At 65.5% G+C, this 226,789-nt stretch carries 217 protein-coding genes, 1 tRNA gene, 1 pseudogene and 1 riboswitch (2 of these 220 running past the window's edge); of the genes and pseudogenes, 117 read left to right on the top strand and 102 right to left on the bottom strand.

The window, feature by feature from the left end:
• The 20 genes from ftsH to dhaM form a co-directional block, all read left to right on the top strand.
• Positions 1-1,631, top strand: the 3' portion of a protein-coding gene (gene ftsH, locus P5G52_RS02390; protein WP_301224383.1) for an ATP-dependent zinc metalloprotease FtsH. It extends 427 nt beyond the left edge of the window; only the last 1,631 of its 2,058 coding nucleotides appear in the window; the start codon falls outside the window, past its left edge; its stop codon occupies positions 1,629-1,631.
• 67 nt (positions 1,632-1,698) lie between these two features.
• Positions 1,699-2,316: a GTP cyclohydrolase I FolE gene (folE, locus tag P5G52_RS02385; RefSeq protein WP_301224382.1), complete on the top strand. Its 618-nt coding sequence runs from the start codon at positions 1,699-1,701 to the stop codon at positions 2,314-2,316.
• Positions 2,317-2,325: 9 nt separating this feature from the next.
• Complete coding sequence (folP, locus tag P5G52_RS02380; RefSeq protein ID WP_301224381.1) at positions 2,326-3,237, top strand: dihydropteroate synthase; 912 nt, start codon at positions 2,326-2,328, stop codon at positions 3,235-3,237.
• Positions 3,234-3,641 (top strand): dihydroneopterin aldolase, encoded by a 408-nt coding sequence (gene folB / locus P5G52_RS02375; protein ID WP_301224380.1) that lies wholly within the window; start codon positions 3,234-3,236, stop codon positions 3,639-3,641. The genes folP and folB overlap by 4 nt, the downstream gene beginning before the upstream one ends.
• 59 nt (positions 3,642-3,700) lie before the next feature.
• Positions 3,701-4,129, top strand: coding sequence for a 2-amino-4-hydroxy-6-hydroxymethyldihydropteridine diphosphokinase (gene folK / locus P5G52_RS02370; RefSeq protein WP_435868688.1), 429 nt, complete (start codon positions 3,701-3,703; stop codon positions 4,127-4,129).
• 6 nt (positions 4,130-4,135) lie between these two features.
• Positions 4,136-4,621, top strand: coding sequence for a DUF3180 domain-containing protein (locus tag P5G52_RS02365; protein WP_301224378.1), 486 nt, complete (start codon positions 4,136-4,138; stop codon positions 4,619-4,621).
• The gene (locus tag P5G52_RS02360) at positions 4,614-5,129 is read left to right on the top strand and encodes a PH domain-containing protein (RefSeq protein WP_301224377.1); all 516 of its coding nucleotides are present in this window, start codon (positions 4,614-4,616) and stop codon (positions 5,127-5,129) included. The genes P5G52_RS02365 and P5G52_RS02360 overlap by 8 nt, the downstream gene beginning before the upstream one ends.
• Positions 5,126-6,718, top strand: a complete 1,593-nt coding sequence (locus tag P5G52_RS02355) for a PH domain-containing protein (protein WP_301224376.1) — start codon at positions 5,126-5,128, stop codon at positions 6,716-6,718. Before P5G52_RS02360 ends, P5G52_RS02355 begins: the two co-directional genes overlap by 4 nt.
• A complete protein-coding gene (locus P5G52_RS02350; RefSeq protein WP_301224375.1) occupies positions 6,705-7,655 on the top strand; it encodes a Rossmann-like and DUF2520 domain-containing protein in 951 nt (316 codons plus the stop codon). Before P5G52_RS02355 ends, P5G52_RS02350 begins: the two co-directional genes overlap by 14 nt.
• 98 nt (positions 7,656-7,753) lie before the next feature.
• The gene (gene panC / locus P5G52_RS02345; RefSeq protein WP_435868633.1) at positions 7,754-8,680 is read left to right on the top strand and encodes a pantoate--beta-alanine ligase; all 927 of its coding nucleotides are present in this window, start codon (positions 7,754-7,756) and stop codon (positions 8,678-8,680) included.
• Between the two features lie 58 nt (positions 8,681-8,738).
• A complete protein-coding gene (gene lysS / locus P5G52_RS02340) occupies positions 8,739-10,241 on the top strand; it encodes a lysine--tRNA ligase (RefSeq protein ID WP_301224374.1) in 1,503 nt (500 codons plus the stop codon).
• A 38-nt stretch (positions 10,242-10,279) separates the two neighbouring features.
• Positions 10,280-10,441: a hypothetical protein gene (locus P5G52_RS02335; protein WP_363321910.1), complete on the top strand. Its 162-nt coding sequence runs from the start codon at positions 10,280-10,282 to the stop codon at positions 10,439-10,441.
• A gap of 86 nt (positions 10,442-10,527) precedes the next feature.
• The gene (locus tag P5G52_RS02330; protein WP_301224372.1) at positions 10,528-10,857 is read left to right on the top strand and encodes a histone-like nucleoid-structuring protein Lsr2; all 330 of its coding nucleotides are present in this window, start codon (positions 10,528-10,530) and stop codon (positions 10,855-10,857) included.
• Positions 10,858-10,980: 123 nt separating this feature from the next.
• A complete protein-coding gene (locus P5G52_RS02325) occupies positions 10,981-13,488 on the top strand; it encodes an ATP-dependent Clp protease ATP-binding subunit (RefSeq protein ID WP_301224371.1) in 2,508 nt (835 codons plus the stop codon).
• A gap of 145 nt (positions 13,489-13,633) precedes the next feature.
• Entirely contained in the window at positions 13,634-15,658 is a 2,025-nt protein-coding gene (locus tag P5G52_RS02320; RefSeq protein ID WP_301224370.1) for a prolyl oligopeptidase family serine peptidase, read from the top strand.
• A 35-nt stretch (positions 15,659-15,693) separates the two neighbouring features.
• A complete protein-coding gene (locus P5G52_RS02315; protein WP_301224369.1) occupies positions 15,694-16,203 on the top strand; it encodes an amino-acid N-acetyltransferase in 510 nt (169 codons plus the stop codon).
• Positions 16,204-16,334: 131 nt separating this feature from the next.
• Positions 16,335-16,511 carry a CsbD family protein gene (locus tag P5G52_RS02310; protein ID WP_301224368.1) on the top strand — a complete coding sequence of 59 codons (177 nt, stop codon included), beginning with the start codon at positions 16,335-16,337 and terminating at the stop codon, positions 16,509-16,511.
• A gap of 274 nt (positions 16,512-16,785) precedes the next feature.
• The gene (gene dhaK, locus P5G52_RS02305) at positions 16,786-17,787 is read left to right on the top strand and encodes a dihydroxyacetone kinase subunit DhaK (protein WP_301224367.1); all 1,002 of its coding nucleotides are present in this window, start codon (positions 16,786-16,788) and stop codon (positions 17,785-17,787) included.
• Positions 17,788-17,789: 2 nt separating this feature from the next.
• On the top strand, positions 17,790-18,440 hold the full coding sequence (gene dhaL / locus P5G52_RS02300; protein WP_301228602.1) for a dihydroxyacetone kinase subunit DhaL: 651 nt from the start codon (positions 17,790-17,792) through the stop codon (positions 18,438-18,440).
• Positions 18,437-19,183 carry a dihydroxyacetone kinase phosphoryl donor subunit DhaM gene (gene dhaM, locus P5G52_RS02295; RefSeq protein WP_301224366.1) on the top strand — a complete coding sequence of 249 codons (747 nt, stop codon included), beginning with the start codon at positions 18,437-18,439 and terminating at the stop codon, positions 19,181-19,183. The genes dhaL and dhaM overlap by 4 nt, the downstream gene beginning before the upstream one ends.
• An 88-nt stretch (positions 19,184-19,271) precedes the next feature.
• Here dhaM and P5G52_RS02290 read toward each other — a convergent pair whose 3' ends face one another.
• Positions 19,272-20,195 (bottom strand): HhH-GPD family protein, encoded by a 924-nt coding sequence (locus P5G52_RS02290; protein ID WP_301228600.1) that lies wholly within the window; start codon positions 20,193-20,195, stop codon positions 19,272-19,274.
• A gap of 221 nt (positions 20,196-20,416) precedes the next feature.
• Between P5G52_RS02290 and P5G52_RS02285 the strand changes: the two genes are divergently transcribed.
• On the top strand, positions 20,417-21,115 hold the full coding sequence (locus P5G52_RS02285; protein ID WP_301224365.1) for a hypothetical protein: 699 nt from the start codon (positions 20,417-20,419) through the stop codon (positions 21,113-21,115).
• Positions 21,116-21,216: 101 nt separating this feature from the next.
• Here the strand turns inward: P5G52_RS02285 and disA are convergent, their stop codons facing one another.
• The 3 genes from disA to P5G52_RS02270 form a co-directional block, all read right to left on the bottom strand.
• Positions 21,217-22,293 (bottom strand): DNA integrity scanning diadenylate cyclase DisA, encoded by a 1,077-nt coding sequence (disA, locus tag P5G52_RS02280; RefSeq protein WP_301224364.1) that lies wholly within the window; start codon positions 22,291-22,293, stop codon positions 21,217-21,219.
• 195 nt (positions 22,294-22,488) lie between these two features.
• Positions 22,489-23,874, bottom strand: coding sequence for a DNA repair protein RadA (radA, locus tag P5G52_RS02275; RefSeq protein ID WP_301224363.1), 1,386 nt, complete (start codon positions 23,872-23,874; stop codon positions 22,489-22,491).
• Positions 23,875-23,918: 44 nt separating this feature from the next.
• Complete coding sequence (locus tag P5G52_RS02270) at positions 23,919-25,046, bottom strand: FUSC family protein (protein ID WP_301224362.1); 1,128 nt, start codon at positions 25,044-25,046, stop codon at positions 23,919-23,921.
• Between the two features lie 221 nt (positions 25,047-25,267).
• Here P5G52_RS02270 and pstS point away from each other — a divergent pair, with 221 nt between their 5' ends.
• From pstS to pstB, 4 genes are all read left to right on the top strand, one after another.
• A complete protein-coding gene (gene pstS, locus P5G52_RS02265; RefSeq protein WP_301224361.1) occupies positions 25,268-26,386 on the top strand; it encodes a phosphate ABC transporter substrate-binding protein PstS in 1,119 nt (372 codons plus the stop codon).
• 145 nt (positions 26,387-26,531) lie between these two features.
• Entirely contained in the window at positions 26,532-27,485 is a 954-nt protein-coding gene (pstC, locus tag P5G52_RS02260) for a phosphate ABC transporter permease subunit PstC (RefSeq protein ID WP_301224360.1), read from the top strand.
• Positions 27,486-28,592 (top strand): phosphate ABC transporter permease PstA, encoded by a 1,107-nt coding sequence (gene pstA / locus P5G52_RS02255; protein WP_301224359.1) that lies wholly within the window; start codon positions 27,486-27,488, stop codon positions 28,590-28,592.
• Positions 28,593-28,622: 30 nt separating this feature from the next.
• Positions 28,623-29,402, top strand: a complete 780-nt coding sequence (gene pstB / locus P5G52_RS02250; protein WP_301224358.1) for a phosphate ABC transporter ATP-binding protein PstB — start codon at positions 28,623-28,625, stop codon at positions 29,400-29,402.
• 212 nt (positions 29,403-29,614) lie between these two features.
• Here the strand turns inward: pstB and P5G52_RS02245 are convergent, their stop codons facing one another.
• From P5G52_RS02245 to P5G52_RS02235, 3 genes are all read right to left on the bottom strand, one after another.
• Positions 29,615-30,625, bottom strand: a complete 1,011-nt coding sequence (locus tag P5G52_RS02245; RefSeq protein WP_301224357.1) for an inorganic phosphate transporter — start codon at positions 30,623-30,625, stop codon at positions 29,615-29,617.
• Entirely contained in the window at positions 30,626-31,243 is a 618-nt protein-coding gene (locus tag P5G52_RS02240) for a DUF47 domain-containing protein (RefSeq protein WP_301224356.1), read from the bottom strand.
• A 214-nt stretch (positions 31,244-31,457) separates the two neighbouring features.
• A complete protein-coding gene (locus tag P5G52_RS02235) occupies positions 31,458-32,105 on the bottom strand; it encodes a hypothetical protein (protein WP_301224355.1) in 648 nt (215 codons plus the stop codon).
• Between the two features lie 142 nt (positions 32,106-32,247).
• Here P5G52_RS02235 and P5G52_RS02230 point away from each other — a divergent pair.
• Positions 32,248-32,321: transfer RNA gene (locus P5G52_RS02230), tRNA-Lys, on the top strand.
• A gap of 48 nt (positions 32,322-32,369) precedes the next feature.
• Here the strand turns inward: P5G52_RS02230 and P5G52_RS02225 are convergent.
• Entirely contained in the window at positions 32,370-33,125 is a 756-nt protein-coding gene (locus P5G52_RS02225) for a ZIP family metal transporter (RefSeq protein ID WP_301224354.1), read from the bottom strand.
• Between the two features lie 197 nt (positions 33,126-33,322).
• Here P5G52_RS02225 and P5G52_RS02220 point away from each other — a divergent pair, with 197 nt between their 5' ends.
• The 5 genes from P5G52_RS02220 (at position 33,323) to P5G52_RS02200 (ending at position 37,442) form a co-directional block, all read left to right on the top strand.
• Complete coding sequence (locus tag P5G52_RS02220; protein WP_301224353.1) at positions 33,323-33,952, top strand: hypothetical protein; 630 nt, start codon at positions 33,323-33,325, stop codon at positions 33,950-33,952.
• Positions 33,953-34,070: 118 nt separating this feature from the next.
• Entirely contained in the window at positions 34,071-35,354 is a 1,284-nt protein-coding gene (locus P5G52_RS02215) for an endonuclease/exonuclease/phosphatase family protein (RefSeq protein WP_301224352.1), read from the top strand.
• 252 nt (positions 35,355-35,606) lie between these two features.
• Positions 35,607-35,840 (top strand): hypothetical protein, encoded by a 234-nt coding sequence (locus P5G52_RS02210; protein ID WP_301224351.1) that lies wholly within the window; start codon positions 35,607-35,609, stop codon positions 35,838-35,840.
• Between the two features lie 148 nt (positions 35,841-35,988).
• Positions 35,989-36,723 (top strand): hypothetical protein, encoded by a 735-nt coding sequence (locus P5G52_RS02205; RefSeq protein ID WP_301224350.1) that lies wholly within the window; start codon positions 35,989-35,991, stop codon positions 36,721-36,723.
• The gene (locus P5G52_RS02200) at positions 36,720-37,442 is read left to right on the top strand and encodes a hypothetical protein (protein ID WP_301224349.1); all 723 of its coding nucleotides are present in this window, start codon (positions 36,720-36,722) and stop codon (positions 37,440-37,442) included. Before P5G52_RS02205 ends, P5G52_RS02200 begins: the two co-directional genes overlap by 4 nt.
• 268 nt (positions 37,443-37,710) lie before the next feature.
• Here P5G52_RS02200 and P5G52_RS02195 read toward each other — a convergent pair whose 3' ends face one another.
• The 4 genes from P5G52_RS02195 to P5G52_RS02180 are packed head-to-tail and all read right to left on the bottom strand — an operon-like array spanning position 37,711 to position 41,937.
• Positions 37,711-37,989 (bottom strand): HPr family phosphocarrier protein, encoded by a 279-nt coding sequence (locus P5G52_RS02195; protein ID WP_301224348.1) that lies wholly within the window; start codon positions 37,987-37,989, stop codon positions 37,711-37,713.
• A gap of 53 nt (positions 37,990-38,042) precedes the next feature.
• On the bottom strand, positions 38,043-40,151 hold the full coding sequence (locus P5G52_RS02190) for a PTS fructose transporter subunit IIABC (protein ID WP_301224347.1): 2,109 nt from the start codon (positions 40,149-40,151) through the stop codon (positions 38,043-38,045).
• The gene (locus tag P5G52_RS02185; RefSeq protein ID WP_301224346.1) at positions 40,151-41,173 is read right to left on the bottom strand and encodes a 1-phosphofructokinase family hexose kinase; all 1,023 of its coding nucleotides are present in this window, start codon (positions 41,171-41,173) and stop codon (positions 40,151-40,153) included. The genes P5G52_RS02190 and P5G52_RS02185 overlap by 1 nt, the downstream gene beginning before the upstream one ends.
• The gene (locus tag P5G52_RS02180) at positions 41,170-41,937 is read right to left on the bottom strand and encodes a DeoR/GlpR family DNA-binding transcription regulator (protein WP_301228598.1); all 768 of its coding nucleotides are present in this window, start codon (positions 41,935-41,937) and stop codon (positions 41,170-41,172) included. Before P5G52_RS02180 ends, P5G52_RS02185 begins: the two co-directional genes overlap by 4 nt.
• A 700-nt stretch (positions 41,938-42,637) precedes the next feature.
• Between P5G52_RS02180 and P5G52_RS02175 the strand changes: the two genes are divergently transcribed.
• Together P5G52_RS02175 and P5G52_RS02170 are read left to right on the top strand one after the other, a co-directional pair.
• Positions 42,638-42,907, top strand: coding sequence for a GlsB/YeaQ/YmgE family stress response membrane protein (locus P5G52_RS02175; RefSeq protein WP_301224345.1), 270 nt, complete (start codon positions 42,638-42,640; stop codon positions 42,905-42,907).
• A 229-nt stretch (positions 42,908-43,136) separates the two neighbouring features.
• The gene (locus P5G52_RS02170; protein ID WP_301224344.1) at positions 43,137-43,892 is read left to right on the top strand and encodes a hypothetical protein; all 756 of its coding nucleotides are present in this window, start codon (positions 43,137-43,139) and stop codon (positions 43,890-43,892) included.
• On the opposite strand, the gene P5G52_RS02165 is transcribed toward P5G52_RS02170, so the two are convergent.
• Positions 43,889-45,148, bottom strand: coding sequence for a DUF445 domain-containing protein (locus tag P5G52_RS02165; RefSeq protein WP_301224343.1), 1,260 nt, complete (start codon positions 45,146-45,148; stop codon positions 43,889-43,891). The two genes, P5G52_RS02170 and P5G52_RS02165, sit on opposite strands and share 4 nt — an antisense overlap.
• 109 nt (positions 45,149-45,257) lie before the next feature.
• On the opposite strand from P5G52_RS02165, the gene P5G52_RS02160 reads away from it, so the two are divergent.
• Complete coding sequence (locus P5G52_RS02160; RefSeq protein WP_301224342.1) at positions 45,258-46,130, top strand: glycerophosphodiester phosphodiesterase; 873 nt, start codon at positions 45,258-45,260, stop codon at positions 46,128-46,130.
• Positions 46,131-46,150: 20 nt separating this feature from the next.
• Positions 46,151-47,983, top strand: a complete 1,833-nt coding sequence (locus tag P5G52_RS02155) for a glycoside hydrolase family 15 protein (protein WP_301224341.1) — start codon at positions 46,151-46,153, stop codon at positions 47,981-47,983.
• Positions 47,984-48,022: 39 nt separating this feature from the next.
• On the opposite strand, the gene P5G52_RS02150 is transcribed toward P5G52_RS02155, so the two are convergent.
• Positions 48,023-49,213 (bottom strand): zinc-dependent alcohol dehydrogenase, encoded by a 1,191-nt coding sequence (locus P5G52_RS02150; RefSeq protein ID WP_301224340.1) that lies wholly within the window; start codon positions 49,211-49,213, stop codon positions 48,023-48,025.
• Positions 49,214-49,311: 98 nt separating this feature from the next.
• On the opposite strand from P5G52_RS02150, the gene P5G52_RS02145 reads away from it, so the two are divergent.
• The gene (locus P5G52_RS02145) at positions 49,312-50,052 is read left to right on the top strand and encodes an AzlC family ABC transporter permease (RefSeq protein ID WP_301224339.1); all 741 of its coding nucleotides are present in this window, start codon (positions 49,312-49,314) and stop codon (positions 50,050-50,052) included.
• The gene (locus P5G52_RS02140; RefSeq protein ID WP_301224338.1) at positions 50,049-50,360 is read left to right on the top strand and encodes an AzlD domain-containing protein; all 312 of its coding nucleotides are present in this window, start codon (positions 50,049-50,051) and stop codon (positions 50,358-50,360) included. Before P5G52_RS02145 ends, P5G52_RS02140 begins: the two co-directional genes overlap by 4 nt.
• Before the next feature lie 121 nt (positions 50,361-50,481).
• On the opposite strand, the gene P5G52_RS02135 is transcribed toward P5G52_RS02140, so the two are convergent.
• The 3 genes from P5G52_RS02135 to pta all read right to left on the bottom strand — a co-directional run bounded on the left by P5G52_RS02135 (position 50,482) and on the right by pta (position 54,196).
• Positions 50,482-50,820 (bottom strand): YnfA family protein, encoded by a 339-nt coding sequence (locus P5G52_RS02135; protein WP_301224337.1) that lies wholly within the window; start codon positions 50,818-50,820, stop codon positions 50,482-50,484.
• Positions 50,821-50,950: 130 nt separating this feature from the next.
• Positions 50,951-52,066 carry an acetate/propionate family kinase gene (locus P5G52_RS02130; RefSeq protein WP_301224336.1) on the bottom strand — a complete coding sequence of 372 codons (1,116 nt, stop codon included), beginning with the start codon at positions 52,064-52,066 and terminating at the stop codon, positions 50,951-50,953.
• Positions 52,067-52,117: 51 nt separating this feature from the next.
• On the bottom strand, positions 52,118-54,196 hold the full coding sequence (pta, locus tag P5G52_RS02125) for a phosphate acetyltransferase (RefSeq protein ID WP_301224335.1): 2,079 nt from the start codon (positions 54,194-54,196) through the stop codon (positions 52,118-52,120).
• 177 nt (positions 54,197-54,373) lie between these two features.
• Here pta and P5G52_RS02120 point away from each other — a divergent pair, with 177 nt between their 5' ends.
• Positions 54,374-54,706 carry an ArsR/SmtB family transcription factor gene (locus P5G52_RS02120; protein WP_301224334.1) on the top strand — a complete coding sequence of 111 codons (333 nt, stop codon included), beginning with the start codon at positions 54,374-54,376 and terminating at the stop codon, positions 54,704-54,706.
• Between the two features lie 12 nt (positions 54,707-54,718).
• Positions 54,719-55,216 carry an SRPBCC family protein gene (locus P5G52_RS02115; protein ID WP_301224333.1) on the top strand — a complete coding sequence of 166 codons (498 nt, stop codon included), beginning with the start codon at positions 54,719-54,721 and terminating at the stop codon, positions 55,214-55,216.
• A gap of 121 nt (positions 55,217-55,337) precedes the next feature.
• Here the strand turns inward: P5G52_RS02115 and P5G52_RS02110 are convergent, their stop codons facing one another.
• Positions 55,338-56,477 (bottom strand): fatty acid desaturase family protein, encoded by a 1,140-nt coding sequence (locus P5G52_RS02110; protein WP_301224332.1) that lies wholly within the window; start codon positions 56,475-56,477, stop codon positions 55,338-55,340.
• A 20-nt stretch (positions 56,478-56,497) separates the two neighbouring features.
• Positions 56,498-57,610: a ferredoxin reductase gene (locus tag P5G52_RS02105; protein WP_301224331.1), complete on the bottom strand. Its 1,113-nt coding sequence runs from the start codon at positions 57,608-57,610 to the stop codon at positions 56,498-56,500.
• A 98-nt stretch (positions 57,611-57,708) separates the two neighbouring features.
• Between P5G52_RS02105 and P5G52_RS02100 the strand changes: the two genes are divergently transcribed.
• The 4 genes from P5G52_RS02100 (at position 57,709) to P5G52_RS02085 (ending at position 61,195) form a co-directional block, all read left to right on the top strand.
• Complete coding sequence (locus tag P5G52_RS02100) at positions 57,709-58,917, top strand: PucR family transcriptional regulator (RefSeq protein WP_487246897.1); 1,209 nt, start codon at positions 57,709-57,711, stop codon at positions 58,915-58,917.
• A 220-nt stretch (positions 58,918-59,137) separates the two neighbouring features.
• On the top strand, positions 59,138-59,443 hold the full coding sequence (locus P5G52_RS02095; RefSeq protein ID WP_087072246.1) for a DUF4193 domain-containing protein: 306 nt from the start codon (positions 59,138-59,140) through the stop codon (positions 59,441-59,443).
• Positions 59,444-59,598: 155 nt separating this feature from the next.
• Complete coding sequence (locus tag P5G52_RS02090) at positions 59,599-60,240, top strand: alpha/beta hydrolase (RefSeq protein ID WP_301224329.1); 642 nt, start codon at positions 59,599-59,601, stop codon at positions 60,238-60,240.
• 28 nt (positions 60,241-60,268) lie between these two features.
• Positions 60,269-61,195: an AEC family transporter gene (locus tag P5G52_RS02085; protein ID WP_301224328.1), complete on the top strand. Its 927-nt coding sequence runs from the start codon at positions 60,269-60,271 to the stop codon at positions 61,193-61,195.
• A 96-nt stretch (positions 61,196-61,291) separates the two neighbouring features.
• Here P5G52_RS02085 and P5G52_RS02080 read toward each other — a convergent pair whose 3' ends face one another.
• The gene (locus P5G52_RS02080; RefSeq protein ID WP_301224327.1) at positions 61,292-62,488 is read right to left on the bottom strand and encodes a low temperature requirement protein A; all 1,197 of its coding nucleotides are present in this window, start codon (positions 62,486-62,488) and stop codon (positions 61,292-61,294) included.
• A 140-nt stretch (positions 62,489-62,628) separates the two neighbouring features.
• On the opposite strand from P5G52_RS02080, the gene P5G52_RS02075 reads away from it, so the two are divergent.
• Positions 62,629-63,441, top strand: coding sequence for a YsnF/AvaK domain-containing protein (locus tag P5G52_RS02075; RefSeq protein ID WP_301224326.1), 813 nt, complete (start codon positions 62,629-62,631; stop codon positions 63,439-63,441).
• 91 nt (positions 63,442-63,532) lie between these two features.
• Here P5G52_RS02075 and P5G52_RS02070 read toward each other — a convergent pair whose 3' ends face one another.
• The 6 genes from P5G52_RS02070 to P5G52_RS02045 all read right to left on the bottom strand — a co-directional run bounded on the left by P5G52_RS02070 (position 63,533) and on the right by P5G52_RS02045 (position 72,971).
• Positions 63,533-63,931, bottom strand: a complete 399-nt coding sequence (locus P5G52_RS02070) for a VOC family protein (protein WP_301224325.1) — start codon at positions 63,929-63,931, stop codon at positions 63,533-63,535.
• A 342-nt stretch (positions 63,932-64,273) separates the two neighbouring features.
• Positions 64,274-66,139, bottom strand: coding sequence for an allophanate hydrolase (gene atzF, locus P5G52_RS02065; protein ID WP_301224324.1), 1,866 nt, complete (start codon positions 66,137-66,139; stop codon positions 64,274-64,276).
• A complete protein-coding gene (gene uca / locus P5G52_RS02060) occupies positions 66,136-69,873 on the bottom strand; it encodes an urea carboxylase (protein ID WP_301224323.1) in 3,738 nt (1,245 codons plus the stop codon). The genes atzF and uca overlap by 4 nt, the downstream gene beginning before the upstream one ends.
• The gene (locus P5G52_RS02055) at positions 69,870-70,535 is read right to left on the bottom strand and encodes an urea amidolyase associated protein UAAP2 (RefSeq protein ID WP_301224322.1); all 666 of its coding nucleotides are present in this window, start codon (positions 70,533-70,535) and stop codon (positions 69,870-69,872) included. The genes uca and P5G52_RS02055 overlap by 4 nt, the downstream gene beginning before the upstream one ends.
• The gene (locus P5G52_RS02050) at positions 70,532-71,407 is read right to left on the bottom strand and encodes an urea amidolyase associated protein UAAP1 (protein ID WP_301224321.1); all 876 of its coding nucleotides are present in this window, start codon (positions 71,405-71,407) and stop codon (positions 70,532-70,534) included. Before P5G52_RS02050 ends, P5G52_RS02055 begins: the two co-directional genes overlap by 4 nt.
• A gap of 67 nt (positions 71,408-71,474) precedes the next feature.
• Positions 71,475-72,971 (bottom strand): amino acid permease, encoded by a 1,497-nt coding sequence (locus P5G52_RS02045; protein ID WP_301224320.1) that lies wholly within the window; start codon positions 72,969-72,971, stop codon positions 71,475-71,477.
• A 212-nt stretch (positions 72,972-73,183) separates the two neighbouring features.
• Here P5G52_RS02045 and P5G52_RS02040 point away from each other — a divergent pair, with 212 nt between their 5' ends.
• Complete coding sequence (locus tag P5G52_RS02040; protein WP_301224319.1) at positions 73,184-73,888, top strand: TetR/AcrR family transcriptional regulator; 705 nt, start codon at positions 73,184-73,186, stop codon at positions 73,886-73,888.
• Positions 73,889-73,921: 33 nt separating this feature from the next.
• Here P5G52_RS02040 and P5G52_RS02035 read toward each other — a convergent pair whose 3' ends face one another.
• The 4 genes from P5G52_RS02035 to P5G52_RS02020 form a co-directional block, all read right to left on the bottom strand.
• Entirely contained in the window at positions 73,922-76,441 is a 2,520-nt protein-coding gene (locus P5G52_RS02035) for an Ig-like domain-containing protein (protein WP_301224318.1), read from the bottom strand.
• A 27-nt stretch (positions 76,442-76,468) separates the two neighbouring features.
• On the bottom strand, positions 76,469-77,095 hold the full coding sequence (locus P5G52_RS02030; protein WP_301224317.1) for a hypothetical protein: 627 nt from the start codon (positions 77,093-77,095) through the stop codon (positions 76,469-76,471).
• A 206-nt stretch (positions 77,096-77,301) separates the two neighbouring features.
• Positions 77,302-78,915, bottom strand: a complete 1,614-nt coding sequence (locus P5G52_RS02025; RefSeq protein WP_301224316.1) for a phospholipase D family protein — start codon at positions 78,913-78,915, stop codon at positions 77,302-77,304.
• 543 nt (positions 78,916-79,458) lie between these two features.
• Positions 79,459-79,653 carry a helix-turn-helix domain-containing protein gene (locus P5G52_RS02020; protein ID WP_087072235.1) on the bottom strand — a complete coding sequence of 65 codons (195 nt, stop codon included), beginning with the start codon at positions 79,651-79,653 and terminating at the stop codon, positions 79,459-79,461.
• Between the two features lie 325 nt (positions 79,654-79,978).
• On the opposite strand from P5G52_RS02020, the gene P5G52_RS02015 reads away from it, so the two are divergent.
• Positions 79,979-82,111, top strand: coding sequence for a CBM96 family carbohydrate-binding protein (locus P5G52_RS02015; protein WP_301224315.1), 2,133 nt, complete (start codon positions 79,979-79,981; stop codon positions 82,109-82,111).
• Between the two features lie 134 nt (positions 82,112-82,245).
• Here P5G52_RS02015 and P5G52_RS02010 read toward each other — a convergent pair whose 3' ends face one another.
• Positions 82,246-83,853, bottom strand: coding sequence for an amidohydrolase (locus P5G52_RS02010; RefSeq protein WP_301224314.1), 1,608 nt, complete (start codon positions 83,851-83,853; stop codon positions 82,246-82,248).
• A 299-nt stretch (positions 83,854-84,152) separates the two neighbouring features.
• Between P5G52_RS02010 and P5G52_RS02005 the strand changes: the two genes are divergently transcribed.
• Genes P5G52_RS02005 through P5G52_RS01980 form a run of 6 tightly spaced genes read left to right on the top strand, consistent with a single transcriptional unit; the run spans position 84,153 to position 89,229 of the window.
• Positions 84,153-85,049, top strand: coding sequence for an ABC transporter substrate-binding protein (locus P5G52_RS02005; protein ID WP_301224313.1), 897 nt, complete (start codon positions 84,153-84,155; stop codon positions 85,047-85,049).
• A 32-nt stretch (positions 85,050-85,081) separates the two neighbouring features.
• Positions 85,082-86,176 carry an amino acid ABC transporter permease gene (locus P5G52_RS02000; protein ID WP_301224312.1) on the top strand — a complete coding sequence of 365 codons (1,095 nt, stop codon included), beginning with the start codon at positions 85,082-85,084 and terminating at the stop codon, positions 86,174-86,176.
• A 2-nt stretch (positions 86,177-86,178) separates the two neighbouring features.
• The gene (locus P5G52_RS01995) at positions 86,179-86,922 is read left to right on the top strand and encodes an amino acid ABC transporter ATP-binding protein (RefSeq protein ID WP_301224311.1); all 744 of its coding nucleotides are present in this window, start codon (positions 86,179-86,181) and stop codon (positions 86,920-86,922) included.
• Positions 86,923-86,939: 17 nt separating this feature from the next.
• Positions 86,940-87,725, top strand: coding sequence for a polysaccharide deacetylase family protein (locus tag P5G52_RS01990; protein ID WP_301224310.1), 786 nt, complete (start codon positions 86,940-86,942; stop codon positions 87,723-87,725).
• Positions 87,722-88,495, top strand: coding sequence for an SDR family NAD(P)-dependent oxidoreductase (locus tag P5G52_RS01985; protein WP_301224309.1), 774 nt, complete (start codon positions 87,722-87,724; stop codon positions 88,493-88,495). The genes P5G52_RS01990 and P5G52_RS01985 overlap by 4 nt, the downstream gene beginning before the upstream one ends.
• Positions 88,492-89,229 carry an SDR family NAD(P)-dependent oxidoreductase gene (locus P5G52_RS01980; protein WP_301224308.1) on the top strand — a complete coding sequence of 246 codons (738 nt, stop codon included), beginning with the start codon at positions 88,492-88,494 and terminating at the stop codon, positions 89,227-89,229. Before P5G52_RS01985 ends, P5G52_RS01980 begins: the two co-directional genes overlap by 4 nt.
• Before the next feature lie 181 nt (positions 89,230-89,410).
• On the opposite strand, the gene P5G52_RS01975 is transcribed toward P5G52_RS01980, so the two are convergent.
• The 5 genes from P5G52_RS01975 to P5G52_RS01955 all read right to left on the bottom strand — a co-directional run bounded on the left by P5G52_RS01975 (position 89,411) and on the right by P5G52_RS01955 (position 98,084).
• Positions 89,411-92,596: an RICIN domain-containing protein gene (locus P5G52_RS01975; protein WP_301224307.1), complete on the bottom strand. Its 3,186-nt coding sequence runs from the start codon at positions 92,594-92,596 to the stop codon at positions 89,411-89,413.
• 41 nt (positions 92,597-92,637) lie between these two features.
• Positions 92,638-94,674, bottom strand: coding sequence for a beta-galactosidase (locus P5G52_RS01970; RefSeq protein ID WP_301224306.1), 2,037 nt, complete (start codon positions 94,672-94,674; stop codon positions 92,638-92,640).
• 132 nt (positions 94,675-94,806) lie between these two features.
• Complete coding sequence (locus tag P5G52_RS01965) at positions 94,807-96,159, bottom strand: ABC transporter substrate-binding protein (protein ID WP_301224305.1); 1,353 nt, start codon at positions 96,157-96,159, stop codon at positions 94,807-94,809.
• A gap of 39 nt (positions 96,160-96,198) precedes the next feature.
• On the bottom strand, positions 96,199-97,143 hold the full coding sequence (locus tag P5G52_RS01960; RefSeq protein WP_301224304.1) for a carbohydrate ABC transporter permease: 945 nt from the start codon (positions 97,141-97,143) through the stop codon (positions 96,199-96,201).
• Positions 97,144-97,145: 2 nt separating this feature from the next.
• On the bottom strand, positions 97,146-98,084 hold the full coding sequence (locus P5G52_RS01955) for a carbohydrate ABC transporter permease (RefSeq protein ID WP_301224303.1): 939 nt from the start codon (positions 98,082-98,084) through the stop codon (positions 97,146-97,148).
• Positions 98,085-98,179: 95 nt separating this feature from the next.
• On the opposite strand from P5G52_RS01955, the gene P5G52_RS01950 reads away from it, so the two are divergent.
• On the top strand, positions 98,180-99,211 hold the full coding sequence (locus tag P5G52_RS01950; RefSeq protein WP_301224302.1) for a LacI family DNA-binding transcriptional regulator: 1,032 nt from the start codon (positions 98,180-98,182) through the stop codon (positions 99,209-99,211).
• Between the two features lie 25 nt (positions 99,212-99,236).
• Here the strand turns inward: P5G52_RS01950 and P5G52_RS01945 are convergent, their stop codons facing one another.
• On the bottom strand, positions 99,237-101,219 hold the full coding sequence (locus tag P5G52_RS01945) for an ABC transporter ATP-binding protein (protein ID WP_301224301.1): 1,983 nt from the start codon (positions 101,217-101,219) through the stop codon (positions 99,237-99,239).
• Positions 101,216-102,949 carry an ABC transporter ATP-binding protein gene (locus P5G52_RS01940; protein WP_301224300.1) on the bottom strand — a complete coding sequence of 578 codons (1,734 nt, stop codon included), beginning with the start codon at positions 102,947-102,949 and terminating at the stop codon, positions 101,216-101,218. Before P5G52_RS01940 ends, P5G52_RS01945 begins: the two co-directional genes overlap by 4 nt.
• Before the next feature lie 618 nt (positions 102,950-103,567).
• On the opposite strand from P5G52_RS01940, the gene P5G52_RS01935 reads away from it, so the two are divergent.
• Positions 103,568-103,831, top strand: coding sequence for a uracil-DNA glycosylase family protein (locus P5G52_RS01935; protein ID WP_301224299.1), 264 nt, complete (start codon positions 103,568-103,570; stop codon positions 103,829-103,831).
• Here the strand turns inward: P5G52_RS01935 and P5G52_RS01930 are convergent, their stop codons facing one another.
• Genes P5G52_RS01930 through P5G52_RS01920 form a run of 3 tightly spaced genes read right to left on the bottom strand, consistent with a single transcriptional unit; the run spans position 103,832 to position 106,943 of the window.
• The gene (locus P5G52_RS01930; RefSeq protein WP_301224298.1) at positions 103,832-105,313 is read right to left on the bottom strand and encodes an APC family permease; all 1,482 of its coding nucleotides are present in this window, start codon (positions 105,311-105,313) and stop codon (positions 103,832-103,834) included.
• A 6-nt stretch (positions 105,314-105,319) separates the two neighbouring features.
• Positions 105,320-106,495 carry a glutathionylspermidine synthase family protein gene (locus P5G52_RS01925; protein WP_301224297.1) on the bottom strand — a complete coding sequence of 392 codons (1,176 nt, stop codon included), beginning with the start codon at positions 106,493-106,495 and terminating at the stop codon, positions 105,320-105,322.
• A gap of 1 nt (position 106,496) precedes the next feature.
• A complete protein-coding gene (locus P5G52_RS01920; RefSeq protein ID WP_087072223.1) occupies positions 106,497-106,943 on the bottom strand; it encodes a hypothetical protein in 447 nt (148 codons plus the stop codon).
• A gap of 671 nt (positions 106,944-107,614) precedes the next feature.
• Between P5G52_RS01920 and P5G52_RS01915 the strand changes: the two genes are divergently transcribed.
• The 5 genes and pseudogenes from P5G52_RS01915 to P5G52_RS18350 all read left to right on the top strand — a co-directional run.
• Positions 107,615-108,664, top strand: coding sequence for a CapA family protein (locus tag P5G52_RS01915; protein WP_301224296.1), 1,050 nt, complete (start codon positions 107,615-107,617; stop codon positions 108,662-108,664).
• Between the two features lie 619 nt (positions 108,665-109,283).
• On the top strand, positions 109,284-109,784 hold the full coding sequence (locus P5G52_RS01910) for a recombinase family protein (RefSeq protein ID WP_301224295.1): 501 nt from the start codon (positions 109,284-109,286) through the stop codon (positions 109,782-109,784).
• Positions 109,785-110,486: 702 nt separating this feature from the next.
• Complete coding sequence (locus tag P5G52_RS01905) at positions 110,487-112,214, top strand: hypothetical protein (RefSeq protein ID WP_301224294.1); 1,728 nt, start codon at positions 110,487-110,489, stop codon at positions 112,212-112,214.
• Between the two features lie 400 nt (positions 112,215-112,614).
• A complete protein-coding gene (locus P5G52_RS18270; RefSeq protein ID WP_363321903.1) occupies positions 112,615-112,758 on the top strand; it encodes an IS3 family transposase in 144 nt (47 codons plus the stop codon).
• Positions 112,759-112,784: 26 nt separating this feature from the next.
• Positions 112,785-112,979 (top strand): annotated as a pseudogene (locus P5G52_RS18350) (IS30 family transposase); the annotation flags it as partial.
• A gap of 260 nt (positions 112,980-113,239) precedes the next feature.
• Here P5G52_RS18350 and P5G52_RS01895 read toward each other — a convergent pair.
• Complete coding sequence (locus P5G52_RS01895) at positions 113,240-113,410, bottom strand: hypothetical protein (protein ID WP_301224292.1); 171 nt, start codon at positions 113,408-113,410, stop codon at positions 113,240-113,242.
• A gap of 339 nt (positions 113,411-113,749) precedes the next feature.
• Positions 113,750-113,911, bottom strand: coding sequence for a hypothetical protein (locus P5G52_RS01890; protein ID WP_301228841.1), 162 nt, complete (start codon positions 113,909-113,911; stop codon positions 113,750-113,752).
• Between the two features lie 180 nt (positions 113,912-114,091).
• Between P5G52_RS01890 and P5G52_RS01885 the strand changes: the two genes are divergently transcribed.
• From P5G52_RS01885 to P5G52_RS01870, 4 genes are all read left to right on the top strand, one after another.
• A complete protein-coding gene (locus P5G52_RS01885; protein ID WP_363321901.1) occupies positions 114,092-115,417 on the top strand; it encodes an IS30 family transposase in 1,326 nt (441 codons plus the stop codon).
• Positions 115,418-116,154: 737 nt separating this feature from the next.
• Positions 116,155-116,943 (top strand): ABC-three component system protein, encoded by a 789-nt coding sequence (locus P5G52_RS01880; RefSeq protein WP_301224291.1) that lies wholly within the window; start codon positions 116,155-116,157, stop codon positions 116,941-116,943.
• Positions 116,936-117,166, top strand: a complete 231-nt coding sequence (locus P5G52_RS01875; protein ID WP_301224290.1) for an ABC-three component system middle component 6 — start codon at positions 116,936-116,938, stop codon at positions 117,164-117,166. The genes P5G52_RS01880 and P5G52_RS01875 overlap by 8 nt, the downstream gene beginning before the upstream one ends.
• Positions 117,167-117,210: 44 nt before the next feature.
• Positions 117,211-118,890, top strand: coding sequence for a DUF2326 domain-containing protein (locus P5G52_RS01870; RefSeq protein ID WP_301224289.1), 1,680 nt, complete (start codon positions 117,211-117,213; stop codon positions 118,888-118,890).
• A 223-nt stretch (positions 118,891-119,113) separates the two neighbouring features.
• Here the strand turns inward: P5G52_RS01870 and P5G52_RS01865 are convergent, their stop codons facing one another.
• Complete coding sequence (locus P5G52_RS01865; protein ID WP_301224288.1) at positions 119,114-119,764, bottom strand: hypothetical protein; 651 nt, start codon at positions 119,762-119,764, stop codon at positions 119,114-119,116.
• Between the two features lie 306 nt (positions 119,765-120,070).
• Between P5G52_RS01865 and P5G52_RS01860 the strand changes: the two genes are divergently transcribed.
• From P5G52_RS01860 to P5G52_RS01800, 13 genes are all read left to right on the top strand, one after another.
• The gene (locus P5G52_RS01860; protein WP_301224287.1) at positions 120,071-120,571 is read left to right on the top strand and encodes a DinB family protein; all 501 of its coding nucleotides are present in this window, start codon (positions 120,071-120,073) and stop codon (positions 120,569-120,571) included.
• A gap of 436 nt (positions 120,572-121,007) precedes the next feature.
• Complete coding sequence (locus P5G52_RS01855; protein WP_301224286.1) at positions 121,008-121,373, top strand: hypothetical protein; 366 nt, start codon at positions 121,008-121,010, stop codon at positions 121,371-121,373.
• A 237-nt stretch (positions 121,374-121,610) separates the two neighbouring features.
• Positions 121,611-122,210 (top strand): RNA polymerase sigma factor, encoded by a 600-nt coding sequence (locus P5G52_RS01850; RefSeq protein ID WP_301224285.1) that lies wholly within the window; start codon positions 121,611-121,613, stop codon positions 122,208-122,210.
• On the top strand, positions 122,210-122,920 hold the full coding sequence (locus tag P5G52_RS01845; RefSeq protein WP_301224284.1) for a hypothetical protein: 711 nt from the start codon (positions 122,210-122,212) through the stop codon (positions 122,918-122,920). Before P5G52_RS01850 ends, P5G52_RS01845 begins: the two co-directional genes overlap by 1 nt.
• A gap of 211 nt (positions 122,921-123,131) precedes the next feature.
• Positions 123,132-123,935 (top strand): RNA polymerase sigma factor, encoded by an 804-nt coding sequence (locus P5G52_RS01840; RefSeq protein ID WP_301224283.1) that lies wholly within the window; start codon positions 123,132-123,134, stop codon positions 123,933-123,935.
• Between the two features lie 1,370 nt (positions 123,936-125,305).
• Positions 125,306-126,925 carry a Mu transposase C-terminal domain-containing protein gene (locus P5G52_RS01835; protein ID WP_301224282.1) on the top strand — a complete coding sequence of 540 codons (1,620 nt, stop codon included), beginning with the start codon at positions 125,306-125,308 and terminating at the stop codon, positions 126,923-126,925.
• Positions 126,903-127,832: a TniB family NTP-binding protein gene (locus P5G52_RS01830; protein ID WP_435868632.1), complete on the top strand. Its 930-nt coding sequence runs from the start codon at positions 126,903-126,905 to the stop codon at positions 127,830-127,832. The genes P5G52_RS01835 and P5G52_RS01830 overlap by 23 nt, the downstream gene beginning before the upstream one ends.
• Positions 127,829-129,049: a TniQ family protein gene (locus tag P5G52_RS01825; RefSeq protein WP_301224280.1), complete on the top strand. Its 1,221-nt coding sequence runs from the start codon at positions 127,829-127,831 to the stop codon at positions 129,047-129,049. Before P5G52_RS01830 ends, P5G52_RS01825 begins: the two co-directional genes overlap by 4 nt.
• Before the next feature lie 87 nt (positions 129,050-129,136).
• Positions 129,137-129,751 (top strand): recombinase family protein, encoded by a 615-nt coding sequence (locus P5G52_RS01820; protein WP_301224279.1) that lies wholly within the window; start codon positions 129,137-129,139, stop codon positions 129,749-129,751.
• A gap of 388 nt (positions 129,752-130,139) precedes the next feature.
• Positions 130,140-130,520, top strand: a complete 381-nt coding sequence (locus P5G52_RS01815) for a hypothetical protein (RefSeq protein ID WP_301224278.1) — start codon at positions 130,140-130,142, stop codon at positions 130,518-130,520.
• Between the two features lie 184 nt (positions 130,521-130,704).
• The gene (locus P5G52_RS01810) at positions 130,705-131,016 is read left to right on the top strand and encodes a hypothetical protein (protein WP_301224277.1); all 312 of its coding nucleotides are present in this window, start codon (positions 130,705-130,707) and stop codon (positions 131,014-131,016) included.
• Positions 131,017-131,139: 123 nt separating this feature from the next.
• Positions 131,140-131,718 carry a hypothetical protein gene (locus P5G52_RS01805; RefSeq protein ID WP_301224276.1) on the top strand — a complete coding sequence of 193 codons (579 nt, stop codon included), beginning with the start codon at positions 131,140-131,142 and terminating at the stop codon, positions 131,716-131,718.
• A gap of 386 nt (positions 131,719-132,104) precedes the next feature.
• Positions 132,105-132,395 carry a hypothetical protein gene (locus tag P5G52_RS01800; protein ID WP_301224275.1) on the top strand — a complete coding sequence of 97 codons (291 nt, stop codon included), beginning with the start codon at positions 132,105-132,107 and terminating at the stop codon, positions 132,393-132,395.
• Between the two features lie 47 nt (positions 132,396-132,442).
• Here the strand turns inward: P5G52_RS01800 and P5G52_RS01795 are convergent, their stop codons facing one another.
• The 4 genes from P5G52_RS01795 to P5G52_RS01780 form a co-directional block, all read right to left on the bottom strand.
• The gene (locus tag P5G52_RS01795) at positions 132,443-132,961 is read right to left on the bottom strand and encodes a GNAT family N-acetyltransferase (RefSeq protein WP_301224274.1); all 519 of its coding nucleotides are present in this window, start codon (positions 132,959-132,961) and stop codon (positions 132,443-132,445) included.
• Between the two features lie 490 nt (positions 132,962-133,451).
• Positions 133,452-134,006, bottom strand: coding sequence for a GNAT family protein (locus tag P5G52_RS01790; RefSeq protein WP_301224273.1), 555 nt, complete (start codon positions 134,004-134,006; stop codon positions 133,452-133,454).
• Positions 134,007-134,114: 108 nt separating this feature from the next.
• Positions 134,115-134,315 (bottom strand): hypothetical protein, encoded by a 201-nt coding sequence (locus P5G52_RS01785; protein WP_301224272.1) that lies wholly within the window; start codon positions 134,313-134,315, stop codon positions 134,115-134,117.
• Between the two features lie 64 nt (positions 134,316-134,379).
• Positions 134,380-134,802, bottom strand: a complete 423-nt coding sequence (locus tag P5G52_RS01780) for a GNAT family N-acetyltransferase (protein WP_301224271.1) — start codon at positions 134,800-134,802, stop codon at positions 134,380-134,382.
• A 227-nt stretch (positions 134,803-135,029) separates the two neighbouring features.
• Here P5G52_RS01780 and P5G52_RS01775 point away from each other — a divergent pair, with 227 nt between their 5' ends.
• Positions 135,030-135,617, top strand: a complete 588-nt coding sequence (locus P5G52_RS01775; RefSeq protein ID WP_301224270.1) for an RNA polymerase sigma factor — start codon at positions 135,030-135,032, stop codon at positions 135,615-135,617.
• Complete coding sequence (locus tag P5G52_RS01770; RefSeq protein ID WP_301224269.1) at positions 135,583-136,659, top strand: CU044_5270 family protein; 1,077 nt, start codon at positions 135,583-135,585, stop codon at positions 136,657-136,659. Before P5G52_RS01775 ends, P5G52_RS01770 begins: the two co-directional genes overlap by 35 nt.
• Positions 136,660-137,771: 1,112 nt before the next feature.
• Here the strand turns inward: P5G52_RS01770 and P5G52_RS01765 are convergent.
• Complete coding sequence (locus P5G52_RS01765) at positions 137,772-138,053, bottom strand: hypothetical protein (protein ID WP_301224268.1); 282 nt, start codon at positions 138,051-138,053, stop codon at positions 137,772-137,774.
• Between the two features lie 572 nt (positions 138,054-138,625).
• Between P5G52_RS01765 and P5G52_RS01760 the strand changes: the two genes are divergently transcribed.
• The 3 genes from P5G52_RS01760 (at position 138,626) to P5G52_RS01750 (ending at position 139,977) form a co-directional block, all read left to right on the top strand.
• Complete coding sequence (locus tag P5G52_RS01760; protein WP_301224267.1) at positions 138,626-139,153, top strand: hypothetical protein; 528 nt, start codon at positions 138,626-138,628, stop codon at positions 139,151-139,153.
• A gap of 90 nt (positions 139,154-139,243) precedes the next feature.
• The gene (locus P5G52_RS01755) at positions 139,244-139,588 is read left to right on the top strand and encodes a PadR family transcriptional regulator (RefSeq protein ID WP_301224266.1); all 345 of its coding nucleotides are present in this window, start codon (positions 139,244-139,246) and stop codon (positions 139,586-139,588) included.
• Positions 139,585-139,977 (top strand): DUF1129 domain-containing protein, encoded by a 393-nt coding sequence (locus P5G52_RS01750; RefSeq protein ID WP_301224265.1) that lies wholly within the window; start codon positions 139,585-139,587, stop codon positions 139,975-139,977. The genes P5G52_RS01755 and P5G52_RS01750 overlap by 4 nt, the downstream gene beginning before the upstream one ends.
• On the opposite strand, the gene P5G52_RS01745 is transcribed toward P5G52_RS01750, so the two are convergent.
• The 7 genes from P5G52_RS01745 to P5G52_RS01715 form a co-directional block, all read right to left on the bottom strand.
• Positions 139,974-140,522, bottom strand: a complete 549-nt coding sequence (locus P5G52_RS01745; protein WP_301224264.1) for a hypothetical protein — start codon at positions 140,520-140,522, stop codon at positions 139,974-139,976. The two genes, P5G52_RS01750 and P5G52_RS01745, sit on opposite strands and share 4 nt — an antisense overlap.
• Positions 140,515-140,865, bottom strand: coding sequence for a PadR family transcriptional regulator (locus P5G52_RS01740; RefSeq protein WP_301224263.1), 351 nt, complete (start codon positions 140,863-140,865; stop codon positions 140,515-140,517). Before P5G52_RS01740 ends, P5G52_RS01745 begins: the two co-directional genes overlap by 8 nt.
• Positions 140,866-141,088: 223 nt before the next feature.
• Positions 141,089-141,334, bottom strand: coding sequence for a hypothetical protein (locus tag P5G52_RS01735; RefSeq protein WP_301224262.1), 246 nt, complete (start codon positions 141,332-141,334; stop codon positions 141,089-141,091).
• 96 nt (positions 141,335-141,430) lie between these two features.
• Positions 141,431-141,799, bottom strand: coding sequence for a GntR family transcriptional regulator (locus tag P5G52_RS01730; protein ID WP_301224261.1), 369 nt, complete (start codon positions 141,797-141,799; stop codon positions 141,431-141,433).
• Positions 141,796-142,839, bottom strand: coding sequence for a hypothetical protein (locus tag P5G52_RS01725; RefSeq protein WP_301224260.1), 1,044 nt, complete (start codon positions 142,837-142,839; stop codon positions 141,796-141,798). The genes P5G52_RS01730 and P5G52_RS01725 overlap by 4 nt, the downstream gene beginning before the upstream one ends.
• A 178-nt stretch (positions 142,840-143,017) precedes the next feature.
• Positions 143,018-143,242: a hypothetical protein gene (locus P5G52_RS01720; protein WP_301224259.1), complete on the bottom strand. Its 225-nt coding sequence runs from the start codon at positions 143,240-143,242 to the stop codon at positions 143,018-143,020.
• A 280-nt stretch (positions 143,243-143,522) separates the two neighbouring features.
• Positions 143,523-143,717: a hypothetical protein gene (locus P5G52_RS01715; protein WP_301224258.1), complete on the bottom strand. Its 195-nt coding sequence runs from the start codon at positions 143,715-143,717 to the stop codon at positions 143,523-143,525.
• Positions 143,718-144,108: 391 nt separating this feature from the next.
• On the opposite strand from P5G52_RS01715, the gene P5G52_RS01710 reads away from it, so the two are divergent.
• The 3 genes from P5G52_RS01710 to P5G52_RS01700 all read left to right on the top strand — a co-directional run bounded on the left by P5G52_RS01710 (position 144,109) and on the right by P5G52_RS01700 (position 145,938).
• On the top strand, positions 144,109-144,594 hold the full coding sequence (locus P5G52_RS01710; protein ID WP_301224257.1) for a hypothetical protein: 486 nt from the start codon (positions 144,109-144,111) through the stop codon (positions 144,592-144,594).
• A gap of 173 nt (positions 144,595-144,767) precedes the next feature.
• Positions 144,768-145,226 carry a hypothetical protein gene (locus P5G52_RS01705; protein WP_301224256.1) on the top strand — a complete coding sequence of 153 codons (459 nt, stop codon included), beginning with the start codon at positions 144,768-144,770 and terminating at the stop codon, positions 145,224-145,226.
• Positions 145,227-145,512: 286 nt separating this feature from the next.
• Positions 145,513-145,938 carry a GNAT family N-acetyltransferase gene (locus P5G52_RS01700; protein ID WP_363321899.1) on the top strand — a complete coding sequence of 142 codons (426 nt, stop codon included), beginning with the start codon at positions 145,513-145,515 and terminating at the stop codon, positions 145,936-145,938.
• Between the two features lie 54 nt (positions 145,939-145,992).
• Here the strand turns inward: P5G52_RS01700 and P5G52_RS01695 are convergent, their stop codons facing one another.
• From P5G52_RS01695 to P5G52_RS01645, 11 genes are all read right to left on the bottom strand, one after another.
• Positions 145,993-147,009 carry a hypothetical protein gene (locus tag P5G52_RS01695; protein WP_301224255.1) on the bottom strand — a complete coding sequence of 339 codons (1,017 nt, stop codon included), beginning with the start codon at positions 147,007-147,009 and terminating at the stop codon, positions 145,993-145,995.
• Between the two features lie 134 nt (positions 147,010-147,143).
• A complete protein-coding gene (locus P5G52_RS01690; RefSeq protein WP_301224254.1) occupies positions 147,144-147,545 on the bottom strand; it encodes a hypothetical protein in 402 nt (133 codons plus the stop codon).
• 271 nt (positions 147,546-147,816) lie between these two features.
• The gene (locus tag P5G52_RS01685) at positions 147,817-149,055 is read right to left on the bottom strand and encodes an ABC transporter permease (RefSeq protein WP_301224253.1); all 1,239 of its coding nucleotides are present in this window, start codon (positions 149,053-149,055) and stop codon (positions 147,817-147,819) included.
• 2 nt (positions 149,056-149,057) lie between these two features.
• Positions 149,058-150,056: an ABC transporter ATP-binding protein gene (locus P5G52_RS01680; RefSeq protein ID WP_301224252.1), complete on the bottom strand. Its 999-nt coding sequence runs from the start codon at positions 150,054-150,056 to the stop codon at positions 149,058-149,060.
• A 306-nt stretch (positions 150,057-150,362) separates the two neighbouring features.
• Positions 150,363-150,626, bottom strand: coding sequence for an HPr family phosphocarrier protein (locus P5G52_RS01675; RefSeq protein WP_301224251.1), 264 nt, complete (start codon positions 150,624-150,626; stop codon positions 150,363-150,365).
• Positions 150,627-150,750: 124 nt separating this feature from the next.
• Positions 150,751-151,941: a glycoside hydrolase family 26 protein gene (locus tag P5G52_RS01670; RefSeq protein WP_301224250.1), complete on the bottom strand. Its 1,191-nt coding sequence runs from the start codon at positions 151,939-151,941 to the stop codon at positions 150,751-150,753.
• A gap of 229 nt (positions 151,942-152,170) precedes the next feature.
• Positions 152,171-152,776 carry a hypothetical protein gene (locus P5G52_RS01665; protein ID WP_301224249.1) on the bottom strand — a complete coding sequence of 202 codons (606 nt, stop codon included), beginning with the start codon at positions 152,774-152,776 and terminating at the stop codon, positions 152,171-152,173.
• Positions 152,777-153,434: 658 nt separating this feature from the next.
• Positions 153,435-153,917 carry a hypothetical protein gene (locus P5G52_RS01660; protein ID WP_301224248.1) on the bottom strand — a complete coding sequence of 161 codons (483 nt, stop codon included), beginning with the start codon at positions 153,915-153,917 and terminating at the stop codon, positions 153,435-153,437.
• A 57-nt stretch (positions 153,918-153,974) separates the two neighbouring features.
• Positions 153,975-155,255 carry a COG4705 family protein gene (locus tag P5G52_RS01655; RefSeq protein ID WP_301224247.1) on the bottom strand — a complete coding sequence of 427 codons (1,281 nt, stop codon included), beginning with the start codon at positions 155,253-155,255 and terminating at the stop codon, positions 153,975-153,977.
• Between the two features lie 218 nt (positions 155,256-155,473).
• Positions 155,474-156,370 (bottom strand): phosphatase PAP2 family protein, encoded by an 897-nt coding sequence (locus P5G52_RS01650; protein WP_301224246.1) that lies wholly within the window; start codon positions 156,368-156,370, stop codon positions 155,474-155,476.
• A 274-nt stretch (positions 156,371-156,644) separates the two neighbouring features.
• Positions 156,645-157,601 carry an SGNH/GDSL hydrolase family protein gene (locus tag P5G52_RS01645; protein WP_301224245.1) on the bottom strand — a complete coding sequence of 319 codons (957 nt, stop codon included), beginning with the start codon at positions 157,599-157,601 and terminating at the stop codon, positions 156,645-156,647.
• Between the two features lie 380 nt (positions 157,602-157,981).
• Between P5G52_RS01645 and P5G52_RS01640 the strand changes: the two genes are divergently transcribed.
• The 5 genes from P5G52_RS01640 to P5G52_RS01620 all read left to right on the top strand — a co-directional run bounded on the left by P5G52_RS01640 (position 157,982) and on the right by P5G52_RS01620 (position 161,964).
• Positions 157,982-158,599: a PepSY domain-containing protein gene (locus P5G52_RS01640; protein WP_301224244.1), complete on the top strand. Its 618-nt coding sequence runs from the start codon at positions 157,982-157,984 to the stop codon at positions 158,597-158,599.
• 150 nt (positions 158,600-158,749) lie between these two features.
• Positions 158,750-158,881, top strand: a complete 132-nt coding sequence (locus tag P5G52_RS01635; RefSeq protein WP_301224243.1) for a hypothetical protein — start codon at positions 158,750-158,752, stop codon at positions 158,879-158,881.
• Positions 158,878-159,606, top strand: coding sequence for a DedA family protein (locus P5G52_RS01630; RefSeq protein WP_301224242.1), 729 nt, complete (start codon positions 158,878-158,880; stop codon positions 159,604-159,606). The genes P5G52_RS01635 and P5G52_RS01630 overlap by 4 nt, the downstream gene beginning before the upstream one ends.
• Positions 159,607-159,716: 110 nt before the next feature.
• Positions 159,717-160,394, top strand: coding sequence for a response regulator transcription factor (locus P5G52_RS01625; RefSeq protein WP_301224241.1), 678 nt, complete (start codon positions 159,717-159,719; stop codon positions 160,392-160,394).
• 88 nt (positions 160,395-160,482) lie between these two features.
• Positions 160,483-161,964, top strand: a complete 1,482-nt coding sequence (locus P5G52_RS01620) for a sensor histidine kinase (RefSeq protein ID WP_301224240.1) — start codon at positions 160,483-160,485, stop codon at positions 161,962-161,964.
• A 287-nt stretch (positions 161,965-162,251) separates the two neighbouring features.
• Here P5G52_RS01620 and P5G52_RS01615 read toward each other — a convergent pair whose 3' ends face one another.
• Positions 162,252-163,097: a metallophosphoesterase family protein gene (locus P5G52_RS01615; RefSeq protein WP_301224239.1), complete on the bottom strand. Its 846-nt coding sequence runs from the start codon at positions 163,095-163,097 to the stop codon at positions 162,252-162,254.
• Between P5G52_RS01615 and P5G52_RS01610 the strand changes: the two genes are divergently transcribed.
• On the top strand, positions 163,096-163,248 hold the full coding sequence (locus P5G52_RS01610; RefSeq protein ID WP_301224238.1) for a hypothetical protein: 153 nt from the start codon (positions 163,096-163,098) through the stop codon (positions 163,246-163,248). The two genes, P5G52_RS01615 and P5G52_RS01610, sit on opposite strands and share 2 nt — an antisense overlap.
• 586 nt (positions 163,249-163,834) lie before the next feature.
• Here P5G52_RS01610 and P5G52_RS01605 read toward each other — a convergent pair.
• The 8 genes from P5G52_RS01605 to P5G52_RS01570 all read right to left on the bottom strand — a co-directional run bounded on the left by P5G52_RS01605 (position 163,835) and on the right by P5G52_RS01570 (position 169,036).
• Entirely contained in the window at positions 163,835-164,191 is a 357-nt protein-coding gene (locus P5G52_RS01605) for a hypothetical protein (protein WP_301224237.1), read from the bottom strand.
• A gap of 175 nt (positions 164,192-164,366) precedes the next feature.
• The gene (locus P5G52_RS01600) at positions 164,367-164,582 is read right to left on the bottom strand and encodes a helix-turn-helix domain-containing protein (protein ID WP_301224236.1); all 216 of its coding nucleotides are present in this window, start codon (positions 164,580-164,582) and stop codon (positions 164,367-164,369) included.
• Positions 164,583-165,080: 498 nt separating this feature from the next.
• A complete protein-coding gene (locus P5G52_RS01595; protein ID WP_363321857.1) occupies positions 165,081-165,320 on the bottom strand; it encodes a YegP family protein in 240 nt (79 codons plus the stop codon).
• 104 nt (positions 165,321-165,424) lie between these two features.
• The gene (locus tag P5G52_RS01590) at positions 165,425-165,670 is read right to left on the bottom strand and encodes a hypothetical protein (protein ID WP_301224235.1); all 246 of its coding nucleotides are present in this window, start codon (positions 165,668-165,670) and stop codon (positions 165,425-165,427) included.
• 151 nt (positions 165,671-165,821) lie between these two features.
• Positions 165,822-166,664 (bottom strand): SGNH/GDSL hydrolase family protein, encoded by an 843-nt coding sequence (locus tag P5G52_RS01585; protein ID WP_301228591.1) that lies wholly within the window; start codon positions 166,662-166,664, stop codon positions 165,822-165,824.
• Positions 166,665-167,045: 381 nt separating this feature from the next.
• Entirely contained in the window at positions 167,046-167,357 is a 312-nt protein-coding gene (locus tag P5G52_RS01580; RefSeq protein ID WP_301224234.1) for a MarR family winged helix-turn-helix transcriptional regulator, read from the bottom strand.
• A 333-nt stretch (positions 167,358-167,690) separates the two neighbouring features.
• Positions 167,691-167,975 carry a GNAT family N-acetyltransferase gene (locus P5G52_RS18345; protein WP_435868631.1) on the bottom strand — a complete coding sequence of 95 codons (285 nt, stop codon included), beginning with the start codon at positions 167,973-167,975 and terminating at the stop codon, positions 167,691-167,693.
• 704 nt (positions 167,976-168,679) lie between these two features.
• Complete coding sequence (locus tag P5G52_RS01570) at positions 168,680-169,036, bottom strand: hypothetical protein (protein ID WP_301224233.1); 357 nt, start codon at positions 169,034-169,036, stop codon at positions 168,680-168,682.
• 424 nt (positions 169,037-169,460) lie between these two features.
• Between P5G52_RS01570 and P5G52_RS01565 the strand changes: the two genes are divergently transcribed.
• The gene (locus P5G52_RS01565) at positions 169,461-170,045 is read left to right on the top strand and encodes a dihydrofolate reductase family protein (RefSeq protein ID WP_301224232.1); all 585 of its coding nucleotides are present in this window, start codon (positions 169,461-169,463) and stop codon (positions 170,043-170,045) included.
• Positions 170,046-170,492: 447 nt separating this feature from the next.
• On the opposite strand, the gene P5G52_RS01560 is transcribed toward P5G52_RS01565, so the two are convergent.
• Positions 170,493-170,726 carry a YegP family protein gene (locus tag P5G52_RS01560; RefSeq protein ID WP_363321856.1) on the bottom strand — a complete coding sequence of 78 codons (234 nt, stop codon included), beginning with the start codon at positions 170,724-170,726 and terminating at the stop codon, positions 170,493-170,495.
• Positions 170,727-171,289: 563 nt separating this feature from the next.
• Between P5G52_RS01560 and P5G52_RS01555 the strand changes: the two genes are divergently transcribed.
• Entirely contained in the window at positions 171,290-171,487 is a 198-nt protein-coding gene (locus tag P5G52_RS01555; RefSeq protein ID WP_301224231.1) for a helix-turn-helix domain-containing protein, read from the top strand.
• A gap of 371 nt (positions 171,488-171,858) precedes the next feature.
• Here the strand turns inward: P5G52_RS01555 and P5G52_RS01550 are convergent, their stop codons facing one another.
• A complete protein-coding gene (locus P5G52_RS01550) occupies positions 171,859-172,530 on the bottom strand; it encodes a histidine phosphatase family protein (RefSeq protein WP_301224230.1) in 672 nt (223 codons plus the stop codon).
• Positions 172,531-172,810: 280 nt separating this feature from the next.
• Positions 172,811-172,914, top strand: a riboswitch (SAM riboswitch).
• A gap of 106 nt (positions 172,915-173,020) precedes the next feature.
• Here P5G52_RS01550 and P5G52_RS01545 point away from each other — a divergent pair.
• From P5G52_RS01545 to P5G52_RS01520, 6 genes are read left to right on the top strand one after another with little or no spacing between them, the layout of a single operon-like run.
• A complete protein-coding gene (locus P5G52_RS01545) occupies positions 173,021-174,079 on the top strand; it encodes a sugar ABC transporter substrate-binding protein (RefSeq protein ID WP_301224229.1) in 1,059 nt (352 codons plus the stop codon).
• Complete coding sequence (locus P5G52_RS01540; protein WP_301224228.1) at positions 174,063-175,658, top strand: sugar ABC transporter ATP-binding protein; 1,596 nt, start codon at positions 174,063-174,065, stop codon at positions 175,656-175,658. The genes P5G52_RS01545 and P5G52_RS01540 overlap by 17 nt, the downstream gene beginning before the upstream one ends.
• Positions 175,655-176,662 (top strand): ABC transporter permease, encoded by a 1,008-nt coding sequence (locus P5G52_RS01535; RefSeq protein WP_301224227.1) that lies wholly within the window; start codon positions 175,655-175,657, stop codon positions 176,660-176,662. Before P5G52_RS01540 ends, P5G52_RS01535 begins: the two co-directional genes overlap by 4 nt.
• On the top strand, positions 176,659-177,801 hold the full coding sequence (locus tag P5G52_RS01530) for an ABC transporter permease (RefSeq protein ID WP_301224226.1): 1,143 nt from the start codon (positions 176,659-176,661) through the stop codon (positions 177,799-177,801). Before P5G52_RS01535 ends, P5G52_RS01530 begins: the two co-directional genes overlap by 4 nt.
• Before the next feature lie 4 nt (positions 177,802-177,805).
• Positions 177,806-179,236 (top strand): LLM class flavin-dependent oxidoreductase, encoded by a 1,431-nt coding sequence (locus tag P5G52_RS01525; protein WP_301224225.1) that lies wholly within the window; start codon positions 177,806-177,808, stop codon positions 179,234-179,236.
• On the top strand, positions 179,233-180,474 hold the full coding sequence (locus tag P5G52_RS01520) for an acyl-CoA dehydrogenase family protein (protein WP_301224224.1): 1,242 nt from the start codon (positions 179,233-179,235) through the stop codon (positions 180,472-180,474). Before P5G52_RS01525 ends, P5G52_RS01520 begins: the two co-directional genes overlap by 4 nt.
• Positions 180,475-180,999: 525 nt before the next feature.
• Here P5G52_RS01520 and P5G52_RS01515 read toward each other — a convergent pair.
• On the bottom strand, positions 181,000-184,713 hold the full coding sequence (locus P5G52_RS01515; protein ID WP_301224223.1) for a pectinesterase family protein: 3,714 nt from the start codon (positions 184,711-184,713) through the stop codon (positions 181,000-181,002).
• Between the two features lie 823 nt (positions 184,714-185,536).
• On the opposite strand from P5G52_RS01515, the gene P5G52_RS01510 reads away from it, so the two are divergent.
• Positions 185,537-186,316: a CPBP family glutamic-type intramembrane protease gene (locus P5G52_RS01510; protein WP_301224222.1), complete on the top strand. Its 780-nt coding sequence runs from the start codon at positions 185,537-185,539 to the stop codon at positions 186,314-186,316.
• 227 nt (positions 186,317-186,543) lie between these two features.
• On the opposite strand, the gene P5G52_RS01505 is transcribed toward P5G52_RS01510, so the two are convergent.
• From P5G52_RS01505 to P5G52_RS01485, 5 genes are all read right to left on the bottom strand, one after another.
• Positions 186,544-187,215 (bottom strand): histidine phosphatase family protein, encoded by a 672-nt coding sequence (locus P5G52_RS01505; RefSeq protein WP_301224221.1) that lies wholly within the window; start codon positions 187,213-187,215, stop codon positions 186,544-186,546.
• A gap of 291 nt (positions 187,216-187,506) precedes the next feature.
• Entirely contained in the window at positions 187,507-187,923 is a 417-nt protein-coding gene (locus P5G52_RS01500) for a hypothetical protein (protein WP_301224220.1), read from the bottom strand.
• 142 nt (positions 187,924-188,065) lie between these two features.
• On the bottom strand, positions 188,066-188,983 hold the full coding sequence (locus P5G52_RS01495) for an SDR family oxidoreductase (RefSeq protein ID WP_301224219.1): 918 nt from the start codon (positions 188,981-188,983) through the stop codon (positions 188,066-188,068).
• A 57-nt stretch (positions 188,984-189,040) separates the two neighbouring features.
• The gene (locus P5G52_RS01490) at positions 189,041-189,514 is read right to left on the bottom strand and encodes a MarR family winged helix-turn-helix transcriptional regulator (protein WP_301224218.1); all 474 of its coding nucleotides are present in this window, start codon (positions 189,512-189,514) and stop codon (positions 189,041-189,043) included.
• A gap of 119 nt (positions 189,515-189,633) precedes the next feature.
• Positions 189,634-190,542 carry an NADP-dependent oxidoreductase gene (locus P5G52_RS01485; RefSeq protein WP_301224217.1) on the bottom strand — a complete coding sequence of 303 codons (909 nt, stop codon included), beginning with the start codon at positions 190,540-190,542 and terminating at the stop codon, positions 189,634-189,636.
• A 493-nt stretch (positions 190,543-191,035) separates the two neighbouring features.
• Here P5G52_RS01485 and P5G52_RS01480 point away from each other — a divergent pair, with 493 nt between their 5' ends.
• Positions 191,036-192,172: a glucose 1-dehydrogenase gene (locus P5G52_RS01480; RefSeq protein WP_301224216.1), complete on the top strand. Its 1,137-nt coding sequence runs from the start codon at positions 191,036-191,038 to the stop codon at positions 192,170-192,172.
• 126 nt (positions 192,173-192,298) lie between these two features.
• Here the strand turns inward: P5G52_RS01480 and P5G52_RS01475 are convergent, their stop codons facing one another.
• The 3 genes from P5G52_RS01475 to P5G52_RS01465 all read right to left on the bottom strand — a co-directional run bounded on the left by P5G52_RS01475 (position 192,299) and on the right by P5G52_RS01465 (position 195,162).
• Complete coding sequence (locus P5G52_RS01475; RefSeq protein WP_301224215.1) at positions 192,299-193,084, bottom strand: GAF and ANTAR domain-containing protein; 786 nt, start codon at positions 193,082-193,084, stop codon at positions 192,299-192,301.
• Between the two features lie 377 nt (positions 193,085-193,461).
• Positions 193,462-194,088: a PAS and ANTAR domain-containing protein gene (locus P5G52_RS01470; RefSeq protein WP_301224214.1), complete on the bottom strand. Its 627-nt coding sequence runs from the start codon at positions 194,086-194,088 to the stop codon at positions 193,462-193,464.
• A 447-nt stretch (positions 194,089-194,535) separates the two neighbouring features.
• The gene (locus P5G52_RS01465) at positions 194,536-195,162 is read right to left on the bottom strand and encodes a PadR family transcriptional regulator (protein ID WP_301224213.1); all 627 of its coding nucleotides are present in this window, start codon (positions 195,160-195,162) and stop codon (positions 194,536-194,538) included.
• Positions 195,163-195,337: 175 nt separating this feature from the next.
• Between P5G52_RS01465 and P5G52_RS01460 the strand changes: the two genes are divergently transcribed.
• Together P5G52_RS01460 and P5G52_RS01455 are read left to right on the top strand one after the other, a co-directional pair.
• Positions 195,338-196,441 (top strand): aromatic ring-hydroxylating oxygenase subunit alpha, encoded by a 1,104-nt coding sequence (locus P5G52_RS01460; RefSeq protein WP_301224212.1) that lies wholly within the window; start codon positions 195,338-195,340, stop codon positions 196,439-196,441.
• Positions 196,442-196,459: 18 nt separating this feature from the next.
• Positions 196,460-197,461 carry a PDR/VanB family oxidoreductase gene (locus P5G52_RS01455; protein ID WP_301224211.1) on the top strand — a complete coding sequence of 334 codons (1,002 nt, stop codon included), beginning with the start codon at positions 196,460-196,462 and terminating at the stop codon, positions 197,459-197,461.
• An 881-nt stretch (positions 197,462-198,342) separates the two neighbouring features.
• Here P5G52_RS01455 and P5G52_RS01450 read toward each other — a convergent pair.
• Entirely contained in the window at positions 198,343-199,032 is a 690-nt protein-coding gene (locus P5G52_RS01450; protein ID WP_301224210.1) for a S1 family serine peptidase, read from the bottom strand.
• A 187-nt stretch (positions 199,033-199,219) separates the two neighbouring features.
• Here P5G52_RS01450 and P5G52_RS01445 point away from each other — a divergent pair, with 187 nt between their 5' ends.
• Positions 199,220-200,875: an FAD-dependent oxidoreductase gene (locus P5G52_RS01445; protein WP_301224209.1), complete on the top strand. Its 1,656-nt coding sequence runs from the start codon at positions 199,220-199,222 to the stop codon at positions 200,873-200,875.
• On the opposite strand, the gene P5G52_RS01440 is transcribed toward P5G52_RS01445, so the two are convergent.
• Entirely contained in the window at positions 200,857-201,057 is a 201-nt protein-coding gene (locus P5G52_RS01440; protein ID WP_301224208.1) for a hypothetical protein, read from the bottom strand. The genes P5G52_RS01445 and P5G52_RS01440 overlap by 19 nt on opposite strands.
• A gap of 27 nt (positions 201,058-201,084) precedes the next feature.
• On the opposite strand from P5G52_RS01440, the gene P5G52_RS01435 reads away from it, so the two are divergent.
• A complete protein-coding gene (locus tag P5G52_RS01435) occupies positions 201,085-202,260 on the top strand; it encodes a sensor histidine kinase (RefSeq protein ID WP_301224207.1) in 1,176 nt (391 codons plus the stop codon).
• A 120-nt stretch (positions 202,261-202,380) separates the two neighbouring features.
• Here the strand turns inward: P5G52_RS01435 and P5G52_RS01425 are convergent, their stop codons facing one another.
• Positions 202,381-202,929, bottom strand: a complete 549-nt coding sequence (locus P5G52_RS01425) for a TetR/AcrR family transcriptional regulator (RefSeq protein WP_301224206.1) — start codon at positions 202,927-202,929, stop codon at positions 202,381-202,383.
• A 67-nt stretch (positions 202,930-202,996) separates the two neighbouring features.
• Between P5G52_RS01425 and P5G52_RS01420 the strand changes: the two genes are divergently transcribed.
• Positions 202,997-203,887, top strand: coding sequence for an alpha/beta fold hydrolase (locus tag P5G52_RS01420; RefSeq protein ID WP_301224205.1), 891 nt, complete (start codon positions 202,997-202,999; stop codon positions 203,885-203,887).
• Positions 203,888-204,103: 216 nt separating this feature from the next.
• Here P5G52_RS01420 and P5G52_RS01415 read toward each other — a convergent pair whose 3' ends face one another.
• Both P5G52_RS01415 and P5G52_RS01410 read right to left on the bottom strand, forming a co-directional pair.
• Positions 204,104-205,615: a hypothetical protein gene (locus P5G52_RS01415; RefSeq protein ID WP_301224204.1), complete on the bottom strand. Its 1,512-nt coding sequence runs from the start codon at positions 205,613-205,615 to the stop codon at positions 204,104-204,106.
• 469 nt (positions 205,616-206,084) lie between these two features.
• On the bottom strand, positions 206,085-206,801 hold the full coding sequence (locus P5G52_RS01410) for a GntR family transcriptional regulator (protein ID WP_301224203.1): 717 nt from the start codon (positions 206,799-206,801) through the stop codon (positions 206,085-206,087).
• A 111-nt stretch (positions 206,802-206,912) separates the two neighbouring features.
• On the opposite strand from P5G52_RS01410, the gene P5G52_RS01405 reads away from it, so the two are divergent.
• The 3 genes from P5G52_RS01405 (at position 206,913) to P5G52_RS01395 (ending at position 211,129) form a co-directional block, all read left to right on the top strand.
• Positions 206,913-208,394, top strand: coding sequence for an APC family permease (locus tag P5G52_RS01405; protein ID WP_301224202.1), 1,482 nt, complete (start codon positions 206,913-206,915; stop codon positions 208,392-208,394).
• 81 nt (positions 208,395-208,475) lie between these two features.
• Positions 208,476-209,627 carry an NAD(P)/FAD-dependent oxidoreductase gene (locus tag P5G52_RS01400; protein ID WP_301224201.1) on the top strand — a complete coding sequence of 384 codons (1,152 nt, stop codon included), beginning with the start codon at positions 208,476-208,478 and terminating at the stop codon, positions 209,625-209,627.
• Positions 209,628-209,716: 89 nt separating this feature from the next.
• Positions 209,717-211,129, top strand: a complete 1,413-nt coding sequence (locus tag P5G52_RS01395; RefSeq protein WP_301224200.1) for an FGGY family carbohydrate kinase — start codon at positions 209,717-209,719, stop codon at positions 211,127-211,129.
• Between the two features lie 89 nt (positions 211,130-211,218).
• Here the strand turns inward: P5G52_RS01395 and P5G52_RS01390 are convergent, their stop codons facing one another.
• Positions 211,219-211,647 carry a rhodanese-like domain-containing protein gene (locus P5G52_RS01390; protein WP_301224199.1) on the bottom strand — a complete coding sequence of 143 codons (429 nt, stop codon included), beginning with the start codon at positions 211,645-211,647 and terminating at the stop codon, positions 211,219-211,221.
• A 93-nt stretch (positions 211,648-211,740) separates the two neighbouring features.
• On the opposite strand from P5G52_RS01390, the gene P5G52_RS01385 reads away from it, so the two are divergent.
• Complete coding sequence (locus tag P5G52_RS01385) at positions 211,741-212,199, top strand: Lrp/AsnC family transcriptional regulator (RefSeq protein WP_301224198.1); 459 nt, start codon at positions 211,741-211,743, stop codon at positions 212,197-212,199.
• Positions 212,200-212,246: 47 nt separating this feature from the next.
• Here the strand turns inward: P5G52_RS01385 and P5G52_RS01380 are convergent, their stop codons facing one another.
• Positions 212,247-213,491 (bottom strand): NAD(P)/FAD-dependent oxidoreductase, encoded by a 1,245-nt coding sequence (locus tag P5G52_RS01380; protein WP_301224197.1) that lies wholly within the window; start codon positions 213,489-213,491, stop codon positions 212,247-212,249.
• Between the two features lie 81 nt (positions 213,492-213,572).
• Between P5G52_RS01380 and P5G52_RS01375 the strand changes: the two genes are divergently transcribed.
• The 3 genes from P5G52_RS01375 (at position 213,573) to P5G52_RS01365 (ending at position 215,357) form a co-directional block, all read left to right on the top strand.
• Positions 213,573-214,136 (top strand): TetR/AcrR family transcriptional regulator, encoded by a 564-nt coding sequence (locus P5G52_RS01375; protein ID WP_301224196.1) that lies wholly within the window; start codon positions 213,573-213,575, stop codon positions 214,134-214,136.
• Between the two features lie 86 nt (positions 214,137-214,222).
• Positions 214,223-214,639, top strand: coding sequence for a DUF2867 domain-containing protein (locus tag P5G52_RS01370; protein ID WP_301224195.1), 417 nt, complete (start codon positions 214,223-214,225; stop codon positions 214,637-214,639).
• Positions 214,640-214,652: 13 nt separating this feature from the next.
• On the top strand, positions 214,653-215,357 hold the full coding sequence (locus P5G52_RS01365) for an SGNH/GDSL hydrolase family protein (RefSeq protein WP_363321855.1): 705 nt from the start codon (positions 214,653-214,655) through the stop codon (positions 215,355-215,357).
• 380 nt (positions 215,358-215,737) lie between these two features.
• Here P5G52_RS01365 and P5G52_RS01355 read toward each other — a convergent pair whose 3' ends face one another.
• The gene (locus P5G52_RS01355; RefSeq protein ID WP_301224193.1) at positions 215,738-216,340 is read right to left on the bottom strand and encodes a TetR/AcrR family transcriptional regulator; all 603 of its coding nucleotides are present in this window, start codon (positions 216,338-216,340) and stop codon (positions 215,738-215,740) included.
• Positions 216,341-216,562: 222 nt separating this feature from the next.
• Between P5G52_RS01355 and P5G52_RS01350 the strand changes: the two genes are divergently transcribed.
• The 4 genes from P5G52_RS01350 (at position 216,563) to P5G52_RS01335 (ending at position 219,248) form a co-directional block, all read left to right on the top strand.
• On the top strand, positions 216,563-216,961 hold the full coding sequence (locus tag P5G52_RS01350; protein ID WP_301224192.1) for a SpoIIAA family protein: 399 nt from the start codon (positions 216,563-216,565) through the stop codon (positions 216,959-216,961).
• 130 nt (positions 216,962-217,091) lie between these two features.
• A complete protein-coding gene (locus P5G52_RS01345) occupies positions 217,092-217,964 on the top strand; it encodes a GAF domain-containing protein (protein WP_301224191.1) in 873 nt (290 codons plus the stop codon).
• A gap of 224 nt (positions 217,965-218,188) precedes the next feature.
• A complete protein-coding gene (locus tag P5G52_RS01340; RefSeq protein WP_301224190.1) occupies positions 218,189-218,929 on the top strand; it encodes a dienelactone hydrolase family protein in 741 nt (246 codons plus the stop codon).
• A gap of 142 nt (positions 218,930-219,071) precedes the next feature.
• Positions 219,072-219,248 carry a CsbD family protein gene (locus tag P5G52_RS01335; RefSeq protein WP_301224189.1) on the top strand — a complete coding sequence of 59 codons (177 nt, stop codon included), beginning with the start codon at positions 219,072-219,074 and terminating at the stop codon, positions 219,246-219,248.
• A gap of 232 nt (positions 219,249-219,480) precedes the next feature.
• Here the strand turns inward: P5G52_RS01335 and P5G52_RS01330 are convergent, their stop codons facing one another.
• The 3 genes from P5G52_RS01330 to P5G52_RS01320 are packed head-to-tail and all read right to left on the bottom strand — an operon-like array spanning position 219,481 to position 221,519.
• Positions 219,481-220,248: an SCO1664 family protein gene (locus tag P5G52_RS01330; protein WP_301224188.1), complete on the bottom strand. Its 768-nt coding sequence runs from the start codon at positions 220,246-220,248 to the stop codon at positions 219,481-219,483.
• On the bottom strand, positions 220,248-220,802 hold the full coding sequence (locus P5G52_RS01325; protein ID WP_301224187.1) for a DUF3090 domain-containing protein: 555 nt from the start codon (positions 220,800-220,802) through the stop codon (positions 220,248-220,250). The genes P5G52_RS01330 and P5G52_RS01325 overlap by 1 nt, the downstream gene beginning before the upstream one ends.
• A gap of 9 nt (positions 220,803-220,811) precedes the next feature.
• On the bottom strand, positions 220,812-221,519 hold the full coding sequence (locus tag P5G52_RS01320; protein ID WP_301224186.1) for a histidine phosphatase family protein: 708 nt from the start codon (positions 221,517-221,519) through the stop codon (positions 220,812-220,814).
• Positions 221,520-221,797: 278 nt separating this feature from the next.
• On the opposite strand from P5G52_RS01320, the gene P5G52_RS01315 reads away from it, so the two are divergent.
• Positions 221,798-222,880 (top strand): TerC family protein, encoded by a 1,083-nt coding sequence (locus P5G52_RS01315; protein ID WP_301224185.1) that lies wholly within the window; start codon positions 221,798-221,800, stop codon positions 222,878-222,880.
• 61 nt (positions 222,881-222,941) lie between these two features.
• Here P5G52_RS01315 and P5G52_RS01310 read toward each other — a convergent pair whose 3' ends face one another.
• The 4 genes in view from P5G52_RS01310 to P5G52_RS01295 are tightly spaced (at most 45 nt apart) and all read right to left on the bottom strand, a layout consistent with a single transcriptional unit that may run on beyond the window.
• Positions 222,942-223,916 (bottom strand): class I mannose-6-phosphate isomerase, encoded by a 975-nt coding sequence (locus P5G52_RS01310; RefSeq protein ID WP_301224184.1) that lies wholly within the window; start codon positions 223,914-223,916, stop codon positions 222,942-222,944.
• Entirely contained in the window at positions 223,913-225,112 is a 1,200-nt protein-coding gene (locus P5G52_RS01305; RefSeq protein ID WP_301224183.1) for an ADP-dependent glucokinase/phosphofructokinase, read from the bottom strand. The genes P5G52_RS01310 and P5G52_RS01305 overlap by 4 nt, the downstream gene beginning before the upstream one ends.
• Before the next feature lie 43 nt (positions 225,113-225,155).
• The gene (locus tag P5G52_RS01300) at positions 225,156-226,019 is read right to left on the bottom strand and encodes a ketose-bisphosphate aldolase (RefSeq protein ID WP_301224182.1); all 864 of its coding nucleotides are present in this window, start codon (positions 226,017-226,019) and stop codon (positions 225,156-225,158) included.
• A gap of 45 nt (positions 226,020-226,064) precedes the next feature.
• Positions 226,065-226,789, bottom strand: partial view of a carbohydrate ABC transporter permease gene (locus P5G52_RS01295; RefSeq protein WP_301224181.1) — the 3' portion only. Its footprint extends 121 nt past the window's final position; the window shows 725 of its 846 coding nt (coding positions 122-846); its start codon lies beyond the right edge, outside the window — the gene reads right to left on this strand; the stop codon is at positions 226,065-226,067.

The following is a 226,789-nucleotide window of genomic DNA, read 5'->3' as shown; positions in this document are numbered from 1 at the left end:
TGCAGTTCGGCAAGTCCAAGGCCAAGCTCATCTCCAAGGACATGCCCCAGGTGACGTTCAACGACGTCGCCGGCGCGGACGAGGCGGTCGAGGAGCTCCTCGAGATCAAGGAGTTCCTGCAGGAACCCGCCAAGTTCCAGGCCCTCGGCGCCAAGATCCCCAAGGGTGTCCTCCTGTACGGCCCTCCGGGCACCGGCAAGACCCTCCTCGCCCGGGCAGTCGCCGGCGAGGCCGGAGTCCCCTTCTACTCCATCTCCGGCTCCGACTTCGTCGAGATGTTCGTCGGCGTCGGCGCATCCCGTGTCCGTGACCTGTTCGAGCAGGCAAAGAACAACTCGCCCGCCATCATCTTCGTGGACGAGATCGACGCCGTCGGCCGCCACCGCGGCGCCGGCATCGGCGGAGGCAACGACGAGCGCGAGCAGACCCTCAACCAGCTCCTGGTCGAGATGGACGGCTTCGACGCCACGACGAACGTGATCCTCATCGCGGCGACCAACCGACCGGACGTCCTCGACCCGGCGCTCCTGCGGCCCGGACGGTTCGACCGCCAGATCGGCGTGGAGGCCCCCGACATGAAGGGCCGCGAGCACATCCTCAGCGTGCACGCCAAGGGCAAGCCCATGACCTCCGGCGTCGACCTCAAGGCCGTCGCGAAGAAGACCCCCGGCTTCACCGGTGCCGACCTCGCGAACGTCCTCAACGAGGCCGCGCTCCTCACGGCCCGTTCGAACGCGCAGCTCATCGACGACCGCGCACTCGACGAGGCGATCGACCGCGTCATCGCCGGACCGCAGAAGCGCAGCCGGGTGATGAAGGAGCTGGAGCGGAAGATCACCGCGTACCACGAGGGCGGCCACGCCCTGGTGGCGGCGGCGCTGCGCAACACGGACCCGGTGACGAAGGTGACCATCCTGCCGCGCGGCCGTGCCCTCGGGTACACGATGGTCATGCCGAGCGACGACAAGTACTCCGTGACGAGGAACGAACTGCTCGACCAGCTCGCCTACGCCATGGGCGGCCGGGTCGCCGAGGAGATCGTGTTCCACGACCCCTCCACCGGCGCCTCCAACGACATCGAGAAGGCCACCGGGACCGCGCGCAAGATGGTCACCCAGTACGGCATGAGCGAGCGCATCGGCGCCGTGAAGCTCGGACAGGGCGCCGGCGAGCCGTTCCTCGGCCGCGACATGGGCAGCGACCGCGACTACTCCGACCAGATCGCCCTCGTGGTCGACGAGGAGGTCCGCCGCCTCATCGACAACGCCCACGACGAGGCCTACCAGATCCTCACCGAGAACCGGGACGTGCTGGACCGGCTCGCCCTCGAACTGCTCGAGCGCGAGACGCTGAACCAGGCCGAGATCGCGGAGGTCTTCACGACCGTGCGCAAGCGCGACCTGCGCGAGGTGTGGCTGTCGAAGCAGACCCGCCCCGTGCACTCGCTCCCGCCGGTCACCTCCCCGAAGGAACGCGCCGAAGCCCTCGAGAGCGGCCGGCCCGCCCCCGAGTCCGTCGCTCCGCAGGACCAGATCGCCGACGCGAACATCCCCAGCGACTTCGACGTCCAGGGCTCGGAGCTGCCGTCGCCCGAGTCGGGCGACGGCCCCAGGGACGGCCGGGACAGCTAGTCCCGCAGCGACACACCGGCGGCCACAGGGCCGCCGGTGAGCAGTGCCCGACCAGAGGGAGATACCCATGACTGATTTCGACGACGAGGTGGTGGAAGCCGCCCTGGTGGCCGTGGGATCGCCCGTGGACCAGGACCGTATCCAGCGGGCGGTCCGGGAGATCCTCGCCGCGATCGGGGAGGACCCGGACCGTGACGGCCTGCTCGACACCCCCAAGCGCGTGGCGAAGGCGTACGCGGAGATGTTCGCCGGCCTGCACCAGGACGCGGGGGAGGTCCTCTCGACCTCGTTCGACCTGAACCACCAGGAACTCGTGCTGGTGAAGGACATCCCGTTCTACTCCACGTGCGAGCACCACCTCGTGCCGTTCCACGGTTCCGCCCACGTCGGCTACATCCCGTCCGAGGACGGCCGGGTCACCGGCCTGAGCAAGCTCGCGCGCCTGGTCGAGGTCTATGCGCGTCGCCCACAGATCCAGGAACGGCTGACGACGCAGATCGTCGATGCGATGATGGAACACCTGAAACCCAAGGGCGCGATCGTCGTCATCGAATGCGAACACATGTGCATGTCGATGCGCGGGATCAGGAAGCCCGGCGCGAAGACCGTCACGTCCGCCGTCCGCGGCCAGATCCGCGAGACGGCGACGCGTGCCGAGGCCATGAGCCTCATACTCGGAAGGTAGGACACCCCTATGGATTCTCTCGCCGCAGCGCCCGGAACAGGGCCGTCGACCTCACCGCTGCCGGTGATCCGGCCCGTCCGCGTGGCCAAGGCCGTCGGGGACCTTCCCGCGGACCGCGCCGTCGTGCTGGGGATCCTGAACGTCACGCCCGACTCCTTCAGTGACGGCGGCAGGTACGCCACCACCGACGACGCGATCAGCCATGGCCTGCGGATGCACTACGGCGGCGCGGACATCATCGACGTCGGCGGCGAGTCCACGCGCCCCAACGCCCGGCAGGTGTCGGTCGAGGAGGAGCTGACCCGGGTGCTTCCCGTCGTGGGGGCACTCGTGAAGGCCGGGGCCCTCGTCAGCATCGACACCATGCACGCGGAGACCGCCCGGCAGGCCCTCGACGCCGGAGCGGCCATCATCAACGACATCTCCGGAGCGGAGTACGATCCCGCGATGCCGGCCCTCGTCGCCGAGCGTCGCGTCCCGTACATCCTGACGCATCGCCGGGGGACCGCGGCGACCATGGACGGCCTGGCGCACTACGACGACGTCGTCTCCGACGTGGTGGCGGAACTCGTCGAACTGCGGGACCGCTTCGTCGCCGCCGGTGTCGCCGCCGACCAGATCATCCTCGACCCGGGACTGGGCTTCGCGAAGACGGACGAGCACAACTGGGCGATCCTCCGCGACCTCGACGCCTTCACCGCGCTCGGCCACCGCCTGCTCGTCGGCGCGTCCCGCAAGCGGTTCCTCGGCACGCTCCTGACCTCGGCCGGAAAGGCCGCGGCCCCGGCCGAGCGCGACTACGCCTCACTCGCGGTCGCCAGCCTGGCCGCCGCCGCCGGCGCATGGGGCGTGCGGGTCCATGACCCTGCCGCGACGCTCGACGCCGTCAAGGTCGCCGCTGCCATAGGCCCGCGACGGTGAGCGGACACCCCGCGCCGGGCCGTACCGGTTCGCCCTCGGGCCTGCTCGACACGGTGGAGCTGACGGGTATCACCGCCAAGGGCTACCACGGAGTCTTCGACCACGAGCGGCGCGACGGGCAGCCCTTCGTCGTGGACCTCGTGCTCCACCTGGACCTGCAGCCCGCAGGGACCAGCGACGACCTCGCCCGGACCGCGCACTACGGCGAGGTCGCCGAACTGGTCCACGGCATCATCGCCGGCGCACCCTTCGACCTCATCGAAGCCCTCGCCGAGACCATCGCCGCCGCGGTCCTGGGATCCTTCCCCGTGGCCGCCGTCGACGTCACCGTCCACAAGCCGAAGGCCCCCATCGCGGTGCCGTTCGGCGACGTCGCCGTGACCCTGCGCAGGAGCCGGGCGTGAGCACCGTGCGGTCCGTGCTCGCCCTGGGCAGCAACCTCGGTGCCAGCAGCGACACCCTGATGCTGGCCGTCGCCGACCTCGTGGAATCGGAGCACGTGCGCCTCCACGCGGTCTCGCCCGTGGTGCGGACGAAGCCCGTGGGAGGCCCGGAGCAGCCCGACTACCTCAACATGGTGGTCGAGGTGGAGACGGACCTCGGCCCGTACGAGCTCCTCGCCCACTGCCAGTCCGTGGAGGACAAGCACCACCGCAAGCGCACGGTGCGCTGGGGCCCCCGCACGCTCGACGTCGACATCATCACCTACGGGACCTGGACGTCCGACGACGAGTCCCTGACGATCCCGCACCCCCGCGCGGCCTCGCGCGCCTTCGTGCTGCAGCCCTGGGCCTGGATGGATGCGGGAGCGGAACTGGCAGGCCGCCCCGTGGCCGAGCTGGCCTCGGAAGCCGAGGACATCGCGGGCCTGGTGCCCTTCGAGGAAGTCTAGGAAACCGTGAACTCCCTTCGGTTCCGCTGGCTGGCCCTGGTGGGCCTGGTGGCCGGATTCACCGGCTGGCTGGTCAACTGGCTCGCCACCCGCAACGGCTACGGCACGCCGACCCTGCCGCTGACCTCCCTCGTCACCACCGCCGTGATCATCGCCATCACCCTGGTGTTCGGGCGCCGTGTCCTCCAGTGGCGCAACGGCAAGCGGGACCGGCCCCTCGACCCGATCCTCGCGACCCGTACCCTGGTCCTCGCCCAGGCCTGCGCCTATGCGGGCGCGCTCAGCCTCGGCTGGCACGCGGGCATCTTCGTGGACCAGCTGACGCTGCTGTCGGTCCGCTCCACCACAGCACCCCTCTGGGGATCCGTGGCACTCATGGTGGGCGGAACCCTGATGATTATGGTGGGATTGGTGGTCGAGGACTTCTGCAAACTTCCTCCGGACGACGACGGCACGGGCGCTCCGGGCCACAGCGAGGGGGAATATGCCTAGGGAACCGATCGACCCCTCCGGACTCCAGTGGGCCCGGGTATCCCCGAAGTACCTGCGCGTCCGGCTGCTCGGCTGGCTCATCGGGTCCCTGATCTGGGTGGTCCTGTGCAGCATCCCGCTGGTCCTCCGCCTCACGGGCGCCTGGGAATCCTTCCCGCCCCTGGGGGTGGCAGCGGGCCTGCCCGCCGTCGTGCTGGTCATCGCGGTCTGGCGGGGCCTCCTGCTCCCGCGCCAGGTCGCCGCGATCGGCTACGCGGAGCGCGACGAGGACCTCCTCCTGCGCCAGGGAGTCTTCTTCCAGCGCACCCTGGTGGTGCCGTACGGCCGCATGCAGTACGTCGACGTCTCCGTCGGGCCCCTCGAGCGCGCCTTCGGGATCTGCACGCTGAAGCTGCACACCGCGTCCCCCGCCACGAACGCCTCCCTTCCCGGGCTGCCCACCGAGGAGGGCACGAGGCTGCGCGAGCAGTTGTCGGCGCGGGGAGAAGCTCGGCTGGCCGGGCTGTGACGGCGCACGAACCGTCCGGCGGCCCGGCGACCCCCGGATCCGAGGGGGCCGAGGGAGCAGGACAACCGGGCCCCGTTGACCACTCCGGGGATGCCTGGCAGCGTGTCCATTTCATCTCCCCGCTCGTGCGCGGCTGGATCGCACTGGCTGCCATCGTCTACTTCGTGGGCAGGGACTGGTTCGAGGGACTCTTCGACGCCGGGACGAGGGGACGCAGCCCCCTGCCCGAGGGTGTCGGCCTCCTCCTGGCGGCAGGGGTCGTGCTCGGCGTGGTCCTCGTCATCGCGGCCGCCTTCTTCGTCTCCTGGTACTTCACGCGGTACCAGGTGACCGCCGAGCACGTGCGCGTGCACTCCGGCGTCGTGTTCCGGCAGCAGCGGCAGGCGCGCCTGGACAGGGTCCAGGCCATCGACATCGTCCAGCCCTTCCTCGCCCGGATCTTCGGGCTCGCCGAGCTCAAGTTCGAGGTGGCCGACGCGGGGGAATCCGCGGTACGCCTCGCGTTCCTGAAGCTCGACGACGCGCGGAAGCTGCGCGCCACCATCCTCGCGCGCGCAGCGGGCGTAACGGACCCGGAGCACCCGGAGGAGGCCGTCGAGGCCCCCGAACGTGAGGTCGTGGTGATTCCGCCCGCCCGCGTCCTCGGTGCCGCGGTCCTGTCCGGGACGACGATCGCGCTGGTCGTGGCGGCCGCCGTCGTCATCACCCTCGGCGTGGTGTTCCGCACGCCGATCATCGCGACGTCGTTCATCCCCGTCCTCATCGGCGTCGGGGGCTCCTACTGGTCCGCGCTGAACACGGGCTACAACTTCCGCGCCGCCACCTCGCCCGACGGCATCCGGCTTCGCTACGGCCTGCTGGACACCCGTGCGCAGACCGTTCCTCCGGGACGGGTGCAGGCTCTGGGCATCGTGCAGTCCCCGCTGTGGCGCCTGAAGGGGTGGTACCGCGTCACGGGGAACGTGGCGGGGTACGGGCTGTCCGCTTCCACCGAGGGGCAGGCACGCACCACCCTGCTCCCCGTCGGCACCCGCGACGAGGTGCTGCAGATCCTGGCCCTCGTCCTGCCCGATCCGGGGACACTCCGTCCCGTCGAGGTCTTCTCCGCCGGGATGACGGGCCGCGACGGTGAGGAGGGCTTTCTCACCAGCCCGCGCCGCGCACGATGGCTCGCACCGCTGGCATGGCGGCGCAACGGCTTCGCGGTGACGCGCACGGCCCTCCTCCTGCGCTCGGGCGCGCTGTGGCGGCAACTCGTCGTCGTGCCGCACGAGCGGACCCAGTCCTTGTCGATCGAGCAGGGTCCGATCGATCGCCGCTTCCGGGTATCAAACCTGCAGTTCCAGACGACTCCGGGCCCGGTCACTCCGCGCGTCTCCCTGGTCGACTCCGCCGGCGCGTGGGAGCTGTTCCACGGCCAGGCGGTGCGGGCAGCGGAGGCCCGGCGCCGCAGCGGGCCCGAGCAGTGGATGAAAACCCGCCCGGCGGAGCCCTCCGCGCAGGGTCCCGTCCCGGACGTCCTGCCCGAGGCGCCGGTGTACGCACCCGCAGCCGCTCAAGGGGAGGAACCCGCCGATGACCAGCGCTGAAGCGTCCCGCCGGCCCGGCAGGCTCGGCGTCGGGATCGTCGGCGCCGGAAAGGTCGGCGCGGTCCTCGGCGCGGCCCTCCGATCCGCGGGACATGCCGTCGTCGGTGTCTCCGCCGTGTCCGAGGCGAGCCGCGAACGTGCCGAGAACCTCCTGCCCGGAGTGCCGGTGCTCGAGGTCCCGGACATCATCGAACGCGCCGAACTCGTCCTGCTGGCGGTGCCGGACGACGCCCTGCCGACGCTGGTCGAGGGCCTGGCCCAGCTCAACGCCTGGCAGGCCGGGCAACTCGTGGTCCACACCTCCGGCCGTCACGGCACCGCAGTACTCGGCCCTGCACGCGCGGCGGGTGCCATCCCCCTGGCGATCCACCCCGCCATGACGTTCACCGGACTGAGCCTCGACCTCGGACGCCTGCCGGACAGCATGTTCGGGATCACCGCACCGTCCGCGGTGCTGCCGATCGCGCAGGCGCTCGTCGTGGAGATGGGCGGCGAGCCCGTGGTGATCGAGGAGGAGTCGCGGGCGCTGTACCACGCGGCCCTCGCCCACGCCTCGAACCACCTCGTCACGATCGCCGCGCAGTCCGCGCAGCTCCTCGCCGACCTCGGAGTGCAGCACCCCGACCGCATGCTCGGGCCGCTCATGAAGGCGTCGCTCGAGAACGCGCTGTCCTCGGGGGAAGGTGCGCTGACGGGGCCGGTGGCACGGGGTGACGCCGAGACGGTCCGCGCGCACCGGGCCGCCCTCGAGGCGCACGACGCCCCCGACACCCGCCAGGCCTACCTCGGGATGGCACGCGCCACGGCGCTGCGGGCGCTCGAGCGGGGTGTCCTCACGCAGGCGCAGGCCGAGGCGATCCTCGCCGCGCTCGCCGACGCCCGCGGCACCGGGGGTCCGCCCGGCCCGCCGGACAGAGCTTCCGGCCCCCCGTCCTGATCCCGGGACCGACCCGCCCAGCAACCCGCCCAGCACCTCTCCCAGCACTCCTGCGCGGCGCCGCCCGCGCCCGCCCCCGACCCGTGAAGGACCATCCCGTGACCTCGACCGGCCCCGACAGCCCGGCGACCCCCCTCCTCGTCTCCACTCCGGCCGACCTCCGCGCGGTGACGACCCGGTTGCTCGAGCAGGCCGCGGTCCGGCGGGGAGCGGCGGAAGGGCCGCCGTCGCTGGGCCTCGTGCCCACCATGGGAGGCCTCCACGCGGGCCACGCCTCGCTCGCGTGGACCGCGCGTGCCGCGAACGACGTCGTCGTCGCCTCGATCTTCGTGAACCCCCTGCAGTTCGGCGACGCCGCCGACCTCGACCGCTACCCGCGGACGCTCGACGACGACGTCCGGCTCCTGGGCGGATGCGGGGTGGACGTCGTCTTCGCCCCGTCGGTGGAGGACATGTACCCGGGCGGAGAGCCGCTGGTCCGGGTGGGCGCCGGCCGGATGGGCACCGTGTTCGAGGGCGCGTCGCGGCCCGGGCACTTCGACGGCATGCTGACGGTCGTGTCCAAGCTCCTCAACCTCGGGCTGCCCGCGACGACCGCGGACTACCGCGCGTACTTCGGCGAGAAGGACGCGCAGCAGCTCGCGCTCGTCCGCCGCATGGTGCTCGACCTCAACATGCCGGTGCGCATCGAGGGCGTCCCGATCGTCCGCGACGCCGACGGGCTGGCCCTGTCGAGCCGCAACCGGTTCCTCGGCCCCGAGGAGCGGCGCGCGGCCCTCGTGCTGTCCCGGGTGCTGGGCGCCCTGCGCGACCGTGCCGCCCGCGGCGAGCCCCTCGACCTCGCGGGAGCCCGCGCCCAGGTGGCGGCAGAGGACCTGGTGGACCTCGACTACCTCGACGTCGTCGACCCGGTGTCCTTCACTCCCCGGAGGGAGGATCGGACAGGAGAAGCGCTCGCCGTGGTCGCGGCACGGGTGGGTGCGGTCCGCCTGATCGACAACATCGTCCTGCCCGTTGTGGCCTGACCCACATCGCCGGCCGCAGACACCGCGTGCCCGGCAGGGGGCCGTAAACTTGTCTTCCGTGACTCACGACGAAACCCTCCCCGCGGACGACCTCAACGAGCAGATGCGCTTCCGGCTGCAGAAGCGCGCAGCCCTGCTCGACGCCGGGACGGAGCCGTATCCCGTCAAGCCGGAGCGGACGCACTCGCTCGTGGAGGTCCGGGAGCAGTTCGCAGACCTCGGGACGGGGGAGTCGAGCGGCCGGCAGGTCGCCGTCGTGGGCCGTGTGGTCTTCATCCGCAACTCGGGGAAGCTGTGCTTCGCGACGCTGCAGGAGGGCAACGGCACGCGGCTCCAGGTCATGCTCAGCCTCGCCGAGATCGGCGCCGACAGCCTCGCCGAGTGGAAGTCGCTCGTGGACCTCGGCGACCACGTGCAGGTGCACGGCGAGGTCATCAGCTCCCGCCGCGGGGAGCTCTCCGTGATGGCGGACTCCTGGACCATGGCGTCGAAGGCCCTCCGGCCGCTGCCCACGCTGCACGCGGGCGTCAACGAGGAGACGCGCGTGCGCCAGCGCTATGTCGACCTGATGGTGCGCGAGGAAGCCCGCCAGATGGTCCGCACGCGCGCCGCGATCACCCGCACCCTCCGCGAGACGCTGAACCGCCGCGACTACATCGAGGTGGAGACGCCGATCCTGCAGCTGATCCACGGCGGCGCGACGGCCCGTCCCTTCGAGACGCACCTCAACGCGTTCGACCAGAAGATGACCCTCCGGATCGCCCTGGAGCTGTACCTGAAGAGGGCCGTCGTCGGCGGGATCGACCGGGTGTACGAGATCGGGCGCATCTTCCGCAACGAGGGCGTCGACTCCACCCACAGCCCCGAATTCACCATGCTCGAGTGCTACGAGGCCTACGCCGACCAGTTCGTCATGGCGGACCGCATGAAGGAGATGATCCTCGCGTGCGCCGATCTCCTGGGCTCGCGCACGATCGAGACCGCGAAGGGCACCATCGACCTCGACGGTGAATGGGCGTGGCTCGGTGTCTACCCGGGGCTGTCCGCGGCCGTGGGGCAGGACGTCACGCCGGAGACGGGCCTCGAGGATCTCCGCTCGATCGCGGAGCGCCACGAGGTCTCGCTCGACCCGGCCTGGGGTGCCGAGAAGGTGGTGCTCGAGCTGTTCTCGGAGATTGTGGAACCCACGCTCATCCAGCCGACGTTCGTCTACGACTACCCGCCCTCCGCCCAGCCGCTCGCCCGGCCGCACCGCGACGATCCGCGACTGATCGAAGCCTGGGACCTCATCATCGGAGGCATGGAGCGCGGCACCGCCTTCTCCGAGCTCATCGACCCCGTCATCCAGCGGGAGCGCCTGACCGAGCAGTCCCGCCAGGCGGCCGCCGGTGACGACGAGGCCATGCAATTGGACGAGGACTTCCTCCGGGCACTCGAATACGGGGCGCCTCCGATGGGCGGTATCGGCCTCGGAATCGACCGCCTCGTGATGCTTTTCACGAACGTCGGAATTCGCGAGTCGATCCTCTTCCCCATTCTCAAGCCCGAAGCGGGGCAGTAGCCGTGGAATATGTTGCGGTCCTCCTACCATCAGCCTGCTTGGCGGTGATTTTCTACTTCGTGATCAAGGCCATATTCAATGCGGACCGCGCGGAGCGCGAGGCCATGGCACGTGCGGAGGAAATGCAGGATGCCGAGGACGCGCGGAACCGCGAGGCGACGCGGGAAAAGAATGACGATCAGGAAATCGACCCCGGTTAGAAATGCCCTTCTTTGACCTCGATTGAATAGTGGCCCATACTCATTTCAGGGGGCATTGATATCGAGGAACCAATTAGGAGAGCATTGTGGCGCAGAAGGTAAAGATCATTCTCATCGATGACATCGACGGCGAAGAAGCCGACGAGACGGTGCGCTTCGGCCTCGACGGCGTGCAATACGAAATCGACCTCTCGGAGGAGCACGCCTCGGAGCTCCGTTCTGCCCTCGCGGAATACGTCGGCGCAGCCCGCCGCAGCAACTCCTCGAAGCAGCAGCGCCCCAGCGCCCCGGCCCCGTCCCGCAACCAGGAAGCCGCGCAGATCCGCGAGTGGGCCAAGGAGAACGGCTACAACGTCTCCTCCCGCGGCCGTGTCAACAGCGAAATCGTGGAGGCATACCGCGCCGCACAGCGCTGACCACCCCCGGGCGGCGCCGGAGGGGAAGCCCTTCGGCGTTATCTCGCCTGTGGCGAACACGCACCCAAAGCACATCCCGTACCCGTAGCATCGAAATACGCGTTAGCTAGGAGTGTGTGTCTCATGTTTGAGAGATTTACAGATCGTGCCCGTCGAGTTGTTGTGCTGGCCCAGGAAGAGGCCCGCATGCTCAACCACAATTACATCGGCACCGAGCACATCCTGCTTGGCCTGATCCACGAGGGCGAGGGTGTTGCCGCAAAGGCCCTGGAGTCGCTCAGCATCTCGCTGGGTGCCGTGAGGGAACAGGTTCAGGAGATCATCGGGCAGGGCCAGCAGGCCCCGTCCGGCCACATCCCCTTCACCCCCCGGGCCAAGAAGGTACTGGAGCTCTCCCTGCGGGAAGCACTCCAGCTCGGCCACAACTACATCGGTACCGAGCACATCCTGCTCGGTCTCATCCGCGAGGGTGAGGGCGTCGCCGCGCAGGTCCTCGTGAAGCTCGGCGCAGACCTCAACCGTGTCCGCCAGCAGGTCATCCAGCTGCTGTCCGGCTACCAGGGCAAGGAGCCGGCTGCGACCGGCGGCCCCCAGCAGGAGGGAACGCCCGCAGGCTCCGTCGTGCTGGACCAGTTCGGCCGGAACCTGACGCAGGCAGCGCGTGAGTCGAAACTCGATCCCGTCATCGGGCGCGAGAAGGAGATGGAACGCGTCATGCAGGTCCTCTCCCGCCGCACCAAGAACAACCCTGTCCTGATCGGTGAGCCCGGGGTCGGCAAGACCGCCGTCGTCGAGGGCCTCGCCCAGGCGATCGTGCGCGGCGACGTCCCGGAGACCATCAAGGACAAGCAGCTGTACACGCTGGACCTCGGGTCCCTCGTCGCAGGCTCCCGCTACCGCGGTGACTTCGAGGAGCGCCTGAAGAAGGTCCTCAAGGAGATCCGCACCCGCGGCGACATCATCCTGTTCATCGATGAGATCCACACCCTCGTCGGCGCAGGTGCCGCCGAGGGTGCCATCGATGCGGCGTCGATCCTGAAGCCCATGCTCGCCCGCGGTGAACTCCAGACCATCGGTGCCACCACCCTGGACGAGTACCGCAAGCACATCGAGAAGGACGCCGCCCTCGAGCGCCGTTTCCAGCCGATCCAGGTCGCCGAGCCCTCCGTGGCGCACGCGATCGAGATCCTCAAGGGCCTGCGCGACCGCTACGAGGCGCACCACCGCGTCTCGATCACCGACGGCGCCCTGTCCAGCGCGGCGACGCTGGCCGAGCGCTACATCTCGGACCGCTTCCTGCCGGACAAGGCGATCGACCTCATCGACGAGGCGGGAGCGCGCCTGCGCATCCGTCGGATGACCGCGCCGCCGGAGCTCAAGGAGATCGACGAGCGCATCGCGGACGTCAAGCGCGAGAAGGAGTCGGCCATCGACTCCCAGGACTTCGAGGGTGCTGCGGCGCTGCGCGACAAGGAGCAGAAGCTCCACGACGAGCGCAGCGACAAGGAGCGCCGTTGGAAGTCCGGCGGGCTGGACGACATCGCGGAGGTCGATGAGGAACTCATCGCCGAGGTGCTCGCCAACTCGACCGGCATCCCCGTGTTCAAGCTGACCGAGGCGGAATCCTCGCGACTGCTCAACATGGAAGCCGAACTGCACAAGCGCGTCATCGGACAGAACGAGGCCATCAAGGCCATCTCGCAGGCGATCCGCCGTACGCGTGCCGGCCTCAAGGACCCGAAGCGTCCCGGTGGTTCCTTCATCTTCGCCGGTCCCACCGGTGTCGGTAAGACGGAGCTCGCCAAGGCACTCGCGGAGTTCCTGTTCGGTGAAGAGGATGCCCTCATCACCCTCGACATGTCCGAGTACTCCGAGAAGCACACCGTCTCGCGGCTCTTCGGTGCCCCTCCGGGCTACGTGGGCTACGAGGAGGGCGGACAGCTCACCGAGAAGGTCCGCCGCAAGCCGTTCTCCGTGGTGCTGTTCGACGAGGTGGAGAAGGCACACGCCGACCTCTTCAACTCGCTCCTGCAGATCCTCGAGGACGGCCGCCTGACGGACAGCCAGGGCCGCATGGTGGACTTCAAGAACACGGTGATCATCATGACCACCAACCTCGGAACCCGCGACATCTCGAAGGGCGTCATGACGGGCTTCCAGTCCGGCACCGACACCCAGACGAGCTACAACCGGATGAAGGCGAAGGTGCAGGAGGAGCTCAAGCAGCACTTCCGGCCCGAGTTCCTCAACCGTGTCGATGACACCGTGGTGTTCCCGCAGCTCACGCAGGACGAGATCGTCCAGATCGTGGACCTGTTCCTCGAGCGCCTCAGCCGCCGCATGGCGGACAAGGGCATGACGATCGAGCTCACCCCCGCGGCCAAGGTGCTCCTTGCGACCCGCGGTTACGATCCTGCGATGGGAGCGCGGCCGCTGCGCCGCACCATCCAGCGCGAGATCGAGGACCAGCTCTCGGAGAAGATCCTCTTCGGCGAGCTGAAGTCGGGAGAGCGCGTCGACGTGGACGTCGAGGGCGAGGGCGTGGATGCACGCTTCACCTTCGTGGGACACGGCGCCCCCAAGGAGATCGAGGACGCCCCGGCCGCGCTCGAGGCCACTGTCCTGGAGTAGTACCAGCAGCATCTGAGATACGACGAACCCGTCCTGGTCACCAGGGCGGGTTCCGTCGTTAACGGGAGCAGGAGAATCGGTACCCTCGGCAACTGATTTTTCCGAAAGGTGGAACGGTGCCCATCCGCGGTGGTAGAGATGACGCATGACCACCCCCTTCTCCTCCCTCGAGGATTTCGTCGCCCTGCCCCGCCTCAGCGGGCTCGTCCTCAACCGGGAAGGCACGCGCCTCGTCACGTCCGTCGCCACCCTCAACCCCAAGAAGACCGCGTACCAGACCGCGCTGTGGGAGGTCGACCCGGCCGGCGGGCAGCCCGCCCGCCGTCTGACCCGCAGTTCCGAGGGCGAGTCCGGGGCGGCATTCCTCCCGAGCGGGGACCTGCTCTTCACGTCGGCGCGTCCCGACCCGGACGACGCCGACGGCGAGAAGCGCCCGGCCCTGTGGCGCCTGCCCGCGTCCGGAGGGGAGTCCTCGTTGCTCCTGACGCGCGAGGGCGGTGTGGGAGGGGTGGCCACCGCGGAGGCGGCCGACGTCGTCGTGGTCACCGGGACCGTCCTGGCCGGTTCGGCGAACGAGGAGGACGACGCCGAGCGCCGCAAGGCACGCAAGGAAGCGGGCGTCGCCGCAGTCCTCCACTCGGGCTATCCGGTCCGGTACTGGGACGCCGACCTCGGGCCGGAGGAGCCGCGGTACTTCGGGCTGCAGGACCTCGGCGAGGACGGCGATCGGTCCCTCGCCGATCTCATCCCCTCCGCGCGCGGCGGCCTCCGGGATGCCCATCCCGTCCTCAGCCCCGACGGTTCGGCGCTCTTCACCTCCCTCACGGTTCCGGAGGAGCGGGGCTCCGAGCGGACGGTGCTCGTGCGGGTCGACGTCGCCACGAAGGAATCCGTCGTGCTGCTGGACGACCGCGGGAACGACTACGCGCCCGGTCCCGTGAGCCCCGACGGCCGGTACCTCGCGGTGATCAGGGACCGGCGCACCAGGGCCGACCTCCCACCCCGCACGAGCCTGCTCCTGCTTCCCCTCGAGGGAGGCGAGCCCTCCGAACTCGCCGGGGAGTGGGATCGCTGGCCGTCTCCTGCCGCATGGCTGCCCGACGGCTCGGCCCTCGTGGTCACCGCGGACGACGACGGGTCCGCCCCCGTGTTCGTGATCGACGTGTCCACCGGTGCCGTGCGCCGCGTGACGGAGGACGCCGCAGCCTATACGGACGTCCGGGTGTCCCCGGACGGCAGGAGTGCGTACGCCCTCCGCAGCTCCTACCTGTTCCCGCCCGAGGTCGTCCGGATCGACCTCGCCTCCGGATCCACCGAGCGGCTTCCCAACCCCGCTGAACGCCCCGAGCTCCCCGGTTCGCTCGAACGCGTGGAGTCGGCGGGGGAGGACGGCCAGCCGGTGAGGTCCTGGCTCGTGCTGCCCGACGGCGCCTCGGCCGGCGCTCCGGTCCCGGCGCTGCTGTGGATCCACGGCGGCCCGATCGGTTCGTGGAACGCCTGGACGTGGCGCTGGTCGCCCTGGATCATGGCAGCCCGGGGTTACGCCGTCCTCCTGCCCGATCCCGCACTGTCCACGGGATACGGCCAGCACATGGTGGACCGCGGGTGGGGCCAGTGGGGCGGCGCTCCCTACACCGACCTCATGGCCGCCACCGACGGCCTGGTGGCGCGGGACGACATCGACGGGACCCGCGTCGCTGCCATGGGCGGCAGCTTCGGCGGCTACATGGCGAACTGGGTCGCCGGGCACACCGACCGCTTCGCGGCGATCGTCACGCACGCGAGCCTGTGGGCACTGGACCAGTTCGGGCCCACGACCGACGCCGCGTACTACTGGGAGCGGGAGATGACGCCGGACATGATGAGCGAGAACTCCCCGCACCACCACGTGGCGAACATCAGCACACCGATGCTCGTCATCCACGGGGACAAGGACTACCGCGTCCCGATCGGCGAGGGGCTGCGGCTCTGGTACGAGCTGCTTTCCGCGTCGAAGCTCCCGGCCGACGACGAGGGCAGGACGCCCCACCGGTTCCTGTACTTCCCGGACGAGAACCACTGGATCCTCAAGCCGCAGCACGCCAGGATCTGGTACGGCGTCGTCGAGGCCTTCCTCGCGTCCCACGTCCTCGGGGAGGAGCGCGACCTCCCGTCGGAGCTGGGCCTGTAGGCACGGGCGGGGCGGTGGTTTGTAGAGTGGGTCGAATGACGCTGCCCTTCACCATCCGTCCCGCACGCACCGCGGACGTCCCCGCCATCAAGTCGCTCGTCGCGCCGCTCGCCGAGGAGCGCATCCTGATCGCGAAGGAGACGGTGGCCTACTACGAGGGTCTCCCGGAGTTCCGCATCGCGGAGTCCGACGGCGGTGAGGTGCTCGGCTGCGGGGCGCTGCACATCATCTGGGAGGACCTTGCGGAGGTGCGCACCCTCGCGACCTCGCCCGCAGCCCGCGGCCACGGCGTGGGCCACGCACTCGTGGAGGAACTCCTCGAGGAGGCGCGGGCTTTCGGCGTGAGCAGGGTCTTCTGCCTGACGTTCGAGGTCGGTTTCTTCCAGCGCCACGGCTTCGAGGTCATGGCCGACCAGTCCGCCGTCGACCCCCAGACATATTCCGAACTCCTCCGGTCCCACGACGAGGGCATCGCCGAGTTCCTGGACCTCGCCCGGGTCAAGCCCAACACCCTCGGCAATACGCGGATGATCCGGCGACTCTGAGGACCCTCCCGCCGCAGGCTGGCGTTCGGCAGGCCCGCGTGCATATAGTAAGACTGCTTAGCATCGCGTTGGCGGCGCTGGCAGGCCACCGGTACCGGTGGCTGTACACCGAGTTGAAGGAGGTCCGCATCATGGGACTGGATGACAAGATCGGGAACAAGGGCGAAGGCCTGGGCGGAAAGATCAAGGAAGGTCTCGGCAAGGCGAGCGGGGACGAGAACCTGGAAGCCGAAGGCCACAAGGACCAGGCGAGCTCGAGCCTCAAGGACGCCGGCGAGAACGTCAAGGATGCGTTCAAGGGACGCTGATCCATCCGGGCCGCACCGTTGATCGTGCGCCCGGCGATCTGAGGGAGGGCACCCTGCCGGGGGCCCTCCCTCAGGCGTTTAACCGGTTCGCCGGGATCGCCCTCCAGCGGTTCCCGGGTCGGGTCGTCGGGCCGGTCTCCGGCCTGTGCCGGGGCTGCCTCCGGGCTATAGGCAGCGGCAGGAACGGGCGGTAACGTGTCCAGTGGCCGGGGTGGTCCACGCGGGACGGGCTGCAGGCTGTCAGATGTCCGTTCCCAGTCAAGGAGCAGTCGCCGTGAAGAAGCTCATCAATGACCCCAAGGCCGTGGTCAACGAGTCCGTCGAAGGATTCGGGATTGCCCACGCCGACATCGTCACCGTCCATCCGGACCCCCTGTTCATCACCCGCAGGGATGCTCCCGTGCAGGGCAAGGTGGGCCTCGTGTCCGGGGGCGGAAGCGGCCATGAACCCCTCCACGCGGGCTTCGTGGGACTCGGGATGCTCGACGCCGCGGTGCCGGGTGCCGTCTTCACCTCTCCGACGCCGGACCAGATCATCCCCGCCACCACCGCCGTCGACGGCGGCGCGGGCGTCCTGCACATCATCAAGAACTACACCGGTGACGTCCTCAACTTCGAGACGGCCGCGGAGATGGCCGAGGCGGAGGGCGTTACCGTGCGTTCCGTGCTCGTCGACGACGACGTCGCCGTCGAGGACTCGCTGTACACGGCGGGCAGGCGCGGCGTCGGCGGGACCGTCTTCGTGGAGCGCATCGCCGGCGCCGCAGCGGAACGCGGCGACGACCTGGACGGCGTTGCCTCCGTCGCCCAGCGCGTCGTCGACAGCGTGCGCTCCATGGGTGTGGCCCTGGCCGCCTGCACCGTTCCGCACGCCGGGGTCCCCAGTTTCGACCTGGCCGAGGACGAGATCGAGATCGGCATCGGCATCCACGGGGAGCCGGGCCGGCACCGGATCGCCATGGAGGACGCCGACGGCATCACGCAGAGGCTGCTGCAGCCGATCGTCGCCGACCTCAGGCTGATCGCCGGGGACAGGACGCTCGTGATGGTCAACGGCATGGGCGGGACTCCCGCCAGTGAGCTGTACATCGTGTTCCGGAAGGTCGCGCAACTGCTCGAGGGGCTCGGCGTCACGATCGAGAGATCACTCGTGGGCAACTACATCACCGCCCTCGAGATGCAGGGTGCGTCACTGACCATCCTGCGCGTCGATGACGAGATGCTCGATCTGTGGGACGCACCCGTCCGCACGGCCGCCCTGCGATGGGGGGCATGAGGATGGCCGCTGTCCTCGATACGCAGTGGGCCCTCCGGTGGGTGCAGGAGACCGCCCGCGTGGTGGCCGAGAACCGTGCCCTCCTGATCGATCTCGACAGGGTCATCGGCGACGCCGACCACGGCGAGAACCTGGACCGGGGGTTCAGCGCCGTCGTCGCCAAACTCGACGCCGGCGATGCTCCCGCCACTCCGGCGGCCGTGCTCAAGCAGGTCGCCATGACCCTGATGTCCACCGTGGGTGGTGCAGCCGGTCCGCTGTACGGGACGGCGTTCCTGCGTGCGGCGACCTCGCTCGGGGACGCCGGCGAGATCGACGCGGCCGCCGCGGCCGGGATGATCCGGGCCGCCCGTGACGGCATCGTGGCTCGCGGCAAGGCCGAGGTCGGCGACAAGACCATGGTGGACGCCTGGACGCCGGCTACCGAGTCGGCCGAGACCGCGGCCCAGGCGGGAGCAACCCCACCCGAGGTTCTCGCCGCCGCAGCCAATGCGGCCCATGCGGGAGCGGTGGCCACCGAGCCCCTGATCGCCCGCAAGGGCAGGGCGAGCTACCTCGGCGAACGCAGCGCGGGCCACCAGGATCCCGGGGCGGTGTCGACCGCCCTGATCCTCCAGGCCGCTGCGGAGACAGCGGGAGAAGGCATCGCATGAGCGTCGGCCTGGTCATCGTGTCGCACAGCGCGAAGATCGCGGAGGGCGTCGTCGAACTCGCCGCGCAGATGGCGCCCGACGTCGTCCTCGTCGCCGCCGGGGGAGCGGACGACGGCGAAGGCCCGGTACGCATCGGCACGAGCTTCGACCGCGTGCAGGCAGGCATCGAGCAGGCGTCGGGAGGCGACGGTGTCGTGGTCCTGACCGATCTCGGCTCGGCCGTCATGACGGCCGAGATGGTGCTCGAGTTCCTCGAGCCCTCGGCACGGGATCGGGTCCGCCTCGCGCAGGCCGCCCTCGTGGAGGGGGCGGTCGCGGCTGCCGTCCAGGCGCAGGGCGGCTCCTCCCTCGACGAGGTGGTGCGGGCCGCGGAGGGCGCGGTCGTCTCCATCCGGCCCGAGGAACTCGAGCCCTTCGTCACCCACGCCGCAGCGGCGCCGGGGAGCGATGCGGCTCCCGGCACGTCGCCGTCGTCCGGGGGCCGGACGGCCAGCGGTTCCTGGACGCTGCCGAACCAGATGGGACTGCATGCCCGGCCGGCCGCGGTGCTCGCCACCGGACTGGCGGACCTCGACGCGGAAGTCACGGTGAACGGCGTCGACGGGAAGTCGGTGATGCTGCTCATGAGCCTCGGACTCGGTCAGGGCCGCACGGTCACGGCCGAGGCGAGCGGCCCGGACGCTCAGGCAGCGGTGGACTTCATCGGGCAGGCGGTCGAATCGGGCTTCGGCGAACCCGCCTGACAGGCCGGTTCCAGCCGGATGCCCCTCCGGCGAGCCCGCCGGACGGGCCTGCGGATGCCCTTCGGCGTCCCCGACCGACGGATCCGTTCTAGCCCGGCAGGCGGATGCCCCCTTCGGCGTCCTCGGCGAGGCCGTCAGCCAGGAGTCCGGCCAGGGCGCGTTCCAGTTGCTCGGCCGGCGCCTGCAGGCCGTGCAGCGTGGTCAGGGCGGCCGGACGCAGCGCATGACCGGAGGCGGCCGGCACGCCCATGCTGAGATCCACCGGGGACTCCAGGAGGATGGACCGCGGTACGGGCATCTCGGCATCGCGCAATACGGCGACGATCGCGCCGCGCACCTGGCGGTCCGTGCCCGCCCACGACTGCCCCTTGGGGACGTAATCGGGAGCAGGCCGTCCCGCTGCAACCCAGGAACACGCGTCGAGGATGGGGCAGGCGTCGCAGAGCGGGGACCGGGCGGTGCAGACCACCGCTCCCAGTTCCATCACTGCTGCATTCCACTGCACGGACAGGGCGTCATCGGCGGGCAGGAGTTCCGTGGCGCGCTTCATCTCCGCGGCCGTCAGCGCCGGGGCCGGGAGCGCACTCCCGCCGAAGACGCGGGCATGCACCCGGCGGATGTTGGTGTCGACGACGGTCTCGCGCCGCCCGAACGCGAAAGCGGCCACCGCGGCAGCGGTATAGGTGCCGACCCCGGGCAGGGACAGCAGCTCGTCGTACGTGGACGGCACGGCGCCGCCGTGGTCCGCGACCATCGCGGTGGCCGCGGCATGCAGGCGGAGGGCCCGGCGGGGATAGCCGAGGCGGCCCCAGTGCCGGACTGCGGCACCCGATGGATCTGCGGCGAGGTGGGCGGGGGAGGGCCATCGTTCGAGCCACTCACGCCACACCGGCAGGACGCGGACCACCGGGGTCTGCTGGAGCATGACTTCGCTCACGAGGATGCCCCACGGCGAGCAGTCGGCGTCGCGCCAGGGCAGGTCCCGCGCCGTCCCGGCGAACCAGTCCGCCATCCGGGTATGAAGGCCGTCGAGCCTCCCTGCGTCCCGGGTAGCACTGGTGGCAGTGGCAGCAGTGGCAGCACTGGCAGCACTGGCAGCACCGGCAAGGCGCGAGGGATCATTCGTAGGTCCGTTGCCGGGGATCATGGGTGCTCCTGAATCATCGTCGTGAATACTCTATCCACCGGCGTGGTGGCCGGAGTAATGCGGAGGGCCTTCCCTACCCTTGATGGATGGCATCCACGGGCGATCGCGGAACGGGCAGGCGCACAGGCAGCAGGCAAGGGCACAGCCCTGCGGTCTACCGCCGGAGGCGCCTGGCGGTGACCATCCTCGCGCTCCTGGTGATCGCGGCCCTCGCCGTCACGGGCCTCGTCCTGGCCGGCGTGCTCGGGAAGGGCGCGGATGCTGCGGCGGGCGAACCGCCCACGCCCGAAGCCAGTCCTTCCGCGAGCACCAGCCCCGCCCCCTCGAGCCCGGCCCCGTCCACGGCGCCTTCGCCGAGCGCCACCTCCGCGTCGCCCTCCGCGTCCCCCTCCGCGTCGGACGACGGCTGTGATCCGGCGAGCGTCGTGGTCTCCGCCGAGACCGACCGGCAGAGCTACGGGCCGGGAGAGGATCCTGTCCTGTCCCTCGTGGTCCGCAACGAGGGACCGGAGGCCTGCACGATGAACGTGGGGACGTCCCAGATGGAATTCGTGCTGACCAGCGCCGACGAGCGCGTGTTCTCCTCCACCGACTGCCAGCACGACTCGCAGGACCTCGAGCGCACGATCGAGCCGGGCGGCGAGGAACGCGCGACCTTCGAATGGTCCCGCAACCGGACGATGCCGGGCTGCACGCCGGTGGAGGACCCCGGGCCCGGAACGTATGCCCTGACCACCCGGCTCGGTGCCAGGAGCAGCAGCCCGGTGGCCTTCACACTCCAGTAGGCCGCAGCCGAATCCCTGCCGCTGCATGCCCGCGAAGGTGACAGCCCTGTGTGTCGTGGGAGGCAGCGCCCGGCAACCGGAGCCGGTGCGCCGCCCGGAACTCACATGAAGCGGTCGAGGAGGCTGGTCTCGGCGATCCGGGAGAGCCCCTCACGGACGGTCCGGGCACGTTGCTCGCCGATCCCGTCCACCGCCATCAGGTCGTCGATGTTCGCGGCCATCAGGTTCTGCAGGCCGTCGAAGTGGTCCACCAACCGATTGGCGACGGCCGGCGGTACGGCCTTGATGCCGGACAGCAGGCGGTAGCCCTTCGGCTGGATGACAGCCTCCAGCGAGTCCACGGATGGATTGAAGCCCAGGACGCTCGCGATGGTGCCGAGGTCGATGAGGTCCGCAGAGCTGAAGCCCTGCAAGGTCGCCACCCGCTCGTCGAGCGACGCGGTGCTGGACCCGAGGTTCATGTAGTCGCGCAGCACCATCTCGCTGCCCGGTCCGAGGCCCGTGGTGAGCTCCTCCACCTGGAGGGACAGCAGGCGGCCGTCGACGCCGAGTTCCAGCACGTACTGCGAGATCTCCTCCGAGATCCTGCGGACCATCTCCTGGCGCTGCAGCGTGACGGCGACGTCCCGGACGGTGACCATCGCCTCGATCTCGAGGGCCGAGAGCGAGTTGGTGACCTGGTCGAGCCGGGCCCGGTAGCGCTCGAGGGTGGCGAGGGCCTGGTTGGCGCGTGCGAGCACCGGTTCGGAGCCTTCCAGGACGTGCCGCAGCCCGTCGATGTAGAGGGCGATGATCTGCATGGACTGGCTGACGCTGATCACGGGGAGGCCGGTCTGCTTCGCGACGCGCTCGGCGGTGCGGTGCCGGGTACCGGATTCCTGCGTCTCGATGGTGTGGTCGGGCACGAGCTGCACGGCGGCGCGGAGGATGCGGCTCGCATCCTTGTCGCACACGATCGCGCCGTCCATCTTCGCCAGTTCGCGCAGCCGCGTGGGTGAGAACTCGATGCCGATGTCGAAGCCGCCCGAGCAGATGGAGTCCACCGTGCGGTCGAAGCCGAGCACGATCAACGCACCTGTGCGTCCCCTCAGGATTCGCTCAAGACCGTCGCGCAGGTGTGTTCCTGGGGCTACTCTGGCGAGGGTGGCTTTGAGTGAGTCCTCCGGACTACGAACCATGGGCCTATCCTTTCACCGCCCGCGCTGTTGAAGGCCCGGCGCAGTCGGGCGGCCGCCGTCGAGTCTCGGACGGTGGTCGGTGGCGGCGCCTCTAGCCGCGCAGCCGAACATAATACTACTGGCGCGCGCGAAATCCTCCGCACCGGTCCCCGTCGTGGACCAGTGACACCCCGAAGGCACCCGGAACAGCGGCGCCTAGAACAGCAGGGCCAGCGCCTCCGCGAGGGTGGATACCTCCCGCACCGAGAATCCCTTCGGCACGGGACCCGTACCGCCGGGGGACGCGGGGACGATCGCGTGCGTGAACCCGAGCCGCTCCGCCTCCTGGATGCGCCGTCCGATGCCGGGGACGGGACGCACCTCCCCGGCGAGGCCCACCTCCCCGAACGCGATCAGCCGGGCCGGCAGGGGATGGTCGGTCTTCGCGGACGCGATGGCGAGGGCGACGGCGAGGTCCGTGGCGGGCTCGGTCAGGCGGACGCCCCCCACCGTCGCCACGTAGCTGTCGTCCTTGTTCACGCTGACCGAGGCACGGCTCTGCAGCACCGCGAGCAGCATGGCGACGCGGGAGCTGTCGAGGCCGCTCGTCGCCCGCCTCGGCTGTGAGTTGGAGGATTCTGCCAGCAGGGCCTGGACCTCGGCGAGCAGTGGGCGACGGCCCTCGAGCGTGACCGTGATGCATGTCCCGGACACGGGGTCCTTGGTGCGGGACACGAAGAGGCCGCTGGGATCCGCGAGTCCCTCGATGCCCCCGTCCGTCAGGTCGAAGCATCCCACCTCGTCCGTCGGACCGTACCTGTTCTTCACGGCCCGCAGCAGGCGGAGGCGTGAGTGGCGCTCACCCTCGAACTGGCAGACGACGTCGACGAGGTGCTCGAGCAGCCGGGGGCCGGCGATGGAGCCGTCCTTGGTGACGTGCCCGACGAGCAGGGTGGTCATGCCCCGCGCCTTCGCCGCCCCGATGATCGACGCCGCGACCTCCCGGACCTGCGTGACACCGCCGGCGCTTCCGTCGACCGCCGCACTGCTGAGCGTCTGGACGGAGTCGACGATGAGCAGCGAAGGATCGATCGTCTCGACCTGGCCGAGGGCCTGGCCGAGATCGGTCTCTGCGCTGAGGTACAGGGAATCGGCGACGGCGTCGATCCGATCCGCGCGGAGCTTCACCTGGGCTGCGGACTCCTCACCCGTGACATACAGGACATCCTTGCCCAGGCGCGCGACCCGGGCGGCGACGTCGAGCAGGAGCGTCGACTTGCCGACGCCGGGCTCACCGGCCAGGAGGATCACGGCCCCGGGCACCAGTCCGCCGCCGAGCACGCGGTCCAGCTCGTCGATCTTGGTGGGCTGGAATCCGGACAGTGTGGCGTCGACCTCGGCGATCCGCCGGGCCGGGGTGGTGACTGCGGTGGCGGCCGTGGTGCGTGCGATGACCTGGCCCGTCTCCTCGACGGTGCCCCAGGCCTGGCATTCACCGCAGCGCCCTACCCACTTCGCCGTCGTCCAGCCGCATTCCGCGCAGCGGTAGTTCGGAGCGTTGTTGCGCGCCGAGCGCGCGGCAGGGGAGGTCTTCGTGGCCATTCCTTCAGGCTACCGGCGCTCACCGACACCGCCGGTCGGCGCCGTCAGAGCCGGGGGAGGTAGCCGGCGGCGTCGTCGTGGGAGAGGCCCGTGGCCTCGAGGAGGTCCACCACGAGGGGACGCAGGAGGAGGACGAGCCCCTCACCCTCGAGGCCTCCGATGTCGAGGGTCTCGGGATGGAGGTCGGTCGCGACGGCAGCGAGCTCGTTGCGTGCCTGACGCAGGTTGAGACGACGCTCGGCGGAGTCTCCAACGGACAGCGCCCGGCTGAGCGCATCCACGGCGTCGGCCGTGTCCTCGAGCGACTGGCCGAGGCTCTCGATCGCCTCGTCCGTGAGGGCCGCGTGGTTGATGGCGGACGTCAGGCGGCGGGAGAAGACACGGCTGTTCCGGATGGCCAGGTCGATGGATTCCACGGCGCTCCGCAGGGAACCGAGCTCGTCGCGGTGGCGCCGGTAGGCGGGCGAGATCCGGGCGACCTCCTGCGCGGCCCTCATGCTGCCCGTGAGGGTGTCGAGCCGGGACTGGGAGTTCCGTGCGCGGACCAGGGCGTGCCACGCCAGCGTGGAATCACTCTGGCGGAGTGCCGAGGCGCTGTCGCGGAGGACGCCGGACAGCTCGCCCAGCAGGCCCCGGACGTTCGTCTTCGGCTCGCGTCGTGGATCGCGGGGCAGCAGCACGGTGATCACGAGCGCGAAGAGCCCGCCCACGACGGCGTCGACGCTGCGCGTGAACGGCCCGCCCTGCGGCGCCGGGAGCAGGACCACGAGCAGGGACTGCAGTCCGAGCTGCGTGGTGAAGATGGTGCCGCTGTCCAGGAAGCGGGCCAGCAGGATCGAGACGAACAGCACGACGGCGGCCTGCCAGAGCCCCGTGCCGAAGAAGGTGAGCAGGAGGTCGCCCACCGAGATGCCGAGGGTGCAGCCGATCGCCACCTCGAGGACGCGCCGCAGGCGCGGGTCCCTCGAGAAGCCCAGGGAGATCATCGACGACGTCGCCGCGAACAGCGGGCCGTTGTGCCCGAGGACCTCCTCGGCGAAGGCGTAGGCACCGACGGCACACACCGTCATCTGCACTGCATTGACCACGGAGTTGGAGCTGCGCTTCAGTCCGATGCGGGAGCGCTTGCGCAGGAAGGCGAGGGTTGCGGACACTCCCTGGCGCGGCGGCATGGACCCAGTCTAGAAGGTAGGGCGGACGGACCCATTCGTCTCCTTCCGCCAGCGTCCACGGGCACCACCGGCCAATGGTCCCGAGCTGTTCACTTTCCGTTCATGTCCCTCGGCCACGCTCTTCACCTGCACTGCCTAGCTTCGAGGATGTACAGGAACGCGTACCTCTCTCCCGAGTGCCGCTAGCGCACCGGACCCATCCCTGGAAGGGGCAAAATCTAGTGAAGGCTCTTCGCTTTGGCCGCGCAGCGGCAGTTATCTCCGTAGCTGCGCTGGCGCTGACCGCGTGCGGTTCCGACAACGCCACCGGCCAGCCGGCCGCGGCCGGAGGTGCGTCCACCACCGCAGGTTCCGCGGTGACGGGAACCCTGACCGGAATCGGCTCTTCGGCGCAGAATTCCGCGATGGAGGCCTGGAAGGCCGGTTTCGAGTCCGCCAACGAGGGGGCCATGGTGCAGTACTCGCCGGATGGATCCGGTGCGGGCCGCAAGGCCTTCCTGAGCGGCGGCGCCCAGTTCGCCGGCTCGGACGCCTACCTGAAGGACGACGAGATGACCCAGGCCGTGGAGGTCTGCGGCCCGGATGGTGCCCTGAACGTCCCCACGTACATCTCCCCGATCGCGATCGCCTTCAACCTCGAGGGCGTCACCGAACTCAACCTCGACGCTCCCACCATCGCGAAGATCTTCACGAAGAAGATCACCGCCTGGAACGATCCGGCGATCGCCTCCCAGAACGAGGGCGTCGAACTGCCCGACACCACGATCACCGTCGTGCACCGCTCGGACGAGTCCGGCACCACCGAGAACTTCACCGACTACCTCGCCGCCGCGGCTCCCGAGGACTGGACCTACGAGGCCGCGGGCGCCTGGCCGGCCGACCTGCAGTCGGAGAATGCCAAGGGCACCTCCGGCGTCGTCCAGACGGTCACCTCGACCGACGGTGCCATCACCTACGCGGACGCCTCCGCCGTCGGAGACCTCGGCAAGGCCAAGGTCAAGGTGGGCGAGGAGTACACCGAGATCAGCTCCGACGCCGCAGCCAAGGCCGTCGACGTGGCAACGCCGGTGGAGGGGCGCCCCGAGCTCGACATGGCGCTCGACCTCGAGCGCGACACCACCGAATCCGGCGCCTACCCCGTCGTCCTGGTCAGCTACCACATCTACTGCACGACCTATGACAGCCAGGAGACCGTCGACCTCGTGAAGGCGTTCGGCTCCTACGTGATCAGCGAGGACGGCCAGGCAGAGGCCGAGGCCTCCGCCGGGAACGCCCCGCTGTCGGAGGCCCTGCGCGAGAAGGCCCAGACGGCCATCGACTCCATCGAGGTCGCCTCCTAGGGATGGCCCACCGGTCTCGTCTGGTCTAATGGAGACCGGACGGGACCGTCCGCCGTTTACGGCTGGAATGAGCAGTGACCTTCCCTATCGGCCCGGCACCCGGGCTGATCCTGCACCTGAAATCGACCGCCTGGAAGGCAAAGACGTGTCAACCAACTCGCTGAAAGCGTCGACCAGCTCGCTGAAAGCGTCGACAGATCGAGGCCGCGCAGGCGACAAGATCTTCTCCGGCATCTCCCTGGCTGCCGGCATCCTGATCCTGGCCGTCCTCTTCAGCGTCGCAGTGTTCCTGCTCGTACAGGCTGCGCCGATCTTCACCGCCGACCCCACCGAGGTCACCGGCGGCAACGGCTTCGCCCCCTACATCCTGCCGATCGTCATCGGCACGGTCGTCGCGGCCGCCATCGCGCTGCTGATCGCGACGCCCATCGGCATCGCCGTCGCGCTCTTCATCTCGCACTACGCCCCGCGCAGGCTGGCGAGGGCCTTCGGGTACGTCGTCGACCTGCTCGCGGCCATCCCCTCGGTCATCTACGGCGCATGGGGCTACATCATCCTCGCGCCGCAGCTCGCCCGGGTGTACACCTGGCTCGCCCAGAACCTCGGCTGGATCCCGATCTTCGCCGGACCCGCCAGCCAGACCGGCAAGACCATCCTCACCGCCGGCATCGTCCTCGCGGTCATGGTCATCCCGATCATCACCTCGCTCAGCAGGGAGATCTTCCTGCAGACGCCCAACCTCCATGAGGAAGCCGCGCTCGCGATGGGGGCCACGCGGTGGGAGATGGTCCGCATGGCGGTCCTGCCCTTCGCCCGGCCGGGGATCATCAGCGCGACGATGCTCGGCCTCGGCCGCGCCCTGGGAGAGACCATGGCGGTGGCACTGGTCCTCTCTCCCGGCGCGCTCGGCGCGAGCCTCGTGAAATCCGGTAACCAGACCATCGCGGCCGAGATCGCACTGAACTTCCCGGAGGCCTTCGGTCTCCGGCTCAACGAGCTGATCGCGGCCGGCCTCGTGCTCTTCGTCATCACGCTGGCCGTCAACATGATCGCCCGCTTCATCATCACCCGGCACAAAGAATTCTCGGGAGCGAACTAGATGTCAGCGAACCAGACGCTTCAGCGTCGCCAGTCCCACCTCACGCGGGGACACCTCCCCTCGTACGCCGTGTGGGTCGTCCTGGCAGCATCGGTCGTCCTCGGAGCCGCACTGGCCTCCCTCATCGGCTTCAGCGTCGTCGGCTGGGCCATCATCACCGCCGTCGTCTTCGTCCTCGCGGCCACCCTGGTCACCGCCGTCGCCGAAGGCGAGCGGAAAGCCAAGGACCGGCTCGTCACGTTCCTCGTCTACGGCGCCTTCCTGATCGCGCTCCTTCCCCTGGTGTCAGTGCTCTGGACCGTCCTGGAGCGCGGCGTCCCGGGGCTGAGCTACAACTTCCTCTTCACCTCGATGAACGGCGTGACGGGAGCCGTGGACAACGAGGCGGTCGAGGGCGGCACTCCGGTCCTGGGCGGTGCGTACCACGCGGTGCTCGGCACGCTCCAGATCACCCTGTGGGCCACGCTGATCTCCGTGCCGATCGGCCTGCTCACCGCCGTCTACCTCGTCGAGTACGGCTCAGGGAAGGGCCTCACCAAGGCCATCACCTTCTTCGTGGACGTGATGACGGGCATCCCCTCGATCGTTGCGGGCCTGTTCGCCGCGGCCCTGTTCGCCCTGCTGTTCGGCCCCGGCACCCGCACCGGCTTCGTGGCGGCCGTCGCTCTGTCCGTGCTCATGATCCCCGTGGTGGTGCGTTCCACGGAGGAGATGCTGAAGATCGTGCCGAACGAACTCCGCGAGGCGTCCTACGCGCTCGGGGTGCGCAAATGGCGCACCATCACGAAGGTGGTCATCCCGACGGCGATCTCCGGTATCGCCTCTGGCGTAACCCTGTCCATCGCGCGCGTCATCGGTGAGACCGCACCTATTCTGGTAACGGCGGGATTCGCGAGCTCCATCAACTGGAACGTCTTCAGCGGGTGGATGAGCACCCTCCCCACCTTCATCTATTACCAGATCCTCACCCCGACCTCCCCGACGTCGCCGGATCCGAGTACCCAGCGCGCCTGGGCCGCAGCGCTCCTGCTGATCCTCATGGTGATGCTGCTCAACCTGGTCGCCCGCCTCGTCGCCCGCATCTTCGCCCCCAAGACCAGCCGCTGACCATCCGCGGTAACGACCCATAAGGAAGCAATGTCCAAGCGAATCGACGTCAAGGACCTGAACGTCTACTACAGCAAGTTCCTTGCCGTGGAGGACGTGAACATCAATATCGAAGCCCGCTCCGTGACCGCGTTCATCGGTCCGTCGGGCTGCGGCAAGTCCACGTTCCTCCGCACGCTCAATCGCATGCACGAGGTCATCCCCGGTGCACGCGTCGAGGGTGAGGTGCTGCTCGACGGCGACAACCTGTACGCCGACGCCGTGGACCCCGTGACCGTGCGCGGCCAGATCGGCATGGTCTTCCAGCGGCCCAACCCGTTCCCCACGATGTCGATCCGCGACAACGTGCTGGCAGGCGTCAAGCTCAACAACAAGCGCATGAGCAGGTCCGACGGCGACGACCTCGTCGAGAGGTCCCTCCGCGGCGCGAACCTGTGGAACGAGGTGAAGGACCGCCTCGGACGCCCCGGCTCGGGCCTCTCCGGCGGCCAGCAGCAGCGCCTCTGCATCGCCCGCGCCATCGCGGTGTCCCCGCAGGTGATCCTGATGGACGAGCCCTGCTCGGCCCTGGACCCCATCTCCACACTGGCCATCGAGGACCTCATCAATGAGCTCAAGGCCGATTACACCGTGGTGATCGTGACGCACAACATGCAGCAGGCGGCGCGCGTATCGGACAAGACGGCGTTCTTCAACATCGCCGGTACGGGCAAGCCGGGCAAGCTCATCGAGTACGGCGACACCACCACGATCTTCAACAAGCCCGCGCAGAAGGCGACTGAGGACTACGTCTCCGGCCGCTTCGGATAGGCACCTGCTCCCAAGCCGCGGAATGGGCGGCGGCAGGGCGACGGCGGCTCCCCAGGGGGGCCGCCGTCGTCGTTCCGGGAGGGATGCGGTCGGCCCCGGACGCGTAGACCACGTGCCGCCGCGCCGGGTTCTCAAACCCGGGGGAACGCCGCCCCGGCTCTGGGCACCCGGCGCGGCGGCACCCCGGACGAAAGGCAACCAGGCCCCGACGGTTACAGCAGCGGGCTCAGCGCCAGGAAGAAGACGGCTCCCACCAGCGCGGTCAGCGGCGCGGTGCCGAGCCAGACGGCGAGAATGCGCGCCACCCGCGGCCGCTGGACGGAGGCGAACCGCTGGTTGGCCCCGGCCCCGACGATCGCGGACGCCATGGTGTGGGTGCTCGACAGCGGGAAGTGCAGGGAGATGGCACCGACGAACAGCATCACCGAGCTCACGCCCTGGGCGGTCATGCCGCGCAGGGGGTCGATGTGCACCAGCCGGTTGCCGAGTGTGTGCGTGATGCGCCAGCCGCCGAACAGGGATCCGGTGGCCAGCAGGACAGCGGCGAACACCTGGACCCAGAGGGGTATGTCGGACCCCGCCGCGTAGCCCGAACTGACGAGGGCGAGCAGGATGACCGCCATGGTCCGCTGGCCGTCCTGGAGCCCGTGGCCGAGGGCGAAGGCACCCGCCAGCACCGACTGCGCCATGCGGTTCCCCCGGTTGACCCTCGACGGCGAGCCGTGGCGCAGCAGCCAGGTCGCGGGGAACACCGCGGCGTACGCCAGGAGGTAGGCGACGACCGGCGAGAGCACGAGCGGCAGCACGATCTGCAGCAGGAGGGTTTCCCCCGCGCCGCTCATCGCAGGGCCGTTGGTCAGCTGCGAGGCCGCGCCGGCCCCGATGATCCCGCCCAGCAGCGCATGGGTCGACGACGACGGCTTGCCGCGGTACCAGGTGATGAGGCTCCAGAGGCAGGCGGAGAGCAGTGCGGCGATGAGGATCCCCAGCCCCGTCGACCCCGGTGGGAGGCCGATCGCGGCATCGGTGAAGAAGAGCGCCAGCGACGTGCTGAGCAGCGCGCCTACGAGGTTGAACAGCGCGGCGAGCAGGACGGCGATGGTCGGCGTCAGCGCCCGCGTCCGCACCGCTGTGGCCACGGAGTTCGAGACGTCGTGGAAGCCGTTGAGGAAGGCGAAGCCACCGGCGATGACGACCACCATACCGAGGAGGAGGGGCTCCACCTACGATTCCTTGACGAGGATGCTGCCCACCTGGGTGGCAACCCTCCTGATGTCCTTGGTGACGTCGACGAGCTGGTTCGCCACGTCGCGGTGCCGCGCGTAGACGAGGGGCTTGTGGTCGTTCAGGAGTTCGGCGCACCAGCTGCGGTGCGTGCGCTCGGCACGCCGTGCCAGGCGCAGGATCTCGATCCAGTACTCCTCGAGGTCCTCCATCGACGTCAGCCGCTGCATGGCGACGGCGGTCAGCTCGGCCTGCCGGTTGATGACCTCGAGCTGGTCGGCCGCCCGCTGGCTCAGCTTGCTCAGCCTATAGAGGGCGATGAGCTCCCCGGCGCCGTCGAGCTTCTCGATCGCCTCGTTGAGCAGCCGGGACAGCACGTAGAGGTCCTCGCGCGGGAGCGGGTTGATGAAGGAGGTCCGCATGGACGTCAGGAGTGCGAAGTGCAGGTCCGTCGACACCGATTCGTGCTGGTGCAGTTCCTCGGAGAGGCGGTCGTACTCCTCGGTGGACGCCCCGAGGATCGCGGACATCGTCCCGACGCCGAGCACGAGCTGCCGGGCCATGCGGGAGAGCAGTTCGAGCCCAGCGGTCTCCTGCGGGAAGAGGCGTAGTTTCACGGAGTCTTCCTCGGAGGATATGAAGGGACCGGCGGCCGAACAGAGGCCGCACTGTTTGCCGGTGGGCATAGTAGTGGCGTCGAACCGGGAGCGCCTCTCGGCGGAAGGCCGCTCGAAGCGGCTGAGTGTTGAAGCCCGGGGGTTCCACGGTCCGACGCCGTATTAAGTCTTGCCCTCCCCGGAGCCGCTGTCAACATCGGCCCCAGCGGGCGGTTCAGTCGAGCTCTCCGCGCCGCCAGGATTCCGCGGCGTGTTCGAGGTCCTCCGCGGTCTTGATGAGCTGATGCGAATTGCGGGTCAGCTTGGAGGCGTGCGGGCCGTTGGCCAGTTCGGCGTCGTCGGCGTGGTTGGCCTGGCCCAGGGCGACGACGCGGCAGAACGCGGCGAAGCGTTCGAGGGCGACGTCGAAGTCCCCCTCGAAGGCACCGGACAGGATGGTGTCGGCCATCGTGGCCATCTCCACTGCTCCCGGCGGCTCGGCGACGCCGGCGACGACCTTCGACACCTGAGCCACTTCCTTGCCGGAGGCGAAGTAGGAGGCGATGCGCTCCGGGTTCTGCTGGGTGGCCGCCCGCAGCGCGTACAGTCGCCACAGGGCGCCGGGCAGGGACCGGGCAGGGCTCTCGGCCCACATCTCGGCGATGGCTTCGAGGCCCTGCTGGTCGGCGAGTTCCACGAGGCGGCGCGTCACGTCCGGATCGTCGGCGCCGCGCCCGTGGTGCACCAGGGCGTGCGCAGCCATGTGGGCGGCCTCGGAGACCCGCGACGGATCGACTCCACCCGCGAAAACCTCGAAATCCGCGGGAGCGAATGGCTTCGGCTTGTGGGGCCGCGGGCTGTTGTTCGTATATTCGCCGTCCATGGAACGAGGATACTCCTGCGGGATTTCGGGCCGTACGCCGCGGCGCTGCGCTGTCTCCGGAGCAGGAGTGATTGCGATAAAGTAAGCGGGTCATCGCACCGCGACGGCGGTCTTCGGATGCGTCGGGCGCGGCCGGTGGTGTGGGCCCTTAGCTCAGTTGGCTAGAGCAACGGACTTTTAATCCGTGGGTCGTGGGTTCGAGCCCCACAGGGCCCACCTGTAGGAAGAAGACCCCGGGACGTCGGTCCCGGGGTCTTCTTCGTCCTAGCCGGACACCTCATGGACCACGAACGCGGTGAGGAAGCCGAGCGCGGCGATGAGTCCCGTGAGCATGTGCTGGCGCTCGAAGGCTTCGGGGATCATGGTGTCGGCCACCATCGCGAGGATCGCCCCGGCGGCGATGGCGGTGATGAAGGCGACCGTCACCCCGGAGGCGCCCGCCAGGAGCGAGTACCCGGCGAGCGCCGCGAGGCCGGAGACCAGCGCGATCCCGCCCCACAGCCCGAAGACATAGCGCGAACTGCGTCCTGCGTTCCTCATGCCGGCGGTGCTCGAGAGGCCCTCGGGGACATTCGAGATGAAGATCGCGACGAGGACGGCAGGATTCACGGCGCCGCCTGCCACGAGCCCCAGACCGAGGACCACGGACTCCGGGATGCCGTCGAGAAGCGCCCCGAGCGCGATCGCGTTGCCGCTGCCGGCATCCTCCTCCTCCGAGGGCTGCTGGCCGCCCGAGCGCTTGCGGTGCTGGGCGCCCTGCCGGGCGAGGAGGGCGTTCGCGCCGACGTAGGTGACCGCTCCGGCGAGGAACCCCAGTGCCGTGGGCAGGAGCCCGCCCGCCTCCTGCGCCTCGGCGACGAGCTCGAACGCGAGGGCCGAGATCAGGACGCCTGCTCCGAAGGCCATCACGAAGGCCACGATGTGCGGTGGCACCTTCCACTTCCATGCGATCGCCGAGCCGACGAGCAGCGCTCCTCCGGCGATCGCTCCCCACAGGAATGCTTGCAGCCACAGCGGCACGGGATCTTGCTCCTTCTCGGGACGACTTCTTGGGACGACGACGACAAAAACTCCGCCAAGCCTGCCACAGGAAGGCTGGATGCCGGCAGCGGAAGTTCCGGGCCGGGGGGGATTGACTCGCCGTCGTCCCTCGTCTGCACTGGTACCAGGAACTGGAGAACTGCGGGCGCGACGATGCCCCGAGCGGAGGGAGATCCATGGACGCCGCTGCCCTGGCCGGAAGCCTGGCCGCATGCGCCGTCATGGCCGGAGCCGCTGCCCTGACCGGCTGGCGGATCGATGCCGTCTCCCGTCGCAATGGAGGGGCCGACGACTACTTCTGGACCGCTTTCGGCGGGATCCTCGTCGTCCTGGGAGCGGGGGTCGTGGCCGGGGCCCTGGGCGGGCCGGGAGCGGTGATGGCGGTGGGAGTCGGGATCGCCTCCCCGCTGGCGGCCGCCACCTGGGCCAGGGGGCGCCACGAGCGAAGGGCGCGTGCGGCCCGGGAGTCGGCGCGTGCGACCGCCTGGGAGCACCTGTGCCGGCGCCACGACGCGGTAGTCCGACGCTGGGCGGAGTACGACGTCGATCCCGCCAAGGCGATCCGCTACCCGGGCATGCACGATCCCACCCACCCCGCGGCGAGGTCGGTCATCCATGCGCTGCGGGCAGCCGGCGCGAAACGGGACGCGGGGCCCGGCTCGACAGCGGATCCCCAGGCGGATCCCCGGGAGATGCGGGGCTACGCGGATGCCGTAGGCAGCCTCGAGCGCGCTCTTGCCCTCGCCGAGCAGGACATCGGCGCGCACCCCCTCGGACGCCATCGGACTGTCCCGAGTCGACTTTGAATCGTTACACTCCAGCCCGCCCTGAAGCGATCCCCGCCCTTAGGATTAAGTTTCCAGAGCGAACTACTCCTGCTGTCTGACCGCCGCTTGCCGGCCCCGTGATCCGAGGAAGGGAACAATGCGACTACCGGCGCGCTGCTCGGCAGGCCTCCTGGCCGCATCCCTGCTCGCTTCCTTGCTCATCGGTACCGCGCCGGCTGCCCTCGCAGGTCCTGCGGACGACACCCGGACCATCGTCCCGGTTCGAGACCAGGGGAACAGGCAGAACGTCCGCTTCGCCACCTACAACGCAAGCCTCAACCGGTCAGCCCCCGGCGATCTGGTACGGGACCTGAGTACCCCGGCGAACGCCCAGGCCCGCGCCATCGCCGAGGTCCTGCAGGTGACCCGGCCCGACGTCGTCCTCCTCAACGAGTTCGACTACGACCCGGGCACCAGGGCGGCCGACCTGTTCGACCAGAACTACCTCCGCGTCAGCCAGAACGGCAAGGCGGCGCTGGACTATCCCTACGTCTACACCGCCCCCTCCAACACGGGCGCCCCGAGCGGCTACGACCTCGACAACGACGGCACGGTGGGCGGTGCCGGCGACGCCCTCGGCTTCGGCACCTTCGAGGGGCAGTACGGCATGGTGGTCTACTCGAAGTACCCCATCCAGACGGGGGCGGTCCGGACGTTCCGGAACTTCCTCTGGAAGGACATGCCTGGCGCCCTGCTCCCGGACAACCCCGCCACGGAGGCGCCGGCCGACTGGTACTCCTCCGACGAGCTCGCCGTCCTGCCCCTCTCCAGCAAGTCCCACTGGGACATCCCGGTGAGCGTCGGCGGCAAGGCCATCCACGTCCTGGCGAGCCACCCCACTCCTCCCGTCTTCGACGGCGAGGAGGATCGCAACGGCAGGCGGAACAGCGACGAGATCCGGTTCTGGTCCGACTACGTGACCGGCGGGCCCAACGCGTCCTACATCCACGACGACGACGGCGCCGCGGGTGGACTCAGGCGTGGAGAGCGGTTCGTCGTGCTCGGTGACCAGAACAGCGACCCCCTGGACGGCGATGCGCGGGGCGGTGCGATCGGACAGTTGCTGGGCAACAGGCTGATCCAGGATCCGCTGCCGTCCTCGAGCGGTGCAACCGAAGCATCGGCGCTCCAGGGTGGCGCCAACGCGGAGCACCGCAGTGATCCGCAGTTCGACACCGCCGACTTCGAGGACCGGAACGCGGGCAACATCCGCGCCGACTACGTGCTGCCGTCACGCAACCTGCAGGTCTCCGCGTCAGGCGTGTTCTGGCCGCGGGCCGGCATGCCCGGCTCCGAACTGACGGGCATCTTCCCGTTCCCCACGAGCGACCACCGGCTGGTCCACGTGGACGTCACCGTGAACGGCGTCAGGCTGCGCTAGCCGCGGCGTGCGTGTAGCGACGGCAACGGCGGACCTTGTCGCCGCACGGCGGCCGGGTGTACGGTCCAACGCATGGAGACGATCCCTTCCCAGTAATCGCGCCGGCTTCTGCCGGCCCAGCGCCACTTGTCGATGACACCGCTCCAAGCGCGCCTCCTCGGTTACTCCGGTCCTCGCAGTCCTCCGCACCCCCCCGGCGCACCGGACTGTCCTGTTCCGACCCGCGTGGCGGCCCCTCCCGAAAGGAACACCATGACCAGCACACCCCAGAACGATCCGTCCAGAGCCGACGCTTCCGCCGACGGGGAGGCGACCCCGGCCAAGGGCCCCGCGTCCCGGAAACTGCAGGACGACCCGCGCGCGAAACTCGCACTCGCGAAGAAGAACCAGGCCGGGAATCCGGCGGCGGCACCCGGCGGAGGCCACGCCAAGGCGGCCCATGAGAGCAGCAAGCAGGGCAAGCAGGAGAAGAAGGTGCGCTGGTAGGCACACCGCGCCGCCCACCGCAGGGTGGTGAACGGCCGTTAAAGTGGAGCTGGCTCCGAGTTCTGCGTATGGGGGAATCGCAGAAATCGGAGCCAGCGATCTCAGTATACTTCGACAACAGCCCGAAAAGTCCAATCGAAAGGTGACGATGTCCGTCACAGCCAAAGCATTCCAGCTGTGGCGTTCCCAGGTCGCTCCGCAGGACACCGTGTCCGATGTCTGCAGGGTCGCCGGCATCAAGCGGTCCACCCTTGCGCAGCAGCTCGTCCGGGGCAAAGTGTCGGTGCAGACCGTCGTCGCCATCGCCCGCGGATACGGCATCCCCCCCGTCGACGCGCTCGCCGTGTACCAGGGGTACGAGGACCTGCCCGCGGGGATCCGACCGCCCACGGACGCGGAGCTGGTCAGCCAGGTCTCGCACATCGACATCCTGCGGCTGCTGGTGGCACGCAGCGAGGACAGGGAGGAGGCGGGAACGGATCTGCACCTCGACCTCGCGCCCTTCCCCCATCACAACTCGGTCCGTGCGTGGATCGAGGCCATCGACCCCGGTGACCTCCGCCAGCAACTGGCAGCGAGCACCGGCGTGGCCCGGCAGAACCTCTCGGCCCAGCTCACCGCCGGCCGGCTCGCCCCCGCGATCGCTGTCCAGGCCGCACGGATCGCCGGAGTCTCGCTGACCAGTGGGCTGGTGGTGACCGGGCTGCTCACCCCCGAGGAGGGTGGCTGGCCGGAGGGCGGCCGCTCCCGTGCCCTGCACGCCCTGTCCGACCTCGACCTCGTCTTCCTCGCGCGCGACCGGCTCGACGTCCTCGGCAAGCAGATCCGGCGGACGGAGCTCGACGACGGCAAGGACCGCGCATTATGGGAGAACCTGGGATGACCGCGACGACCATTCAGTGGGCCGCCCTCTGCCTCTGCGTCGTGGGGGCGGCCGTACGGGTGCCCGAGGTGCGCAGGGGGCGCGGACGGACGGTGTTCACCGCCCTGGTGCTCCTGACGGTCGCCGTCGGCCTGTCGGTCGCTCCGATCTATACGGCAGTGGACGGCCTCCTGGGCGGGGTCAACATTGCGAACCTCCTGCTCCGGCTGGCCCTGTACGCGGTCTTCGTGCTCCTCGGCGCCAGGATGGCCGCGGCGTTCGATTCGCCGCTCGCCCGGCGCCTGGTCGTCGGTCCGTTCGGTCTCGCCATCCTCGGCCTGACTGTCGCGGCGACGCTGTACTTCTTCGTCGCCAGTGAACTGCCCGGCAGCTCGACCGGCCTGCGGAACTTCATGGATCAGGACACGGTGCAGCAGTACGCCGCCCTGGGACGGCTCTATCCGGGATACGTCGCCGCGTGCCTGGTGGCGCCCGCGACGGCGTCGGTCCTGGATCAGCACGCCCGGCTCATCCACCGGGTCGCCTGCGCGTTCCTGGCGGGTGGATTCTCCCTCGTTGTGGTCTTCGTGCTGCTGAGGCTGACCCCGATCCGGCTCGGGGCCTTGGATATCGTCCTGCCGTTCTCGGCGATCCTGCTGACGGTGGTGGGGCTTGGCCTGATCTGGCTGAGCCATGTCCGCAGCAGGAGACGCCGCGCGCGTTCCAACAAGCTCGCCTAGGACCACTGCAACCGGTTCCCCATAAGGATGTGGGTCTAGCGGGCAAAAGAAACCCGATTGTGTCCTCAGAGGGATTCACGTTTTCATGTCGATGTGCAAAAATAATGATTATGTAACTGCCGCTGTCCGTGGGGGGGCAGCGGATCGTTATTCGGCAGGCAGGTGTGTCCATTAGAACGGGTGGACCCGCCTGCTTGGCAGCGCTGGGGACGCGAAAGGGCACCATCCGCCAGGTATCGACGGCGGATGGTGCCCTTTGTGGTTGGTGCTACTCGGCGTCGTGATCCGTCTCGATGATCCGCGCCAGGCTCTCCAGCGCGTCCTCTGCGCCGTCGGCCTCGGCGCGCAGGACGATGATGTCACCGTGCGATGCTCCGAGGCTCATCAGCGAGAGGATGCTCGAGGCGTCCATGGCTTCCTCGGCGGGTTCGCCGTCCATGGCGATGGTGACCTCGAACGGCAGGTCACCTGCCGCTTCTGCGAAGATCGAGGCCGGGCGGGCGTGGAGTCCGACGCGACTCGCCACGGTTGCCTTGCGTTCTGCCATGATGTGCTCCTTTTCGTGGATGGGTTCCCCGTACAGCCAACCGGACGCGAGGGTCAGGCTGCAACCGGCTGGGCGGCGACGGTGTTCTTCTTGCTCGAGGCGTAGCGCTTGAGGGCGATCACCGCGAGGGCCGAGATGACCATGCCCACGATTACCGCGACGAGGAACATCAGGAAGTTACCGATGGCGAAGAAGACGAAGAGGCCTCCGTGCGGTGCCTGCGATGTGACGCCGGTGCCCATGACGATCGCCCCGGTGACGGCGGAACCAAGCAGCGACGCCGGGATGACGCGCAGGGGATCAGCTGCCGCGAAGGGGATGGCGCCTTCCGAGATGAAGGCCGCTCCGAGCAGCCAGGCTGCCTTGCCGTTCTCGCGTTCCGCCAGGCTGAAGCGCCGGCGGTCGAGGGCCGTGGCGAGCGCCATGGCCAGGGGCGGCACCATTCCGGCCGCCATGACGGCTGCCATGATCTGCCAGGGAGCCTGGTTGTCCACGGATCCGGCACCGAGTCCGGCGACCGCGAAGGAGTAGGCGACCTTGTTGACGGGACCGCCCAGGTCGACGGCCATCATGAGCCCGAGGATGACGCCGAGGCCGACCGCCGCGGTACCCGTGAGGCCGGAGAGCCAGCTGTTGAGTCCGGTGGTGATCGCAGCGATCGGTCCGCCGAGCAGGAGGAACATCAGGCCCGAGGCCACGATGGACGCCACGAGCGGGATGATCACGACCGGCATGAGGCTGCGCAGCCAGCGTGGCACCGAGAGGCGCCCGATCGACATGGCGACGTAGCCGGCGAGCAGGCCGCCGACGATGCCGCCGAGGAAGCCGGCTCCCATGAAACCGGCGACGGCACCGGCGACGAAACCGGGGGCGATGCCCGGCCTGTCGGCGAGGGCGTAGGCGATGTAGCCGGCGAGGGCGGGAACCAGGAATCCGAGGGAGAGCTGGCCGATCTTGAAGGCGACCGCCCCGAGGTATTCGCCCAGGCCCCCCGCGGGCAGGTTCGCCAGGCTGTTCTCGAGGACGACGGTGTCGGCTGTCTCGGTGATCAGGTAGCCGCCGAGCAGGAAGCCGAGTGCGATCAGGAGTCCGCCGCCGGCGACGAAGGGGATCATGTAGCTGACGCCGGTGAGCAGTGCCCGCTTGAGCGTCCCGCCGATGCTGTCCCGGCCGCCGTCGTCGTCGGTCTGGTCACTGCCGGTCCCGGAGACCCTGCGGGCGTTCGGGTTCTGCGCGGCGGCGAGGGCTTCCTCGACCATCTCGCCCGGTTCGTCGATGCCGCGCTTGACGGGCGCACTGATGACGGGGAGCCCGGCGAAGCGGTGCTTGTCACGGACGTCGACGTCGACGGCGAAGATGACGGCGTCGGCGGACGCGATCACGGAGGGGTCCAGGGGAGTGGCCCCGGACGAACCCTGGGTCTCGACCTGGAGGTCGACGCCGCGCTCCTTGGCGGCTGCGACGAGTGAGTCGGCGGCCATGTAAGTGTGCGCGATGCCGGTGGGGCAGGCGGTCACGGCGACGAGGCGGCGTACCTTCGTGTCCGTGGCGCGTCCGCCGTCCAGTGCCGGTCCCGTGGTGTCGGTTCCCGAGGTGCCCAGTGTCGCCGCGGCCTCGCTGGCCCGGGCGCCGGCGCCGGAGGATTGCTCGGCGGACCCGGCTGCACCGGCGGCGTGGGCTCCGGCGCCCGCGGTTCCTGCGGGGGCTTCACCGAGGCCGAGGGCGCCGTTGACGAGCGCGACGACGTCGGCCGGTGTCTGCGCGGCACGCAGCGAGGCGGTGAAGTCCTTCTTGATGAGTGAACGGGCGAGCTTCGACAGCAGCTTGAGGTGCTCCTGGTCGGCGCCGTCCGGAGCGGCGATGAAGAAGACGAGGTCCGCCGCACCGTCCTTGGCGCCGAAGTCCACGGGCGGTGACAGGCGCGCCATGGCGAGGGTCGCGACCGTGACGGCCTTGGATCGGCAGTGCGGGATGGCGATGCCACCGGGAACGCCGGTGGAGGTCTTCTGCTCCCGGGCGAGTGCGTCGGCGTAGAGGCCGTCGACTTCCGTGGAGCGGCCCTGCGCGGCGACCTGCTCCGCGAGGTAGCGGATCACCGAGGAACGCTCGGTCCCCAGGTCCTTGTCCAGAGTGACGAGCTCCGGGGTGATGAGATCGGACATCAGAATTCCTCCTGTGCGAGGGGCCCTGCGGTGGACCCGGTTGCGCTTGGTTCGATCACGGGCAGCGTGACCATGAGGGGAGTGACCGCGACGGCGGCCGGCGTTGTTTGGTCGAGCGATGGAACGGTGGAACCGGGAAGGGCGGCGGCCGCCGATCCGTGGGCAACGGCCTGGCGCAGGCAGTTCTCCGGGAGTTCGCCTGCGCTGTGCGCCAGCAGGTAACCGGCCAGGGCGGAGTCTCCCGCACCGACGGTGGAACGCGCGATGACGGGCGGGTGCACGGCGTGCCATGCCCCCGCGTCCGTCACGAGCAGGGCGCCCTTGGATCCAAGGGTCGCCAGTACCGCTCCCACCCCCGCGGCGATGAGCACCGCGCAGGCCTTCGCGGCCAATTCATGATCCTGCTCGAGCTCGTCCCCCGTGCCGATGCCGGTGAGCTCGCTGAGCTCCTCGGCATTGGGCTTGAGCAGGTCCGGCGCCGGAACGCCGGCAGCGGCCTCGGTGAGCGGTTCTCCCGAGGAGTCGATGGCGACCAGGGGCGCGGACGATCCGTAGGCTTCGCGGACCGCGGCCGTGACCCTCGTGTAGAAGGTCGGGGGTACGCCCGGTGGAAGGGACCCGGCGAGGACCAGCCACTCGGCGCCGTCACTCTCGGCGACGACGACGGCGAGCAGCTCCTCGAGCTGGGCGGGGGAGAGTTCGGGGCCGGGTTCGTTGATCTTCGTCGTCGTGCCGTCGGGTTCGGTGATCGCCGTGTTGGTCCGCAGGCCCGCACCGATGGGCAGGTTGTGGAACGGGACGGAGACGCTGCGCAGTCCCGCGAGCACGGCGTCGTCGTCGTCGCCCGGAAGGATGGCGAGGGTCCGGATGCCCGACATGGCCAGGGCTCGGCTGACGTCGACGCCCTTCCCGCCTGCCTCCTGCACCACGTGGGTCGCGCGCTGGACCGCGCCGCGGGTGAGGGGGGCGGTGATCTCGACCGTGCGGTCGATGCTCGGATTCGCTGTGAGGGTCAGGATCACGCGACGATCACCTCCACGTCGGCATCGGAGAGTGCATCCGCCAGGGAGCCCCGGGGTGCGCGGTCGGTGATGAGTGCATCGATATCCTCCAGGTTGGCGAAGCTGATCAGGGTTTCCTCGCTGAACTTCGACGAGTCGGCAAGGAGCACCACGCGCCGGGCCGAGCGGACGATCGCGGTCTTCACGGCGGCCTCGTCGACATCGGGGGTGCTCAGGCCGAAACCGGCGGCGATACCGTTCGCTCCGACGAAGGCGATGTCGGCACGGAGGCGCGAGAAGTGCGCCACGGTGCTGCTGCCGACCGCCGCGCTGGTCAGCGCCCGTACGCGGCCACCCACGAGTTCGACACTTCCGCCGGCGCCGGAGACGAGGGCCGCGATCGAGACGGAGTTGGTGACCACGGCGAGCTCGGGCCGGGTCTCCTCGGCCAGCACCGCGGCGAGCGCTCCCGTGGTGCTGCCGGCATCGAGCACGACGGCGCCGGACACGGGTGTCATAGCCAAGGCGGCCTGTGCAATGCGCTTCTTCTCGGGGGAGTGCTGGGAGGACCGGCTGGTCAGGCTCGGTTCGTTCGTCGTCGCGCCGCTTCCGGCGATGGCGCCTCCATGGACGCGGCGGAGCACGCCGTCGTTCTCGAGGAGGGCGAGGTCCCGGCGGACCGTTTCCTTCGTGATGCCGAAGCGTGATGACAGGCCCGCTACCGTGACGCGGCCGTCGGCGGAGACCAGGTGGCTGATCTGGCGATAGCGCTCTTCCGCGAACATGAGGACCCCGTTGTCTTCAGCTGGGGACGGATCCCGCAGCATGTGGTTTTGTCTTTGTTTCGGTGACTCTATCTCCGCTTTCGCCCCTCGGTCAAGGGTTTTCCATGCTGGACAAAAGCAAACACAGATGGAGCGACGCGGGGGCGAGGCAGGAGCTTCTGGTCCGCCTGCCCGTCGGGGCGCGCCGGGCGCCAGGGAGTAGGAGCGCCACGAGGGGGCGCTCCGGGCACCAGGGAGGAGGAGGCGGCTCAAGGGGCGCCCAAACGGCACCTGCACGTCCGACCGGCGGAAAAGGGGAAAGCGGGAATTGCACGAGTGCAATTAGGAAATCGGTGAAACGATTCCTATTGAGCGAATTCCGGGCGATTAGTCGGTGTATCCGGCTCGGACTAATTCTCCGCCGGGTGCAGCTGCGACTGCCGGCTGCCGGTCGCTCCTGCAGGCCGCGCGGCTTCAGAATCCCCGCGATCCTGCGTTTTTGCCGCGTCGTCGACATCACGCGCCCTGCAGCGCGCGCCCGGCATCGGTTCGGCAAAGATTCACCCGAAGGACTTGATAAGCAGGGTTAGCGTGGTGTTAGGATTGCACCCTAAGCATGCTGATGAAGTACAGTCGGTAAAAGCTGCACTCCGGTGCATTGGAACATTCGCCAGTGGCCCGTCTCCGGACGGGCGGCTGAACATCACTCAAGGAGCATCTTATGAGTTTCATCGGTTTTCTTATCCTCGGCCTCATCGCAGGCGCCCTTGCGAAGCTGATCCTGCCCGGTAAGCAGGGCGGTGGCATCATCATCACCCTGATCCTCGGCGTCGTCGGCGCATTCCTCGGCGGCTGGATCGGTGGAAGCCTCCTCGGCGTCGACCTGGGCGGTACGTTCTCGCTGATGTCCATCCTCTTCGCCGTCATCGGCGCCCTGATCGTGCTCGTCATCTACGGCGCCATCGCCGGTCGTCGCGGCTCGCGCGTCTAACCAGCGGTACCCGCTGAACCTTGGGGGAACAGCTGCCGAAGGGCGCCACCGGATCCCGGTGGCGCCCTTCGGCTGTTCTCGGCCCTGCAGGACCGTGTTCACACCAGCATTCGCGCCAGCAGGAGAACCTGACCGACGGGCTTGCGCCCCACCTAGACTCGATCCAGACGGCACACGATCCAGCCGCGGAAGGACCATGATGTTTGGCCGAAACAAGGAGAATCCAGCCGTGAAGGCTGCGAACGGGACGCTGTTCGACAAGGACGGCAACCCGAAGCCCGGGATCCTCCGGGGTATCGAACGGGCCCTCGACATCCAGAGACCCCTCATCCTCTCGAACCTGAACCGGCTCCGGCGGCGGCACCCGGAAGCGTCTCCGGCCGAACTGGCGCGGTTCCTGGAGCGCGACTACCTGCGGGCGACGACGGCCGCCGGAGCTGCTGTCGGAGCTACCGCCGCCGTGCCGGCCGTAGGCACGATCGCCTCCCTGGGGCTCTCGGCCGCCGCGACCATCGGATTCCTCGAGGCGACGGCCCTGTACGCAGAGTCCGTCGCTGAACTGCACGGCATCAACACCGAGGACCCGGAGCGCTCGCGGGCCATGGTGATGGCGATCCTCATGGGGGAGGAGGGGACGGCGCTCATCCGGTCCATCCTCGGTGCCTCCGCCGGCCAGGGCGCTCCGCAGTACTGGGGCCAGATGGTCAGCAAGTCGGCACCGAACTCGCTCGTCAAATCCCTCACCAAATCGATCCAGCGGCGCTTCCTCAAGAAGTTCCTCGCTCGGCAGGGTGGCTTCATGCTCGGACGGGCACTGCCCTTCGGAGCCGGAGCGATCGTCGGCGGAACCGGCAACCACCTCATGGGCAAGGCGGTCATCCGCACCACCCACGAGGCGTTCGGGCCGTTGCCCCACACGATCCCCGGCGAACTGGCCGACGAACTGCAGCTTCCGAAGCCGGGAAACGGCGAGAAGCGGGCCTAACCGAAGATCGCGTGGGCGACGGCGAAGATGAGCAGGCCGGCCAGTGAGCCGACCACCGTGCCGTTGATCCGGATGAACTGGAGGTCCTTGCCGACCTGCAGTTCGATCTTCCGCGAGGTCTCCTCCGCGTCCCAGCGGCCCACCGTCTCGGAGATGACGCCTGCGATCTCGCTGCGGTAGGTGCGGACCGCGTAGGAGGCGCCGTCGGCGATCCAGCGGTTCACCTTGCCGGCGAGTTCCGCGTCACTCGTCAGGCGGGAGCCGAAGTCGCGCACGGCAGCCTTGAAGTTCGAGGTCAGCTCGCTCTGCGGGTCATTGACCGCCTCGAGGAGGGCCGTCTTGATCGTGGCCCAGGTGCGGGCCGTGAGGTCGCGCACGCGGGGATCGTCGAGCAGCTGCCCCTTGATCTCCTCGGCCTTCGCGATGGTCTCCGGCTTGTGCTGGAGATCCTGTGCCAGGTCGCGGAGGTACCGGTCGATGGCGAGACGGACGTCGTGCTTCGGATCGTCCTGCACGGCCCGGATGAACTTCGAGAGCTCGGCGTGCACCCGGTCGCCGACGACGCCGTCCACGAGCCGGGGGACCCAGGTGGGCGAGCGCTGCGCGACGACCCTGGTGACCACGGCGTAGTTCGCATCGACCCAGTCACCCGCGCGGTCCACGAGCAGGTCCACGAGGCGGTGGTGGTGGCCCTCCGCGAAGATGCGCTCCGCGATGCCGCCGATGGGCGGACCCCACGGCGGATCGAGCAGGTGCTTGCGGACCATGGACTCGATCACGCCCTGCACGGCGTCGTCGTTCAGGACGGTGAACATGCCCCGGATCAGCGCGGCGCCCTCCACGGCGACGCGGTCCGCACTCTCGGGCTTCTCCAGCCAGGCGCCCGCCTTCTGCGCGATCCGCACGGAATCCAGCTTGGCGCGCACCACGTCCTCGGACAGGAAGTTCTCCTCGACGAACTGGCCGAGGGACTCTCCGATCTGGTCCTTCTTGCGCGGGATGATCGCCGTGTGCGGGATCTTCAGGCCCATGGGGTGCTTGAACAGGGCCGTCACAGCGAACCAGTCGGCCAGGGCGCCGACCATCCCGCCTTCGGCCGCAGCCCGGACGTACTGGAGCCAGGGATAGGCGTCCTGCAGGGCGAAGGCCACCACGAAAATGACGGCCAGCACCGCCAGCAGCCCGGTCGCCAGCAGCTTCATGCGACGGAGGGCGGCCGCCCGCTCCGCGTCGGGGCTGGTCATCTGAACATTCATCCACCCGAGTCTATCGAGGCTCCGCCCTGCACCGGCGGCCGGGGCGTCGATGGTGCGCGGCTCACGCTCTCACGTACCGTGATAGGGACACCACCGACGACCCGAAGGGATGCCCGTGCCTCCTCTGATCTTCGCTCATCGAGGCAGCAGCGGGACCTATGCCGAGCACACACGGGCGGCCTATCTGCAGGCGCTCGCCGACGGCGCCGACGGCGTGGAGTGCGACGTGCACCTGAGCCGCGACGGCCAGCTTGTCTGCATCCACGACACCACCCTGGACCGCACCACCAACGGTTCGGGTGACGTCGCCGACCTGACGCTGGCCGAACTGCGGCAGCTCGACGTGTCGTCCTGGAAGGGCATCGGCCTCCCGTCGGAGTACGGGGACGTGTCGGACCAGTTCCTCTCCTTCGCCGACCTGCTGCTCCTCCTGCGCCGGGCGGGCCGGCCGATCCGGCTCGCCGTCGAGTTGAAGCACCCCAGCCCCTTCGGCCTGCGCCTGGAGGAGGCCCTGATCGCCTTTCTCATGGATGAGGGCTGGAACCCGGAGTCGTCGATGCTGGGCAGTATCGAGGTCAGCTTCATGAGCTTCAATCCCGATTCCATGCGGCAACTCGCGGAGTCGGTGCCGCACCATCTGCTGTGCCAACTCGTCTCGGACGTCCAGCCGAAGGAGGTGCGCGACGCGCTGCACTTCGGCGCGATCCTCGAGGGCGCCCTCATCACCCTCATGCGGAGGGCCTTGAAGGAGGGCGAGCAGCTCGTCAACCACCAGGAGGTCGGCATGGCCGGACCGGGAGTGAAGTACATCCGCAAACACCCCCACCGGGTGCGGCGCTGGATCCAGGAGGGCGTGCGTGTGAGGGCATGGACGGTCAACAAGGTGGAGGACGCCCTGTTCCTCGCGGAACTCGGTGTGCAGGAGCTGACAACGGACTATCCGGCCAGGATCCGGGCGGCCTTCGAGAGCAACGGCGAGTAACCGCACGTGCACGCCGGTCGTTGTGGTTGAGTGGGAAAATGCAATCGCCGATCGAGGATTACGCGCTCGTCTCCGACCTCCATACCGGCGCGCTCATCTCCCGGCGAGGCAGCGTGGACTGGCTCTGCTTCCCTCGGTTCGACTCGGCATCGGTGTTCGGCGCGTTGCTCGGAACCCCGGACCACGGCCGGTGGCTCGTCGCCCCGTCGTCGGACGACGCCGAGATCGTCGATCGGAGCTACATCTCCTCGACCTTCGTCCTCCAGACGCACTGGAGGACCGCGGAGGGAGAGGTGCTGGTCACCGACTTCATGCCGGTCACGGACCGCAGGGCCAACGTCGTACGGCGCATCCAGGGGCTGCGGGGCAGGGTCACCATGCGCCAGGAACTCGAGATCCGCTTCGGCTACGGCGACATCGTCCCGTGGGTCAGCCAGGGCCTGGAGGACGGCGTCCCGGTGCTGCTGGCCATCGCGGGACCGGATGCGCTGCTGCTCCGCGGCCCCCGGCTGAAGGCCGCCAACCACCGCCATGAGGGGACGTTCGAGGTGTCCGGAGGCGACGTCGTCGACCTGGAACTCGTCTGGTACCCGTCCCACCGGGGGAAGCCGCCGGCCCAGGACGTCGACGACGCCCTCGACGGGGCGATCAGCTACTGGCGGGCCTGGGCTGCCAGTTGCCTGATCGAGGGCGAGTACGCCGACGCCGTGCGGCGCTCGCTGCTCGTCCTGCGCGCGCTCACCCACGAGGACACAGGCGGCATAGTCGCAGCTCCCACCACGTCGCTGCCCGAGCAGTTCGGCGGCGCCCGCAACTGGGACTACCGCTTCTGCTGGCTGCGGGATGCCGCCCTGACCCTGGAGGCCATGATGACGCACGGCTTCGAGGACGAGGCCCTGAGGTGGCGCAACTGGTTGCTGAGGGCTGTGGCGGGAGATCCGGAGGACCTGCAGATCATGTACGGGCTGGCCGGGGAGCGGCACCTGCCGGAGCGGGAGCTCCCCCACCTGCCGGGGTATGCGGACTCGGTCCCCGTGCGGGTGGGTAACGGCGCTGTAGACCAGTACCAGGCTGACGTGGTCGGCGAGGTGATGGTGGCGCTCGAGAAGCTCCGCGGCCACGGCGTCACGGAGGACAACTTCTCCTGGCCGCTGCAACGTGCCCTGCTGGGCTTCGCCGAGAACCACCTGCAGGACCGCGACCAGGGCATCTGGGAGATGCGTGGCGAGCAGCAGTACTTCACGCACTCCCGCGTGATGATGTGGGCTGCGTTCGACTGCGCCGTGCGCGCCGTGCGTGATCACGGGCTGACGGGGCCCCTGGACCGGTGGACGAAGATCCGGGACGGGCTGCGCGCGGAGATCCTCGAGCACGGCTTCAACAGGGAACTGAACTCGTTCACCCAGTCCTACGGGGGCACGGAGGTCGATGCCGCCCTGCTGCAGCTGCCCCAGGTGGGATTCGTCGAATTCGACGATCCGATGATGCTCGGGACCGTGGAGCGCCTGGAGCAGGACCTGCTGACCGAGCAGGGACTGCTGCTGCGTTACCGGACGGACAGTTCCGACGACGGACTGGAGCCGGGGGAGCACCCCTTCCTCGCGTGTTCCTTCTGGCTCGTCGAGCAGTATGCGCACAGCGGCCGGCTGGACGACGCGGGGCGGCTCATGGATCAGCTCGTGGGTTACTCCAACGAACTCGGCCTCCTGTCCGAGGAGTACGACGCCGTCGCCGGTCGCATGGCGGGGAACTTCCCGCAGGCGTTCTCACACCTGGCCCTCGTCCGGGCGGCCGACGCCCTGCAGATGGCCCGCGGCAAAGCGGGGTCCCACGAGTCGATGGCTCGGGAGTAGTCCGGGGCCATCGACTCGTGGTTCGTCGTCGTTCGGGGCTCAGACCGCGACGCCCTGCGGCTTGAGAACCACCTTGATGGCGCCGTCCGTCTTCTTCTGGAAGTTCCTGTAGGCGGCCGGTGCCTCGTCGATCGAGACCTCGTGCGTCATGAGGTCGGTGACGCCCAGCGGGTCCGAGGGCTCCTCGACGATGGGCAGGAGCTCGTCCGTCCAGCGGCGCACGTTGCACTGGCCCATGCGGAACTGGATCTGCTTGTCGAACATGCTGAGCATCGGCATGGGCGTGACGCTACCGCCATAGACGCCACTGAGGGACACGGTGCCACCGCGCCGGACTGCGTCGATCGCCGAGTGCAGGACGGCCACGCGGTCACTGCCCCCGGATTCCATGACCTTCTGTGCAAGCTTGTCGGGGAGGAAGCCGACGGCGTTCTGGGCGAAGGCGCCGACCGGTGAGCCGTGTGCTTCCATTCCCACGGCGTCCACGACCGCGTCGGGTCCGCGACCGTTGGTCATGCTGCGCAGTTCCTCCGCCGTGTCCTTCGTGAAATCGATGGTCTCGATCCCGTGGCGCTTGGCCATGGCGCGACGCTCGGGTACCGGTTCGATACCGATCACGCGGTGACCGAGGTACTTGCCGATGCGGGCGGCGAACTGCCCCACCGGGCCGAGGCCGTACACCGCCAGGACGCCGTCCTGGGGGACATCCGCGTACTTCACACCCTGCCAGGCCGTGGGCAGGATGTCCGAGAGGTAGAGGTAGCGCTCGTCGGGCAGCTCCGACCCGACCTTGACAGGGCCGTAGTCGGCGAAGGGCACCCGCAGGTACTCCGCCTGTCCGCCGGGGACGGACCCGTACAGTTCGGAGAACCCGAACAGGGCCGCTCCCGAGCCCTTGTCGTGGACCTGCGTGGTCTCGCACTGCGACTGCAGGCCCCGCGTGCACATGTAGCAGTAGCCGCAGGAGATGTTGAACGGCACGACGACGCGGTCGCCGACCTTGAGGTTGGTGACCCCGGGCCCGACCTCCTCGACGATGCCCATCGGCTCGTGCCCGAGCACGTCGCCCTTGTGCATGTACGGGCCGAGGACCTCGTAGAGGTGCAGGTCCGAACCGCAGATCGCGGTCGAGGTGATGCGGACGATCGCGTCCGTCGGTTCCTGGATCGTGGGATCGGGGACATTCTCCACGCTGACGTTGCGCTTGCCCTGCCATGTCACTGCCTTCATGCGGCGCTCCTCCGTTTAGTAAGTAGGCTTTCCTTTCCTACTATTCACCCGTTCGCCACGAATGGGAAGCGGGGTGCCGGGTCACCTAGCCTTGAGGAGTGGTTCTCACCCAATCCCCCGCAGTGCGCGTCGCCCTGTCCGTTGCAATCGCCACCGGGCTGTACGGGCTGTCCTTCGGTGCGCTGTCCGTCGCCGCCGGGCTCGACCTCCTGCAGACTCTGGCGCTGAGCCTGCTGCTCTTCAGTGGTGGTTCCCAGTTCGCGTTCATCGGCGTGATCGCCGGTGGGGGCAGCGGGATCTCGGCGATGTCCGCGGCGGCCCTGCTCGGGATCCGAAACGGCGTGTACGGGATGCAGGTCAACGTGCTGCTGCGTCCCTCGCGCTGGCGGAAACTGGCGACGGCGCATCTCACCATCGACGAGTCCGTGGCCACCGCCACGGGCCAGACCGATCCGGACGAGCAGCGCCGGGGCTTCTGGGCCGCCGGCATCGGCGTGTTCGTGCTGTGGAACCTCTTCACGCTCGTCGGCGCGCTCGCGGGCAACGCCATGGGCGATCCGGCGCGGTGGGGGCTCGACGGCGCGGCGGTCGCTGCGTTCCTCGGTCTGCTCTGGCCCCGGATCCGGGCGAAGGAGCCGGCGGCCATCGCCGTCGTCTGCGCCGTGGTGACACTGCTGGCGGTTCCCCTCGTGCCGCCGGGTGTCCCGATCCTCATCGCCGCCGTCGTGGCGGCCGCCCTCGGACTCGCAGGCTTCGGCCCCGCCACGGAGGGCCTCGAGCCCGACGTGGAGCCGTACCATGCTGAGACCGGGCACACCGGGACCAAGGGGGCCGCGTGACGCTCTGGGGGTGGATCCTGCTGGCGTGCGCGGTATCCATCGCCACCAAGTTCCTCGGTTTCCTGGTGCCCGCGAAGCTGCTCGACAATCCGAGGATGCTCAGGGTGGCCGGGTCCCTGACGATCGGCCTGCTCGCCGCGCTGACCGCCGTGAACACATTCGCGTCCGGTCAGTCGGTCGTGCTCGACGCACGGCTGGCGGCCCTCGCCGCGGCCGCCGTCGCGCTCTGGCTGCGGGCGCCGTTCCTCCTGGTGGTCGCGATCGGCGCCCTTGCGGCCGGGCTCGCGCGATTGCTCGGCGCGGCGTAGGGCCGATCTACCCTTGCATCGATAGCAAGCAGGTCGTGATGATGGTGCCGCTGGTCTTCTGATTTCCCTGCACGCGCTTCTCTCGACGGGCGGGCGCCGGTGCGTTTGGAGCCGGATCGGATCAGGCCGTCGAGCGCGGGATGAACATGATCAGGGCGACGCCCACCAGGCAGACGGCCGAGCCGACGAGGTCCCAGCGGTCGGGCCGGAATCCGTCGGCAAGCATGCCCCACGCCAACGATCCGGCCACGAAGACGCCGCCGTAGGCAGCGAGGATCCGCCCGAAGTTCGGGTCCGGCTGCAGCGTCGCCACGAAACCGTACGCCCCGAGCGCCACGATGCCGAGACCGGCCCACCACCACGGCCTCCCTTCGCGGACGGCCTGCCAGATGAGCCAGGCGCCTCCGATCTCGGCCGCCGCAGCCAGCGCGAACAGGAGGGTCATGCGCAGGATCGTCATGGCTCCAGTCTGCCGGAGGGGCACAGTGGCAGGCACTCGCTGGCAGGACGCGGCCGGCGGCGGATCGGGCGGGCAGTGATCACGCCCGGGCTGGGGCCGGACCAGGCCCTCCCCGGGCGGGTCGGGGACGCTAGGACGTCCCGACGACGCCGGCGGTCGCCTCGGCGATGGCCGCCTCCTCGTTGGTCGGCACGACGAGGACGGGGAAGGCCGACGACGGCGTGCTGATAGCCCGGGCCTCCCTGCTGCGTTCGCCGTTCCTTTCCTCGTCGAGTTCGAGGCCGAGGGCGCCGAGTTTCGCCACGACGGCGCTGCGGAAGGCTGCGGCGTTCTCGCCGATCCCCGCGGTGAAGACGAGTGCCTGCGCGCCGCCCACGGCCACGTGGTACCCGCCGACGTACTTCGCGAGGCGGTAGGAGGCCACCTCGATGGCGAGCTTCGCGCGGTCCCCGCCGGATTCGGCGGCCTCGGTCACCGAGCGCATGTCATTGGTGCCCGAGAGGCCTTTCAGCCCGCTGTTGCGGTTGAGGAGTGCGTCGAGGTCCTGCTCCGAGTACCCCTCCCGCATCAGGAACAGCAGGATCGACGGATCGATGTCGCCGGAGCGCGTGCCCATCACGAGTCCTTCGAGGGGTGTGAAGCCCATCGATGTGTCGACGCTCCGGCCGTCGCGCACGGCCGTCACGGAAGCGCCGTTGCCGAGGTGCGCGATGATGCCCGTGAACGTGTCCGCGCCGAGGAGTTCCGCTGCAGCGCGGGCCACATAGGCGTGCGAGGTCCCGTGGAATCCGTAGCGCCGGATGCCGAATCGCCGGTACAGCTCGTCCGGTACGGCGTATCGCCATGCGTGCTCGGGCAGGGTGCGGTGGAATGCCGTGTCGAAGACGGCGACCTGCGGCATGTCCGGCCACTTCTCAGTGATGGCCCGGATGCCCGTGACCGCTGCGGGGTTGTGGAGGGGCGCGAGCGGGTTGAGGCGCTCGATGGCGCGCGTGATCTCGTTGTTGATCAGCACCGGTTCGCTGAAGCGCTCCCCGCCATGCACCACGCGATGGCCCACGGCGTCGATGCTCCGCCCGCCGAGTGCCGTGGCGACCTCGCCGGCCACCCGGTCGAGGGCGGCCGCATGGTCGGGCACCTCGGCTTCGCCGATGCGCTCCACGAGGCCCTCCGCCAGGACGTCGTCGCCCTCGCGTACCTGGTACTTGAGCGAGGATGAGCCGGAATTGATGACGAGGATGATCATGGGGTCCTGTCCTGGAAGGGCGGAGGGGGCGGAAGAGGGTGGACGGGGGAGCTAGGCCGGCTGCTGCTGGGCCTGGACCGCGGTGATGGCGACGGTGTTGACGATGTCCTCCACGGTGCAGCCGCGGGAGAGGTCGTTGACCGGCTTGCGGAGGCCCTGCAGGACGGGTCCGACGGCGACGGCGCCCGCGGACTGCTGCACCGCCTTGTAGGTGTTGTTGCCGGTGTTGAGGTCCGGGAAGATGAAGACCGTCGCCTGGCCGGCCACGGATGACCCGGGAAGCTTCGACGCGGCGACCGACGCGTCCACGGCGGCGTCGTACTGGATGGGGCCCTCGACCGCGAGGTCGGGCCGCTTCTGCCGGACGAGTTCGGTGGCGCGCCGCACCTCGTCCACGGCTCCGCCGCTGCCGGATTCGCCCGTGGAGTAGGAGAGCATCGCGACGCGGGGCTCGACGCCGAACTGGGCTGCGGTCTCCGCCGAGGCAACTGCGATGTCGGCGAGCTGCTCCTCGTTCGGGTCGGGATTGACCGCGCAGTCCCCGTAGACGAGGACGCGGTCCTGCAGGAGCATGAGGAACACCGAGGAGACGATCTTCACGCCGTCCTTGGTCTTCACGAATTCGAGCGCGGGCCGGATGGTGTTGGCCGTTGTGTGGGCGGCACCGGACACCATGCCGTCCAGCTTCCCGAGCTGCACCATCATCGTCCCGAAATATGCCCCCTCCAGCATGCGTTCGCGCGCCTGGTCGAGGGAGACGTTCTTGTGGGCCCGGACGCGTGCATACTCCGCGGCGAATTCATCCCGCAGCTCGGAGGTCGCGGGGTCGACCAGGGTGATGCCGGTCAGGTCGACGCCCTGGCTCGCCGCGAGTTCCCGCACCCGGGCCTCGGGTCCGAGGATCGTGAGGTCGCAGACATCGCGGCGGTGCAGGATCTCGGCGGCCTTCAGGACGCGGATGTCCTCGCCCTCGGGAAGCACGATGTGCCGCCGCTCGGACCGCGCGCGCTGGATCAGCTCGTGCAGGAAGCGCAGCGGGGTCATGCTGACGGGCCGGGGGAGTTCGAGCCGCTCCAGCAGTTCGCTCTCGTCCACCTGCCGCGACCAGGCGCCGAGGGCTGCCGCAGCCTTGCGGCGCAGTCCGCTCGCGATCTCGCCCCGCACCTCGCTCACGCGCCGGGCGGCGGTGTAGGTGTCGTCGTCGAGCGCGAAGACGGGGAACGGCGCCTGCGCTAGGAGGGCGAGGATGTTGGGGTCCGGTGCCAGGCCGCCGGTCAGGAAGAGGGCCGACGGCACGGGGAATTCGGGGGAGAACGACGACGCCAGCGTCGCCACGAGGACATCGGCGCGGTCTCCTGGCACGATCACCAGGGCACCGTCCCTGAGCAGGTGCAGGAAGTTGCCGACGTTCATGGCGGCCACGCGCACGCTGGTGACGTCGCGTTCCAGGTTGGAGTTGCCGGCGATCTGGCGGGCGCCCAGGTCCGTGGACACCTCGGAGACGGTGGGCTGGGAGATCTCGGCCAGTTCGGGGATCACGTAGACGGGGCGGCCGGAGCGGCCGGGCCGCACATGCTCGCTGATGGCGGCGACGGCGTCGTCGGCGGCCCGGTTGACCATGATCGCGAGGAGGGACACCTTGGCGGCGTCGAGTTCGCGGCGTGCGACGTCGACGCCGTCCGCCGCCTCGTCGACCGACATGTCCTTGGCGCTGATGACGGCGAGCACCATGGCGCCGAGGTTGTTGGCGAGGCGCGCGTTGAGGTCGAACTCGACGGCGGCGTCATTGCCGGAGAGGTCCGTCCCCTCGACGATGACGACGTCGCACTCCGCGGCGATCTCGCTGTAGATGGCGACGCAGCGGGCGTCGATCTCGGCGCGGTCGCCGGTGACCAGCAGCGCCCGGGCCTCGGCGCGGGTCAGGCCACCGCGCGCACGGCTGTCCGGGAGGTCGAACGCGCGCTGCATGAGGCGCACCATCGGATCCGCTCCGGGATCGTCGCCCTCCACGATGGGACGGAAGAACCCCACGCGGTCCGCGTGCCGGTGCAGCATGTCCGCAAGCCCCAGGGAGATCAGGGACTTGCCGGAGCCGTTGGTCATGGCGCTCACATATATTCCGCGGGTCATGGGCCCAGTCTTGCAGGGTCCCCGAACCCCCGCCATAACGGGTGTCACGCCCTCGGGGAGGGTTCAGCGCCGTCGAAAAGACAGAAATAGCCGGTCGAGGGCGTGGGGAGTGGTCCTTTCTGTCGTCTCGGCGGAGACCCTTGACCCCTGCAGTCGCCAGGCGTAACGTACAACAACATGGTTGTAGATCAGTTGGGTGAGGACGAGGTGGACCGCCTGTTCCAGGCGCTCGCCGACGCGACACGGCGGGACATCGTTGCGCGCGTCCTGGTCGCCGAGTATTCGGTATCCGGCCTGGCCGAGCAGTACGACATGAGTTTCGCAGCGGTACAGAAGCACGTAGCCGTGCTCGAGCGGGCCTTCCTCGTCACCAAGGAGAAACGCGGACGGGAGCAGATCGTGCGGGGACAGGTCGACGGCGTGCAAAGGGCCCGCCGCCTGCTCGACGACTACGAAAGGATCTGGCGACAGCGGGTCGAACGGATCGAAGAGATTCTGGATGAGGACTAGGAAGGCATCATCATGGCGGTCATCAGTACGGAGAAGGACACCGAGGCGCTCAACTTCCGGCTCGTCGCGGAGTTCGACGCGGGTGTGGAACGCGTCTGGCGGATCTGGGAGGATCCGCGGCAGCTCGAACGGTGGTGGGGCCCGCCGACGTGGCCCGCGACCTTCGACTCCCTGGAGTTCGTCCCGGGCGGGCGGGCGGCCTACTACATGACCGGGCCCGACGGCGAGAAGGCGCGGGGCTGGTGGCGCATCACCGGCATCGAGGCACCGCACCGACTGACGTTCGACGACGGGTTCGCCGATGAGAACGGCGAGCCGGTGGCGGAGATGGGCGAGACGCACGCCGTGGTCACCCTCGAGGACCTCGGCGGCCGGACGCGCATGACGATGACGACCGCGTTCGACTCCCTCGAGCAGCTCAACCAGATGGTCGAGATGGGCATGGAGGAGGGCCTCAAGCTCGCCCTCGGGCAGGTGGACGTGCTCCTCGCCGAGGACGCCTCCGTCTGACCCCGGCAGGGCTAACCGCACAGCGCCTCCCCGGAGACGCCGAGAGAGCAGAAAGAACCGCCGAAGGGCGCTTTCGGCGGTTCTTTCTGTCGGGTCGGCGGAGTAGAAGGCGCCGACGCCCTTACGCGGTCCTGGGCTTGCGGTTGGGCAGGGCGAGCTTGAAGATCTTCGCCCAGGTGGAGCCGACCTGCTTCGGCAGGGGCCCGGTGGTGTAGGGCAGGTTGTAGCGCGAGCAGATGTCGCGGACCTTGACGGCGACCTCGGCGTACCGGTTGGACGGCAGGTCGGGGAAGCAGTGGTGCTCGATCTGGTGGGACAGGTTGCCGGTCATCAGGTGCATGAACTTCGAGCCCGAGATGTTGGCGGAGCCGATCATCTGGCGGACGTACCAGTCGCCGCGGGTTTCACCCTCGACCTCCTCCTCCGTGAACGTGTCCGTGCCTTCGGGGAAGTGGCCGCAGAAGATGACGGCGTGCGCCCAGAAGTTGCGGATGGCGTTCGCGGCGAGCGTCCCGTAGAGGGCCTGCTTTCCGGAGCCGGTGAGCATGGCGACGGCCGGGGTGGCTGCGTAGTCTTTGGAGAACTGCTTGATGACCTTCACGCCGACGGCCTTGAGGTCGCGGTTCATGGCCTCCTTGGACTTCAGGCCTTCCTTGTACTCGGGGATCTCGAGGTCGTACAGGGCGATGCCCCACTCGAAGACCGGCGCCAGGATGGCGTTGTACAGGGGGTTGCCGAGGTTGAAGGGGCGCCACGGCTGGTCGGGGTCCATGCGGAGCAGGTTGTATCCGACGTCCCTGTCCTTGCCGATGACGTTGGTCCAGCGGTGGTGCAGGTCGTTGTGCGTGTGCTGCCAGGAGCGGGCAGGCGTGACGAAGTCCCACTCCCACGTGGTCGAGTGGATGTCCGGATCACGCATCCAGTCCCACTGGCCGTGGAGCACGTTGTGGCCGATCTCCATGTTCTCGAGGATCTTGGCGACGCTCAGCATGGCCGTGCCGGCGACCCAGGCGGCCTTGTACTTGCTGAAGAGGAGGGTGCCGCGGCCTGCGAACTCGAGGCTGCGCTGAACCTTGATGACGCGGCGGATGTAGGCGGCGTCCGTCGCCCCCCGCTTGGCGAGGATCTCGTCACGCACGGCGTCGAGCTCGCGGCCGAGTTCCTCGACCTGCTCGTCCGTCAGGTGCTTGGCGGCGTCGGGGCGGACCAGGGGGTGGCCCGACGCCGCAAGGGCGCCCGGGCGGGTCAGCGTGGTGGTCATGGGGACTCCTCTGATGGGGGTTAAAGGTCGAGGTTCACGGGCCCGGCGGCCGCCGAGACGCAGGTCTGGATGAGCTGGCCGGGTTCGTTGTGCAGTTCACCCGTCCGGAGGTCCCGGACCTGGCCTGCACGCAGCGGGATGAGGCAGCTGTGGCAGATGCCCATGCGGCAGCCGCTCGGCATGAGGATGCCGGCATCCTCGCCGATGTCCAGCAGCGGGGTGTCGCCGTCGGCCTGGACCTCGCGGTCGGACTGCTCGAAGGTGACGAGGCCGCCGTCGTGCCCGGCGCCGGCGGTGAGGTCGGTGGTGAACCGCTCGATGGTGAGGGTGCCCGTGCTGGTGGGCTGCGTCTCGGCTCCGGCAGTGATGCCCGGGACGGTGCGGGCGGTCTCGAGGGCGGCCTCGCGCTCCCAGAGGTCCTCGGCCGCGTTCAGGAAGCCTTCCGGGCCGCACGCGTAGGCGGCACGGGACCGCCAGTCGGGGCAGAGATCGGCGATGGTCTTGGCCGTGAACTCCAGCCTGCCGCGGGCGCTCGTGAACCAGTGGCGGACCGTCAGGTTGGGGAACTGGTCCGCGAGCTCGTCCAGTTCCTCGCGGAACAGGCTCTTCTCCGGCGTGCTGTTCGAGTTGATGAGCACCACGTCGGCGTCCGGTCGCCGCGGGACCAGCGTGCGGATCATGGACATGACGGGAGTGATGCCGCTGCCCGCCGTGAGCATGAGGAGGGACCGCGGGTGCTCGGGAAGGACGAAGTCACCCTGGGGCGGGGCGAGGAACAGGACGTCGCCGGGCTTGGTGTCCCGGACCAGGACGTGCGACACCGCGCCGGCGTCCTTGACCGTGATGGCCGGATCGTGCCCGGCGGCATTGCTCAGCGAGTAGGAGCGCCAGTGGCGGACGCCATCCAGTTCGACGCCGATGCGCGCCCACTGCCCGGCCTGGTGGCCGTGCCAGCCATGGCCGGGGCGGAAGTGGATGGTGGCCGAGTCCTCGGTCTCTCGCACCACACGCGTGACGACGCCGCGGAGCTGGCGGGAGGAGTACACCGGGTTGAACAGGGCGAGGAAGTCTTCCGGCGTGAGCGGGGTGATGAGCGCGGAGGCTGCACGCGCCAGCTTCGTGAACCGGATCATTGAACCAACGATATAGCCTCTGCCGCTAAAAATCTTCGCTCCTCGCATACAGTTGGTGGAGTTGTATTGTCGTCTCAGAATAGATAGGGGCCGTCCACGTGCGTTCTGACGAGGTAGCAGGAACTCCTCCGGAGCCTCCGTGGCTTGCCCTCCCACCCGAGGTGAGCGACCGCCTCCGGCCGCTGACCGGAGACCTGGTCGAGGCCATCATCCAGACCGTCCCCCAGCTGGTGCCGGCGTATGCGCGTCCGATCGAAGGGGGCTTCGGCCACGCACTGCGCCTCGGGGTTGCCGTCGCCCTGGAGCGGTTCCTCGAGTTGCCGGGCACGAGCCTGCCCGCCCTGTCCGACCAGAGCCGCCAGTTGGTGGCCGGTTTGGGCCGCGGCGAATTCCGCCAGGGACGCAGCATGGATTCGTTGCTCGGGGCCTACCGGATGGGTGCGCGCGTGACCTTCCGGGAGATGTCGCGCCGCTCGATGGAGGAGGGCATGGGCCCTGCGGTGGTGGTGGACCTCGGCGAATCGATCATGGCCTACATCGACGAACTCTCCGCGGTCAGTGCCGAGGCCTACGCCTTCGAGCAGTCCGAACGGGCCGGGGCCGTCGACCGCCGTCGTGCGGAACTGCTGGAACTGCTGCTCCTCGGTCAGGCGGACGAGACGTCGCTGCGGCAGGCGGCATCGCTCGCCGACTGGACCGTGCCGGCCCAGCTCGCCGTCGTGACGCTGCCGCTCGAGCGCGCGCAGGGATTGCGCCAGCGGCTCGCGCCCGGCGCGATCGTCGTCGAACGCGAGACGGACGCCGTCGCCCTGGTCCCGGAGCGGGGGCCGGCGTCGCGTGCGGACCTGCAGCGGGTCCTGGCCGGCAGGAGCGCGTCCATCGGACCGGCAGGCGGGATGGAGCAGGTCGCGGAGTCGCTCCGGCTGGCGGTCCTGGCGGCGTCCATGCTGCCGCCGCGGGCGGGCGACGACGATCCCCCCGTGTGGGCCGACGAGCACCTGACCGAGGTGGTCCTGGCGGCCGAGCCGTCGGCCGTCGGGGAACTCGCCCGGCGGAGGCTCGCGCCGCTGGCCGGGCTGCCGGTCGGCCAGCGCGAGAAACTCGAGGAGACCCTGCTCGCCTGGCTGCGGCACTGGGGCCAGCGCGCCCCGATCGCGGACGAGCTCGGCATCCACGCGCAGACGGTGGGCTATCGGGTGCTGCAGCTGCGCGAGCTGTTCGGTGAGGACCTCAGGGACCCGAAGGTGCGTTTCGAGCTGGAGATCGCGCTGCGCAGCGGCCGGAAGGTTCCCGCCCGGGTTGCGTAGGAGGCTCCCACCGGCCCGACGGCGGGAGAGGGAGCAGGCATCTACCACGTGGCAGCTGTCGCGTCACAAAGAGATGGGAATCCCCGTGCTTGCGGTGCGTGGAGAAAAGTATCACCCGAAGCGGGTATATTGCACCCGTTATATGGAATACTTCCGCCTCTGCCGAGGTTGAGAGTGGCATCTGGGCGTCATACCCGCCCACAGAAGGAGATCTACCCCCATGGCAACCGATTACGACGAGCCACGCGTTCGCCCGGAAGACCAGCCGGCCAACGAGTCCCTCGAGGCGATCCAGGCACAGCGCAGCGCGACTACGCAGACCGCGCTGATCGATGTCGAGGACGGCGAAACCGCCGAAGGCATCGACCTCCCCGGGGCCGACCTCTCGCACGAGGAACTCCTGATCCAGGTGATCCCGCAGCAGGAAGACGAGTTCACCTGCATGTCCTGTTTCCTGGTGCATCACCGCAGCCAGCTTGCGCGCGAGAAGAACGGCGACAAGTTCTGCACCGAGTGCGAGGGCTGACAGGCCCTCAGTACGACGACGCCCCTGGCTCCGCCAGGGGCGTTGTCGTTTAAGCGGCGCGCGTCGGTTCGCATTCACGCGCAGGTCCGGGCTCATCACTGTCCACGGTCCTCCTCCTGCCGCCCTGGCCGCCGGGGCCACAGTACGGTGGTGGTATGGAGTCCTCGCATGTCATCGTCCTGCCCGGAGGCGGCTACACCATGCTGTCCGACAACGAGGGCGAGGTCGTGGCCGCACGGCTGCGCTCCTTCGGCCTGTCCGCCGGCGTCTTCTCCTACCCGGTCCAGACCCGACACCCCGGACCGCTCGACGCCGTACGTGGCGAGATCCGCCGCGTGCGCGCGGCCGGCGTCGAACGGCTGGCGGTCCTCGGCTTCTCGGCCGGAGGCCACCTGGCGGGACATGCGGCGCTGGCACCGGGTGCCTCCGACGACGAGCGCGTCGACGCGGCCGTCCTCTGCTACCCCGTGGTGTCCATGGAACTCGCGACGCATCGCGGCTCGCAGGACGAGCTGCTCGGGCCCGACGCCGGAGGGAGGATCCGCGCGGACACCTCCCTGGACCGCCTGGTCACGGCTGATGCTCCTCCGTTCTTCGTCTGGCACACCGCCGCGGACGAGGCTGTTCCCGTGGAACACGCGTACCTCCTCGGGCAGGCTCTCGCCGCGCAGGGGGTCCCCCACGCCCTGCATGTCTTCGCCGAGGGGGAGCACGGCCTCGGCCTGGCCGAGGGGAGCGGCGCCGCGGAACAGTGGAGCAGCCTGGCCGCCGAGTGGCTCCTGGCGCGGGGCTGGTGACCCTGCTCCTGCCCGCCGGCGCGGCCCGGTGATCGCCCAGGCCCTCGTGGCGCTCGGCCCGGTGATCGGCCTGATCGCCCTCGGATACGCCCTCCGCGCCCGGAGCTTCGTGGTTCCGGCCTTCTGGCCGCCGGCCGAGCGGCTCTGCTACTTCATCCTCCTGCCCGCGCTGTTCATCTACGGCACGTCGACGGCGGACCTCGGGGGCCTGCCGATCGCGCTGATGGCACCGATCCTCGCCGGACCGGTCATCCTGACGGCTGCGGGGCTGGTGATCGCCCAGCGCTGGCTCGACCTCGACGGACCGGCCTTCACCTCGGTCCTGCAGGGCAGCATCCGTTTCAACAACTACCTCGGCCTGTCGATCGCCCTGGCCCTGTTCGGGTCCGACGGCGTCGCGCTCGCCGCCATCGCGAACACGATCCTCGTACCGCTCGTGAACGTTCTCTGCACGCTCGCCTTCGCGCGCTACGGGGCGGAGAGGCTGACGGCGGGCGGCACCCTCCGGACCATCGTCACCAACCCGCTGATTCTCGGCTGCGTGGTCGGGATCCTCCTGAATGTCACGGGTGCTGGATTGCCGCCGGGCATCTCCGACTTCGTGCGGACGCTCGGCAGCGCGTCCCTGCCGCTCGGCCTCCTGTGCGTGGGCGCGGCACTGGACCTGCGGAGCATGGGACACAACCTGGGGGCCGTGGCGATCGCCACTGGGGTCAAGTTCGCGGTGATGCCCGCCCTGGGGATCGCCGGCTGCGTGATGTTCGGTCTCACCGGTGAACCCGCCGCGACCGTGATCCTCTTCCTGTCCCTGCCCACGGCGTCCTCCGCCTATGTCATGGCCCGGGCGCTCGGCGGCGATTCGAGGCTGATGGCCTCCACGATCACCCTGCAGACGGTGGCCGGGGTCCTCTACCTGCCGGTGGTGTTCCTCGTCATCCGGGTGCTCACCGGCTGAGGTGTCGAGCGCCCACGGCCTGGAACGCGCGCTGCCGGGCTCCGCCTGCTCCCTCCGGCACCACTTTTGGGTCACCCCGTGGGGCACGCCCGTGGCTCACAGCCGCGCGCGGACCCTGTTCCGGGTCTCGGCATACAGGGAGCTTTCCGCCGCGACGAGGACTCCCGTCACTCCGGCTGCGAGGGCCAGCGCCCCGAGGGGTGAAAGGTGCGCGGCGACCGGCAGAAGCAGGAGCAGCGCACCAGCACCGCCGAGCCGCCATTTCTTCCAGCCACCTCCCACTCGTCGCCAGAAAGCAGCGCCGCCCAGCAGATAGAGGGCCGTGCCGCCGAGGAGCGCGAACGCGCCGAGGATGCCGAAGCCCTCCGTCTCGTCGACGTGTGCCAGGACGTCCTCGACGCCGAGGGCGGACAGCACGATGCCCGCCACGAGCGGCAGGTGCAGGTAGGTGTAGGCATCGACGGCGGCCGAGGCACGATCGCTGCCGCGCAGCGCTGCGAAGCGATGCTCGGCAGCGATGGCCGTGACGTCGAAGTAGAGCCACCACAGGCAGATCGACAGGGCGATGCCGAACGTGGCCCCGAGGAGGATCGGGATGCTCACGGGCTCCTGGGATGCGCCCACCCCGATGGCCACGATCGACTCGCCGAGGGCCAGGATGATCACGAGCCCGTAGCGCTCGGTCCAGTGCGCCGCCGAATGGACCCGCCAGTTACCGCTGGCCGACGTGAGGTAGGTCAGCGTGACGTCGACGGTCAGCCCTGCGAGCCAGAACCAGGTCTGGGAAGCGCCACCGATCAGTGCGCCCAGCACGATGAGCACCGACCCCGACACCATCGCGACCGATGTCGTGAGAACCTGGCGCTGGAGCGGCTTGTCGTCCATTGCCGCAAAGGCATACAGCACCAGGTGCAGCACACGCACGACAACGTAGGAGAGCGCCAGGACGAGTGGGCCGCTGAGGCCGCCCTCGAGGTCCACGAACGATTCCGGGATGGCGAGGGAGGCGATGAACATGGCGACCATGACGGTGGACAGCCCGAGGCGCATGATCCCCTCGTCCACGTGCGTCTGGTTGGCGAGCCACGAATAGCACACCCAGGACCACCAGAGCATGCCGAGGACGATCATGCCCTGGAGGATGCCGGGGAAGGAGTGCGCGTGCGCCATGAAGCCGGTGACCTGCGTGAAGGCGAACACGAAGACCAGGTCGAAGAAGAGCTCGAAGGTGGTGACGCGGTGCGATTCGTCGGAGACGCGCACCGCGCGCAGGGACCTCGGCAGGAGTGGCATGGGGAAAGGATAGGGCCGTCGCGTCCGATCACCGAAGGGCCGGGACGGCAAGGCTCCCTGCCCGGGGTAGTAAGCCTGCTTGCTATCCCCTCGGGAGGGACCTACGGTGAAAGGCAGTCAACCTCCTCGAAAGGGCCATCATGATCTCGCTCGAACAGATGAAGAACTCGATGAACTCCGGCGCCAATGTGCTGAGCGAGGACGGGGCAGTACTGGGTCCCATGGGGCAGCTCTACGTCGACGACGCCACCGGTGAGCCGAGCTGGGTGACCGTCGCCACGCACAAGATGGGCAACCCCGAATCCTTCGCTCCGCTGAACGGCGCCACCCTCGACGGACACGACGTCCGCCTGCCCTACACCCACTCCAAGGTCTACGACTCCCCGAAGATGTCCCAGGACGGGCACCTCAGCCCCGAGGAGGAGCAGCACCTGCTCCGCTATTACGGGCTCATGGCACCGAAGGACGGCGACGTCGTGGCCGACGAGCGCACATCCGACGCAGGTGCGGTCCGCCCGCAGTCATCGCGTCCCGAGGGCGACTACGCGATGACGCGGTCCGAGGAGCAGCTGCGCGTGAGCACGGAGATCCGGGAGACGGAGCGCGTGCGCCTCGTCAAGCGCGTGGTCACCGAGGACGTCACCATGACCGTGCAGATCCGGCGAGAGGAACTCGTCGTCGAGCGCGTTCCGGTCAAGGACGGTACGCCGTTCTACGACGACGGCAAGGGCTCCTACACGGATGCCGAGCGCGAGCGGCTGTACTCGGCGGTGGAGACCGCCTTCAACGGTGACACCGTCGAGGTGGTGCTCTACGAGGAGAAGCCCCGCGTCGAACTGGACGTCGTCCCGATCGAGCGTGTCCGGGTCCGCCGCGACGTCCACACCCAGGACGAGGTCGTGGGCGGGCAGGTCCGCAAGGAAGTCATCGAGACGGAGCGCGTGGAACTGTAGCCCGCTCCGCCGGGCGACAGAAGATACCGCGACGGCATCCCCGAACGGGTATCTTCTGTCGCCCGGGCCGTAGCTCTGCGGCTCCGGGCTCCTAGTACTCCCGCGACGAGAGCACGCAGAACTCGTTGCCGTCGGGATCCGCGAGGACCTCCCAGCTGACGTCCGGTCCTTGTCCGACATCGATGCGCCGCGCCCCGAGGGCGATGAGGCGCTCGATCTCGGCGTCGCGGTCCTGGCGGGTGTGCGGGGCGAAGTCCAGATGCAGCCGGTTCTTGCCCTGCTTCGCGTGGTCGACGGGCACGAAGACGAGACCCGGCGGCACCTGCTCGAACCTCAGCGTGGGTCCCAGTTCGCGGGCCCACGGCGGTACCAGCACGGCCTCGTCGTCGGTCTCGAACATCACGTCCCAGCCGAGCGCGTCGGCCCACCAGTGGGCGAGCGCCCGGTGGTCGATCGATTCGATGACGGTTGAATACCAGCGCAGAGTCATGCCCTGATTCTGCTCCGAGAGAGCCTTCTGCGCTCGCTGTCCCGGACAGGACGTGTCCGCAGAGGGAAGGAACGACGGGACGAGGGCAGCCATCGGCGGATCAGCGACACCGTGACGGCGTGACGATCGACTCGCCGGCCCCGCTCGGCTGGGCCTCCTCCTAGGGAGTGGTCCTCGCCGGCATCGGACAGACCACGTCGCCGGGCAGGAGCCAGGAATACTGCCAGTCTCCTTCGTCGTCGTTCCCCGTAGGCCGCGCACCCCGCCAGCGTGGAGGTGTCCACCACCCGATCACGGTCTTCCCGTCATTCATGCCGCTCGCGCCCACCGGGGATGCCACAGCTACTGGCGCCCGATGTCGGCGTAGCTGCCACGCCCGAGCGCGGTCACGAGGAAGTCACGGACAGCGCCATGGGACCGCTGTCCCGTGGCTTCCAGCCCTGTGGCTTCCGGCCCGGGATCCTCCGGTCCGGGCGCGGCTGTCGCCGCGAGCCAGTCGCCATAGTCCGTGATATCCCTGCCCGTAGCGGCGGCGACGGCGTCGCAGGCGAAGCCGACGGCGGTCGTGCCGTCATTCAGGAGGACGGATCCGAGCAGCATGGGCTCGGGCAGGGCCGCCAGGAAGTGTCCGAGCGCCGCCTCGGAGAGGATCCACCGCTCGGCCACGAGTTCCGCGCCGTCGTCCGAGCGGTACACGCCCGGTTTCGGCGGCTGGGTGTCCAGTGCCACCATGCGGTAGCGCGGGGCCGTGCGGACCGGGCCGTCCCAGAAAGCGCCGAGCTCCTCGAGATCCCGCGCGAGGACCTGGCCGCGGCGGTGCGCACCGACGACGACGAGCGGCACGCCGGCTGCTCCGGCGGCCAGCGGCCAGGGCCCCGCGGTGTCCGTCGGGCCGACCGCCCCGGGGGCGAACAGTGCAGGAGGGGCCGGTGTGCATTCGATCGGGCGGGCGATGTCCGCGATGACGGCGTCGTCGAAAGTGCGCCCGACGACCGTCACGCCGAACTGGGCTCCCTCGACCTCGCCCACCGGCACGGCGACCGCGCACATGTCGAAGAGGTTGCAGAAGTTCGTGTACGTCCCCATGCGGGAGTTGACGCCGATCGGGTCCGCTGCCACCTCGGCGAGGAGGGGATGCAGGGGAGCCGTCGGCACCAGGAGGGCGTCGAAGCCCTCGAGCTGGGCGAGCGCGTCGCGCTTGAGGTCGGCCAGCCGGGCGGTGTCGGCCACATACTCGTGAGCGGCCAGGGTGCCGGCGCGGTGGATAATGCCGGCGACGGTGGGATCGAGGCCTGCGGGATTGCCGTCCGCGGTGGCGCCGTCGACGAAGGCTCCGACGGCGGCATGGCGCTCCGCCACGAGGGCGCCGTCATAGAGCAGCCGGGCGGCCTGCAGGAATCGGTCGATCGGAAGGGGCTGGACGTCGACGCCGGCTGCCTCGAGCCGGCCGACCTGACGGCCGAATTCCGCGGCCCAGGCCGGGGACAGCTCGGGCAGCTCGGCCGGGTAGGCGACGCGGGGCCGGCTCGGGGCCGCGAGGCGTACCTCGGAGGGCCACGGGCGCGCCCCGCCGGCCATGACGCCCATCGCCCGCTCGGCCGTGGCGAGGTCTCGGGCGAGGATCGTCACGGCATCCCAGGAACGGCAGGCGGGCACCACACCGTCCGTGGAGACCACGTGCAGCGTGGGCTTGATGCCCACGATGCCCTGCAGCCCGGCGGGGACCCGTCCGGACCCGGCCGTGTCGGTGCCGATCGCGATGTCCGCGAGGCCCAGGGCGACGGCGACGGCCGAGCCGGAACTCGATCCGCCGGAGATGTACTCCGGGCGGCGGGCATCCCGCACCGCTCCGTGCGGACTGCGGGTTCCCACGAGTCCGGTGGCGAACTGGTCCAGGTTGGTCGAGCCCAGCACCACGGCACCCGCGGCCCGCAGCCGGCGCACTGCTTCCGCGTCCTCCTCCGGGAGGTAGGAGAAGCCCGGGCACCCGGCGGTCGTCGGGATTCCCGCCACGTCCACGTTGTTCTTCACGGCGAGGACGAGTCCCGCCAGGGGAAGCTCCTCGCCACCGCCGGCCCGGGCATCGACGTCGGCGGCTTCGGCGAGGAGGTCCTCGGCCGTGCGGACGGTCACCCAGATCTCGGGCCGGTCCACGGCGTCGAGGGCCGCGAGTGCGGCGCGTACCCGGTCGGTTGCCTGGGTGCTCATGCAGCTACCTCTTCCGTTTCGCTTGCTTCGGGTTCCTGCCCCGGCTGGGGCGACGTTCCGGGCTCGAGCTCGGGCGATGCGCCGAGGACCACCAGTGCCTCGCCGGCCACGACCTGGGACCCGGCGACCGGCAGGACCTGCAACACCAGTCCGTCGGAGGGGGCGGTAAGAACGGTCTCCATCTTCATGGCCTCGAGCGAGACGAGGGGCTGTCCCTTCACGACGGTCTCGCCCTGTGCCACGTCCACTTTCCAGACGCTGGCGGCGAAGGGCGCGGAGACCAGGGACGCGCCGTCGGGCACCACCAGGTCCTCGGTGTCCGGAACGACTGCGGCTGCGGCGTCGGCGCGGTCGAACTCACCGGCGTCGGCCCATGCCTGGCGTTCTACGGCGAAGGCGGCGGACTGCTGCACGCGGAACTCCGCGATGGATGCGCTGTTCTCCTCGAGGAAGCGTTCGTGCTCGGCGAGGGAGAAGGTCCCCTCCTCGATCTCGACGCCGCGCCCGCGGCCTGCCGCCATGTCGGCGCGCAGGTCCAGCAGCTCCTCCGGGCTGACGGGGTACCAGGAGATGCGGTCGAAGAACCGCAGCAGCCAGGGAGATCCCGGCTCGAACGGTGCCGAGTCGGCGTAGCGCGACCAGACCTGGGTGGTGCGGCCCACGAACTGGTAGCCGCCGGGTCCCTCCATGCCGTAGATGCACATGTACGCGCCGCCGATACCGACGGCGTTCTCCGGCGTCCACGTCCGGGCCGGGTTGTACTTGGTGGTGACGAGGCGGTGCCGGGGATCGAGGGGCGTCGCGACGGGCGCGCCGAGGTACACGTCGCCCAGGCCGAGGACGAGGTATTCGGCGTCGAAGACGGTGTCGAAGACGTCGTTCACCGAGTCCAGTCCGTTGATACGCCGGATGAATTCGATGTTCCACGGGCACCAGGGGGCGTCGTCGCGCACTCCGGCCATGTACCGCTCGATCGCCTCGCGGGTCGCGGGGTCGTCCCAGGACAGGGGCAGGCGTACCGAGCGGCTGGGCACCACGAGTTCCGAGCTGGCCGGCAGGGCGCTCTCGATGTCCTGCACCACTTCCAGCAGGCGGCGGCTGGACAGGACGGAGGGGTCCACCTTGATCTGCAGGCTGCGGATCCCCGGCGTCAGGTCGACGACGCCGGCAAGCCGCATCTGCCCGATGGCCTGGTGCAGGGCGTGGACCCGTGCGCGGAGGCCCAGGTCGAGGACCATGTCGCCGTACTCGACGAGGAGGTTGTCGTCGCCGGACCGCCGGTATGTCACGGCGGGTCTGCCCGGTTCCTCCGCGACACGTGCCAGCACGCCGTCGTCGCCGTATCCGCCGCGGACCAGGTGCTGGTGCAGGGCCGAGGTGTCCGCGTCGGACGGGAGTTCGGGGGCGTCGGGCAGGATCAGCTGCCGCCCGGGGCCGAGGTCCTGCAGCGAGGGCGCCTGCACCGTCCGGACCGGGACGAAGCGCACGGTGTCGCCCGGGCGGAGTTGCCCGAGCTTCCAGCGGTCGGCCGTCACGACGGTCACGGGGCAGACGAACCCGCCGAGGCTCGGTCCGTCCGGTCCGAGGAGGATCGGCGTGTCCCCTGTGAAGTCCAGCGCGCCCACGGAGTAGGCGGTGTCGTGGATGTTGGAGGGGTGCAGGCCCGCTTCGCCGCCGTCGTTCCGTGCCCAGCGGGGCTTAGGCCCGATGAGCCGGACGCCGGTGCGTGCGGAGTTGAAGTGCACCTCGTAGTCGGTGGCGAGGAGGTCCTCGATGTCTTCCCTCTGGAAGAACTCGGGCGCCCCGTGCGGGCCCTCGACGACGGTGAGCTCCCATCGGGACGTGAGGGCGGGCCGGGCGTCGAGCGCCACCGGGGACGCTCCCGCGGGCGAGTCCGTGGGCACGGTCCTCAGCACGTCACCGGTGCGGAGGACGCGCCCGGCGTGCCCGCCGAACTGGCCCAGGGTGAAGGTGGACGCGCTGCCGAGGTACAGCGGGATGTCCAGGCCGCCCGCGAAGAGGATGTAGCCGCGCAGCCCCGCACCGTCGGCGGTCCCGACGTCGAGCGTTCCGCCGGCGGGGACCGTGACCGGTTCCCACGCCGCGACCTCGGCGCCGTCCACGGTCACCCGGACCTCCGCCCCGGTCACACACAGGGTGGTGGGGTGCGAGAAGGTCAGGCTGGGCCCGGTCATGGTGAATTCGAGGCCCGGAGCGCCCTCCGGGTTCCCGAGGGCCTGGTTGCCCAGCCGGAAGGAGAGGTCGTCCATCGGGCCGCTCGGCGGGACGCCCACCTGCCACAGGCCGGTGCGGCCCGGCCAGTCCTGCACGCTCGTCTGCAGCCCGGGCCGCTCCACCGTGATGCGCGGTTCGGGGTCGCCGACCGTATCGAGGGTGCTGGTCGAGTGTCCGGCCGCACGGACGACGTCGAGGGTACTGACTGCGCGCAGCATGCCGAGGTTGGTCTCGATGCCGTCGATCCGCGTGCCGGTCAGCGCGCCGGCCAGCCGGTCGAAGGCCTCGCCGCGGCTGGTGCCGGAGGCGATGATCTTCGCCAGAAGGGGATCGTAGTTGGTGGAGACCTCACTGCCGGTCTCGGCCCAGGTGTCCACCCGGATGGAGTCCGCCTCCGGATAGGCGGCGTTGGTGATCGTGCCCGCACTGGGCTGGAAACCGCGGGCGGGATCTTCGGCGTAGACCCGCGCCTCGACGGCGTGGCCGGAGACGGGGACACTGTCGGGGACACCGGCGAGGACGGCCGCGGCGTCGGACCCGCCCTGGGCGAGGCGGAGCATCCACTCGACCAGGTCGACGCCGGTCACGGACTCCGTGACCGGGTGCTCGACCTGCAGGCGCGCGTTCACCTCGAGGAACGAGGCCTCCTGGCGGACGGAGTCGTAGACGAACTCCACCGTCCCGGCGGAGCGGTAGCCGAGCGAGGCGCACAGCGCGCGCGAGCTGCGGTGCAGTTCCTCGCGGAGCGCGTCCGGCAGGTCCGGCGCGGGTGCTTCCTCGAGGACCTTCTGGTGCCGGCGCTGCAGCGAGCAGTCGCGGTCACCCAGGCTGACGACCCGGCCTTCGCCGTCGCCGAAGACCTGGACCTCCACGTGGCGGGCGTTCTCCACGTACCGCTCGGCGAAGACGCCGGCGGTGCCGAAGCTGGCTCCGGCGAGGCGGGCCACGCGGGGGAAGCTCTCCGCGAGTTCCTTCTCCGTCCGGCAGACGGTCATCCCGATGCCGCCTCCACCGCCGGTCGCCTTGAGCATGAGCGGGAACCCGATGGCCGCCCCGGCTGCCAGGGCGTCCTCGACGTCGTCGAGCAGGCCGGAGCCCGCGATCATGGGGACGCCGGCGGCCTGCGCGGCGTCGCGGGCGGTGTGCTTGGTGCCGAAGATGCGGAGTTGGTCAGGGGTGGGACCCACGAACACGAGTCCGGCTGCCTCGACGGCCTCCGCGAAGTCGGCGTCCTCGGAGAGGAAGCCGTAGCCGGGGTGGATGGCGCCGGCACCGGTGGACTTCGCGGCGGCCAGCAGGGCCTCGACGCGGAGGTAGGACTCCTTGGCGGGTGCCGGGCCGAGGAGTACGGCCTCGTCGGCCAGCCGGACGTGGCGGGCGCCGCGGTCCGCCTCGGAGAACACGGCGACCGTGCGGAGGCCGAGCGTGCGGGCCGATTCGATGATGCGGCAGGCGATCTCTCCGCGGTTGGCCACCAGCAGGGTGTCGAAGCGGTTCATGCGGCATTCTCCGGGCGTGTGACGATCATGCGGACGGGTGTCGGGTTGAAGCCGTTGCAGGGGTTGTTGACCTGCGGGCAGTTCGAGACGAGCACGAGGGTGTTCACCTCGGCCCGGAGGGCGACGCGCTTGCCGGGAGCGGAGAGGCCGTCGACGATCCCCAGGGCCCCGTCGGGATCGACGGGGACGTTCATGAACCAGTTGATGTTGGAGACGAGGTCCCGCTTGCCCAGCCCCCAGCGGGAGCCCTCGATGAGGAAGTTCTCCACGCAGGCGTGCTGCTCGCGCGTGTGCTGGCCGTACCGGAGGGTGTTGGATTCCTGCGAGCAGGCGCCGCCGATGGTGTCGTGCACGCCTACCTCGTCCGCGACCACCGTCATGAGGGCGAGGCCCGTGTCGGCGCGGAGCACGGAACCCGTGGTGAGGACGATGGAGCGCTGCTGCGCGATGGTGACCGGTGCCGAGTACCGGACGGTGGTGTCACCGGCGGCGTAGAGGAGGCAGTCGACCGCCTGGTTGCCGTCGAGGTCCACGATGGTGAGGACGTCGCCCGCGGCGACGACGGCGGACCACGGTCCGCGCGCTTCGACGTACTCGTCGAGGACCACGGCTCCCGGAACGAGGGCGGCGTCGGTCGCCTGCTGCAGAAAGGTGGTGCTCATCGGGTGCTCCTTGCGGCGAGGTCGTGCTCGGTGTTGTTCAGGGCCTGTAGGTGTTCGGGCGCCAGCGGCCCGACCAGGCGTCCCTCGGCCAGTGCGGCGAGGTCCTCGGGTGCCCGCCATGCGGTGATCCCGACGGTGCTGCCGGTGAAGTCGGCGCGCGGGTCGAGCGGGTGCGCGGTGTTGGCCAGTACGACGACGGCGTCCAGCTGCAGCAGCAGGTCGACGTGCGCTCCGGGGCCGGCGCTGCCGGTGAAGCGGATCCCGCCGTCGGCGTCGACGTGGATGCCCTTGAAGAGGGTGAGCGACGGGGCGACGTCCCGGGGGCCGAGGCCGCTCTTCAGCGCCCCGAGGGTCAGCAGCTCCCGGGCGGCGGGGGAGGCGCTGTGCGCCGTCCCGGCTCCGTAGCGGGCCATGTTCCCGGCCAGGGTGGTGGCGCCGGTCAGGGCGTCGTGGCTGCCCGAGGTGTCCTCCACGATCGTGGCCAGGACGCGGCCGGCGTCGGACAGGAGGGGGTGCCCGGTCCCGGGGTAGGCCTGCCAGGGCACCTTGACGGTGTCGGCCGCATTGAAGCGTTCGTGCAGGGCGCCGGCCCGGTACAGGAGGGTGTGCACGCAGGCATCGCCCGTGTCCGTGAGGCGGAGGCGCGTGCCGCGGGCGAGGTGCAGCGTCGTGTAGCGGCCGAAGGCCAGCGCCTCCGACCAGACCAGGCGGTCGGCGGCGCCGTCGGGCAGTGCGTCCGTGAGCGAGGAGGGCGCGGTGGCCACCGGGATGTGGCGCATCGTGTCCGCCGTGCGGCGGTGCTGGTCGCGGGCGTGGGCGCGGGCTCCGGCCGTGGTGGCCGTGCCTGCCGGGATGTCGGTGGTCTGTGTCATGTCGATCCTTGTCGATCCTGGTGGTCGGTGTGCAGCCGGCAGGCGGCTGCTGGGTGCGGGCGGGGTACTAGGAGGCCTTGGCTGCGATGCTCCGGCGGATCCAGAGACCTCCGAGCAGCACGACGGTGACCATCAGGGGGGCGGAGTAGAGGAGGATGCCGTTCTCGCCGGCCGGGTCGTAGACCTCGGGGCGGGGCCAGGACAGGTTGACCACCATGACGGCGCCGTACAGGACGGCGAGCACGTTCACGGGCAGGCCCCAGCGGCCCAGGGAGAAGAGGCCCGACGGCATGGTCTGGCCTACGCGGTCCCAGTCGCCGCGCAGCCGGTTGACCAGCTGCGGAACGGTGACCAGGAGGTACGCGATGTACACCATGACGATGCAGACGCTGGTCAGGGTGGTGAAGAGGGCTGCGTTGCCCACGTTGATGGCCAGGACGCCGACGGCGAGGGCGCCGATGGCGATGGAGGGCCACATCGGGGTGCCCCGGCGGGGGTGGACGGTGGAGAGCAGCGTCGAGGCGGGGAGCTTGCCGTCCCGTGCCATCGAGAAGACCAGGCGTGAGCCGGCGGTCTGGATGGCGAGGGTGCAGACGAAGATCGCGATGGCGACGTCGACCAGCAGGACCTTGCCCCAGAAGGTGCCGAGGACCGCGGTCAGGACGTAGGGGAGCCCTTCGGTGGCGAGGCGGCCGTCGTCGAGGCTCGGTGCCGCCATGAGCGCGGTGATGATCATGAGGGCTCCGCCGACCCCGGAGATCGCCAGGGCGGAGATGATGGTGCGGGGCGCGGTGCGGCGCGGGTCCTTGGTCTCCTCGGAGAGCTCGCCGGCGGAGTTGAAGCCCACCATGACGTAGGCGGCCATGAGGCCGGAGACGAGGAACGCTCCGACGGCTCCGAGGTCCGAGCCCTGCAGCGCCGTGGTGTCCAGAACGACGTCGGGCCCGCGCTGCGCGGCGGTGAGAAGGGCGAGGACGACGGCGATGACGCCGACGATCTCGCAGGTCACGCCCACCGAGTTGATGTGGGCCATGAGTCGGACGCCCATCGCGTTGATGACGGTGGTGGCGACCAGGAGGATGGCACCCAGGACGACGGCGTTCGCGGCGCCCGTGACGGTGTTGAGCGCCGAGTCGCCGCCGACGAGCTGGAAACCGCTCCACAGCTGCGGCAGCACGACCTGCAGGGCGATGGCTGCGGCGGCGGCCGTGACCACCTGCGCCACTGCCATGAACCAGCCGGCGAACCAACCCACCGTCTCGCCGCCCACGCGCCGAGCCCACTGGTACACCGCGCCCGACAGCGGATAGCGGGCGGCCAGTTCGGCGAAGTTCAGGGCCACGAGCAGCTGGCCCACGAGGACGATCGGCCAGGTCCAGAAGAACGCAGGGCCGGCGAACGAATACCCGAAGGCGAAGAGCTGGAAGATCGTGGTGAGGATGGAGACGAAGGAGAAACCCGCCGCGAAGGACGCGTAGCGGCCCAGCTTGCGGTGCAGGGAGGGCTCATAGCCGAGGGAGGTGAGGTCGGCGTCGTCCGGGTGGGTCGAGGTGGGAATCGTCATCGGAAGTCTCCGTGGTTCGAACGGGATGGGCGCCGGTGGAAGCGATCGGGGTGCTGCGTAATACCGGTCAATTGATAGTTTTCCAATCCGAGGTCCCGCTCGGGTTTCACGGACGTAAAAGGCTCATGAGCAGGTTGTTTCCGCCATGTTTCGGCGTTTCCCGCGGGCGGCACCGCGCCGGGAGGGGTTCCCCCGGGTGCAAGAATGAGGCCGTGACCCTCACCGGACCGGGACGTCCCCGCACGCGCGAATCGACCCGCCCCGGAGCCACGGCCCGTGAGGAGATCCTCGACGCGGCGGCGGAGCTCTTCACCACGCAGGGCTACGCCACCACCTCGACCCGCGCCGTGGCGGACGCGGTCGGGATACGGCAGTCCTCGCTCTACCACCACTTCGCCACGAAGGACGACATCCTCGAGGAGCTCCTGACCGGAACGGTGGCAGAGGGGCTGGCCTTCGCCCGGGCAGCCTCCGCCATCGGGGACGGCACGGTCTCTCCCGCCGCCCGGCTCCATGCCGTGGCGTTGTTCGACGGGACGCAGCTGTGCAGCGGTCGCTGGAACATCGGGGTCCTCTACCACCTGCCGGAAGCACGGGGCGAGCGCTTCCGCTCATTCCTCGCCGACCGCGGGGAGTTGCGCGGCCTGTACCGTCGGCTGGGCTCGGCCGCTGTCCCCGCACCGCTCTGGCACGGTGATGCCCGGCATCACGGCGAACTCGCCTTCCGCCTGGTCGAATCCCTCGTGAGCCTCCGGGCGGACGGCCAGGTCACGCCCGACTCGCCACTCCAGGTGGCCGACGCGGCCATGGTGCTGTGCGGCGCCGGCAGCACCCTCGGGACCATCCGGGCGGACAGCCTCGCACTCATCGCGCGGCTGGGGCGCGACGTGCCGGACCCGGTGGCCGGCACGCACTAGCCGGGCCGTTCACCGCACCGTCGTGCGGGGGGCTCAGAAGTCCCTGTCCAGGAGGCCGGTTTCGGTCACAGGGGCGGTGGAGGACGGAAGGCCGGCTGTGCTGGTGACGGCGGCGGCGGGGCTCCAGATCATGGCTGCGGACGTCGTCGTGGTGCGCAGGCTGCCTGCGCCGCTCGCGATCGTACCCAGCGTCACCGTGACCACCGTGCGCGGAACGCCGTTGCTGGTTGTCGTCGTCGCGGTCATCGTTGCGTTGAGGGTCACCGTCCTGCGGCTCTTGGCGTAGTTCTGCTTCAGGTTCGCCGATCCGAGGTTGACGGTGCTGCCGTTCCGCTGGACGTCGATGGTGTCCCCTGTGTTACCGAGGCCCAGCAGGTTTCCGTCGCGGAGGCGGACCGTCACGGGCAGTGCGGCCCCGTTCCAGCCGGCGGTCACCGTGGTGGGGTTGATCTGCTGGCTGTAGGTCAGCGTCAAGGTGTCACCAGTTCCCAGCGTGCCCGCCGTACCGGGACCATTGGCCGCCTGGATATCGGTTCCGCGCAGTGGACTGTTATCCACCCGGCGCTCGGTGATGGTGGCGGATACCGTCTCACGCCCGGTGCTTTCGGTGAGGACGGCGCGCAGGTCGTACAGGCCGTCAGTGGTGGCCCGCGTGTCCCAGTCGCAGCTGTACGGCGTCGCCGTGACGGTGCAGCGCGTGGTCCAGGTTGAGGTTCCCGCGGGCGCGGTTTGGATGCGCACCCTGCTGATCCCGGCAGTGGAGTTTGCGGATGCAGTGAGCCTGGCTGTGCCGGAAAGGTACGCGCCGGGATCCTCCACCGACACGGAGGTGATCGTGTTGTCCACCATCCGATTCGATACGACGGCCGAGGTGGTGCTGATGCCCGCGGCGTCGGTGGCGACGGCGCGGAAGTTGTACGAGCCGTAGGCCAGGGCCGTGGTGTCGAACCGGCACGAGAACGGGGCGATATCAACGGTGCACAGGGTGGTCCAGGTGGTGGTGCCCGACCGGGAGTATTGGACCTGGGTCTGGGCGACACCGGAGTGCGCATCCGTGGCGGTCGCCGTGAACGTCCTGGTGCCGCTCAGTGGCGTACCGGGGTCGGACATCACGACGACCGGTCCCAGATTGTCGACCAGGACATCCGTCATCGTCTCCGAGTAGGTCACGGTGCTTCCCGAGACGGCGACGGCGCGCAGGTCGTAGTAGTCGTTGGCGAAGCCGGTCGTGTTCCACGAGCAGTTGTAGGGTGCGGTGAGATTCGCGCAGAGGGCACTCCATCGGTTCGTACCAGCCAGGGAGTATTCCACCCGGACGGCGTAGCCCTTCGAGGCCGAGCCAGAAGTGATTGTCGCGACGAGGTTGACCGTTCCGCGTTGGATCTCGCCCAGGTCGGAGAGGGCGATGCCGAATGCATTCATTACCCGGGTATCGATCTCGGCGGAGGTACCACTGAGGCCGATGGTGTTCGTGCCTACGGCCCTCAGCTTGTAGGAGCCGTCCGGAACGCTTTGGGTGTCCCACACGCAGGTGTAGGGTGCTGCGACCGTTGCGCACGCCACGGTCCACGTCATGCTTCCCGCCGGCAGGTACTCGATGCTCACGCTACGGATACCCGACTGTTCGTCGACGACCTCAGCCGTCAAAGTCGTGCCGCCCTGCACCGACGGGCCGGGGTTCGTGATGGTGACGGACGGTGGCGTCCAGTCGGCAGCAGCGCTGAAGGTGTTGGCGGCATTGGCCGTGCTGGCGGTGAACGCGGCCGACGAGAACATGGCAGCGCCGGCGAGAACAAGGGCAATCAATGCGGCCATGATCCCCACCGCAGCACTGGCCCTTACCGCGAGGGCTCTCACGCCAGATGGCCTGGGCTCGGGTGATCCGGTCACCTCCGGCATGCCGGCACCAGCGGCCGTCGCAGACGGGCCGGTTGTGTCCTCATGGAGCGCGTTCCCGTCTGCGCGCTCGCTTTTCTCCGGTCCGCCGACCGGGCGGCCGCCGAAGAGGGCCATCACGACGGCGAACAAGGTCACTACGGACCACAGTGCCAGCGCCGGAAGGTTTCCGGTACCCAGCCATAATCCGGGTAGTCCGGCCATCGGGACGAGGAGCCGGGCCTGCCCCGTAATCTGCTCCCGGGTCAGCGGCGTGCTGTCCGCATCGGCGTTTGCATCTCCGGCAGTGACGAACGTGCCGTCCGCATTGTCGCCGACGATCCTGTGGAGCCGGGTCTTCTCGATCCCACTGGGCTCGGCCGAAGCCGGACTGCTGAACTCAACCACCCCTCCGACCGGGACCGGCGCCGCGGGGGCCAGGGGTGCTGCGAGGACGACATCGCCGGCACTGATATGCGGCTCCATCGACCCGCTCTGGACGATCGTGCCGTGCCATCCGAGCAATGCAGGCAGGACGGCAATCAGTGCGAGGTTCAGCACCGTACCCAGATACAACCGCGACAGGACGGACGCGACGAAAGGTGCCCAGCCCTCGGCGGAGAACAGTGGGAGGAGCCGGGAGGAACCCGGGTCTGACCCGGGTTCCTCCCGGCTCATCAACTGCACGCTGCCAGGGTCGCCGGATCAGGAAGAGCTGGGTGAATCGTCCGACTGGAGTTCCCAGACCAGGTCGATCCCGACCCGCGCACCCTGCAGGGCGTTGACCGCATCCTGGCTCATGCCGGTGGTGTCAAAACGCCATGTGGCCCGGTAGCTCTGCGTCTCCCCAGGCTTGCCCGCGGTCTGCCAGCTGGAACCGCCGGTCGCAAAATCCTTGTTCACTGTTGCAAGGGTGGACAGCGGCAACTCTGGGACGGTGTTCGGGCTCGGGATGAAGCCGGTGCAGTCGTTGAAAGAACCGCCGGTGCCCTGTTCCAGATCGATGAGGATTCTGTTCTCCATGCCGCGGGAGGTGATCAGGTTCTGGGTGTAGGCCCGTACTTCTCCGGCGACATTCGACTGGGAGGTGACCACGATGCACTTCTGGCCCGACTGCCCCGGAACGATGTTCTCGACCGTGAACGCCGCGGCGCCCAGGTCATCGTCGTTCAGGACGACATTGCCGGTGCTCCAAGAGTTCCCCGCATTACGAGTGGAGGCAGTGAATGCTGCCTGCGAGCCCTGCCACACCATCCCTCCAGCTACGAGAACAGCAAGGGGAGCGGCGCCGAACATGGCGAATGTGCGCATGCGCGCAGAAGGATTCTTCATGACTGAGACCTTTGGTTTGAGACCGAGTGAAGCGATGGATTCTTCAGCCCGGCCTGCCCGACGGACCGTTGCAGGTAGCCGTCCGCCCAGTGCTGACGTGAACAGGCTAAGGGTTTTTCACCCCCTCATCCGGAAATTGAGGAGAAATTGGGTATTAAGAGAACTGCTTGTCCGACTTCCTGCGCAAAGCCGCAGTGCTTGCTTGGCTAGAAATCGTTGGTGCCGCGTGATCGGCGGGGACGGCCGTCGGGGTCGACGACGAGGCGGCTGAGGGGCTCCGCCCAGAGGCGTTGGAGGGGCGTCACGGGTGCCGGGGTATGGCGCCGTACCTGCCCCGCGGGACGGGGTGCGCGGCGGCCGGCATCATTCCATCGGTCCAGAGCCTCAGCGGTGCTGTTCCACAGGTCGAACCCGGCTGCCGGGTCCTGGAGGCGGGGGTCGTCCGGATCCAGGCCTAGGTGTTCGGCCCAGAGTTGGACCCGGAACTCGCGGGCCAGCGGACGGTAGGAATCTTGTCCGGTGTCTGTGCGGGTCGTTTCCGGCGTGCCGCTCGTGGTGTCGAGTACGGCGCAGGTGAGTTCGCTGTCCGAGGTCCAGGATCGACGGTTGAAGTTGTCCGAGCCGCAGGCGAACCAGACGTCGTCGATGATGCAGATCTTGGCGTGCACGTAGATCGGTGTTCCGGCGCTGTTCTCCAGATCGAACACGCCGACCCTGCCGGGCGCAGCCCGGTGCAGTATCCCCATGGCGCGCACTTGCCCGATCCGCCTGGGCGGCCCTCCGAAGAAGCCGTCGGAGTCCGGGTACCGGGGCACAACCGCGATCACCTTGAGATCGGGGTTCCGTTCCAGGGCCGAAGCGATGCCGGCCGCGACCTCTGTCGACCACAGGTACTGGTCCTCGATGTAGATCAGCGAGCGGGCACGGGAGAAGGCTTTCGCATAACCACGGGCAATGCTCCGTTCCCCTTCGGGCGCGAAGGGGAACGGGGGATGCTTCACGCCGTAGGTGCGCAGCAACTGTACGGCGTGGGGGCCCGCGGGTGGTGGTGGCGGAGCAGTGTCTGGAAGCGGCTCGGGGTGCCGTGGCATGCGGGCGAGGCGATGCAGCAGCATCCGGTAAGGAGTGCGGTGGTCCAGGGGATGCGGATCGTTCCACCGTTCGGCGAACAATGCGAGCACATCTCCCACCACGGGCCCGCGGAGTTCGAGGGCGGCGTCGTGCCACGGCGGCTGTTTCCCGTACCGGGGATCCATCGTCACTGCTTGCGGATCTCCCGCGTGGCCGGCATCGTCGCGCCTGCTGTGGGAGAGGTCGATTCCACCGACGAACGCGACGTCTCGCGACGGGTCGTCACGACGGCGGATGACGAAGAGTTTCTGGTGGTGGGAGCCGAAGAGGCGGACACGCTGATCCAACAGCACCTCTCCGCCTGCGTCGTTGACCTGGCGGCTCATGAGCTCGTTGGACCGGCCGCTGATCGGCGCCGACACGCGCTCTCCGTGGGATCTCCAAATCAGGCCCCGCACTTCCACACCCTTGCGCGCCAGATCCGCAAGCAACGTGCCGATCGACGGGCCGTCCTCCGTCAGCCGTTCGTCGCCGTCGCCGCGCCAGTCGGTGAACCACACGCGGTCCCCCTCGCGCAGGGCTGTCAGCTCTTCATGCAGTCTGGCGAAGTAGGTAGCTCCGTGAACGAGGGGCCGCACGAGGTTCCCCTCGGACCAGGACTGCGACCCGGTGCCGCCTGCGTGCACCTCCGTCGCCAGGTTCCCCCGCTCAGCGCGGCTCAGGAACCAGCTGTCCACGTCACGGTCCACTCGATGCTCCTTCCGGGGCCCGAGGCAAGGCCGCTAGTACACGGTCTCCAAAGTAGCCTACGAATCTGCCGGTTCAGGGCATCGATCAGGGTCGAGCCGCGCGCTTATTCCAGCCGAAAGGCGCCGCCGAGACGAGTTTCCGACCACCCACAAGGTGGTCGTGCCAGCACCTCGCGGGGCGTCGGAGGATCGGCGCTTCAGGACGTTCGCCCCGACGCGTGATACGCAGCAGCACTAGGTGCGCCTGGATCCGCAGTCACTCGAGAACTCGCATCACTGCTACCTTCGAGGGCGCCGGTGAGCAGGACGCCGTTCGGGCCCCCCACCTCCGAGTGGCTACGCGACAGCAGGCATCAGCCGAAGCAATGCTCGGGCAGGACGTTTGCGCTGAATGACATCCCGTACTCATATACGGACCAGTTCGATCTCGGCATGGAGCATCCCGCTCGTCGATCCTGGACGCGCACCGGACACCGTCCAGCGGTTCACCGTCAGCGTGGTTGCCCTCCGTGCGCCTGCCCAGCTCAGTGACGAGCGGGTGGATCAGTGCCCTGAGTTCACGGAGTCGAGGTACTGCTGCACGGCCGCTTCCGGCACCCGGTAGGAGCGGCCGAACCGGATACCGTGCATCGCGCCGGACTGCACCAGTCGGTACACCGTCATCTTCGATACCCGCATCTGGGCGGCTATCTCCGCAACCGTCAGTAGGTTCTCTGTCATGGGGTTGTTATGCGCCATTGTTACCTGCTCCTTGAGACCCGTTCGCCACTCCTACGTCTCTGCTAACACTGATGGGCCCCGGTGGTCGGCGCACGAGTAATTACTACGTGTCTTGTGTGGCTCGAGCAGCAAGTAGTGGGGGCGGCGGTAGTCGAGAGATCCCCACAGTTGGGGGTTGTTTAGGCAGCTTCAAACGTTGACACTGGACAGACCTGGGGAGGATCGACGATCACTCAACTCAGGGGGCATGATGCTGGATTATCCATTTTTTCCCATGCGCAGGCGTAGTGGAGGCCGCAGGGCTCCGAAGCCTGGCGGAGGGCGGGGTCTTCGTCGAGGTGGGTTGGCGAACCTCCGGCATCCTTCACTGCTGACGGCGCTGTTGACAGCGGTGCTGCTTGGGCTGGGCGCCCTGGTGGTGCCGGTCGGGGCGTCGGCTGCTCCCGGTGATGTCGGGGTCGAGGGTCCGTCCCATGCCGGGACGGGTACCCCGACGGGTACGAAGCGGGCGACCAACGCGCTGTGGTTCAACGACGGGCGCTGGTGGGGCAACCTGTGGGACACCGCCAGTTCGGATTTCCATATCTTCCGGTTCGATGCCGGAACGAGTTCGTGGGTCGATACGGGCGTGGCGACGGACCCGCGGGCGAACACGCACCATGACGTCCTGTGGGACGGGTCGACCCTCTTCGTGGCGAGCTACCAGTTCGTCAATGACGGCGTGGCGGCTGTGGCGGGCTTCCCGACGACGATGCGCCGCTACAGCTACAACGCGAGCACGAAGACGTATGCGCTGCTGGGTGCGACAAAGATCAATGACCAAAAGGTCGAGGCGCTGACCATCGACAAGGACTCGACCGGTCGGGTGTGGGCCACCTGGCAGCAGGGAAACCGGATCTACCTGAACGTCACCGGCGAGGACGGCGCGACGTGGGGGACGCCGTTTCCGCACCCGGCGTCGCTGAGCAACGTCACCCTGGACGACATCTCCACCCTGGTCGCGTTCGGACCCGGCAAGATGGGCGTGATGTGGAGCCGTGAGGCCAGCGATGCCACCGCCGGCTTTTACTGGAGCTACCACCGCGACACGGACCCGATCACCACCTGGAGCCCTGCCGTGGCGGCGACGTCGGGGCTGAAGAGCGGTGACGACCACATGAACCTGAAGTGGCTGGATTCCTCCGGTGGCCGGGTCTTCGCCGCGGTCAAGACATCGTTCACGTCTTCGTCCCAGCCGCTGATCCAGCTGTTGGCGCTGGACAACGTGTCCTCGCAGTGGACGAAGCATACGATCGCGACCCAGGGCGAGTGCCCCAACCGGGTGATCGTCCTGATCGACGAGGCCGCGCAGCGGCTGCGGACCTTCGCCACCTATCCGAAGCCCAGCGGCACGACGAACGCCGGCGTCTGCACCACCTCGGGGGGCGCGATCTACGAGAAATCCACGCCTCTGGACAACATCAATTTCACCACCGCGAAGACACCTCGGATTGTGGACGCGGACCAGTATGTGCACAATGTGACGTCGACGAAGCAGAACCTTAATTCGACGCGCACGCCTAACAGCGGTGTGCTGATCCTCGCCGACGTGGGCGCCACGAGCCGGTACTGGCACTTCTACGAGGGCAGTGGCGGTGCGGGTCCTGCGCCAGGGGATACGACGGCTCCGACGGTGACTACGTCTCCGGCTGGCAACGCGACGGGTGTGGCAGTGGGCAGCAACGTGACGGGGACGTTCTCGGAGGCGATGGACGCCTCGACGATCACGGCGGCGGGTGCGTTCACGCTGAGGACGGGGACGACGACGGGGACAGGGACGCAGGTGTCGGCAGGTGTGACCTACGACGGCACAAGCAGGGTCGCGACGTTGAACCCGACCGCGGATCTCACGCCGAACACGCCGTACACGGCCACGATCAGTGGGGCGAAGGATGTCGCCGGTAACGCAGTGGTGACCAGGACCTGGACCTTCACCACGGCTCCCGCGGGCGGCACGTCGACGACCGCCACGCTGACGGCCACCGCTGACAGCTATGTGTCCAGCGGGGCGCCGGGGACGAACCGTGGCACGAGCCCCACGCTGTGGGTGGACAGCAGCCCGATCGAGACCACGTACCTGAAGTTCGACCTGAAAGCGTATGCGGGCAGGACGATCGAGAGTGCCACGCTGCAGCTGACCAGCGCAGGTAACGGGTCGACGGGCAAGCAGAATATCAAGCTGGTCGCGGGTGACAGCTGGACGGAAACCGGAATTACGTACACCAACGCCCCGGTCCCCGGCACCAGCATCGGCACGCTGGGTCCGACAGCGATCAACACCCGTTACAGCGTTCCGCTCACGGTCACCGGCCTGGCCGGTGAGCTAGGCCAGCAGCTCTCCCTGGCCATCGACTCCAGCAGCAGCGACGGCCTGATCCTCAACTCCAGGGAGGCCAGCCCCACGCTCGTGCCCACGCTGGTGCTCACGTTCAAGTAATTAGTCGCGGGCCGCACTAGGACGCCATGTGCCGGGACTCCATCTGTCAGGATGAAGTCCCGGCACTGCCTTGCGTGGGTGCAGGCAGCACGTCAGGCACCCGCTATCCGACGCCTGATGCCGCACGGGCAACCCTAGATAGGGCGCGCAGTCGCGCCGGTGCGTTGGAACCGTACTTTCCCACCGACGACGGTCGTCTGCACCTCGAGATTGCGCAGTTCATGCGGGGCGATCGAGAAGGGGTCCTCGTTCAGCACGGCGAAGTCCGCAAGCATTCCAGGGCGTAACCGTCCGAGCTTCGCCTCCTGGCCCGCGGCGAAGGCGGGCCCGGACGTGAAACCCTCGAGCGCCTCGGTCAGGTCGAGTCGCTGCTCCGGTTCCCACCCTGTGGGCGGTTCACCGTGTTCGTTCTGTCGAGTGAGAGCGGCGTGCAGACCGTAGGCAGGATTCGGGCTCTCGACCGGGGCGTCCGAACCGAAGGCGAGGGTGGCTCCCGTGTCGCGGAGCGCGCGCCACGCATAGTTGGCCAGCGGGCGACCGTGCAGCATCGCTTCCGAAAGGGGGATGTCCGACGTGCAGTGCGTAGGTTGCATCGAGGGGATCACGCCGAGCTCCACGAAGCGGGCCACATCGGACGGCAACAGGTGCTGTGCGTGCTCGATGCGATGGCGTAGACCGCGATCGCGGGTGATGGGCAGCAGTTCGGCATAGGCGTTCAGCACGAGGTGGTTGGCGCGGTCTCCGATCGCATGTGTTGCCACGGCTATGCCGGCGCGGGCGGCCTTGCCCATGAGGTGCACGAGATCGCGGTAGGGAATCACCTCGATGCCGTGATTGTGTTGTTCGCCGGGGAAAGGCTCGCTCATGAGCGCGGTATGCGAGCCGAGGGCACCATCGCTGAACAGCTTGAGCGCGCCGGTGGTGAACCAGTCATCACCCTGCCCGGTGTACCGGCCCTCGGCGATTGCACCGTCGAGATAGTTCATGGGAATCGACTTGTGCACGCGGAGCTTCAGCTCACCCGCCCCGTGCAGGCGCAGGTAGGCGTCGCGGCTGTCCTCCGCATCCATGTCGTGGAGGCCGGTGAGCCCGAGCGACAGGAAGTGCTCCTGGGCCGCGCGAAGCTGGGACACCAGATCTCCGGAGAGCTCGGAGTTCATGAGATCGCGCAGAGGCTGGCGGGCAGACTCGCGGAGGATCCCGGTGGGTTCGCCCCGCTCGTCACGGACGATCTCGCCACCGATCGGATCTGGCGTCGCCGCCGTGACATCGATGGCCCGGAGAGCGAGGCTGTTGGCCCAGATCGTGTGACCGTCGATACTGGGCAGCGCGACGGGACGGTCCGGGCACACGCTGTCCAGGCTGTGGCGGTCGGGTTGCAACGGGACCGTCCAGGTGTTGAAGTCCCACCGTCCACCGAAAAGCCACTGGCCCGGTGCGAGAGTCTCGGCATGCCGACGAACGCGCTCGACGGCTTCCTCGAGATCAGTAACGCCGCGGAGGTCGACGGTGGTCCTGTCCCTCGCGAAAGTGGCGGAGTGGATGTGGGCATCGATGAGGCCGGGGATCACCGAGCGGCCCTCGAGGTCGAACTCTTCGACAGGACCGGTGAGGGATCTCCTCACCGCCCGGTCATCGCCGATCGCGACGATGACGCCGTCTTCCGCCAGCAGCGTGTCGGCGGGAACGGCTGCTCGGTCCAGGGTGTGGATGCGGCCGCGGCAGTAGAGCGTTGCTGCCATGCAGGTAGTCCTTCAGTGGATTCGCGGGGAGATCGGCGTGGACGCGTGCAACGTTAACCGATAGTTGCCGAGAAACACATAGGCCGGTCGTGCCGGCCCTGAATCACCGGACGTGAGTTGTTGTGCTCAGGCAAGCGTCTGTATAGGCTTCTGCTACTTCTCCTGCGGGGCAACGATGCCTACGCATTTTCTGGGCCGCGCGTCATCTGTCGGTGGAGTGTTCCCCAGTTCTGGACGGCCTGTTTCTCTACGGCGCACAGTCCAGGACGAATGCAGAATGAGCTCGAAGGAGTGCCCACGTGATCCGGAAAATCATGGCCACCACCGCCGTTGGCCTTGCCACGATCCTGACGGCTGCGGGTTGCAGTTCATCCCCCAGCACTGACACCGTCGAGAGTGACGTAGAGGCAGAACCCACCTATGGCAACTGCGAAGTGACGGGCGAATTCGGATCTGATCCCATCACGGAGCCGACCACCGCTGACACCTTCACCGTCGAGAACAGCTTGCCCTCGCCCGGCTGGTGGAATGGCGACAAGCCCGCCAACATCAAGGACGGCTACGAGTACTGCATGGCAGCGAACATCGCCTACCGCGGTGGCCTTTCGAAGCTCGACGTGAAGACCGTCTCCTTCGCCTCGATCGTGGCCGGGCAGACCAAGGATTTCGACCTCGCCCTGGTCACGATCTCCATCACGCCGGAGCGTGAGAAGGCCGTCGAATTCACGCCACCGTACTTCTCCGGGGACGTCGGTGTGCTCACCAAGGAGGGCAATGAAGTAACGAGCGAGTCGATCAAGGAGTCGACCGTCGGTGTTCAGCTCAGCACTGTGGGCCAAAGCTTTGCGATCGACAAGCTCGGCATCGCCGAAGGTTCCCTCAAGGTCTTCCCCGACACCGGCAGCATGACCACGGCTCTCGCCTCGGGCCAGGTCGACGTCGTCCTCAACGACACCGCTCAGGCACTCACTGTCGCCAGCGCTTCCAACGGTCTTCTCGAGGTCGTCGGCCAGTTCAGCACGGGCGAGAGCTACGGCGGTGTGTACCCTGAGGGCGCACCGAACAAGGAGGCGATCGACAAGATCATCACCGATCTGATCGACGACGGGACGCTGAAGGATCTCGCGGCAACCTACCTTGCTCCGGTATTCGGCAGCGATCCGACCGACGTGCCCTACCTGGACGTTCCTCAGTGATCCGACCGACGTGCCTACCCGGAAGTCCGTGAATGACTTCTGAACTCGACGGAGCGGGCGGCGTCCTCACCCGCGAGCCGATCCGCTTGCGGATCGCACCTACCAGACATCTGATCAGTTCCGCCCTGCTCGTCGCTGTGCTCTGCGCAGTGACGGGCGGGGCCCTGATCTCCGCCATCTGGGCTCCGGGTTCCCCCGTCATCCTCGGTTTTCAACTGGGACTCACGGTGGTCATCGCGGCCGGCCTGATCCTGGTGATCATCCCGCTCATCGGTGCGATCCAGGCGTCCCGCGTGAAGAACCCGGCCGATCGGGTCGAACGACGGACGAAGTCCGCGAGGTCCCGCCAGCGGGCCGCCGTGAGCATGGGTGTGGCCGCCGCAGTCCTCGTGGTGATGGGGGTGATCTACTTCCTGATCGTCAACGACGCCTCGGTGCAGAAGACCTTCCTGCAGCCCGACCTCATGATCCTGAGCTTTCCGGACATCCTCGCGGCATTCGGGCAGAACGTCTTCATCGCTCTCGTGGCCCAGGTGCTCGTACTCATCTGGGCGATGGTGATCGCCCTTCTGCGCATCTCGAAGACGGCCGCGATGAAGCCGCTGCGATCCCTCGCCACGCTCTATATCGACATCTTCCGGGGCCTGCCCGCGATCATCGTGATCTACCTCGTCGGATTCGGTCTATCGTTCACCCAGATTCCGGGCCTCAGCGATCTGAGCGCCACGTGGTACGCGATCATCGCACTCACCCTCACCTACGGTGCGTACACTGCAGAGGTCTACCGCTCGGGCCTCGAAAGCATTCATCCCAGCCAGGTCTACGCTGCACGGTCGCTGGGGTTCAGCTACCTGCAGACCATGCGTGTCGTGGTGGTACCTCAGGGCATCCGCCGGGTGATCCCGCCGCTCATGAACAACTTCATCTCGCTGCAGAAGGACACCGCGCTCGTGGGCATCATCGGTGCCGTGGACGCGTTCAACCAGTCGCAGATTTACGCCGGCAACCACTTCAACCTGTCGTCCGTGACCATCGTCGCAGTCTTCTTCCTCATCATCACGATCACCCAGGCGCGGTTGCTCGACCGCTACCTCGACCGACGAGAGCGCAAGCGAAGCGGAGCCTGATCATGGCATTCCTTGAGATAGAGAATCTGCACAAGAGCTATGGTGGGAACGCCGTGCTGCGCGGCATCGATCTCTCGGTCAACCAGCACGAGGTCCTGTGCCTCATCGGAGCATCGGGATCGGGCAAGTCGACCCTGCTGCGCTGTATCAACGCGCTGGAAACGATCGACGAGGGCGAGATCCGGCTCGACGGCGATGGCATCTCCGGCCCGGGCGTCGACGTGAACAAGCTGCGCGAGCACATCGGTATCGTGTTCCAGAACTTCAACCTCTTCCCGAACATGACGGTCCTGCGCAACATCGCCGTCGCGCCGGAGATGTTGCTGGGGTTGAGCCGTGACCAGGCGAATGAGCGTGCTCTCGGCCTGCTCGAGCGCATCGGATTGGCCGACAAGGCCAACGCGCATCCCGATCAACTATCGGGTGGGCAGCAGCAACGGGCGGCGATCGTGCGGTCCCTCGCGATGGAGCCGCGGATGCTCCTGCTCGACGAGATCACCTCTGCGCTCGATCCGGAGCTCGTCTCCGAAGTGCTGTCGCTCGTGCGTGAGCTCGCCGGCGATGGAATGACGATGCTTCTCGCAACGCACGAGATGAACTTCGCGCGGGAGGTCTCCAACCGTGTGTGCTTCCTGCACCAGGGTACGATCTGCGAGATCGGGACCCCGGAGCAGATTTTCACAGCACCGGAGCACCCCCGCACGCAGGAGTTCCTCCGCAGCATCATTGCGGCGGGCAGGCTGTAGTGGGGGCCGGGCCCGGGATGGACTGGAGTTGGCCGGGTGGGGCCAGGAGTGGATTTGCGCTCAGCTTCGACTTCGACGCCGAAGAAGTGTGGATCGGCTCCGACCCCGCGAACGCCGACCGTCCTGGAGTGCTCTCGCAGGGGACTTATGGCGCGAAAAGGGGCATCTACCTCGTCCTGGACCTCCTTGAGCGAAGGGACCTCAGAGCGACGTTCTTCGTGCCCGGCCGGGTCGCAGAACGCTACCCGGAGCAGGTATCACGCATCGTCGACGGCGGCCACGAGCTTGCACACCACGGGTACACCCACACGCATCCCGGTCGCTTCGGCCCCGGGGAGGAGGAGGCCGATTTCCGGCGTGCCTTCGACGTGCTGTCGGGCTTCGGGACACCCATCACAGGCTATCGTTCACCGGCCTTCGACTTCAGCCCGTCCACCATGGACATCATGGTGGCCCACGGCATCAGCTACTCCTCCTCGCTGATGGACGACGTATTCCCCTATCGGCATTCCAATGGGATCGTCGAGCTTCCGGTGCAGTGGATCCTCGACGATGCGCCGCATTTCTGGTTCGCGAACAGCAGTTGGGACAAGACCATCGCGGCTCCCTCCCAGGTGCTCGAGATCTGGCGGGAAGAGACCCGCGGCATCCACGACCTCGGCGGGCTCACCTCCTTGGCGCTGCACCCGCAGATCGTCGGGCGCCCCTCGCGGATCGCGATGCTCGATACCTATCTGCAGTTCGTGCAGGATCAGGGCGTTCACTTCGGTACCTGCAGCGAAATCGCGAGCCTGGTTCCATGACCGGTGGGACAGCGCTCGTCACGGGTGCTGCCCGCGGCATCGGTTATGCCATTGCGCAGCGGCTGGCGAAGGACGGGTGGGCGGTGATGCTGGGTGACCGCTCGGATGACGTCGAGAACGCGGCCGCGGCGCTTTCCCAAGAGAGCGGGAACGCGAGGGTCGCGGGAGCGCGCTGCGATGTGACTGACGAGGACGAGGTGGAGGCACTGGTGGCGTCCGTTGTGAACCGCTTCGGCGCACTCGACCTGCTCGTGGTCAACGCCGGTGTCGGCGGTGGTGCGGATCATCTCACCGAGCTGTCCACCGAGGCCTTCGATACCGTGATCGGCGTGAACCTTCGTGGTGCATTCCTCAGCGTCCGGGCGGCTGCGAAGGTCATGCGGCTGCAGGGGAGCGGCAGCATCGTGACGGTGAGTTCGGTGTACGCCCGGGTCCCGGTCGAGGGCAGCGCCGCCTACAGCGCTTCCAAAGCCGGCCTTATCGCGATGACGAAGACAGCGGCCCTGGAGCTTGCGCCGTTCGGTATCACCGTCAACGCCATAGCGCCCGGGTACATCGACACCCCCATGCGCTGGGATGCTCTCAGGAACCGCGCGAGGCTCGCCGGAACAACAGCCGAGGATCTCTATGCCGACGACGTCGCATCGGTTCCCCTGGGGCGCTATGGTACGGGCGCCGATGTGGCAGGGGCGGTGGCGTTCTTCGCGGGTAGTGACAGCAGATACGTCACGGCTCAGGTGCTCGAACTCACGGGCGGGCGGCCGCTGTGACGAAGGCTCCGACGACGTCGAGACACGCAGGATCCCGCGCCATCGTCACAGGCGCGGCGTCGGGGATCGGTGCCGCTTGCGTGGCCCAGTTGCGAGCCGAAGGTGCGGAAGTAGTGGGCTTCGACATGCAGCCCGGCGAGGGGATCACCGTAGTCGACGTCGCCGATGAAACGGCCGTCATCAGGGCCGTGGTGGAGGCCGAGCGGCAGCTGGGCGGCGCTCCTACCGTCCTCGTCTGTGCGGCCGGGATCTACCCGTGCGTGCCGCTGCTCGAGATGACAGGCGCGGCATGGCACCAGACCTTCGCCGTCAACGTCTCCGGAAGCATGTTCTGCGCTCGGGAGGCCGTGATCACCGCGAAGCGGGCCGGCACCGACCTCAGCATCGTGCTGTTCTCTTCGGTCGGGGCGTACCGCTCGGACTGGAGTGAACCGAGCGCTGCCTACTGCGCCACGAAGGCGGCTATCACGTCCCTCGCACGGTCGATGGCAGGCGAGTGGGCCCCGTTCGGCGTGCGCGTCAACGCGCTGGCTCCCGGCCTCATCGACACCCCGATGCTCAGGCGCACCGCCGATTCCGAGGCGGGAGCGGCGGCGATCCGCGATCGGATCCCGCTCGGACGCCTCGGCGCGGGAGAGGATGTCGCGAGGGTCGCGTGTTTTCTCACCTCCGATGAAGCCGCCTACATGACGGGTTCGACGGTGACCGTCGATGGCGGGTACCTCGTCAGATAACGGGGCAGCGATGCCACTCGAGCTCCTGGCCTGCTCCGGAACTCAGCCCGGGGCGGCACGAGTCGGCACTCGCTCTCCTTTGCACGTCCTGGAGCCGCTGGGAAGCAACGGGCGGTGACGGCGCAGACGACGACGGGGCGCCCGCTGCTGCGGACGCCCCGTCGTGCTGGGTTGGACAACCCTACTGGGTGATGTCCACCCGGTAGGTGCTCGTGGCCGAACCGTCCTCGCTCGTCACCGTGACCACTGCGGTCCGGTCGGCGCCCGAGGGCTGCGTCACGGACACCGTCGCGTACGGGTCAGCCGGAACGGCGGACACGGCCGGGAGCTTGCCCCGCGACGGCACCGAGTAGGAGGTCACGGCGGGATCGAAGCCGGCCACGGGCGTGCCGTCGACGCTGATCGACGCGAGCGCCGCATCCGACGATTCCGCAGGAACGGCCCCGAGGACCTCGATCTCGCTGACCACCACGTGCGTCTGCGAGCGGGCCGTCATCACCACGCGGACGGTCGACGCCGTCACACCGTCGAGTGGCAGGGTCACCGCCGGGGCGGGAGAGCCACCCGGGACGCTGACCGGACCGCCGGCATCGGTCCACGCACCATCCGCGCCCTGGACCTGCAGTTGCAGGGTCTGCGCGTAGCTGTCCGAGGATCCGTCGCGGAAGAAGTGTACGACGACGCCGCCGAGGGTCTGCGCCTCGCGCAGTTTCACGGTCAGGGTATCGGCGGCGTTCTTGGTGCCGGAGCGCCAGTTGGACCAGGCCTTGTCGCGGGTGTCGCCGTTGAACAGGCCGGCCGTGCCGTAGCCGGGCTCGGTGTAGGTGGCGCTCGCGGTGGTGCCGCCGTCGTCGGCCACGTTGTCCAGCGTGCCCGCGGTGACCTGGATGCGGACGGTCGCCGGGAGCGTGCCCCCGTTGCCGTCATCGGCCGTGCCCGCCAGCTCGTAGACACCGGGTGCCGGGTAGCGGACCGGGGTGCTCCAGGTGACCGGACGCTCGACCGTGCCGCCCTGGCTGCCCACGGCGATTACCGTGGCGGGCAGCTCGGGCAGGCCGTTGACCACGGCCTTCGCGCGGGCGGGCTGCGTGGAGACGAGGGTGTCCACGGTGAGCGTGAGTTCCGCGGGGAACTGCGTGCCGGTGACGTCGGTCGCGGTGCCCTTGACCTTGACGGTGCCGGGCTTCTTCCAGCGGTTCTCGTTCGGGATCTTCCACTCGACGGGGATGGTTCCGCGTGCGCCGTCGCGGTGGACCGGCGTCACCGTCTTCGGCAACACCGGTGCGGTGCCGGGGACGGTGAATGCGGTGGCGTCCTGCACGGAGAGCACGGTCTCGTCGATCAGCGTCCAGCGCTGGTTGGCACCGGAATTGGCGAGATAGAGAGTCACGGGAGCTCCCTCGGAGGTCTTCCCGCCGCCCACCTCGAGCAGCAGGCCGGTCTCGGCGTTCACGAACGTGTACGTGCCGTCACCGGTGGTCGAAGCGATCCAGGCCGCGCGTGGGTCGGCTCCGACGGGAGCGACGACGGCGGCGCCGCCTGCGTCCGCGAGTTGCGAGGCGCCGTCGAGCGTCGTGATCGAATAGCGCTCGCGGTGGGTGTTGTCCTCGCCCAGGCTGGTGAAGCGGAACAGCTGGCCGGCGTCGGCGGGGTCACTCGCGCTGATGACGGCGGTGCCGCCGGTCGGCTCGATCGACTTGCCGCTCTGCACGCCCTGCAGCCGGTACACGTGGCCGTCCTGGAGAGCCGCCGCGTCCTCGGCGACGCCGGAGACGCCCTCGACCACGAAGGTCGTGACGGACTGGGCGGGCGCGGTGACGACGGCGGAGCCGCCCTCGATCGCGACCGGTGCACCCTCCACGAGGGCACCATTGACGTCGCTGACCACGGGGGTCACGGTCGCACCGGGCGCGACGGATCCGAACTTCGAGAAGTCGAGGACCACGGGCTTGGCGTCGGTGGACTCGTTGATGTGGACGACGGCGGCACCGCTGTCGGTGATCGCGGCGGTGGTGTCGTCGTCGTTCACCTGCACCAGGCGGTCGCCGGGCTGGATGTAGTGCGTGTAGTTCCGCACGGTGTTGAACTTGGTGTTCGTGTAGATGGGGCAGCTCTCGAGCGTGTCCGCATCAGTGCAGTCGAACGGCATCTGGATGCTGCCCCAGTTGGCGCCGGCCGCGCTCTCGCCACCGGGCTTCATGTTGTCGTAGTCCTCGACGGGCTGCCAGAACACCCAGGCACTGGGCTCGAGCTCGCGGAGGTCGTCCGTGATGCGCTTGGCCATGCCGAGGCCCGGCTCCATGCTGGTGAAGCTCTGGCCGTTGCCCCAGGAGCCCTCGACCTCGCTCATCCAGAGGGGCTTGTCCTCGCCCTTGGCGATGTCCCTCACCGTGGTTCGCTGGCCGGTGCCGTAGGTATGGACGTTGAGCTGGTCCACGAGGTCGCGGACCTCTGCCGGATAGCTGTTCCAGTTGGTGGCGAAGGTGCCGGGGTTGGTCTCGTCCATCGCGGAGATCGTCGCGTCCGTGCTGGAGGCGTCGAGCTTCGGAGCGAGGTTCTTCAGGACCTGCTGCTGGAGCTGCGGGCTGATGTGCGCGCCCTCCTGGCGTCCGCCGACGGGCTGTCCGCCAGCATCCAGGCGCGTGCCCCAGTAGTTGGTGTTCGGCTCGTTGAACGGGTCCAGCGTGTCCACGGTGATGCCGTGGGCGTCCTCGAGCTCCTCGACCACGCGGACCAGGTACGCGGTGAAGTCGTCGATGCTCTCGGTCTTGAGCTGGTCCTTGTTCGCGTCGAAGCCGCCGGAGACGTAGCCGCTGACGGTCTGGAACCAGGGCGGCGAGTTGCTGAACGCCTCCCAGTGGGTGATGTCCTGCTTGATGCGGTCGATCCACCAGCGCTGCGTCGCATCCGCCTCGAGGTTCCAGTCGGCGGGATCCTCGGGGTCGAACCAGTCCGTGTCCGCGCGCGTGGTGCCCTCGGGGGCGTTCCACCAGCCCTCGACGGCGCCGCCCGGGCGCAGGTAGTCCTTCACGTCGGGTGCGTTGCCCCCGCCGATGTTGTAGCGGGCGATGTTGAGGTTGAGGCCCTCGGGCCCGAACACCAGCTCCGCGAGGCGGTTCCGGATCTCGTCGGGGTAGTCGCCCGTCGCGTTCGCGAACCACACGAGGCTCGTGCCCCAGCCCTCGAACTCGTCGCCCTGATAGGAGGGGTCGGGCGTGAGGGTCAGGGCGCCCTCCGGGACGGCCGGCGGTGCGGGCGGGGCCGGGGGCGCGGCCTGCGCCGCACCCCCGATCAGGGAGGCGGCTGCCAGGACGGCGGCCACCCCCGTGGCTGCGGCCTGAGTGGCGCGCCTGGATCGATTCGTCATTGAACGTGTTCCTTCCAGCAAGGGTGTGTACTGCGGTGGACCTAGGTGGTGCGCGAGGCCTTCCTCGTGAGGACGGCGACCGAGCGGGGAGCCAGCTTGGACTCCTCACCCGTGAGGGTGTCGCCGTCGACGCCCGTGATGTCCACGGGCTCGTCGGTGCGGTTGATGAGGAAGACGTAGTCGGCGTCGTCGTCGGTGCGCAGCACCTGCTCGACGGCGCCGCGGAGTTCGGCGGGCAGCTCACTGGTGACCCCGGCGCGGGTTGCGAGGTCCGCGAGGACGGGCTCGAGGCCCTGCGCGCCGAGGCGCGCGCCCACATAGGCGGCGCTGCCGGAGCCGACCTGCCGTCGCGTGACGGCCGCATCTCCGGCGTGCTCCCCGGTGGTGTACCGGGTGAGGACCTCGACGTCGGCGCGCGGCAGGACGCGGTCGGCCCAGCCCGTGGCGGTGGTGCCGTTGTCCAGGGAGACGTCCTCGCCGTCGAGCAGGGGGCCGAACTCGTCGATGCGCACGCCGAGCAGGTCCGCGAGGGCGCCGGGGTAGCCGCCGAGCCAGATGTGGTCGTTCTCGTCGGTGATGCCGCTGAAGTAGCTCGCCACGAAGTGCCCGCCGCCGGTCACGTAGTCCTCGAGCCGCGCCTTCAGAGCGGCCGGGACGGTGTGCAGGATGGGCGCGACGACGAGGCCGTAGCCTGCGAGGTCGGTGGCGGAGGGGACGACGTCGGCGCGGATGCCGAGGGCGAGGAACGCCGAGTACCAGTCGAGGGCCTCCTGCTTGTAGCGCAGGCGGTCGGACGGGTGGGAGTCCTGCTCGGAGGCCCACCAGGAGTCCCAGTCGAAGAGGATCGCGGCGGGTGCCGCGCTGCGGCGGGAACCGACGACGTCCGACAGCGAGGCGAGTTCCCGGCCGAGGTCGACGACGCCGCGGAAGATCGGGCTGTCCTCACCGGCGTGGGGGACCATCGCGGAGTGGAACTTCTCGGCGCCGGCCTTGGATTGCCGCCACTGGAAGAAGCAGACGGCGTCGGCGCCGTGGGCCACGTGGGTGAGCGAATCCCGGCGCAGTGCCCCGGACTTCTTCGGTGTGTTGACGGGCTGCCAGTTCACCGCGCTGGTGGAGTGCTCCATGAGGAACCAGGGCTTCCCGCCGGCGATGTTGCCGGTGAGGTTCGCGGAGAAGGAGAGCTCGTCGACGGCCTGCGGGCCGGGGACGAAGTAGTGGTCGTTGGCGACGAAGTCCAGCTCGGCGGCCCAGTCGGCGTAGTCCATGCCCTTGGTCTCGCCCATGACCATGAAGTTGGTGGTGATGGGGATGTCCGGGGTGATGCTGCGCAGGATGTCGCGTTCCTCGCGGAGGTACTGCTTGAGGGCGTCCGAGGAGAAGCGCTTGAAGTCGAGCTGCTGCGTGGGGTTGGGGTGCGAGGCGGCCTGGCGCGGGGGCAGGATCTGCTCGAACCGGGTGTAGCGCTGGGACCAGAAGTCGGTGCCCCAGGCGTCGTTGAGGGCGTCGATGCTGCCGTAGCGGTCGGTGAGCCAGGTGCGGAAGGCGCGGGCGGCGTCGTCGGAGTAGTCGTAGATGTTGTGGCAGCCGAGCTCGTTGGAGATGTGCCAGGCGCAGACCGCGGGGTGGTCCCTGTAGCGCTCGGCCATCCGAGCGACCAGCTTCAGGGCGTGCTCCCGGAAGACGGGGCTGGTGGGGCGCCAGTGCTGGCGGGCGCCGGGCCAGAGGGTGCCGCCGTCCTGCGTGACGGGGAGGATCTCGGGGTGCTCGGTGGCGAGCCACGGCGGCGGAGATGCGGTCGCGGTGGCAAGGTCGACGGCGATGCCGTTGGCGTGCAGGAGGTCGATGACCTCATCGAGCCATGCGAAGTTCCAGGTGTCCCGCTCGGGCTGCAGGCGGGCCCAGGAGAAGATCGCGAGGGACACAACGTTCACGCCGGCCTCGCGCATGAGGCGCACGTCCTCGTCCCACGTCTCGCGCGGCCACTGCTCGGGGTTGTAGTCGGCACCGAACGCCATGCGCTTGCGGGTCGGCTCGGACGGCCAGCGCAGCCAGCGGTGGGAAGTGGGTGTTGACACGGTGGAGCTCCTTGGGGCGTTTCGTAAGGCATCGGTGATGCTCCGCCGACCTCCGGGTGAGGGAGAGACGGCGGGAAAAGTGGAACGGGCCGGGCGGGTGCGCGGAGGCTCCCGCCCGGCTAGGGTCTGGTGCTACTCCGAGACGGTGAAGCCCTGCTCGGTGCCGTACTTGATGCTCGCGTCCTGCCAGCTCTTCAGCCCGTCCTTGAGCGGGGTGTCCGAGACGTAGGCCTGGCCCACGGTGTCGTTGAAGACGCTGTTGGCGTAGACCTGGAAGGGCAGGTAGGACCAGCCCTCGGGCACGTTCCGAGCGGACTCGGCGAAGATCTCGTTGGCCTTCTGGCCGCCGAAGTACTCGAACTCGGAGTTCAGGAACTCATCCGACTCGAGGGCCGCCGACGTCGCGGGGAACGCGCCGCCGTCGATCCGGGTCTGGACGCCGTCGCCCACGTTGGCGTAGTCGAGGAAGGCGTACGCGAGGGCGCCCTGCTCGCTGGCCGCGGGGATGGTCAGCGAACTGCCGCCGTTCTCGGCGCTCGCGGTGCCGCCCTCTTCCCACTGGGGAAGCGGCGCCGCACGCCACTTGCCGGCGGCCGCGGGGACGCCGGAGGTGAAGTTGCCGGGCATCCAGGCGCCGGTGGACAGGGTGGCGATGGTGCCGTTGCCGAGGCCCTGGTACCACTCGTCGCTCCAGGAGCTGATGGGCGCCAGGAGGTCCTCGTCGAGGAGCTGCTGCCAGGTCTCCGCGAACTTGGTGGAGCCCTCGTCGGAGAAGTCGATCTTCACGTCGGTGCCGTCCACCGTGTAGGGCTTGCCGCCTGCCTGCCAGATGAGGCTGGTGGCGAAGCCGGCGTCGCCCATGTCATTGGCGATGTACACCTTGGGGTCCGCCTTGTGCAGCGTCCGGGCCGCCTCGATGTACTCCTCCCACGTGGTGGGGACCTCGACGCCGTACTTCTCGAAGACCTCGGTGTTGTAGAAGAGGGCCATGGGCCCGGAGTCCATGGGCAGGCCGTAGATGCCCTCGCCCGCCTGGACGGAGTTCCACGGGCCGGGGCTGAAGGTGTCCTGCAGGTCGCCGGCGCCGTAGCCGCTGAGGTCCTGCACGGACTCGGCGAGGGCGAACTGGGGGAGCGCGTAGTACTCGATCTGCGCGACGTCGGGCACGCCCGAGCCGGCGGCGATCGCGTTCTGCAGCGCCGTGTACTGGTCGTTGCCGGTGCCCGCGTTCACGAGGTCGATGTCCACGTTCGGGTACTCGGCCTCGAAGTCCTCGACGACCTTCTCCAGCGTGGGCTCCCAGGCCCAGACGGTGAGGTCGCCACCCTTCTCGAGGGCTGCCTGGACGTCGTCGGCGCTGACCTCTGCGGGTGCCGCACCACCGGCGTCGTTCCCGCCGCCGCCACCGCAGGCGGTGAGGGCGAGGGCTGCCGCGAGGGCCAGTGCCGAACCGCGCAGCACCGCCGGGGAGATTTTGCTCTTCATGGGGTTCCTTTTCACTTCATCGTTTTTCGGAAGGGGCTTTTACTCTTTGACGGCGCCGGCGCTGAGGCCGGACTGCCAGTAGCGCTGCAGCAGCAGGAACGCTGCGATCAGCGGGAGGATGGTGAGGAGGGAGCCGGTGATGACGAGGTTGAAGATGGCCTCGCCGCCGGCCGTCGAGGCCTGCGCGTTCCAGGCGTTCAGGCCCAGGGTCAGCGGGTACCAGGCGGGGTCCTTGAGCATGATCAGCGGCAGGAAGTAGTTGTTCCACGTGGCCACCATGGTGAACAGCAGCACCGTGACGATGCCCGGGCCCAGGAGCGGAAGGCAGATCTGGAAGAACGTGCGGAACTCGCCGGCACCGTCCATGCGGGCTGATTCCAGCAGCTCGGTGGGGATGGCTTCGGAGGCGAAGGTCCACATCAGGTACAGGCCGAACGGCGAGATCAGGGACGGGATGATCACCGACCACGGGGTGTTGGTGAGGCCCATCTCGCTGAACATCAGGAAGGTGGGGACCGCCAGGGCGGTGCCGGGGACGGCCACGGCACCGATGACGACGGCGAACACGGCCTTCTTGCCCGGGAAGTCGAACTTCGCGAGGGCGTAGCCGCCGAGGACGGCGAGGAACGTCGCTCCGCCGGCCCCGAGGACCACGTACAGCACGGTGTTGAGGAACCAGCGGCCGAAGATGCCGTCGTCGTAGGCGAGGGTGTCACCGATGTTGCCGAAGAGGGCGAAGTCGCCGCTGAACCAGAGGCCGAACGAGGTGAAGAGATCGGCCTGGGTCTTGGACGAGTTGATGAACAGCCACACCAGCGGGATGAGGCTGTAGATCAGGACGATCCCGGTGAGGACGGTCAGGAGGACGCTGCGCTTCGGGTTGTCGACGCCACGGCGCGTGCTCTTCAGGCGCACGTAGCCGGGCTTCGTCTTCTGCTTGGTCCTGTGCTTGTCCGTGCGGGTGGGTTCGACGGCGACGCTCATGGTCAGCTTTCCTTCCGCATGCCGCGCAGCTGCACGGCGTAGGCGATGACCATGGTGATGACGCCCATGATGATGGCCACGGTGGCGGAGTAGTTGTACTGCTGGCCGGAGAAGCTCAGCGAGTAGGCGTACAGGTTCGGGGTGAAGTACGTGGAGATGGAGTTCGGCGCGAGGCTCTGCAGGATGGCCGGCTCGTTGAAGAGCTGGAAGCTGCCGATCACCGAGAAGATGCCGGCCACCACGAGGGCTCCGCGGATGGCGGGGAGCTTGATAGCGGTGACGAGGCGGAACTGGCTGGCGCCGTCGATCTCCGCGGCCTCGTAGAGGGACTTCGGGATCACGCGGAGCGCGGAGTAGAAGATGAGCATGTTGTAGCCGATGAACTCCCACGTGACGATGTTGCCGATCGAGGCGAGGATCAGCTCGGGGGAGAGCGGGTTCGGCAGGTTGGTGCCGAGGGCGTTGTTGACGTTGCCCACCAGACCGAACCGCGTGCCGTACATGAAGCCCCACATGAGGCTGGCGACGACGGCGGGCACCGCGTACGGCAGGAAGATCGAGATGCGGAAGAAGGACTTCCCGTACAGCCGGCCGCTGTCCAGGGCGAGGGCCACCAGCAGGGCGATCAGCAGCATCACCGGCACCTGCACCGCGAGGAACAGCGTCACGCGGAGGAGGGAGGACCAGAACTGGGGGTCCTGCAGGGCCTGCGAGTAGTTGGCGAAGCCCACGAAGCCGTTGCCGCCCACGAGCTGGTTGCGGAAGAAGCTGAGGAAGATCGAGTAGGCGATCGGTGCCAGGAAGACGAGCGCGAAGACCGCCATGAACGGACCGATGAAGAGCCAGCCGGACCAGGAGCGTTTCTGGGGGCGCTTCTGCGCTCGCTTGGCGGGCTTCGGCAGCGTGCCGAGCGTGGCCGGTGGGGGTGACGCCGTCGTCATGGGTGATTCCTTCTGACTCTGTCGGTGATGTTTGCGTAAACATAGCAGGGCGTCCTGCTGGATGTTTACGTAAACATTGTTGTTACGATGGTCACATGTCCTCCTCGTCGCGTCAACACCTCACCCGTGAGGACCGGCGTGTCTCCATGTCCGACGTCGCCCGCCTCGCCGGTGTCTCGGCGCAGACGGTGTCGCGGGTGTCCAACGGCAGCCCGGGTGTCATCGAGTCGACGCGGCAGCAGGTCATTGCCGCGATGGACGAGCTCGGTTACCGTCCCAACAGTGCTGCGCGCGCCCTGAAGCGGGGGAGCTTCCGGACCCTCGGTGTCATCCTGTTCACTCTCTCCACGACCGGCAACGTCCGCACGCTCGAGGCGATCGCGGCCCGCGCCGCGGAGGAGGATTACGCCATCACGCTGATCCCCGTCTCCACGCCGACGCAGGCCGGCGTGCGGGGTGCATTCTCCCGGCTGAACGAGCTGGCGGTGGACGCGATCATCGTGATCATGGAGGTCCACCTGCTCGACGCCGCGACCGTGTCCCTGCCGCCGGGCGTCCACGCCGTGGTGGTGGACTCCGACGCGAGCGACGGCTACAGCGTGATCGACACGGACCAGGCCGACGGCGCCCGGAAGGCCGTGGAGCACCTGCTGGATCTGGGACACACGACGGTGTGGCATGTGGCCGGCCCGTCGGCGTCCTTCGCGTCGGAGCGGCGCGTCAATGCGTGGCGCCAGACTCTTGCTGCCCGGGGTTGCGCCGAGCCGCCGTTGCTGCGCGGGGACTGGTCGGCCGACTCGGGGTATCTCGCCGGGCTGTCACTTGCTTCCTCCGACTGCACCGCGGTGTTCGTGGCGAATGATCAGATGGCGCTGGGCGTGCTCCGGGCATTCCATGAGAAGGGCATCCGGGTGCCGCAGGACGTCTCGATCGTCGGCTTCGACGACATCCCGGACAGCACCTCCTTCAGCCCGCCGCTCACCACGGTGCACCAGGACTTCGCGGAGGTGGGCCGGCGCTGCGTGGACAAGGTGCTGAAGCAGATGCGGGAGAACTCCACGGAGCCGGGCCGTGAGCTGGTGCCGACACGGCTCGTGGTGCGGGAGAGTACTGCGGTCGCGAGCTGAGCATGCCGGTGATGGATTTCCTGATCTACGCTCCCTCCGTGGCGGCGGCGAATTGGGAGTTGTAGAGCGCGAAATATGCGCCTCCGGCGGCCAATAGCTCCGCATGCGTTCCCTGTTCGACGATCGCACCTGCCTCCATGACGAGGATGAGGTCCGCGTCGCGGATCGTGGAGAGCCTGTGGGCGATCACGAAGCTGGTGCGGTCGCGGCGCAGTGCTTTCATGGCGTGCTGGACGAGCACCTCCGTCCGGGTGTCCACCGAACTCGTTGCTTCATCGAGGATGAGCACGCTGGGTTTGGCGAGGAACGCGCGGGCGATTGTGAGTAGCTGCTTCTCCCCGGCGCTGACGTTGCCGCCTTCGTCGTCCAGGACGGTGTCGTAACCGTCGGGAAGCGAGTGCACGAAGCGGTCCACGTAGGTGGCGCGGGTGGCATCGAGCATTTCCTCCTCCGTCGCGTCCGGGCGGCCGTACAGGATGTTGTCGCGGATGGTCCCGGCGAACAACCAGGTGTCCTGCAGCACCATGCCCATGCGTGAGCGCAGGTCCCTGCGGGTCATCGCTGCGATGTCGGTGCCATCGAGAGTGATCCGTCCGGCGTCGATCTCGTAGAAGCGCATCATGAGGTTCACGAGCGTGGTCTTGCCCGCCCCTGTCGGGCCGACGATCGCGACGGTCTGCCCGGGTTCTGCGACGAGTGACAGGTTCTCGATGAGTGGCTGGTCCTCCTCGTAGCGGAAGGACACGCCTTCGAACGTGAGGCGGCCGGAGGTGGTCCCCGGCGTCACCGCCGGCTGCGGGTCCGGGCGCTGCTCGTCGGCGTCCAGCAGCTCGAACACGCGCTCGGCCGAGGCGACGCCCGATTGGAGCAGGTTGGCCATCGAGCCGAGCTGGCTGAGCGGCTGGGTGAACTGCCGGGAGTACTGGATGAACGCCTGGACGTCACCGAGGGACATCGAGCCACTGGCGACGAACAAGCCGCCGACGACGGCGATCGCGACATAGACGAGGTTGCCGACGAACATCATGGCGGGCATGATGATGCCGCTGACGAACTGGGCGCCGAAGCTGGCGGTGAACAACTCCTCGTTCTTGGCGCGGAAGCGCTGTTCGACCTCGCGGTGCCTGCCGAAGACCTTCACGAGCGCGTGGCCGGAGTACGCCTCCTCGACCTGTGCGTTGAGCGCACCCGTGTGCGTCCACTGCGCAACGAAAAGCTTTTGCGAGCGCTTGGCGATGGCGGCGGTGATCAGCAGGGTGAGCGGAATCGTGACGAGGGCGATGAGGGCGAGGGCCGGTGAGATCAGGAACATCATCGACAGCACGCCGACGACGGTGAGCAGGCTCGTGATCAGCTGTGCCAGCGTCTGCTGCATGCTCTGCCCGATGTTGTCGACGTCGTTGGTGACCCGGCTGAGCAGTTCTCCGCGGGGGATCTTGTCGAAGTACCTCAGGGGAAGGGCGTTGACCTTGGTCTCGACATCCTCCCGGAGCGTGTAGACCGTCTTCTGCACGATCGCGTTGAGGATGTAGCCCTGCAGCCAGGAGAACACCGAGGCGAACACATACAGCAGCAGGACGATCCCGAGAACTGCCTGCAGGGCACCGAAGTCGATCCCGTGCCCGGGATCCAGGTTCATCCCGCTGAGCATGTCGGCCCGCTGGTCGTCACCGGATGCCCGGAGCTGGTCGATGACCTGTTGCTGGGTCACGCCGTCCGGCAACTGCTTCGAGATGATGCCCTCGAAGATGATGTTGGTCGCATGCCCGAGCATCCTGGGGCCGATCACGCTGAGGGTCACGCTCGCGACGGAGAGGCCGACGACGCCGATAACGCTCGCACGGTGGGGGCGCAGCCGTCCGATCAGCCGTTTGGCGGACGGCCCGAAGTTCATCGATTTCTCGACGGGCATTCCCATGCCCCCGAAGGGACCTCCACCACCGGGTCCCCGGCGCATCGGAGGTCGCACCGGGGTGTCCGCCCTGCCCTGGGGCGCTCGAAGGGTCATGCTGCTTCCTCCGCCCGGAGTTGGCTGTCGACGATTTCCCGGTAGGTCTCGGATGTCTCCAGCAGCTCCTCGTGGGTGCCGCGGCCGACGATTTCGCCGTCGTCGATCACGAGGATCTGGTCCGCGTCCACGATCGTCGACACGCGCTGGGCGACGATGATCTTGGTGGCGGATCGTTCCGACCGGGCGAGTGCCTGCCGGAGCCTGGAATCCGTTGCCGTGTCCAGGGCGGAGAAGGAATCGTCGAACACGTAGATCTCGCTCTTCTTCACGAGGGCACGAGCGATGGCCAGGCGCTGGCGCTGGCCGCCCGAGACGTTGGTGCCGCCCTGGGAGATCGGCGCTCCGAGGCCTTCCGGCATCTCGCGCACGAAGTCCGCGGCCTGGGCGGTCTCGAGGGCGTTCCAGAGCTCCTCGTTCGTGGCGGCGGGGTTGCCGTAGCGCAGGTTGCTCGCAACGGTTCCCGAGAAAAGGTAGGCGCGCTGGGGGACGAGGCCGATGCGGCCCCACAGCAGGTCGCGGTCGAGCTCACGCACGTCGACCCCGTCGATGAGGACGGCCCCGCCCGTGGCGTCGAAGAGCCGCGGCAACAGGTTCACGAGCGTCGTCTTGCCTGCGCCGGTGCTGCCGATGATCGCGGTGGTCTCTCCGGGCCTGGCCCTGAAACTGAGGTTGTGCAGCACGGGCTGCTCGGCGCCGGGGTAGCTGAATTCCACGTCGCGCAGCTCGACGAGGCCGGTGCCGTGCAACTCGGTGACCGGCCGTTCGGGCAACACGACCGAGGTGGGAGTGTCGAGCACCTCGGAGATGCGGACCGCCGACACCGCGGCACGGGGGATCATGACCGCCATGAAGGTGGCCATCATGACCGCCATCAGGATTTGGATGAGGTAGCTCAGGAACGCCGTGAGTGCACCGATCTGCATGTCCCCGTTGTCCACGCGGAAGGAGCCGAACCACAGCACCGCAACGCTCGCGACATTCATGATGAGCATCACGACGGGGAACACCAGGGCGAACAGGCGTCCCGCTCCGAGCGCCGTGCGCGTGACGTCCGCGTTCGCCCGCTCGAAACGCGCCGTCTCGAGGTCTTCGCGGACGAAGGCACGCACCACCCTGATGCCGGTGAGCTGCTCACGCACCACCCGGTTCACGGTGTCGATGCGCACCTGCAGCTGGCTGAACAGGGGCACCATGCGCACGATGATCAGGCCGATCGACACGAGCAGGACCGGGATCGCGACGGCCATGAGCCAGGACAGCTCGACATCCTGCTGCAGGGCCATGATCACGCCGCCCACCGCGAGGATCGGTGCCGATACGAGCAGGGTGCAGGTGGTGAGCACGAGTATCTGCACCTGCTGCACGTCGTTGGTGGTTCGGGTGATGAGCGAGGGCGCCCCGATGCGTGCGACTTCGCGCTCGGAGAACTCGCCGACGTGCACGAAGATCGCCTCGCGCAGATCGCGGCCGAACCCCATCGCAGCCTTCGCCCCGAAGTACACGGCGACGATAGCGGTCGCGACCTGCAGGAGGGTTATCCCGAGCATCACTGAACCGATCATGAGGATGTAACCGGTGTCACCCGTGGCAATACCGTTGTCGATGATGTCGGCGTTGAGGCTCGGGAGGTAGAGCGAGGCTATCGACTGCACGAGCTGGAACACGACCACACCGACGACCAGTTTCCGGTGCGGCCCGAGGTATTGCACGATGAGTTTGGCGAGCATTGTCCGTTCCTTTCGGACGTCGCGCGTCCGGCGACACCCTGCTTGAGAAGCATCACGAGCTCGTCGACCGGGGGAGTCCAGGGTCTCGCTGAATTGTGCGCTGGAAGCGGCCCGTCATCAGGACGAGGATGGCGCGCCGCCTGTCCTCGAACGGGAGGGCAGGATTTATCCCGCCTGGCGCCTCATGTAGCGCGAGCGGATCGGAGGAATGGTCCACGGCGGCGAGACTTTCGCGCCGCTGTGGCACCGGCGACCTCCGCGATCTGTCCCGAGGTTACGTCACGACCGCGTTCCAGACGGAGGGTGCGGCAGCGGCGATGACCATGTCCTGCCGGTGCTCAACCGACTCGCACGCATCCCTGCTTTTCCATAGGGGGAACGCTAGTGGAGTGAGTACGCACTCACAAGAGGTTCTGACGCCGCATCGGCACTCCCGGGATCCACGACCAACCCACTCCGTGCGGCGCGACCGAGGGAGGCCCTCTGAAGAGTCGGGAGCAGGCGTGGTGGGACTCGACCGTCGCGGCCATCTGCATCGGCCTCACCGACCTGAACAAGACCGAGAGTTCGTCCACGGACGTCGGGGTCGAGCACGACGTCGCCCACTTCCTTCAGCGCATGGAGGGCATGCACCCGGCCTGGATCGCCTTCAACGGCAAGGGCGTGGCCGGGTCCTACTGCAAGCAGACCCGCAGCCCGTTCCGCGTCTACTGCGGCTTGCAGCCATGGACCATCGGCAGCAGTCGCGTCTTCGTCGCGCCACCGACCTCGGGGGCCCTGCCGCAGCACGTCGCACTGGACGGGAAGCTCCCCGAACAGCACTTGCGGGATCTCGGCGCACTGGTCCGAGGCTCCGAGGCGAGGAGCGAAGCGGCCAATTGATTAGTCGGCGGTGTACTCGGCGATGGCTTCGTCTGCCGCCAGTCGGCGTTGGGCCGTGGCGTACCAGAGGACCATGAGCGCGACGCCGAGTAGCATCGCCCCGACACCGATGATGAATGTGCCGCCGACGCCGAGAAATACGGTGCTCCCGTACTCGGGATCGAGCATGTCGAGAGCAGAGAGGATGAACGCGGCCGTCATCATCAGCGCTCCGAGCAGTGGCAGCACGCCTCGGAACATCAGGTTGCGGGTGCTCGAGCGCAGGGTGCGGCGGAAGTACCAGGTGCAGGCGAAGCCGGTCAGCCCGTAGTAGAAGGCGATGAACAGGCCCAGGGACGCGATCGAGTCGGCCAGAAAGTCCTCGCTGACCAGTGTCATGACCACGTAGTAGGCCGAAGCCACCACTCCCATCAGCACGGTGGAGAACGTGGGCGTCAGGTACTTCGCGTGGACGGACGCGAATCGCTCAGGCAATGCCCGGTGGGCTGCCATGGACAGGGTTCCGCGCGCCGTCGGGAGGATCGTCGTCTGCGTGGATGAGGCCGCGGAGATCAGGACGGCGAGCACGGCGACCCACGCCCAGTCGCCCATGACGGCCTCGCTGACCGAGTAGAACACGTCAGCGGCGTTGTCCTCGTTGCCGAGCCCGAGACCCTCACTTCCGGTGCCGGCGAACATCATGACGACGACGCTGACACCGACGTAGGTGGCGAGCAGGATGACCGATGAGATGAGCGCAGCCCGCCCGGGTGTCTTCCGCGGGTTGGATGTCTCCTCGTTCAGCGCCAGGCAGGTGTCCCAGCCCCAGTAGATGAACAGGGCCAGCAGGATGGCGTAGGTGAAGGCGGACAGGGACTCGACGGCGAACGGGTTGAACCAGGCGAGGCTCACTGGCGTGAAGTCGAAGGCCTGCCCTGCGGAGATGCGGTACATGGCGAACCCGGTGAAGAGCGCCAGAGCTGCGTACTGGAGGGCGATCAGGGTGCGCTGCATCTTCTCGGAGATGTCCACGCCGCGGTAGTTCGTCCAGGTCATGGCGGCGATGAAGGCGACGCCTGTAGTGGTTACGAGCGGCACGTTATCGCCCAGCTCAGGATCGACCAGGCGCCAGAGGTACTGCCCGGCGACCTGAGCCAGGTTGGCCAGCACCACGATGCCGGAAAGGGCCAGGGCCCAGCCGCCCATCCAGCCAGCGAACTTCCCGAACGCGCGTGATGCCCAGGTGAATGTCGTCCCGCAGTCGGGGGTGTCCCTGTTGAGCTCTCGGTAGGCGTAGGCGATGAGCAGCATCGGCACGAAGGCCACGATGATCGCCGCAGGGGCCTGTACGCCGACGGCCAGGACGATGAAGCCGAGCGTCGCGGCCAGCGAGTAGACAGGCGCTGTGGAGGACAGACCGACGGAGACACTGCCGACGAGGCCGAGGTCCCCGGCGGATAGTCCCTTGCCCTGCACCGTGGATCCGGTGGGTGGGATGGTCATGGTCGCCTAACCGTTGCTCGGCGCAGGCGCGTCGATGATGTTGGGTACGAAACGGCAGAAGTAATCGGTGACGTAACCGTCGGATTCTCGGATACCGACGCCGACGGACTCGCCGTCGACCACCCAGGCTCCGAGGACTGGCCGGTTGCCGTCGAAGTCGGGCAGCGGGCTCCACGCCTGGTAGCACCAGCCTTCGGCTCCGTAGTCGCCGGGCTGCTCGATCTCGACGCCCTTGGCGTGGATGCGGATGTTGTCGCCCTCGCGGCCATGCAGGGGCTTGGCGACCCACTCCTGCATGCCGTTCGGTCCGTCGAGGTAGGACGGTAGCAGGTTGGGATGGTCCGGGTAGAGGTGCCAGAGGGCGGCCAGGAGGGCCTTGTTGGACAGGAACATCTTCCAGGCCGGCTCGACCCAGCGGGTCATCACGGGCCAGTCGAGGATCTTCTGTCCGAACTCCTCCTTCATCATCATCTCCCACGGGTAGAGCTTGAAGATGGTGCTGATGGCTTTGTTGTCGAGGTCCACGAAGCGGTGCTGGCGGTAGTCCCAGCCGATGTCACTCATGTTGATGCCGACGGTCTCCCAACCGGCTTGTGAGGCGACGTCGCGCATGTATGCGGCCGTCATCCAGTCCTCGCCTGACTCTTCGGTCTCGATGTGCGCAACATGCAGCCTCGGGCCTTCAATCCCAAAGCGCTGCTTGTCCCATGCGGCGACGAGGGCTTCGTGGATGCCGTTCCACTGGTCGTTCTCGGGCTTGACGTCCTGCAGCCAGAACCACTGGGCGATGGACGCCTCGATGAGGCCCGTCGGAGTGTCGGCGTTGTACTCGAGCATCTTAGGCGGGTTCACGCCGTCGTAGGAGAAGTCGAAGCGGCCGTAGACGGCGGGCTCATTGCGGGCCAGCGATCCGGCGGCAAGCTTCATGGCTTCGGCGCTGATGCCGATGTTGCCCATGGCGCCGGTGGCGAGGTGTCGGGCCGCTTCGATGCACATGCCGTGCAGCTCCTCGGTGACCTTCTCGAGCATCTCGACCTCCGCGAGGTCGAACTGGTAGTAGGCGCCCTCGTGCCAGTAGTCGATCTCGGAGCCGTCGGGCATGATCGTCGTCGAGTAGAGCAGGCCCTGGCTGGCAATCTTCTCCTTCCAGTCCGGGCGTGGGGTAGACAGCAAGCGCTTCACGTCAGCCTCCCATGCTTCCGGAGCGTCCGCCGCTGCCGCCGGACTTCGCGCTGTTGCCGAAGCCGCCGCGTGTAACGGACTGGCCTTCGTTGGAGAACCCGCTCCTGGCGGTCGCCCCCGAGGGGATATTGGTGATGCCGCCCGAGACCCGGGATCCAACGCGCGGGATGACAGTGCTGCGGCCGGAGTTGTTGATGATCATGGGCAGGAAGTACCAGCCGAAAGCCCCGCTGGAACGGCCCGCCTCACTGCACTTGCTGTCCTCGACGCGCTCCTGCGTGGTCCTGTCCTGACACACCTGGGCATAGTCCTCGTCGATGACGTCCCCCTCCGGAGTGCAGCCTGTGAGGAGGGCGCTGGCAAGCAGCGCGGTGACGCCAAGGGCGAGCGAACCCGAACGCCGGATGCGGTTCGTTGTGCCCACGGTCGGGCTCTGGGTACTGGTCATGGTCACTCTCGATGGTAGGTCGGATGCTCGGTCAGGATGTGTGCGGGTACACCGTGAAGTCTCCCCGGGCAAAGAAAAGGCGGCAAACTGATCGATCAGCCTGCCGCCTCGCTATGTTGAAGGACGCAGCCCGCCGGTCTTCGAACCCGCCAGGTCCGAAGACCGGTAGTGTGCCTCACACTCTCGGCTCATCCCCTCTCACCCGTCGGCTAGTTCCGGGAGGCCCTTTCCGAGCCCTTCGTCCATCGCCTGGGGTCGAACCCGGGCCCCGCGAGGGGATCCATCTATCTAAGACCAGGTGAACGGGTGCCGACCGCTTCCCTGTCCGTCTTCGGGGCGCGCTTTCCCCGAGCTTCGCATGCCCAGGCTCAGGTTCAAACGCTCGTAACTGTGTTGAGTGCGGTCGATAATCAAGAGGGGCTTGCTACAGCCACCGTTGGTTACGGCGCTAGGCTGACCGAGTGAGCCGTCGTCGTGCATCCATCATTCAGACAGCAGCGCTGGCAGTGCTGCTGCTGGTTCCCGGGTGCTCGGATTCCGGGACCGTTTCAGAGCTGCAGAGCAGCGGCCCAGCGCCGACCGCGTCATCCGTACGGTCATTGGGACCTTCGAGCCCACCGGAGAACGCGTCCCCGTCCCCGAGTCCGGCAGAATCCCTTCCGTCCGCCACGGTGGTGCTGACCGGGGATCTCTTGCTCCACGAAGGACTGTGGGAGCAGGCAGCACTCGACGGCGACGGCGAGCTTGACTTCGGACCGATGCTCACGGCGCAGGAAGAGTACGTGGCGCCGGTGGACTTGGCGATCTGCCACCAGGAGACACCACTGGCGAATCCCGAGGGCCCCTACTCCGGATTTCCCTCCTTCAACGTTCCGCCGCAGGTCGCGGAGGCTGTAGCGGACCTGGGTTATGACGCCTGCACCACCGCGAGCAACCACACTCTTGACGCCGGGACAGCCGGTCTCAATCGCACGCTTGACGTCCTGGACCGTGCAGGCCTGGAACATACGGGTTCCTACCGCTCGCCCGAGGCAGCCGCCGAGCCTTTGATTGTGGAGACGGAGGACGCCGGGGTCGCGATCATCGCGGGCACCTATGCGCTCAACGGGCTGTCACCGGAATTCCCCTGGCAAGTCGATCTGCTTGACCCAGCTGCGATGATCACTAAGGCGCAGCTAGCCCGCGAGGCCGGTGCCGACGTCGTACTGGCGGCGGTGCACGCCGGCGACGAGTACGCGGACTACGCCAACGCCCAACAGCAGCAGGTTGCGCACACACTGGTGGACAGCGGTGAGTTCGACCTGATCTACGGTCACCACAGCCACTCCGTCCTGCCCATCGAGAAGTACAACGGAGTGTGGATTGTCTACGGCCTCGGGAATTCCATCGGCGCCCACCTGACGCCGGACATCCGCAACACTGAGGGACTCCTGGTTGAAGTTTCGTTCAAGCAGGACGACGACGGCGGCTGGCACGGCGCCGGACTCCGCTGGCTTCCTGCAACCTGGAACGGACCCGGCCACCGCTGGTGCCCGGTGGCGGCCGACAACCTCGAGCAGATGGCGGCTACGGATGTTTCCTGTGTCTCCGCTGCTGAGGACGCCGCGAGCCGCGCAAGAAGCAAGGAAACGGTTGAGTCAATGGGATCAACCGAGGCAGGTGCTGTCGAGTGGGAAGCTCGGCGTCGTTCAGACGCCGAGGAGCGATTAGGTCGCAATTGATGAGTATCGATTGCTTATGACTGCACCGCGGAGGCTATGGCGGCGCGCATCCGTTTGATAATTACAGTTGGCGTCGTTACCGACCAAACAGACGAGCCCGCGGTTTCCGCGTTTGTCGGGTGAAACATGTGCAATTGAATATCTGCGGCGGTCTACATCCCCATTCGCCTAGGTCTTAGCTTCAGTAAGTGTCGCATCAGCTATGTCATAAATACTCACCGAGTATGCCTCACCAGGGCCCTCAAAAAAGTACACTCGGATCCCGTTCGCCCCGCCTGACGTGATGCTTGTAGAAGTGTTATATACGAATGCCGACCCGGACCATTGTCCGTTTGGTGGCGTCTCAGCAACGGATCCCTTGACTGGACGAACCGGCCACCTCGGCGGTGGATCGGGGAAACCCAGCATCTACGGCAGTTCTATCCAAGGGTCTTGTCTCATCAATATGTCTCACATCGGCTATTCTCAACAAAGCGGCAAATAACCTTTGATGAGCTTGAGGAGACGTAGGGATGGGAAGTATCGGATATGCCAAGGTCAGCACCCTGGAGCAGAACGCTGACCTGCAGCACTCAGCATTGCGCGTCGCGGGTTGCGACAGGATTTTCACCACCATGGTGTGAGCGGAACGAGAGCCAACCGTCCCGAGCTGGACAAGCTGCTCGATCACCTACGAAGCGGCGATGAGGTGGTGGTGTGGAAGTTGGACCGGTTGGGGCGCAACACCCGCAACCTGCTGGCTCTGATTGACGATCTTGAGCAGCGGGGTGTGCACTTCCGCAGTGTCACGGAAGGCATCAGCACCACCGGGTCGATGGGTAGGGCCATGCTCACCGTCATGTCCGCGTTCGCCCAGCTCGAGCGTGACCAACTCGCCGAGCGCACGAGGGCAGGTATGGCTGCGGCTGCCGAACACGGGCGGAAAGCCGGCCGACGGGAAGTCACCACTGACCATGTCACGGTCAAACGAGCTCGGGACCTCAAGGCCCAGGGGCTTGCGGCGGGCGACATTGGGAAGATCATCGGCGTCAGCCGCGCCACCGTATACCGCTACCTGAGCATGGAAGCGAGCGACGGCCTCGGACGCGACCAGCACGAGGGGCACGGCATGTTGAACTGACTCGAACAACGATGCACAAGGACCCCGCAACATTCGGCGAAACTTACAACTGACAGCTCACTCGAGGTGGGTTTTCTCCGTCGATAACGGCGGTGGTGTACGAAGGCGAGCCTCATGGTTCCGGCAATTCACTGTGTGCTTGACAAGCAGTGGAACGTAGGAATGCTCATTGCGTGGACCTCTGGTCCGGGGGGCTAAATGCCTAGACGATGGGCGATTTTCGTGCAGCGTCAGTTCCTCCCTTGTTCAATCATGTGCTGTTGGTCATGGCCAAAGCACGTCAAACGCTTTTCGCGCGAGACCGCATCCGCACGTCTGCCAACCTGGTACCGATTCCACCGTCCGTCCCTCACCGCGCCACCGCCGCCACCTCGGGTTCACTACATTGCCCTACTCGAACTTGGACGGCTCCTTTCCGTAGGCGTGCCCGCGAAAATGCCCGGTGCCGTGTGCGGGTGTCGGGCAGCAGGCTGCTCGCTGATTGCTGGAGCTTTGAGTGTGTATACGGGGAGGGACTTGCTCGGGGTGTCGAACCTCTTTGTTCGAATGCTGCCGCTCAGCTCGCGCTAGGTCGGTCACTTATCTGGGAAGACCGACCACGTGGTCAAGAGGGCAGCTGCGGGAACCTATGCACGGCAAACAGTGTGGATTGCAAGTCCAGCGTGGGCTGGATCTGAAAGACTTTAGATGCTAGACAAAACCATGACTGCAAATTCAGTGAAGATTAAGGACCGACTGCTCAAGGCCTTGGCTTCAGGGGAGATCATAAACTTTGCTCCAGGGGTGAGCAATGATGACGTTCTCTCAGGCGATCCCTCGAGCTGGAGAGTTCATCGTAGGCTTTCAGCGACCCTCATACGAGATGTGCTATTTACCCCAGAAGTGTCTGTTGATCCCCAAGGCCTCAGAATTCGCGGTGCTTTCATTACAGGAAGAATTGACTTCAGTTATGCGACACTACCTTGCCGAATTGAGTTTGATCGATGCTCCTTCGAGGACGCTCCCATATTTGATAATGCGTCATTAATCGAATTGAGCTTCAACAATTCGATACTTCCAGGGTTGTCCGTTTCATCAACCACAATAAAAGGCGGTCTTTATTTGGAGGACGCCTTATGCGAAGGTGGATGTTGGTTAAGTAGTCTACGTACTGGGACCCTCTCTCTCTATGGCGCAAGCATTTCCAACTCCGACGGTGAAGCGCTCGACCTCGACCGCGCAGTCGTTGACGGAAATGCGATTCTGAACAACCTTGAAGGAACCGGGAAGGTGAGTGCCAGAGGCTTACACGTTAGTGGTGATCTCGATCTAACGGGCGCAAACCTTGCTAATACTCAGGGAATCGCCCTTCACCTCACTGAGGCCGTTGTCGAAAACCTCACTTTGGACGGTGTTCGCGTAGTTGGACAAATTTTTGCACAAGGTGTACGCGCAAGAAACATCTCCCTAGTCGGTGCAAGAATATTCAATCTTATTGGAGATGCCATTAGTTTCGATGGAGCTATTATTGATCGTAGCGTTTACCTGAGTCATCTTAACGTCATTGGGCAGTTCCGAGCTTTGGGAATGGTCTGTGGTGGCCAGTTCGCTCTGCAGGGGGCAACACTTTTTGCTTCCAGCGGACACGCCCTTCGCCTCGACAGGACCACCATCGACACTCTTATTCTAGATGAGCTGCTAATTCCAGATGGTTCACTAACTCTGGCCTTCGCTATAATTCAAATTCTGCGAGTAGACAAGGATCGGCCGAAGGTCGGGCTTCCATCTCTGGCATCGGCAGAGGGTCTAGCTTTAGGAGCGATCTACGGTTTTCTGCTGCGCGATCGTAAGACGGCCTGCGAGTGGCTGGACACTATTGGCCGAGTACCAGATACCGGCAACCAGCGGAAATTTGTTGCTCAGCCTTGGCGAGAGTTCGCAAAAACTTACGAACAGGTGGGACAACCTGAAGACGGCCGCTGGTTGCGATACCAGGCAGCCAAGCGAACCACCAAGGTTGCACCGGCAACATCCAAAGTCGTCCGAAAGGCTTATGGATGGGTGGTGGGCTATGGGTACTACCCTGCGCTCGTTGTGCCATGGATGGCAGCGCTTTGGCTAATTGTCTTCATCGTGTGCTCGATATTCTCCTCAGCTTTCACGCCCACGCTGCCCAGCGCAACAACAACTATCGTGACGGATAGCAATAACCAAAAGGAGCAGATTCAGACGACGGGTTCAACGCAACGCCCACTCAGTTATCCCGCTTTTACCCCCGCCCTCTTTGCTTTAGATGCTGCTGTCCCGGCCGTATCTACCGGGCAGTCCAGCGCGTGGCGGGTGACAGAAAGTATATGGATCTCAATTCTGTTGGCCGCCGTCAAGGGCTTTTCTTGGGTGCTCGTAGCCCTTCTTTTGTCCGGGATATCAGGGCTTTTGCGTAAAGACTAGATGAGGAAGACATAGGGAGGGTGTCTCATCGACGTTTTCAGTATAGCTTTCCACTTATCGGGACCCAGCCGGTCGCGGGGGCGAGTCGGCATCCATGTGGATCTAAATGACTGCCACGTTGATCCTTTGCATGGATAGCGATGATAATTGTTCTGTGACAAATACTTTCATTTCATAGCTTGGTGCTCTTGCCGTGGAAAAAGGGTAGCAAAAAAATAGAAGGAGCAATAGTGGCGTGATGTGATGCTGTCGTATGCCAGGGGTTCCAATACCGGCATCTGCTCTGGCAGAAAACGCTCCGCGATGCCGGGCTGACCGAATCAATGTCCCGCAAGGGCACCTGGCTGGATAACGCCTCCATGGAAGGGTTTTCAGCCACCTCAAAGAGGAATGGTTCCGGATTCAGCAACCAGACACCATCGAGGACTTCCATACCTGGCTGAACGAGTACCTGCAGTGGTGGAACAGCACCCGCATCCAAGAAAGACTCAGCTACCTCAGCCCCGATGAATACCTCGCCCGCCACCGCGTAACGTTCAATTAGGAGTCCAACATTCGGGGATCACTCCAATGCTGCGCCAGTACCTCACGAAGGGCTCCGACCTTCGACGGTTCACCGCCACAGACCTGGACGACATCGCGAATCTCATCAACGATCGGCCCCGGCAGGTCCTGAAATGGGCTAGCTCAAACGACCTTTACCCAGCCCTCCTCACCACCTCGAACCAGCCCGCGACACCCTCAGAATCACAGGTGGTGCATTGACCGGTTGAGACCGCCATCCGTCTTACGGGCAGTGGGCGTGCAGTCCGCACCGCGGAGACGACGGCATGGATCCGCAAAGCAGTTGCGTCCTCCCGATCCGTTGCCGACGACGTATGGGTGACTCGGCGAAGACCCAACCCGTCAAGGGCGGATTGAGGCTAAGCCAGTGCCGCTGGGAACCCCCTTGGCAAGTCGGAACATTACTGAAGGGACGCGACGCCTCAACCCGGGTCACTTTCGCACCCGAGGCCCGAGTGTTGTCACTCGAGATGCTGGCTGTGGTCTTCGACGTCAGGTTTCGCCCGCAGGACGTCGGCGATCTCTTCCTCCGGACGCGGCGCGATGGTCTCGTTAACCTCGAGCTCTGGGACGGTCGGCTCATCCGGGCGGGGAATGTGCTCCTGAGAGGAGTGCTCGTTGTGGGAAGACACGGGGGATTCCTTCGGTCGGCAACATCCACAGCGTATACCGATTGAGCTGCCGCCGAGCCACGCATCCTTTGCTGCGCACAGGGCGGGCTCGGCGCAACTAAGCTCGTTCGAAACGCCACATAGCGGTGCGAAAGGACGGCTACATAACCCTGAAATCCACAGTTCCTTGGCGTACTGGCGGAAAACGGAGGGTTTTGGCCAGTGCCACTTAAGGTAGCCCAGATTCTGTTGGTCGAAGCAACACCCATTTAGGGAGTTTCTTCGATGTATCAACAGTTCACCTCGCCTACGGGCGTCAGGTTTCTCGCCCTTATTCGGGAGGGCAGGGGTCTCAAACCTTCAGCCCGCGCAGTTGGGATCAACAAAGGGGTCGGATACCGGTGGTTGCGCGACCAATACCTCCGATTCCGCACCGAAGGCCTCGACCACGTTCAGGCTCAGGTTGAGCTTGGATTCACCTCGAGCAATGCGGAGGAGTGGAATCAATGGTTCCTTACCCATGACGAACGCCATCACCTGCAACTAGACCAAACGGTGGAGGAAGCGTTCTGGGCTTCCTATGCGACCGGCATAAGTATCAAGGCGGCTGGGGCCTCAGTAGGGCTGCAGCATACGACTGTGTATCGATGGGTCTACCGGCGGTTCGTGAAGCAACGGCGACTCCTTGCGCTGGGACAGGTGATGAAGGATCTGCGGTTGTCTTCCGCTACCGCGTCTAGGTGGGAGGCTCAAAACAAGAAGGAAATTGGGGGCGAGAAAGCTCGGGTGGAGCAGCTCGACAGGGACGCGATACGTGCAGCCAGGCTTATCGCCGAACGGGTAGCAGCACCGTTGTCGCCAGCGCAGAAACGACGCGCTCTACGGGAGGCGCGCTACTGGGAGTTGGTGGGCTCTGGTGCTTCCAACGCTGCAGCTTGCAGGATATTGGGCGTGAGCAACATGATCGGTACAAGGTATCGGAATCAGAGAGCAGCCCGACCACGTGTAAGCAGGAAGCCTGCCTCGGGACGGTATCTATGTCTGCGGGAGAGACTGCAGATGGCGGACCTGCTCCGCCTGGGATGCTCGCTTCGGGCCATCGGCCGTGAGCTGGGTAGACACGCGTCGACCATCAAACGTGAGCTCGACCGGCACCGTGACAGTAAGGGCCGGTATCTGCCTCGCGTCGCTGATCATGATGCCCGCCAGCAGCGCCGCCGGCCGCGGGAACGCAAGCTACGGGCAAGCCAGCGCTTGCGCTCACTGGTGCAGGCCAAACTGGCTAGTCGCTGGTCACCAGAGCAAATCTGCGGGTGGCTGGCACAATCCTTTCCCGCCGAGCCGGGACTGCGCCTGTGTCCTGAGACCATCTATCAGGCCCTGCTGTTTCACGATGACGGCGGGCTCAGATCAGACGGCAAACCACGGCTGCGCACGGGACGAAAGATCCGCAAACACCGATGGAGAACCGGCCCGGGCCACGGACCGGTAGTGAAGAACATGACCATGATCAGCGAAAGACCAGCGGTAGTCGAGGCCAGAACCGAGGCAGGCCATTGGGAAGGCGACCTCATCGTCGGGGCCGGTTCCGTATCAGCCATGGTGACCTTGCGTGAGAGGAAAACCCACTACGGGATCATCATCAATCTCCCACACGGACATACAGCAGCACTGACAAACCAGGCCATCATCACCGCGTTTTCAGACATACCAGCCCATCTGAAACGAACCATCACTTGGGACCAGGGCGTAGAGATGGCTCGACACCAGGAACTAGCCGCCGCGACAGGGGTGCGCATCTTTTTCGCCGAACGTTCCAGCCCATGGCAACGGGGCGCCAACGAGAACTTCAACGGGTTGGCCCGTCAATACTTCCCCAAGGGCACAGACCTCTCAATCCATTCCGACGATCACGTTAGAGAGGTTTGCGGGGAACTGAACACCAGACCGCGCAAGAGCCTGGGCTATCTCACACCAGTAGCAAATTTCCATGCGGAGAGACGGGTAACCACGAGAGTCAGCGAGTGATGCACAACCAAGCAGCCGACTAGTCGCGGACAAGATTCCGGCTACTTGAAAGCTGACCGCGTCCCTCTGAGTTCTGGAGACGAGTATGCAAGCTAGTCTCAGGGTGACTGCACCAAGCTGAGGACAGGAAACCTATGGATCTCTCGACGCTCTTCTTCTGGATCGGCGCGGCCGTTCTTACCGTGTACCTAGTCCTATCTATCGTATTCAGGTCACGTAATCGAGACACTAACGTTAGCGCTTTCGAATCCCCTAGGTGGAAACGCAGCTTAGTTGTCGTCTTCGTCATTCTCTTCGTTACCATCATCACTGCGACGATCTTGAGGGGCATGGGCATGTAGGAGCTATGCATCCTTTTCCAAGGGTCAAATGGCTCCTAGCTCAAGTACGTGTGTACTGTCAGCAGATCATCACCTAGGCTGAACGCTCACCGTTGCATCGACCGCTCGAATCCGCCGTACCTTCACCGGGCTTTTTATCGGGCGGGTCTTACGGGAATCGAAGGAGTCAGCATCTATATGGACTTTTGTCAGTTCTTAAGGTCGTCTGCACAACTTCCCAAAGTCGCCTGCACGGGCGCAGACCGACCGTCTTACGGGCAACGGAGTCGCCGAACGACTTCCTTGCGCCCGCACCCATCTCACGACGCATTTGAACCTCGCTCTCGCGGCCGATCGATGGTCACACGAGGAAGTGTCACGCGAACAACTGCATCTCGTCTCCAATACGCTGAGGTGGTGTCAAAGCTCATCCCGCGCGAATCCGCGCCTCCGGCCCAGGAGAAGGTCGTGGTGTCGCGCAGCGGGAACACCTGCGCATACCCCGGATGCGGGTTGATCCTCACTATCGAGTCGCTCGCAAACGGCGATCGACCGAAGGCGACAGGGAAGGTGGCGCACATCTGCGCGGCGAGTCCCGGCGGCCCGCGGTATGACGAGGAGATGACCAAACAACAGCGGGGGTCGGCGGACAACCTCATCTACCTGTGCGGCCCGCATCATGACGCCGTGGACGCGCAGCTCGAACTGCACACAGTCGAGTTCCTACGCGAAACCAAGCGCGTGCACGAGGCGAAGGTGGCGCGCGGCGTTCGTGCCGGCCTTGGGGATGTGACATACGCAGAGTTGTCTATGGTCTGCACGGTTTTGGTGGGAGCGAGAGAACCGCTGAAGGCGGTGCAAGTAGACATCGCGCTTCCCGTTCAGCAGAAGATCCAGCTCAACAAGCTCGGTCCGGGCGCTGTTGAGCTCATTACCGCGGGCCTTTCGCAGGCAGACCGCGTAGCAAGCTTCATCGCCTTCCAGTCCGACTGGAACCCCGGCTTCGGCAAGACGTTGGCCGCGCGATGCAAAAGTGACTACTACTCGGCGATTGCAGACGGCCTTCAGCCCGACGAAGTGTTCGACTACCTCGTCCAGCGTGCATGGGACAACGCGGGCCCTCAGGACACCCCTCAGCTGCGCGCTGCTGCCCTCGCGGTAATCGCCTATCTCTTCGAAATCTGCGAGGTGTTCGAGCGTGAGTGAACTGTTCCCCGACAAGTTCACCCCTTTAGCCAAGACCCTCGTGGGAGAGGCTGCAATCGTCCTCGGGCTCATGGGCACACGCAGTCTCAGCGTTGGTCAGCTGTTCGTCGAGTATCGAGAAGCGGCGCCGAGCTCGCCCTATGACTCGTTCGCCGCGGCGCTGACCTTGCTGTATGGAGCCGGCGCCATCAATCACCACGACGGAATCCTGAGGGCCGGTTAGTGCTACTTCGTCTTAGTTCCAACAAAGTCGAGTTCAAGCCCATTATGTTCAAGCCCGGCTTCAACGCAGTCGTCGCCGAGCGCGCGCCCGACTCGACCGACCAGGACAGCCGCAACGCCCGTGGTAAGTCGACTCTCCTCGCGATTCTCAACTACATCCTCGGCGGCACATTCGACAAGAAGATGCAGGTGCTCGCCGACAACGGATGGGAGTTCACCCTCGAGCTCCAGCTGTTCGGCGGCACCGTTAGCGCCACCCGCACACTCGCCGCCGGCAAGAATCTGCACATTACGGCCAACGGCGACGCGAAAGCTTTCATCGCGCCATATCTGGTCGAGGGTCAAATTACGGTCGAGGAGTGGAAGGATCTGCTGGGACTGGGGTTGTTCCGTCTAGAACCTTCCGAGGAGAAGGTAACCGGCGGCATTTCGGTCCGGACGCTGCTCTCGTATGTCATCCGTACGGAGGCGCCGAAGGACCCGCTGAAGATTGTGGCTGTGCAGAGCGCCACCAGCAGCCGTGAGCATATCGCGTTCCTTCTCGACCTCGACTGGACCGTCGTCCTCGACCTGGCAAACGTAGACAAGGGGCTCCAGCAGCTCAAGACCATTACGGCCGCGGCGCGCGATGGCCTCGTGACTACCCTCCGACCCGAAAGCGACCTTGCCCTCGAACGGGCAGCACTCCTCAACGAAGTCGAGGAGTGGGAGGGGCGGATCGAAGGCTTCCGCATCCTGGAAGACCCTAACTCGCTGGTGCAACGGGCGGACGAACTAACCGCGCAGATATCCGTCCTCCGCGACGAAGCAGTCGTCGATGGCCGCATGCGCAGCCTCTACACCTCATCACTCACCGACGATACCGACGCGCCGGCTACCGCCATCGACGTCGAGGCGCTTTTTGCGGCGGCCGGCGCCGTTCTCGCAGATGGGTTCGTTCGACAGATGCGAGATGTTGCCGCCTTCCACGCCAGCCTTCTCACGAACCGGCGAGCGTTCTTGCACAGCGAGATTGAGAGCCTCGACGACCGCATCGCGGTCCGCAAGGCCGAACTCTCCAGACTCGACGAACAGCGCGCCGGCACGCTCCGCACGCTCGATGCGGGAGGCGCGTTGGACGAACTGAATGCGCTGCGAAACGAACTCGCGACTGTCCAAGCGCACCTCGCCGCAGTCGATCTCCAAATCGAGCAGGCCCGTGAACTCGTCACCACCCGCGAAGACCTAAAACTCCAGCAGTCAACTCTTCGCAAGGGAGCGAGCGAGCAGCTGGCGGGCTCCCGGCAGAAACTCGACCACGTCGGCGCTCAGTTCAGCCAGAAGATGCACCGGTTGTACGGCAAGGACGCCGCCCTCACGGTCGAGGTCGACAACGCGGGCTACAAGTTCACCGTGACCGTCCCAGGCTCGGGAAGCAGTGGAGTGGACCGAATGAAGCTCTTCTGCTTCGACCTCACGCTACTTGAGGAGGGCGCTGCCTCGGCTCGACATCCCGACTTCCTCGTGCATGACTCGGTGGTCTTCGACGGCGTCGACCCTCGCCAACTTGCGAACGCACTTCGCTTCGCGCAGGAGATGGTTCAAACCACGGGTGGGCAGTACATATGCACCATCAACAGCAACGACATCCCGCCCGACGTACTGGAGGAGCCGTGGTTCAAGGGCGGCATCGTACGATCCATCCTTGACACTGAGGTCGGCGGCCTGCTGGGGCGTGAGTTCTAGGACAGAAGAGCCCGTCCAGCAGCCCGGCCGATTCCGCGGGCCGCGGTAGCTCCACTTCCAGGACCCACTGCCCGCTGAGGGATCCATGTGTGGGACAGCAGGGACAGGCATTGGTGAGACTTCAGGTGGCGCACGGACCAGAAGATGGAGAGGCAGAATCTCATGCGGAGGGCGTTTCCGTACGTATGACCAGCTAATTGATCTACTGATGTGCGGCGCGCTACTACGACTCCGTAACCAGTGATGCGGGGAGGGGGAAACCCTCGGGGAGGGGTTCAACGTAGTTGTGGCGGTTTCCGACACCGATGAGCTCGAGGTTTCCCTTCGGTGTGCGTTCGTAGGCGTAGTAACGGCCCTCTGGGAGCTTTCCCAGCTCGGCGTCGGAGGGAATGTGTTGGCTTATTGGTTCGCCGACGTGTTGGTAGGTCCACTCCAGTGGTCCACACAGTGCGAAGGTCTGGTTCGGGTACACGATCCCGAGTTCCATCACTAGCTGCATGTCCTTGTCAGTGACGGTGAGGATCTGCTGCCCTGTGGGAAGGGGTGGCCTGTTCTCGATCAGCGTCGGGTAGTCACCTTCTTTCCACGCAGTGACGTGACCTCCTATCGCATCGCATGCAGATACCGGCTCGATCGCGGCACCACGAGGAGGGCGGCCGGCGACGGTGCATTGCCCGAGGAGTTGTCCTGTACTCGACTCATGTAGCTGCTGGTCCGCTTCCCACACAGCGGGGATGAGTTCTGAGCACCGGACGTGCGAGGGGGAGGGTTGAGCCGCTACTGGTTCAGTCGTTGCCAAGGAGGGCGGAGACGCCGTGATCGCCGTGTACAAGACGGCATAACCGAAAATCGCGACGCCCGCACCGGTCGCCATGGTTCCGCGACGGTAAACCCGGGGATTACTCGTGCCTTCGTGTTGAGGTTCGACTGGCGTACGGCCACCATCATCACGCGAACCAAGGTCCTCAATCCGTGTTGCTTCGTCCCCCATGATTCGACCTTACGGCCCAGCGTCCACCGGGCTCCTGGAGGCGCACACCGTGTCCCTACATCCGCCCAAGCAACAAAGTTCGCTAAAGGATCGGTATGTGGACTCTTGTTCAGGCCGTTCCGTAGCTTCTGGCTGGTGGGGTCGGACGCGCCTATGCAGCGGCTCGATCCCCTTGACTAGGTTGGGCAGATGGACAACGACACTCGGACTGACCCGCCCATCGCGGCCGGAGAACGGGAAACTCTGACCGGCTTCCTGGATTACTTCCGAGCCACGGTAGTGATGAAGGCCAGTGGCCTCAGCGATGCCGACGGCGCTAAGCGGCTCGTGCCCTCGCTGACAACGGTGTCAGGTTTGGTGCAACACCTGACTGACGTTGAGCAGTTCTGGTTCCAAGACCGCATCGACGGCCGGCACGATGTTCCCACCCGATGGTCCGCAGAGGATCCCAACGGTGAGTTCCGGGTAAGCGAAAAGGACAGCCTGGCAGGCATCATCGACGACTACGAGGCTGCCTGCCGCCAATCCCGAGAAGTGCTGCAGCGGCATGAAATGGACGATCGCTGCCGCGGTGGAGACGGTGAGCACAGTGTGCGGTGGGTTCTGGTGCACATGATCGAAGAAACGGGCCGGCATTGCGGGCACTTAGACATCCTGCGCGAACTGCTGGACGGATCCACCGGAGATTAGGGAGGAAATCTCCCAGCCCGCCTCAGCGCGGACACGTCGGCAGCGTGGGCGCACGAGGATCCCCCTACAGGACGGTGAACGCGCTTTCCTGCGTGGGCGTTCTCGAGTGTTTCAGCCCGTGCTGTATGTGCCAGCCCTATCAGTACTAGGTGTGGTGTGCCGCTTGGTACTGCCTTCCCCGGTACGCTCGCTGGACTGACTGTTTGTTCTAGGCATGGGGGAAGTAATGGCATTGGGTGGATTCGGAATCTTGATCGTCCCGGTCGTCTGGGCGCTGATGGGCTTGATCCTGTACGCAATTATCCGGTTTGGCGTGAAGCACGGTATGCGCTCTTACTACGCAGAAGCCGACTCCCGCGCAGTCCGTGGCGAGGATCCCCAGCGCACCTATAGGGACCGGCTTACGAACACCTGACCCGGTCGGCATGCGGCTTATGTGATTGCCCATGAAGGGGTCGGAAACTCAAACGACGGCGGAGCTGCTATACGCTCAAAGCACCAGAGATTTTTGGTTTGGAAGGATATGGTTAGCTTGAAGCCTTGGATTCACCCTCAGGACAGGCGCTCCAGAATTGTAATCATGATTCAGATTATTATGGGATCGGTTGTAGCTATTGCGCTACCCATAATGGTTCTGCAAGATCCGACGAGGGATCACGTGATTATCGGCACTGTAGTTCCAATCATTGCAATAATTGCAGTTATTTTCTTGATAAGGGCTTATCGGAAACTCCCTGAGGAGTATCGGACAGAGTCAGATGTGGAGCCAGAAAGCACTAGCGATCCTGCATCCCACACCTGAATCTCTGAGCCGCTTCGCCTCAATGCGATGATCGCTAACGAGTCCGATTCAGGACATATGTGGCCGCCCATGGGTGCGGCTGAGCAACGCACGTTAGTCTGCCCTCTTGCGGGACGGCTACTGAGATCCGGTCGCAAGTGTCCCGCAGCGGGATCCCTTTGTGGTTGCTTGACCGCTCCCGGTTTCCTCTAACGAGGTTGGATGGAACCATTCGGTGTTGGCTGGACACTATGGGGTATGGGTGGAACTTCAGGATCGGATGATGAGGCGCTGTGGCGGCAGGTAGTCACCGGTGACGGTAACGCGTTCACATTGATTTTCGACCGGCACCGGGACGCAGTGTTCCGACACGCCGGCCGGCAGTTCCAGCTCTCCCACGTAGCTGAGGACATCACAGCCATGGTGTTCTACGAAGCCTGGCGCAAACGCCTGTTCGTCCGGATTGTCGACGGCTCTGTTCTTCCCTGGCTGCTGGTCACCACGAACTACGTGGCACGGAACCAGGCACGCCACGAACGCCGGCACCGGAACCTCCTCGCGCACCTGCCCGCACCGGAACAGGTCGACGACATAGCTGACACCTACGCCGACGAGGACGCGTCACGGCAGCGCGCAGGTCAGGTCAGGCAGGCACTGGCAAAGCTGCGCCCCCTGGATCGGGACGTCCTGACCTTATGCGTCCTCGAGGAAATGACGACCAGGCAAGCCGCGATCGTCCTCGACGTCCCCGAAGGGACCATCAAGTCCCGGCTCTCCCGAGCCAAGACCCGCCTCGGCGTCCTACTGCCAGCCATGAGCCCGTTCACCGGGCGGGCGGCAACGGAAGGAAACCTCTGATGAACACCACCTTCAACCCTGCCCGCAGCGCAGCTCTGCGCCAGCAGCTCGGCGCCCTTCCCACTACCGAGCCGGCACACAGCAGCACCACCCTGCGCCGATACCGGGACAAGCCCGAAGAACAGCACACCCAGTTCCAGCAGCGCCAGCAGTCAAAACCCACGAAGCGCCGCCGCGCACCATGGATCATCGGCGGAGCCGGCGTCGCAGTGACAGCAGCACTCCTGGCATCGGGGCCTTTCCAACCCGGCAGCACCACCGGCGCGGACTTTGTCCCCGCTATGGCTCGACCCCAACAGCCCGAAGACCTACTTCCCGAGGATCTGCAGGAGAGAGACAGGAACAGTCCTACGGGCGTGGATGCTGCGACCTCACGGCTCGTCGGAGCCGAACGCGGGTACAGCTACTACGCCGCCGAAAGCAACGACGGGATGATGTGCCTGGTTGTCGTGTTTCCGACTCAGGTGTTTGGTGTCGAGGCCCCGCGATCCCCCTGGGAGGTTGCCTGCACACCTTTGGCGAACTTCGACAGCGCTCCTTTGCAACTCACGTCTGCGACGACGAACACAAAAGTCTGGCTTGTCAGCGCCAACATCGAACCCACCGAGGAACAACTCACCCAGCAGACACGCCTGTCCCCGAACCTGTACATCGAGTACACCGACGGCATACCCCGCTCACCAGCAGAAGAAGCAGGCTATGACTACTGACACCAGTGACAAATCTCGACTCTGAACGAACCATCGGAGCGAGGCACCTCGAGCGTGAACTGCACGCTCAGGGATCCTCTCGCGAGGAGTGCTGGCATCGCAGCGGGACTAGAGAATTCAACGGGCCCAGGGCGAGGGAAAGCGGCGTCCGTCGTACATATAAGGAAGCGTGATGACATTTAGCTGACGAGCATCAAACCGAGGAGCCATAGTGAGAGTCGACGACCAGGACGAGGAGTTCTTCGTCGACGAATCCTCAGACCATCGAGCATGGACCAAAAGTCTCGGGTGGCTAGCTGATGCTGACCGGGATAAGGCGATGGAGCGCGTCGACCGGCTTGCTGGAGACCGTGAACTCGCGGCAGCTCTTCGCCTCGACGGCTTCGTCGGCCATAACTACGACGCTTTCGCCAATGAGATTGCCCGATACGGGTGGGCTGTTATTCGTGGCTGGATATATAGGGGTCAGATCGCTTCGGAGGTGAAGCGCAAAGGGTTCGGGGCGCTCGAGGCTGAGCCGCGTCCTGGGGTGTTGATCGAGGACGCGGAGGCCCTCGCCGATGAGACAGTGGTGCAGGCACTGACGGCCTTCCGGGAGAAGGTCCTCCTGCCGGGCAAGTGGGACCCCGCCAAGGGTGCGTCGCTGCGCACGTTCTTTGTGGGTCAGTGTCTTCTGCAGTTCAGCAACGTCTATAAGACGTGGCGCCGACAAGAGCTGCGCTCGTACGTTGAGCCATGGGAGTCGGACGTCGATCGCGAACTCGACGGGTTCGAGCAGGAATCCGCAGCTCAAACGGTACCCAACGTGGAGGAGAGCGCCGTGCGGTGGGACGAAATCCGTCATGCCTTGTCGACGATTACAGACCAGCGAGCACGATCAGCGTTCTACCTCAACGCATACTACGGCTATACGCACGATGAGGTCGGGCGGAAGCTGGGTATGAGCGGGAAGGCGGTTGAGTCCGCTTTAGCCCGTGCTCGATTGCAGATGAGGAAGGGACGGGAGACAGCATGAGTGATCAGTTCCGCGGGAAAATCGAACGCTCGTCGTTCGGAACGTCCGCAGCCAAGGCAGCCCGTAGTTCCGTGTCTTTGGCGAAGGCCCAGTCGCTGGTGTCCCGGTCGATGGAGGCGAAGAAGCCGGCTGAAACTCGTGACCCTCAGCGCGAGGGGAAGTAGCCGGTGGTGTACATATACCGAGATGTCGGGACAAACCGCTACAACTGAAAATGGGCCGCCTCGTTCCAGCGAGACGGCCCGCAAGCCCTGAGGAAGTCAGGTCTCACCAGAGCACTGACTGTATCTGAGTTCGCAGCCGCGATCTAGCGGCGCTCTACCTCTGGGCGTCTCGACAACTCTCAACAGCAGTGAAAGGGACAAACCCATGGCATCGGTAAATCGATCAGCTAAGAGCGGCCGCTTCGTTTCGAAGGCGACGGCTGCACGGTGGCCAGGAAAGACGACCACGGAGCGGGTGGGATCCGGCACCAGTAACTCCACTACCGTCCACCGATCCGCTTCCAGTGGCCGCTTCGTGACTCAGTCAGCGGCTGGCCGCAACCCTGGCGGCACCATCAGCCAGCGCGTTTAGGCACCGCTGAGGTGGGCGAGCCCGCAACGATTGAATCGTTGCGGGCTCGTTCCGCTTTGATTGGAGTCAGCCGAGCGATGACGTATCGCTCTCTCAGCTTGCCGGGAACGACCGGCACCCCAACGCCGTAGGAGCGAAGAAAGGATGTCATGAAACGTCCCATACTTTGGGTGGTGGGCCTCGCTGCCGGTCTCAGTTTCGCTGCTGGGTGCTTCAGTTTTCTTGCGGCAAATGAAGCTTACGACGAAGCCAACCGGTGGTTTTTGCGAGCAACGTACAACGCCGAGTGCGGAGCTGTTGCGATCGAGTCCGCCTGTGCAGATATTTATGCCCTAGAGCCAACTTGGCCATATGGGGTAGAGGTGACCGATCAAGAAGTGCTTCTGGCTGAAGCCTCAGCTCTGCATAACACTGGTTCAGGAGTATTGGCCCTAGGGGGGCTTCTCATGGGGACATCGGGTGTTCTGCTTACAGGAATGACAGTGAGTCAGCGACCGCCTAGAAAGGCACGAGCGCAGCTGTCGTGAGGACGGAAAGTTAAGCGTGATAGCTGTCCTGGTGAAACCCGCCGTCCTGTCTCGGGCGCACCGCAAGAAGATCCACATCCAGGTATTTCTGGCTCGCAAAGCTTCCGCGCACCTTGACTGAAGTCCACAGTGTCGACACCCGCAACACAAGACGGCGTGAGGATCTAGCTGCTTGAGCGCGTCTGCATTACCGTCGTTGTTCCTATGACGATGGGGTCGGTAATGGATGAAGTCCGAGAATCTGGGTCTGTGCATGATCGCGGCCTCATGACCGCGAGTGACGAGGCGTGGAAACGCGCCGTCCGGGCGGCTGCCGTTATCGGCCGGCTTGCAGATCTTCCCCGGCTTGACCGTGGCCAGGCAGATGAAGCGGCTGTGGAGCTGGGTGTCTCGCGTCGGCAGGTGTATGTGCTTCTGGCTCGGTGGCGTGAGGGCGGGGGTCTTGTTTCGGATCTGCTGCCGGGACGGTCAAGCGGTGGCCGCGGACGTACTCATCTCCCGAATGCTGTCGAAGCGATTGTCGTTGCGTCGATCCGAAAGGGGTTCCTGACCAGGCAGAGAAAAACGGTCGCGGCCGTGCACAGGGACATCGTCGCGGCGTGTCGTGCTCAGGGGTTGCCGGCGCCATCGCGGATGACGGTCGAACGCCGGATCGCGCGGTTGGATCCGGTCGAGCAAGTGACGCGGAGGCACGGCCCTGATGCGGGGCGACAGCGTCTATCGGCAGCGGGCCCGGTTCCGCCGGTGCAACGTCCGTTGGATCAGGTGCAGATTGATCACACCGTGGTGGATGTCATCGTGGTCGATGAGCGTCATCGACTTCCGATCGGGCGCCCGTATGTGACGGTCGCGATCGACGTGTTCAGCCGCTGCATCGTGGGCCTGGTAGTGACCCTCGAGGCACCGTCCGCGCTATCGGTCGGATTGTGTCTGGCGCACATGGTCACTGATAAGCGGGCGTGGCTGGAACGCGTGGGTGCGTCAGTGGTGTGGCCGATGGCCGGGAAGCCGGCGGAGCTGTATTTGGATAACGCGTCCGAGTTCAAGAGTGAGGCGTTGAAGCGGGGGTGTGAGCAGCATGGCGTAAAGCTCCGCTACCGGCCGCCTGGTCAGCCGCACTACGGCGGCATCGTCGAGCGGGTGATCGGCACGTTGATGCAGTCCGTTCATGATCTTCCGGGGACGACTTTCTCGAATCCGCGTGAGCGTGGTTCCTATGATTCCGAGAATCGGGCGACGCTGACGCTGCAGGAACTCGAGCGGTGGTTCGCCCTGGCCGTGGGGGCCTATCACGGGCAGGTCCACCGGGGGCTCGGGCAAACGCCGTCGGGCAGATGGAAAGCGGGTGTCGGAGTCAGTGGGGAGCCGGTGACGGTCACGGATGCGGCTGCGTTCCTGATCGATTTCCTCCCGGTGATCCGGCGCACGGTGACGCGCGCCGGGTTCACGATCGACCACATCCAGTATTTCTCCGACGTGCTGAAGCCCTGGATCGCGACGAGGGAGAAGCTGGGACGGTTCGTGATCCGGCGGGACCCGCGGGACATCAGTCGCATCTGGGTACTGGACCCGGACGGCGGTACCTACGTCGTCGTGCCCTACCGGCGGATGTCCCGTCCTCCGGTGTCCGTGTGGGAGCAGCGAGCCGCAATCACGCAGTTGCGTGCTGCCGGCCGCCAGGAAATCGACGAGGAATCCTTGTTCCGCACCATCGAACAAATGCGCGATGTCGTCACTGCAGCTGCCGCGTCGACGAAACGGGCGCGCCGCACTGTTCAACGACGGACAAATACCCCGGTCGCCAAGCGCCCGAAGTTGAGCCCGCCGGGTGTGTCGACTGAGGAGGGCGGGGCCGTGAGCCCGTATGCGGAGATCGAGGAGTGGTGAGATGAACGATGACCTGGTCAATTTGTCTCATCTGACACCGGCAGCGCAGCGGCTTGCTGTGCTTCCTGTCGCGGAGAGAGTTGCACATGTGCGGGCGGATCGGTGGATCGGCTACACGCGGGCTACCACTGCGTTGGCCCGGTTGGAGGCGCTGTTCCAGTGGCCGTCGAAGCAGCGGATGCCGAACTTGTTGCTGCTTGGTCCGACGAACAACGGCAAGTCGATGATCATCGAGAAGTTCCGACGCACCCATCCGCAGGTATCGCTTCCGGAGCGGGAGCAGATCCCGGTCCTGGTCATACAGATGCCGTCGGATCCGACAGTGATCCGTTTCTACGTCGCACTTCTCGCCGCGATGGGAACACCGCTGCGACCGAGGCAACGCCTGGCGGAGTTGGAGCAGGTCGCACTCGAGCTGCTGCGCGCGGTTGGGGTGCGGGTCCTGGTCATTGATGAGCTGCACAATGTCCTCTCCGGGACCGTGCCCGTTCGCCGGGAGTTCCTGAACCTGCTGAGATTCCTGGGCAATGAGTTACGGATCCCCCTCGTCGGCGTCGGCACCCGGGATGCGTACCTCGCCATCCGCTCGGATGACCAGCTCGAGAACCGGTTCGAACCGCTCACCCTGCCTCGATGGGACGTCGACGCCGATACCAGATCCCTCCTGGCCAGCTTTGCCGCGTCCTTCCCGCTGCGCCGGCCCTCGGACATCGCCGGAGTGGAGATGGCGTCCTACCTTCTCACCCGAAGTGAAGGCACGATCGGTGAACTGAGCCGGTTACTCACCGACGCCGCCATCGCGGCACTGGACTCCGGAGAGGAGAGCATCAACCGCACCACCTTGCTCCTCGCCCCATATACCGGGCCAACGGATCGGCGACGATTGTTCGAACGCGAGCTCGCATGACCGCCCCACTGCGGTGGCCGCTGCACCCGCCGCCGTCCGACGGCGAAGCACTCTCATCGTGGTTGACCCGCATTGCTGCCGCCCACCACATCGGGCTCGAGGAGCTACTCGCCAACAACCTCGGTGATTACACCCTCGACGTCGTCGACAACGCAGACATCGACGTCGACCCGCCCGTCCCGTTGCTCGTCGCGTTGCAGGAACGCACGGGCTTTCACCGCGGCGAGCTGCGCCGGATGACGGTTGCCGGGCACATGCCATGGCTGCTCGATACCCTCGAACCGTTCGATGGACCCGATTCGTTCACGACCTACACGCGTCAGCACCAGGTACTCATCGCGCGCCCGGATCGGCCGTTACCACCGACCCACGGCTGGCGGGCGTGGCTTCCTCGCGTACCTCTTTATCGGGCATGCCGGGCTTGCGCCACAGAACCGCATCCCGTTCCCGGTCTGACGCTTTTGCATTACCTACCGATCACACTCACGTGCCGGCGGCACGGCTGCTATCTCGAGGTCATTCATCGCAGCGTCGACACCCGCATCCTCTGGGTTGATGGTGCGGCGGAATCGCGGCCCGCGCCTCCGGCTGTTCAAGCGATGGATGCGCGCACACATGATGCGCTGACAGACGGCATCGTCCAACTACCGCGCCGACCGGTCCACGCCGGCATCTGGTTCCGGCTCCTGCGCACGATCATCGACGAGCTAAGCACGCCCATCATCCACTCGCGCCGCCACTCCCATACACTGAGCCGAATCTGGGCGAGCATCGACCAACCGCCGCGCGGCGGCCAACTCCCCTGGCGCCCCTTTGAAAGCCTCGCCTGGCCAGCACAGCAACTGCACCTCGAAGCGGCCGCAGCCACCATAGCGATGCTCGAAGACGGAAGCATCGAATCTGCCGGCGTCCACGGCGCACTCTTCCGCACGGAACCTCACCACCCGATCAGTGACGGCAGAACATCGACACCTGAAACACGGTCAGTGAGCACAACGACCCAACCAATCGACCGTTGGAAGGCCACAGCCGACAACCTCAACGAAGTCATCGCGTTGGCCCGTAGCGACCCCGCCGAAGCGGAGAAGCTCTACCAGTTCCTATCCCTCCGCCCCAACAGGGACCATGAAACACGCCAACTGCTCACCGACCTCGGAATTACCGACTACCCCTCGTCACATAACCCCGATTCAAACCGTTCACGCACCATAGAATAAGTGAACACTTACGTGACACTTAGCCGTTCCGTTCCACTAGACCCATAGCTTGTCCCGTAACCGGTCGTATAAGTGACAGGAGTCCCGATGCTCGTCGGCTACATGCGCGTGTCGAAGTCCGACGGGTCGCAAACCACCGACCCGCAACGGGACGCCCTGCTTGAAGCCGGCGTCGACGAGGCCCAGCTCTATGAAGACCTCGCCTCGGGCAAGAAGGACGACCGCACCGGACTCGCCGCCTGCCTGAAAGCACTGCGGAACGGGGACACGTTGATCGTGTGGAAACTCGACCGGCTCGGCCGGAACCTGCACCACCTGGTGAATACGGTCCACGATCTCACCGCCCGCGGTGTCGGACTGAAAGTCCTCACCGGACAGGGAGCCGCGATCGACACCACCACCGCAGCAGGGAAACTCGTGTTCGGGATCTTCGCCGCCCTCGCCGAATTCGAACGGGAACTGATCTCCGAGCGGACCGTCGCGGGTCTTGCCTCCGCTCGAGCACGCGGCCGGGTCGGTGGTCGACCATTCACCATGACACCAGGGAAGGTCCGCTTCGCGATGGCGTCCATGGGCAAACCCGACACGAACATCGGCGAGCTCTGCAAAGAACTCGGTATCTCCCGCCAGACGCTCTACCGGCATGTCTCACCCACCGGGGAGATCCGGGCGGACGGCGAACGGGTGCTCAAGAAGAAGTGACCCCTGCCGGCCGCTACGACTACCGATCACCTAACTGCAGGCTGGTGCAGACGAGTGCGAGGACCCGGCTGCCCATACTTGCCTGCACAAACCCCGGAACGGCGCGGCACCCTGTGCAGACGACTGCGAGAAATGACAACTTTTCTTCCGCGCCCATGCCGGCGAAAGGTGTCCCAGTGAGGGACCGGCTTGCGGGCGCCTTCTGACTTGCGTAGAGGAGGATCGCCGGTGAGTTGCTCTGACCAGAACCGCACTTACCGTTGGCTCGCAGGGATGCGATTTTAGTTGGGTTGGCTGGTAAGCAACTTGTCGTGTGGGCGCGTGAAGGTTTGCCTGTCAATCCTGTCGACATCTGGTTTAGTAGCAGTCAGTTCCGTAAGTTCATCGCATGACTGCGCCCGCCGGATCGAACCAAGCACCGACCCTGCAGCGGTCTCATCGCATCAGTAACACCACGATCCTCATACTTGGAGTTGTCGTAATTCCGTTTGTGTTGCTAGCTGCTTTTAATAGCTACGGGCCGCTCACCGTCGACAGTGCGCTCCGGATGGCGGCCTCAATAGTGGTCGGTCAAACAATTGCCATCTTGAGTGTCGTTACAGCTACAGTCCTGGCAATCAAACGCCGCTACGGCGTTATGACCGTTCTCGCGACTGTCGTGATCGCTGCTATGGTCACCTCCTCTGCGGTCTCGACCATGACTAGGGCCGGCGATGAGCTCCTCACACGCATTGACCTTGTCACTGAGACCGATGCGAGCAATCGGTAAGCACTCGTCGAGCAGTAAACCCGTTCGCCGACGGATTCCTCACCGCACTCAGCCATGGGACGTACGGCTAACAGGTGGGTTTCGATCCCGCGGAAACGTTGATGTGGTAACTACCTGGGTCCACACTTAGGCACATGGGGTTCCGCTTCTTGGAACAAAGACGTAGGTCGAACTAAGGAGTGACATGTCTGGTGCAACGCTGGCAAAGTCCACAATGACGTTCGGAGCGCGGTTCGGAGTCGCGGCAGTCGCTCTGCTTGTATTGGGCCCGCTCATCAACACGAACTTCGGCGTCGGGAACAGCTTGACCTTCCTGTCGCTACCCGAGATCTGGGACACCGCACCAGCAGCCGTGCTGGTATCGCTGATCTACGTGGTGCTCTTGGTTACTAGCTTCTTACTCTTCGTTATCCTCGTCACGGCTTCCCTCATCATTCGTCACAGCGAGACAAGCGAAGAATCACCCACGAAGGACGCTGCCTCCACCATTCGCTGATCGCATCTTCCCCGCTCAGCGACATTCCCGCAGGAGGATCCTTGTGTGGGACGCGTCCTGTCTCAGCCGAAACATGTGCTCCAGGCTGAAGGACACGTCGTCCAAGTGCTTTACAGTCGCATGATGGGGAACGAGAACGATCGCTCGGAAGACACAACACGCCACGACGGTGCCAGTGCACCCAATTCAGTGGACCAGATAAGGGCCAGCTCGAACTGGCACGCCTGCCGTCACTTGTACGGCGGATGGACTCGGGAACGAACTATTGAACGGATGCAGTCCGTTGCCCCGGGGTTTCCGCCAGAAGCTTATGAGCGCGAGCTCACCCGCGCGATGGAATGGGCCGAAGAGCACAGGCAGGACGGTCTTCGGCGCCGGCGATCGGAAATTGAGGAAGCCAAGACACTTGATGTGCTAAACGCAGTGTTCGTTTTGTATCTTCTCAACACGAGATACGGCCACCAGTACGTCCAGGACGGCCTCGGCTATATCCACATACAGCACGAGCTTGGCAGTACCTTCTCGTCGGAGGAGATCGAAGCGGCGAAACAGAAAGCAGACGAGGTCATCAAAAGCGCCTCGAACCTAGTAGGGCGCTCCTGGGACGGCCCCCACATGGAACAACTGCAAGCAGGGTTTCCTGGGTACACCAACGACAACCTTTCAGCTGCTCTGGGCCACGCGTACTTCCTCAATCGATAGCCAGTAGCGCACCCATTCGGTGATGCTCCTAGACTCGAAAGCTTTTTCAGATCGACGTTGTTACTCCGGTGCGGTGGGGCACTGACAGCTTTCGCAACAGATCCAGTTTTCTCGTCGTCACCGGGTCAGCTCGACGTCCGTAGGACGATCCCGCAGTGGGACGGGCTGAAGGACATAAATGCCGCCTTGCAATCTCGGTTCGGGTTGCGCTCCTGTAGCGTGCTGAAAAATCGGCAACACAAAAAGGGGGGCTCATGAACATAGGGCGATGCGTGGTATTTGCAGTGGGGGTAGTGGGTCTCCTAGGCCTTACTGGGTGCAGTGGCGGTGATGACATTGCGACCCTCAACCGCGCGGCTACATCGGATGACCAGCTACCCAGCTATGTGCTGACGCAGGACTTGGACGTCGACTCCGTGCGACAGGTTCTTGAGCACGACGGAGTCAGCTACTTCATCTCCAAGCCGGAAGAAGACAACGGCTTCTGCGTGATTCGAACCAAGGGTCAGGATGAGACGGCTTGGGGAACGGCCTGCAGCACAGGCACTGGCAAAGTAGTCACCAACCAGACAACAGGCATCCCGGAAGTCGTAACGCTCGTGACTGACGGATACGCCACCGACGACCTTGAAGAAGAAGGTTGGACCAAGATCCAGGAAAACCTCCTCATCCGTTGACCGAGGTGCGGTGGAATATCCTGGGCGGGACGCTTTCGCCCCGTTTGTCAGTTGAGTTGATTCCGAAGTGTGCGGCGCATGACGACGCGAGGCCAGGCATCTAGCCCAGCAGAGGCTTCGTGTTGCCGAATCTCCCGCAAGCCAGGAGTGATCTTGTCCGGTGGGATGATTTCGAAGCCGAGGCGCGCATAGTAGGGCGCGTTCCAAGGGACGTTAGCGAAAGTGGTGAGCGTCAGCATCGCGTGCCCCTGCTGTTTCGCCCACTCCGCCGCGGCCTCGATGAGTTGGCGGCCCTTGCCTCGGCCTGCATGGGATGGATGTACCGAGACTTGCTCGATGTGTGCAGAGCCGTCGATGACATCCAGGAGGAGGTAGGCGATAGGTCGATCGACCTCATCGGTGTCGACCCATACTCTGCCCGCACGTTGGTACCGGAGCAGTTCGGGAATCGGCATCGTGTCGCCGTCAGCGACGGTCGCCATTCCTTCGCTACGGAACACGGCATCAGCGGCCCGCTCGATGTCGGACAGCGACTTGATGTCGTCCACCTGCGCGAGTCGGATCATTGACCCATTGAACCGCACGCCCCTAGTGACTCCTGCCCGCAAAAGGATCCCTATGCGGGAAGCGTGGTTGAGGCGCTGCTCCAGCTACTTGTCCTGGCGAGTGCTTTGTTGTTCGCTCAAGTCGGGCCGGTCCAATCGCGACGGTGATGGCCCATCGGCAGCCTTCCAATCGTCAGGCCGGTCACCGTCACTCACGACCTCACCGGAAGCACTCCCCATACGAGCTCGCCGGGCGGCGGATTCCCCCGCCCCGAAATGCATCCAAGCAGCAGATCCCCACACAATGTTTCCTTCCCCGCTCTTGATACCCGCATGTCGGCGCTCATCGCTCCTAGCACCAAGTATCTGCGGTGCTTCCCCGGAGATTGGCGTTCTTCGCAGCTCAACCGAGTAACGATCAGCCGGTGCGCAACGGGCGGCCAGGGCATGCTCCCTCACACGGTGAGGCGGTGTTCCTTGAAGGATCCCTCAGCGGGACGTCAGGTCCTCGTCACCAGGGTGTGCCACGGAGGTCTATGTTGCCCTGCGGCCACTGGCTCGCATCACGTGTCGCCGAGCAGATGAGATGTGGTTCGCCTTCTGATACGAGGACTGACGTCTGGTCGAGACGGGATAAGCAGCGCTCCCTCGAGTGAACCTGAATCCATCCCGCCGACTCGTAGAACGGCGCTACCTCTTGCCGGCATCCGAGGAAGCCGAAATTGACTCGGGCTTTATCACGCATCACCTGTGCAGCGTGCCGTATAACTCTGCCGCCGAAACCAGTGCCACGTGCGTGCTTATCAACTAGCACGCCTCCTGTACCGGCCACTAGGACGTCGTGGGCGCCCACGGTGATGATGCGACGTTGGAAGCCTACATGTGCCGCTAGTACCGTCCCTTGAAAGCCCAGGACATGGAAATTTGCCGGTGAATAGCCATAGGGGGCGTCGGCGTTCCACTGACCGTAATCGCCTAGGTATTCGTTGTCGAAGAGCTGCTGGAGCACAACAAGTTCCGGGCCGGTTAGATCATCGTGGCGCTTTACTTTCACGGTCTCACTCATCATCAAAGCGTGTGTCTCAGCCTTCAACGGCTCACTTCCGTCAAGACTCGTAAGAGGATCGGCTTGCAACCGTGCCCATTGAATTATCCCGCTGAACGCTGTTCCAGCTCACGACTGCGTATGTGCTTCCGACTTGTAGGTTCTCCTGTAGTTGATGATCAAAAGCGCCGCCACGATGCCGCAAATGATTCCGGTGGTCATGTCGCCCCACTCCGACCGCTCGGGGAGGGAAAAGAGAAAGAAGCTGAGGCTGCCCACAGCGTTGATGAGAAGAAGAGCGATGGCCGCTAACCACGTATTTTTCGGCATACCGACCACCGTAGTACTGCGGCGAGGCACAGCCCGGGACAGGATCCCCGTTCGCGCGTAGCTTTCAGTCAAACCGCACGAAAGCTCGGATGGATCCTCCCGCAAATTCGTCTGTCTGCGTGTAGCCCAAGGCTTCGTAGAATGCCTTTTGCTTTGGCTCGTCATCAGTGATGAGAACCTTCTGCCGCACGTGCGGGTACTGTTCGAGGGCTCGCTCAGCGAGAGCACGTCCTAAGCCCCTCCTATGATGTGACGGCCGGACGAGGATGTCCTGGAGATAGCAGATCGAAGCACCGTCGGAGATCACGCGAGCAAGCCCGACGAGCATCTGACCATCGCGGGCAGCCACGAGTGTCGACGATCCCTCGAGGGCCTTCTGGAGAGTGTCCGGATCCTTGGTGTAGGCAAGCCATTCCACGGCGTTGTAGAGCGCGAGAACGTCGCTCAGCGCTAGGTCCTGAGCCTTCACTACCTCGATCGTGGTCATGATTCATCGAAACACGGCAGACTCTCGCCTGTACTCGAGGTCTTACGTGTGTCCGCTCGAGGATCGTCTACGGGCGCCTTGAATCCCTAACTCATAGTCGAGTAGACCGCTTATCCGAGTGCGGTTAGCGCTGAGGTCGAGGGCTAGGTTGATGGTGTCGCTAAAACGTTTTTGCAGAAAGTTAGGGGGAACCGTGAACTTTCCGGAGGGATCGGGCATTACTGAGTGTGAACACAGACGCGGAGATAGTTGAGCGGTCGCGCTACGGCCCGGCGGCTTTTGGGGAACTCTACGACCGGCACGGCCCTGACATTTACCGGTACGCGGCCCGTCGAGCCGGTGACTTCGTGGCCGAGGATGTCATGGCGGAGACGTTCCTGATCGCCTTCGAGGGGCGTTTTGATTTCGTTGGGTCGACAGGTGCGGTACGGCCGTGGTTGTTCGGGATCGCTACGAATCTGCTCCGTAGACATCATCGGGCCGAGGAACGCGTGCTGCGGGCCCTGGTGAAGCTGGGCGGGCGTGTGGAGGATCCCGATTTCCTGGGCGCCGTCGACGAGCGGCTCGACGCTCCCGGGAATCAGGCCCGCATTGCACGGGCTCTGCAGGGCCTTCCCGCGATAGATCGGGACGCGATCCTGCTCCTGGCATGGGCTGATTTGTCCTACGAGGACATCGCGACAGCCACCGCTGTGCCTCTGGGAACGGTTCGTTCCCGGATTAATCGCGCCCGACGCAAGCTGCGCGTGAACCTCACTCTTAGCGATCAGGAAGATGATCATGGACGATCTGCAGTTGCTCCGCGCAACGCGTAATGACATTGGCACTATCCCGGCCGCCACTCTCGCTCGAGGACGTGAGCGCCTAATGCGCGCGTCCCACAGCGATCCGGCTCCCCACCAATTCGAGGATGTTTTCCAAGACGAGGGTGTCTTCGGGGTCTCTCACGATGCCAGCCGGAGGTCCCGCTCGGTGAGGTTTCGCCGTGGCTTTGCTGTGGCAGCGGCCGCCGCAGTCATCCTCACGGGGGCTTTGGTAGCCGCCGATGTCGTCCTCCCCGATCGGCGGCCCATCAGCGCTGCCGCAGCAGTGCTCGAAGACGCGGCAGCAGCGACGGTCCGGACGTCGGACCCCGTCGTCCTCCCCGGCCAGTACCTGGAGATTGAGACCAGAGCACTCTATGGAGCCTCAAGTCCCGGGGAGGGACTGACCTGGGACGTGGTCCAGGCAGACGAGCTCTATATCCCCGCCGACCCCCATGAGGAGTGGATCTGGAACAGACAAGCACCCGTACCGACGGAATCGGCTCCCGAGATTGTCAAGGAAGCCGCCCGCCTCCAGCCGACGGTAGACCCCGCGACATATGCGGCGCTGACCGGTGTTTTCCGCGCACCCGGTGGGGCATTCGGAAACGGAGAGCAATACACGATCATCGGGGAGCCGCTGACTGAAGCCGACAACCTAGCCCGCGACCCAAAGGCACTACTGGACAGGATCTACGAACACACAGAGGGTGCCGGGAAGACCCCCGACCTGGAGGCATTCGAAACCATCGTAGAATCCCTGCGCACCGGGATCATTCCCGCTGACCTGCGGGCTGCATTCTATGGAGCTGCGGCGCTCATTCCCGGGGTCGACATCATGGACAGCCAGGCCACCATCGACGGACGGACTGGTGTAGCGATCGGCATAGCGCCTCCTGAGGGCGGGTCCCGCCAGGACATCATCATCGACCCCACATCAGGCCTGGTCATCGGTGAGCAGATCGTGATGTTGAAGGACTATCCGGGGGCACCTGCCGGCACCGTAGAGTCCTGGACCTCCGTCCAAACCTCCGTCGTAGACTCGGCGCCGTGAGCCAAAACAGCGAGGAACCAGTCCGAAACCCCGACAAATTGCACAAGTACGGGAAGTCCTCTGCTCGCCACCGTGGGCGTCGGCCACCAGCGCTTGGCGTACTGACGTTAGTAGCCCTCATCGTCGCCGCTCTCGTACTCGCCTACATCCTCCAATTCGCGTACTTCTTCAGCAAGAGCCTTGCCGAGGAATTCTGCGAGAGTGCGCCCGGAGGCCGCGGTTACTCCGGAGACAAGGCGCCAGAAGAAGTTTCAGCCATCTGTAGCTGGGCGCGCAGTTAGAAGGTCTAGGCCCTGGCGGACAAGCGATTCGGCACGATTAAATCAGTGCGCCGTTGAAGGATCCCTTAGTGCGAAGGGGAACGGCGTCGGGGCTAGTAGCAGCTGCCCACGGATCGTAGGAATTCCGATGGTTTCCCACTGTAATCGTGCGGCTGCAGCACTCCGCCAGCAAAACCCCAGGTACCCCAGGACAAGGTGTACTGGCCCTCGCTCATCGGAGAATAGCTTCCTTCTACTCTCCAGGAAGCAGTGCGCCAGCCCAGCCCCCAAGGAAGCACTGCAAAGGCTTGGCCCTGACCGATGCGCAAGAAAGAAGCTTCTCGTGTTACGACCTGACACCCGTCCGGTCCTGCCGGCCGCAGAAGCGTGTACGACGCCCCGTATCCGACGTCTCCCATGAAGGCGAGAGTTGAGCTGATAATCGCCAAAGCGACGAATATCCGCTGGAAGATACTCGTCAACAAGCCATCCCGAATCAGATCCTGCTCCTTTAGCCCAGCTCTGATTCTCCGACTACTGAATACAAGTAAGACTGAAATTCCGCATAAAACGCTACCGGCGACCCAGGGAGGAAGGACTATGCCACCGACAACAAAAATCAAGCCATTCCAGCCCAACATGACCAGTAACGTCGTGGCCAACCCGCAAATGGTGGATGCTCGACGTAAATGTTGCCAAGAAGGCTGCGCTGCGATGCTTCGGCTGAACCTCATCGGGTGACTCTAATCGGGCGAAGTCCAGCACTAAGTTTGTCTGGCGCTGTCCGTATGACGGTAGTGGAACGTCCTGCGGGTCGAGCAGTTGTACCTCTTGCCTGCAGACTGCTGGCATTCAACTGGTGGACCCCGCGGGCTGGTTGTCCCTGTAGATGGTGCAGCTTGAGTCGTAGTACTCACTCACCATGGCGGGATCACCGTTTCGGGCTGGAGTCGTGATCATTGTGTCGAAGTCCTCCGGGTTGCTCAGGTACTTCTGCGACACCGGTAGAGACGGGTACTTCGCGATATTTGTCACTGCTTGATTCCGTTTCTGCGGGTCCTGCTCGTCGACGGCTTCAAGGTAGACGTCCATCCAGGAGCACAGCCAGTACCCAGCAATGAAATCATCCTGCATTTCGGGATACCCGACAATGTGCCCTTGGTCGGGATTGACAGCAGGGTCAGAGAAATCGATGCCGGTACGAGGCCATCGAACCCCTTCAGGTAGGGTCTCAGGAAATGCGGCCGTGGCACGCTGAATTGCTGGATCAGTCGTTGCCTGCTCGCTTGGTATCGTCTGCTCGCTTGGTATCGTCTGCTCGCTTCGTATCGTCTGGCCCGCTGACGGTTCGGTGCCGCAAGCGCTTGTCAGCAATGCCCCAGTGGCGACTAGCGCAGCCGCAACACTCCAATTACTCTTCATCGTCCATCCCCCATTTTGAACTAGATGGACCGACCATACGCCCAATCCAACGAAGCAACCGACTAAAGCTCCAGTGCCAATGTGATGAATGAACTCACCGGTTTCCCTTCAGCGATTAAGCGACAAGAGCTCACAACCACCGCTGCGCCGCCTGACCGTCGAGAGCCGTCCGTAAGCCGATCGGCATAAGGACATTGCCTAGGCTGGCCCGAGCACCGCGGGTACAGTCGTCCCAACTTTGAAGTTGGGGGACTGCAATGACCAGTGCTGGAAACCGTGTGACAGTGATCGTGTTCATCGGAGTGGGGCTACTCGCCGTCGCGGTGATTCCGTTCCTGGTTATACCCGTGATCGTTGCCGGCTCCTGGGTCCTCGCAGCGAAACTGAGGACCACTAACCCAAGCTTCTCCCTGGCATGGCTTTCTGCTTGCGTCACCGCCAGTCTCCTAGCCGCAGCAGTGGGCGCCAGCATCCTTCTGGCACCTCAGGCCGCCGTGTCAGTCCTCCTACTTCTGGGATTCATCGTTCACGCGGTGACGGTAATTCTCTTCGGTAAGGCCTGGAGCCAAGGAAGCGACCATCCGACGGCTGCTTGGGTCGCTTCAGTGTCCTTTGGTCTGGTGGGCCTACTCGGGGTGGTGCTGATGGTGACTTTCGGCCGAGGGATTGCCCTGGCCGATGCAGGGCAGTCTTCCTGGGTGATCGACACCCTGCTCCTGCTCAGTGTCATCGGCATACCAGCATCCCTTCTGACAGGCCTCATTGCCCTCGTCAGAATGCGCACACACCGTACGCCGTCGCTCACCCGCTGAAGGATCCACTTGCGGGTGAGGTAACAGGACCAGACTGGCTAGCTCCCCGCAATTCTAGCGTTGCTAGCTATGTAGAGGTACTATCTAGTCATGGCGAAGGATCTGGACGCAGAGGGGATAACTCGAGCAGCGCTACCTGTCGCGATCCTCGCAGCACTGCGTCCTCAAGCCGCCCACGGTTATGCCCTGATCGAGCTGCTCAGCGCACATGGATTCCCCGACCTGAAGGGCGGGACGCTCTATCCGATCCTCGCCCGGCTCGAACAGCAGGGCCTGGTGCGATCGGCGTGGGACCACAGCCAGAGCGGCCCCGGGCGCAAGATGTTCACCACCACCGACCAGGGCGACCTGCTGCTGGACGCTGCAATCCAGGCGTGGCAGGACATGGGTCGCACCCTAAAAGATTTGTCCACGCGAGGAAGAGACAACTCATGAACTACCACCAGAGCCTCACCGCCGAGCTTCGCTACCGCGGGATGCCCGAGAACGACATCGCAGGCATCTTGGCAGAGGTCCGTGCCCATACTCCGGCCGGCGAGGATCCTGCTGACCACTTCGGCACACCGGCCGAGTATGCCAAGCAGTACACGGCGGAATTCCCGGTGAGGAAGCCCCGACCACATCCTCTCCGGACCATCCTGACGCTGCTGGCCATCCTCTACGTGGTCTGCGCGCTTCTTGCGAAACCTTTGCTGGGTATCGACGCCAGGGACTACGTTGGGCCGGTTCTCCTCTGGCCTGCGCTGGCCCTGATCCTCATCGGCATCGCCACCAGCTTCCTCACCACGACGTTCAAGCGTGCGCCGAGCACAACTAGCGACTAGCTCGTGGTGACCTCTGAAGGTTTCACCTGGCGCCAGATTCGGGCGCCAAGGAGGAAAGCGAAAGCAGCGAGGACCGTGGGGACGATCAGCCAGGCCCAGTCGCTGGTCCAGCCGATGCCGACGCCTTCGTCGGTGGAAAATGCGGTGACCTTGATGATGAAGAACGTGGCGTCTGCTTCGGCGGAGCCCAGGGACTCTACCGCGGCGAGCATCCCGAACACGTAGGACAGGAACACCGTCCAATAGACGAGCAGGGCCGCGCCAGCGGCTATTACTCCAATGGACCACAGGGGCCTGCGGTGCGCGTCGTCGGCGTACTGGTCAGCAAGTGCTTTCGGTGAGCCAAGGTCGCGAAGGCTGGAGGTCATTCCTCGGGGGTCGCTGATCAGGCTCTGTCGGAGCTCCTTGACCGTTGATCTGCGTTCCTTGCCTGGCATGACTGCTTCCAGGTGCCAATCGAGCCGAGTCAGGTATGCCTCGGCGTGCAGCCGGTCACCCATGGAGCGGTGTCGTGTTCTCATCGAGCCGGGGGGCTTATCAGGCATGAGGTGCGTGCTCCTTTTCTGTGGCGGCGTGAACGGCAGTGGCCACGACCTGCCACTGCTCCTTCACGGATGCTCGTGTGGCGTGGCCTGCTTCTGTCAGGGCGAAGTACTTCCGCGGTGGTCCGCTCGTCGAGGGAACCATCCGAGTGCTCACCTGCCCGTCTCGTTCGAGTCTGCTGAGCAGCGGGTACATCAGCCCTGTCGTCACTTCCAGGCCCAGGTTTGCGAGACGTTCGATGAGCTGGTAGCCGTAGGACTCCTCGTCGGCGATCAGGGTGAGCGTCAACAGGGGCAACGCTGCCCGCGTGAGCTGCGCGTCCTGCTGAGCCTGAATTCTCGACATAGTAGTAATAAAACATTAATACCCGACGGATACAAGGGTGGCTAAATGGTGTCCGTCTCCGCTGCCTGCAAGCCGGTCGGCCCGCGGCCGTGCAGGCGACCTTGAGCGTTTGTGCAGACGACCGTGAGAACTGACATGCACCACTCGAACTGTGAGTTTTGGTCAAGATGGCGGGGTTTCTTACGGGGTGATTGGCGGGGCCAGTAGTCGCTGTAGCAAATTGCTAGGTGGAAGAAGCGACGTCGTCATGGCGCAGCGAAAGGATCGCTCGCGCAATGAAGACGACTGCCGCTACCACTGCGATGCCCGAACCGAGGATCAGGTACCAGGTGGTGGCGCTCGGGAAAGACATCACCGCGATCAGGGCGAACACTGCGCCCAGGAGTCCCTGAACCACAGCGTCGCGTTTCGAAGCGCGTGTTCGTCGCGGTCCGTGCTGCTGCTCTTGTCCGTTCGTCCCCATTGTCATGTCGTCGAGTCTAGCCAGATCCTTCCTCCGGCTGTCCCGCACGGGGATCCCTCAAGCGGACAGTTTTATCCGGAACTGAACGCGAGATCGGAAAACTTATTTGGACGTAGGCCGTGTCTGAGCCCACGCGTGTGCCAGTAGCCCCTGGGCCTCTGTAAGGCTGAGACCGTCCTTGATTGCTTGGTGCGCGAGGTTTTCTGCTGCTTGGATGAGTGGCTCTGTGGTTGCATAGCCGGGGTTGACGCGTGTTCCTGCTGCTCGTGCTGTGCGGATCAGTCCTGAGCTTTCGAGTTCTCTATACGCTTTTGCCACCGATCCGGCGGAGACTCGGAGGTCGGCGGCAAGCTGCCGTACGGGAGGGAGTCGGGCATCTGCCGGGATCTGTCCGGTGCGTATCTGCGCCGCGAGCTGCGAACGGATCTGCTCGACCGGCGAGAGGGGGGATGAGGGGTCGACGCTGATCATCGGACACGTTCGGAACGCACGCACTGCATGTGGCCTCCCAGCGACCACAAACCCGCGGCTGTAGAGCAGGCCTTGATCAGCAACATGACCGCGGCGACCGCAATGACCAACGAGACCAGGATCAGGATCAACCCGAAGGTGTGGCCTGGTTCAACCGGGATCGTGCCGGCGACAGTATCGAGGTCTGCTGTAGGAACCGGGTCACGATGAGCTGCGGCCAGGACAGTGCCCGTAATGGCTGCAAGTCCGGCGACTTGGGAAGCGAGGGCAGCACTGGATGCGGACATGATGAACATCGTGCGCTGGGAGCGGAGGAACGAGTCGGCACCAAGGAGATCGGCCGAGCCCGGCCGCGCCGCCCTAGCTGTACGGTGCAAGGCCCAATACACCACAGCAATCAGCAATAGCGTGCAGATGATCACCGGAACCCCGTAGTACCAGCCGGGAAACGGGCCGTTGGCCGACAGGTTGTATTGCACATCCACCACCTGTCCACTCTCGATGCCCCAGCCCGAGAGGCTTCGACGCTGGAAGACGCGGTGCAGACCGTTCTCGTCTGTTGCTGAATAACTTCCCGTCAGCAGCAACCCCAGAATGAGAATGATTGCGGCGCTGAGCGGTAGAACGAACACCCACTGCCGAGCAAATGATGTAGGACCGCGCGGAGAAAGCTCAGCAACAACCCGCCCACCTTCGTCGGGAACCCAGGCAGGTCTGGGATAGAACATGTAAACGAGCAGGCCGACCAACGCACCTACCCCACCGGCGAGGGCATATGTGATCCCGTACCCCCTGCCCCACCATGACCCGACCAGGCACATCACCGCCGCTCCTGAACCCCCAAGGATCAGAGCCGCTGCGGCCGCGAGAGCATCCCCCCTATACACAGAGAAGACCTGGGCTTTGGTGCTGGCAAAAAGCTCCTGCTGGTTAGTCGGGCTCTGCTGAGGGCCAGCCAGGGCTCGCCGGACCACCACCCACACCCCGACCGCCAGGAGTGCGACAAGCACGACCGCAATCAGTATCGGAATCGATCCCATGATGTTCCCCTCACGCCGCTTGTACCGTTGGTGCAATACAAGCGTCAGCCTTACCTTGTGTCAAGGCCGAAGTACAAAGATGAGGGGCTGACCATGATTTTGAAGGAGGTCACACCTCATTCGGTGGCTGCCGAAGGAACGCTGAGAAATCTCTGAGTGGGTGGTCCGGTCCTGCAAGTCAGGTGTGAGGCTCGCTGCTTTCTTGCGGTCGCGTCAGGATGGCTGGCCGCGCTAAAGGCAGTCCGACGATGCAGGCCAGCGAGGTGACGAGAAGAGCGGCAAAACCCAGCAACATCAGGCCGAAGCCGCCTATGTCTCCGTATGATCCTTCCACCGATCTAAATGAGAACAGGTAGATCCCGTTGGCTACCAGCATCGGTATGCCCGCAATTGCCAGGAGCATGGCGCCGAGTTTCAGAAGGTCTGGCCTGCACCGCGTCGCACGACCAATCGCAGCGAAGCCAAACGGAACAGCGGCACAGAGAACCGCGGAGCCGGCGTGAGCGATTGTGAAAAGGGAAGGACTGTATGGCCCCGCAAACATCCAGACATACCCTGACAGAAAGGACAGCGTCAGTGCTGCCAAGCCAGGTAACACGCGAAGGAATGTAGACATAGGTTACGGTCCCACACCCGCCGCACTATCTCGCTGAGTGAAGCGGAGAGGGATCCCTCAGTGGGAATCAGATCTCGCGGCGGAGGCGTGCCTTACGCTCGTCCTCCCGTACCTTTCGATTGATGGGTATCACTGCAATTCCACCTAGGATGCCCGCACCAATGAGCAGGAGGACGCCAAGCCAGCCGAAAACTTGGTAGGCGAAAAAGCACATCGCTACAAGGAGAAGGATCCATAGAGTGCGCTTCATCGTCTGGCTCATGCTTCACCTTAGCGACCTAGGACTATTGGACCCGTCCACCAGTTCATGATGCGCGATGCAGGATCCTTCAAGGATCACTTCCGGGGATAGTTACTGCCGCTAGAGTCGATCCAAGATTCCGATGAGATTCAGCTGGGGGAACGTTGGTACTAGAAGCGATCGTGGCCGTACTTGTGACTCTGTTCCCCTACGCCGTCGGCTTCTACGTCTTGTACTGGGTCGTGAGGCTAGCTTTGAAACACGGGCTGAAGGCGTACTTTGCGAAGTCGGAGGCCGGCCGTGCTCCCGCAGAGTGAGGCGCACCAGTACGTGTCCCGGAGTAGCTCGACATTCCGGTTGAGGATCCTCGAGCGGGCAACAGTAGAGCGGGGCTGTCGCTACTGTTTGAGCTATGAGTATGGCATCCGTGCACGTCATCTTTGCGATCACCCGGCGTCTCATCCTTCGCAGTGCCACGATCGGAGCTTTCGTGGGGCTGATTGCCGGGCTTGGGATGTTCGTCATTGTCTATGCTCAAGCAGCACTGGATCCTGAACGATTTGCGGGTTGGAACGAGAATCCTGGGCAGTGGGTGATCTTCGCCGTCGGGGGCGCAATTGTCGGGACTGGGTTGGGCTTGGCCAGCGGCTTAGGCGCCCTGTTCTCGTTGCGTGTTCGCGCAGCCGTCACCGAGCCGGACAGAATGCACTTTGCAGGTACTGCAGGGTTCGGTGCTGGGGCGGCCATAGCAGCATGCACTGTCCTCGCCTTTACCGGTGTGGGCACGGTTTTTTGGGTGTCGATCGGGATGAGTGTCGGTCTCGGCGCGGTATCGGCATGCATTGCTGGTCTCCAAACACGACGCCTACTCACTGCAAGTCCGAGTCGTACCGGATAACGATCCCGAACCGGGCAGTGTGTGGTCCGCAGTCGAGCCGTTGGCTAGGGCTAAAGCGTGCGCTAATAGGGCTACCTGTGGCGGAGGCTCGCGAAGGGTTTTGAAAGTAGGCCTTTCTTTGGGGGACAGGACGATGCGACTATGACCTCACACTTTCAAGATGGGGGACATCAGTGAAGCCAGGACAGAATCTCGGCGCGGTCCTGAGTATTTGCGCCATAATGATCGGCACCTGCTCCGCCTGCACGGCAGCATCGGGGGCGCCGGCTGAACTACCGGAGTTCGACTCGCTCCAGACCGCATTCGAAGCGGTGGACAAGAACATAGGGTGCCTGGACGGCGTCGACGGAGGGACCTCTGTCTACGACGGTGTCGGCCTGCTCAATACCGAGTCCACGAAGTGCACGGAGACAGTCGAGGTCTTCTACGTTGAGGCGGCCGGTGACCGCGAGCATGTGGTCGCGACGCTGTCCGCTGCGGCCGAGGGCGACGGTTCCATGCAGTTCGTCGAGGGCAAGAACTGGTTTGTCGTGGACTACTCGGAGGTCGCTGCGGGCGGTTCGCCCGACGGATCCCGCGACCTTGCTGGCCTTGCCGAGAAGCTTGGGGCTGAGTTCAATGAAGTTGAGTAGCCGGCCCGGCCACAGCATGAACCATGCCTCCAGCTGATCTTTGCCTCTGGTCGCACAGTCGATCGGAGCCAAAGATGCCTTCCGAACTGCTCCTGTATCGTCGGCCGGCCTACTGCCCGGAGCGCGTGGGGAGGTTCTGCAGTTTCGAAAGGGATCCTCGACCGGACACGGCTTGTAGCACCGACTCCTGCCGTGCTCGGTAGGCTCCATGAAGGACATGAGCGAGGGGACACCATGACTGAGGAGATAGAGGTCCGGGGGGTGCGTCGACGGCGATCTTGCCGCACTGGAAGCGACTGAACCACCAGGATCGGGCATCGCACGCAATCTTCTTCAGCACCAGGCCTCCGGCACCATCGTTTACGCAGCAGCTTGGCAGACCCACCAGCCGGTCGGTACCGTGGTCCTGGACCTGGTCTCGAAGCACGCCCCGGAGCTCAAGCATCTGTTCGTGCAGAAATCCGCTCGAGGTGCCGGCGCAGGTACCGCCCTCTGTGCCTGGACCGAAAAGCGCGCAGCACAGGCAGGATTCGACACGCTCTACCTCAGCGTCGGCGTCGAGAACCAAGCTGCTCGCCGGCTCTACGAACGCTTGGGCTTCACGCCTGCCGGGAAGACAACGACGACGACCTATCAGTACGTCGACGACGACGGGCAGAAGCAGTGGGCCACCGAGACAGACGACCTTTTCGAGAAGACGCTGGCGGGATGAGATTCATTTTCCCAGTACAGAGGCGCCCGGAGCGGATCCCTCAGCGGGACAGGCTTAGGAGTGGCTTATCGGATCATTTAGGGTTCTGGTCCAGGCTTCCTGGTATGTGGAGCGTTGCCAGTGCTGGCGCGGGCCCTCCCACTCGCGTGCGACATCTGTCAGCCACATTGTCGTATCGGGATTCCACCCTGCGAGGACCGTGTAGACGTCGGCGTCGACCTGCAGTGCCCGATTAGCGCCAGTGAGGTAGGCCAGATCGGTCAGGTGCACCGCGTCCCACCGCTTTGCGACCTTTTCCCAGTCCGGGATGACCCATCTGCCGTCGTGACCGGTACACCGGAACCAATCATGGCGCCGGGACGCTGTGACCTCCAGCGGGTACTCGCGGCACAGTGACACCCACTCGTCCGCGGTGCGGATCTCATAGGTGCGGCCGGCACCGCGCACGGGAATCACCGTGGCGTGCTCCTCCCCGAAGGAGTCCTCGATGAGGTTCAATCCCAGCGGTACCCGTCCGATGGTCTGCAGGGTTCCGTGCGGGAAGGACCACCACGTCCCCGACCAGGAGGCGCGAGGGTCCCGGGGGCGTTCCTTCTCTGCCCGGACCTCTTCGGCGCGGGTGTCGCGGGCCCACGTGGAGAGGGCTCGTGCTGGGTCCCTAGGCAGGGGTGCGGGATCATCTGCCGGTCGCCAGTCAATGGCCCACTGCTCGACCTGCCGGCCCTGCGACCACCAGTGCGTGGGGGACACCGTCATCACGTGCTGCGCGATTGGGGCAAGGGCGGCCTTTACCTCGGGAAGCGCTGCGAGGACGTCTTCCCCGTCCGGCTCCTGCCAGGGCCGAGACGTGTCGACCGCTGCGGCCAACGCTTGGTCGATCGCACCACCGCCGATCCGTGTCACGTCGAGCGAGGCCAGGTTCGTGATGAGGTCCGTCATGGACGGTGTCGGTGGCCGGTTAGCGCTCTCATCGGAGGTAGCGGTTATCAGCACCCGGGATGTGCCCTTGCCGGGGTCCAGATCGTGGGCGAGCCAGAACGCGGCGGACCTGATCGACGGGTTCAACTCCATCACCAGCTCCAGACACAGACGGCGTCCACGAGGTCCTACCAGCAGCACATCAGCGCGCATATCCATCCGCTCACCCTACGGGTGGCGACGTTGGCGAAGCAGGAGGAAACCACACAACGACCTACCAGCCCGGTTCACTCAGCGATCGGGTACCGCACATGACTGCTGGGGGACTGTCCGATAGACGGTGCGTAGCCGGCGTGGTGGAAGGTGGCGAGGGCATCCTTGAATGCGGCTGCTTGTCCCTGGAGTTTCCGCACGAGCGGTCCGGATGGTGTCGATCCCACCGGTTGGTGTGCCAGGGCGCGGGTTGCTGAGACCTGTAATTGAGTTGCGCCTGCCATCGCGGCGCTGGCGTGCAGGCTCAGTATTGCGGTGATGAGTTCTTCTTCGTCGTGCATTTTCAAGGCATGTTCAATCCGTTGGACACGCTCGGTCAGCAGTGCGTCGAACGATGTCAGGAAGTCGGACGCGATGCGGGAACCAAGGTCATCGGCGAGTGATTCGAAGGCGGCCGCATCAAGGACAGGAATCATGATGTGTCTCCGAGTACCCCGGTCGGAATCGAACTGTTCTGCGCCATGACACCCCTGCCCCCTCTGCCACCTGGCAACCCCGTTAACAGTGGATGCTTGTGACGGCGTCCGCACGAGTAGGTACTACCTGTTTCGCCGGTTTCCGGGGTGACGAGGCGGGGACCTGTCGGCCCGCTTTCTCGCCGCACTGGGCTTTCCTTATGGACGGGTGGCCGGGGGAAGACCCGTGAACTGGGCTTCGTCCGCCTGTTTGCTCCCTTAGTCACCAGGGTTAGGTGGCGGGTGCCTTCGGGTGGTTGGTGGTGAAGGCGCTTTTCAGGCTGACTTTGGAGGTGTAGGCGATGGATCCGTGCTGGAAGAGTTTCACGGCGACGCGGAGCATGAGCGCGGAGCAGAGGAACAGGATCACTATGACGATGCATCCCTCGAGGAGGGACAGGGATCCGAACCCGTTGCGCAGCAGCGCGGTGACGGGGGCGGAGTAGGGGAAGTAGGTGAAGATCTGCACGACGAGGGCCTGCGGGTTGGAGATGACCAGGGACACGACGTAGAAGGGGACGAACAAGAGGGCGATCATCATGCCCATGAAGTTCCCTGCTTCCTTCGCGGTCGGCATGATCGCCCCGAGAGCGACGAGGCTGGTGGTGAAGAGGCTGAAACCCCCGACCATGAGCAGGAATCCGATGATCATGGTCTGCGGGTTGAAGATCAGGCTGTTCAGGTCGAGCTCGGGAATGTTGACCTGTTCGCGGAAGAACAGGTAGCCGATGATGATCGGCGAGGAGAAGATGATGGACTGCAGGGCGCCGACCATGAACAGGGAGATCACTTTGCCGGTGATCAGGGTCGTGGGGTTCAGGGTCGTCAGGATCATCTCGGTGACCCTGTTCTCCTTTTCCTCGAGGGTGGAGGCGAGCATCTGCCCGGCGAGCAGGACAATCAGGCCGTAGAAGATCACGAGGAAGAGCATCGGGGGAACGATGGCGTTGATGCCACCGGCTTCGACGCCGTCGGCGTACGTGGTGACGTCCACGACCGGTTCGGTCTGGGTCAGGGCGAGTAGCGTCGGATCATCGATGCCGGCCTGCACGGCGGAATCGAGCATCGCTTCGGCGACCTCGGAGTACTTGCCGTTCGCGAAGATCCCCTCATCAGCCCCGTAAACCCTGACCGGGTCGGACCGCAGGTCCTGCGGGTAAGCGAAGTACGCATCCAGGGACCCGCCCTTCACCGCCGCGATAGCCTCCTCTCCGGAGGCTGCTGACTCGGCATTGAACAGGGCGGCCTGCTCAGGGGTGATGAGCCCGGACGCGTCGGTGTAGGCGATGCTGAATTCGGCCTCACGCTGGGCGTCCGCGGTCGCCTCGGTCGTGGAATTCGACAGGTAGATCAGGGCGATGGCGATGCCCATGATCAACGGAACGGTGAGGGTTCCGATCCAGAAGCGGGGCTTGGAGATCGTGCGGAGGAACTCGAAGGAAACAACAGTCGATAGGTTGTGTTGCGCCACGATCAGGCCCCCGTCGATTTCATGGATGAACGAGCACCGGACCCGACAGCACCGGCCCCGACAGCACCGTCCCCGGCAGCGCCGGGGTGAGCGCTGGTGGGTGCGCGGGGCGGAGAAACGGTGGGGGAGACGGTGTCGTCGTTCTCGTCTCCGTAGACGGTGATGAAGATGTCTTCGAGGGAGGTCTTCGCGGTCGTGAAGCTACGCACCGTGACTCCTGCGTGGACGAGCTCTCGTAGGACGTCCGCTTCGTCCTGGTTATCGGCGAGGGATAGTTCGGCGTAGTTCCGCTTCTCCAGCAGTACCTCATACAACTCCGATGCCGGGAGGTTTCCGGCGTAGGTGAGGCGGATGGTGCGCCCGCCGAACTGGTCCTGCACGGCGTCGATGGTCCCGTACGCTTCGGAGCGGCCGTTCTTGAGCAGGATCACCCGGTCGCAGAGCCGTTCGACTTCCTCCATCTGGTGGGTGACCATCACGACGGTCGCACCGTTGGTTTTCTGTTCCTCGATGATGTCCATGAGCAGGCGCCGGTTCACCGGGTCAAACCCCTTGGTCGGCTCATCCAGGATCAGCAGTTCGGGGGAGTTCATGATCGTCACCCCGAGCTGGACCTTTTGCTGCTGCCCGCCCGAGAGCTTGTCCAGCCGGGTGCCGGCCTTATCCGCGAGGGCGACCCGTTCCAGGTAGTTCATCGACCAGGTGCGGGCCTGATCCCGGGTGAGGCCCTTGAGCCTGCCGAAGTAGGTCATTGTGTCGATGACCTTTTCCTTCTTGTACAGGCCGCGTTCCTCCGGAAGGTAACCCAACCGGCCACCGTCCTCGGGCCTGAACGGGCGCCCGTTGATGTGCAGGGTCCCGGAGGTCGGCTGGTAGATCCCCAGCAGGGCCCTGATCGTCGTGGTCTTCCCCGACCCGTTGCTGCCCAGGAACCCGAAGGTTTCCCCGGCCACCACGTCGAAGGACAGGTCCTCAATGACCGTCGTGGACCCGAAATCCATCCGAAAATTCTTGATATGGACAAGCGCCTCGTGCACCCTTTACCCCCACGGTCATGGCCTCGATTGCGTGCAGTTCTTCCTGCACCCACGCCATCCACCCTACCCAGCAGGACCAGAGAGTGCGCTGATCAGCGGAACACCCCAGATGGCGGGTCTTCAGGGGAACGAGCTTCGCCAAGACGCTAGTGCAGGCACTGGGCTGCTCCCGAGCGGCCCGCGCAGGGTGCACGACCCAAGGGCCAGGAGCGACTAGGCATATTCGGTCATGTTTCAGTGGCGCGGGAAGGAACGGCCGGGCTTGAGGTGTCAGTCCGGTGAGCTGATCACAGCGGCGACGGTGTCCAGGGTTGTTTCTGCGTGCGGCCCGTCGCAGCTCAGGGTCAGGGACTCGCCCGCTGCCGCTCCGAGGCTGAGCACGGCCATGAGCCTGGACGCATCAACCTGATACGACGGATCCGAGGTCAGCGCCAGAAGAACCGTTGCACCGCTGGCCTCGACTGCGGCAGCGAGACGGGTCGCAATGATCGCATGGAGACCACGTTGTGCACCAACCACGACGTCCCGTTCCATCACCGGCTTTCCTTTCCTATGGGAGCGACTCGACGAGTTCCCGACTCTTCACGTCACTTTCCACGTTCGTTTCACTGACTCCTGGCCTCGGGCTTCTGAGGCGAGGGCGGGTTTCGTGCGGGTTCTACGTTTCAGGGTCGATGAGGGGTTCTCCGCAGGTGTCGGGTTCTTTCGCGAAGCGGTACCAGTCGGGTAGGGCCGCGGTGAAGTCGGACCGGATCGCGGGTTCCTCCACCGCGGTCCAGTCCACGGCGGCGCCGACCTCGGGTTCTACCTTGTTCCATTCGAACCAGTTGACCATCTTCAGCTGCGGGAACCGCTCGGGTATCTCGGGGTCGAAGACCTGTTCCCACCAGGCACGCTTGATGTTCAAGGTCCGCAGGTCCCCGATGTCGGCCGTCACGAGGGCCGCTGTCTCCGGAATGGCGACGGGCTTGCCGTGACCGACCCCGTACTGGGCGTAGAAGTCCGGCAGCATCGAATCATCCCCGTTCGTCCCGTTGTACGTGCCGGTGAGCTGGTCGGCGAACTTTCCCTCCTCGGGCATCTCGCTCTCACCCCACGGGTACGTCCTACCCCAGTGGTAGAGGGACATGCCCACCCAGTCCACGGCGTCATCCCCCGGGTAGTAGGGCGCGTAGGGGTCATCGAACGGTGTCAGGACCCCATCACCGGTCGTGTCCAGCACCGTGAAGTCCTGGCCAGGAAAGCCCGGCGTGCCGGGCAGGGACTCGTAGGTGCCGCCCGCGAATGGATAGCCTCCCGCATAGTTCGGCGCCCACATCATCGCCGATCCCGGCGCGATCCGGTGGACGGCGTCGGCCACCCGGCGGAAGGCCGCGATGTACTCGGCGGGCTGCTGGCCCCAGGGGTACCAGGAACCGTTCATCTCGTGGGCGAAGCGCACGATGACCGGGACTCCGCTGGCGTTGAAGCGTGCGAGCATGCCGGCCAGCTCATCGGCGTGGTCCTCCGTGACCGCGTCCAGGCCGTCCATCGGCTCGAGCGTCAGCAGGAGCATCCCCCCGTTTTGCCGCAACTGCTCCGCGGCGGATGCGAGCAGGCCAGGGTCCTCCTCGCCGAGCGGGAAATCCGCGAAGGTCACGGCCACCGCGGGGCGCTCACCGAGCTTGTCCGAATACTCGGCCAGGGTCTCCCGACCCCACTCGAGGTTCACGCCCATCAACGTCCCGTCCTCGGGTGCGAGATTGCGTCCATCAATGGGGTCGCAGGGGACAGCCCTGGGATTAATGTTGCACGCGGTCAGGGACAGGAGCAGGAGCGCGGTGAGAATTCGCGCGAGATGTGAGACCACACCACCAACCTACCGTCAGCCCTCTTCAGCCCTCGCGCAGCTGGATCGAAGCTCTCCACGTTCCGGCGAGCCAATAATGCAGCTCGTCCGTCATGGCTACGAGCATGGTTCCTACCCGTATAGGCCCTTTCCTGGCGAGTCGATGAATCGATGAGTTGGTGGGTCGCTGTTGTTTGCTGGTCATGGCGGTGAAGCGGGCATGGGTCCTGGTGTATAGGGTCAGCAGGGTTCAGTGGCGGCCGGGCCGGGCCTTGAGGTGATGGAAGCACAGTGCCCCGGCCGTGATGAGACCAGCCAGTCCCACCACCGCCATCGTTGTCACCACTACCGGACGCGGTTGGAGTTGCAGCTCGAAGGGCAGCCGAAGCATGAACATCTCCACGGCGGCTCCTACAGGTACCACCAGCCGGCAGAGTAAACCCCGCCAGGTGGGATGACCGGCCACGACGCCGACCGGACCGAGCACAAGCCCGGAAACAACCGCGGCCGCACCCCAAAAAGTCATGTCGCCGACCACGCCGTCCCAGGACGTGATGACGGGCGCCTGCGTGGGATCGATGCCATACATCGGATGGTCCTGGTCCTGGTGTGCGTAAACCCCATTCCACAGATCGACCAGGTAGTACCCAACAACGGCCAACAGCAGTGTGCCGCTGGCAGTCACTGCTGGCCGGCGCACCGCGTTGGCGCCGGCCACGACGCCGAGGCCGGCCCAGGACCAGCCGACCCCCAGGACCTGGGACAACGCAACCAGGGCGGGATGAGCCCCCGAGACGGCATTGACGGCCGCGACCAGCACACCAAAGCAAAACCCGCCCACGATAAACCAGAGCATCCGGGTGCTCCTATGACTTTCCGAGGCCATCCACCCACCGTATCCACGGGGCTCTCCTATCCCAAGAGAGCCTGAACGCATGTCCTGACCTGCCGTCTTACCGAAGCCATAGCATCGTGGCGACGATGAGAACGTGGCGACGATGAGAACGTGGCGACGATGAGAAACTGGCCCGCTGCTTGTACTGCTCGGGGACGTTCGTTGATGTATGAGGACGCGTTGTAGGTTCTGGACGTGAGGAGGACCTCTGATCGAGAGTGGAGCTGTTTAGGTTCCGGTATCGATCAGGAGGTCCTCGTGTCTCACGCTAATGCTGCTCTGACTCCGATTCAACGGCTGCGGATCGGGAAGCTAATCGTCGAGGACGGGTGCCGGTCGCGCACGAGGGTCACAACACATTAGTTCCGGACACGGCTCATGGGACACGACGCACCGTTCCTACTGCTCTTGGCTGGCGATGTCCTATGGCTGGTTGTCTATAGTCATGCTCCGCCGTCAGATCGCCATGACTCGTGGAGTGTGAGGAGGCTTCCCGAACGTGACGAAAGGCGCCGGGGCGTAAGGCTCACCGTCATTGCCGGAGGTGATGTGGAGGTGGCGTGGTTAAGTGGGTTCCGCCGCCGACTGATGAGTCCAATTCTCATAACGGCGTTTAGGCCTACCCGCTCCAGACGGAAGCCGAACCGGAGTGCCCGGTGACGATGCTTTGATAGGTGATGACCAGCCCACCGATCACGCCGAGGACGACGGCGACGGCCCGAACCCAGCGGGTGTCCAGGAGTCGGCGCAGGCCGTTGAGTCGCTGGGTTCGAATCAGTGCCTGCGGGAACGCCGCGAGGAGCTGGGCTGCGACGGCGACGAGGAAGACCAGTGCGAGGGCTTTGAACAGATCTCCCTGTTCTGCATGCGCTTCGATGAGCGCTGATTCGGGCATGCTCCGCTCGAGCTGCTCACCAGCTTGCGCAGTCAAGAGTGACAGCGGCGCCAAAAGGACTGCCAGAGCCCCCAGTGGCCAGGCCAGTCGGCCACGCAGACGCGGTACAACGGCGAACAGGACCGCCAGGAGCCCAGCGATCGGCGCGAGAACGACGACTGCGTGGATGAGGAGAATATGCGCCGGCAGACCACCGATTTCAATCATGAGACAACTCTTTCTACGAAGGAAGGTGCGCGGGAGGACGATGCCCCTCCTGCTTCATTACGCGCCGTCGAGGGTTGCAAGGAGTGAGTGGAGAGTTTCCTGTTCGGTGGCCGGGTCGGGGTTGCTGGCGCGGACGGAGGACAGGACGGGATCGATCTGGTTGTCGATGAAGGTCCAGGCCTGGCAATCGGCGGCGAGTAACGTCTCCTCGTTGTCGTCCCACGCGGTTTCGAGGTCGGTCGCCCGGTCGGCGGCTCCGGCCTGATCGCCCTGGGTGACGAACGTGAGGGTCTCGGAGGCGATGGCATCGAACTCGGCGACGCTCGTAGCGGGGAAGTTCGCGTGAGCGGCTTTCTGCGCCTCGGCTTCGGTCAGGGGTGTCGAACCTGCTGTGCAGGTCGGCCCGGCACCTTCGTCCGCCAGGGCGCTGGTGTGCGGAAGGCTGTTGGTGTACGTGAGCAACGCGATGGTCGCGACCGCCACGGCTGACAGGATGCCCAGGGCGGTCCGTTGCCGTGCGGGGGTCGCTGTGTGCACGGTTTCGGCGCGGGGTCGTTCCACGACGTCGGCCTTGCTGACGGTGAGATATACGACGGTTGCGAGGATCGCTGCGAGGAAAAGGACGCTGGTGATGAAGGTGCCCACCCCGAGCCCTCCTTCGGCCGGCGGGAGGCCGAGCCAGTCACCGATATTGGCGCCCAGGGGGCGGGTGAGGATGTAGGCGATCCAGAAGGTGAGTACCGGGTTGGCGCCGAAGCGCCAGAGTGCGGTCACGATGCCGATGAGGACGAGGGGCAGCAGGATGGACAGCCCGGGACCCCACCCTGTGAGCTCGAGGGTCCAGTCGCCCAACGCGGTTCCAAGCGCGAAGGTGATGAGCACGGCGAGCCAGTAGAACGCTTCGCGCGGAACGCTGACGATGCTGTGGATCGACAGGGTGCTCTCTTTCATGAACCAGATCGTGAAGACGACGGCCAGCACGACGGAGAACACGACGGAGCTGAACCACAGGGGCACCCCGGCCTGGTCGGTCAGGAAGTCGGTGTACAGGGTCCCGGTGATGCTCATGACGACGACGGTCAGCCAGTAGGCGTCGGGGCGGTACCGGCGAAGGCGCATCTGCGCGGTGAGCACGACGGCGGTGACGAGGGTGAAGATGACTGCGGTGGCGACGAGCCCGACGCCCAGGGCCATGTTGATGTAGTCGGCGAAGCTCTCACCGACGGTGGTGCAAAGAATCTTGATGATCCAGAACCAGAGGGTGATTTCGGGGACCTTGCTGAGCATCTGTCGTGCAGAGCGGGGCGCCGCGGGACTGACGTGGTGTGTTCGATCCATGGCTGATCTCCTCGAGGGTCTTCATTAGTCCCCCGCTGACTTATGCCGTGCCCTCAAGAACGGTCGAGGGCGGCCATCGAGCGGAGACGACCGGTGTTGTCATCAGTGTCAGTCGCGGACGTTGAAGAGATGCTGAGAAGTCCCCGGGGGCTCCACGCGAAGAGGGAAGCTCAGCCAGAACCGGAAGCGGATTTGCGGCTACCTATGGCAGGGAAGGCTCACGCTGCTGGTCCCGGGTCCGGATGGTCGGTGACGGTCTGGCTGTTCCGTGTCCGTGCTCTCGTGCGGTGTTGAGCTGTCAGATAGAGGCGGTGGGCGGTGATGACCAGGGCGAGCCACGCGGCTCCGAGGGTCCAGGCGACCAGCACATCGGTGAACCAGTGGTGGCCGAGGTAGACGCGGCTGAGGCCCATGCTGAACGCGAAGACCGCAGCCACTACGACGATGAGGACTCCCGCCCGGTGGCTGTGCTGACGCAGCAGGAGCAGATACGCGATGATCCCTGCGATCACGAGGGCATTGAGGGAATGCCCGCTCGGGAAGGACGCCGAATACTCATATGGTGGGACGGCATCGATCAGGGGAGGCCGGGTGCGACCGATGAAATGCTTCCCCACGATCGTCATCAGCAGCGACCCGGCCGCAGCGGCGACGATCAGGACGACAGGTGTCCAGGAACGACGGCGAACAGCCAGGATCATCATGAAGCCCACAGCCAGGAGGGGCATCGCGATCGGGCCGCCGATGTTCGTGTAGCCGGTCACCAAGGTATTGAGGGTCGGAGATCGCAGGCCCTCGGCGGCGTTCAGCAGCGGATGATCCAGCGTCGCGACACCATCGTTTTCGGTGACAGCGTCGTAGATCCCTGCCGACCCGATGGTCAGCAACAATGCCAGGACAGCCCCGACGCATAGCGGTATGACCAGTGCAGCGTGCGGGCCCAACCGGGCGCTGAGGCGGTGCGTCCACCGAGCCAGCCATCGGCCCGGTGGTGTCCTCCAGCGCGTCAGGTCCCGTCCTGCCGCGAAGCGGTCCTGCTCGCCGCCAAGCGGATCGCCCCCCGTAGCAGGATCACCTGCGCGTTGGGTGGAGTGGGAGTTGCTATCCGGATCCATTGATTGTTCCTTTGCTACGGGCCCGATGCTGGCGTTGTTGTGCCTCCATGGCCACCTGCGTCGTCAGGTGAAGAAGCCCTCAGGCATACCGTAAAGCGGCGATTCTGTGAGAACGCTGAGCCCCTTTTCCTTGCGGTTTCGTCCGTCGGCGACCCACGCGGTGCCGGCCACGGTCCACGATCCACCGGCCACTGCATCGCACCCGCCCGTCGGTCGTCCACTTCGCGCCGGGCTCCGAAGTGGGGTGTCCGGTACCTGCTGACCAGGGATCGGTTCAGCGCTCGGCGTTCGGCCGGGTCTGCTGGGCACGGGCAAGATCAGTCTGAGTGAGCTGCAGCTCGTTCAGCTGTGTCCCGAGCACTCCGGCGAGATGATCGTGGCCGGCCTGGGTCAGGTGCACCCCGTCTGCCAACTGAGAGCTTGCCTGGTAGCGGGTCAACCAGTCGCCCGCGCTGATGAAAGCCAGGTGATGACCGAGTGCGTAAGCGCCCAGGACCCCGTCGACCGCGGTGCGTCGTCCACCACCGGCGGCCGCTCCTCGTGCCAGCGTCCCGATCATGACAATCACCGAGGAGGGGTAGGTTCGGGTGAGTGTGGAGACGACCGCGTCGGCGCCGCCGGTGATCTGCGCGTCGGTTGCACCCTGGGTGGCGTCGTTGCCGCCGCCCTGAATGACGATCAGGGCCGGATCCGTGCATGGCAGGGTCCACTGTCCCTGTGTGAGCGCCGAGGGGTAATTGGTTGCGCTGCTGGTGGTGGCCACGAATCCGGTGCCACCGGCCCCGACGAACCGGACGTCGTACCCTGCACCGCGGAGCCCGGCCTGCGTCCAAGTCCTCTGGGCGGGGACTCCGGCCGCGCCACCGGACTGGGAGTCGCCAATCAGCAGAGCTGCCCTTCCGGGATCGGGCAATTTTAGCCCGGGTCCTTTGCTGATGGGATCGATGCACTGCGCGGGAGACGGTTCGGCGGTAGGAGGTTCGGGGATGACCCCCGTGGTGGGGCTGGCAGATGCCGTCGGGGAGGCTGGGGCGGCGTGCCCGACTTGTCTCGCGGGGGCATGGCTCGCGGCTGTCGTGGGCGCGATTGTGCTGCGTGCACCGGGGGCGAGGAGGCTGCCGTCCGCGGCCGCCGCTATCAGCAGGATGCCAACGGCGAAAGGTGCGCCCACAGTGATCGCGGCCCGAAGTCGTCTGTGTCCTGCCCTGTGCCTGAGTCCTGTCCTGTCCATGGTGTCTCCCTGCGCCGCCCGGCCCGATAGTCCGCCATCGATGCGGCGAACGTCAATAGGAGCAGTGTCGACCACGGACCTTGAACGGACCCTGAGAGTCCCACGAGGCTACGAGCATCAGCGTGAGAGACCGGAATTTTCAGGAACCAGACAAGAGTACTTCGGGCGCCCTTACCTGCAGGACCATCCGCAAGTGCAGTGCACGTTCGGGGAGGGCCTGATGTGGGGCGGGCGGGATTCTCAGGTGTTCTCAGCCTCCTCTAAGCGGTCGGGGACGAGAATTGGCTCAAGCACCCCACAACGGGCCGGACCCGAAGAGAACACGGACCCTACAGTTCGCACCACGGGTGACCGTCCGGTGGTTGAAAGGCAGTCAATCCATGAAGATCACGCAGAATAAGAAGGCCCTGGTGGGGTCCCTCGCGGGTCTGGCTCTGGTCAGCGGCACCGTTCTCGTCGGCGTGGCTGTCGCCAACGCCAATAGCGCCAGCACGCCCGCATCAGGGACAACCCAGAACGAGCAGGACGAGCAGGACGGGCAGAACGAGCAGAACGACCAGGACGGGCAGAACGACCAGGACGAAGCGTTGGTGAAGGGATCGATCCCGGTCCCCGAGTCGGCCACCGAGGTCCCCGACGCCGAGGAATCCGCTCAACTCACCCAGTTGGCCACTATCGACGCGACAGGGGCCGAGGGGGCCGCAACCGCATCCGTCCCTGGTAGCACCGCCATCAGCACTGAGCTCAGCGGCGACGATGGGTTCCTCGTCTACGACGTAACCGTCAAGGACGGGGCCGGCGCAGTGACCGAAGTGACGGTCGATGCCGGCAACGGCACAATCCTGGCCTCTGAAGCCGGTGACGACGAGGGCGCCGACGGTGGCGGAACCGATGAAGCCGACGAGGCGGATGGGGCTGGCTCGCAGGACGACAACGGCGCGGACGGCGAAATGAACGACGCCGCAGACGCCGCTCAGGACGCCACCCACGGCAAGTAGCCGCACCGCCCCCTATCGGGAGCCCACTTACCCCGGCCGCGCACGGCCGGACCCATTCCTAACCCATTCCCAGCGCAGTCCTAACGCTGTCCAGCCTCTTCCTCCCGATCAGGGTGCTTTCGCTCAGCGAACTCTCAGGTTGTCCGTGGAATGGTTGCCGAACACTGCAGGCGCGTAGAGCTCCTCGGAGCCTTCCTCGTGCTGGCCCCAGCCATGGTCCGGTACCTCGAGACCGCCGATGCCGCCGTCCTGCGCAAGGAAACCAAGGGGAATGACGCATGATGACACCTATGGTCGGTGCGATGACCACGGCGACGACGACCGTGCTGCCTGCTGGTTTGTCGCTGGGCGATGTGACTGATCCGTCCGCGCTCCTGCAACACGCCGGAGGATGGGTTCTGCTGGTGGTCGCCGGGATCGTGTTCGTCGAATCCGGGGTGCTGTTTCCCTTCCTCCCGGGGGATTCCCTGATTTTCACGGCCGGATTGTTGCATGCCCGGTTGGATCTACCGCTGATACTGCTGATCGCGGTGGTTGTGGCAGCGGCCATCACGGGGGACCAGGTCGGGTACTGGCTGGGGCGGAGCTTCGGACGAAGATTGTTCAAGGAGGACGCCCGCATCCTGAACACCCGGTACCTCACCGCTGCCGAGCATTTTTTCACCCGGTATGGGGGCCGATCGCTCGTGCTGGCCCGGTTCGTACCCTTTGCCAGGACCTTTGTTCCGCTGGCGGCCGGCGCTGCCCACTACCGATACCGGTCATTTCTGATGTGGAACGTCCTCGGCGGGGTCCTCTGGGGTGCGGGGCTGGTACTTGCCGGTTCCGTGCTCGGGGGCGTGCCCTTCATCGCCGGTCACGTCGACCTCATCGCGTTGGTAATCGTTGTCGTCTCCGTGGTCCCCACCATCATCGAGGTGACCCGACACGTACGCCGCAACCGGGCCGGCACATCAGCTACGCCGTCGACGGCACAGACACAGGGACAGGACGAGTCGGCCGCATGAGTCACATCACCTGTCCGGGTTGCCCTCTGGTTAGCTAGGCTCAGCTCGCTCAGCTTGTTCAAGGCCTGCATCGCTACGATGACATCGACGTGACGGAAAGAGGAAGCCTGATGCGTGTGCTGCTGGTCGAGGACGAGAAGGACTTGGCCGAGTCAATCCGCCGGGGGCTTACCAATGAGGGTTTCGTGGTCGATGTCGCCCACGACGGCGTCACCGGGGCGTGGATGGCGGTGGAGAATCCCTACGACGCCGCGGTCCTGGACATCATGCTTCCGGGCAAGCATGGCTACCAGGTCCTTAAGGAAATCCGGGCAGCGAAAATCTGGACTCCCGTGCTGATGCTCACGGCGAAGGACGGCGAGTACGACCAGACGGACGCCTTTGATCTTGGCGCCGACGACTACCTGACTAAACCCTTCAGCTTCATCGTCCTCGTCGCACACCTGCGGGCGCTGATCCGCCGTGGTGCTCCAGAGCGCCCGGTCTCGTTGAGCGTCGGATCTCTCCTCCTGGACCCCGTGCGGCGCAGGGTGACCCGGGGAGGGGCCCCTATCGCGCTGACGCCGAAGGAGTACGCCATCGTGCACTATCTGATGCGTCACCACGACCAGGTGGTGTCCAAAGCAGAGATCCTCGATAACGTCTGGGACGCAGCCTACGAGGGCAGCGACAACGTCGTCGAGGTATACGTGGGGTACCTGCGCAAGAAACTCGACGCACCCTTTGGCATGAGCACCCTGACCACCGTCCGAGGCATGGGCTACTGCCTGGTCTCCGATGAACGCTGACCCCGGCCCGCACGTCGGCCCACCGCCAATGACCCCCTCCACACCGGGCCCCCTGCGAACAGGTCTCCCTTGGCTAGCCAGGTGGGGCGTGCGCCAGCAGGCCGTCCTGGCCGCGGTCGTCACCATGGCCGTCATCCTGATCATCGCCGGTGTCATCCTCCTGTCAGTGCTGCGGTCCTCGCTCCTGGACAACGCCCGGGATCTCGCCGTGCAGCGCCGCGACACCATCGCCGAACAGATCCAGGAGAACGACCCTGAATCCCTTCCCAATGATCTCCCTGGTGATCTCGCCGGTGATCTGGCTGGTGAAGGAACCGGCACCGGCGAAAGCTCCGGAACGCAGGTAGCGCAGGTCATCAGCCCGGGCGGCACCGTCATCGCCACCACCGACGCGTCCATGGACGATCCGTTGTATAGCGGGGAACATCTTGCTGCCGGACAGTCCTACCTTTCCGAAGCTCCTGGGCTGATCGGCATGGTCGACGTCGATGACTACATCGTGGCAGCCGAGGGGATTACCACCCCGGGTGGGGACATGGTGGTCGCGGTCGGTGTATCCACCGCCATCGAACGCGACGCCATCAGCACCGTCGGTTGGTTCCTCCTCACCGGGGTGCCGGTCCTGCTCGCCCTGGCGGGAACACTCATGTGGTTTCTCGTCGGACGGGCGCTCCGGCCGGTTGAACGGATCCGCTCAACGGTCGCCGGTATCTCTCACCAGCACCTCGACGAACGCGTCGAAGTACCCCCTACCCGGGACGAAATCGAACGACTGGCTACGACCATGAACGGCATGCTGGCCCGCCTGCAGAGCGCCGATGCCGCCCAGCGGCGGTTCGTCACGGACGCCAGCCACGAGCTACGCAGTCCCCTGGCCACCCTGACAACAGGACTCGAAATCGCCGCCGCCGACTCGTCCGATGTGACCTGGCGCGAGACCTCCGCCATGCTGCAAACCCAAGCACTCAGGATGGGATACCTCGTCGAAGACCTGCTGACGCTTGCGAAAATCGACGATGCCGGACTCAAATTCGTCATGCAGGACGTTGACCTCGACGATCTACTCCTCGAGGAACTGAACCGGCTGAAATCCGTGTCGCGTCACGCCATCCACGCCCACATCGAGCCCGTCCGCATCACCGCAGACCCCCACCGCATTACTCAGGTCATCCGAAACCTCCTGAACAACGCCGACCGGCACGCCGCCTCCACTATCAGCATCAATCTAAGCAACAGCGCCAGCGAGCATCCGAGCACGCATGCCAGCTCTGACGCGAGTGACTCACACGGCCATGGACAAGCAATTCTGACCATCGACAACGATGGCGACAGGATCCCCGAAACCCAGCGCGAACGCGTCTTCGAACGCTTCGTCCGCCTCGATGAGAGCCGCACCCGCGAAAGCGGCGGCAGTGGCTTAGGCCTGGCAATCAGCAAAAACATCATCCGCGCCCATGCGGGCACCATCCTCGCTACCGAGAACACCGACGGCCACACGCGCTTCGTCGTCACCCTGCCTCTGCAGTCCCCTTCAGCCATACGGCCGAAGATTGAAGGCAAGGAGATGTGAGGTGCTGGGCTTGTTCCATCTCTGCGCCCCTGCCCCCACAAAACGAACTTCTGACCGCCAGCTTGGATGCGGGAATGAAGTTACTCCGGGACCATTGAGGACAGCACCATCGATGCCTGGATCGACCAACAGTCAAAATATGTGCTGATGGAATCAACGGTGGGTGAGTTCACACGAAACTGCGGTTCGTCAGACCGCGGAACGCCCTTTAGGGACGTACCCTCGAACTGCCAGCGCTACATTTAGCTGCTGGCGATAAACGCGGCGGCGCCGGTCATGGCTTCCCGTCACGGCGCCGGTCGCGTCCCTGAGTCCGTGCTGGACCCCGTCGTCGGAACGAACTCCCAGTCGAAAGACCCGTCGTCCCGAAGCGTCAATCGGAGGTACCCGTGGGTGTCGCTGAACCGTTTCTCGATGTACGGCGGACGGCTGGTGAAGGAGCGGAGGCCGGCACCTCCCGTGGAGACCTGGAACGCTGTCATACCGTCACTGACGCACCGGTCGGCGTTGTCCACCGGACAGGAGCGTTCGTAGTTGTGCTGTGACCCTGACAGGGTCAGGCGGACCCTGTGCTTCCACATCACGTCGATCCACGGCTTGTGGTCGGCGGCCCGCTCATGTTGGTCGGTGTTCGATGTGAAGTACGGTTCGTGGTAGACGACGGCCAGGTGCTTTCCGGCCGCCCGAGCAGCAGCGAGGTCGTTGTCCAGCCACTCGGTCATCTCCCGGGCCTTCGTGGAATCGTACTCCCAGTGCGCGGACGACAGGAACGCGAAGTGCCAGTTCCCGAAGTCCTTCGAATACGGTTTCCCGTTGCCGATGAACCCGCGCTGCTCGTTGATGGCAGCCTTCGCCGTGGACCCCGGGCATTGCCCGTTCATGAAGTTGTCGAGGTCTTCGTTGCGGCCGGGTTTCCAGTCGTGGTTGGGGGCGGACACCCAGTACAGCTTGGGCATCGTGCCGCCCCACAGCCGCTTCCAGTAGTCCACGTAGTCGGCGCAGTACGCGGTGTCGTACTGAAAGTCCCCGAGCCCCAGGAATGCGTCGATCTCGTCGTTCTCCACGAGCCGGGTGATCGCCGCACCGTTCCGGCCGGACGGGCTATCAGGATCATCGGTCTTGGCACCGTTCATGTCACCGACAGCAGCAACCCGAACATCCCCCCCAGGGGATCCGGACCCACTCGAGGACGGCGACCCACTCGAGGACGGCGACCCACTCGAGGACGTGGACGTGCTGGAGACCGGTGCGGAACCCTTGGCGGCGGTCGCCGCGGGGGACTGAAGCGTTGGGGACTGCCGGCCAGCCGGCTCCGCGGCACTGGTGCACCCCGTGACGGAGACCGCCAGGAGGGCTGCCGCGGCCGCGGCGGTTGCGGCCACACTCCGGAAGGACCTGCGACGAGCAAGTACTGGCTGCATCCGATAGCCCTTTGAGAAGCCGGGGGAACCCGGAGCGCGGGTGGGCTCCTAAGGGACGACCAGGTGCACTGAAACCTTGATATTCCTCAGGCCGGGCCTGCCTGTCAAGGGTGCACGATGCTGATGAAGGTGCCCGTGTGGGCGCTACGAACCACACGTTCCGAGGCCGGGGGCCTGGACGGGCGCCTACCAGCACACGGAACAGCAAAGGTTCGGGTTCCGCTGAAACCCCGAGCCACCGTCTGCGCCGGATTCAGCACTCGTTCTGGTCCGCCCCAGTTCAATGGGAAAGAGACTAATTGCTGCTCCCACACGGGTCCAACCACCAGTAAGAGGTTGCATCCGGGCAGGCAGTCCGCTGTACCTGCGCTCCTCCTCCACGATCTGGACGCCCACCGGTAGGACGGGACTGGCGTAGGCGTTGCCTATACCTACTCCTTCGCTCACGCTTACATTGCCGTCATGTGTTGTGAACCCGGAGTGTGGTGTGCTGATTTGGTTTGAAGGAACTCACACAACGCCGCGGCCCGGGTGAGTTCCTTCGCGAGGTTCCGGAGTTTGGCTGCGCTCATGGTGAGGTTCCGCTCCCGCGGCCCGAAGTTCACTTCCCAGTTCGGGTCACCCGGGCCGGCCGGGTACAGGTAGACGTCCGAGGGCAGATCGGTCATCCGCATCACCACCAGCCCGGTGTCAGCTCCTGCACCGCCGTCATGACGGAGGACCTCAATACCACTGGGTAAGTCATCGCTGGTCGCGGTGAACTCGCGGACCCACTGCTGGAGGAGCTCCTTGCTGCGGTAAGGCACGACATCAACTCCTCCACATGTTTTCGAGTGCTCACTCTATGGTGCAGGCAGGTACGTGAGGTCAGGTAAGAGTTTAGGTAATGGTCCGTGGGGTGTCCTGATCATCAACATCACCACAACCGGCAACGTCTCCAGTACACCTGAGGCGTACCTCAGTCCGGTGACGAGCGGTGGCTCAGTGCTTTGAGTTGATGGAGTCGAGGTATTGCTCCACGGCGGTTTCTGGCACCCGGTAGGAGCGGCCAAACCGGACACCGTTCAGTGCCCCGGATTGGACCAGGCGGTACACGGTCATTTTCGAGACCCGTATCCGGGCGGCGATCTCCGCAACCGTCAGCAGTGTCTCCGTCATTGGATTGTTCGGTGCCGGATTGTTCTGTGCTGTTGTCATATCTGCTCCTTCGATCAAGCTGGTCGCATCTGCTGTTCCGACAGCACTGGTCACTGCCGGCATGTCCCGGACGAGGAGCCACAGTCTGGTCCCATAACGTCCGTACTCAGTAGTTGGCGGGGGGCGGTGACGTGTACTGTCAGCCACCCCATACACCTGACGTGATGGAAGAAAGCCCAGCGGCCAGTTGGGACTCCAGTCCTGCCACGACTCCACGGGACTGCGGGGCTCGGGCGAACTGGGGTTTGCCTCGCGAAGACACGGGAGCTGGCTTTCGCAGTGATTTTTACCTGCACGGATCCTTACCTGCACGGATCCTTACCTGCACGCTAGCCCTTTGAAGCGGGTTGTTGGTCCGCAGCTCCGGCATATCTAGGGCCGGGCGCTGTGAGCGCTTCGAAGACTTAACGACCTGACACCTGCTGCGGTGTCGTACCTGTGGTGCCGTTTTCCTCAGATCCGGGAAGACTGGCGGACAACCGTGCACCCAAGGGTTCGCTATCTCGCCATAGCGGCGGGTAGGAGGCCCTGCTCCATGACTTCTTCAGGGGGCATCGGTAGGCAGAGGTCGGTGATCAGCCCCATCCCAGCGCACTCACGGACCGCGCTAATACCCTCGACCGCTGATGCTTTGTCCGAGAACTGCCCGGAGACGGCTAGGACCGTCCCATCGGACGCTTTCAACCTGAACCTGAAAGAAACTCCTCCGTCACGGAAGAGCTCGAACTTTCCAGCCATAACTACCCCCTGATTACCCAGGCAGAGGAACTGCTCGGGTTCGTCATTGAATCCGGAACTCAACGCTGCGTTCCGGCTGGCCCGAAGATGGGATAGGGCTTCCCCTACGTGACCCCAGCCACACCCAATTCTCTTATAGTAAAGGCCTTATTTCGTACTGGCGAGTAATTTCCGTTGGAGTTGGTCAGCACAAGTTTTTCAGCAGGCTGTTTGCTAAGCAAACTAGAATCTATTCCCTTATTCGCTAAACAGCCTAAAATCTCTTTTCTCTTGCTTGTTAAGCAGCCTAGAATTTCTGTTTCCTTGATTTTGGTACCGCCGCGTGTCTCGTATTCGGTGGGCAGCGCCACGAGGAGGCTGGTACTCACTTCAGGGGCCGGACAGGGCAGTCCTGGCTACGGAACGAACAGCTGCGATAGTGGCTGGGAACCGCGACACCATCACCGCCGCCCAACCCATCCAATCCGCACCCCGGATCCCGGATCCCCGGAGAAACAGGTGCTATCCCTTCACCAGGGCCGGGGGCGGCGCTGAAGGGTTCCCGTCCTCGAGAACCGGGGCGGCGTAGGGGCGCTTCGCCCGGCGCTCCTCCAGCGCACCGTGGTGCCGCACCTGCTTCAGGGCCCAGGGGAGAAGGTAGGTTTTTGCCCACGCAAGGTCACCGGCCCTGGCCTCACGCCAGCTACCGTTCGGCAGGTCCTTGGCCTCCAGCGGTACCAGGGTATGACGGACACCGAGGGTGTCCAGTACTGCCATGGCCACCGTGTGGTGGCCCAGCGGGGACAGATGCAACCGGTCCGGGTCCCACATCCGAGGATCCCTGAACTGCCTGAGGGCCCAAAGATCCACGGTTACCGCATCATGGCGGGCAGCGATGGCACGGAGGTTCTCGTTGAAGATGGCCACTCTCCCACGGTTGCGGCCCAGTACCGGGGTTGATCCCCAGTCCGGTCCCGTGAACAACACGATGGTCGCCCCCGTTTCGGCCAGCACGCTCACCCCGGCTTCAAGCCTGTCCGCGAGTTTGTCCGGATCGCTGTTATGGAACACCATGTCGTTCCCGCCGGCGGACAGTGTGATCAGGTCCGGCTCAAGTGCCAGTGCCTGTCCGATCTGCTGGTTCAGGATTTGCTCCATCAACAGCCCGCGCACCGCGAGATTAGCGTAGGCGAAGTCATTGCGCCCGGTAGCGAACTCTTCGGCAACACGGTCGGCCCAACCCCGCAGCCCTCCAACGCTGCCTGGTTCAGGGTCTCCCACCCCTTCGGTGAAGGAATCCCCCAGCGCCACGTACCGGCTCCACGATTGCCGGCGGTCTTCCCGATACTGCTCCTGACCCGGAATGCCATCAACGAGAACACGGCTTTCGGTAAAAACAGGGACATGTTTTCTCACTGCCCTGCCTCCCTTTGGAGAAGATTTCCTACACTGTTAATAACCGTTTTGGAGGTTGTGATGTTCCCGCGCCTAGCCGAGCTGCAACAGGATGGACGCCGCTCTCGGAAAGCCGTTGTCGTGAACTCCGTAATATTCTGCTAGCCCTAGCGTGTTCATTCCCAGGGCTAGTTCTGCAAGGTTCTTCACACCCACCGTATCCAGCCCAGTAACAAGCGACCGCCCCTGATAACCAGGACCAGATTGAGGCTCGGGGTCGATCATGACTTCCATCTCGCCCCTGCTGGTAGAAGAGCATTCCTACACCAGCAAGGGCCTGGCGATCAGCGATTAGTGATTAGGGAGTCGGGTTCGGAGGATTGTGAGGAGGTCGGCGCGTAACTCCTCAACGGGTTGTCCTTCCAAGGCTCTGAAGGTTGCTTCGATGCGTTTGGCCTGCATCAGGAGGTCAGTGCCCTGCTGCGTGATGGTCACGAGGATCTGCCGGCCGTCGCCGTTGATACCGGTTGACCGGCTGACCAGACCGCGTTCCTCGAGGCTGCGCAGCATCCTGCCCAGCGTTTGACCGGTGATCTGCAACCGGGGGATCAGGTCGACTTGTCGTGCCGGTCCTGCAGCCACGAGTTCCTCCAGGGTCACCACGCAGCATGGCTGACACCCAGGTGGGAGAGCCGCCGGTTCCAGGCGTGGGTTACGAGGTTCGCCGCGACGCTCAACAACTGGCTGGTCGACAACTGACCTGTGTCAGTCCGGGTTGTGCCGGCGCGTTTCATGGCCGTCCCCTTTCATTACTGTCACTTCTGATCGCCGCTTCCTGTCAGCCCTGACCCTGCAGCCACCCTCTCCGGGCGGAAGATGGGTGGCTGCCGAGGGGTGCTTGGCCGCCCGCAGGACCCCGTAAGCTCCATTTTCCTTGTGCGGTTGGGACGTCATGTTTGGAGGCTGGAGGTGGATTTCCTGTTGTGCCGGTCGTTGTCACCAGCGGCGGAAGTCCATGGAGAGGTAGAGGGCCATCGCGGCGGCGTTCGTGCTGTCCAGGGTGACGGCGACCGCCGGCCAGCCTGTGGCGTGGAGTTTGTCGATGGCGCAGCGCAGCAGGTCCTCGGCCAGGCCTTGCCTGCGGTGGTGGGGGTGGGTGAACAGTTCGGTGATGAACGCGGTCCCGGCGCCCCCGTCCTTCGATGGCCGTTTTATCACGACGATGCAGGCGATGATCCGTCCCTCGGCGTCGACGGATACCAGGCTGGCTTCGGATATCACCGGGTGCTTCCGGTCGTGAAGGACTCCATCAAGGGCAGCTCCGTGGTGCCTGGTGACGTCTGGGCCCGATGTTCCGGTGCGGGTCTGTGCGTAGAGGTGGGCTAGTTGTTCCCTGTCGTTGTCACTGGTGGGCCGTATGGGCCGGGTTATCTCGGATTCGAGGGGGCCGGTAGGGGCCATCAGTGTCATCATCGTCATCCAAATCCCAGCTTTCTCTCATCTCTGTCGCGCCTGTTTTCCTCGCGGTGTGGCCACTGTAACCACACCCGGTCTTTCGTCAGGGAATAGTTTCTGGACCGGGGCCGGAAGATACCAAAAGATCTGTACGTCATCCTCGCTGACGGGTCGCGGCTGGTCCTCACATCAGCTTGTCACCGCGCCTTAATGTATCGGAAGGCCGGCGAAGGGTGGCGGTGTCCGGCACAAAAAGGAAAGCCCCTCGTGAGGGGCTTTCCAGGGATTGGGACAGTCTGTTCTCGGTAGTGGTCGGCGGTGATGCGTTCCTCCTCCCAGGGCCCGGTCGCCCCTCGACAGTTCGATGGGAAAGAGGCTAATTGCTGCTCCCATACGGGTGCAACCACCCGGAAGAGGTTGCATCCGGACAGGCAGTCCGCTGTACCTGCGCTCCTTCTCCACGATCTGGAGGCCCGCCGGTAGGACGGGACGGGCGTAGGCGTCGCTTATGCCTATTCCTTCGCTCACGCTTACGGTGCCGTCCTGTGTTGTGAACCCGGGGTGTGCTGTGCTGATTTGGTTTCGAGGAACTCACACAACGCCGCGGCCCGGGTGAGTTCCTTCGCGAGGTTCCGGAGTTTGGCTGCGCTCATGGTGAGGTCCCGCTCCCGCGGCCCGAAGTTCACTTCCCAGTTCGGGTCACCCGGCCCGGCCGGGTAAAGGTAGACGTCCGAGGGCAGATCGGTCATCCGCATCACCACCAGCCCGGTGTCAGTTCCTGCACCGCCGTCGTGACGGAGGACCTCAATACCACTGGGTGAGTCGCCGCTGGTCGCGGTGAACTCGCGGACCCACTGCTGGAGGAGCTCCTTGCTGCGGTGAGGCACGACATCAACTCCTCCACATGTTTTCGAGTGCTCACTCTATGGTGCAGGCAGGTACGTGAGGTCAGGTAAGGGGTTAGGTGATGGTCCTTTGCAGCTTCCAGTGATTTCTTGGCGCGGGGGGCTGTCCTACCGATTCGATGATGCCGGCGGCGAGGCCCCGGGATTTGGTGGTGCGGGTGCTGGCAGCTCGGGCCAGGGTCGCGGAAGCCGTGTCCTAGGCTGCACTGATTCTTGGCTGCACTGGTTCTTGGCCGCACTGGTTTCCGGTCATGATGGCGTCGACCGCCGAATCGATCATGAGCAGTAATGATCACGTGCCGTATCGATCACGTGCAGTAACGATGACGTGCAGTGATACTGGCTTTTCATGATCACGCGGTCCTCAGGATCTACTCTCGTAGGACCGCGAGGAAAGGACGTCCCCATGGGCGCGTTGGTCATCATCGAGTTCTTGACGGTCGACGGGGTCATGCAAGGCCTTGGGTCCCCTCAGGAAGACACGGAAGGCGGATTTACAGCCGGAGGGTGGGGCGCGCCTTACGCCCAGAGCATCCATCAGATCACCACGGCGTCAGGGCTCGAGAACACCTCAAGCTACCTGTTCGGGCGCAAGACGTACGAGAAGATGGCCGCGTTCTGGCCTCATCAACCCTCCGACAACCCCATGGCCGCCCATCTCAATGCCACTCCCAAGTACGTGGCATCCCGGACCCTGACCGACGCAGCATGGGCAGGGACACGAATCCTTCCCTCCGGGGTCCCGGCCGCTGTAAGAGCTCTCAAGATGACCGTCGAGGGGGACATCGCGGTACTGGGCAGCGGCGTCCTCTGCCGGGAGTTGCTCGCCGAGGATCTGGTCGACGAAATCCGTCTTTTCATCCACCCACTGCTCCTGGGCGCTGGCAAGCGCCTGTTCGGTGGACTACCCGCCCCGCGCCACCTTGCGCTGAAGTCCGTCGCACAGACAGACCTCGGCACCGTCGCACTCGTCTACAGCCTGCAACCGTGACCTCGCATTCGCGACACCACGCTCGAACAGTGTGGGATGAGCCTCCCATGAGTAAACACGCGGAGCCGTCGATTCCGTCACGGCCGTCGTGCGTGCACGTGTGTTGTCGGCACGGCTAGCACCGACGAACGTCGCATCGGGTTCTGAGTCAGGGGGCAAGCGCGGAACGCCCGGCCGTGACTCCTGTGCCACGCGAGGCTGCGGGTCTGCAGGGACTGGGGTGCACCTCGCGAGGACAAGCGAGCTGGCTTCCGCAACGATCCTCACCCTGCAGGCAGATCAGCCCTTCGAAGCGGGTTCGTTCCGCAGCTCCGGCATATCTTTGACCGGGCGCTGTGAGCGCTTCGAAGAGTGGGTGACCTGACACCTACTGGGATGTCGCACCTCACCGGGCCGTCTTCCTCAAATTTAGGGAGACTGGCAGGCAACCTTGGACCCGTGGGTTCGTTATGCCGCCGCGGCGGGTAGGGGGTCCCGCTCCATTGCTGCAGTGGGCATCGGTGGGCAGAGGTCCGTGATCAGCCCCGTCCCAGCGCACTCACGGACCGCGCGAATGCCCTCAACCGCTGACGCTTTATCCAAGAACTGCCCGGACACGGCTACGACCGTCCCGTCGGACGCTTTCAGCCTGAACCTCAAGGAAACTCCTCCGTCACGGAAAACCTCGAACGTTCCAGCCATCACTACCCCCTCATCACCCAGGCAGCGGAACTGCTCGGGGTTTTTTGAATCCGGAACTCAACGCTGCATTCCGGCTGGCCCGGAAACGGGATAGGGCTTGCCCCATGTGGCCCCAGCCACACCCAATTCACATATAGTAAAGACCTTTTTTCGTACTGGCGAGTAATTTCCGTGGGGATTAGTCGGCGCAATCTCTTTCAGGGCGCTTATTACTAGGTAGCCTAGGATTATCATGCTCATATTTGCTAAGAAACCTAGAATTTCGGTTTCGCTTCTTGCTAAGAAACCTAGAATTCTGTTCCTTGATCTGGGGTTCCGCCGCCAGGTACCTCGTATTCGGTGGATAGTGCCACGAGGAAGCCAGTACTCACTCCTGTTGTGTGTGGTGTTTCCCGCACCTGCCCTGACACAAGAGCAGTAGCCGACTACCTGTACAACGAGCCAGGGAAACAGGTAGTGACTACTCGTGCAGAAACGACCATGGAGCGATCAGTGTTAACGACGTTGCAGGAGTGGTGAAAGAGTCTAAAGGAGCAGGTGTAGCTATGGCACAAGTGGATTCAATGACGATGAACCTTCTGACCGTCGCGGAGATAGCCGCGCAGATGCGGGTTTCGAAGATGACGGTGTACCGCCTGGTGCAGTCCGGGGAGATGCACGGTATCCGGTTCGGTCGCTCCTACCGGGTGCCGGAAACGTCCGTGCAGCAGTACCTCGAATCGGTCAATTCAGGCACTGATTTCCGCACTCCAACCAGCTGAGGGCGTGGCTTGGCACTTGTTGCCTGCTGGTTTTGGCAAGGGGAAAGCCTGGTTAGCGCGACATGCCATGGATGGCTCAGCTGGAGAGTGCCTATGCGACATTGCGGGTCGGCTCATGCTCGTGACTTTCGCCCACCAAGGAATCGGTGGCTTCAGTCGGTCGATGCGCCGCGCATAGCTAACACCTCGTTCAGGGGCGGCGTCGGCTGACGGCTACGCAATGTGTCAGCGATGGGCTCGGTCACCGGGGTGCCGGGGTGAGGTCAACGACGCTGGCGGCGTGCATGACCGGAGTCGGGGCGTGTTCCTCCCGAAGTCATTCGGTTGGGACGATGGCTGAGGGGATTCTCACGTGAACGGTGGGCTGGTTTCTATCCGGCATTCCCGGTGACGTCGTGCGAGGTGGCGCCCTCCAGTGCTGCACCGCCTAACGGGTCTGATTGCCACGCTTCAAGGGACCACTGCTGGTCGGGGTCGCCGTTCAGGATACTCATCCCGGTGTTGTGGAGGGTCAGCGTCCGTACACGGACTGGGGGCATGCGGGTGGAGACGGCGGTACAGACCCTGATCGCGGCGCCGTGTGAGAACACAGCGACTGAATCCTCCGGGGAATGAGCGCGGGCGATCATCCGGAGGGTGTTGTCGTATCGCTCGATGAACTCGTGTCCGGTCGTACCGCCGGGCATACGCTGGTCGAGGTCGCCCTCCATCCAGCTGATCAGGCAGGTGGCGTACGCCTCAACCGATGCGGGATCGTTGAGCATTTCCAGGTTGCCGGCGCTGATTTCTTCCAAACCAGGGACAACGCGGATGTCGCGGCCGAGCGTGGCTGCCAAGGGTTCGGCGGTCAGTTGCGTTCGGATAAGGGGTGAGGCGTAGATCGCGGTGATGCTCGCGGTGATGTTCTGGGTTGCGAGAGCTGACGGCACGGCTAGCGCTTGCTGCTTCCCAAGGGTGCTCAAGCCGGCGCCTGGGAAGGCTGTATCCAGATGACCGGTGACGTTGTTCGGGGTTTGCCCATGGCGAATCAACAACAATCTCATTCGACCGACCCTACGGTGTTTGCCCGGTGGTCGTACGCCCGGTTTCGTCCCGGGGGCTGTATCGCAACCGACTCTTCAGTCACGAATACCCGACCCCGCGTTGACGGCAGGGTAGCAAGACAGGGCAGGAGCAGTAACGACGGGGGGAGCGGAAGTGTCTCGTCGCCGTGCATCCCGTCCCCAGGAGCTGATGGTTACGGAGCCCGTTCGTGACTTCGGGTGTGAATGTATGTGACGGCACGTTTGCGGTGGAGGCGGGCGGTCGGTTCATATAGGAGGGTAACCATCCCGAGCGGCCGAGAGACCTGGATCGATGACGCCGCAGCAACCCTCTTCGTAGCTTCCATCGCGAAGAAAAGGTGCTACTGCCAGGACCGATGGAGAAGCATTCAGCTTTCGTTGGTCTGACCGGTACTTTCTGCGTACTCGGTCGACAGTTTCGACTGCTCCCATGCCGGCTCCATCGGGCGATGATCCAGGAGCAGCTGACATGTTGAACACCCGCCCCCGCACGTTTTCCGGCTCGATCACCAAATACTTGGCAATGTCGGGCGTTCTCGCCCTGGCCTTGACGGGGTGTTCCCTGAAGGAGCCCTCGGCCTCAACCACGCCGGCACCCGCCGCCAGTGGAGTTGCAGCCGGCCAGGCCTCGAGTGCCGACATTCCCTCGCTGGAGGGGAAGACGGTCGGTATTGCCGCAAAGGACATCGTTCACGACTTCAGCCGCGTCGTGTACGACACCGTGCAGGAACGGGTGAAGGAGTTGGGCGGAGAAGTGATCGCTACCCAGGCGGAGGCGAAGGAGAACAAGCACGTCTCCGACGTCGAGAACCTGATTGCGCAAAAGCCTGATGCCATCATCGTGATCCTGGGCGATGCCACCACGCTCGGGCCGGCGTTGAAAAAGGTCAAGGAAGCGGGCATTCCGCTCTTTACGGTCGATTTCCAGTCCGAGTACTCGGTCAACAACGTCACCAGTGACAACTGGGTGATCGGCTCCACCGTGGCGCGTACCATCGCCGAGGATATCGGCGGTGAGGGGCGGATCCTGGTCTTCAACGGGTTCCCGGGCGTCGCACCGTGCCGTATCCGCTACAGCGAACTCGAGGTCGTCCTGGAGGACTACCCGAAGATCGAGCTGATCCAGCCCGAACTCCAGGACAAGTACGAAGGTACTGTCGAGGACGCCAAGCAGCAGATCAACGACGCACTCCGCAGGCTGCCCGAGGGCGAGATCGACGCCATCTGGTCCTGCTGGGACATCCCTCAGATCGGCGCGGCGCAGGCCATCGACGCCGCGGGCCGCGACGAGATCAAGGTGTACGGCGTCGACGCCGAGCCAGGCGCACTGGACATGATCGCCGACCCGGAGTCCTCCTTCACCGGGACGGTGGCCCAGCAGACGGCAGCGCTGGGCACGCAGTCCGCGGACAACGTCGCCCTGTTCCTGTCCGGGGCCGAGGATGACGTGCCCACCACGAACTACCTGAATCCTGTGTTCATCAACAAGGACAACGTGGCCGAGGTGCGCAGTGAGCTCGGAATCTAGGCTCCCATCCGCCCAGCCTTTCCTGTCGATGCAGGGCATCAACAAGTCGTTCGGAAGCGCCCAGGTGCTTCGTGATGTCGACTTCGACATCCATACCGGCGAGGTCCGAGGACTGGTAGGCGAGAATGGTGCCGGCAAATCGACCCTCATCAAGATCCTCAGCGGCCTATACACGGCGGACTCGGGAACAATCCTGATCGAGGGCGAACCGGCGGCTATCAGTTCTCCCGGCGATGCCGAGCGGCTCGGGATCTACGTCATCCACCAGGACCGCCACCTGGCGGGGCGCCTGACCGTCGCGGAACAGCTCTACCTCGGCCGGGATGAAAGCCGGCGGGGGTGGGTATCCCGTGCCCACCTGAACCAGCGTGCGGTCGAGGACCTTCGCCGGACGGTGGGGCTGGAAATTCCGCCCAGGCTCCTTGTCGACGAACTGACGGTCGCCGAACAGCAGCTGCTGCAGATCGCCCGGGCGGTCCTGGCCGAACCACGCCTCCTCGTGCTGGATGAGCCGACCGCGCCGTTGGCGGCCGCCGAGGTCGACCAGCTCTTCGGCACCATCGAGCGGCTGCGCGACGCCGGAGTTCCGATCATCTACATCTCGCACTACCTGCAGGAACTGCGCAGAATCAGCGGCACGGTGACCGTGCTCCGCAACGGCGGGAACGCTGGAGAAGTGGACCTGACAGGTGATCCCCGTGGACTGGAAACAGTGGTGGAACTCATGGTGGGCGGCGGTGTCGAGGAATTCGAGGCCTTCCGCCCCGTCCGGTCTCCGCAGGACCCGACCCCTGCGCTCGAGGTGACCGGACTCGCGGTCCCGGGCGCCCTCTCGGACGTGGACCTCGACGTCCGCTGGGGAGAGATCGTGGGCGTCACCGGTCTGGTGGGATCGGGTGTGGACGTACTCGCGGACGCGGTCACGGGAAACCTGCCCCATGCCGGCACCGTCCGGCTCGGAGGCAAAGCCATCCGGTCGGCCCACGGATTCGTGCAGGCGTCAGGGGCCTACGTGCCGTCGGACAGGAGAAAGAACGGCGCCCTGGTGCGCAACACTGTCGGCGAGAACATCTCCCTGGTCAGCCTGCGTACGCTGACTAACCCCTTGGGCGTCATCCGACGGCGGCAGGAGAGAAAGCTCGCCGAACGCCTCATCGGCCAACTGGATATCAGGCCCGCCCAGCCCGATGTCCTCGCGGGCGGGCTATCGGGCGGCAATCAGCAGAAAACGGTCCTGGCGCGCTGGCTGGCCGCCGGCTCCCGTTTCCTCGTCCTGGACCAGCCGACGTCGGGAGTCGACGTCGGCAGCCGTGCCCAGATCTACGCGCAGATCAACCGCCTGGTGGACGACGGCGCCGGTGTCCTCCTGGTGACCGTCGACCTGGAAGAACTGGTGGGCCTTGCGGACCGCATCCTGGTGTTCTACCGGGGCAGGATCGTCGCCCAGCTGCGGGGTGACGAGGCCAGCACAGACAAGCTCCTCGCGCTGGCCTCCGGCGCGGACGCGCAGGACACCGCAGACACGACCGCAGACACAATCGCACGCGGATCCCGCACGATCGAAAGGGAACACGCATGAGCGCCGCACCCACTGCACCGTTGACGGCATCAGCCCCGAAACCCGTCCGGCGTGGTGCCCCCCGATGGCTTGCATGGGCCGGGTTCGGAACGGTCGTTCTCGTCGTCCTTGCTTTCGCCCTCCTGTCCTCCAGCTTCCTGCTACCCGGCAACATCAGCGCAATCCTCAACCAGGCCGCCGTCTACGCAATCGCCGGGTTCGGCCTGGCCGTGGTGGTCATCACCGGCGGAGACGATGTCGTGAACGGGGGCATCGACCTGTCGGTAGGCGCCGTCGCCGGCCTCGCGGGAACAGTCGCGGCCGTCGCCGCCCAATCCGGAACATCCCCCGTGGCCGCCATCGCCCTCGCCCTCCTCGTGTCACTGATAGCAGGTGCCATCAATGGCGGCGCCGTCCTCATCGGGCTGCGGCCCCTGTTGGCGACCCTGGCCATGCTCGGCATCGCCGGCAGCCTCAATCTTGTGATCAGCGGCAACGTCAAGGTCGCCCTCACCGGCACCACCTTCGCGTGGCTGCGCGATGGATCCATCCTCGGGCTGCCCGTGGCAGTCGTGGTGATGCTGGTGATCTTCGCTGTCGTTGGCCTTGCCATGAGCAAGACGAGTTGGGGTATCCGCAGCTACGCCGTCGGGCAGAACCCCACCGCCGCCCGCGTCGCGGGACTAAGGCCCGGGCGCTACATCTTCGGCAGTTACGTCATCTCCGCAGGACTCGCCGGCGTCGCCGGCATCCTCCTCGCCTCGAGACTGTCATCAGCGGTCCCCGGCCTCGGCGAACAGATCCTCCTGGACATCGTGCTCGTGGCCTTCATGTCCGTGGTGTTCTCCCGCAGGCTCGTGGTCTCACCCGGCGGCACCCTGGTCGCAGCCCTGTTCGTCGCCGCACTCACGAACGGGTTCACCCTCCTGGGCGTAGCAAGCCAGTGGGTCGGGGCGGCCAAAGGCGTCCTGATCCTCATAGTCCTCGCCGTAGTGGCCATACGCGGACGGAGCACAGCGAAATGACAACACCGACCAAAGAAGACGCGGGGCACAACGCCCCGCAGGGCTCTTCGCCCACAATGTCATCTACGACGTCACCGACGACGTCACCGACGAGCTCACCTGTGACGGCGCCCCGGGCGTCCCGCACGGGTCCGGTCCTTCCGCGGCTCATCGCACCGGTGGTCCTTGCGGGCATCCTGCTCGTCTTCTCCATCCTCAGTCCGGTGTTCTTCTCCGGCGACAACCTACTCGGAGTGCTGAACCAGGCCGCCATCCTCGCGCTGGTGGCCATCGGCATGACCGTCGTGGTGCGCGCCGGAGGAATCGACCTCTCGATCGGTGTGGCGCTGGACCTGGCCGCGTTGGCGGCTGCGGCAACCATCGCCGAGGGTTACGTGCCGTGGGTCGCCGTGACCGTGGGTCTCGCCTTCGGAGCCAGCGTGGGCCTGGTCAATGCTTTCCTGATCGTCGTGCTCCGGATTCCGTCCTTCCTGGCAACCCTGAGCGTGTGGTTCATCGGCACCAGCGTCCAGCAGCTGCTCACCGGTGGTGGTGCTCCGATTTACCTGCAGAAGTCCCGGGTGCCCGAGGGGTTCGCGCTGTGGGGCAACGGTTCCCTGCTGGGTGTTCCCATTCCCCTGGTCCTGGCGGCCGTCGTCGCCGTCGTCGTCTACGTGGCACTGGACAAGACCCGCTGGGGGCGCGAACTGACCGTCACCGGCGAGCAGCGGACCGCCAGCCGGATTTCCGGGAAGCGTGTGTCGGGGCTCGCGGTGTCGGCCTACCTCATCGGAGCGGGAGCGGCAGCGCTCGGCGGAGTGGTGCTGGCCTCACGCACCTATGCCTTCATCCCCGCCAGCGGGCAGTTGTATGTCATGGATGCCATTGGCGCCGTCTTCATCGGGGCCACACTGAGCCGGTTCGGCCGGGTCTCCGTGCCGGGCACTCTCGTCGGTGTCCTGATCTTCGCCCTGCTGGCCAACGGCATGAACCTCATCGGGCTGTCCTTCTTCTGGCAGGGGCTGGCCCGCGGCGTTGCACTGCTCGTCGTGCTGCTGCTGGGCATCCTCCTCACACGGACGCCACGGACGCCGCCTGCACTGGTCCGTCTTCTCGCACCATTGACCGCCTCAGCATCACCTTCCACGAAAGGGCGGTAGCCCTATGACCAAGCGCATCAGCCTCAACGCCTTCGACATGACCTGCCCGACCCATCAGAGCCCCGGGCTGTGGCGGCACCCGGCGAACCGGGCGGACCAGTACAACACGCTGGAATACTGGACCGACCTCGCACAGACGCTCGAGCGAGGGAAATTCGATGCCCTGTTCCTGGCCGACGTCCTCGGAATCTATGACGTCTACAAGAACTCCTCGGCGCCGGCGCTCCGGGACGGTGATCAGGTACCTCTGAATGACCCGTTCTTCCAGGTCCCCGCGATGGCGGCCGTGACCAAGAACCTCGGCTTCGCGGTCACCGCGGCCCTGACCTACGAACAGCCGTACTCGCTGGCCAGAAAATTCTCCACGCTGGATCACCTCACCCGCGGCCGGATCGGCTGGAACGTCGTCACCTCCTACCTCGACAGCGCCGCACGGAATCTCGGCCGCAGTGAGATCCTCGGCCACGACCAGCGGTACGACCTCGCCGATGAGTTCCTGGACGTGACGTACAAGCTGTGGGAAGGCTCCTGGGAGGACGGAGCGGTCATCAAGGACCGCGTCCGCGGCATCTACACGGACCCCGCCAAGGTGCACCCCATCAACCACTCGGGTGAATACTTCCAGGTTCCCGGAATACACCTGTCCGAGCCGTCCCCCCAGCGCAGCCCGGTGATCTTCCAGGCCGGAGCATCCCCACGGGGCCGGGACTTCGCCGCCAAGCACGGCGAAGGGATCTTCATCAACGGCATCCGGCCGGATCTGACCCGCAAGGTCACCGACGACATCCGGGACCGCGCGGAACTGCGGGGCCGGTCCCGGGACTCGGTGAAGATCTTCTCGCTGATGACCGCCGTCATCGCCGATTCCGACGCGGCCGCAGAGCGGCTCCACAAGGAGTACCTCTCCTACAGCAGCTCGGAGGGTGCATTCACGTTCTACGGCGGCTGGTCCGGGCTGGACCTGTCCGGTTACGCCCCGGATCAACCACTGAAATACGTGGACACCAACGCCGTCCGCTCCGCCCTGTCGATCTTCACCAAGGCCGACCCCACCCGGGAGTGGACTCCCACGGATATCGCCCACTACCTCGGCGTCGGGGGCATCGGGCCCGTGCTGGTCGGCAGCCCGCAGACCGTCGCCGACGAGGTCGAACGCTGGGTGGACGACGCAGGCCTGGACGGCATCAACCTGGCCTACGTGGTCACACCCGGGTCCTTCGAGGACTTCGTGGAACTGGTCGTCCCAGAGCTCCAGAAGCGCGGCCGAGTCTGGACGGACTACGAGGGATCAACGCTCCGCGAGTACCTCAACGGCGCCGGCAACCGCTACGTGAGCCCGCAGCACCCGGCGGCCCAGTACCGCAACGCCTATATCGGTGCCCCCAGCGCAGCCGATACTCCTGCACGCCCGACCCTGATCGAGGAAACAGTATGAGCCTGACCATCGACGACACGACAACCACCGGCGCACCACGCTCACCCTGGCACGGCAATGCCGATGCCCAGGAACTGAACCACTGGCGACACGTCGCACGGCAGGCGGCGGATGAGCTCGCCACCGATGCGCTGGAACGGGACCGCGCGAACCAGGACCCGTTCCAGGAAGTGGAACTGCTGCGCAGACATAACCTGATCAACCTCCTGGTACCCAAGGAAGCCGGCGGTGCAGGCGCGCACTGGGAGACTGCCTTCCACGTGATCCGGATCCTCGCCACCACCGACGGGTCCATCGCCCAACTGGTGGCCTACCACTACATCAACCAAGGGTCGATCGTGTTCTACGGCGAACCAGCCGCGCAGGCAGACTGGCTGCGCCGCTCCGCCGACGGTCAATGGGTCTGGGGTGACTCAGTGAACCCGGTCGACCCGACCCTCGAACTCACCCCGGACGGTGACGGCTACCGGCTCAACGGTTTCAAGCGCTTCTCTACCGGGTCCTCCGTGGGCGACGTCATCATCATCAACGCCCTGGTCAGAGGTGGAACGAACGACGGAAAGATCCTGGCCTTCGTCCTCGAGCGAGGACGCGCGGGCCTGGAACTGCAGGGCGACTGGGACTTCCTGGGCCAGCGGCTCTCCGCCAGCGGATCCGTGCGCTACAACGACGTCGCCGTCCGCCCTGAAGACATCCTGGGCGAGGTCGGCGACGAGCCCTTCTCCACCCTCGTGACCCCCGGCATCCAGCTCGCCTTCGGCAACTTCTACCTTGGTGTCGCCCAAGGAGCACTCGCCAAGGGCCGTGACATTCTTCGGGGCCGCACCAACTCATGGTTCCTCAGCTCAGCCGAGACCTACGCGCAGGACCCCATCTTCCAGCGGACGGTCGGAGAACTCCTCGCCCGTACCGCTGCAGTCGAAGCCCTTGCCGGAGTATTGAACCGCACGTTCGACGACGCCCTCGCCAAAGGTGCGGCAATCACCGCCGAGGAAAGGGCCGAACTGGCCATCCTCATAGCCCAGCTGAAAGTCGTGTCCACAGAGGTGGGCCTGGATGTCGCACACCGGATCTTCGAAGTGACCGGGTCAAGCTCGACCAGCAACACCGTCGGGCTCGACCTGTTCTGGCGCAACATCCGCACCCACTCGCTGCACGACCCGGTCGATTACAAGAAGATCGAAGTGGGAGCGAACTACCTGCTTGGAGAAGTCCAGCCCATCTCCCTGTACACCTGAGACCGTTCTACCGCCGAGAACCACCGGACACCACTAACGCTGGTGGGTGACCGCACCAGCGGCAGTGCAGCAGATTCACGGCAAGAGCATCACCATGACCGACTAGAACTGGTAGCGACCAAGTACCGCCCCATCTTCGAGCGTATCGCGGGCGGAACGCAGCAGCGGGAGCAGGATCGTGTGCTGCCGTTCGAGCAGCTCGGCTGGCTGAAGGACGCCCGTTTAAGCGCCGAGCCTGCCCGTGTCCACATCGGGTTACGTGCACCCAAGATGCCTTATGCCGTCATTCTGACTCACAAAGCCCGAACCGCGGCACTCGTGAGACGAAACACGGCGAGACAAGTTACCGAGACAAGGGGAGTCCCGTCATTACGGGAAGAAGCACCAGTCCCCGAGACGCCGTAACGGTGTTTTGAAAACGTTTAGGTTTCTGAGGCGGTGGTGCACGGGTATTCAGGTCGCATAAGGCAGACCCCCTCGACGATGTGTCGCGGGGGTCTGCAGGAGTTCGATGCTAGTTGGTGGTCAGCCTGCGGTGGGGTTCCAGCCATCAGCGCCGGTGAGGTATTGCTGGGGGGTCGCTCCGGCTGCCTGCTCATCGGTCAGCTGGGGCCGGTTGGCGTTGATTGTGGCTCCGGCACCGGTGTTCTGGTATTCGAAGAAACGCCCGTCGGTCCAAAGGTTCGGTGCCATGTCCGCCCACGGCTGGGCGACTCGTACTGCTGCAGGGAGGTCGGTGTTGCGGATGGTGACCTGGCCTCGGGAGTTGTAGACGATGCCGTTCTTCGTGTAGCCATCGGTCCAGCCACGCCATGGGCGTGCCAGGGAGAAGGTGTTGGCCGATGCGTTGCTCGTGATGGTGCTGTCGACCAGCAGGAAGCCGTTCGGGTTCTTGTCCGAGGTGCTCGGCGCGAAGACGTACCCGTTGTTGGAGCTGCTGCCGCGGCTGAGCGCGTTGATGGTGCTGTTCTGGAATACAGCGGTGCCGCGTCCGAAGATGAAGTCGACGTCACCCTGGATGTAGCTGTTGACGAAGTAGGAGCGGGAAATGATGGGGGCATCCCCTGAGTCGGCCAGGAGAGTGTCCTGGTTACCGAGCAGTCGGACGTTGTTAAACACCAGCCGGTCACCGGTGGTTTTCAACGCTACGGCCTGCTCGCCGTTGACGCCCGTTTCCTTGTAGGCGTTCTCGATGGTCACATTCTTGACGGTGACGTTGTTGCCCTTGACGAGCATGGTCTGGCTTCCGCCGGTGCCGTACGCCGTGCCGGTGGCCGGGTTGATGGTGAGCGCCGCGTTGTCGTAGCTGATGACGACGTCGCGGGCGTCCCCGGTGGTGCCGATAATGGTCACCCAGTTCTTGGAGACGTCGACCAGGCCCCGGTAGGTGCCGGGCTTGACGGCGATCACGGTCGGCTTGGCGACCGTTCCGGCGGTTGCCGCAGCGACGGCAGCCTGGACGGTGGTGTACTGCCCGGTGCCGTCGGCGGCCACGAGGATGTCGTGGGCGGGCAGTGGCACGCCCACCGGTGAGCCGGCGACCGGTGCCGAGACCGCGGATTCATTGCCGGCCCGGTCCACGGCGGTCAGCACGTAGGTGTAGGTGCTGCCGTTGGCCGCCGTACGGTCCATGTAGGTCGGAGCGGTGAGCAGGTCGGTGTTGATGCGGTTCGCGGCCGTCGGGGCAGTTGTTGTCCCGGTGGAGCGGTACAGGTTGTAGCCGGCGAGGTCCTCGTCGGTGTTCGCCGTCCAGGTGAGTTCGACGCTGCTGTCACCTGCCGTGGCGGTAGGTGTGGCGGGGACTGCGGGGGCAGTCGTGTCTGCGGGCGGCGGCGGTGGGGTCTGTCCGGTGGGGTTCCAGCCGTCGTTGCCGGCGAGGTAGGTCCACTTCGTGTATTTCGCGGCGTCCGCGGCACTCAGCTGCGGCCGGTCCGGGTTGGTGACGGCACCGGGGCCGGCGTTGTTGTATTCGAAGAAGCGGGCGTTGCGCCAAGAAAAGTTCGCTGCCATGTCCGTCCAGGGAGAGGACTTGATGGCCGCGGGTAGGGCCGTGTCGCGGATGACAACCTGAGCGACGGCGTTCGCGTCGCCGCTGGGCTGCCAGGGGCGGCCGAGGTGGAACGTGCCGGCCGGGGCATCACTGAGGACCGTGCTGTCGGTGATGAGGTATCCGAAGCCCAGGCTCTTGTCGGTGCTGGCGGCGGTGAGGTAGCCGTTGTTGGACGTGCTGCCCCGCGTGGAGGCCATCAGCGTGCTCTTGTCGAACACCGCGGTGCCGCGTCCGAAGATAAAGTCCACGTCACCTTCCACGTAGGAGTTGGTGAAGTAGGAACGCGCGGTGGTACCCGCGGCGGGAGAGTCAACGTAGAGCGTGTCCTGGTCGCCGATCAGGCGCACGGTGTCGAAGACGAGACGGTCGCCGCTGGTCTTTAGTGCGACGGCCTGTTCGCTTCCGGTACCCGTTTCCTTGTACGCATTCTCGATGGTGAGGTTGCGCGTGGTCACGTTGTTCGCCTTGATGAGCACCGTTGCGCTTCCGCTGGTGCCATAGGTTCCCGTGCCGTCCGGTTTCGGTGTGCCTGCGGCATTGTCGTACGTAATGACGACATCTTCGGGCTTCTCACCGGCACCGGCTAGGGTGACGTTCGGCTTGGTCACATTGACCACTTCGCGGTAGGTGCCGGGCTTGATCGCGATGACGAACGGAACCGCAGAGTTGGCCGGGGCGGCAGTAAGGGCCGCGGCGATCGTGGTGTGGTCCCCGCTCCCGTCGGATGCGACCGTCAGATTAGCGCCGGCCACCGGTGCCTTGGTGACGGTGCGGGTTCCTTCGGTGCTGGCGGCAGGAGAGGTGTTGCCGGCGGCGTCGATGGCGGTGACCTTGTAGAAGAAGGCGGTGCCGGGGGTTGCCGTGGTGTCGGTGTAGGTGGAGTCCGTGAGCGGTGTCTCGGTGAGCGGGGCGTAGGTGCCCGTCGCGGTGGTGGAGCGGGTGATCTGGTAGCCGGTGAGGTCGGTCTCGGTGTTGTCCGCCCAGTCCAGGGTCACGCTGTCGTCGGTACCCGTGGCGGTGAGACCACCGGGCAGTGCCGGGGCGGTGGTGTCCTTGGTGACAGTGCGGGTTCCTTCGGTGCTGGCGGCAGGAGAGGTGTTGCCGGCGGCGTCGATGGCGGTGACCTTGTAGAAGAAGGCGGTGCCGGGGGTTGCCGTGGTGTCGGTGTAGGTGGAGTCCGTGAGCGGTGTCTCGGTGAGCGGGGCGTAGGTGCCCGTCGCGGTGGTGGAGCGGGTGACCTGGTAGCCGGTGAGGTCGGTCTCGGTGTTGTCCGCCCAGTCCAGGGTCACGCTGTCGTCGGTACCCGTGGCGGTGAGACCACCGGGCAGTGCCGGGGCGGTGGTGTCCTTTACGGCTGCGGATACAGGTGAGGAGGTGGCTGATTCATTGCCGCTCTTATCCACTGCCGCGACTTTGTAAAAGAACACGACACTCATCGGCGTGGTGGTGTCGTTGTAGGTCAGCGACGTCTGAGGCGTTGCCGTGAGTTTCGTGTACTCCCCGTCCAGGGAAGCGGCCCGGTAGACGACGTAACCGGCCAGGTCGGTGGCCGTCACCGGCTTCCAGACGAGGCCGATACCGGTGGCGCTGCCAGTTGCCGTCACGCCGGTGACCGCGGCGGGTGCGGTCACATCGACGACGACGACAGCGACGGACACCTGCGCGGGCTTCGATGAGTAGCCGCCCAGGTCGACGGCCGTGATCCGGTAGTAGTAGACCTTGTCTGCCACTGCCGTCGTATCGGTGAAGGTGGAATCGCGGATCGGCGTCGACGTCAGCTTGGTGTAGGTACCGCTGGAGCTCGTGGCACGGGAGACGACGTAGCCACCGAGATCTGCTTCTGCGTTGTCGGCCCAGTCCAGGAGAACACCGGCGGCGGTGCGCGTGCCGGTCGACTTCACCGGGACAGCAGGTGCGACGCCGTCCTTGCGGACGTTGCTGATCGCGACGGGGGCGGATTCATTGCCGCTGTTGTCGACGGCGGTGACCTTGTAGAACGATGTGAGGCCCACCTGCGCGGTGGTGTCGGGGTAGTCCGAACCCTTCCGCGGGGTGGATGTCAGCTTCGTGTACGTCCCGTCGGCTGTGTTCGCCCGATACACCAGGTAGCCGGCCAGGTCCTTTTCGCTGTTGTTTGTCCAGTCCAGCTTGATCCTGGTTTTGTCCGAACTGGTGATCAACTTGGTCACCGCCGCGGGTGCGACAGTGTCGGCAGCGTTCGCGGCAACAACCCCGGAGCCCAGAAGTGCTACAGCAGTCAAAGCTGCTACCGATCCGGATCGGACACCCGGGAGCAACCGCTGGAAACGCGGCCAGCAGGACAGCACGTTCTGGTGAATAAGAATGGGTGCGTTCAGGTGTGCTTCAGGCAAAGCTGTCTCCTCGATGAAAGCTGGCGTGCTTGCGAGCGGGAGACCACCGCCATAATGCAAGGAAAGTCAGAGCGACTTTAGTTTCAAGCTAAGTGAAGATACTTGAGGTCTCACGATGGACTAGCGGGCTGAGCTAAAGGGGATAACACTCAAGCGGCAAAGGTCCTTCGCTTGAAACGTTACAGGCGACTTCCCGAGTTGGACCCGGTTTTGGGCACTAAGGCAGAAAGGCAAGTAGACGGTTGTGGCATTTAGGTAGGGCATGCACGGAAAGCAAGTAGTGAATGAAAAGAAGGCAGTGATTTCATTCCTACTCGACGCGGGGCAACGCGAGTCAGGGGTCCGGAACGCTGCACGCCACAGAGGGACTTAGAGAACGCGGGCCCGCAATGAACGAGATCTGAGCAGTCAAATGGCGCGACGGAATGCTGCTGCAGGATCTAGTTGCCCCGCGAAAGCAGCGCCATACCGGGCAACGGATTCCGGTCCGGCTGGTTATCGAGCACGGTGGCAGATCAGTCGGATGCGGCGGTTAGTGATTGTATCCAAGTTCGCCGTGTCATAGTGGGTCGCAGCTGGTGATCAACGGCTCGATGGAGGCCATCCCAATGGATGCAGAGCGGATACCTGGTGTGGTGTCGTGGCGGTAGCAGCCGGTCGTGCGCGTGCCGTGATCGCCCGGCGGCCGATCCTTTGTGCGGTTCTGATAACCCTGGCCTGGTATGCCGTGCTGTTTACGCTGGCCGAAACGGTGGCTTCGCTGCACCCGGACTGGTTTCCCGATCTCGGTGCCACGCTGGTCAACCTTGGTGCCGCAGCGGTTCCGATCGGGCTCATTCTCTGGCTCGGCTGGAGTCGTTCGGCGGGACTTGTCTGGCGGCGCCCAGACCGGTCCTGGTGGCTTGTGACGCCGCTGGTGCTGGAGGCGGTGAGTTACTCGCTCGATGGTGTGGTGGGCACTTGGCGCGAGCTGCTCAGCGCCGCCGTCCTCTACACCGTGCTCGCGAGCTCCGAGGAGACACTCAGCCGCGGTCTGGTGCAACGGGTACTGGCTGTACTCGGCCCCGTTCGGGCGGCAGTCGGGGTGGGCGTGCTGTTCGGGGCGGGCCACACGCTCAGCCGTGCCTGGTTCTCACACCCTTTCGACGTCGAGGACACAGTCTTCATCACCATTAATGCAGCGGCCTTCGGCTTCGCCTGCGCCGCTTTGCGGTGGCATCTGAAGACGATCTGGCCACTGGTCGCAGTGCATGCCCTCGGCGATTTCCTTCAGATCCTCAGCCCGGGCAACCTGCCGTTCGGTGTCCGCGTCGCGTACCTGCTGGGCTTTATCGCCTATGGGTGGTGGTTGCTCAGGCGGTTACCCGAAGATGCGACTGATCAGACCGGGGTCACCTCCAAGACCTCACCCGCCGCGTGAGCCGGGACGTGAACCCATAGCCCGCACCTTTCGTGATCAAGGCGCACCTGCCGGGGCGCTGGAGCGGGTGGAGCCGATGGTTGTGCAGGTGATGGTGCCGTATAGGTGTGACGGACCGGCCGAGGTCGCTCGAGTGAACGCTGGCGTTCCGCAAAAACGCATCACACGACGTGCGACTGCTCATTCCTGTGAATTAGGGCATCTTCACGTGAACGGTGGGCTGGTTTCTATCCGGCATTCCCGGTGACGTCGTGCGAGGTGGCGCCCTCCAGTGCTGCACCGCCTAACGGGTCTGATTGCCACGCTTCAAGGGACCACTGCTGGTCGGGATCGCCATTGAGGATACTCATCCCGGTGTTGTGGAGGGTCAGCGTCCGTACACGGACTGGGGGCATGCTGGTGGAGACGGCGGTGTAGACCCTGATCGCGGCGCCGTGTGAGAACACAGCGACTGAATCCTCCGGGGAATGAGCGCGGGCGAACATTCGGAGGGTGTTGTCGTATCGCTCGATGAACTCGTGTCCGGTCGTACCGCCGGGCATACGCTGGTCGAGGTCGCCCTCCATCCAGCTGATCAGGCAGGTGGCGTACGCCTCAACCGATGCGGGATCGTTGAGCATCTCCAGGTTGCCGGCGCTGATTTCTTCCAAACCAGGGACAACGCGGATGTCGCGGCCGAGCGTGGCTGCCAAGGGTTCGGCGGTCAGTTGCGTTCGGATAAGGGGTGAGGCGTAGATCGCGGTGATGCTCGCGGTGATGTTCTGGGTTGCGAGAGCTGACGGCACGGCTAGCGCTTGCTGCTTCCCAAGGGTGCTCAAGCCGGCGCCTGGGAAGGCTGTATCCAGATGACCGGTGACGTTGTTCGGGGTTTGCCCATGGCGAATCAACAACAATCTCATTCGACCGACCCTACGGTGTTTGCCCGGTGGTCGTACGCCCGGTTTCGTCCCGGGGGCTGTATCGCAACCGACTCTGCAGTCACGGATAAGGGGCCCTGCCTGGAAGACAGGGTAGCAAGACATAGGAGGAGCAGTAGCGGCACGGGAGTGAAAGTGTCTCGTCCTGTTGTCTCGCATCCCAACGGTTGCAAGACAAAGACCGCATTATGGTCATGTCGGAGGACGTGCGCCTCGGTTCGCCACGCTTCGCGCTCGATGCGTGCTTTGGTCGGGTCGCCTTGGACGGAGTGTTTAGTGGTTGAGCCAGCGTGTGATTGCTTCGTGGGCGTTTTGTGGGCTGGTGTTGAAGCTGAGTCGGATGTTTGGTTGAAGGTCGATGAGTACGTTGACGATGCGTTCCAACAGGACAGTGTTCTCGGGCAGCAACCTGACGCCTCCACCGATGAGAGCTACGCTGTAGGAGTGCTCCGCGAACCGCTTCCGCAGCTCAGCTTCCGCCTCGTCGGGGTTCTTGCTGATGCCGCAAAGCTCGCCTTCGATGCCCTGCGACTGGATCGCGGCCCAGCCTCGATTCATCTGGGTGGCCAGCTGTTCTACGGTCATGTTCAGAGGTGCGAGCTCTTCGGCTGACATTGCTTCTGCTGCGAAACCGATGAACAAGACACGGTTGGTGAGAGGCGACTTCACAAGCGATTTTTCGTGTGACATGAGTTGTTTCTCCAATGGTGTGGGATGTGGCGGGTCAGGATGCTTGGTGCGACTTCGAGGTAGTGCGTTCAGTTTTCGGGTTATGTGGCCGGTCTCGGCCTGCGTGAGGAACGCACGAGGCTCTGCCGGGCAGGAACCTTTGTTAGTTCCGTGTGGAAGTGAGTTTGTCGGCGTACTGGGCGAGGGATTCTTCGGCTGTTGGGACGGGGCCGAACAGTTCTGCCTGGCGGCGCGTGTCGGCGACGTAGCGGCCGGTATCGAACCAGCTGAACATCGCTACCATGTCTCCGATCAACGGCATGAAGCGGCTGCCCACGGCGCCGATGGCGCGGGCCACAACGGACGGAACGGGCCAAACTCTGATCTTCTTGCCGGCCCGGGTGCCGATCATGTCGGCGGCCTCACGCATGCTGACCGGACGGTCCCAGCCGATGTCGATACGCTCTCCGTCGTGAGCGTCCGCGTCGACCGCGGCCGCGAGGTACGCGGCGAGGTCGGAGCTGCGGACGAAGGTCAGGGGAACGGTGGGTTTCCCGATCCAGATGATGCGGCCCTTGTCGGTGGGATTGCCTGCGGAGGCGGCGACCTGGTCGAGGAACGCACCGGGGCGTAGTGCCACGAACGGGACGCCGAGTTGCTCGAGTTTGTCTTCGGCGAGCTTCTTGTGCCAGAAGTGCGGCACCTGGGGTGTCTGGTCGCTGGTGAGGATGCTGGTGAGTACGAAGCGCCGGATTCCTGCACGGTGGGCGGCTTCAGCGAGGTTGGCGTTCCCGATGGTGTCGATGTCGTTGGCGTCCTTACCGCCTCGCGTGTAGCCGGCGGCGGTGGTGATGACGGCGTCGGTGCCGGTCATCGCGGCGATGAGCGAGTCGAGGTCCAGCATGTTGCCTCGGGCGATCTCGACACCCCGGCTTTCAAGGCGACTCGCGTCGCTGGCGGGCCGCACCAGTGCGCGGACGGTTTTGCCCCGTTTCAGGAGTTCGTCGACGACCTGGCCCCCGAGGAAGCCGGTTGCTCCGACGACGAGAACGGGTAGGGCGGGTGAGTTAGAGAGAGGCATGGGGTTTCGCTTTCAGGACGTTGGACCAGGGGCCCGGGGTGTCAGATGCATGGACGATCATGGGCGTGCCGGTTTGCCGGGTAGTTGCGTGGATTCGGTGATCGTTTCGGTGATGGCATGGGCGGTACTGACAAAAGCCTCTGCCTGCTGGCGGGTCAGATTGTGCGTGGAGGCCTCTTCCAGGCTCTTCCATAGGGCGGCGATAGGTTCCCGCATCGCACGGCCCTTGTCGGTGAGGTGGACCACCATGACGCGCCGGTCGTGCTGGGCAGGCTCACGGACCAGCAAACCTGCCTGTTGCATGCGGCTCAGTGACTTCGACACGGTGGAGTGGTCCAGGCCGACGGCTTCGAGGAGTTCTGACTGGCTCTGCCCCTCGCGGTCCAGGAGCTGCATCAGCAGCAGCTCCTGCCCGGGATGCAGATCCATGGCACGGAGCATGGCGGCGGCACGAGCACGGTGGGCGCGGGCGAGTTGGAAGATCGCGTAGCTCAGCGGCCCGCCCCCGGCGGTGGTAGGAGTGTCAGGCATGTGCTTTCCTTCAGTTGTCACGGTGACTGTTCGGCTCTCGCAGCAGAATAGGAGTGCGCTCGATGGTCAACCCGGTCAATCGACGGTCACTTGATGGTCAGTCGAGGGTCAATCGATGGTCAATCGATGGTCAGGACGAGCTTGCCCCGCACGTGTCCTGTGTCGCTGGCCTGCTGGGCTTCGGCGGCTCGTGACAGCGGGTACGTCGTGACCGTGGTGGTGATCCTGCCGTCCGCCACACCCTGGGCCACGGCCGCTAGGTGCGAGGCCGAGCGCTCCTGCGGACGCCCCGGAGCGAACGTGATGCCGAGCTGCCGCGCAGCGAAATCAGCGATGGTGACGATGCGGTCGGTACCGCCGCGCAGGGTGATCGAGTCTTCCAAGGCGCCCTTGCCCGCTAGATCGAACACCGCGTCCACGCCGTCGACAGCGAGTGTCCGCACCCGCTCGACGAGGCCCTCACCGTAGACCGTCGCCGTGGCGCCGAGCGAGGTGAGGTAGTCCTGATTGGATGGTCCGGCGGTGGCGATGACACGCGCACCACGACGGACGGCGAGCTGGACCGCGAGCGTTCCGACTCCTCCTGATGCGCCATGCATCAGGACCGTCTCCCCGGCGGTAACGCCCAGCAGGTTGAGAACCCGCTCAGCTGTGTCGGCAGCCACCGGCAGCGCAGCCGCGTCGTGCCACTCCAGGCCTGCCGGCTTGGCTGCAACGACGGTGGCCAGCGCGTACTGGGCGTACGAGCCGGTGTCAGCCCAACCCAGCACGGCGTCGCCCATCTCAACATGACTCACTCCCTCACCGAGTGCGTCCACCACGCCGGCGAGTTCACCGCCAGGAACGGCCGGGAAGGTCGTCGGGTACACCGCTTCCAGCATCCCCGAGCGGATCTTCCCGTCGAGTGCGTTGACTCCGGCCGCTTTCACCCGAACCCGAACCTGTCCCGGTCCAGGCTGCGGAATCTCGGTCTCCGCTTCGTGCAGTACTTCAACGCCGCCGAAACGGTCGAAGACGATGGTCTTCACTGGATCTCCTTAAGTACGCCTTTGTCATGTGTGGTTACAGCTCCAACGAGCGGTGAGAACTGATCGAGCTTTGACCGATGGTGCGGTCCTGCGTGCGAGGTTCTCTGAATCGTCAGCCCGCGCCGGGTGCATCAATAACATCGGCCTTCAGACGGTCGATGAGCTTCGCATCAGGGAAGAGCATCCAAACCGTGGAAAGCCCCGGGACAGAAGATGCCTAAGCACCTTCATCAGGCATTACTTGGCTAGCCACATAAATACGGTACCACGATCTCGCCCTGGATGCGGTGCTCGGAACGTTCTCTGCCCCTCGCTGGGGTGTCGGACGGCTACCGAGCTGGACAGGGCCCAAGAACGGGTTGTGTAGAACGATGGTGCCGCACTGCAAGGGAGTGGCTTCCGGTCTACGCCCCGGACTGTGCCTAACCTGTCGCCGTTCTGCGCCCGTGCATAAGGGGGAACGAAGGATTGCGCGCAAGCGCAGAGAAGAGCGATGTTCAGCTGCTCCTCTTGGTGGGTGGGACATAGGGTCGGAAGGAGCCTAGTTCTGGATAATCGGTGGAAGGACAAGAGCGTGCTGGCTTTGACGATCACCCCTGGCGTGGCGAACTCACTGGAGGTGCGTGAGGTCCCCGCGCCCTCCCCGGAAGAAGGCGAGGTCCTCGTCGACGCGTTATCGGTTGGGTTGTGCGGGACCGATGTCGAGATCGTTGCTGGTGAATTCGGTGCCGCTCCTCCCGGGCAGGACTACCTGGTGTTGGGGCATGAAAATCTAGGCCGTGTTGCTGAAGCCCCCGCCGGCTCAAGCCTGGTGGCCGGTGACCTCGTCGTCGGTATCGTGCGTAGGCCCGACCCGGTTCCCTGTGGGGCGTGCGCTGCGGGGGAGTGGGACATGTGCCTGAACGGGCGCTATACAGAACGTGGCATCAAGGAACTCGACGGGTTCGCCCGCCAGCAGTGGCGGGCCGATCCGGAGGCCCTGGTGAAGCTGGAGCCCGGCCTCGAACGGGTCGGGGTGCTCCTTGAACCGGCGACTGTCGTCGCAAAGGCCTGGGAGCAGATCGAACGGATCGGACGGAGGGCCTACTTCGAGCCGAGAACCGTTGCTGTCACCGGAGCAGGTCCGGTCGGGCTCCTGGCAGCGCTGATCGGGATTCAGCGTGGACTCGAGGTGCATGTGTATGACCTCGTCACGGACGGGCCGAAGCCGGCACTGGTGCGCGACCTTGGTGCCGCCTATCACACAGACTCGTTGCAGGACTCGCAGGTGCGCCCCGATGTCATCATCGAATGCACCGGCGTCGCCCCGGTCATCCTCGAGGCGATCACCGGGGGAGGACAAAACGCCATCACATGCCTCACCGGAATTTCCGGCGTCGGCCGGAAAACGCCTATCGACCTCGGCGACCTCAACCGCACGGCCGTCCTCCAGAACGAGGTCATCTTCGGCACCGTCAACGCGAACAAGCGCCACTACACAGCAGCAGGGGCAGCTCTCGCAGCAGCAGACACGTCCTGGCTAGAACGGCTCATCACCCGCAGAGTGAGTATCGACAACTTCCGGGACGCCTTCGACCAGCAGGACGATGACGTAAAAGTCGTACTGGACTTTCCCGAGGTGCAGTCCTGAGTGCGATGCAGGTTGAGACCGCCAGGGTTTCTCGGGACAGTTTCAGGGGCCGGGTATTACCCCGCCCTTTGCTGCAGGTCCGGCTTCGTTCGTAGGGGGCGGATCCCCGATTTCCCGGGCTTGGGCTCAGGCTGTTGGGGGCGGGTCGGTGGCAATGGACGTGATGAGGTCGTGGGCGAGGTCGCGGAGCTTGATGTTCCTGGCGCTGGCCGCGCTCATCAGGATGGCAAGGGCCTCGTCCTGGCTGCACCTGTTCTGGGCCATCACGATGCCGATCGCGGTGTCGATGGTGGTCCTGTTCGCCATGGCCGCGCGCAGGTCGATGCCCGCATCGACGAGGGATGCCAGGCGCGAGGCGATACTGAGGGATTTGGCGGCTTCCGCGGCGAAGCGGTGCACATACTTCCTGGCAGGAATACCGAAGGCGCCCTGTTGGTTCGAGTACAGGTTCAGGGCGCTGTACGTGTCCTCGGGCAGGATGATCGGTACCGCGAGGACTGAGCGCACGCCCTGCGCCTCCATCGCCTGCCGGTACTTCGAGTCCGCGGGTAGGCCTTCCACGTCCGGAACATACACTTCGTGTTCTTGCCGGGCTGCCGTCAGGCATGGCCCGTCATCGAAGCGGTACTGGATTTCGTCCATCTGTTGGGCGCGTTCGCTGCTGCTGGCCACGGTGCCGGCCCTCTTGGGGCGCAGGAGCGTGACCCCGCAGAACACCTCCCGGTCGGGTGCGCTGAGAACGTCGACCGCGATCGCGGTGAGGTCGTCGAGGAACTCGATGACATTGGCGCTCTCAGTGACAGCCTCGTGAAGGCGGTCTCCTACTCCTGGCCCTGCATCGAGTTCTGGCCCTGCGTCGAGTGCTGGAAACAGCTCTGACGTGTCCGGGAGGTTGTTATCGGGAGTGTGCATCGTGCGTCCCCTGGAAGGTTGGGGCTCGGCCGAACGATGCGGGCGTACCTGCTGCAGGCACCATCAAGGAGAACAATGAGGGCCGTCCGGTAAGGACAACCTCCTGCAGTATAGAAACCATGGGGCCGCAGCGGTGAACTATCGCCAGCCCGACTCGGTGGCCAATTTCGGTGGCGTTCAGGGACCATCTGTGTGTCGCGCGGGCTGTTCGATTGCCCAGCGATCAGGAGGACAAATGCGGGATGAGATCAGCTACCCGATGGCCTGGTCGTGGTTACCAGATTATGGTCACCAGATTATGGTCTCCGCATCGTGGTCACCGAAGCGTTCGCCTGGGTGACCACCCCTCGATGCTGGTCGCTGTGCCCGTCAGGGTTCTATGGCGCTGTCGCGTCCACGATGTCCTGGGCGATGTCATGAACTTTGCGGTTCGTGTCCTGGCTGCGGGCGTTGATGGCCGCGAACGCGTCGTCGGCGCTGATGCGGTGGGCTCCCATCAGAATGCCTTTGGCCTGTTCGATGACGGCCCGGCGCGCAGCGGATTCGGCGACGGCCCGGTTCGCGAGGCGGTGGGTGTCGTCGTGGATGCTTTTGGTGAGGTCAGCGAGCATGCCCCTGATGCCGATCGTCTTCCCGTCGTCGTCGGTGATGAGGTCTCCGACGCTGAGGACCTGACGGCGTCGCTTCCTGGCATCGATGATGGTGTGGTAGCCGGCGATCGGGCCGCCGTCAGCGGTGAGGCGGCCCATGAGGCGCTGGCTGTTCGTGCGGTCGGCGGGATCGACGTGGGTGAGGCCGAGCTCCAGGGACGGGACGACCTCGCCTCGTTCGTACCCGTGGATGTCGTACATCTCATCGGACCAGAGGAAGGCCCCGGAGTCGAAGTAGTACTCGTAGGTGCCGGTCGGGCAGCCCAAGAGCCCCGAACCCTCACCAGCCTGCTGGGCTTCGATGCCGGACGTGATTACCGGAATGTCGGGGGACGAAGGGGAAACGCTGGTCACTGGAGGAGGATCTTTCGACGCGACAAAAGAACCGGCCAGCTTCTTGACCGGTTTGATGAGGAGCTACCGACTGTAGTGCCCATCCGCGATCAGTTCTCCCTCATAGCCCGGCTGCTTGACCCATGAAGGAGATCCCACATTCGTGCACGAGGCTCGTCGGTGTGGCCGGCGGAGCCCGCGAAACGAATCACGGGACTTCTTTCAGGCGTACATCCAGTATGCGCAGCACACTTTCAACATCGGCCGCACTAGCCCTCAAGCTTGCCCTGTAGAACGACCGCCTGGGGAAGCTGCACGGGGCGTTCTCAGTGGATGACGGGCGGGGAAGGCGAGGGGAGGGTCCGCGGGTCGCGGCACAAAAGGAAAGCCCCTCGTCAGGCGGAGGCGATCCTTATTGTGTGCTTTGTGCCCGCACCTATACAAGCTCGACGGCCAGCGGCGGGGCATCTAGGGCGAGTGGATGTCTGGTTTCGCCCGATCATGTTTTCTTGCGTTCTCCAGCTCCTCGAGTATTTGCAAGCCGCGCTTCGCCCAAGCGATCTCCTGCTCAGCGTGGGCGAGTTGGCCTTCATAGGCGTAGATCTTGAAGCGGACAATCTGCTCTCGTTCCTCTTCTACGTACCGAGTGAGACGCCGGGCAAGAGTGGGATGGGCTCGCTGTTCGAGAGCGTCAATCATGTCAAGAGTTTGAAGGCGCTGCTCCTCGTAATGAGCGATGTGAGTTCGCAGTTGCGCAGCCGCCGCCCCTGAGGGGGCCCACTCGAAGTAGGCGGCCTTGAGGCGGGCCGGGTCCCGTTCCTGCACGTAGGCCAAGGGCTGGCTCTGCCACTGTCTTAGAGCCTCTTCCCCTGCCGGGGTGAGCGTGTACTCCGTTTTGGTGGCCCCACGGGTACCCCATGGCACGGGTCGACTCGAAAGCAGGCCCTCTGCGTGCATCTTGCGCAGCTCCGGGTAGATCTGCGAGTCGGGTGCGTGCCAGACGTGGCCCACAGAAGAGCTGAACTGCTTAGCCACGTCGTAGCCCGTCAGTGGACCTGAGGACAGCAGTGCCAGCAGGGCCGAGCGCAGGCTCACAAGAAGGTCCTTCAGATCGGGGGCGCGTCGCTTTCCAGCCTAGCTTTACTTCTCGCGGAATCTCGTGGAAGTTGTCAACCACTATCACGATAGGTACTGTGTGGTACACACCACAGAATAGCTATCTTGATAGCTATTCTTGTTCTCCCGGCCCACTCAACGATGAAGGACCGTTATGACCGTCTCGGCCACGAAGACCACCAGCACTGCAAAGCTTTTCTCCTACCCTCTCAACGCATGGTTCGCGGTGGGATGGGACTACGAGCTCACTGCTAAAGGCATTCTCGCCCGCACCATCGCCGGCCGGCCCCTGGCCCTGTACCGCACTGCGGATGGACGGCCTGTCGCGCTGGCTGACGCCTGTTGGCACCGTCTGGCTCCGTTGTCGCAGGGCAAGCTCGTGGGTCGCGACGAGATCCAGTGCCCGTACCACGGGTTGCGCTATAACGCCGCTGGCCGTTGCACCTCGATGCCGGCTCAGGAAACCCTGAACCCTTCCGCTACCGTTCCCTCCTTCCCTGTGATCGAGCGGTACCGCTATGTGTGGGTGTGGCTGGGGGATCCCACGAAGGCAGACCCGGGTCTCCTGCCCGATATGCACCAGATGGACAGCCCCGAGTGGGCGGGAGATGGCGAAACCATCCACGCCCCGTGCAACTATCAGCTTGTCCTCGACAACCTCATGGACCTTACCCACGAGGAGTTCGTGCACAGCTCCTCCATCGGGCAGGAGGAGCTGTCCGAGTCCGAGTTCGAGGTGACCCACGGCGAAACATCCGTGACCGTGACCCGTTGGATGCGTAACATCGATGCCCCGCCGTTCTGGTTGAAGAACATGAGGGACAAGTTCCCGGGCTTTGAGGGCAAAGTGGACCGCTGGCAGATCATCCATTACTACTTTCCGTCCACCATCTGCATCGACGTCGGGGTAGCCGAAGCCGGGACAGGAGCCCCCGAGGGCGATCGTTCGCGTGGCGTGAACGGTTATGTGATGAACACGATCACCCCTGAAACCGACCGCTCCAGCCACTACTTCTGGGCGTTCATGCGCAACTACCGCCTCGAAAGCCAGCTCATCACCACACAGCTGCGTAACGGGGTGCATGGTGTCTTCGGAGAAGACGAAGCTATGCTCCAGTCGCAGCAGACGGCCATCGACGCCAACCCGGACTACGAGTTCTACAACCTCAACATCGACATGGGCGGCTTGTGGGTGCGGCGACTCCTGGAGCGCGCACTCGAAGCCGAAGGCCGGCTCGCCACCTTGCCGAGCGCCTGAGCCGGAGGAGACTCTCAAGTGGCTGATTCCCACCACGTCGTCTGGCAGCAGGCCGTCGTCGACTTCGTGTCCGATGTCGCCGAGAACATCCGGCGCATCGTCCTGCGTACGGAGCACCCAATCCCTGTGCGGCCGGGCGAGCATGTCGACGTACGCACAACCATCGGCGGCGAACCGAACCTTCGCTCCTACTCCGTCGTCGATGCTGCTGAGGACGGCACGCACCTAGCCCTCAGCGTCTTCAGGACCCCGACTTCCCGGGGAGGGTCGGTGTTCATGCATTCACTCCAACCCGGACAGCTCCTCGAGATCACCGAGCCGTTGCAGAATTTCCCTCTGCGGATCGGAGCGTCGTCCTACCTGCTGCTTGCCGGAGGCATAGGGATTACAGCGGTCGCAGGCATGGCCGCACTGCTGCGGCGCTTGGGCGCCGACTACCGCCTGGTGTACGTGGGCCGTTCGCGTGAATCGATGGCTTACCTCGATGACCTTGCAGCCATACACGGCGGCCACCTTGAGGCGCATATCGATTCGGAGGGAACTTCCCTGGACGTGCAAGCCCTCGTAGGCTCGGTTCCTGATAACGCCGAGCTCTATATGTGCGGACCCATTCGGCTCATGGACGCCGTACGCCGCGCCTGGATTGAACGAGAGCTGGAGCCCACAAGCCTGCGCTATGAAACCTTCGGTAACAGCGGCTGGTATCAAGCTGAACCGTTCACCGTCCGGATACCGCGGCTAGGGGTGGAAGCCTCCGTCGGCATGCACGAGTCCGTACTTGAGGCCCTCCAGCGCCAGGGCGTAGACATGATGTCGGATTGCCGCAAGGGCGAGTGCGGTCTGTGCCAGGTGAAAGTTCTTGAGCTCACCGGGCGGATCGACCATCGCGATGTCTTCTACTCGGACAGGCAGAAGGAACCCAACACAAAGATGTGCTGCTGCGTGTCCCGCGTCATCGCCACTGAACCGGGTGCCACCCCCGGACCCGGTTCCGCCGTCCTCACCATCGACGTCCCCTAAGAAGCATCAGTACCAGGGCCATCCGGCGATGCCGGGATCGATTGCGATGCTGCAGTGGGGCCGGGTGGAGGCCGGAGTGAGGGATTGAGCGGCCTCACCAAGCGACGATGCTCCGGCGCCCGTAGGAGTTGATGACGCGGACAACTCGTCCCGAGCCTTGGACCTCGTCGCAGCATTACCCGCCGTCGACGCCAGGCATCCCGTAATGAGTAAAGCGGTCAGGATGCCACAGCGCGGACATCACCGACAGGCATAAAGAACCTTTGAGGTGAAGAGATACATCCATCCGATGCACTCGGTATGTCATTCGTAGAGAGTGGCAGAGATTTGTCACTCTCTACGGTTGCCGCCATGTCCCAAGGTCCAAGTCGGTCCCACAATCGAAGGTTTCCGATACACCGTCAGCGGAGCGCTCCTGACCGCTCGTAGAGGCCCACTTCCTGTAGCGATAGTCAGTGTCACAATCAACGCGCCATATCTGTCCGCCCGCGACGGGTTCCGCTACAGACGACAGTTCACCTATCGGAGACTCAAGCCGATCATCGCCCGGCTGACGTAGGAACACAGGTAGGCCGTTGACGGACGGATCTACGATGGACGGTTGTCCGGTTCCCCGGGTACCGGCGTGACGGCGCTGAGCCACACCCAGCCCTCGCGCTGGATCTTGATCAGCGGCCCGAGGAACCGAGTCTTCACAGCTGTCCGCGTGTACGCGATCGTGTGCGCCTGGATGCGGAATGCTCTAGAGGGGTAGCGGGTCCACACCTACACCCGACGCGGTTCAGGAAAGGCGAGCGAGACGTGCGCGGGAGGACGGCCGGGCGGACGCGTCTGCGCCTGGCCGGCCGGCCCTATGGTCATCGGCGAGGTGGGGCTGTGCCTCACAGCTCCACGAATTGGATCTGTGAGAACTCGTCTTCGCCTACGACCAATTCGATCCAGGCAAGCACCTCGGCCTGGTCGGTGCGGTACGCGAAGTCATTGCCCCTGCAGTAGGAGTTTAGACCGAACGACGTGACGGCGACGATGACGTTGGACTCGAAGTCGCCGTAGAAGACGAGGCCGCCGGAGTCTCCCGAGCAGGTGCCGCCCCTGCCCTGTCCATTGCCGGTGGTCTGTAGGTTGAAGCCGCCCGTAACCGCGCTGTTCAAGTTGGTCAGCTTCGACTGAGCCATGAGCCGCTCGCGAAACGAGACGACCTCCACGGGGCTGCTGTAGCTGAGGCCGTAGCCACTCGCATTGAACGTGATGTCCTGGCGACCGCGCTGCGTTGCCAGGTGGTCGAGCGAACCGGCAACGGCAAGTGCGCCGTACTCTTCCATTTCGATCGATTGGTCCAGAATCACGATGCCGACGTCGTGCGTGTTCGGGAACCCGGCGAAGTCCTCGAAGCCGTAGTCGTATAGCTCATCGGAGGTGGCGCACAGCTCACCGAGGGTGCCCTCGGCGCAGCACTCCGGGTAGCCGCTCACTGGGGCGAGCTCGTTCGCCGGATCGTAGTTCACGCCGGCATCCTGCTGGAAGTACACGCGTGCCGTGAGCGAGAACGAGGCCGGACGACCTTCTGGCATGGCGGGTTCTCGCCCCAATAGTTCTCTTGACCCCACTGCCCTGTTGGGGTTTGTGGGGACACTCCCTTAGGTTCGTCGACGCGATCGGCGGACCCGTAGACTCAGCGACCCGCTCTGGCTAGGCTTCACGCTAGGTCTCCCGAGCAGATGGGGCACGCCACATGGCTGTAACCATGGAAGTCCGGTCATGACGAAGCCGAACATTCTGACGGTCGACGACGACCCGCAGGTTTCCGCGGCGGTTGCCCGAGACCTTCGTAACAGATATGGGTCCGAATTCAGGATTCTCCGCGCTACCTCCGGCGCGGAAGCCATGGAAGTTCTGGCGAAGCTGGCACTGCGGGACCAGGGGGTTGCACTGATCGCGGCGGACCAAAGAATGCCTCAGATGACGGGGATCGAGTTGATGGAGCGCGCGCGGCCGCATGCTCCAGGGGCGAAGCTCCTTCTCCTCACGGCGTACGCGGACACCGATGTCGCAATCAAGGCGATCAACGACATCGGGCTTGATCACTACCTGCTCAAACCCTGGGATCCGCCCGCTGAGCGGTTGTACCCGGTGGTGGATGACCTGCTCGATGACTGGCGTCGGGCTAATCCCGATCACACATCCGACGTGCGGGTGATCGGTGCCCGCTGGTCGGACCGTAGCCACGAGATCAAGACATTCCTGGCCCGCAATCATGTGCCATACCGCTGGCACGACATCGAAAGGGACGCTGAGGCGGTGCGTCTGCTGGATCTTGCGGGAGCGAGCACGGCGGATATGCCGTTGGTTGTCCTGACCGATGGCTCAGTGCTCTCTTCTCCATCGACCTTTGATCTGGCTTCCGCCCTGGGCCTGCGCACGGTTGCTGAGCGGCCTCTCTACGATGTCTGCATAGTTGGAGGTGGACCGGCGGGTATGGCCGCGGCCGTTTACGCAGCGTCTGAGGGGCTCAGCACCGTCGTCGTCGAGCGCGAGGCCCCGGGCGGACAGGCAGGCCAGAGCGCCGCTATTGAGAACTATCTCGGCTTCCCGAAGGGCCTGAGCGGCTCCGATCTGACGCAGCGTGCCATGGCGCAGGTGTCACGCTTCGGTGCGGAAGTGGTACTCGCGAATGACGTCGTGGGCCTCGAATCGCGCGGGCAGGCGCGGGCGGTGCTGCTGGGCTCGGGGGAATTGGAGGCACGGGCGGTCATTATCGCCACCGGTGTCTCCTACCGGAGGTTGGAGGCTGACGGCATCGATACTTTCAGCGGTCGGGGGATCTACTACGGTGCCAACGCCAGCGAGGCCAACCAGTGCGCGGGTGAGGATGTCTACATCGTCGGAGCCGCCAACTCTGCCGGCCAGGCCGCGATCAACTTCTCACGTTTTGCAAAGCGGGTGGTACTTCTCGTGCGGTCAGGCACGCTCGAGACCACTATGTCCGAGTACCTCGTGCAGCGGATCCTCGCTTCACCGGTAATAGAAGTCCGCTACCGGAGCGAAGTCGTAGCCGCCCGCGGAGACTCACACCTCGAATCCCTGGAACTCGCCGACCGGGACACCGGACTGACCGAGGAGGTGGCGGCCAGCTGGCTCTTCATCTTCATCGGTGCTTCGCCTCGAACCGACTGGCTGGGTGAGGAGATTGTTCGCGACAAGTTCGGTTTCATCGTCACCGGTCACGACCTGGCGAATCCCGCTAATTCCATGCCGTGGCCACTGACACGCGGACCATTCGCCCTGGAGACGAGCGTGCCCGGTGTCTTTGCCGCCGGTGATGTCCGGCTCGACTCGATGAAGCGAGTGGCATCAGCGGTGGGTGAGGGCGCGATGGCTGTCTATCTCGTGCACCGCTACCTGGGAACAGTCTGATGCACGCGGCCGAACTCCGGGGGATCAGCCTTTTCAAGGGCCTCAGCGACCAGCAACTTGCCGACCTCGTCGAAACGGGCACCGAGGTCCTCATCGAACCCGGCGTCACCCTCTGGAACGAGGGCGAACCAGCGGACTCCTGGTGGGTACTCGTCGACGGAGCCCTTCAGCTGCTTCGCCACATCGGACGTGAAGACACCGTCGTCGGGATGATGGACGTGCCTGGACGATGGGCCGGCGGCTTCCGTGCCTGGGATGAAAGCAGTGTCTACCTGGCCACCGGGCGGGGAAGCGAGGAAGGACGGCTACTCCGGGTCCCAGCCACGGCCCTGCGAAGGCTATACGCCGAGTGGTTCCCCTTTGGCGTGCACTTCATCGAGGGCTTGTACGGGACGGTACGCCGGGTCGAATCAACCATTCGTCAGCGAGAGGCGCTGGCGACGCTCGGCACGCTCTCGGCCGGCCTGGCCCACGAAATCAACAACCCGGCCGCGGCGGCAAGCCGCGCGGTGGACGCCCTGGAAGACGCCTCGCAGATGCTGCTCGCATCCGTAGGTCGCCTCTCCCGCACCGGCATCACTCCTGCCCAGTTCGCCGGGCTGGAGGCTTTGCGCGCAGACCTCACGACGACGGCGTCGGTTCCGGATACTCTCGCACTTGCAGATCTGGAGGATCTCCTGACCGATTGGCTGTCCGAGCGGAACGTCGAACGGGATTGGATTATCGGCCCGACACTCGCCGCTGCCGGCGCGGACCTGGAATGGTGCAACCGTGCCGAGTCGTTATTCAACGGGCCCGCCTTGGATCCGGCGTTGGAGTGGGTAACCGCTGCCCTGTCCATGGAAAAGCTGCTCTCCGAAGTAAGGGAGTCGACACGGCGGGTCTCCGAGCTCGTCGCAGCAGTGAAGTCCTATTCCCAGATGGACAGGGGATCCCGCCAGAACACCGATGTGGTTGAAGGCCTCGAAAGCACGCTTGTCATGCTCGGGCACAAGCTTCGCGGCGGGGTGGAGATAGTGCGCGAGTACAGCGACAACCTCCCCTCCATCGATGCCTACCCGGGCGAGTTGAACCAGGTGTGGACCAATCTCATCGACAACGCCGTGGACGCAATGAATGGCGTCGGCACCCTGAGAGTAGCTACCCTCAGCGACGGAGCCAACGTGACGGTAGAAATCGGTGACACGGGTCCGGGCCTTGCACCACCGGTCGCGAAGCGGGCTTTCGAGGCGTTCTACACAACGAAGGACGTCGGTAGAGGGACCGGGCTTGGTTTGGATATCGCCCGGAGAATCGTCGTCGAACGGCACGGCGGGACGATCGACCTCGAATCAGTTCCCGGCAGGACGGTGTTCCGTGTCTGCCTCCCACTCGTCCAGGCCTGATGCTCGACGCCGGCAGCGGCCAATGCGTCGAACTGCAACTGTGCGTCGTGGCTCGATGTGCTGACCCTGGAGTACCCGAGATGCCTCATCCCGTCCCTCTGGTTGTCCGATTGGAACCTGTCAGTCGAGGCAGGCGCGTACGATGCGCTCAACGACCGGCCGTACCGGCGCGTCGGGATCCACCGTGAGCCGATGCATGACCAGTCCCTCCGCGGCGGCCATGAGTGCCCGGACGGCATCCGCTGGCCGAGCGGCCCCGACGCCCGCGAGGAGGGCTATCGCCCATTCGACATAGGCCGCCCGCTGCTGAAGCAGTGGTTCGAGCAGCTGCGGGTCGTTGGCGCCCTCGAGGAACAGGGCGTATCGCGCCCTGGTGCGACCTGCGAACAGAGATGTTTCGGCGCTGATAAGGCTGGAGAAGGCATCGATCAGCTGATCAGGGGTCGTGACCGTCGGAGCAGCACCAGCGTAGAAGTCGTCGCGTTCCCGCTCCGCGATCCATCCGACGACGCCTGCGACGAGGGCGTCTCTGGTACGGAACCAATTCGAGGTGGATCCCTTCGGCAGACCGGCTCGCTCGTCCACGCGCGCATGGACGAGGGCGCGGATTCCTTGCTCGCCGACGAGCTCGAGGGCTGCGTTGAGAGCGCGCTCGCGGGTGGTGGTCACGCTGTCGATAGTACTCGTCTACTATCTCCCTAGTGACGTAGCACTATAAAAGTAGTAGTGTGTGCTCATGAGTGAACAGGCGGATGCCTCGGCCGTCAGGGGCCGCATGGTGGCGGTGGGGGAGCTCAACGTGCATGTGTTGGAGGCAGGGTCTGGGGCTCCAGTGCTGTTGCTCCACGGATTTCCTCAGAGTTCGCGTGAGTACGTCGCAGTGATGGCGGATCTTAGCCAGAGTGCTTACGTGATCGCTCCCGACCTGCGCGGCGCCGGCAAGACGGACGCCCCGGCGAAGGGCTACGACGTCGACACCCTGGTTGCGGACGTGATCGGTCTGCTGGATGCCTTGGATCTCGATCGAGTGGTTCTCGTGGCACACGACTGGAGCGCACTCATCGGTTTCGACTTGTGCCTCCGTCATCCCGAGCGTGTCAGCCGCTACGTGGCGATCGCAGTGCCAGCTCCGTACATCCGCATGACCCCGAAGCTCGCCGGCGCGATGATGCGCGCAATGCCGCACCTGTGGTTTCAGTGGGGGATTGCAATGCCCGGGCTGGGCCCGTGGTTGCTGTCGCTGGGGCGTCAGCGGCTTGCGTACTGGCTGCTCCGGTCGTTCGAGGTGCAGCCAATGCGGGACGACGACGTCGAGGCGTACGTCGCCGCGTTGCGCGATCCGGCCAGGGCGCGGGCGGCATCGAAGCTCTACCGGCAAGTGATACTCCCCGGTTTCATGAAGATTCTGCGCGGGACCTACCGTGGCCGGGTTCTGCGCACACCTACCCTCGTATTGTTCGGCGCCGAGGACAAACTCTTACCACGCGACGCGCTCGGCGTCGCACCTGAGGACGCACCCGACCTGATCGTCGAGTTCCTCCCCGGCGGGGCACACTTCCTCGTAGATGACAATCCTGTCGAGGTCACCCGCCGCCTCCGCACGTTCGCCGAACTACCCGCGAAGTGACGGCAACTGAGCCGGAGCCAATTGGGATGTCTCATCCTGCTGTCTTCTGTCCCTACGGGCAGTTCCGATGGTCCCTACTTCGATGTTTCTGCACTGACGGCAACCATTACGGACCCCTCCAACGACCCCTCGCCGTCGGTGTGAACGTGGCCGGCATGTGACTGTCGAGGCGTTCATTGCTTCCGAGAACTGGCCCCGTCTTGTGAGTCGTCACCGCTACTCCGGTCGCTCCGCAGCGGACGTCGGCGTCCCCGGCGGATCCGTCGGATCGCCGCCGCCACTACCGCCGCTGGGGTCGTAGTAGTGCCAGTACCGGCTTGTGGCGTTCACGTCGGCGAGTATCAGCAGGCCACTGTCGGCTGTGCCTTGCGCCGCACTGTTGAGGTTCTGCTTCGTCGAGGTCACGTTGTGGACGAACTGGTCGGCGTCCACGACACGAGGGATCTTCGGGGCGGTGCTGAAATCGATATCGTCCAGCGGCGTGGACTTCTCGTAGATCGCACCCCCCGTGCTCGTGCAGACACCGGCGTCCGTCGTGTCACCGGGCCGAGGGTAGGTGGCGAAGGTCCGCAGCATCCGGGTACTCTCATCGATCAGGACGACCATCCGATTCGGACACTCCGCCACGGTCGCGATCGTGCGCGCGGACCAGGTCGTACCGTTCAGTGCCAACAGCTGGATCAGCGGCTCGGACGGGGACGTGTACGACGTCTTGACAGCGGCGAAAACCCTGCCGTCCGAGGACCCCAGCCGTTTCAGGTTCATGTGGTCGTCAGCGCTGTTCCGCCCCAATACCGCCGCCACCGGAGTGCTCCAGTCGGTGTCCGGTGCGCCATCGACGTGGTAGCTCCAGTACCTGCCGTCGGTGGCGTCGCCGACCTGCCGGCTCCACATCACGCCCACCTTGTTCCCGTCGAAGGCGATGACCGCCGAGGTGTCATCCACGGACACGTTGCCCAACCCGTCAGGGCCCGATGACGCGGGATGCGCGAACGGCGTCCCCCAGTACCTGCCATCGGTGCCGGTGGAATTCAGGTAGATCCGGTTGCCCTGCTGCCAGGTGGCCCACACCCGACCGGTGGAGTCCTTGTCGATGGTCAGCGCCTCGACGCGCTCGTTGTTGACTTTCGTCGTGTCCATCAGCGAGTACGTCTTCCTCTCCGAGTCATAGCTGTAACGCCGCATCGCCGTCGGGAAGCCCGGTTCGGCCGGCAGGCCGTCGTTGACGAACCGATAGCTGGCCACATTCAGGGTCGTCCCGTCCCACAGCACGTCGTGATGGGTTTGTGCACGCGTTTCCGTCACCACGCCCGTATCGAGCCACGAGCTCGTCGCCGCATCGAACCGGAAGATGTGGAAATCGGAGCTGGCGGTGTCCCACAGGTTCCCCCACCAGGACCCGTCGTTGAACCACAACGCACTCGTGGCCCGTTTCGTACCGATCGGCGACGGGGTCCCCGCATGCGAGGGGCCCTCGACTCCGGCATCGCCCGGCTTCGGCGCGCTTGCCGCTGGTGGCGGTGCCACCGCCGAGCTGGCCGAGCCGGCCGAGGGAGTCGATGGAGTCGAGGGAGCGGTTGCTGATGTCGGTGGTGCCGTCGGTGCAGCCGAAGTGCCGGTGCCGAAGTTGGTGACGGCGTCGCTGAAGGCTGAACAGCCGGTGAGGAGTAAGACAGCGAGCGCCGCAGACACCAGGTACCTCCGACGGTTGCTGAATGGGCTGATCATGAGGTTTTTTTCGTGGTCTGATCAGTTGCACCCTCAACCCCGACATCACCGGTAGCAGCCGACGCTGCCACCGGCACCACCACGGCACCCAGCCCAATCAGCAACGCTGCCATCAGAGTGCCTAGCCATGAAGTCCTACGGACTCCGCCGTGCCACCACCTGTGAAGGAATGGGTCCTTGCGCATCGTTGCTCCCGAGGTCGATCGGTTTACCGAACCTCCCTAAGGTTGTCCAGTGTCAGTGGTTAACCCATGAGAATCAACCCTCGATTGTGATCGTCCTACATCTGTAACGGGTCGCCGGGTCGCCGGGTCGAGGTGAGATGGCAGCGGTCCTCTCATAAGCCCTCAAACTGACACTGATCGCCAGATGCGCTCAATGACGTCGCCGATCGGGCGAGCGGCCTCGGCGGTGGCGCTTACCCTTTCGGGAGCGGCTGAACAGCACTGGGAATGACGTCCGGCTTTCTCTATTCGTTGACGGACCGTTCGATGACGAGGGAGATGCGGTCGGCCCGGTAGAGGTCGCTGGCGTATTCGAAGCAGCGTCCGCTGGTGTCGTAGGTCCTGCGAATGAGCTGCATGCCGGCTGCTGCCGGCCGGGTTGCCAGGCGGCGACTGGCCACCTCGTCGAGGACGACGACCTCGAGGTTGGCGACGGTGCGGCCGGGTGTGATGTCGTAGCGGTCCTTCAGCTCATCCCACAGTGATCCGGCGAGGTTGCCGGAGAGGAGGCCGGGAGTGAGCTCTGCCGGGTAGTAGGTGGTTTCGAGTGCCAAGGGTTCGCCGTCAGAGCGCCGTAGCCGGCGAAGCGCGTGAACGGGTGCACCGGCGTCGAGTCCTAGTGCGTGGGCAACGACGGGAGCCGCCAACTGCTCCTCGGCCCACAGCAGTTCGGCGCCTGGCTGGTGGCCGGACCGGGTGACTTCCTGCGAGAAGCTGCCGAGTCGCAGTTCCACCCGCGGTTCGGCGACAAAGGTGCCCCTCGTCGCGTTCTTGTACACCAGGCCTTCGCTTTCGAGGACGCCGAAGGCCTTGCGCGCCGTCATGCGGCTCACCCCGTACTCCAGGCACAGCTCACGTTCCGGTGGAAGGGCTGACCTGGGGGGGAGGTCGCCGTTGCTGATTCTCTCCCGGAGCGCCGCTGCGATGCGTATGTAGGCGGGCGTATCAGTCGTGGTCGTCATCGATCGTTCCTCATCCTCTTGCATCAACACCTTGACAGGTTATCTGGATCACACCTAGCCTCGAACTTGGTATATACCAACATTCCCACAACGGCCAATGAAGGACGTCCCATGGAAACTCCCCACAGCGCTGTAGCTACCGCTCAGGCCAGCGGCATGAAGCGAGAACTCGGTTGGTATGCCTCGTTCTCCGTAGCCTTCGGCTTCGTCTCCATCGCCACCGGCATCTTCACCACCTACGGTGCCGTGCTCAACACCTCAGGTGCCCGCGGTATCTGGGCCTGGCCCATCGCCGTCGTCGGCCAGCTCGCCGTCGCTGCGATCTTCGGAGCCCTCGCAGCCCGCATGCCCATCAGCGGCTACGCCTACCAGTGGGTATCCCGCCTGGCGAACCCGATCCTGGGTTGGCTGATGGGCTGGATCTCGTTCGCGTTCCTGATCATCGTCGTTGTCGCCGTCGACTACACGATCGCGGCCACGATCCTCCCCGAACTCTTCGGCTACACGAGCACCCCGCAGAACAACTGGGTGATCACAGCGGTCGTGATGCTGCTGCAGGCCATCCTCGTCGCCCTTTCCACCCGGGCCACGAACAAGGTCAACGCTGTCGCGGTGACGATCCAGATCATCGGCATGATCGGCCTGACCGTTCTCCTGTTCGTCGTCGGCGGCATCGCCGGCCGCCTGGACTTCGCGAACCTCTTCGCGACCGCACCGCTGCCCAGTACGGACTACTGGGACTTCGGCGGCCTGAGCGATGTGGGCCCATTCCCGCTGGCCTTCCTGCTGGGCGCGTTCACCATCGTCGGCTTCGAGTCCGCGGCGAACCTCGCTGAGGAGACCAAGGACCCAGCCCGTGTGATCCCGAAGGCCATGATCCAGGCCGTCCTGTCCCTGGGCGTGCTGGGCATGCTCTTCCTCATCGCGATCACGGCCCTGGCCGGGGACACAGCAGAGCTCGCGGCATCGGCGACCCCGGTAGCCGCCGTCATCACGTCGGTCCTCGGGCCCGTGGTCGGAAAGATCCTGCTCGTCCTGGTCGTCGTGTCGATCTTCTCCTGCGGTCTGGTCATCACCCTCAGCGGCACCCGCCTGGTGTGGGCGATGTCCCGCGACGAGCGGTTCCCGGGCTGGCAGCTGCTGCGCAAGGTCAACGCATCCCGGGGGACGCCGGTGGCGTCCTCGGTCTTCGTGTTCGTCGTGACCCAGGTGATCCTTGCGATCTTCGCCCAGTCCAGCGACGCCCTGTTCGTCCTGTTCTCCGCCGCGACCCTCCTGCCCGCCATGATCTACGCGGGCACCATCCTCATGTACGCGGTCAAGCGCCGTTCACTGCCCGCAAGCCAGGGCTTCAGCCTCGGCAAGTGGGAGATCCCGGTCCTCGTGCTGGCTGCCGTGTGGCTGGTCTACGAACTGGCGATCTTCCGCGATGATTCCTTCGCACAGCCCCGTCTGTACGTCGGCTTCATGATCCTCATCGGCGCCGTCTACCTCGCGTACCTGCTCGTGCGCAGGGGAGTGAAGGGCATGACGATGCCCGACATGGTCGACGTCGACAAGGTCCTCGACGTCGCCCCTCCGACCCACAAGTAATCCTGCACAGGCCTGCCCCCGTGATCGAGCGGGGCCAGGCACCCGTAGATCGTCCATCGACCTTCCCCTGAAGGAGCACCCATGACCTCCCGCACCATCAACGCATCCGTCGCCGTCATCGGCGGTGGCGTCGTCGGCGCCGCAATCCTGCATACCCTGGCCCACCGCGGCGTGGACGCCGTGCTCCTCGAGGGCGATACCGATCTGGCGTACTCGGCCAGCGGCACCAACTCCGGTGTCCTGCACACCGGGTTCGATTCCACGGCAGGGCAGCTCGAGACCGAGCTGATCCTCCGATCCGCGAAGCTGCGGCCCGAGGTCCTGGAAGCACTGAACATTCCCGTCCTGCACGCCGGCGCCGAACTGGTGCCGCAGCGGGACGAGGACAATGAAGTCATCCGCGCACTCTTCGAGAACGCGACCGCCAACGGCGTCGAGGTCCACCTGCGCGAATCCGACGGAGCACTCCTGGTGCCCGGAGAATCCGTCACCGATCCCGTCGCCTACACCCTGGGGCTGGCCCGGTCCGCCGAAGCAGCGGGCGGTCGCATCGAACTCCAGGCGCGCGTCACCGGCATCGACCAGTCCGCGGATGGGCTCACTCTTCACCTGGCCGACGGCGGCGTGGTCACCACCAGGGTCGCGATCAACTCGGCCGGCCTTCACGCGGACGACGTCGCACGCCTCGTGGGCGATGACAGCTTCGAGATCTACCCGAGGAAGGGCGAGTTCTTCGTGTTCGAACTCCCCGAGCGGAAGACCCTGGACCACATCATCCTGCCGGTGCCAACCAAGCGCACCAAGGGTGTTCTCGTGTTCCCGACCCTCGACGGGCGGGTCGTCGCCGGCCCGACCGCCGTTGACGGAGAGGACAAGAACGACTGGAGTGTGCGCCCGACCGCGCGCGGGGAAATCCTCGACAAAGCTGTCGTGCAGTTCCCCGCCCTCCGCGGCCTGGACCCGGTCGCGGCCTACGCTGGTCTCCGTCCGGCAGGACGCGACGTCAACTACGTGATCGGCTCCTCTCCGGCATGCGAGAACCTGATCAACGTCGCGGCTATCCGCTCGACCGGACTGTCCGCTTCCTTGGGTATCGCAGCATACGTCGCGGACCTCCTGCCCGGGCTCGGCATCGAAACCACCGAGCAGAAGCCCACCACGCCGATCGAGAACGTCGAGGCCGGCGGCCTCTGGTGGCAGCGCACGGCTGACCGGTACAGCGCCTCCATCTAGTTCGACCAGCATTCTTCCATCGGTCGGGTCCTCCCCACAGCACCCGGCCGGTGGACCTATCACTTCTTTCGAAGACGAGGAAAACAGCCATGACCACCGTGTTGGCCATCGATCAGGGAACATCCGGCACCAAAGCCGTCGTCGTCAGCGGTGAAGGCAAGGTCCTGGCGCTGAGTGAAGTCGCCGTCCGCCCCACCTACCTGCCTGGCGGGGGAGTGGAGCAGGACCCCCAGGCTTTGCTCGATTCCGTCATTCGTTCCGGCCGCAACGCGATCAACAGCGCCAAGGTCGACGTCGACATCGTCACCCTCGCCAACCAGGGCGAAACCGTCCTCGCCTGGGACCCGGAGACCGGCGAACCCCTGTCGAACATGATCGTGTGGCAGGACCGCCGCGCCGAGAGCATCTGCGCCGAGCTCCGCGAGGAAGCCGATGACATCACCCAGCGCACCGGACTGGTCCTCGACCCGTACTTCTCCGCGCCGAAGCAGGCATGGATCCGCCGCAACATCACCACGGAGGGTGTCGTCACGACGTCGGACAGCTGGCTGCTGCACCAGCTCACCGGTGAATTCGTCACCGACGCGTCGACGGCGAGCCGCTCGCTGGTGATGGACATCGACACCGCCGAGTGGGACCCGCACCTGCTGGACCTTTTCGGGATGGCCGATGAAAAGCTGCCGGCCATCCTTTCCAACGACTCCCTTGCAGGGACCACCACGGCGTTCGGTGCCCGTGCAGCCGTCGGCGGACTGATCGTCGACCAGCAGGCCGCCCTCGTAGCCCAGAACTGCCTGAACGTCGGAGAAGCCAAGTGCACCTTCGGCACCGGCGCGTTCCTGCTCGCCAATACGGGACGGACCGCTGTCCGCTCCACTGCGGGCCTGTCCTCCTCGATCGGCTGGCAGCAGGGCGGGCAGAACAGCTACTGCCTCGACGGGCAGATCTACACGGCCGCGTCCGCCGTACGCTGGCTCGAGCAGCTCACCTTCATCGACAGCGCCGCGGATCTCGACCGGGTCGCCGCCCCGAATTCGGACGGCGTCATGTGCGTGCCCGCGCTCGCAGGTCTGGCTGCACCGTGGTGGCGTCCCGACGCCAAAGCGGCGCTGACAGGAATGACCCTGTCGACGGGCAGTGAGCACTTGGTCCGGGCCGTCCTCGAAGGGATCGCAGCTCAGGTCGCCGAAGTCGCCCGGTGCATGGCCACCGACCTCGGCAAGCCCCTGCAGCGGCTGCGCGTCGACGGAGGCCTCACCCAGAGCAAGGTCCTCATGCAGGCAGTCGCGGACCTCATGCAGATGCCCGTCGACGTCTACCCCTCCCAGCACGCCACCCCGCTCGGAGCGGCAGCCCTCGCCCGGACAGCCTTTGATCCCGGGCTCGCCCTCGAGGACGCCATCGTCGGATGGACGCCGACCCTCACCTTCGAGCCCCAGTGGTCAGCCGACCAGGCCGACGAGTTCTCCACGCAGTGGCGCAAGGTCGCAGAGAACGCCTGACGCTCGCACCCCTGCGCCGAGAGGTGCGGATCATCATTCTCCTGCGGTGATGAACTCCACCGTGCTGTCCAGGTAGCCCGCCGGCGCTCTCATGCCGTAGCGGGGGTGGGCGCAGTGAGAGGGTCCGGCGCGCGGCGTCCTCGACCGTCGTTGCTCACGGTCGCGAAGCCCTCGCGCGTCCAGTACTCGAACCCGCCGATGAGTTCGCGCACGTTCGTGTAGCCCAGCAACGCGAGAATCAATGCGCCGCGGGTGCTGCCGTTGCAGCCCGGTCCCCAGCAGTAGACGACAATCTCGGCGTCCATCCCCGGTGCGACATCCGCTATGCGTGCTTCGAGGTCCGCGTTGGGAATGTGGACGGCGCCGGGGATGCGGCCCTGGTTCCACGAAGCGGCCGAACGGGTGTCGATGATGAGTGGAGCACGGCCGGAAGCCCGGTCTGCGGCCAGGTCTGCAGGGTCGATTTCATAGGCGAGCTTGGCCGTGAAGAAGTCAGCGGCGGAGAGGGAAGTAGGCATGTAGTAATCGAACCGGTTCCGATGCCTTGGTGGAATGCCCGATCAACGGTGGAAGGGCGTGCTCGGACCCGTTCCCCCGGTAGATTCTTCGATATGCCCTCGAACCCACGGCTGGATCTGGACACCACCGATCACGCGATCATCGAGCACCTGCAACAGGACGGCCGAACGAGCGTCGCCCAGCTCGCCCGCGCCATCAACCTTTCGCCCAGTGCGACCAGTGATCGCGTGCGGCGGCTCACCGACGGCGGGGTCATCACGGGCTACTCCATCACCGTGGACCCCGAAGCCCTCGGATACAACGTCACGGCATTCGTACGGCTGGCCTACCCCACGGGCAACTACAAGCCCTTTCACGATCTCGTCGGCTCCCTGCCCGAAGTCATCGAAGCGCACCACGTCACAGGAGCCGACTGCTTCATCATCAAAGTCCTCGCCCGCTCCATGCGTGACCTCGAGCGCATCACCGGAAAACTTGCCACCCTCGGCGGCATCACCACCAGCGTCGTCTACTCGAGCCCCGTGCCCGCCCGGCACATCACCCCGGCCTGACGAAGAAACCCCGGCCTGACGAAGAACCTCACCAGCGTTTCCTGGCGTCAGTGGGTTCCCGTCGGTGCGGAGACGTCCGGCGCTTCAGAGACCCGTGGTCCTTTCGGTGCTTTGTAGGCTCCGGGCCGGATCCGTTCTTTCTGCAGGCCGCTGACGGTCATCCGACAAATGGCTTCTTTTATCCACGCACCGGTACGGCCGCGAGCCCATAGATTCCGGGGCGAGTCGTCAGGCCCGACGACCTGGATGAAGCTGTCCAGCCGCCCAAGACTGAGGCACTGCAGGGCGTATCCAATCGACGCCGGTTCCGGTTCGATTCCTCTGAGCTGGGCGAGGACTGTTCTGGCCGCGAAGCCGCCCATCGGAAGTGCCGTCGCGCACCCCATGCGCAGGTGACTTCCGACGGCGCCTGGCAGAACAGTGGCATCACCGGCACCCACGATGTTCGGGTAGCCCCACGCCCTCAGGCACGCATCGACCTTGAGCCGGCCGAAGGTGTCGACAGGCAGTCCGCTGGCTTCCGCAAGCCGGGGAACGGCGAAGGAGGCAGCCCAGATGCATATATCGCCAACGATCTGTTCGCCGGAATCCGTGGTCACGCCCTGCTGGGTCACTGATGTGACGCGTACGCCCGATCGGACGACGATGCCCAGGCGTTCCAGTGACTTTCGGATGCTCGTCCTGGCGCGCGGTGTCATCGATTCCGCGAGCTCTCCGCCGCACAGGAGGGTGATGACTGCGTCCGGGTGTTGCTCTGCTATCTCGGAAGCTGCCTCGATGGAGGTGTATCCGCCTCCCACGATGATGATGCGCTTGCCGGGCCGGGCGTTCCTGATCGCGGCCCGGACTCGAAGGGCGCCGTCAGCATCAGCAATGGTGTGGGCATGGGTGCTTGCCCCGGGAACGGTGCTGGAGGCCAGACTTCCCACGGAGTAAATCAGGAAGTCGTAGTGCAGCGTCCGTTCGCCGGTCGCGGTTCCGGCCGTGATGACCTGGCTTTCGGGATCGATATGAACGGCGCTCCCTTCCAGGAGTTCGACGTCGGAGTGCAGGACATCGCTCAGTGGCAGGGCTGCGGTCGGGCTCGTGCCGGCAGCGACCTGATGAAGCCGTATTCTCTCGACGAACAAGCCTGTCGGATTGATGATGGCAATCCTGATCTGCTCAGCTTCCTTCTCCGTGAGGGAGGAGCGCAGTCTGTTGGCGGCCATGATGCCGGCGTAACCGGCGCCGATGATGACCACCGACCGTTGAGCCGGCCAACTGTCGGCACTTCGGGAACTTCGGGTCATAGCGTCAACTTTCAAGGTCGCTGGCAGCTACCATTCGAGCAGCTGTCCATACCATACGGTATGGTATGGTACCTTGTCTGCATGGCAACCAAAGAGGACTGGATTGTCGAAGCCCTGAGGGTTTTGGCGGCACAGGGGCCTTCCCACGTGACCATTGACCGGCTCGCCGGGAATCTGGATCTGAGCAAGGGGTCCTTCTATCACCACTTCAAAAGCCTCGCCGTCTTCCGGCAGGAGATTCTGGCCCACTACGAGTGGGAAAGCACGACGTCGTTGATCGCCTCAGTCGAGAAGCGCGAACCCCAGGACCCCCTCCTAAAGATTGAATGGCTCGTGGACCTGGCGATCGAACCCTCCTCACAGGCGGGGCTTCAGATCGCCGTGCGGGCGTGGGCGGCGCAGGACCCCGAGGTCAGCAAAGTGCAGGAACGGCTTGACCGAACCCGACTGGACTATGCAAGCACCCTCTGGCGTGAAGCCGGTTGTCATCCTCAGGAAGCGGACTTCCGCGCCAAGAGTCTGTATCTGCTGATCATTGGAGGACGGCAGGTTACTCCTCCCTTACCCCTGGAGGAACTGCGGAGGATTTGCCGACGCGCCATTGCCGCATTTCAGGACGAGCCTTTGGGCGGCGAGCGCCCGTGAGACTCGCACCCCTGCATGCCGAGGTTGAACGCTTCACGAGGGCAGCAAACCACCTGGACGCAGTGAGCGCGTGCGCATCCTTGTCCTTGCGCGAAGGCATCAGCAACGCCCTGTCGTGGCAACCAGCCTGGCTGAAGCTGCTGTTCCTGGCCCGCGGAGGGCTTGCCTTTGTCATGCGCCTCGAGCACCCCTCGCCTCCGCCGGACCACGGCCTCCAGCCGGAAGACGTCAGCTTCCGCCCTGGTGGCAGGGTTGGCTTCTTCACCGTCTCGGCCGGCAAGGAAGATGCATACATCGTGCTCACTGCCGAGGACACACACCTGGTCGCCCATCTGATCCTCGAAGTAGCTCCGACATGTGAAAAACCCGGGCGCACATTTCGGCTCACCACTGCCGTTCACTATCGCCGCTGGACGGGGCCGATCTACTTCAACGTCATCCGGCCCTTCCACCACATCATCATGCGCCGCATGATGTCCGCGGCACTGACCGGCCACCGATAAAGAAAGGCACAGGATGAACCCCCTGCTGATGCCCCTCGTGCTGGTCCAAGGGCGGATGGCACGAGCAAACATGCAACTGCTTCCGCCGGCAGCCGGACCAGCCCATGGGGTAGTGGGACGCGAGGGCGAGCCGTCCCTGCGCCTTGTCGTCCTTGGTGAATCGACGGCTGCGGGGTGTGGAGTCGCTACCCATCAGGAGGGGTTCGCAGCAGCGTTCGCCGCTGAACTCTCAGGAGAACCAGCCCGATGTGTCAGCTGGCAGGCGGTGGGCCAACACGGCGCTACTGCCCGGAGAATCCGCCATCGCCTCCTCCCCCTGGTGGAGCACTCCTTCGACCGCGCGGTGTTGCTCGCGGGCGCCAATGATGTCCTGTCGGGGCGCACCGCAAGAGAGTGGGGCGAAGACCTCACCGCCATCGTCGATGGACTTGCCGACCGAGCCGCCCACGTCACGGTTCTCGCGATTCCCCCTTTCCACCAATTCCCGTCCCTGCCTCTGGCACTGCGCACCTATCTGACCGAGGAAGCAGCGGCGCTTGATGACGTGTCCCGGCGAATCTGCAAAACCAGAAGGTCGGTCACCTGGGTTCGCTCTGCCGGCCTTCCCGAGGGGCAAAAGGAATTCTTCGCTGAAGACGGTTTCCATCCGTCGTCCCTCGGGTACCGCTACTGGGCCCATGCTGTCGCAGCGGTAGAGGCAACAGTGGCCGGGGAGTAGTGGTGTCCCGTCCGGATGCTCTTGAACGCCTGATCTGCGGAGGAATACCATGCTGACGTCGATCAGATCGAGGTGACGGCGATGGGTGACCAATCTGCAGGGACGTCATCAGCAGACCTGATGGTTGACCTGATCATTCCCCTGGACGGGTCCAGCCAGATCTGATCAAGATCGATATGAAACTCGTCCGAGGAGTCGACACCAGTCCGGCTCGCCGAGCCGTCGTCGCAGGCATCGTGGGCATCACCGAGGAACTCGGCATCACGGTGCTTGCAGAAGGCCTTGGCCCAGGCAGAGTTCCTGGTCCTGAAGGCGGCCAGTATCCGACTGTCTCAGGGGTATTGGTTTGCGAAGCCGGCCTTCGAGGAACTTCCGCAGGTTTAGCTGATCGTTCGGGCCTCGGCAGGTGTGTGAAGGCCGATGAGGTGCTCGCCCAGCCGCTTGATTCTTGAACTGCTGCCCGAGTCGATGCCGACTCCGGAGACGATGGCGCCCTGCATGAGGATCAGCCAACAGTAGGAGAAGTCCTCCGGGTTCGTCAGCCCCATTGCCGTGGCGGCTTTTTCGACGCTGGAGCGGATGTCATCCAGGTAGAGGAGGGCGGCAGCTCCGATGGTATGACGAGGTCCAGTCTCCAACAGGGCGCGGATGTAGGGGCAGCCCGCGAAGTCCGGCGCGTGGAACCATTCATCGAAGATGTCGAAGATCGCCAGCAACTGTCCCCGGGGAGTATCGGCCCGTCGCTCGCACTCAGCGGCGAGGTAGCCGACAGTGAAGAGTTGCTGGCGGCGTTCGAAGAACGCCAGAACCAGATCGTCCTTGGACGGGAAGTGGTGATAGAAGGTCGCTTTGGCGACACCGGCCGTAGCGATGATCTCGTTCACGCCGACGGCCCGCACGCCCTGCTGCACGAAGAGGTCGTAGGACGTCGAGAGGATCCGCTCCCGTGCATCCGTGGGTGGCCGTGTCGCCGCTGTAACCATGGCTTCCTCCGCTGCTGTCCTACTTCCAATCCTAGGGGTAGACAGACTGGTCTGTCCTTCCGGTATGCTGGAGCATCCCGCTGTTCCCCCTAGCAGTCGGGGTTGGAGAGGCGTAATACCCGATCCGCGGTGCCGGTGGTTCACATGATGTGCTACCGGCACCGGCACCTCCCGAACGGGACACGAGAGCTGGATTCCGAACTGGTGAGTGAGGCACGGTCAATGGCTGCATCACCGATTGCCGCTGAGAAGTTTCAGTTCGAGTGCACCGAGGAAGACGTGCTGACGTTGCGATGGGCGGAATCTGCTCACGTAACCGCTGAGGACGTTCAAGCGCTTGTGGACTCCATGCAACCGCTGCGCGCTTGTGATTGCCCTTTGATGCTGGTCGATTTCAACGGCATGGTCACCCTGACCCGGCAGGCTCTTACGCTGCTCGCCGGGTTGAGGGACGTACCGGTCGTGGCAGCAGTTGGTCGTTCCCCCGTGGAGAGGGTGCTTATCACGCATTTCCAGGCGGTCCATAGTCCCTCGTACTCCATCGAATACTTCGAGGACCGGGCTGAGGCTCTCGCATGGTTGCGCCGACAGCCAATGACGCACCTGGCACTGCAAGCATGAAGACGCTGCTGCCGGACGCGTCGGGAACGGCACGCCCTACTCCTGTCCCCTACCGGGCAGCACTGGACACCGTGCCGGTAGACCACCGGACACCCAGGGATATACGGACGAAGTCGGCGGAGGACTAGACGTGCTGGATGAGCATGTGCAGCAGTGGAGTGCGATCCAGACTGTGCGGGCAGCCGATCTGGACCGGGAAGATATTTTCATGACGTTCTTCGCTCTTGCTGGGGACGCTGATGAATTGGAGGTCGAGGGGTACCTTTCCGGCATCATGATGCTCCCGGCGCCGCAGCGCGACCTGATGGCCCAGGCCATAAACGAACTGCTCGACAGCGCCGGATCCACTGCCGATGGTGCACATTACAGTGATCAGTACGCGGCGTCCCTTTCCGGGTACAGCGAGTACCTTCGTCCTCTGGCCCTCTCCCCGGACCGGTACGACTTCAGCGCCCCACCCGCTGGGGACCATAGCACCAGCTCCGGAACCGGTGCTTCTTGTGCCGCCCACGCCATGGGGCCATCTGGGTGCGATCCTCACCTGGATGATGTCGAGTTCTGGCGCCTGCACGCGTTGTACGAGTCACGGTTGCTCGAGTCCGGGGCGGAGGAACGCTTCGATCGAATCACCCGTCACGCCCGCGATCATTTCGGGGTCAGTTCGGCGTCGATCACTTTGATCACGGAAGATCTGCAGGTCATCAAATCCGTCGTCGGGCCCCTGGGCCAGGACCTTCCCCGGAACCTCTCTCTATGTGCGAGGACCATCGAGCAGGACCGTACCCTTGTCATCGCTGATGCCAGCACCGACCCTGAGTGGCGGGACCATCCCCTCATCTCCGGCGGGCCCAGAGTCCGCTTCTACGCCGGGCACCCTGTCTGCACAGCGGACGGCTGGCGCATCGGCACCCTCTGCCTCATGGATGATCAACCGCGGACCTTCACCGAGAATGACGCGCAGGCACTCCGGCGTCTGGCCACGCAGGTACAGATGCAGATGTAGGTTTCACCGCGACTGGCGTAATCTCACCAGCCACCGGATTGGCCGTCCGAGACTCTTCCCGGGTCCAGCGCCGGGATTACTGCTACTCTCTCCGCAGGCCGTGCGAGAGAACGAGGAGGTGGTACCCGTGAACGTTGCAACGTGGGTGTTCCTCCCTGGGGTCACGGTCGGGCGGTAGGTCGTCCGGGAGCGCCGTTCAATCAGCACTCCCGAAAGGCACGACCATGCACTTCACTTCTGAGAACAGGCTCGACGACGGCGTCCTCGAACGCGAATTCACCCTCGGCGAGATTCCCGGCATCCTGTGGACGACGCCTGCATCCCCACCGGCCCCATTGATCCTGGTCGGCCATCCAGGCGAACTCCGTCGGATGTACCCCCGGCTGGTGGCGCGAGCCCGGCAGTCCACGACGAACGGCTTTGCCGCGGCCACCATCGAGCTTCCCTGGAGCGGTGACCGGACTCCATCGGCTGATGCCGAGCAGGCTCGTGCCGATCTGCGCCGGGCCTTGGCGGCAGGCGAACCGGTCGACGACATCGTCGATCGGTTGGTTCTCCCGCTGGTCGACAAAGCGGTCCCGGAATGGCAGACGACCCTGGACGCACTCCTTTCAGTGCCCGAGATCAGCGGCCCGGTCGGGTACTCGGGCGGGGTGATTTCCATCGGCATACGGCTGGCGCTGGTGGAGCCGCGCATCGTGGCCGTCGGTCTTTTCGCCGGGAGCTTCGTTCCCCGTGCCATGTTCGACGAGGCCCGCAGGATCACGATTCCGCTGCACATCTTGCTGCAGTGGGACGACGAAGGAAACGATCGGCAGCTCGCACTCGATCTGTTCGACGCCTTCGGTTCCCAGGAGAAGACACTGCAGGCCAATCTGGGCGGGCACACCGGCGTCCCTCGGTTCGCGGCGGACGACGCGGCCAGGTTCTTCGCCCGGCACCTGGGAGGACGCCGCGCCCTCTGATTGCCACGACGCGGTAGCCGGTTCTTTGGGACTCCGCGCAACGGACAGGACTGTCCCCGACCCAGCTGCGAGGGGTGCCTAGACTGAGGCATCGGCCCGAGCCGACCGCAAGACCATCGAAGTCAACCGCAAGGAGAACATCATGGGACTGGACGACAAGATCAGTAATGCCGCGCAGAAGCTCGGCGGCCAGGGGAAGGAAGCCGCCGGCCACGTGACCGGCGATGAGAACCTGAAAGCCGAGGGCCAGAGCGATCAGGTCAAGGGCGACCTCAAGCAGGCTGCCGAGAAGGTCAAGGACGCCTTCAAGAAAGACTGAACCACTCCAGCGGCTGCGAAACTCGACGGGCTACCCTGGACTTCGGCAGCTACAACAAGATGGAGCGCTTTGCCTGGATGACCCTGCCGATGGTCAAGGGACCCGCCTGCACCTGCCTCCGGTCCATCGGCGCCCCGGCGGGAAAACGATCACCCTGCCTCGATGACCAGGGCCTCGGGCTGCGCGATCTTTGAACGGATGACATGCCGCTCCGGACCAGGGTGCAGTTCCCTCAGAACAGCGGCCAGGGGACCGCCGACATCTCACCATTCGGAGCCGGGAACTGCCCGGCCGAGCGCAACCGGGTGCAGCGTGCGGCGAGCGCACTGATTTCCTCAGCGGTGAGCAGGTCCGCCAGGGTCCGGCCCAGCTCACCGTTCAATTCGTCGCTGACACGATCGATGCCGTCGAGTTCCTCGGCGGTCAGTGAATCTCCCAGCCACCCCCACAGCACCGTTCGTAGCTTGTGGTCACTGTGGAATGTGAGCCCATGGTCCACACCGTGCCGGTGTCCGTCGCTCATGGCAAGAATGTGATTGCCCTTGCGGTCGGCGTTGTTGACGACGACGTCGAACACCGCCATGCGCCTCAGCGCGGGGGAGTCCTCGTGAATGAGGGCGATCACGCGGCCGGTGTCGTCCCGCCCCTCGAGGACCTGTTTCCAGCCGGCCTCCGGCACGTCGTCGGTCGCAACCAGGTCCACCGCATTCTGGTCGGGGTCCGTCTCCTGCCAGAGCTGCACCATTCCCTCACCGAACGGACCATCGCGCAGCCAGGTCTGCGGCACGATGTTCCAGCCGAAGACCTCCGAGACGAGGTAGGCAGCCACTTCCCGTTGGGCGAGGGTGCCATCGGGGAAGTCCCACAGCGGTTTCTCGCCGGCTATCGGCTTGTAGACGACGACCGCGCCGCCGATGCTCCCCAGGAAGGTGGCGTTCGACGCCGTCGTGATGCGGCCGGTGAGCGTCAGCTCGGCGGTCACCAGGTCGGGCGCCGGCATCAGACCTCGGGAAGGGTGCAGATGTGCCCGTCGGCGTCGATGGGGTAACCGCAGAGCGGGCAGATCGGACGCCCGGCGCCCACGACCTCGCGGGCGCGCTTGGCGAAGGCGCGGGCAGTGCCGACCGGCATGCGGACCCGCAGCATCTCGGGCGCGTCGGCGTCGTCGTGCAGCAACGCATCCTCGTCCTCGTCGTCATCGACCTCGGTGATCGGGTAGGCCTCGATGACGATCTGGGCCGTCGTCGGGTCCCACCCCAGGCTCATGACGCCGGTCCGGAACTGTTCCTGGACGGCCTCGAGCTGGTCGTTGTCAACGAGTTCGATGGGGGTGGTCGTGGGAACGCTGAAGGGGTTGCCTTCAAGGGTGATGAGCTGGTCCAGGATCTCGTCGATCTTCTCGGCGAGCTGGGCCGACTGCTGCTTCTCCATCGCGATACTCACGATCTGTTTCCCTGTGCGTACCTGCAGGTAGAACGTGCGCGCGCCCGGAACGCCGATGGTGCCGACGACGACCCGATCAGGCCAGGCAAACTCGTGAACAGTTGTAGGCATGGGACTACTTTAGGCTCCCGAGGTCCCGCGTGCCTCGTGTCCTGCGCCACCGCCCACCGGGGCATCATCGGAGGCGGCGTTGTTCGACAGCCACGAGAGATCTCCCGCGTCGGTGTTGGTCGCGTAGACACTCGGTCGGCTCGTGCCGTAGCGCACGATCGACACGGAGGCCGGGCCCACGGTGATGCGCTGGAACAGGTCGAGGTGCATGCCGAGCGCGTCGGCGAGGATGGACTTGATGATGTCGCCGTGACTCACCGCCACCCACACGGCCCCCGGCCCGTGCTCGGCTTCGAAGGCTGCATCGTGGCGTCGGATCGCGGCCACCGACCGGGCCTGCATCCCGGCCATGGATTCACCACCGGGAAAGATGACGGCGGACGGTTGCGACTGCACCACCGGCCAGAGGGCCTCGGTCGCGAGATCACTGAGCGTGCGGCCCTGCCACTGGCCGTAATCGCACTCCGTGAGGTCGGGATCGAGCGGCGCGTGCGGAGTGCTGGCCTGGCGATCGAGGATGAACTGGGCAGTTTGCCGACAGCGCTCGAGGGGACTCGACACCACGCCGACGACGGGCACGGCCGCGAGCCGGTCACCGGTCGCAGCCGCCTGGTCGCGCCCGATCTCGTCGAGGCTGACGCCGTCGGCCCGTCCGGCCAGCAGTCCGGAAGCATTCGCTGTGGTGCGGCCGTGCCGCACGAGAATTACTGTCGCCATCCGCCCAGCCTAGCCATCCGCTCGACGGAGCATCCTCCGACACCTCGGAGGCGGGCAGACGCGCATGACGGCGTCGGCCACCTCGGGTCGGGCAGCACCACGGGAATCGATCAGGGCGCCCATGCGTTACGCTCTGTGTATCAAGGGGAGTACTCCCGTCTGTGATCGGCCCGTCAATACGGATGCACTGAAGCATCCCGGGCCATCGGTTCCGGTTCCGACCGGGCGGAGGAGACCTTGGCGTATCTGTCCGACGCCTACCCTTGGGAGCACCCCTCATGCAGGTCACACCTCTGATCTGGTTGATCACCATCGCCGTGACGATCCTCTTCTTCGTCTACGAGTTCTTCGCGCACGTGCGCAAACCCCACGAACCGACCATCGCCGAATCGGCCCGCTGGTCCGCCTTCTACATCGGCCTCGCCCTGCTGTTCGGCGTCGGCATCGGAGTGATGTCGGGCTGGACGTTCGGCGGCGAGTACTTCGCCGGCTACCTCACCGAGAAGGCCCTGTCGATCGACAACCTCTTCGTGTTCCTCATCGTGATGACGGGCTTCGCCGTCCCGAAGAAGTACCAGCAGAAGGTGCTGATGATCGGCATCATCATCGCCCTGATCCTCCGCGGCGGGTTCATCGCCATCGGAGCCGGCCTGATCGAGAACTTCTCCTGGGTCTTCTACATCTTCGGCGCCCTGCTGCTCGTCCTGGCCTACAAGCAGGCGTTCGGCAGCCACGACTCCAACCCTGCTGATGGCAAATTCATGCAGCTCGTCCGCCGCGTGCTTCCCGTCACCGATGAGTACCACCGGGACAGGCTCACCGTGACCAAGGGCGGCAAGCGCTTCGTCACGCCGATGCTGCTCACCATCATCGCGATCGGCTTCGTGGACCTCATCTTCGCCGTCGACTCCATCCCCGCGATCTACGGCCTGACCAGTGAGGCGTACATCGTCTTCACAGCCAACGCGTTCGCGCTGATGGGCCTGCGCCAGCTGTTCTTCCTCATCGGCGGACTGCTCGAACGCCTGGTGTACCTGGCGCAGGGACTCGCCGTCATCCTCGGGTTCATCGGCGTGAAGCTCGTCTTCCACGCCCTGCACGTCAACGAGCTGTCCTTCATCAACGGCGGCGAGCCCCTGCTCTGGGTGCCCGAGATCCCCATCTGGTTCTCGCTGCTGTTCATCGCCGCGACGGTCGCCGTCGCCACCGTCGCGAGTTTGCTCAAGACCCGGGGCGACGGCGACAGGGACGACCGCGACGAGGTGCGGAACGGGCCGGCCACCGCCACCGAGTCGCAGGACCGGGGCGAAGACCCCCAGGTCGAGGGGGCCACGAGCTCGACGGCAGGAACCGCCAAGTAGCTGCCGCACCGACGACGGCGCCCGGTCGCCAGCTGGTGGCCGGGCGCCGGTTCGTTCCGGCTCAGGCGGCCGGCGGCCGTGCCACCAGGACTTCACCGCCGCCGTCGAGGACGATGTCTCCGGCGCCCGCCGGGATCAGCCAGGTACTGCCGCGGGGAGCGGACTGGCCGGCGAGCTGGATCGAGCCCTCGCTGACGACCAGTACCGCGAAGCCGGGATCGAGGGACACGTGTCCCTCGACGGGTACGCGCTCGAGGCGGAAGAAGGCGTCGACGTCGGGCGGGAACACCGATCCCGTGGGCGGCGCCGTCCGCACGAGGCCCGGGAGCGCTTCGCGGGCCACGGCCGTCCGCTGCACGGCCGTCAGGGCCACGTCGAAACCGAGGCCCAGGTGGCCGTCGGCAGCGCCGTCGAGCGCGAAGTCCCGCCACTCCAGCAGGATCGAGAGGTCCTCGGGCTGCTGCAGTTCCAGCAGCAGCACGCCGGCGCCGATAGCGTGCAGCACGCCCGGCGGCACCCACACCACGTCTCCCGGTGAGACGTCGACCTCGTGCAGGAGTCCGAGCAGCACATCGACGTCCTGTGCCTCGACGAGGGATGCCAGCTCGGCGTGGCTCACGTCCCGTGTGAGGCCGAGGTGGACGGTGCCGCCCTGCAGGATGTACCAGGCCTCGGCCTTGCCGTGGCGGTGCCCGAGATGCCGGGCGGCGAAGGCATCGTCGGGATGCGCGTGCACGGGCAGGCGCTGGCCGGCGTCGAGCAGTTTCACCAGCAGCCGGACGTCGCTGCCCCAGCGGGCCGCGTGCTCCGCGCCGAGCCAGGACTCGGGATCCTGCGCCACGGCGTCGCGCAGGAGCGTGCCGTCCGCCAGTCTGGTGAGGCCGAGCTGCTCCTCACCGAAGATCGTGGTCGTCGAGCCGATCCAGTCCTCCGGCTCGAAGTCGGCCGCGGCCGGCTCGTTGCGGAAGGCGGAGATCCGCGCCCCGCCACGGTAGAAACGCTCCGGCGGTCGGTTCGAGGGCAGCCGTTCGATCATGGCTGCGGCTGCCGAACCGGCGCGTAGACGGCCAGGAAGCCGCCCACGAAGCTGTCGCCGAGCCCGATAGTGGTCGGCGACGCCGTCTCGATGCGAAAGGCCGGAACGCCCACCGCCCCCGGGATCAACCGCTCGACGCCGCTGGCCACGGCTCCGCCGCCCGTGCTGCGCGGCAGGTCCCGGGTGGCCTCGAAGTCCGCGGCGAGGAACGCGTCGCCCAGCCGGTAGCGGGTGGCCGCCATCTGCACGGCACTCTCCAGCGCCTCCCGGTGCCGCTCCGCCGCGGTCCCGAGCATGACGGCCCAGTGCTGGGTGTGCACGAGGAGCGCCGGCACCGGGATGAGGCGGTGTACCTCGCGGAGGGCCGAGGCGACGTCGGCGGGATCCAGCAGATCGACGGGCCGCGCCACGTACTCCTGCAGTTCGTCCTCGTTCATGCCGTACACGTCGATGCGCGGCAGCAGGTGCGACCAGATCCGCTCGGCGAACCGCCGCACGTAGAAGCCCGCATCCTCGTAGTACACGAGCGCGGCGGACGGCAGGTGCTCCATCACCGCGTCGAGCTCGATGAGGCGCCGTTCCAGGAGGTCCTCGTCCTGCATGGTGTTGAAGCCCGAGACCAGCAGGGCCGCGGCGTCGACGAGCGCGTCGCCCAGTTCCGGCGTGATCGCCATGTTGCGGTTCGGGGGATCGTTCGCGAAGATCAGCCGGTTCGACGACGGCGACACGATCTCGCCGTCGTCGAGCCGGATGGTCGTCCCGGCCGGATACTGCACGATCAGGTGCGGATCGAGGGTGTCCTCGGTCGCCGAACTGACGTAGGACATCGACGCCGGCAGAAGCCGGCGCACGTTGTCGTCGATGCTCACGAGATGCTGGACGCTCGGGATCCCCAGGCGGTCGAGCGCGATGCCCGCCCGCACCCCGGTCCCGCCGAGCGTGATCTCGGTGGCGAAGCGTTCGGAGAACTCCTTGACCACCTCCGAGGAGACCACGAACCGCTCGCCGCCGGCGCCGTCCCTGACGAAGCCGAGGATGGTCACCACCAGCGACCGCTCGTCGACGATCGGTGCCATGGTGGTGAGCTCCACCCGCCGGATACCGAACCGCGAGGCCAGCGATTCGATGACCGCCGCGTCCCAGTGAACCTCGTAGTCGACGGTCCCGCCGAGCCCCAGCACGAGCGTGGTTCCCATGGCGCCGATTCCCTTTCCCTCAGCCGTCACGTGGTCGCAGTTCTCAGTACAGTTTGGCCTTTCCATCCGCACCGAACAGCTCGATCTTCTCCGCAGCGGTGACCTTCAGGGCCGCGATGGCCTCGGGCTGGATGGCATTCGGCTCGCGCAGGCGCTCGTCGGTCCCGAGGATCTTCCGCATGGCGTTGTGGTAGGAGACCTTGATGTCGCTCGAGATGTTGATCTTGTTGATGCCCAGGCTCACGGCTCGTGCCAGCTCGCTGTCGGGATTCGCGGAGCCGCCGTGCAGCACGAGGGGAATGCGGACGGCAGCCTTGATCTCCTCGAGGAGGTCGTGGCGCAGCTCGGGGTTCTTCTCTGCCGGGTACAGACCGTGCGAGGTGCCGATGGCGATCGCAAGGCTGTCCACACCGGTCTCCTTCACGAAGCGGACGGCGTCGTCGGTGTTGGTGTAGATGATCTCGGCGGCACCGGACTCCCCGTAGCTGTCATTGGCGCCGATGGTGCCGAGCTCACCCTCCACCTGGATACCGACGGCGTGCGCCGCCTCGACGACCTTGCGGGTCAGCGCGACGTTCTCGTCGAAGGGCAGCAGGGACGCGTCGATCATGACAGACGTGAAGCCCGCCTGGATGGCGGTGATCATCTGCTCGAATGTTCCACCGTGGTCCCAGTGAATGGCGACGGGGACGCTCGAGCGGTGGGCGCGGCTGCGCATCGCGGCGATCAGGTCGGTGGTGATGTGGGAGACCTCGTCCGGGTGGATGGCGATGATGACCGGAGCCTCCTTCTCCTCACTGATGTCCATGACGCCGTTGAACATGGCCCAGTCGCTGATGTTGAAGGCGGGGATGGCGAAGTTGTGTTCGTTGGCGATGTCGAGGATGGACTTACCGGTGTACAGCACTGTGATTCTCCTTGATTAGATGACGTACGGAAGGTGGTTCGGTGGTTAGCTCTTGACGGCGCCGGCGGTCAGGCCGGTGATGAAGAACCGCTGGAGGACCAGGAAGAGGATCAGCACCGGGATGGAACCGAGGATGCTCATCGCCATGATCTGGTTCCACTCGTAGGAGTGCTGCCCCATGAGCAGCTGGATCCCGATGGGCACGGTGCGCATCTCTGTGGTGCGGGTGAGGGTGAGTGCGAAGAGGTACTCGTTCCACGCGATCATGAAGGTATAGATGCCAACCGAGACGATGCCCGGCACCGAGATGGGAACGAGGACCCGCCAGAGCGCGGTGAGCGAACCTGCGCCGTCGACACGGACGGCCTCGTCGAGCTCCCGGGGCAGGGTGTTCATATAGCCGGTCATCATGATGATCGCGTAGGGCAGCGTGAACACCATGTAGGTGAGGATGAGTCCGGGGTAGGTGTTGTAGAGCCCGAGCCCGACGACGAGCCCGAAGTACGGGATCAGCAGCGTGATCGGCGGGACGGCCTGGACACTGATGATGACGACGTTCAGAACCCTTTTGCCACGGAACTCGAACCGGCTGAATGCGTAGGCGGCGTGGATCGCGACCAGCAGCGTCAGGATGGTCACCGCGCCGGCGACCAGGTAGCTGTTGAAGAAGAACCGCAGCGTCTCGGAGTTCGTCAGGATCGCGGCGTAGGCGTCGAACGAGAACGAGTTCGTGAGCAGCCGGGGCGGGAGCTCGAAGATCTCGGTGTTGG

Source organism: Arthrobacter burdickii, from assembly GCF_030433645.1.
In the GTDB taxonomy this organism is placed as follows: domain Bacteria; phylum Actinomycetota; class Actinomycetes; order Actinomycetales; family Micrococcaceae; genus Arthrobacter_D; species Arthrobacter_D burdickii.
This window is presented reverse-complemented; position numbering and strand designations above follow the sequence as displayed.

Bases quoted from the DNA above. Each gene is read 5' to 3' on its own strand.
- P5G52_RS01560 (WP_363321856.1), bottom strand. From the start codon at position 170,726: ATGGCTGGAACGTTCGAGGTTTTCCGTGACGGAGGAGTTTCCTTGAGG.
- P5G52_RS01520 (WP_301224224.1), top strand. From the start codon at position 179,233: ATGAGCCTGACCATCGACGACACGACAACCACCGGCGCACCACGCTCA.
- P5G52_RS01710 (WP_301224257.1), top strand. From the start codon at position 144,109: ATGAGTATGGCATCCGTGCACGTCATCTTTGCGATCACCCGGCGTCTC.
- P5G52_RS02115 (WP_301224333.1), top strand. From the start codon at position 54,719: ATGGCGGTCATCAGTACGGAGAAGGACACCGAGGCGCTCAACTTCCGG.
- P5G52_RS02190 (WP_301224347.1), bottom strand. From the start codon at position 40,151: ATGTCCGATCTCATCACCCCGGAGCTCGTCACTCTGGACAAGGACCTG.
- P5G52_RS01930 (WP_301224298.1), bottom strand. From the start codon at position 105,313: ATGACCATCCCACCCACCGGATCCACGGTGCAGGGCAAGGGACTATCC.
- P5G52_RS01995 (WP_301224311.1), top strand. From the start codon at position 86,179: ATGGCATTCCTTGAGATAGAGAATCTGCACAAGAGCTATGGTGGGAAC.
- P5G52_RS01445 (WP_301224209.1), top strand. From the start codon at position 199,220: ATGACGAAGCCGAACATTCTGACGGTCGACGACGACCCGCAGGTTTCC.
- P5G52_RS02000 (WP_301224312.1), top strand. From the start codon at position 85,082: ATGACTTCTGAACTCGACGGAGCGGGCGGCGTCCTCACCCGCGAGCCG.
- dhaL (WP_301228602.1), top strand. From the start codon at position 17,790: ATGGCCGCTGTCCTCGATACGCAGTGGGCCCTCCGGTGGGTGCAGGAG.
- P5G52_RS01640 (WP_301224244.1), top strand. From the start codon at position 157,982: ATGAAGATCACGCAGAATAAGAAGGCCCTGGTGGGGTCCCTCGCGGGT.
- folK (WP_435868688.1), top strand. From the start codon at position 3,701: ATGCTGGCCGTCGCCGACCTCGTGGAATCGGAGCACGTGCGCCTCCAC.
- P5G52_RS01865 (WP_301224288.1), bottom strand. From the start codon at position 119,764: ATGGCGACCGGTGCGGGCGTCGCGATTTTCGGTTATGCCGTCTTGTAC.
- P5G52_RS02010 (WP_301224314.1), bottom strand. From the start codon at position 83,853: ATGGCAGCAACGCTCTACTGCCGCGGCCGCATCCACACCCTGGACCGA.
- P5G52_RS01555 (WP_301224231.1), top strand. From the start codon at position 171,290: ATGACGATGAACCTTCTGACCGTCGCGGAGATAGCCGCGCAGATGCGG.
- P5G52_RS02055 (WP_301224322.1), bottom strand. From the start codon at position 70,535: ATGAGCACCACCTTTCTGCAGCAGGCGACCGACGCCGCCCTCGTTCCG.
- P5G52_RS02285 (WP_301224365.1), top strand. From the start codon at position 20,417: ATGGCATCCACGGGCGATCGCGGAACGGGCAGGCGCACAGGCAGCAGG.
- P5G52_RS02235 (WP_301224355.1), bottom strand. From the start codon at position 32,105: ATGGACGGCGAATATACGAACAACAGCCCGCGGCCCCACAAGCCGAAG.
- P5G52_RS01355 (WP_301224193.1), bottom strand. From the start codon at position 216,340: ATGGTTACAGCGGCGACACGGCCACCCACGGATGCACGGGAGCGGATC.
- P5G52_RS02090 (WP_301224329.1), top strand. From the start codon at position 59,599: ATGGAGTCCTCGCATGTCATCGTCCTGCCCGGAGGCGGCTACACCATG.
- P5G52_RS01820 (WP_301224279.1), top strand. From the start codon at position 129,137: ATGCTCGTCGGCTACATGCGCGTGTCGAAGTCCGACGGGTCGCAAACC.
- P5G52_RS01740 (WP_301224263.1), bottom strand. From the start codon at position 140,865: ATGTCGAGAATTCAGGCTCAGCAGGACGCGCAGCTCACGCGGGCAGCG.
- P5G52_RS01530 (WP_301224226.1), top strand. From the start codon at position 176,659: ATGACAACACCGACCAAAGAAGACGCGGGGCACAACGCCCCGCAGGGC.
- P5G52_RS02310 (WP_301224368.1), top strand. From the start codon at position 16,335: ATGGGACTGGATGACAAGATCGGGAACAAGGGCGAAGGCCTGGGCGGA.
- P5G52_RS01535 (WP_301224227.1), top strand. From the start codon at position 175,655: ATGAGCGCCGCACCCACTGCACCGTTGACGGCATCAGCCCCGAAACCC.
- P5G52_RS01315 (WP_301224185.1), top strand. From the start codon at position 221,798: ATGCAGGTCACACCTCTGATCTGGTTGATCACCATCGCCGTGACGATC.
- P5G52_RS01825 (WP_301224280.1), top strand. From the start codon at position 127,829: ATGACCGCCCCACTGCGGTGGCCGCTGCACCCGCCGCCGTCCGACGGC.
- P5G52_RS01750 (WP_301224265.1), top strand. From the start codon at position 139,585: ATGAACTACCACCAGAGCCTCACCGCCGAGCTTCGCTACCGCGGGATG.
- P5G52_RS02150 (WP_301224340.1), bottom strand. From the start codon at position 49,213: ATGAAGGCAGTGACATGGCAGGGCAAGCGCAACGTCAGCGTGGAGAAT.
- P5G52_RS01625 (WP_301224241.1), top strand. From the start codon at position 159,717: ATGCGTGTGCTGCTGGTCGAGGACGAGAAGGACTTGGCCGAGTCAATC.
- P5G52_RS01850 (WP_301224285.1), top strand. From the start codon at position 121,611: ATGGGTGGAACTTCAGGATCGGATGATGAGGCGCTGTGGCGGCAGGTA.
- P5G52_RS01420 (WP_301224205.1), top strand. From the start codon at position 202,997: ATGAGTGAACAGGCGGATGCCTCGGCCGTCAGGGGCCGCATGGTGGCG.
- P5G52_RS02320 (WP_301224370.1), top strand. From the start codon at position 13,634: ATGACCACCCCCTTCTCCTCCCTCGAGGATTTCGTCGCCCTGCCCCGC.
- P5G52_RS01790 (WP_301224273.1), bottom strand. From the start codon at position 134,006: ATGAGTGAGACCGTGAAAGTAAAGCGCCACGATGATCTAACCGGCCCG.
- P5G52_RS02095 (WP_087072246.1), top strand. From the start codon at position 59,138: ATGGCAACCGATTACGACGAGCCACGCGTTCGCCCGGAAGACCAGCCG.
- P5G52_RS02200 (WP_301224349.1), top strand. From the start codon at position 36,720: ATGACCGCGACGACCATTCAGTGGGCCGCCCTCTGCCTCTGCGTCGTG.
- P5G52_RS01845 (WP_301224284.1), top strand. From the start codon at position 122,210: ATGAACACCACCTTCAACCCTGCCCGCAGCGCAGCTCTGCGCCAGCAG.
- P5G52_RS01320 (WP_301224186.1), bottom strand. From the start codon at position 221,519: ATGGCGACAGTAATTCTCGTGCGGCACGGCCGCACCACAGCGAATGCT.
- P5G52_RS01495 (WP_301224219.1), bottom strand. From the start codon at position 188,983: ATGCCTCTCTCTAACTCACCCGCCCTACCCGTTCTCGTCGTCGGAGCA.
- P5G52_RS02075 (WP_301224326.1), top strand. From the start codon at position 62,629: ATGATCTCGCTCGAACAGATGAAGAACTCGATGAACTCCGGCGCCAAT.
- P5G52_RS01945 (WP_301224301.1), bottom strand. From the start codon at position 101,219: ATGACCCTTCGAGCGCCCCAGGGCAGGGCGGACACCCCGGTGCGACCT.
- P5G52_RS02195 (WP_301224348.1), bottom strand. From the start codon at position 37,989: ATGGCAGAACGCAAGGCAACCGTGGCGAGTCGCGTCGGACTCCACGCC.
- P5G52_RS01415 (WP_301224204.1), bottom strand. From the start codon at position 205,615: ATGATCAGCCCATTCAGCAACCGTCGGAGGTACCTGGTGTCTGCGGCG.
- P5G52_RS01505 (WP_301224221.1), bottom strand. From the start codon at position 187,215: ATGAGATTGTTGTTGATTCGCCATGGGCAAACCCCGAACAACGTCACC.
- P5G52_RS01365 (WP_363321855.1), top strand. From the start codon at position 214,653: ATGAACCCCCTGCTGATGCCCCTCGTGCTGGTCCAAGGGCGGATGGCA.
- P5G52_RS01730 (WP_301224261.1), bottom strand. From the start codon at position 141,799: ATGATCAGCGTCGACCCCTCATCCCCCCTCTCGCCGGTCGAGCAGATC.
- P5G52_RS02315 (WP_301224369.1), top strand. From the start codon at position 15,694: ATGACGCTGCCCTTCACCATCCGTCCCGCACGCACCGCGGACGTCCCC.
- atzF (WP_301224324.1), bottom strand. From the start codon at position 66,139: ATGAGCACCCAGGCAACCGACCGGGTACGCGCCGCACTCGCGGCCCTC.
- P5G52_RS01480 (WP_301224216.1), top strand. From the start codon at position 191,036: ATGTTCAGCTGCTCCTCTTGGTGGGTGGGACATAGGGTCGGAAGGAGC.
- P5G52_RS01610 (WP_301224238.1), top strand. From the start codon at position 163,096: ATGTCACCGACAGCAGCAACCCGAACATCCCCCCCAGGGGATCCGGAC.
- P5G52_RS02020 (WP_087072235.1), bottom strand. From the start codon at position 79,653: ATGGCGCATAACAACCCCATGACAGAGAACCTACTGACGGTTGCGGAG.
- P5G52_RS01475 (WP_301224215.1), bottom strand. From the start codon at position 193,084: ATGCACACTCCCGATAACAACCTCCCGGACACGTCAGAGCTGTTTCCA.
- P5G52_RS01525 (WP_301224225.1), top strand. From the start codon at position 177,806: ATGACCAAGCGCATCAGCCTCAACGCCTTCGACATGACCTGCCCGACC.
- pstA (WP_301224359.1), top strand. From the start codon at position 27,486: ATGTCAGCGAACCAGACGCTTCAGCGTCGCCAGTCCCACCTCACGCGG.
- P5G52_RS02105 (WP_301224331.1), bottom strand. From the start codon at position 57,610: ATGATCCGGTTCACGAAGCTGGCGCGTGCAGCCTCCGCGCTCATCACC.
- P5G52_RS01780 (WP_301224271.1), bottom strand. From the start codon at position 134,802: ATGACCACGATCGAGGTAGTGAAGGCTCAGGACCTAGCGCTGAGCGAC.
- P5G52_RS02360 (WP_301224377.1), top strand. From the start codon at position 4,614: ATGCCTAGGGAACCGATCGACCCCTCCGGACTCCAGTGGGCCCGGGTA.
- P5G52_RS01680 (WP_301224252.1), bottom strand. From the start codon at position 150,056: ATGGATTTCGGGTCCACGACGGTCATTGAGGACCTGTCCTTCGACGTG.
- P5G52_RS02135 (WP_301224337.1), bottom strand. From the start codon at position 50,820: ATGACGATCCTGCGCATGACCCTCCTGTTCGCGCTGGCTGCGGCGGCC.
- P5G52_RS02165 (WP_301224343.1), bottom strand. From the start codon at position 45,148: ATGAATGTTCAGATGACCAGCCCCGACGCGGAGCGGGCGGCCGCCCTC.
- P5G52_RS02270 (WP_301224362.1), bottom strand. From the start codon at position 25,046: ATGCCGCCGCGCCAGGGAGTGTCCGCAACCCTCGCCTTCCTGCGCAAG.
- P5G52_RS01695 (WP_301224255.1), bottom strand. From the start codon at position 147,009: ATGGAGTTGAACCCGTCGATCAGGTCCGCCGCGTTCTGGCTCGCCCAC.
- P5G52_RS01990 (WP_301224310.1), top strand. From the start codon at position 86,940: ATGGACTGGAGTTGGCCGGGTGGGGCCAGGAGTGGATTTGCGCTCAGC.
- P5G52_RS01765 (WP_301224268.1), bottom strand. From the start codon at position 138,053: ATGCAGGATGATTTCATTGCTGGGTACTGGCTGTGCTCCTGGATGGAC.
- P5G52_RS02110 (WP_301224332.1), bottom strand. From the start codon at position 56,477: ATGACCACCACGCTGACCCGCCCGGGCGCCCTTGCGGCGTCGGGCCAC.
- P5G52_RS01720 (WP_301224259.1), bottom strand. From the start codon at position 143,242: ATGCTCCTGGCAATTGCGGGCATACCGATGCTGGTAGCCAACGGGATC.
- P5G52_RS01835 (WP_301224282.1), top strand. From the start codon at position 125,306: ATGACCGCGAGTGACGAGGCGTGGAAACGCGCCGTCCGGGCGGCTGCC.
- P5G52_RS02045 (WP_301224320.1), bottom strand. From the start codon at position 72,971: ATGACGATTCCCACCTCGACCCACCCGGACGACGCCGACCTCACCTCC.
- P5G52_RS01715 (WP_301224258.1), bottom strand. From the start codon at position 143,717: ATGAGCCAGACGATGAAGCGCACTCTATGGATCCTTCTCCTTGTAGCG.
- P5G52_RS02290 (WP_301228600.1), bottom strand. From the start codon at position 20,195: ATGGCGGACTGGTTCGCCGGGACGGCGCGGGACCTGCCCTGGCGCGAC.
- P5G52_RS01890 (WP_301228841.1), bottom strand. From the start codon at position 113,911: ATGGGTAAGGAACCATTGATTCCACTCCTCCGCATTGCTCGAGGTGAA.
- P5G52_RS01745 (WP_301224264.1), bottom strand. From the start codon at position 140,522: ATGCCTGATAAGCCCCCCGGCTCGATGAGAACACGACACCGCTCCATG.
- P5G52_RS01595 (WP_363321857.1), bottom strand. From the start codon at position 165,320: ATGGCTGGAAAGTTCGAGCTCTTCCGTGACGGAGGAGTTTCTTTCAGG.
- P5G52_RS01755 (WP_301224266.1), top strand. From the start codon at position 139,244: ATGGCGAAGGATCTGGACGCAGAGGGGATAACTCGAGCAGCGCTACCT.
- P5G52_RS01885 (WP_363321901.1), top strand. From the start codon at position 114,092: ATGAAGGATCTGCGGTTGTCTTCCGCTACCGCGTCTAGGTGGGAGGCT.
- folE (WP_301224382.1), top strand. From the start codon at position 1,699: ATGACTGATTTCGACGACGAGGTGGTGGAAGCCGCCCTGGTGGCCGTG.
- P5G52_RS01565 (WP_301224232.1), top strand. From the start codon at position 169,461: ATGGGCGCGTTGGTCATCATCGAGTTCTTGACGGTCGACGGGGTCATG.
- P5G52_RS01630 (WP_301224242.1), top strand. From the start codon at position 158,878: ATGATGACACCTATGGTCGGTGCGATGACCACGGCGACGACGACCGTG.
- P5G52_RS01615 (WP_301224239.1), bottom strand. From the start codon at position 163,097: ATGAACGGTGCCAAGACCGATGATCCTGATAGCCCGTCCGGCCGGAAC.
- P5G52_RS01985 (WP_301224309.1), top strand. From the start codon at position 87,722: ATGACCGGTGGGACAGCGCTCGTCACGGGTGCTGCCCGCGGCATCGGT.
- P5G52_RS01810 (WP_301224277.1), top strand. From the start codon at position 130,705: ATGTCTGGTGCAACGCTGGCAAAGTCCACAATGACGTTCGGAGCGCGG.
- P5G52_RS01955 (WP_301224303.1), bottom strand. From the start codon at position 98,084: ATGACGACGGCGTCACCCCCACCGGCCACGCTCGGCACGCTGCCGAAG.
- P5G52_RS02210 (WP_301224351.1), top strand. From the start codon at position 35,607: ATGACCAGCACACCCCAGAACGATCCGTCCAGAGCCGACGCTTCCGCC.
- P5G52_RS02220 (WP_301224353.1), top strand. From the start codon at position 33,323: ATGGACGCCGCTGCCCTGGCCGGAAGCCTGGCCGCATGCGCCGTCATG.
- P5G52_RS01600 (WP_301224236.1), bottom strand. From the start codon at position 164,582: ATGACAACAGCACAGAACAATCCGGCACCGAACAATCCAATGACGGAG.
- P5G52_RS01920 (WP_087072223.1), bottom strand. From the start codon at position 106,943: ATGACCAGTACCCAGAGCCCGACCGTGGGCACAACGAACCGCATCCGG.
- P5G52_RS01435 (WP_301224207.1), top strand. From the start codon at position 201,085: ATGATGGACGTGCCTGGACGATGGGCCGGCGGCTTCCGTGCCTGGGAT.
- P5G52_RS02080 (WP_301224327.1), bottom strand. From the start codon at position 62,488: ATGCCACTCCTGCCGAGGTCCCTGCGCGCGGTGCGCGTCTCCGACGAA.
- P5G52_RS01960 (WP_301224304.1), bottom strand. From the start codon at position 97,143: ATGAGCGTCGCCGTCGAACCCACCCGCACGGACAAGCACAGGACCAAG.
- P5G52_RS02325 (WP_301224371.1), top strand. From the start codon at position 10,981: ATGTTTGAGAGATTTACAGATCGTGCCCGTCGAGTTGTTGTGCTGGCC.
- P5G52_RS01390 (WP_301224199.1), bottom strand. From the start codon at position 211,647: ATGCCTACTTCCCTCTCCGCCGCTGACTTCTTCACGGCCAAGCTCGCC.
- P5G52_RS01940 (WP_301224300.1), bottom strand. From the start codon at position 102,949: ATGCTCGCCAAACTCATCGTGCAATACCTCGGGCCGCACCGGAAACTG.
- P5G52_RS01635 (WP_301224243.1), top strand. From the start codon at position 158,750: ATGGTTGCCGAACACTGCAGGCGCGTAGAGCTCCTCGGAGCCTTCCTC.
- P5G52_RS01650 (WP_301224246.1), bottom strand. From the start codon at position 156,370: ATGGATCCGGATAGCAACTCCCACTCCACCCAACGCGCAGGTGATCCT.
- P5G52_RS01795 (WP_301224274.1), bottom strand. From the start codon at position 132,961: ATGATCCGACTCGCGCAGGTGGACGACATCAAGTCGCTGTCCGACATC.
- P5G52_RS02215 (WP_301224352.1), top strand. From the start codon at position 34,071: ATGCGACTACCGGCGCGCTGCTCGGCAGGCCTCCTGGCCGCATCCCTG.
- pta (WP_301224335.1), bottom strand. From the start codon at position 54,196: ATGACCCGCGGAATATATGTGAGCGCCATGACCAACGGCTCCGGCAAG.
- P5G52_RS02120 (WP_301224334.1), top strand. From the start codon at position 54,374: ATGGTTGTAGATCAGTTGGGTGAGGACGAGGTGGACCGCCTGTTCCAG.
- P5G52_RS01325 (WP_301224187.1), bottom strand. From the start codon at position 220,802: ATGCCTACAACTGTTCACGAGTTTGCCTGGCCTGATCGGGTCGTCGTC.
- dhaM (WP_301224366.1), top strand. From the start codon at position 18,437: ATGAGCGTCGGCCTGGTCATCGTGTCGCACAGCGCGAAGATCGCGGAG.
- P5G52_RS02130 (WP_301224336.1), bottom strand. From the start codon at position 52,066: ATGATCATCCTCGTCATCAATTCCGGCTCATCCTCGCTCAAGTACCAG.
- P5G52_RS01460 (WP_301224212.1), top strand. From the start codon at position 195,338: ATGACCGTCTCGGCCACGAAGACCACCAGCACTGCAAAGCTTTTCTCC.
- P5G52_RS02050 (WP_301224321.1), bottom strand. From the start codon at position 71,407: ATGACACAGACCACCGACATCCCGGCAGGCACGGCCACCACGGCCGGA.
- P5G52_RS01545 (WP_301224229.1), top strand. From the start codon at position 173,021: ATGTTGAACACCCGCCCCCGCACGTTTTCCGGCTCGATCACCAAATAC.
- P5G52_RS01950 (WP_301224302.1), top strand. From the start codon at position 98,180: ATGTCCTCCTCGTCGCGTCAACACCTCACCCGTGAGGACCGGCGTGTC.
- P5G52_RS02350 (WP_301224375.1), top strand. From the start codon at position 6,705: ATGACCAGCGCTGAAGCGTCCCGCCGGCCCGGCAGGCTCGGCGTCGGG.
- P5G52_RS02205 (WP_301224350.1), top strand. From the start codon at position 35,989: ATGTCCGTCACAGCCAAAGCATTCCAGCTGTGGCGTTCCCAGGTCGCT.
- P5G52_RS01340 (WP_301224190.1), top strand. From the start codon at position 218,189: ATGCACTTCACTTCTGAGAACAGGCTCGACGACGGCGTCCTCGAACGC.
- P5G52_RS01335 (WP_301224189.1), top strand. From the start codon at position 219,072: ATGGGACTGGACGACAAGATCAGTAATGCCGCGCAGAAGCTCGGCGGC.
- P5G52_RS01735 (WP_301224262.1), bottom strand. From the start codon at position 141,334: ATGACAATGGGGACGAACGGACAAGAGCAGCAGCACGGACCGCGACGA.
- P5G52_RS01975 (WP_301224307.1), bottom strand. From the start codon at position 92,596: ATGACGAATCGATCCAGGCGCGCCACTCAGGCCGCAGCCACGGGGGTG.
- P5G52_RS01330 (WP_301224188.1), bottom strand. From the start codon at position 220,248: ATGCCGGCGCCCGACCTGGTGACCGCCGAGCTGACGCTCACCGGCCGC.
- P5G52_RS01385 (WP_301224198.1), top strand. From the start codon at position 211,741: ATGCCCTCGAACCCACGGCTGGATCTGGACACCACCGATCACGCGATC.
- uca (WP_301224323.1), bottom strand. From the start codon at position 69,873: ATGAACCGCTTCGACACCCTGCTGGTGGCCAACCGCGGAGAGATCGCC.
- radA (WP_301224363.1), bottom strand. From the start codon at position 23,874: ATGGCCACGAAGACCTCCCCTGCCGCGCGCTCGGCGCGCAACAACGCT.
- P5G52_RS01450 (WP_301224210.1), bottom strand. From the start codon at position 199,032: ATGCCAGAAGGTCGTCCGGCCTCGTTCTCGCTCACGGCACGCGTGTAC.
- P5G52_RS01665 (WP_301224249.1), bottom strand. From the start codon at position 152,776: ATGCTCTGGTTTATCGTGGGCGGGTTTTGCTTTGGTGTGCTGGTCGCG.
- P5G52_RS01770 (WP_301224269.1), top strand. From the start codon at position 135,583: ATGGACGATCTGCAGTTGCTCCGCGCAACGCGTAATGACATTGGCACT.
- P5G52_RS01500 (WP_301224220.1), bottom strand. From the start codon at position 187,923: ATGTCACACGAAAAATCGCTTGTGAAGTCGCCTCTCACCAACCGTGTC.
- P5G52_RS01305 (WP_301224183.1), bottom strand. From the start codon at position 225,112: ATGGGAACCACGCTCGTGCTGGGGCTCGGCGGGACCGTCGACTACGAG.
- P5G52_RS01395 (WP_301224200.1), top strand. From the start codon at position 209,717: ATGACCACCGTGTTGGCCATCGATCAGGGAACATCCGGCACCAAAGCC.
- P5G52_RS01380 (WP_301224197.1), bottom strand. From the start codon at position 213,491: ATGACCCGAAGTTCCCGAAGTGCCGACAGTTGGCCGGCTCAACGGTCG.
- folP (WP_301224381.1), top strand. From the start codon at position 2,326: ATGGATTCTCTCGCCGCAGCGCCCGGAACAGGGCCGTCGACCTCACCG.
- P5G52_RS02070 (WP_301224325.1), bottom strand. From the start codon at position 63,931: ATGACTCTGCGCTGGTATTCAACCGTCATCGAATCGATCGACCACCGG.
- P5G52_RS01490 (WP_301224218.1), bottom strand. From the start codon at position 189,514: ATGCCTGACACTCCTACCACCGCCGGGGGCGGGCCGCTGAGCTACGCG.
- P5G52_RS01375 (WP_301224196.1), top strand. From the start codon at position 213,573: ATGGCAACCAAAGAGGACTGGATTGTCGAAGCCCTGAGGGTTTTGGCG.
- P5G52_RS01350 (WP_301224192.1), top strand. From the start codon at position 216,563: ATGGCTGCATCACCGATTGCCGCTGAGAAGTTTCAGTTCGAGTGCACC.
- P5G52_RS01410 (WP_301224203.1), bottom strand. From the start codon at position 206,801: ATGACGACCACGACTGATACGCCCGCCTACATACGCATCGCAGCGGCG.
- P5G52_RS02030 (WP_301224317.1), bottom strand. From the start codon at position 77,095: ATGAAGAATCCTTCTGCGCGCATGCGCACATTCGCCATGTTCGGCGCC.
- P5G52_RS01675 (WP_301224251.1), bottom strand. From the start codon at position 150,626: ATGGAACGGGACGTCGTGGTTGGTGCACAACGTGGTCTCCATGCGATC.
- P5G52_RS02160 (WP_301224342.1), top strand. From the start codon at position 45,258: ATGCCCGTGCCTCCTCTGATCTTCGCTCATCGAGGCAGCAGCGGGACC.
- P5G52_RS01405 (WP_301224202.1), top strand. From the start codon at position 206,913: ATGGAAACTCCCCACAGCGCTGTAGCTACCGCTCAGGCCAGCGGCATG.
- P5G52_RS02035 (WP_301224318.1), bottom strand. From the start codon at position 76,441: ATGAGCCGGGAGGAACCCGGGTCAGACCCGGGTTCCTCCCGGCTCCTC.
- disA (WP_301224364.1), bottom strand. From the start codon at position 22,293: ATGGTTCGTAGTCCGGAGGACTCACTCAAAGCCACCCTCGCCAGAGTA.
- P5G52_RS01550 (WP_301224230.1), bottom strand. From the start codon at position 172,530: ATGAGATTGTTGTTGATTCGCCATGGGCAAACCCCGAACAACGTCACC.
- P5G52_RS01870 (WP_301224289.1), top strand. From the start codon at position 117,211: ATGTTCAAGCCCGGCTTCAACGCAGTCGTCGCCGAGCGCGCGCCCGAC.
- P5G52_RS02175 (WP_301224345.1), top strand. From the start codon at position 42,638: ATGAGTTTCATCGGTTTTCTTATCCTCGGCCTCATCGCAGGCGCCCTT.
- P5G52_RS01965 (WP_301224305.1), bottom strand. From the start codon at position 96,159: ATGAAGAGCAAAATCTCCCCGGCGGTGCTGCGCGGTTCGGCACTGGCC.
- P5G52_RS01660 (WP_301224248.1), bottom strand. From the start codon at position 153,917: ATGATTGAAATCGGTGGTCTGCCGGCGCATATTCTCCTCATCCACGCA.
- P5G52_RS01935 (WP_301224299.1), top strand. From the start codon at position 103,568: ATGGAGGGCATGCACCCGGCCTGGATCGCCTTCAACGGCAAGGGCGTG.
- P5G52_RS01310 (WP_301224184.1), bottom strand. From the start codon at position 223,916: ATGATCGAACGGCTGCCCTCGAACCGACCGCCGGAGCGTTTCTACCGT.
- P5G52_RS01645 (WP_301224245.1), bottom strand. From the start codon at position 157,601: ATGGACAGGACAGGACTCAGGCACAGGGCAGGACACAGACGACTTCGG.
- P5G52_RS01400 (WP_301224201.1), top strand. From the start codon at position 208,476: ATGACCTCCCGCACCATCAACGCATCCGTCGCCGTCATCGGCGGTGGC.
- P5G52_RS02180 (WP_301228598.1), bottom strand. From the start codon at position 41,937: ATGTTCGCGGAAGAGCGCTATCGCCAGATCAGCCACCTGGTCTCCGCC.
- P5G52_RS01905 (WP_301224294.1), top strand. From the start codon at position 110,487: ATGACTGCAAATTCAGTGAAGATTAAGGACCGACTGCTCAAGGCCTTG.
- P5G52_RS01815 (WP_301224278.1), top strand. From the start codon at position 130,140: ATGACTGCGCCCGCCGGATCGAACCAAGCACCGACCCTGCAGCGGTCT.
- P5G52_RS01725 (WP_301224260.1), bottom strand. From the start codon at position 142,839: ATGGGATCGATTCCGATACTGATTGCGGTCGTGCTTGTCGCACTCCTG.
- P5G52_RS01805 (WP_301224276.1), top strand. From the start codon at position 131,140: ATGGGGAACGAGAACGATCGCTCGGAAGACACAACACGCCACGACGGT.
- P5G52_RS01860 (WP_301224287.1), top strand. From the start codon at position 120,071: ATGGACAACGACACTCGGACTGACCCGCCCATCGCGGCCGGAGAACGG.
- P5G52_RS01785 (WP_301224272.1), bottom strand. From the start codon at position 134,315: ATGCCGAAAAATACGTGGTTAGCGGCCATCGCTCTTCTTCTCATCAAC.
- P5G52_RS01655 (WP_301224247.1), bottom strand. From the start codon at position 155,255: ATGGATCGAACACACCACGTCAGTCCCGCGGCGCCCCGCTCTGCACGA.
- P5G52_RS01690 (WP_301224254.1), bottom strand. From the start codon at position 147,545: ATGATTCCTGTCCTTGATGCGGCCGCCTTCGAATCACTCGCCGATGAC.
- pstB (WP_301224358.1), top strand. From the start codon at position 28,623: ATGTCCAAGCGAATCGACGTCAAGGACCTGAACGTCTACTACAGCAAG.
- P5G52_RS01830 (WP_435868632.1), top strand. From the start codon at position 126,903: ATGCGGAGATCGAGGAGTGGTGAGATGAACGATGACCTGGTCAATTTG.